This is a genomic window from Okibacterium sp. AC114 (assembly GCF_979253355.1).
This window is the reverse complement of record NZ_CEEDBR010000001.1, coordinates 1,471,917-1,702,602: the sequence shown is the minus strand read 5'-3', so window position 1 is coordinate 1,702,602 and position 230,686 is coordinate 1,471,917. Positions and strand designations below refer to the sequence as shown.

Annotated in this window: 199 protein-coding genes, 6 tRNA genes and 1 pseudogene (2 of these 206 only partly in view); 69 read left to right on the top strand and 137 right to left on the bottom strand. The window is 67.0% G+C overall.

Features of this window, described 5'->3' with window-relative positions; all coding sequences use genetic code 11:
• The 4 genes in view from qcrB to ctaE are tightly spaced (at most 47 nt apart) and all read right to left on the bottom strand, a layout consistent with a single transcriptional unit that may run on beyond the window.
• Positions 1–284, bottom strand: the start of a protein-coding gene (gene qcrB, locus ACZ6IE_RS08065; protein ID WP_464607502.1) for a cytochrome bc1 complex cytochrome b subunit. The gene continues 1,348 nt to the left of window position 1, outside the view; the window shows 284 of its 1,632 coding nt (coding positions 1–284); its start codon is at positions 282–284; the stop codon falls past the left edge of the window.
• Entirely contained in the window at positions 281–1,354 is a 1,074-nt protein-coding gene (gene qcrA, locus ACZ6IE_RS08060) for a cytochrome bc1 complex Rieske iron-sulfur subunit (protein WP_464607501.1), read from the bottom strand. The genes qcrB and qcrA overlap by 4 nt, the downstream gene beginning before the upstream one ends.
• 47 nt (positions 1,355–1,401) lie before the next feature.
• Entirely contained in the window at positions 1,402–2,217 is an 816-nt protein-coding gene (qcrC, locus tag ACZ6IE_RS08055; protein ID WP_077053121.1) for a cytochrome bc1 complex diheme cytochrome c subunit, read from the bottom strand.
• Between the two features lie 22 nt (positions 2,218–2,239).
• Positions 2,240–2,926, bottom strand: coding sequence for an aa3-type cytochrome oxidase subunit III (gene ctaE / locus ACZ6IE_RS08050; RefSeq protein WP_079727668.1), 687 nt, complete (start codon positions 2,924–2,926; stop codon positions 2,240–2,242).
• A 96-nt stretch (positions 2,927–3,022) separates the two neighbouring features.
• On the opposite strand from ctaE, the gene trpD reads away from it, so the two are divergent.
• From trpD to ACZ6IE_RS08025, 5 genes are all read left to right on the top strand, one after another.
• Positions 3,023–4,078 carry an anthranilate phosphoribosyltransferase gene (trpD, locus tag ACZ6IE_RS08045; protein ID WP_464607500.1) on the top strand — a complete coding sequence of 352 codons (1,056 nt, stop codon included), beginning with the start codon at positions 3,023–3,025 and terminating at the stop codon, positions 4,076–4,078.
• Between the two features lie 109 nt (positions 4,079–4,187).
• Positions 4,188–5,189, top strand: a complete 1,002-nt coding sequence (gene dhaK / locus ACZ6IE_RS08040) for a dihydroxyacetone kinase subunit DhaK (protein ID WP_464607499.1) — start codon at positions 4,188–4,190, stop codon at positions 5,187–5,189.
• Positions 5,190–5,210: 21 nt separating this feature from the next.
• On the top strand, positions 5,211–5,846 hold the full coding sequence (gene dhaL / locus ACZ6IE_RS08035) for a dihydroxyacetone kinase subunit DhaL (protein WP_464607498.1): 636 nt from the start codon (positions 5,211–5,213) through the stop codon (positions 5,844–5,846).
• Positions 5,843–6,565, top strand: a complete 723-nt coding sequence (dhaM, locus tag ACZ6IE_RS08030; RefSeq protein ID WP_464607497.1) for a dihydroxyacetone kinase phosphoryl donor subunit DhaM — start codon at positions 5,843–5,845, stop codon at positions 6,563–6,565. The genes dhaL and dhaM overlap by 4 nt, the downstream gene beginning before the upstream one ends.
• A gap of 221 nt (positions 6,566–6,786) precedes the next feature.
• On the top strand, positions 6,787–8,154 hold the full coding sequence (locus ACZ6IE_RS08025) for a C40 family peptidase (protein ID WP_464607496.1): 1,368 nt from the start codon (positions 6,787–6,789) through the stop codon (positions 8,152–8,154).
• Here ACZ6IE_RS08025 and ACZ6IE_RS08020 read toward each other — a convergent pair.
• Both ACZ6IE_RS08020 and ACZ6IE_RS08015 read right to left on the bottom strand, forming a co-directional pair.
• Positions 8,151–9,950, bottom strand: a complete 1,800-nt coding sequence (locus tag ACZ6IE_RS08020) for a glycoside hydrolase family 15 protein (RefSeq protein ID WP_464607495.1) — start codon at positions 9,948–9,950, stop codon at positions 8,151–8,153. The two genes, ACZ6IE_RS08025 and ACZ6IE_RS08020, sit on opposite strands and share 4 nt — an antisense overlap.
• 107 nt (positions 9,951–10,057) lie before the next feature.
• Positions 10,058–11,719 (bottom strand): SulP family inorganic anion transporter, encoded by a 1,662-nt coding sequence (locus tag ACZ6IE_RS08015; RefSeq protein ID WP_464607494.1) that lies wholly within the window; start codon positions 11,717–11,719, stop codon positions 10,058–10,060.
• A gap of 210 nt (positions 11,720–11,929) precedes the next feature.
• On the opposite strand from ACZ6IE_RS08015, the gene ACZ6IE_RS08010 reads away from it, so the two are divergent.
• The 6 genes from ACZ6IE_RS08010 (at position 11,930) to ACZ6IE_RS07985 (ending at position 17,638) form a co-directional block, all read left to right on the top strand.
• Complete coding sequence (locus ACZ6IE_RS08010) at positions 11,930–12,424, top strand: DUF1269 domain-containing protein (protein WP_464607493.1); 495 nt, start codon at positions 11,930–11,932, stop codon at positions 12,422–12,424.
• A 163-nt stretch (positions 12,425–12,587) separates the two neighbouring features.
• Entirely contained in the window at positions 12,588–13,169 is a 582-nt protein-coding gene (locus tag ACZ6IE_RS08005) for an ArsR/SmtB family transcription factor (RefSeq protein ID WP_464607492.1), read from the top strand.
• Positions 13,170–13,175: 6 nt separating this feature from the next.
• Positions 13,176–14,507 (top strand): MFS transporter, encoded by a 1,332-nt coding sequence (locus tag ACZ6IE_RS08000; RefSeq protein WP_464607491.1) that lies wholly within the window; start codon positions 13,176–13,178, stop codon positions 14,505–14,507.
• An 8-nt stretch (positions 14,508–14,515) separates the two neighbouring features.
• On the top strand, positions 14,516–15,736 hold the full coding sequence (locus ACZ6IE_RS07995) for a type III polyketide synthase (RefSeq protein WP_464607490.1): 1,221 nt from the start codon (positions 14,516–14,518) through the stop codon (positions 15,734–15,736).
• Positions 15,733–16,503, top strand: a complete 771-nt coding sequence (locus ACZ6IE_RS07990) for a class I SAM-dependent methyltransferase (protein WP_464607489.1) — start codon at positions 15,733–15,735, stop codon at positions 16,501–16,503. The genes ACZ6IE_RS07995 and ACZ6IE_RS07990 overlap by 4 nt, the downstream gene beginning before the upstream one ends.
• Positions 16,496–17,638 (top strand): FAD-dependent oxidoreductase, encoded by a 1,143-nt coding sequence (locus ACZ6IE_RS07985; RefSeq protein WP_464607488.1) that lies wholly within the window; start codon positions 16,496–16,498, stop codon positions 17,636–17,638. The genes ACZ6IE_RS07990 and ACZ6IE_RS07985 overlap by 8 nt, the downstream gene beginning before the upstream one ends.
• 63 nt (positions 17,639–17,701) lie before the next feature.
• On the opposite strand, the gene ACZ6IE_RS07980 is transcribed toward ACZ6IE_RS07985, so the two are convergent.
• The 3 genes from ACZ6IE_RS07980 to ACZ6IE_RS07970 all read right to left on the bottom strand — a co-directional run bounded on the left by ACZ6IE_RS07980 (position 17,702) and on the right by ACZ6IE_RS07970 (position 20,133).
• Entirely contained in the window at positions 17,702–18,562 is an 861-nt protein-coding gene (locus tag ACZ6IE_RS07980; protein ID WP_464608612.1) for a UbiA family prenyltransferase, read from the bottom strand.
• Between the two features lie 43 nt (positions 18,563–18,605).
• Positions 18,606–19,586, bottom strand: coding sequence for a diacylglycerol/lipid kinase family protein (locus ACZ6IE_RS07975; protein ID WP_464607487.1), 981 nt, complete (start codon positions 19,584–19,586; stop codon positions 18,606–18,608).
• A gap of 133 nt (positions 19,587–19,719) precedes the next feature.
• Positions 19,720–20,133 carry a winged helix-turn-helix transcriptional regulator gene (locus tag ACZ6IE_RS07970; RefSeq protein WP_464607486.1) on the bottom strand — a complete coding sequence of 138 codons (414 nt, stop codon included), beginning with the start codon at positions 20,131–20,133 and terminating at the stop codon, positions 19,720–19,722.
• A 79-nt stretch (positions 20,134–20,212) separates the two neighbouring features.
• Between ACZ6IE_RS07970 and ACZ6IE_RS07965 the strand changes: the two genes are divergently transcribed.
• The 3 genes from ACZ6IE_RS07965 to ACZ6IE_RS07955 all read left to right on the top strand — a co-directional run bounded on the left by ACZ6IE_RS07965 (position 20,213) and on the right by ACZ6IE_RS07955 (position 24,013).
• Positions 20,213–21,022 carry a Rossmann-fold NAD(P)-binding domain-containing protein gene (locus ACZ6IE_RS07965; protein WP_464607485.1) on the top strand — a complete coding sequence of 270 codons (810 nt, stop codon included), beginning with the start codon at positions 20,213–20,215 and terminating at the stop codon, positions 21,020–21,022.
• A 52-nt stretch (positions 21,023–21,074) separates the two neighbouring features.
• Positions 21,075–21,737 carry a hypothetical protein gene (locus ACZ6IE_RS07960; protein WP_464607484.1) on the top strand — a complete coding sequence of 221 codons (663 nt, stop codon included), beginning with the start codon at positions 21,075–21,077 and terminating at the stop codon, positions 21,735–21,737.
• A gap of 164 nt (positions 21,738–21,901) precedes the next feature.
• Positions 21,902–24,013: a bifunctional copper resistance protein CopD/cytochrome c oxidase assembly protein gene (locus ACZ6IE_RS07955; protein WP_464607483.1), complete on the top strand. Its 2,112-nt coding sequence runs from the start codon at positions 21,902–21,904 to the stop codon at positions 24,011–24,013.
• A gap of 78 nt (positions 24,014–24,091) precedes the next feature.
• On the opposite strand, the gene ACZ6IE_RS07950 is transcribed toward ACZ6IE_RS07955, so the two are convergent.
• Positions 24,092–26,419 (bottom strand): arylsulfatase, encoded by a 2,328-nt coding sequence (locus ACZ6IE_RS07950; protein WP_464607482.1) that lies wholly within the window; start codon positions 26,417–26,419, stop codon positions 24,092–24,094.
• 91 nt (positions 26,420–26,510) lie between these two features.
• Here ACZ6IE_RS07950 and ACZ6IE_RS07945 point away from each other — a divergent pair, with 91 nt between their 5' ends.
• A complete protein-coding gene (locus ACZ6IE_RS07945; RefSeq protein ID WP_464608611.1) occupies positions 26,511–27,410 on the top strand; it encodes a formylglycine-generating enzyme family protein in 900 nt (299 codons plus the stop codon).
• 34 nt (positions 27,411–27,444) lie between these two features.
• On the opposite strand, the gene ACZ6IE_RS07940 is transcribed toward ACZ6IE_RS07945, so the two are convergent.
• Entirely contained in the window at positions 27,445–30,969 is a 3,525-nt protein-coding gene (locus ACZ6IE_RS07940; protein WP_464607481.1) for a DUF5979 domain-containing protein, read from the bottom strand.
• A 224-nt stretch (positions 30,970–31,193) separates the two neighbouring features.
• On the opposite strand from ACZ6IE_RS07940, the gene ACZ6IE_RS07935 reads away from it, so the two are divergent.
• Positions 31,194–31,820, top strand: coding sequence for a hypothetical protein (locus ACZ6IE_RS07935; RefSeq protein WP_464607480.1), 627 nt, complete (start codon positions 31,194–31,196; stop codon positions 31,818–31,820).
• 52 nt (positions 31,821–31,872) lie between these two features.
• Here ACZ6IE_RS07935 and ACZ6IE_RS07930 read toward each other — a convergent pair whose 3' ends face one another.
• On the bottom strand, positions 31,873–33,138 hold the full coding sequence (locus tag ACZ6IE_RS07930; protein ID WP_464607479.1) for a sensor histidine kinase: 1,266 nt from the start codon (positions 33,136–33,138) through the stop codon (positions 31,873–31,875).
• A gap of 133 nt (positions 33,139–33,271) precedes the next feature.
• Here ACZ6IE_RS07930 and ACZ6IE_RS07925 point away from each other — a divergent pair, with 133 nt between their 5' ends.
• The 4 genes from ACZ6IE_RS07925 to ACZ6IE_RS07910 all read left to right on the top strand — a co-directional run bounded on the left by ACZ6IE_RS07925 (position 33,272) and on the right by ACZ6IE_RS07910 (position 38,369).
• Positions 33,272–33,985, top strand: coding sequence for a LuxR C-terminal-related transcriptional regulator (locus ACZ6IE_RS07925; RefSeq protein ID WP_464607478.1), 714 nt, complete (start codon positions 33,272–33,274; stop codon positions 33,983–33,985).
• Between the two features lie 50 nt (positions 33,986–34,035).
• Complete coding sequence (locus ACZ6IE_RS07920; protein ID WP_464607477.1) at positions 34,036–34,266, top strand: DUF2283 domain-containing protein; 231 nt, start codon at positions 34,036–34,038, stop codon at positions 34,264–34,266.
• 58 nt (positions 34,267–34,324) lie between these two features.
• Positions 34,325–36,793, top strand: coding sequence for a phosphoketolase family protein (locus ACZ6IE_RS07915; protein ID WP_464607476.1), 2,469 nt, complete (start codon positions 34,325–34,327; stop codon positions 36,791–36,793).
• A gap of 64 nt (positions 36,794–36,857) precedes the next feature.
• The gene (locus ACZ6IE_RS07910; protein ID WP_464607475.1) at positions 36,858–38,369 is read left to right on the top strand and encodes a phytoene desaturase family protein; all 1,512 of its coding nucleotides are present in this window, start codon (positions 36,858–36,860) and stop codon (positions 38,367–38,369) included.
• A 24-nt stretch (positions 38,370–38,393) separates the two neighbouring features.
• Here ACZ6IE_RS07910 and ACZ6IE_RS07905 read toward each other — a convergent pair whose 3' ends face one another.
• Positions 38,394–39,407 (bottom strand): DNA topoisomerase IB, encoded by a 1,014-nt coding sequence (locus ACZ6IE_RS07905; RefSeq protein WP_464607474.1) that lies wholly within the window; start codon positions 39,405–39,407, stop codon positions 38,394–38,396.
• Positions 39,408–39,557: 150 nt separating this feature from the next.
• On the opposite strand from ACZ6IE_RS07905, the gene ACZ6IE_RS07900 reads away from it, so the two are divergent.
• Positions 39,558–40,145 carry an HdeD family acid-resistance protein gene (locus ACZ6IE_RS07900; protein ID WP_464607473.1) on the top strand — a complete coding sequence of 196 codons (588 nt, stop codon included), beginning with the start codon at positions 39,558–39,560 and terminating at the stop codon, positions 40,143–40,145.
• A gap of 79 nt (positions 40,146–40,224) precedes the next feature.
• Here the strand turns inward: ACZ6IE_RS07900 and ACZ6IE_RS07895 are convergent, their stop codons facing one another.
• Positions 40,225–40,989, bottom strand: a complete 765-nt coding sequence (locus tag ACZ6IE_RS07895; RefSeq protein WP_464607472.1) for an SDR family oxidoreductase — start codon at positions 40,987–40,989, stop codon at positions 40,225–40,227.
• A gap of 116 nt (positions 40,990–41,105) precedes the next feature.
• Between ACZ6IE_RS07895 and ACZ6IE_RS07890 the strand changes: the two genes are divergently transcribed.
• From ACZ6IE_RS07890 to ACZ6IE_RS07875, 4 genes are all read left to right on the top strand, one after another.
• Positions 41,106–41,621 (top strand): NfeD family protein, encoded by a 516-nt coding sequence (locus ACZ6IE_RS07890; RefSeq protein ID WP_464607471.1) that lies wholly within the window; start codon positions 41,106–41,108, stop codon positions 41,619–41,621.
• The gene (locus ACZ6IE_RS07885) at positions 41,618–42,748 is read left to right on the top strand and encodes an SPFH domain-containing protein (RefSeq protein ID WP_464607470.1); all 1,131 of its coding nucleotides are present in this window, start codon (positions 41,618–41,620) and stop codon (positions 42,746–42,748) included. Before ACZ6IE_RS07890 ends, ACZ6IE_RS07885 begins: the two co-directional genes overlap by 4 nt.
• Positions 42,749–42,769: 21 nt before the next feature.
• Positions 42,770–43,615: a glycerophosphodiester phosphodiesterase family protein gene (locus ACZ6IE_RS07880; RefSeq protein ID WP_464607469.1), complete on the top strand. Its 846-nt coding sequence runs from the start codon at positions 42,770–42,772 to the stop codon at positions 43,613–43,615.
• An 82-nt stretch (positions 43,616–43,697) separates the two neighbouring features.
• Positions 43,698–44,057, top strand: a complete 360-nt coding sequence (locus ACZ6IE_RS07875) for an RNA polymerase-binding protein RbpA (RefSeq protein ID WP_077053150.1) — start codon at positions 43,698–43,700, stop codon at positions 44,055–44,057.
• Between the two features lie 79 nt (positions 44,058–44,136).
• On the opposite strand, the gene lnt is transcribed toward ACZ6IE_RS07875, so the two are convergent.
• The 9 genes from lnt to ACZ6IE_RS07830 all read right to left on the bottom strand — a co-directional run bounded on the left by lnt (position 44,137) and on the right by ACZ6IE_RS07830 (position 54,422).
• Complete coding sequence (lnt, locus tag ACZ6IE_RS07870) at positions 44,137–45,750, bottom strand: apolipoprotein N-acyltransferase (RefSeq protein ID WP_464607468.1); 1,614 nt, start codon at positions 45,748–45,750, stop codon at positions 44,137–44,139.
• Between the two features lie 55 nt (positions 45,751–45,805).
• Positions 45,806–48,235 carry a DEAD/DEAH box helicase gene (locus ACZ6IE_RS07865; RefSeq protein WP_464607467.1) on the bottom strand — a complete coding sequence of 810 codons (2,430 nt, stop codon included), beginning with the start codon at positions 48,233–48,235 and terminating at the stop codon, positions 45,806–45,808.
• The gene (gene tatC, locus ACZ6IE_RS07860; protein ID WP_464608610.1) at positions 48,232–48,981 is read right to left on the bottom strand and encodes a twin-arginine translocase subunit TatC; all 750 of its coding nucleotides are present in this window, start codon (positions 48,979–48,981) and stop codon (positions 48,232–48,234) included. The genes ACZ6IE_RS07865 and tatC overlap by 4 nt, the downstream gene beginning before the upstream one ends.
• 40 nt (positions 48,982–49,021) lie before the next feature.
• Positions 49,022–49,444: a twin-arginine translocase TatA/TatE family subunit gene (locus tag ACZ6IE_RS07855; RefSeq protein ID WP_464607466.1), complete on the bottom strand. Its 423-nt coding sequence runs from the start codon at positions 49,442–49,444 to the stop codon at positions 49,022–49,024.
• Positions 49,445–49,541: 97 nt separating this feature from the next.
• Positions 49,542–50,534 (bottom strand): helix-turn-helix transcriptional regulator, encoded by a 993-nt coding sequence (locus ACZ6IE_RS07850; RefSeq protein WP_464607465.1) that lies wholly within the window; start codon positions 50,532–50,534, stop codon positions 49,542–49,544.
• The gene (locus tag ACZ6IE_RS07845; RefSeq protein WP_464607464.1) at positions 50,524–51,555 is read right to left on the bottom strand and encodes a helix-turn-helix transcriptional regulator; all 1,032 of its coding nucleotides are present in this window, start codon (positions 51,553–51,555) and stop codon (positions 50,524–50,526) included. The genes ACZ6IE_RS07850 and ACZ6IE_RS07845 overlap by 11 nt, the downstream gene beginning before the upstream one ends.
• A 29-nt stretch (positions 51,556–51,584) precedes the next feature.
• Positions 51,585–52,502 carry an FKBP-type peptidyl-prolyl cis-trans isomerase gene (locus ACZ6IE_RS07840; protein WP_464607463.1) on the bottom strand — a complete coding sequence of 306 codons (918 nt, stop codon included), beginning with the start codon at positions 52,500–52,502 and terminating at the stop codon, positions 51,585–51,587.
• Between the two features lie 70 nt (positions 52,503–52,572).
• The gene (locus ACZ6IE_RS07835) at positions 52,573–53,721 is read right to left on the bottom strand and encodes a tRNA (adenine-N1)-methyltransferase (RefSeq protein WP_464607462.1); all 1,149 of its coding nucleotides are present in this window, start codon (positions 53,719–53,721) and stop codon (positions 52,573–52,575) included.
• 8 nt (positions 53,722–53,729) lie between these two features.
• The gene (locus ACZ6IE_RS07830) at positions 53,730–54,422 is read right to left on the bottom strand and encodes an HAD family hydrolase (RefSeq protein ID WP_464607461.1); all 693 of its coding nucleotides are present in this window, start codon (positions 54,420–54,422) and stop codon (positions 53,730–53,732) included.
• 91 nt (positions 54,423–54,513) lie between these two features.
• On the opposite strand from ACZ6IE_RS07830, the gene ACZ6IE_RS07825 reads away from it, so the two are divergent.
• Positions 54,514–55,599, top strand: a complete 1,086-nt coding sequence (locus ACZ6IE_RS07825; protein ID WP_464607460.1) for a proteasome assembly chaperone family protein — start codon at positions 54,514–54,516, stop codon at positions 55,597–55,599.
• 114 nt (positions 55,600–55,713) lie between these two features.
• On the opposite strand, the gene mshC is transcribed toward ACZ6IE_RS07825, so the two are convergent.
• Genes mshC through ACZ6IE_RS07810 form a run of 3 tightly spaced genes read right to left on the bottom strand, consistent with a single transcriptional unit; the run spans position 55,714 to position 59,279 of the window.
• Positions 55,714–57,024 (bottom strand): cysteine--1-D-myo-inosityl 2-amino-2-deoxy-alpha-D-glucopyranoside ligase, encoded by a 1,311-nt coding sequence (gene mshC, locus ACZ6IE_RS07820; RefSeq protein WP_464607459.1) that lies wholly within the window; start codon positions 57,022–57,024, stop codon positions 55,714–55,716.
• Positions 57,025–57,073: 49 nt separating this feature from the next.
• Positions 57,074–57,928, bottom strand: a complete 855-nt coding sequence (locus tag ACZ6IE_RS07815; protein ID WP_445995900.1) for an undecaprenyl-diphosphate phosphatase — start codon at positions 57,926–57,928, stop codon at positions 57,074–57,076.
• A gap of 22 nt (positions 57,929–57,950) precedes the next feature.
• The gene (locus tag ACZ6IE_RS07810) at positions 57,951–59,279 is read right to left on the bottom strand and encodes a M20/M25/M40 family metallo-hydrolase (RefSeq protein WP_464607458.1); all 1,329 of its coding nucleotides are present in this window, start codon (positions 59,277–59,279) and stop codon (positions 57,951–57,953) included.
• Positions 59,280–59,386: 107 nt separating this feature from the next.
• On the opposite strand from ACZ6IE_RS07810, the gene ACZ6IE_RS07805 reads away from it, so the two are divergent.
• A tRNA-Leu gene (locus ACZ6IE_RS07805) sits at positions 59,387–59,470 on the top strand.
• Between the two features lie 197 nt (positions 59,471–59,667).
• Here the strand turns inward: ACZ6IE_RS07805 and ACZ6IE_RS07800 are convergent.
• On the bottom strand, positions 59,668–61,500 hold the full coding sequence (locus ACZ6IE_RS07800) for a DEAD/DEAH box helicase (protein ID WP_464608609.1): 1,833 nt from the start codon (positions 61,498–61,500) through the stop codon (positions 59,668–59,670).
• A gap of 189 nt (positions 61,501–61,689) precedes the next feature.
• Here ACZ6IE_RS07800 and ACZ6IE_RS07795 point away from each other — a divergent pair.
• A pseudogene (locus ACZ6IE_RS07795) lies at positions 61,690–62,451 on the top strand (SGNH/GDSL hydrolase family protein); the annotation flags it as partial.
• A gap of 210 nt (positions 62,452–62,661) precedes the next feature.
• Here ACZ6IE_RS07795 and ACZ6IE_RS07790 read toward each other — a convergent pair.
• Positions 62,662–63,861, bottom strand: a complete 1,200-nt coding sequence (locus tag ACZ6IE_RS07790) for a D-alanyl-D-alanine carboxypeptidase family protein (RefSeq protein WP_464607457.1) — start codon at positions 63,859–63,861, stop codon at positions 62,662–62,664.
• Positions 63,858–64,667 carry a TrmH family RNA methyltransferase gene (locus ACZ6IE_RS07785; protein ID WP_464607456.1) on the bottom strand — a complete coding sequence of 270 codons (810 nt, stop codon included), beginning with the start codon at positions 64,665–64,667 and terminating at the stop codon, positions 63,858–63,860. The genes ACZ6IE_RS07790 and ACZ6IE_RS07785 overlap by 4 nt, the downstream gene beginning before the upstream one ends.
• Positions 64,668–64,777: 110 nt before the next feature.
• Between ACZ6IE_RS07785 and ACZ6IE_RS07780 the strand changes: the two genes are divergently transcribed.
• Positions 64,778–65,626: a Sir2 family NAD-dependent protein deacetylase gene (locus ACZ6IE_RS07780; RefSeq protein WP_464607455.1), complete on the top strand. Its 849-nt coding sequence runs from the start codon at positions 64,778–64,780 to the stop codon at positions 65,624–65,626.
• Positions 65,627–65,628: 2 nt separating this feature from the next.
• Positions 65,629–66,225, top strand: coding sequence for a histidine phosphatase family protein (locus ACZ6IE_RS07775; protein WP_464607454.1), 597 nt, complete (start codon positions 65,629–65,631; stop codon positions 66,223–66,225).
• A gap of 14 nt (positions 66,226–66,239) precedes the next feature.
• Here the strand turns inward: ACZ6IE_RS07775 and ACZ6IE_RS07770 are convergent, their stop codons facing one another.
• On the bottom strand, positions 66,240–67,133 hold the full coding sequence (locus ACZ6IE_RS07770) for an alpha/beta fold hydrolase (RefSeq protein ID WP_464607453.1): 894 nt from the start codon (positions 67,131–67,133) through the stop codon (positions 66,240–66,242).
• Positions 67,134–67,330: 197 nt separating this feature from the next.
• Between ACZ6IE_RS07770 and treS the strand changes: the two genes are divergently transcribed.
• Together treS and ACZ6IE_RS07760 are read left to right on the top strand one after the other, a co-directional pair.
• Positions 67,331–69,043 (top strand): maltose alpha-D-glucosyltransferase, encoded by a 1,713-nt coding sequence (gene treS / locus ACZ6IE_RS07765; RefSeq protein ID WP_464607452.1) that lies wholly within the window; start codon positions 67,331–67,333, stop codon positions 69,041–69,043.
• Between the two features lie 127 nt (positions 69,044–69,170).
• A complete protein-coding gene (locus tag ACZ6IE_RS07760; protein WP_464607451.1) occupies positions 69,171–69,872 on the top strand; it encodes an exonuclease domain-containing protein in 702 nt (233 codons plus the stop codon).
• Between the two features lie 245 nt (positions 69,873–70,117).
• Here the strand turns inward: ACZ6IE_RS07760 and ACZ6IE_RS07755 are convergent, their stop codons facing one another.
• The 3 genes from ACZ6IE_RS07755 to glgA all read right to left on the bottom strand — a co-directional run bounded on the left by ACZ6IE_RS07755 (position 70,118) and on the right by glgA (position 72,532).
• Positions 70,118–70,366 (bottom strand): type B 50S ribosomal protein L31, encoded by a 249-nt coding sequence (locus ACZ6IE_RS07755; RefSeq protein WP_464607450.1) that lies wholly within the window; start codon positions 70,364–70,366, stop codon positions 70,118–70,120.
• 130 nt (positions 70,367–70,496) lie between these two features.
• Positions 70,497–71,279: an ABC transporter ATP-binding protein gene (locus ACZ6IE_RS07750; RefSeq protein WP_464607449.1), complete on the bottom strand. Its 783-nt coding sequence runs from the start codon at positions 71,277–71,279 to the stop codon at positions 70,497–70,499.
• A 65-nt stretch (positions 71,280–71,344) separates the two neighbouring features.
• The gene (gene glgA / locus ACZ6IE_RS07745) at positions 71,345–72,532 is read right to left on the bottom strand and encodes a glycogen synthase (protein ID WP_464607448.1); all 1,188 of its coding nucleotides are present in this window, start codon (positions 72,530–72,532) and stop codon (positions 71,345–71,347) included.
• Positions 72,533–72,578: 46 nt separating this feature from the next.
• On the opposite strand from glgA, the gene ACZ6IE_RS07740 reads away from it, so the two are divergent.
• Together ACZ6IE_RS07740 and serB are read left to right on the top strand one after the other, a co-directional pair.
• The gene (locus ACZ6IE_RS07740; protein ID WP_077053169.1) at positions 72,579–73,823 is read left to right on the top strand and encodes a glucose-1-phosphate adenylyltransferase; all 1,245 of its coding nucleotides are present in this window, start codon (positions 72,579–72,581) and stop codon (positions 73,821–73,823) included.
• Entirely contained in the window at positions 73,820–74,500 is a 681-nt protein-coding gene (serB, locus tag ACZ6IE_RS07735) for a phosphoserine phosphatase SerB (protein ID WP_464607447.1), read from the top strand. The genes ACZ6IE_RS07740 and serB overlap by 4 nt, the downstream gene beginning before the upstream one ends.
• A gap of 117 nt (positions 74,501–74,617) precedes the next feature.
• On the opposite strand, the gene fabG is transcribed toward serB, so the two are convergent.
• Positions 74,618–75,328 carry a 3-oxoacyl-ACP reductase FabG gene (gene fabG / locus ACZ6IE_RS07730; RefSeq protein WP_464607446.1) on the bottom strand — a complete coding sequence of 237 codons (711 nt, stop codon included), beginning with the start codon at positions 75,326–75,328 and terminating at the stop codon, positions 74,618–74,620.
• 90 nt (positions 75,329–75,418) lie between these two features.
• Between fabG and ACZ6IE_RS07725 the strand changes: the two genes are divergently transcribed.
• From ACZ6IE_RS07725 to ACZ6IE_RS07715, 3 genes are read left to right on the top strand one after another with little or no spacing between them, the layout of a single operon-like run.
• On the top strand, positions 75,419–75,871 hold the full coding sequence (locus ACZ6IE_RS07725; RefSeq protein ID WP_464608608.1) for a DUF3099 domain-containing protein: 453 nt from the start codon (positions 75,419–75,421) through the stop codon (positions 75,869–75,871).
• Entirely contained in the window at positions 75,868–76,095 is a 228-nt protein-coding gene (locus tag ACZ6IE_RS07720; protein WP_464607445.1) for a hypothetical protein, read from the top strand. The genes ACZ6IE_RS07725 and ACZ6IE_RS07720 overlap by 4 nt, the downstream gene beginning before the upstream one ends.
• The gene (locus tag ACZ6IE_RS07715; RefSeq protein ID WP_464607444.1) at positions 76,092–77,024 is read left to right on the top strand and encodes an SURF1 family cytochrome oxidase biogenesis protein; all 933 of its coding nucleotides are present in this window, start codon (positions 76,092–76,094) and stop codon (positions 77,022–77,024) included. Before ACZ6IE_RS07720 ends, ACZ6IE_RS07715 begins: the two co-directional genes overlap by 4 nt.
• 151 nt (positions 77,025–77,175) lie before the next feature.
• On the opposite strand, the gene ACZ6IE_RS07710 is transcribed toward ACZ6IE_RS07715, so the two are convergent.
• Positions 77,176–78,774: an ABC-F family ATP-binding cassette domain-containing protein gene (locus ACZ6IE_RS07710; RefSeq protein WP_464608607.1), complete on the bottom strand. Its 1,599-nt coding sequence runs from the start codon at positions 78,772–78,774 to the stop codon at positions 77,176–77,178.
• Between the two features lie 132 nt (positions 78,775–78,906).
• Between ACZ6IE_RS07710 and ACZ6IE_RS07705 the strand changes: the two genes are divergently transcribed.
• Positions 78,907–79,536 carry a biotin transporter BioY gene (locus ACZ6IE_RS07705; RefSeq protein ID WP_464607443.1) on the top strand — a complete coding sequence of 210 codons (630 nt, stop codon included), beginning with the start codon at positions 78,907–78,909 and terminating at the stop codon, positions 79,534–79,536.
• Between the two features lie 120 nt (positions 79,537–79,656).
• On the opposite strand, the gene ACZ6IE_RS07700 is transcribed toward ACZ6IE_RS07705, so the two are convergent.
• The 5 genes from ACZ6IE_RS07700 to sufB are packed head-to-tail and all read right to left on the bottom strand — an operon-like array spanning position 79,657 to position 83,718.
• On the bottom strand, positions 79,657–79,986 hold the full coding sequence (locus ACZ6IE_RS07700) for a metal-sulfur cluster assembly factor (protein WP_077053175.1): 330 nt from the start codon (positions 79,984–79,986) through the stop codon (positions 79,657–79,659).
• Between the two features lie 9 nt (positions 79,987–79,995).
• Entirely contained in the window at positions 79,996–80,760 is a 765-nt protein-coding gene (gene sufC, locus ACZ6IE_RS07695; RefSeq protein WP_079727607.1) for a Fe-S cluster assembly ATPase SufC, read from the bottom strand.
• A gap of 4 nt (positions 80,761–80,764) precedes the next feature.
• Positions 80,765–81,088 carry a non-heme iron oxygenase ferredoxin subunit gene (locus ACZ6IE_RS07690; RefSeq protein WP_077053177.1) on the bottom strand — a complete coding sequence of 108 codons (324 nt, stop codon included), beginning with the start codon at positions 81,086–81,088 and terminating at the stop codon, positions 80,765–80,767.
• 2 nt (positions 81,089–81,090) lie between these two features.
• Entirely contained in the window at positions 81,091–82,299 is a 1,209-nt protein-coding gene (sufD, locus tag ACZ6IE_RS07685; RefSeq protein WP_464607442.1) for a Fe-S cluster assembly protein SufD, read from the bottom strand.
• Positions 82,300–83,718, bottom strand: coding sequence for a Fe-S cluster assembly protein SufB (gene sufB / locus ACZ6IE_RS07680; RefSeq protein WP_464607441.1), 1,419 nt, complete (start codon positions 83,716–83,718; stop codon positions 82,300–82,302). It abuts the gene before it with no gap.
• A gap of 473 nt (positions 83,719–84,191) precedes the next feature.
• Between sufB and ACZ6IE_RS07675 the strand changes: the two genes are divergently transcribed.
• A complete protein-coding gene (locus ACZ6IE_RS07675) occupies positions 84,192–85,166 on the top strand; it encodes a COX15/CtaA family protein (RefSeq protein ID WP_234991096.1) in 975 nt (324 codons plus the stop codon).
• Positions 85,167–85,374: 208 nt separating this feature from the next.
• Here ACZ6IE_RS07675 and ACZ6IE_RS07670 read toward each other — a convergent pair whose 3' ends face one another.
• Positions 85,375–86,307 carry a heme o synthase gene (locus tag ACZ6IE_RS07670; protein ID WP_464607440.1) on the bottom strand — a complete coding sequence of 311 codons (933 nt, stop codon included), beginning with the start codon at positions 86,305–86,307 and terminating at the stop codon, positions 85,375–85,377.
• Positions 86,308–86,601: 294 nt separating this feature from the next.
• Here ACZ6IE_RS07670 and tkt point away from each other — a divergent pair, with 294 nt between their 5' ends.
• The 6 genes from tkt to pgl are packed head-to-tail and all read left to right on the top strand — an operon-like array spanning position 86,602 to position 94,785.
• The gene (gene tkt / locus ACZ6IE_RS07665; protein WP_464607439.1) at positions 86,602–88,695 is read left to right on the top strand and encodes a transketolase; all 2,094 of its coding nucleotides are present in this window, start codon (positions 86,602–86,604) and stop codon (positions 88,693–88,695) included.
• Between the two features lie 46 nt (positions 88,696–88,741).
• Complete coding sequence (gene tal / locus ACZ6IE_RS07660) at positions 88,742–89,851, top strand: transaldolase (RefSeq protein WP_464607438.1); 1,110 nt, start codon at positions 88,742–88,744, stop codon at positions 89,849–89,851.
• Entirely contained in the window at positions 89,848–91,470 is a 1,623-nt protein-coding gene (locus ACZ6IE_RS07655) for a glucose-6-phosphate isomerase (protein ID WP_464607437.1), read from the top strand. The genes tal and ACZ6IE_RS07655 overlap by 4 nt, the downstream gene beginning before the upstream one ends.
• A gap of 16 nt (positions 91,471–91,486) precedes the next feature.
• Positions 91,487–93,031 (top strand): glucose-6-phosphate dehydrogenase, encoded by a 1,545-nt coding sequence (gene zwf, locus ACZ6IE_RS07650; protein ID WP_445995889.1) that lies wholly within the window; start codon positions 91,487–91,489, stop codon positions 93,029–93,031.
• Positions 93,028–94,014, top strand: a complete 987-nt coding sequence (locus ACZ6IE_RS07645) for a glucose-6-phosphate dehydrogenase assembly protein OpcA (RefSeq protein ID WP_464607436.1) — start codon at positions 93,028–93,030, stop codon at positions 94,012–94,014. The genes zwf and ACZ6IE_RS07645 overlap by 4 nt, the downstream gene beginning before the upstream one ends.
• Entirely contained in the window at positions 94,015–94,785 is a 771-nt protein-coding gene (pgl, locus tag ACZ6IE_RS07640) for a 6-phosphogluconolactonase (protein ID WP_464607435.1), read from the top strand.
• A gap of 265 nt (positions 94,786–95,050) precedes the next feature.
• On the opposite strand, the gene ACZ6IE_RS07635 is transcribed toward pgl, so the two are convergent.
• The 16 genes from ACZ6IE_RS07635 to polA all read right to left on the bottom strand — a co-directional run bounded on the left by ACZ6IE_RS07635 (position 95,051) and on the right by polA (position 116,284).
• Positions 95,051–95,422, bottom strand: a complete 372-nt coding sequence (locus tag ACZ6IE_RS07635; RefSeq protein WP_077053188.1) for an RNA polymerase-binding protein RbpA — start codon at positions 95,420–95,422, stop codon at positions 95,051–95,053.
• 30 nt (positions 95,423–95,452) lie between these two features.
• Positions 95,453–95,704, bottom strand: a complete 252-nt coding sequence (secG, locus tag ACZ6IE_RS07630; RefSeq protein ID WP_077053189.1) for a preprotein translocase subunit SecG — start codon at positions 95,702–95,704, stop codon at positions 95,453–95,455.
• Positions 95,705–95,784: 80 nt separating this feature from the next.
• Entirely contained in the window at positions 95,785–96,573 is a 789-nt protein-coding gene (tpiA, locus tag ACZ6IE_RS07625) for a triose-phosphate isomerase (RefSeq protein ID WP_464607434.1), read from the bottom strand.
• The gene (locus ACZ6IE_RS07620) at positions 96,567–97,778 is read right to left on the bottom strand and encodes a phosphoglycerate kinase (RefSeq protein WP_464607433.1); all 1,212 of its coding nucleotides are present in this window, start codon (positions 97,776–97,778) and stop codon (positions 96,567–96,569) included. Before ACZ6IE_RS07620 ends, tpiA begins: the two co-directional genes overlap by 7 nt.
• A gap of 2 nt (positions 97,779–97,780) precedes the next feature.
• Positions 97,781–98,785 carry a type I glyceraldehyde-3-phosphate dehydrogenase gene (gene gap / locus ACZ6IE_RS07615; RefSeq protein WP_077053192.1) on the bottom strand — a complete coding sequence of 335 codons (1,005 nt, stop codon included), beginning with the start codon at positions 98,783–98,785 and terminating at the stop codon, positions 97,781–97,783.
• 113 nt (positions 98,786–98,898) lie between these two features.
• Positions 98,899–99,525, bottom strand: a complete 627-nt coding sequence (locus tag ACZ6IE_RS07610) for a superoxide dismutase (protein ID WP_464607432.1) — start codon at positions 99,523–99,525, stop codon at positions 98,899–98,901.
• 166 nt (positions 99,526–99,691) lie between these two features.
• Positions 99,692–100,684, bottom strand: coding sequence for a DNA-binding protein WhiA (gene whiA, locus ACZ6IE_RS07605; RefSeq protein ID WP_464607431.1), 993 nt, complete (start codon positions 100,682–100,684; stop codon positions 99,692–99,694).
• A gap of 47 nt (positions 100,685–100,731) precedes the next feature.
• Positions 100,732–101,613, bottom strand: coding sequence for an RNase adapter RapZ (rapZ, locus tag ACZ6IE_RS07600; protein ID WP_077053194.1), 882 nt, complete (start codon positions 101,611–101,613; stop codon positions 100,732–100,734).
• Positions 101,614–101,655: 42 nt separating this feature from the next.
• Positions 101,656–103,542, bottom strand: coding sequence for an excinuclease ABC subunit UvrC (gene uvrC, locus ACZ6IE_RS07595; RefSeq protein WP_464607430.1), 1,887 nt, complete (start codon positions 103,540–103,542; stop codon positions 101,656–101,658).
• A 2-nt stretch (positions 103,543–103,544) separates the two neighbouring features.
• Positions 103,545–106,436 carry an excinuclease ABC subunit UvrA gene (gene uvrA, locus ACZ6IE_RS07590; protein ID WP_077053196.1) on the bottom strand — a complete coding sequence of 964 codons (2,892 nt, stop codon included), beginning with the start codon at positions 106,434–106,436 and terminating at the stop codon, positions 103,545–103,547.
• 75 nt (positions 106,437–106,511) lie between these two features.
• A complete protein-coding gene (uvrB, locus tag ACZ6IE_RS07585) occupies positions 106,512–108,575 on the bottom strand; it encodes an excinuclease ABC subunit UvrB (protein WP_464607429.1) in 2,064 nt (687 codons plus the stop codon).
• Positions 108,576–108,649: 74 nt separating this feature from the next.
• Positions 108,650–109,255: a dephospho-CoA kinase gene (gene coaE / locus ACZ6IE_RS07580; protein ID WP_464607428.1), complete on the bottom strand. Its 606-nt coding sequence runs from the start codon at positions 109,253–109,255 to the stop codon at positions 108,650–108,652.
• A gap of 20 nt (positions 109,256–109,275) precedes the next feature.
• Complete coding sequence (locus tag ACZ6IE_RS07575) at positions 109,276–109,935, bottom strand: TetR/AcrR family transcriptional regulator (protein WP_464607427.1); 660 nt, start codon at positions 109,933–109,935, stop codon at positions 109,276–109,278.
• 291 nt (positions 109,936–110,226) lie between these two features.
• A complete protein-coding gene (gene rpsA / locus ACZ6IE_RS07570) occupies positions 110,227–111,681 on the bottom strand; it encodes a 30S ribosomal protein S1 (RefSeq protein WP_077053200.1) in 1,455 nt (484 codons plus the stop codon).
• 203 nt (positions 111,682–111,884) lie between these two features.
• The gene (locus ACZ6IE_RS07565) at positions 111,885–113,564 is read right to left on the bottom strand and encodes a DUF885 domain-containing protein (RefSeq protein ID WP_464607426.1); all 1,680 of its coding nucleotides are present in this window, start codon (positions 113,562–113,564) and stop codon (positions 111,885–111,887) included.
• Between the two features lie 56 nt (positions 113,565–113,620).
• Positions 113,621–116,284 (bottom strand): DNA polymerase I, encoded by a 2,664-nt coding sequence (polA, locus tag ACZ6IE_RS07560; protein WP_464607425.1) that lies wholly within the window; start codon positions 116,282–116,284, stop codon positions 113,621–113,623.
• A 165-nt stretch (positions 116,285–116,449) separates the two neighbouring features.
• Here polA and ACZ6IE_RS07555 point away from each other — a divergent pair, with 165 nt between their 5' ends.
• Positions 116,450–116,809: a hotdog fold thioesterase gene (locus ACZ6IE_RS07555; RefSeq protein WP_464608606.1), complete on the top strand. Its 360-nt coding sequence runs from the start codon at positions 116,450–116,452 to the stop codon at positions 116,807–116,809.
• Positions 116,810–116,943: 134 nt separating this feature from the next.
• Here the strand turns inward: ACZ6IE_RS07555 and ACZ6IE_RS07550 are convergent, their stop codons facing one another.
• Positions 116,944–117,549 (bottom strand): ANTAR domain-containing response regulator, encoded by a 606-nt coding sequence (locus tag ACZ6IE_RS07550; protein WP_077053202.1) that lies wholly within the window; start codon positions 117,547–117,549, stop codon positions 116,944–116,946.
• A gap of 38 nt (positions 117,550–117,587) precedes the next feature.
• Between ACZ6IE_RS07550 and ACZ6IE_RS07545 the strand changes: the two genes are divergently transcribed.
• Together ACZ6IE_RS07545 and ACZ6IE_RS07540 are read left to right on the top strand one after the other, a co-directional pair.
• Positions 117,588–117,670, top strand: a tRNA-Leu gene (locus ACZ6IE_RS07545).
• Between the two features lie 133 nt (positions 117,671–117,803).
• Entirely contained in the window at positions 117,804–119,324 is a 1,521-nt protein-coding gene (locus tag ACZ6IE_RS07540; protein WP_464607424.1) for an MFS transporter, read from the top strand.
• Positions 119,325–119,406: 82 nt separating this feature from the next.
• Here ACZ6IE_RS07540 and ACZ6IE_RS07535 read toward each other — a convergent pair whose 3' ends face one another.
• A complete protein-coding gene (locus ACZ6IE_RS07535) occupies positions 119,407–119,793 on the bottom strand; it encodes a YchJ family protein (RefSeq protein ID WP_464608605.1) in 387 nt (128 codons plus the stop codon).
• A gap of 126 nt (positions 119,794–119,919) precedes the next feature.
• Between ACZ6IE_RS07535 and ACZ6IE_RS07530 the strand changes: the two genes are divergently transcribed.
• Positions 119,920–120,159, top strand: a complete 240-nt coding sequence (locus ACZ6IE_RS07530) for a hypothetical protein (RefSeq protein ID WP_077053204.1) — start codon at positions 119,920–119,922, stop codon at positions 120,157–120,159.
• A 95-nt stretch (positions 120,160–120,254) separates the two neighbouring features.
• Here ACZ6IE_RS07530 and pyk read toward each other — a convergent pair whose 3' ends face one another.
• The 42 genes from pyk to ACZ6IE_RS07320 form a co-directional block, all read right to left on the bottom strand.
• The gene (gene pyk / locus ACZ6IE_RS07525) at positions 120,255–121,700 is read right to left on the bottom strand and encodes a pyruvate kinase (RefSeq protein WP_464607423.1); all 1,446 of its coding nucleotides are present in this window, start codon (positions 121,698–121,700) and stop codon (positions 120,255–120,257) included.
• An 86-nt stretch (positions 121,701–121,786) separates the two neighbouring features.
• Positions 121,787–123,244, bottom strand: a complete 1,458-nt coding sequence (locus ACZ6IE_RS07520; RefSeq protein WP_079727583.1) for a glutamate synthase subunit beta — start codon at positions 123,242–123,244, stop codon at positions 121,787–121,789.
• Positions 123,237–127,814: a glutamate synthase large subunit gene (gene gltB, locus ACZ6IE_RS07515; protein WP_464607422.1), complete on the bottom strand. Its 4,578-nt coding sequence runs from the start codon at positions 127,812–127,814 to the stop codon at positions 123,237–123,239. Before gltB ends, ACZ6IE_RS07520 begins: the two co-directional genes overlap by 8 nt.
• 118 nt (positions 127,815–127,932) lie before the next feature.
• The gene (lgt, locus tag ACZ6IE_RS07510; RefSeq protein WP_464607421.1) at positions 127,933–128,904 is read right to left on the bottom strand and encodes a prolipoprotein diacylglyceryl transferase; all 972 of its coding nucleotides are present in this window, start codon (positions 128,902–128,904) and stop codon (positions 127,933–127,935) included.
• 80 nt (positions 128,905–128,984) lie between these two features.
• Positions 128,985–129,773 carry a tryptophan synthase subunit alpha gene (trpA, locus tag ACZ6IE_RS07505; protein ID WP_083709442.1) on the bottom strand — a complete coding sequence of 263 codons (789 nt, stop codon included), beginning with the start codon at positions 129,771–129,773 and terminating at the stop codon, positions 128,985–128,987.
• Positions 129,770–130,981, bottom strand: coding sequence for a tryptophan synthase subunit beta (gene trpB, locus ACZ6IE_RS07500; RefSeq protein ID WP_464607420.1), 1,212 nt, complete (start codon positions 130,979–130,981; stop codon positions 129,770–129,772). The genes trpA and trpB overlap by 4 nt, the downstream gene beginning before the upstream one ends.
• Positions 130,982–130,984: 3 nt before the next feature.
• Positions 130,985–131,755 carry an indole-3-glycerol phosphate synthase TrpC gene (trpC, locus tag ACZ6IE_RS07495; protein ID WP_464607419.1) on the bottom strand — a complete coding sequence of 257 codons (771 nt, stop codon included), beginning with the start codon at positions 131,753–131,755 and terminating at the stop codon, positions 130,985–130,987.
• A 2-nt stretch (positions 131,756–131,757) separates the two neighbouring features.
• Positions 131,758–131,988, bottom strand: a complete 231-nt coding sequence (locus ACZ6IE_RS07490; RefSeq protein WP_464607418.1) for a DUF6704 family protein — start codon at positions 131,986–131,988, stop codon at positions 131,758–131,760.
• A gap of 169 nt (positions 131,989–132,157) precedes the next feature.
• The gene (locus tag ACZ6IE_RS07485) at positions 132,158–133,063 is read right to left on the bottom strand and encodes a Trp biosynthesis-associated membrane protein (protein ID WP_464607417.1); all 906 of its coding nucleotides are present in this window, start codon (positions 133,061–133,063) and stop codon (positions 132,158–132,160) included.
• A complete protein-coding gene (locus ACZ6IE_RS07480) occupies positions 133,060–134,592 on the bottom strand; it encodes an anthranilate synthase component I (protein WP_464607416.1) in 1,533 nt (510 codons plus the stop codon). The genes ACZ6IE_RS07485 and ACZ6IE_RS07480 overlap by 4 nt, the downstream gene beginning before the upstream one ends.
• A complete protein-coding gene (gene hisI / locus ACZ6IE_RS07475) occupies positions 134,589–134,996 on the bottom strand; it encodes a phosphoribosyl-AMP cyclohydrolase (RefSeq protein WP_464607415.1) in 408 nt (135 codons plus the stop codon). The genes ACZ6IE_RS07480 and hisI overlap by 4 nt, the downstream gene beginning before the upstream one ends.
• Positions 134,993–135,757, bottom strand: a complete 765-nt coding sequence (hisF, locus tag ACZ6IE_RS07470; RefSeq protein WP_464607414.1) for an imidazole glycerol phosphate synthase subunit HisF — start codon at positions 135,755–135,757, stop codon at positions 134,993–134,995. Before hisF ends, hisI begins: the two co-directional genes overlap by 4 nt.
• A gap of 19 nt (positions 135,758–135,776) precedes the next feature.
• On the bottom strand, positions 135,777–136,616 hold the full coding sequence (gene hisG, locus ACZ6IE_RS07465) for an ATP phosphoribosyltransferase (RefSeq protein ID WP_464607413.1): 840 nt from the start codon (positions 136,614–136,616) through the stop codon (positions 135,777–135,779).
• A 46-nt stretch (positions 136,617–136,662) separates the two neighbouring features.
• Entirely contained in the window at positions 136,663–136,926 is a 264-nt protein-coding gene (locus ACZ6IE_RS07460) for a phosphoribosyl-ATP diphosphatase (RefSeq protein WP_077053217.1), read from the bottom strand.
• A gap of 24 nt (positions 136,927–136,950) precedes the next feature.
• Positions 136,951–137,619, bottom strand: coding sequence for a ribulose-phosphate 3-epimerase (rpe, locus tag ACZ6IE_RS07455; protein ID WP_464607412.1), 669 nt, complete (start codon positions 137,617–137,619; stop codon positions 136,951–136,953).
• 9 nt (positions 137,620–137,628) lie between these two features.
• Complete coding sequence (locus tag ACZ6IE_RS07450; protein WP_464607411.1) at positions 137,629–139,086, bottom strand: RsmB/NOP family class I SAM-dependent RNA methyltransferase; 1,458 nt, start codon at positions 139,084–139,086, stop codon at positions 137,629–137,631.
• Positions 139,083–140,096, bottom strand: coding sequence for a methionyl-tRNA formyltransferase (gene fmt / locus ACZ6IE_RS07445; RefSeq protein WP_464607410.1), 1,014 nt, complete (start codon positions 140,094–140,096; stop codon positions 139,083–139,085). Before fmt ends, ACZ6IE_RS07450 begins: the two co-directional genes overlap by 4 nt.
• A 34-nt stretch (positions 140,097–140,130) precedes the next feature.
• Positions 140,131–142,284: a primosomal protein N' family DNA-binding protein gene (locus ACZ6IE_RS07440; RefSeq protein ID WP_464607409.1), complete on the bottom strand. Its 2,154-nt coding sequence runs from the start codon at positions 142,282–142,284 to the stop codon at positions 140,131–140,133.
• 4 nt (positions 142,285–142,288) lie between these two features.
• The gene (gene metK / locus ACZ6IE_RS07435; RefSeq protein WP_464607408.1) at positions 142,289–143,482 is read right to left on the bottom strand and encodes a methionine adenosyltransferase; all 1,194 of its coding nucleotides are present in this window, start codon (positions 143,480–143,482) and stop codon (positions 142,289–142,291) included.
• Positions 143,483–143,835: 353 nt separating this feature from the next.
• On the bottom strand, positions 143,836–144,099 hold the full coding sequence (gene rpoZ, locus ACZ6IE_RS07430; RefSeq protein WP_077053221.1) for a DNA-directed RNA polymerase subunit omega: 264 nt from the start codon (positions 144,097–144,099) through the stop codon (positions 143,836–143,838).
• Positions 144,100–144,180: 81 nt separating this feature from the next.
• Positions 144,181–145,107: a guanylate kinase gene (gene gmk, locus ACZ6IE_RS07425; RefSeq protein ID WP_464607407.1), complete on the bottom strand. Its 927-nt coding sequence runs from the start codon at positions 145,105–145,107 to the stop codon at positions 144,181–144,183.
• Positions 145,100–146,005, bottom strand: a complete 906-nt coding sequence (pyrF, locus tag ACZ6IE_RS07420) for an orotidine-5'-phosphate decarboxylase (protein ID WP_464607406.1) — start codon at positions 146,003–146,005, stop codon at positions 145,100–145,102. The genes gmk and pyrF overlap by 8 nt, the downstream gene beginning before the upstream one ends.
• Entirely contained in the window at positions 146,002–149,370 is a 3,369-nt protein-coding gene (gene carB / locus ACZ6IE_RS07415) for a carbamoyl-phosphate synthase large subunit (protein WP_464607405.1), read from the bottom strand. Before carB ends, pyrF begins: the two co-directional genes overlap by 4 nt.
• Positions 149,370–150,566: a glutamine-hydrolyzing carbamoyl-phosphate synthase small subunit gene (gene carA / locus ACZ6IE_RS07410; RefSeq protein ID WP_464607404.1), complete on the bottom strand. Its 1,197-nt coding sequence runs from the start codon at positions 150,564–150,566 to the stop codon at positions 149,370–149,372. The genes carB and carA overlap by 1 nt, the downstream gene beginning before the upstream one ends.
• 1 nt (position 150,567) lies before the next feature.
• The gene (locus ACZ6IE_RS07405; protein ID WP_464607403.1) at positions 150,568–151,101 is read right to left on the bottom strand and encodes a PH-like domain-containing protein; all 534 of its coding nucleotides are present in this window, start codon (positions 151,099–151,101) and stop codon (positions 150,568–150,570) included.
• The gene (locus tag ACZ6IE_RS07400) at positions 151,094–152,467 is read right to left on the bottom strand and encodes a dihydroorotase (protein ID WP_464607402.1); all 1,374 of its coding nucleotides are present in this window, start codon (positions 152,465–152,467) and stop codon (positions 151,094–151,096) included. Before ACZ6IE_RS07400 ends, ACZ6IE_RS07405 begins: the two co-directional genes overlap by 8 nt.
• A gap of 5 nt (positions 152,468–152,472) precedes the next feature.
• Positions 152,473–153,429 carry an aspartate carbamoyltransferase catalytic subunit gene (locus ACZ6IE_RS07395; protein WP_079727563.1) on the bottom strand — a complete coding sequence of 319 codons (957 nt, stop codon included), beginning with the start codon at positions 153,427–153,429 and terminating at the stop codon, positions 152,473–152,475.
• Entirely contained in the window at positions 153,426–153,965 is a 540-nt protein-coding gene (gene pyrR / locus ACZ6IE_RS07390) for a bifunctional pyr operon transcriptional regulator/uracil phosphoribosyltransferase PyrR (RefSeq protein ID WP_077053228.1), read from the bottom strand. The genes ACZ6IE_RS07395 and pyrR overlap by 4 nt, the downstream gene beginning before the upstream one ends.
• Positions 153,966–154,034: 69 nt before the next feature.
• Positions 154,035–154,418: a VOC family protein gene (locus ACZ6IE_RS07385; protein ID WP_464607401.1), complete on the bottom strand. Its 384-nt coding sequence runs from the start codon at positions 154,416–154,418 to the stop codon at positions 154,035–154,037.
• A gap of 6 nt (positions 154,419–154,424) precedes the next feature.
• Entirely contained in the window at positions 154,425–154,844 is a 420-nt protein-coding gene (gene nusB / locus ACZ6IE_RS07380) for a transcription antitermination factor NusB (RefSeq protein WP_464607400.1), read from the bottom strand.
• A complete protein-coding gene (efp, locus tag ACZ6IE_RS07375) occupies positions 154,844–155,407 on the bottom strand; it encodes an elongation factor P (RefSeq protein ID WP_464607399.1) in 564 nt (187 codons plus the stop codon). The genes nusB and efp overlap by 1 nt, the downstream gene beginning before the upstream one ends.
• 99 nt (positions 155,408–155,506) lie before the next feature.
• Positions 155,507–155,980, bottom strand: a complete 474-nt coding sequence (locus tag ACZ6IE_RS07370; RefSeq protein ID WP_464607398.1) for a type II 3-dehydroquinate dehydratase — start codon at positions 155,978–155,980, stop codon at positions 155,507–155,509.
• A 20-nt stretch (positions 155,981–156,000) separates the two neighbouring features.
• A complete protein-coding gene (aroB, locus tag ACZ6IE_RS07365) occupies positions 156,001–157,182 on the bottom strand; it encodes a 3-dehydroquinate synthase (RefSeq protein WP_464607397.1) in 1,182 nt (393 codons plus the stop codon).
• A complete protein-coding gene (locus ACZ6IE_RS07360) occupies positions 157,179–157,688 on the bottom strand; it encodes a shikimate kinase (protein ID WP_464607396.1) in 510 nt (169 codons plus the stop codon). Before ACZ6IE_RS07360 ends, aroB begins: the two co-directional genes overlap by 4 nt.
• Positions 157,689–157,693: 5 nt before the next feature.
• A complete protein-coding gene (aroC, locus tag ACZ6IE_RS07355; protein WP_464607395.1) occupies positions 157,694–159,052 on the bottom strand; it encodes a chorismate synthase in 1,359 nt (452 codons plus the stop codon).
• 85 nt (positions 159,053–159,137) lie between these two features.
• Entirely contained in the window at positions 159,138–160,070 is a 933-nt protein-coding gene (locus ACZ6IE_RS07350) for a shikimate dehydrogenase (protein ID WP_464607394.1), read from the bottom strand.
• Positions 160,060–162,003: an endolytic transglycosylase MltG gene (gene mltG / locus ACZ6IE_RS07345; RefSeq protein WP_464607393.1), complete on the bottom strand. Its 1,944-nt coding sequence runs from the start codon at positions 162,001–162,003 to the stop codon at positions 160,060–160,062. Before mltG ends, ACZ6IE_RS07350 begins: the two co-directional genes overlap by 11 nt.
• Entirely contained in the window at positions 161,996–162,487 is a 492-nt protein-coding gene (gene ruvX, locus ACZ6IE_RS07340; RefSeq protein ID WP_464607392.1) for a Holliday junction resolvase RuvX, read from the bottom strand. The genes mltG and ruvX overlap by 8 nt, the downstream gene beginning before the upstream one ends.
• A 3-nt stretch (positions 162,488–162,490) precedes the next feature.
• On the bottom strand, positions 162,491–165,148 hold the full coding sequence (alaS, locus tag ACZ6IE_RS07335) for an alanine--tRNA ligase (protein ID WP_464607391.1): 2,658 nt from the start codon (positions 165,146–165,148) through the stop codon (positions 162,491–162,493).
• A gap of 74 nt (positions 165,149–165,222) precedes the next feature.
• Complete coding sequence (locus ACZ6IE_RS07330; protein ID WP_077053234.1) at positions 165,223–165,456, bottom strand: hypothetical protein; 234 nt, start codon at positions 165,454–165,456, stop codon at positions 165,223–165,225.
• Between the two features lie 206 nt (positions 165,457–165,662).
• Complete coding sequence (gene rpsD, locus ACZ6IE_RS07325) at positions 165,663–166,292, bottom strand: 30S ribosomal protein S4 (protein ID WP_077053235.1); 630 nt, start codon at positions 166,290–166,292, stop codon at positions 165,663–165,665.
• 257 nt (positions 166,293–166,549) lie between these two features.
• Complete coding sequence (locus ACZ6IE_RS07320; RefSeq protein ID WP_464607390.1) at positions 166,550–168,025, bottom strand: replication-associated recombination protein A; 1,476 nt, start codon at positions 168,023–168,025, stop codon at positions 166,550–166,552.
• Between the two features lie 284 nt (positions 168,026–168,309).
• On the opposite strand from ACZ6IE_RS07320, the gene ACZ6IE_RS07315 reads away from it, so the two are divergent.
• From ACZ6IE_RS07315 to ACZ6IE_RS07305, 3 genes are all read left to right on the top strand, one after another.
• Positions 168,310–169,116: a peptidylprolyl isomerase gene (locus ACZ6IE_RS07315; protein WP_464607389.1), complete on the top strand. Its 807-nt coding sequence runs from the start codon at positions 168,310–168,312 to the stop codon at positions 169,114–169,116.
• Positions 169,117–169,198: 82 nt separating this feature from the next.
• Positions 169,199–170,458, top strand: coding sequence for a DUF349 domain-containing protein (locus ACZ6IE_RS07310; RefSeq protein ID WP_464607388.1), 1,260 nt, complete (start codon positions 169,199–169,201; stop codon positions 170,456–170,458).
• 193 nt (positions 170,459–170,651) lie between these two features.
• Positions 170,652–171,587 (top strand): hypothetical protein, encoded by a 936-nt coding sequence (locus ACZ6IE_RS07305; protein ID WP_464607387.1) that lies wholly within the window; start codon positions 170,652–170,654, stop codon positions 171,585–171,587.
• 25 nt (positions 171,588–171,612) lie between these two features.
• Here ACZ6IE_RS07305 and ACZ6IE_RS07300 read toward each other — a convergent pair whose 3' ends face one another.
• From ACZ6IE_RS07300 to ACZ6IE_RS07225, 16 genes are all read right to left on the bottom strand, one after another.
• A complete protein-coding gene (locus tag ACZ6IE_RS07300) occupies positions 171,613–173,868 on the bottom strand; it encodes a RelA/SpoT family protein (protein WP_464607386.1) in 2,256 nt (751 codons plus the stop codon).
• A gap of 175 nt (positions 173,869–174,043) precedes the next feature.
• The gene (gene secF, locus ACZ6IE_RS07295) at positions 174,044–175,090 is read right to left on the bottom strand and encodes a protein translocase subunit SecF (protein WP_464607385.1); all 1,047 of its coding nucleotides are present in this window, start codon (positions 175,088–175,090) and stop codon (positions 174,044–174,046) included.
• On the bottom strand, positions 175,090–176,847 hold the full coding sequence (gene secD, locus ACZ6IE_RS07290) for a protein translocase subunit SecD (RefSeq protein WP_464607384.1): 1,758 nt from the start codon (positions 176,845–176,847) through the stop codon (positions 175,090–175,092). The genes secF and secD overlap by 1 nt, the downstream gene beginning before the upstream one ends.
• A gap of 63 nt (positions 176,848–176,910) precedes the next feature.
• Positions 176,911–177,333 carry a preprotein translocase subunit YajC gene (yajC, locus tag ACZ6IE_RS07285; protein WP_464607383.1) on the bottom strand — a complete coding sequence of 141 codons (423 nt, stop codon included), beginning with the start codon at positions 177,331–177,333 and terminating at the stop codon, positions 176,911–176,913.
• A 68-nt stretch (positions 177,334–177,401) separates the two neighbouring features.
• Positions 177,402–178,424, bottom strand: coding sequence for a Holliday junction branch migration DNA helicase RuvB (gene ruvB, locus ACZ6IE_RS07280; RefSeq protein WP_464607382.1), 1,023 nt, complete (start codon positions 178,422–178,424; stop codon positions 177,402–177,404).
• Positions 178,424–179,059, bottom strand: coding sequence for a Holliday junction branch migration protein RuvA (gene ruvA, locus ACZ6IE_RS07275; protein ID WP_464607381.1), 636 nt, complete (start codon positions 179,057–179,059; stop codon positions 178,424–178,426). The genes ruvB and ruvA overlap by 1 nt, the downstream gene beginning before the upstream one ends.
• Positions 179,056–179,700 (bottom strand): crossover junction endodeoxyribonuclease RuvC, encoded by a 645-nt coding sequence (ruvC, locus tag ACZ6IE_RS07270; protein WP_200811526.1) that lies wholly within the window; start codon positions 179,698–179,700, stop codon positions 179,056–179,058. Before ruvC ends, ruvA begins: the two co-directional genes overlap by 4 nt.
• Before the next feature lie 12 nt (positions 179,701–179,712).
• Positions 179,713–180,477: a YebC/PmpR family DNA-binding transcriptional regulator gene (locus ACZ6IE_RS07265; RefSeq protein WP_077053245.1), complete on the bottom strand. Its 765-nt coding sequence runs from the start codon at positions 180,475–180,477 to the stop codon at positions 179,713–179,715.
• A gap of 91 nt (positions 180,478–180,568) precedes the next feature.
• Complete coding sequence (gene pdxT / locus ACZ6IE_RS07260; protein WP_464607380.1) at positions 180,569–181,177, bottom strand: pyridoxal 5'-phosphate synthase glutaminase subunit PdxT; 609 nt, start codon at positions 181,175–181,177, stop codon at positions 180,569–180,571.
• Positions 181,167–182,069, bottom strand: coding sequence for a pyridoxal 5'-phosphate synthase lyase subunit PdxS (pdxS, locus tag ACZ6IE_RS07255; RefSeq protein ID WP_464607379.1), 903 nt, complete (start codon positions 182,067–182,069; stop codon positions 181,167–181,169). Before pdxS ends, pdxT begins: the two co-directional genes overlap by 11 nt.
• Positions 182,070–182,160: 91 nt before the next feature.
• Entirely contained in the window at positions 182,161–182,748 is a 588-nt protein-coding gene (locus tag ACZ6IE_RS07250) for an HIT family protein (RefSeq protein ID WP_464607378.1), read from the bottom strand.
• Entirely contained in the window at positions 182,736–184,655 is a 1,920-nt protein-coding gene (gene thrS / locus ACZ6IE_RS07245) for a threonine--tRNA ligase (RefSeq protein WP_464608604.1), read from the bottom strand. Before thrS ends, ACZ6IE_RS07250 begins: the two co-directional genes overlap by 13 nt.
• 166 nt (positions 184,656–184,821) lie before the next feature.
• Complete coding sequence (locus ACZ6IE_RS07240; protein ID WP_464608603.1) at positions 184,822–187,524, bottom strand: DUF7507 domain-containing protein; 2,703 nt, start codon at positions 187,522–187,524, stop codon at positions 184,822–184,824.
• A gap of 523 nt (positions 187,525–188,047) precedes the next feature.
• A tRNA-Val gene (locus tag ACZ6IE_RS07235) sits at positions 188,048–188,119 on the bottom strand.
• Between the two features lie 36 nt (positions 188,120–188,155).
• Positions 188,156–188,229, bottom strand: a tRNA-Cys gene (locus tag ACZ6IE_RS07230).
• A gap of 54 nt (positions 188,230–188,283) precedes the next feature.
• Positions 188,284–188,355 (bottom strand) — tRNA-Gly (locus ACZ6IE_RS07225).
• Positions 188,356–188,644: 289 nt separating this feature from the next.
• On the opposite strand from ACZ6IE_RS07225, the gene ACZ6IE_RS07220 reads away from it, so the two are divergent.
• The 3 genes from ACZ6IE_RS07220 to ACZ6IE_RS07210 all read left to right on the top strand — a co-directional run bounded on the left by ACZ6IE_RS07220 (position 188,645) and on the right by ACZ6IE_RS07210 (position 190,217).
• A tRNA-Val gene (locus ACZ6IE_RS07220) sits at positions 188,645–188,720 on the top strand.
• A 171-nt stretch (positions 188,721–188,891) separates the two neighbouring features.
• Complete coding sequence (locus ACZ6IE_RS07215; RefSeq protein WP_079727532.1) at positions 188,892–189,443, top strand: type 1 glutamine amidotransferase domain-containing protein; 552 nt, start codon at positions 188,892–188,894, stop codon at positions 189,441–189,443.
• 135 nt (positions 189,444–189,578) lie between these two features.
• Positions 189,579–190,217, top strand: a complete 639-nt coding sequence (locus tag ACZ6IE_RS07210) for a CYTH domain-containing protein (protein WP_464607377.1) — start codon at positions 189,579–189,581, stop codon at positions 190,215–190,217.
• On the opposite strand, the gene ACZ6IE_RS07205 is transcribed toward ACZ6IE_RS07210, so the two are convergent.
• The 4 genes from ACZ6IE_RS07205 to ACZ6IE_RS07190 form a co-directional block, all read right to left on the bottom strand.
• Positions 190,214–191,230, bottom strand: a complete 1,017-nt coding sequence (locus ACZ6IE_RS07205) for a glutathione S-transferase family protein (protein ID WP_464607376.1) — start codon at positions 191,228–191,230, stop codon at positions 190,214–190,216. The two genes, ACZ6IE_RS07210 and ACZ6IE_RS07205, sit on opposite strands and share 4 nt — an antisense overlap.
• Positions 191,231–191,239: 9 nt before the next feature.
• Positions 191,240–191,500: a hypothetical protein gene (locus ACZ6IE_RS07200; protein WP_464607375.1), complete on the bottom strand. Its 261-nt coding sequence runs from the start codon at positions 191,498–191,500 to the stop codon at positions 191,240–191,242.
• Between the two features lie 270 nt (positions 191,501–191,770).
• Positions 191,771–192,601 (bottom strand): DNA-3-methyladenine glycosylase, encoded by an 831-nt coding sequence (locus tag ACZ6IE_RS07195; protein WP_464607374.1) that lies wholly within the window; start codon positions 192,599–192,601, stop codon positions 191,771–191,773.
• A gap of 12 nt (positions 192,602–192,613) precedes the next feature.
• The gene (locus ACZ6IE_RS07190; RefSeq protein WP_464607373.1) at positions 192,614–193,756 is read right to left on the bottom strand and encodes an FUSC family protein; all 1,143 of its coding nucleotides are present in this window, start codon (positions 193,754–193,756) and stop codon (positions 192,614–192,616) included.
• A gap of 41 nt (positions 193,757–193,797) precedes the next feature.
• Here ACZ6IE_RS07190 and ACZ6IE_RS07185 point away from each other — a divergent pair, with 41 nt between their 5' ends.
• Entirely contained in the window at positions 193,798–194,319 is a 522-nt protein-coding gene (locus ACZ6IE_RS07185; protein WP_464607372.1) for a MarR family winged helix-turn-helix transcriptional regulator, read from the top strand.
• A gap of 96 nt (positions 194,320–194,415) precedes the next feature.
• Positions 194,416–195,744: a M18 family aminopeptidase gene (locus ACZ6IE_RS07180; RefSeq protein WP_464607371.1), complete on the top strand. Its 1,329-nt coding sequence runs from the start codon at positions 194,416–194,418 to the stop codon at positions 195,742–195,744.
• A 117-nt stretch (positions 195,745–195,861) separates the two neighbouring features.
• On the opposite strand, the gene ACZ6IE_RS07175 is transcribed toward ACZ6IE_RS07180, so the two are convergent.
• Together ACZ6IE_RS07175 and zapE are read right to left on the bottom strand one after the other, a co-directional pair.
• Positions 195,862–197,094 carry an ammonium transporter gene (locus tag ACZ6IE_RS07175; RefSeq protein ID WP_464607370.1) on the bottom strand — a complete coding sequence of 411 codons (1,233 nt, stop codon included), beginning with the start codon at positions 197,092–197,094 and terminating at the stop codon, positions 195,862–195,864.
• A gap of 167 nt (positions 197,095–197,261) precedes the next feature.
• Positions 197,262–198,308 carry a cell division protein ZapE gene (gene zapE / locus ACZ6IE_RS07170; RefSeq protein WP_464607369.1) on the bottom strand — a complete coding sequence of 349 codons (1,047 nt, stop codon included), beginning with the start codon at positions 198,306–198,308 and terminating at the stop codon, positions 197,262–197,264.
• Positions 198,309–198,449: 141 nt separating this feature from the next.
• Between zapE and ACZ6IE_RS07165 the strand changes: the two genes are divergently transcribed.
• The 3 genes from ACZ6IE_RS07165 to ACZ6IE_RS07155 are packed head-to-tail and all read left to right on the top strand — an operon-like array spanning position 198,450 to position 200,626.
• Complete coding sequence (locus ACZ6IE_RS07165; protein WP_464607368.1) at positions 198,450–199,352, top strand: sulfurtransferase; 903 nt, start codon at positions 198,450–198,452, stop codon at positions 199,350–199,352.
• Positions 199,353–199,361: 9 nt separating this feature from the next.
• Positions 199,362–199,799, top strand: a complete 438-nt coding sequence (locus ACZ6IE_RS07160; protein ID WP_464607367.1) for a SufE family protein — start codon at positions 199,362–199,364, stop codon at positions 199,797–199,799.
• The gene (locus ACZ6IE_RS07155; RefSeq protein WP_464607366.1) at positions 199,796–200,626 is read left to right on the top strand and encodes a dihydrofolate reductase family protein; all 831 of its coding nucleotides are present in this window, start codon (positions 199,796–199,798) and stop codon (positions 200,624–200,626) included. Before ACZ6IE_RS07160 ends, ACZ6IE_RS07155 begins: the two co-directional genes overlap by 4 nt.
• Before the next feature lie 135 nt (positions 200,627–200,761).
• Here the strand turns inward: ACZ6IE_RS07155 and ACZ6IE_RS07150 are convergent, their stop codons facing one another.
• The gene (locus ACZ6IE_RS07150; protein WP_464607365.1) at positions 200,762–201,961 is read right to left on the bottom strand and encodes an alpha/beta hydrolase family protein; all 1,200 of its coding nucleotides are present in this window, start codon (positions 201,959–201,961) and stop codon (positions 200,762–200,764) included.
• A gap of 25 nt (positions 201,962–201,986) precedes the next feature.
• Between ACZ6IE_RS07150 and ACZ6IE_RS07145 the strand changes: the two genes are divergently transcribed.
• The 4 genes from ACZ6IE_RS07145 to ACZ6IE_RS07130 all read left to right on the top strand — a co-directional run bounded on the left by ACZ6IE_RS07145 (position 201,987) and on the right by ACZ6IE_RS07130 (position 207,196).
• Positions 201,987–202,589, top strand: coding sequence for a DUF3000 domain-containing protein (locus ACZ6IE_RS07145; RefSeq protein WP_464607364.1), 603 nt, complete (start codon positions 201,987–201,989; stop codon positions 202,587–202,589).
• Positions 202,582–203,778, top strand: coding sequence for a ribonuclease D (locus tag ACZ6IE_RS07140; RefSeq protein WP_464607363.1), 1,197 nt, complete (start codon positions 202,582–202,584; stop codon positions 203,776–203,778). Before ACZ6IE_RS07145 ends, ACZ6IE_RS07140 begins: the two co-directional genes overlap by 8 nt.
• 74 nt (positions 203,779–203,852) lie before the next feature.
• Positions 203,853–205,058, top strand: a complete 1,206-nt coding sequence (locus ACZ6IE_RS07135) for a thiolase family protein (RefSeq protein WP_079727517.1) — start codon at positions 203,853–203,855, stop codon at positions 205,056–205,058.
• Between the two features lie 2 nt (positions 205,059–205,060).
• The gene (locus tag ACZ6IE_RS07130; protein WP_464607362.1) at positions 205,061–207,196 is read left to right on the top strand and encodes a 3-hydroxyacyl-CoA dehydrogenase NAD-binding domain-containing protein; all 2,136 of its coding nucleotides are present in this window, start codon (positions 205,061–205,063) and stop codon (positions 207,194–207,196) included.
• 89 nt (positions 207,197–207,285) lie between these two features.
• On the opposite strand, the gene dxs is transcribed toward ACZ6IE_RS07130, so the two are convergent.
• The 5 genes from dxs to dut all read right to left on the bottom strand — a co-directional run bounded on the left by dxs (position 207,286) and on the right by dut (position 214,372).
• Positions 207,286–209,289: a 1-deoxy-D-xylulose-5-phosphate synthase gene (gene dxs, locus ACZ6IE_RS07125; RefSeq protein ID WP_464607361.1), complete on the bottom strand. Its 2,004-nt coding sequence runs from the start codon at positions 209,287–209,289 to the stop codon at positions 207,286–207,288.
• A gap of 23 nt (positions 209,290–209,312) precedes the next feature.
• Positions 209,313–212,126, bottom strand: coding sequence for an aconitate hydratase AcnA (gene acnA / locus ACZ6IE_RS07120; protein WP_464607360.1), 2,814 nt, complete (start codon positions 212,124–212,126; stop codon positions 209,313–209,315).
• Positions 212,127–212,306: 180 nt separating this feature from the next.
• Positions 212,307–213,164 carry a DUF3159 domain-containing protein gene (locus ACZ6IE_RS07115; protein WP_464607359.1) on the bottom strand — a complete coding sequence of 286 codons (858 nt, stop codon included), beginning with the start codon at positions 213,162–213,164 and terminating at the stop codon, positions 212,307–212,309.
• A 9-nt stretch (positions 213,165–213,173) separates the two neighbouring features.
• Positions 213,174–213,887, bottom strand: a complete 714-nt coding sequence (locus tag ACZ6IE_RS07110) for a DUF3710 domain-containing protein (RefSeq protein WP_464607358.1) — start codon at positions 213,885–213,887, stop codon at positions 213,174–213,176.
• Positions 213,884–214,372, bottom strand: coding sequence for a dUTP diphosphatase (gene dut, locus ACZ6IE_RS07105; RefSeq protein WP_464607357.1), 489 nt, complete (start codon positions 214,370–214,372; stop codon positions 213,884–213,886). Before dut ends, ACZ6IE_RS07110 begins: the two co-directional genes overlap by 4 nt.
• Positions 214,373–214,410: 38 nt before the next feature.
• Between dut and ACZ6IE_RS07100 the strand changes: the two genes are divergently transcribed.
• Complete coding sequence (locus tag ACZ6IE_RS07100; protein ID WP_464607356.1) at positions 214,411–214,863, top strand: DUF3093 domain-containing protein; 453 nt, start codon at positions 214,411–214,413, stop codon at positions 214,861–214,863.
• Between the two features lie 13 nt (positions 214,864–214,876).
• Here ACZ6IE_RS07100 and ACZ6IE_RS07095 read toward each other — a convergent pair whose 3' ends face one another.
• Entirely contained in the window at positions 214,877–215,170 is a 294-nt protein-coding gene (locus ACZ6IE_RS07095) for a DUF4193 domain-containing protein (protein WP_077053270.1), read from the bottom strand.
• A gap of 201 nt (positions 215,171–215,371) precedes the next feature.
• Between ACZ6IE_RS07095 and sepH the strand changes: the two genes are divergently transcribed.
• Entirely contained in the window at positions 215,372–216,682 is a 1,311-nt protein-coding gene (sepH, locus tag ACZ6IE_RS07090; protein ID WP_464607355.1) for a septation protein SepH, read from the top strand.
• Positions 216,683–216,828: 146 nt separating this feature from the next.
• On the opposite strand, the gene ACZ6IE_RS07085 is transcribed toward sepH, so the two are convergent.
• Positions 216,829–217,968, bottom strand: a complete 1,140-nt coding sequence (locus tag ACZ6IE_RS07085; protein WP_464607354.1) for an alkaline phosphatase family protein — start codon at positions 217,966–217,968, stop codon at positions 216,829–216,831.
• Between the two features lie 77 nt (positions 217,969–218,045).
• Here ACZ6IE_RS07085 and ACZ6IE_RS07080 point away from each other — a divergent pair, with 77 nt between their 5' ends.
• Entirely contained in the window at positions 218,046–220,769 is a 2,724-nt protein-coding gene (locus ACZ6IE_RS07080) for a DNA gyrase/topoisomerase IV subunit A (protein ID WP_464607353.1), read from the top strand.
• Between the two features lie 235 nt (positions 220,770–221,004).
• On the opposite strand, the gene ACZ6IE_RS07075 is transcribed toward ACZ6IE_RS07080, so the two are convergent.
• Positions 221,005–223,083 (bottom strand): DNA gyrase/topoisomerase IV subunit B, encoded by a 2,079-nt coding sequence (locus tag ACZ6IE_RS07075; protein ID WP_464607352.1) that lies wholly within the window; start codon positions 223,081–223,083, stop codon positions 221,005–221,007.
• Positions 223,084–223,250: 167 nt separating this feature from the next.
• Here ACZ6IE_RS07075 and ACZ6IE_RS07070 point away from each other — a divergent pair, with 167 nt between their 5' ends.
• Positions 223,251–223,496 carry a DUF7455 domain-containing protein gene (locus ACZ6IE_RS07070; RefSeq protein WP_077053274.1) on the top strand — a complete coding sequence of 82 codons (246 nt, stop codon included), beginning with the start codon at positions 223,251–223,253 and terminating at the stop codon, positions 223,494–223,496.
• Between the two features lie 213 nt (positions 223,497–223,709).
• On the opposite strand, the gene ACZ6IE_RS07065 is transcribed toward ACZ6IE_RS07070, so the two are convergent.
• The 5 genes from ACZ6IE_RS07065 to ACZ6IE_RS07045 all read right to left on the bottom strand — a co-directional run bounded on the left by ACZ6IE_RS07065 (position 223,710) and on the right by ACZ6IE_RS07045 (position 229,764).
• Positions 223,710–224,450, bottom strand: a complete 741-nt coding sequence (locus tag ACZ6IE_RS07065; protein ID WP_464607351.1) for a type 1 glutamine amidotransferase — start codon at positions 224,448–224,450, stop codon at positions 223,710–223,712.
• Positions 224,447–225,751: a Mur ligase family protein gene (locus ACZ6IE_RS07060; RefSeq protein ID WP_464607350.1), complete on the bottom strand. Its 1,305-nt coding sequence runs from the start codon at positions 225,749–225,751 to the stop codon at positions 224,447–224,449. The genes ACZ6IE_RS07065 and ACZ6IE_RS07060 overlap by 4 nt, the downstream gene beginning before the upstream one ends.
• Positions 225,744–227,078, bottom strand: coding sequence for an RNA polymerase sigma factor (locus tag ACZ6IE_RS07055; protein WP_464607349.1), 1,335 nt, complete (start codon positions 227,076–227,078; stop codon positions 225,744–225,746). Before ACZ6IE_RS07055 ends, ACZ6IE_RS07060 begins: the two co-directional genes overlap by 8 nt.
• Before the next feature lie 317 nt (positions 227,079–227,395).
• Positions 227,396–228,718 carry an MFS transporter gene (locus ACZ6IE_RS07050; protein ID WP_464607348.1) on the bottom strand — a complete coding sequence of 441 codons (1,323 nt, stop codon included), beginning with the start codon at positions 228,716–228,718 and terminating at the stop codon, positions 227,396–227,398.
• A gap of 113 nt (positions 228,719–228,831) precedes the next feature.
• Positions 228,832–229,764: a proteasome assembly chaperone family protein gene (locus tag ACZ6IE_RS07045; RefSeq protein ID WP_464607347.1), complete on the bottom strand. Its 933-nt coding sequence runs from the start codon at positions 229,762–229,764 to the stop codon at positions 228,832–228,834.
• A gap of 125 nt (positions 229,765–229,889) precedes the next feature.
• Between ACZ6IE_RS07045 and ACZ6IE_RS07040 the strand changes: the two genes are divergently transcribed.
• Positions 229,890–230,686, top strand: the 5' portion of a protein-coding gene (locus tag ACZ6IE_RS07040; protein ID WP_464607346.1) for a leucyl aminopeptidase. Its footprint extends 739 nt past the window's final position; 797 of the gene's 1,536 nt are visible here — the first part of the coding sequence; its start codon is at positions 229,890–229,892; the stop codon falls past the right edge of the window.

The following is a 230,686-nucleotide window of genomic DNA, read 5'->3' as shown; positions in this document are numbered from 1 at the left end:
GGCACATAGGAGCCGTCGTAGTGGACCTCGGCCATGGAGGCCTGGAAGAAGAACGTGAGGAAGCTGCCCGAGAGCAGGATCACGACGAAGCTGTAGAGAGCAACCTCGCCGAGGAGGAACGACCAGTGGTCGGGGAAGATCTTGCGACCGAACTCTTTGACGACGGCCGAGATGCTCGTGCGCTCGTCGAGGTAGTTGGCTGCGCCGGCCGTGAGGCCGCCGCTCTTCTTCGCCACGGGCGCCGACGACTCAGTGGCCGTGGGCGGGGCGGTTACGGTACTCAATGACGCTCCCAGAAGCTAGGCCCGACAGGTTCGTGGAAGTCGCTCTGGGCGATGAGGTAACCCTCGTCGTCGATCGCGATGGGAAGCTGCGGGAGGGGACGAGCGGCCGGTCCGAAGATGACCGCACAGTGGTTGGTGACATCGAACTGCGACTGGTGGCAGGGGCAGAGCAGGTGGTGGGTCTGCTGCTCATAGAGAGCCACCGGGCAACCCACGTGGGTGCAGACCTTCGAGTAGGCAACAATGCCATCGTACGACCAGTTTTTGCGCTCGGGAAGCTCTACGAGATCTTCGGGCTTGAGGCGCATGAGCAGCACGATCGCCTTGGCCTTCTCCTCAAGCATGTGCGGCATGTCGCCGAGGCCCTCGGGGATGACGTGGAAGACCGAGCCGAGGGTGACCTCGGAGGCCTTGATCGGTTGGCCGGAGGGGTCGCGCGCCAGGCGCGTGCCCTTCTCCCAGGCGGTCTCGTTGAGCAGGTGCACCGGGTCTTCGCCCTCGGGGGCGAGGCCACGGAACAGCACAACGGCGGGCAGCGGGAAGGCGATCAGCGCGCCGATGAGCGAGTTGCGGATGAGGGCGCGACGGCCGAACCCGGACTCTTCATTGGCTTCGGCGAAGATCTCGACGGCACGCTCGCGCGTGGCGTCTGTTCCGCGGACCGGGTGACGGAGGTCGACGCCTTCGTGGTCGGCCATGAGGGCCTTGCCCCAGTGGACCGCACCGATACCGATGCCCATGAGCGCCAGCGTGAGGCCGAGGCCGATGAACAGGTTGTTCGCGCGGACCGACATGAGGTCTTCAGGGTTGATCGGCCATGCCATGTAGGCGGCGATCGCGAAGACGCTGCCGGCGATCGACAGGTAGAACAGCGTGTAGACGACGCGCTCGGCCCGCTTGTTCTTCTTCGGGTCGAGGTCGGTGACACGCTTGCGGTGCTCCGGCAGACCGGGGTCGGTGACTCGGTCGGAGGTCACCACAGCGGTGCCGGGCGAACCGACACGCTCCTGGCCGTGATCCGACTGGTCGGCAGCGGCGAGCTCTCTGCCGCTGTTACCGTCCTGTGCCATTGTGCTCCTTCGTGATGCGTTCGGGGAGAACGCTGTTGCTAAATCTGTTAGTTGGACTTCGCCGTGATCCACACGGTCAGGGCGACGATGGCGCCCAGGCCGAAGATCCAGAGGAAGAGGCCTTCAGCGACCGGGCCGAGCGCGCCGAGCGGGTTGCCGCCGACGGTGGATGCGTTCTCGGTGTACTTCAGGGCCGTGATGATGTCGCGCTTGTCTTCGGGTGTGAGGTTCATGTCGTTGAAGACGGGCATGTTCTGCGGGCCGGTGACCATGGCCTCGTAGATGTGCGCGGGCGTGACACCCGTGAGCGGGGGAGCGAACTTACCCTCGGTGAGCGCTCCACCGGCACCGGCCACGTTGTGGCACATAGCGCAGTTGATGCGGAACAGCTCGGCGCCGTTGGCGGCATCGCCCTGCGCATCGAGGTACTGCTCCTCGGGGATGGCGGGGCCGGGGGCCACTGACGCGACGTAGGCCGCGAGCGAGGAGATCTGCTCTTCGGTGAACTGCACGGGCTTCTCGAGCGCCTGCGGGCCCTGGGCCTGCATGGGCATGCGGCCCGTTCCCACCTGGAAGTCGACGGATGCGGCACCGACGCCGATGAGGCTGGGGCCGTCTTCGCTGCCGTCGAGGGCGAGGCCGTGGCATGTTGCGCAGTTGGCCTGGAAGAGCTTCTTGCCCTCTTCGACCGAAGCCTGCGAGTTGGCGGCGGGCGTCTCGGCGTTGGCCGTCGTGGCGCTGAAGGCCGCGTAGGCGCCGCCCGTGAAGAGCAGCCCGACCGCGATCAGAGCGACCGTGGCCAGCGGGGAACGCCGACCGTTCTTGCGGGCCGTGCGAGCGGACGTGTTGCGTTTCCTAAGCATGGAGATGGCTCAGCTCCGATTTCTATTTGAGAACGTAGATGACGAAGAACAGGCCGAGCCAGACGACGTCGACGAAGTGCCAGTAGTAGGACACGACGATTGCGCTAGTTGCTTCTTTGTGGGTGAAGGTCTTGACCGCGTATGCGCGTCCGATGACCAGCAGGAAGGCGATGAGACCGCCCGTGACGTGGAGGCCGTGGAAACCGGTCGTCAGGTAGAACGCGGAGCCGTAAGCATCCGAGCTGAGGGAGATGCCCTCGCTGACGAGCGTGGCGTACTCGAAGATCTGGCCGACGACGAACATGGCGCCGAGCGTGTAGGTGAGGAAGAACCACTCGACCATGCCCCACTGCGAGGGCTTGGGGCCCACGGAGCGCGGCTGCATGCGCTCGGCCGCGAACACACCGAACTGGCACGTGAACGACGAGGCCACGAGGATGATCGTGTTGACCGTCGAGAACGGGATGTTCAGCGTGGCCGTGTGGGTGGCCCACAGATCGGGCGCCACAGAGCGGAGGGTGAAGTAGATGGCGAAGAGGCCGGCGAAGAACATGACTTCGCTGCCCAGCCACACGATTGTTCCGACCGCTACTGAGTTCGGTCGGTTGATCTTGGGGGCTCGCGCCGCATAGTTGAGGGAGGTGCTCGTCACCCCTCCATTATGTCCGATGTTCGGGCGCGATTTTGTCACGACGTGCGGAAAAACCATCACTGTTTGACTTAGGCGGGCCTTACCATCCCCTGTGAAAAGCCTGCCGATTCAGGGGTTATGCGGCGAACTGGCGGGCGCAGATAGGATTTGGGCATGTTCGAAACGACCTCTTGGCCCGCGATTCTCACCACTCTGCTCGACGGCGACGACCTCAGTGTGGCCGAGGCGACGTGGGCGATGCAAGAGGTCATGGTCGGAAACGCCACCGACGCTCAGCTGGCGGCATTCCTGGTGGCGCTGCGGGCGAAAGGCGAGACAGTCGACGAGATCGTCGGTTTCCGCGACGCCATCCTCGACAATGCGGTGGCCCTCGATGTGAACCCCATGGCGCTCGACATCGTGGGAACGGGCGGGGACCGGTTCGGCACCGTCAACGTGTCGACCATGGCATCCATCGTGGCGGCGGCATCCGGTGTGCCCGTCGTGAAGCACGGCAACCGCGCGGCATCGTCCGAGTCGGGGTCGAGCGACGTGTTGGGGGCGCTCGGCATCGATTTGACGCTCGAACCGGCGCGCGTAGCCGAGATCCTGGATGAGGCGGGCATGACGTTCGCCTGGGCGGCCGCGTTCCACCCCGGGTTCAAACATGCGGGGCGCACGCGGTCGGAGCTCGGCATCCCTACTGTCTTCAATTACCTCGGACCGCTGTGCAACCCGGCCCGGCCCGAAGCGTCGGCCGTCGGTGTCGCACAGCTCGACCGTGTGCCTCTGATCGTGGGCGTTTTTCAGACGCGTGGCGCCACGGCGCTCGTGTTCCGCGGTGACGACGGGCTCGATGAACTCACCACGACGGGCCACAGCCACATCTGGGAGGTGAGTCGCGGGCTGGTCACCGAACACGACCTCGACCCGCGCGACCTCGGCATCACGCGCGCCACCATGCAGCAGCTCGTCGGGGGCGACCCCGAGCACAACGCGCGCATCGTGCACCGCGTGATGTCGGGCGAGACGGGGCCCGTGCGCGACATCGTGGTGCTGAACGCGGCCGCGGGGCTCGTGTCGTTCCGACTCGCGGAAGACCCGAGCGAGGTGCAGGTGCCCATTCTGGACCGGTTCCGCACGCAGATGCGCGTCGCCGAAGAGGCCATCGACTCGGGGGCCGCGGCATCGCAATTGGAGCGCTGGGTGGCCGCAGCATCCCGCTCGTAACGGGGCCGGTGTCAAGGGTTCGATTGCGTCTATGCACCGCCGCGGCTGACGGATAAGTTGAGGGTGCGGGCCTCCGATGCCCGCGTGGCCCCGAGCCCAGGAGGATTCAATGAAGAAACTCATCAACGACCCGAAGAACGTGGTCGACGAGTCGGTAGCCGGCTTCGCGCTGGCGCATGCCGACCTCGTCACGCTGTCGACCGAACCGCTGTTCATCGCCCGATCCGACGCGCCCGTGAGCGGCAAGGTCGGCCTCGTCTCGGGCGGCGGCAGCGGGCACGAACCGCTGCACGCCGGCTTCGTCGGTTTCGGGATGCTGGACGCCGCCGTTCCCGGCCCCGTGTTCACCTCGCCCACCCCCGACCCCATCATCGCCGCGACCCAGGCGGTCGACGGCGGATCGGGTGTGCTGCACATCGTGAAGAACTACACGGGTGACGTGCTCAACTTCGAAACCGCCGCCGATCTGGCCGAGGCCGAGGGCATCACCGTGCGCACGGTCATCGTGGATGACGACGTGGCGGTCAAGGACTCGCTCTACACGGCGGGCCGTCGCGGCGTCGCGGGCACGGTCCTCGTCGAGAAGATCGCGGGCGCCGCCGCCGAACGCGGGGATTCGCTCGACGAGGTGGCCACGGTGGCCGAGAAGGTGATCGCACAGGTGCGGACGATGGGCGTCGCGCTCACGCCATCCGTCGTGCCGCACGCCGGCGAGCCGAGCTTCACTCTGGCCGACGACGAGATCGAGATCGGCATCGGCATTCACGGCGAACCCGGGCGGGCCAAGATCTCGCTCGAACCCGCCGACCAGATCGTCGACCGGTTGCTCGAACCGATTCTCGAAGACCTGCCGTTCGCGAGCGGGGATGACGTGCTCCTCTTCGTCAACGGCATGGGCGGAACGCCCCAGATCGAGCTCTACATCCTCTATCGCCGCGCCGCCGAGGTGCTGGCCGAGCGTGGCATCACGGTGACGCGCTCGCTCGTGGGCAACTATGTGACCGCCCTCGAGATGCAGGGTGCCTCGCTGACCGTGCTGAAACTCGACGACGAACTCACGACCCTGTGGGATGCGCCCGTGCAGACGGCCGCACTGCGCTGGGGTCGGTAGGACCCGGACGAAAGGAACATCATGACCGTTGGAACCGACTGGGCGACCGCGTGGGTGCGTGGAACGATCGACATCGTCTCGGAGCACCGCGCCGAGCTCATCAACCTCGATCGCGAGATCGGCGACGCCGACCACGGCGAGAACCTCGACCGCGGGTTCCAGGCCGTTGCGGCGAAGCTCGACGCGCTGACGCCCGAGACCCCGGCAGATGTGTTGAAGATGGTCGCCTCGACGCTCATCTCGACGGTCGGTGGAGCATCCGGACCACTTCTCGGCACCGCGTATTTGAAGGCCGCCGGCGCAATTGCCGGTAAGACCGAGTTGGGCCCCTCCGACATCGTCGCGCTGCTCACCGCGGCGCGCGATGGCGTGGTGCTCCGGGGTAAGGCCGAGCCCGGAGACAAAACCATGATCGATGCGTGGACGCCCGCTGTGGAGGCGGCCGCCGCTGCCGAGGCCGCCGGCGCCGATGTGCCGGCCGTCCTCTCTGCTGCGGCCGATGCCGCGCAGAAGGGTGCCGCCGACACGGAGGCGCTGGTCGCCCGCAAGGGCCGGGCCAGCTATCTCGGCGAGCGCGCCATCGGGCACCGCGACCCGGGCGCGCAATCGTCGTCGCTTATCCTGCGCGAGGCCGCCGCGGCAGCGGGTGCCAAATGAGTGTCGGGCTGCTGCTCGTCTCGCATTCGTCGAAGATCGCCGAGGGTGTCGCCGAGCTGGCCCACCAGATGGCCGCGTCCGTGACGATCGTCTCGGCGGGGGGCACCGACGAGGATGGCATCGGCACGAGCTTCGAGAAGGTGCAGAGCGGTCTGGCCTCGGCCGACTCGGGCGAGGGTGTCGTCGTGCTGTACGACCTGGGTTCGGCTCTGCTGACGACCGAGACGGCCGTGGATTTTCTCGAGGACGATGCCGTGCGCGAGCGGGTGCGTGTGGTCGATGCGCCGCTCGTCGAGGGCGCGGTGGCGGCTGCGGTCGCGGCCGAGATGGGCTCGGGGCTGGATGACGTCGTCGCTGCGGCGCGGACCGCCGGCGGCGGGCCTGAGAACGGGGCTGAGACTGGGGCCGGGGCAACGGATGCGGGTTCGGGCGCCCACGCTGGAGATGCATCCGCCTCTGACGGTGCCGTCGAACGCACGGTCGTGCTCGTCAACCGGGACGGTTTGCATGCTCGACCCGCGGCCGACTTCGTGAAGCTCGCCGGTTCGTTCGATGCACGCATCGATGTGAACGGCGTGGATGCACAGAGCCTGCTGGCGATCATGTCCCTGGGCTTGGTGCGTGGTGCCGAGGCTCGCATCAGCGCGACCGGTTCCGAAGCGCGCCGCGCGGTCGACGAGCTGAGCGAACTCATCGAGACGGGTTTCGGCGAGGACTGACGACCCGCAGCGGGTCATTTTCTTGGCGCATTCATAGGAAGATGCCGCTTTATCGTCTCACCGGGTATTAGGTGGATCAGGTGCTCGGCGTGTCCCGAAAATCGCTTGTGCGGCCCGAGTGGTCTGACTACAGTGATCGAGGATGTGGCCGCCGAGATGCGCGGGTGCTGTGGCCGATGTACGTCGGTCGAGACGCATCCGGTATGAAAGGCCTGGCCCCCATGACCCGTCGATCGTCCTTCTTCACCACCGTGACGGTGGCGGCCGTGCTGGCCGCCGGAGTGTTCGTCGGTCCGGCATCCCCGGCCCTGGCGGCCCCGAGCTACCCCAGTTGGGACGACGTCACCTCGGCGCGCGCTGACGAGAACCAGAAGAAGGCCGAGATCGATCGGCTGTCGGGCCTGCTCCAGACACTGAAATCGGATGCCGACGCCAAGGGCGTTGCGGCGCTGCAAGCGGGCGAGGCCTATCAGGTGGCTCTCGTGGCCGAGCAGGCGGCGACGAAGACATCCGATGATCTGACGGCGAAACTCGCCACCGCGAAGGAGACGGCCGACGCTTCGGCGAAGAAGGTCGGGCGCATCGTGGCGCAACTCGGCCGCACGGGCGCCGGGGGAGACCTCGGGGCGTCACTGTTCACGGGTGGCGGCACGAACGCAAGCGATCTGCTGTCGAAACTGGGCACACTCAACCAGGTGGGCGCGCATTCGGCCGAGCTGCTCGAGCAGGCCAAGAAGGATGCCAACCAGGTCACGTCGCTGAGCGAACAGGCCGTGAAGGCAGCCGAGGCGTTGACGGCCGCTGCCGAGAAATCGAAGTCGGCTCTGGCCGTCGCGAATGCCGCGGCCCAGGCCTCAGAGAAGGCTCTCGCTGAGCAGCAGTCGCACGCCGACGAGCTCGACGCCCAGCTGGCCTATCTGAAGGGTCAGACCGAGAACACCGAGAAGGAATACCAGGCGGGTGTCGAGGCGCGCGCCGAGGCGGCTCGACAGGCCGCCGCCGCGGCTGCGGCCGAACAGGCGCGGCAGGCTGCCGCTGCCCAGGCTGCGGCCGAAGCTGCTCGCGCGCGGGCAGCGCAGAACGCGCAACAGAACACGAGCGGGTCTCGGCCGTCGGCCGGTGGCGTGGCTCCGGCCGCTCCCGCACCGGTGGCCCCCGCGGCACCCGCGCCGGCACCGTCAGGATCCGGCGCACCCAGCTCCGCCGCCGCGAGTGCCGTGGCGTTCGCCTACGCCCAGCTCGGCGACCCCTACGTGTTCGCGGCCGAGGGTCCGAACGCCTGGGACTGCTCGGGCCTGACCATGATCGCCTACCGCCAGGCGGGCGTGTACATCGGCTATCACACGGTGGGCGCGCAGTACCGCGAGCTCACCAAACAGGGCCGCCTCGCCTCGGCGTCGAGCCTCGTGCCCGGCGACCTGTTGTTCTATTCGCCCGGCAAGTCCACGAACTCGCAGGGCATGTACCACATCACCATCTACGTGGGCGGCGGCAAGATGATCGAGGCGCCCGAGCCCGGCAAGCGCGTTCAGCTCGTTCCCGTGCGCACCCACAACCTCGTGCCCTATGTCGGGCGACCCGCGGGCTAGGTCGTCGAGACGGGGGTCTTGCCGAGCGCCGTCGAGATGGCGTCGGCCGCACGCACGAGCGCGAGGTGCGAGAGCGCCTGGGGCGTGTTACCGGCCTGACGTTCTTCGCCGACGTCGTACTCCTCGCTGAGGAGTCCCACATCGTTGGTCACGCTCAAGAGGCGGTCCATGAGGCGCGCGGCGTCGGCCTGACGGCCCGAGTGCGCATATTGCTCGACGAGCCAGAACGAACACGCCAAGAATGGATGCTCGGTGCCCTCGAGGCCGTCGACACCCGACTCCGTGCGGTAGCGCAAGACCAGGTCGTGGTCGAGCAGCTCTGACTCGATGCGGGCGACGGTAGCGAGCATGCGCGGGTCGTCGTAGGCGCAGAAACCGACCTGGGCCAGTTGGAGGAGCGCGGCATCCACATCGTCGGCGTCGTAGTGCTGCACGAATGAACCGTGCGCGGCGCTGACACCGGAGGCTTCGATCTCGAGCCGCACGTCGTCGCGCAGGCGGCGCCACTCGTCGACGGGCCCGTCGAGGCCGAACTCCTCGACGGCGCGCACGGCCCGGTCGAAGGCCGCCCACACCATGGCGCGCGAATGCGTGAAATGCTGCGGTTCGCCGCGGATCTCCCAGATGCCGCGGTCGGGGCGCTGCCAGTTGTCGGTGAGGTAGGAGAGCAGGGCGCGCTGCAGCGGCCACGAGAACTCGTCCTCGCGGATGCCGGCCTCGCGGGCCTCGTGCAGGGCGACCATCACCTCGCCGATGACATCCGTCTGGAACTGCGTGGCCGCGCCGTTGCCGACACGGACGGGCGACGCGCCCTTGTAGCCCGGCAGGCTGGGCACCTCGACCTCAGGCAGATTGCGTTCGCCCGCGATGCCGTACATGATCTGCACGTCGGACGGGTCACCGGCGACCGCGCGCAACAGCCAGTCGCGCCATCCCACCGCTTCGTCGGAGTAGCCGTGGGCGAGTAGCGCGCCGAGGGCCAGGGCGGCATCGCGCAGCCAGACATAGCGGTAATCCCAGTTGCGGCTGCCCCCGAACTGCTCGGGCAGGGACGTGGTGACGGCGGCGACGATGCCGCCCGTGTCTTCGTGGGTGAGCGCGCGCAGGACGAGCAACGATGTGACGACCGCTGGGCGGTAGGAACCGTCGTGGGCGCAGCGGTCGGACCAGCGGCGCCACCAGCCGGCCGTCGAAGCCAGGACGGCCGAGATGTCTTCGGGTTCGGGGGCGTCCCGGTGCGAGGGATACCAGGTGAGTGACAGGTCGACGGTCTCGCCGGCCGCGACCGTGAACTCGACACCGTGGCGGTGGTCTTCCGCGGCCAGTTTCGGGCTCCGCAGGACGACGGAATCGGGGCCCGCCGTCGCGAGGAGCGCCGGTGACCCGTCGGAGTCGGTGATCTGGCGGACCCACGGCAGGGCGTCGGCGTAACCGAAACGGAACCGCGCCTCCTCGCGCACGACGACGCGGCCGCTGATGCCGCGCACTCGTCGCACGAGATCGGCGCGACGGTTGCCGTGCGGCATGAAGTCGATGATCTCGACCACGCCGTCGGGGGTGCTCCAGGTGTTCACGAGCACGAGCGTTCCCTCGAGGTAACGTCGGCTATTGACGGCATCCGGATGGGTCGGTGCCACCTTCCAGCGCCCATGATTCTCGTCGCCGAGCAGCGCGCCGAACATGGAGGCCGAGTCGTAGCGCGGAAAACACAACCAGTCGATGCTGCCGTCGATGCCGACGAGGGCGGCGGTGTGGCAGTCGCTGATGACGGCATAGTCTTCGATCGGCAAGCTCATCCGCTCATCCTGTCAGGCGAAGCGGCGAAGACCCTGAAGCGCGGCGGGGGTTGCGCGAGGAGCAGGCCTCTGCTGCCGCGGGGCGGTAACGCGGGCGTGCCTCGTTCTCACGGAGTTTCGGCGTCACTCCGGGTGCTGTCCGTGCTCGGCGCTCGGCCGGTCTCTTCCACCAGGGCGTCCCGGTTCGTCGCGTAGACGATGAGCCCGTCGAGGAGGCCGAAGTGATCGAGCCGCCTGGAAAGATCGGGACGCACGCGGCTGACAGCGAATCGGATGCCGCGATCGTGAAGCTTCTTCGAGACCGCGGCAAATGACTCGGAACCCGTGACGTCGACATCCGTGACGGCTTCGAGGTCGAGCACGATGGCGCAAGGAGCGGGATTCGCGTCGGCCAGGTCGCTCACCGCGCGCTCGAACGACGCCGCGTTCGCGAAGAAGAGCGGCGCGGCGAAACGCAGGATGACGGGCTCGCCGGGTGTGGGCTGGGGCGCCGCCGCACCATCTGCCCCCACGGTGTCGATAGAGGGCGAGGCCGCACGTTTGGCGAGGTTGATGAGCGCCAGTACGAAAGCGAGCAGGATGCCGAGGATGGGGCCGAGCAGCAGTGCGCCCAGGAAGCAGACGGCGGCCACGACGAACTCGAACCGGTCGGCCGACCAGAGCCTGCGCAGCTCGCCGATGCCGAGAAGCGGCAGGATGGCGACGGCCACGATGGCACCGATGGCGGGGGAGGGGATGTGCTCGAGCAGGGCCGTGCCGAAGAGGAGGAGGAGAAGCGTGCCCACGGCGGCGACGATCGAGGGCAACTGGGTGCGCGAGCCGATCTGGTCGAGCGCCGCGGTGCGCGAGGTGGACGAGCCGACCGTGAAGCCCCCCGAGACCCCGGCCGCCACGTTGGCCGCACCGAACGCGATCAGGTCTCGGTTGGGGTCGGTCGGATAACCGCGCTTCTCACCGTAGTTGCGCGAGACCAGCAGCCCCTCGGCCATGGTCACCATGGTGAGCGCCAGGGCGGATGGAATCAGGGCCAACCAGCTCGACCAGGGAAGCACCGGCCAGGACAGGGTGGGGAGGCCCGCTTCGATGGCGCCCAGCACCGAGACGCCGCGCGCCTCGAGCCCCGTCGTCACCACAACGATCGTGGACACGATGAGCACGGCGAGCGCCCACGGCACCTGGCGGCCGAGGCGTCGTCCCACGAGGAGCACGATGACCGAACCCGCCGACAGCGCGATCGAGAAGACGTTCGCGGTGCCGAGGCCCGAGATCAGCGCCGCGACCTTGTCGACGAACTCGGCGCCGCTGTCGATTTTGACGCCGAGCATCTTGGCGAGCTGGCTGACCAGGATGTCGAGCGCCAGGCCCCCCACGAACCCGATCAGGATCGGTTTGGAGAGGAAGCTGGCCAGGAACCCGAGTCGGAAGAGTGCGAAGAGCCCGAACATGAGCCCGCCGATGATGGCCTGCGCGAGCGCGAGGGTCGCGTAGTCGGCTCCGCCGGCCACGGCGAGCCCGCCGAGCGATGATGCGACGAGGGCGGCGGCCGCAGCATCCGGAGACGCCACCAGCTGACGGGACGACACGAGCAGGGCATAGACGATCGACGGCAGGATGAGTGCGTAGAGGCCCGCGGTGGCCGGCAGCCCGGCGATCTGCGCATAGCCGATGTTGAGCGGCACGGCGAGGGCGAGGAGCGTGATGCCTGCCGTCGACTCGCGCAGGGCCGTGCGCGCCGTGAGCCCCGGGAGCACGCGAAAACGAGATGCCACCGCGAGCCTCCCTCGTGATGGCAGGCCCAGATGCCCGCCGATGACCTCACTATAGGGGTGGGGCCGCGCGAGCACTACGGAGGCGGTGGTCGGCGCGCCCTGGTGGGCGTGTCGGCGAGCACGAACTTTGTCCAAACGCTGGCCCCCCGGGCGGGGGGAGCCATAGGTTAGCGTCCAAGGGGAAAACACCCCGCCAGGAAAGGACCGGATATGGCTGATCTGATTGTGATTGCGTTCGACGACGAGGCAAGCGCCGAGGGGGCGTATAACGAGATCCAAAGTTTGCAGACCGACCTCGTGGTCGAACTCGCCGGGCTCGCGCTGGTAAAGGTGGACCACGAGGGCAAGGCCCACGTCGAGACCCCCGGTCCGGCCGGAAAAGTCGGCGTCGGCGCCGCGAGCGGTGCCCTGTTCGGTGCGCTCATCGGCCTGTTGTTCTTCGTGCCACTGTTCGGCCTGATCTCGGGCGGCCTCTTCGGTGCCCTGTTCGCGGGGCTCGACAAGACGGGCATCGACCAGCAGTTCCGCGACCGCGTGAAGCAGAGCGTCGCCGAGGGCAAGTCGTCGGTCGTCGTCTATGCGCTGAAGCTGACCGAGGACAAGTTCGCCGCAGCGCTGGCTCCTTACGGCGGTCACGTCGTGCAGACGTCGCTGTCGACCGAGGACGAGAAGGCCCTCATCCACGACCTCGGCGCCACGGCGTAGGTAGCACCCACACGCCCGGTCGACGGGCGCGTGACAGTGAGAACGGGATGCGGCGATCGGCGCGAGAGCGTCGGCTTGCCGCATCCCGTTCGTGCGTGAGGGCCTCGCATGCTTTCCACAAGACAACTTGCACAAGAGTTCTTGTTAATCGTAGGGTGGGGTCGTGAATCCATCCCCGAAGAAGAAAAACACGATCGCGGTCGACGATCCGAAGGCTATGCGCGCTCTCGCGCACCCGCTGCGTTTGAAACTCCTGAGCGAGCTGCGCATCACGGGCCCGCAATCGGTGGGGGAGCTGTGCGGTGTCGTCGATGCCGCGCCGGGCTCCGTGAGCTACCACCTGGGTGTCCTTGCCGAGAACGGTTTCGTCGAGCCGGCCCCCGAGCTCGCACGCGACGCCCGCGAAACCTGGTGGCGCGCTCGTCACGCCTGGACGACGATCCAGCCGACGGGCCCCGACGCGGCACCCGAGGAGCGGGTCGCCAGCCGGACCCTGCGTCACGGCATCCTGCAGGCCTATGTCGCCGAGGCATCCGCGGCCCTCGAGCGTGAGGAGACGCTGCCGGCCGAGTGGGTCGAGGCGGCGGCGTCGGGCGATGCCGTCGCACATCTCACGGCATCCCAGCTGGCGGCCTGCGGTGAGGAACTGCGCGCCGTTGCGGCCAAGTGGGCCGAGATCGGGGCGCGGCCGGGCGACGACACGTCCCCGGCCATCCTCATCTACCAAGCCTTTCGCAAGGCCTGATTCGTCGTGCGTGCGCTGTTCGGCGTCTTGTCGGCGCTGGCGCTGTCCAAGGCGGGTAACGCGATCGTGATGGTAGCCGTGCCCCTCTTCGTACTCGAGCGAACGGGTTCGGCCGCGGCGACGGGTGTCGCGGGCATGTTCTCGACGTTGCCGGTGGTCGTCGGTGGCGTGCTGGGTGCCCCGCTCGTCGATCGATTCGGTTCACGGCTCTCATCCATGGTCGCTGACACCCTCAGCGCCCTGTGCGTGATCGCCGTGCCGATCCTCGCGATGATGGATGCTCTGCCGTTCGGGCTTCTGCTGGCGCTCGTGTTTCTCGGCGGCATCTTCGACACCCCGGGCGACACCGCGAAGACCGTCGTGCTGCCCGAGCTGGGCGAGCGGCGCGGATGGTCGCTCGATCGCGTCACGGGCACCAGTTCGGCGATCCAGCGCAGTTCGGCTCTCGTCGGCTCAGCGGTCGCGGGGTTCGGGGTCGCGGTCGTCGGGGCCGGCAACGTCTTGTTCTTCACGGCCGGCATGTGTGTGGTCGCGGTCGTGGTGATCGCCCTCTCGCTGCCCGCTCGGCGCCTGAGCATCGCGAAGGCCAAGGATGAGGCCGTGGTCCCGGCGGAGAATGCCGTGGCGTCCGCTCCCGCGACGCAGCCGCCGCTCGTATCCGACACCGGCGAGGACGGTGCCCGGAGCCCTGCGGCGGATAACCGCGGTTTCTGGTTCGGACTCGCGTTCCTCTGGCGCACGCCGCTCCTCCGCGCCCTCATCCTGCTCATCCTCGTCACCAACGCCATCGACTCGGCGAATCTCACGGTCATCATGCCCATCTGGGCCACGGGGGTTTCGGCCAACGGGGCGCTCTTCGGGTTCATGGTCGGATGCTTCTCCGCCGGCGCGTTGGTCGGCGCCGCTCTCTTCCCTCTCGTCGCCTCCCGGCTCCCGCGCCGACGTTTCCTCGTGATCGCGCTGGCTTTGGCCGGGCCGCCGCCCTTCGTCGCGATGCTGGTTGGAGCGCCGCCCGTCGTCGTGCTCGGCATCCTTTTCGGTGCGGGGCTCGCCGCGGGGGCCATCAACCCGATCCTGCAGTCCACGCTCTTTCGGCAGATTCCGGTGGATGCTCGGGCCCGCGTGTTCGGGGCGACCACCGCCGTCGCCGCATCCGCCATGCCGCTCGGCAGTCTTGTCGGAGGAGCTGGGGTCGCACTCTGGGGCCTGGCACCCGTGCTGCTCGGAGCTGCCCTTCTGTACGTGCTCCTCGCCCTCGTGCCGGCCCTCGGCTCGGTGTGGCGGGGCCTCGAACGCCCGGTTGTCAACGGGCCGAGGCGGGCACCGATGCCGAGTTAGAGTGACGTATGCCCGTGAGCGTACGATCCCTCGAAACAGCCGTGCCGAAAACGATCATCAGACAACCCGATGTGCGGGATCTGTTTCGTGCTCAGCCCGGCATGGGGCGCCTGGCCCACCGGCTGATCGGGGCGGCGTTCGACGCCTCGGCCATCGAGACGCGGCACACGGTGCTCGACGAACTGGGTGGCGAGTTCGCCGCTCACGCTGACGCTGACGCTGACGCTGAGGGTGTCTTCGTCGACCGCGCGACGGGTGTGCTGCGCAACCCGACGACGGGGGTGCGCAACGAGGTCTACATCGACCGGTCGCCCGAGCTGTTCCTCGCGGCGGCAAGGCGTGCGCTCGAGACATCCGGTGGTCTGACGGCGGCCGATGTCACGCATGTCGTCACCGTCTCGTGCACCGGCTTCTTCGCGCCCGGCCCCGACTATCGCCTCGTGCGCGACCTCGGCCTGCGTGCGTCGACGCAGCGCTACCACCTCGGTTTCATGGGCTGCTACGGCGCCTTCCCGGCCTTGCGCGCGGCCCGCGACTTCTGCCTGGCCGACCCGGATGCCGTCGTGCTCGTCGTCTCGGTCGAACTCTGCTCTCTGCACATCTCGTCGTCGAACGACCCCGACACCATCGTCGCGTCGTCGGTTTTCGCCGACGGTGCCGCCGCCGCGGTCGTGACGTCGCGCGAGGCTCCTGCTGGACACCCCGTGCTCGACCTCGACGCTTTCGAGACCGTCCTGACGCCCGTCGGCGAGACCGATATGGCCTGGAAGATCGGTGACCACGGCTTCGAGATGGTGTTGTCGAGCTACGTGCCTTCCATCATCGAGAAGCACATCGAGGGCGCCCTCGACCCGCTGTTGGCGCGCCTGGGGGAGTCGCGGCCCGAGGCCAGTGCCGATATCGAGCGGTGGGCGATCCATCCGGGTGGGCGCAGCATCCTCGACAAGGTGCAGGATGCCGTGAAGCTGAGTGATGCTCAAATGGTCGAGTCGCGGCGCGTGCTGCGCGACTACGGCAACATGTCGAGCGCGACCGTGCTGTTCGTGTTGCGCGAGATTCTGCACGACGGGGATGCTGCGGGCGCGGGCTCAAGCACGGGCGAGAGCACAAGCGAGAGCACAAGCGAGAGCACGAGCCGGAACGCGGGCAACGAACGCGTGTGCGCCATGGCCTTCGGCCCGGGCCTCACGGTTGAGAGCGCCATCCTCACGAAGCGGGTCTCCGGATGAGCCGCGCGACGGGCACGAAACCGCTCGCTCCGGCATCCAACCGGCGCCGCCCCGATTTCTCCCGGCGCGACACGAGTCTCGTCGAGCTCATGGACGACCCGCGGTGCGACGCCGCCCTGCTCGACGCCACCTATCGCGACTTCCGCGTGATCAACGCGCTCGTGTCGGGGTGGAAGGACGTTTACCGCAGTCGCATCCGCCCGCGCCTGTCGGCCACGCGCGAGAACACGCTGCTCGACATCGGTTCGGGCGGCGGCGACATCGCCCGCTCGATCGCGCGCTGGGCCCACCGCGACGGGTATCGCCTGAGCGTCACGGGCATCGACCCCGATGAGCGCGCGTATGCGTTCGCCGCCTCCCGCCGCGAACGCCCGGGCGTGCGCTTCGAGGCCGCCTCCAGCCGCGACCTCGTCGAACGCGGCGAGCGCTTCGACATCGTCACCTCGAACCACCTGCTGCACCACCTCGACGACGCCCAACGCGCGGACCTGCTCGCCGACTCCGAGGCCCTGGCCGACCGTTTCGTCGTGCACAGCGACCTCGAGCGCTCGCCCGTCGCCTATCGGGCTTACCAGATCGCCACCTGGCCGGTGTCGCGTCGCTCCTTCATCCATGTCGACGGGCTGTTGTCGATCCGTCGCAGCTTCCGTGTCGACGAGTTGGCGCGCGTCGCCCCGGCCGACTGGATCGTGTGCGGACAGAAACCGTTCCGCGTGCGCCTCGAATTCGACGCCGCTGCCCGAAGGCGGGGTGCTTCCCGTGCGTGATCTCATCGTCGTGGGAGGCGGTCCGGTCGGGCTGATGATGGCGGCCCTCGCCGCCGACCGCGGTCTCGACGTGGCCGTGTGGGAGAAGCGCGAGCAGCCGGCGACCCTGTCCCGGGCCATCGGCATCCACCCGCCCGCTCTCGGCATCTTCGAGCGCCTGGGCCTGGCCGATCAGCTCATCGCCGAGGGCATCCCCATTCGCCGCGGTGTGGCTCGAAGCGGTGGGCGCACGGTCGGCACGCTGTCGTTCGGGGGAGTGTCGGAGCGCTTCCCGTTCGTCCTCTCGCTGCCGCAGTACCGCACCGAGGCCAACCTCGAGCAGAAGCTCGCCGAACTCGCACCGGAGGCCCTCCACCGCGGCATCTCGGTCTCGGGCATCGAGGAGCACCCCGGCCATGTCACCGTCACGGGCACCGCGTCCGATGGCAGCACGGTCACCGAGCGTGCGCGTTTCGTCGTCGGCTCCGACGGGCCGCGCAGCACCGTGCGGCGGTTGCTCGGCATCCGCGTGGCCACGAGGTTCTACCCCGACACGTTCGTCATGGGCGATTTCCGGGATGACACGGGCGACGAGTCCGACGCCATCATCCACCTCGAGCGGCGCGGCGTGGTCGAATCGTTCCCGTTGCCGAGCGGCCTGCGCCGTTTCGTCGTCGCCACCGACGCCATGATGGAGCAGCCAGACGCCGATCATGTTGCGGCCCTCGTGGCCGAGCGCACGGGCGCCGCGGTCGAACCCTCGAGCAACCTCATGTTGAGCGCGTTCACGGTGCGGCGTCGTTTCGTCGAACGCGTGCTCGGCCGGCGGGTGGCCCTGATCGGCGACGCGGCCCACGAGATCTCGCCCATCGGCGGTCAGGGCATGAACCTCGGATGGTTGGACGCCCAAGCCCTGCTACCCATCATCGCGACCACGGTGCGCCGGGGTTCGGTCTCGCCCGATCGGGCCGCGGACTACGCCCGCGAGCGGGGTATCGCCGCTCGTCGCGCAGCGCGACAGGCCGAGATCAACATGGCGCTCGGCCGACGCGCGTCGTCGCTGACGGTCGCGGGGCGCAACCTGGCGCTCGGGGGACTGCTGAAGTCGCCGGCATCCGGTCTTCTCGCGCAGGTCTATGCGATGAAGCTCATCTAGCGAAGCCGTCTGGCGCGCACCTTCACGCCTTCGCGGCACAGCGCACCGGTGGGCGGGGCTCGTCTAACCCGCGGCCGCCAGGATGGTGCCGCCGCTGAGCGCGAGCTGCGCAACCAGTACGAGCGCCGACACGATGATGAGTTGGAACAGCAGACGGCTCGGCGGCCGCGTGAGAACGAGCACGACGCCGACCACCGCGATCGTGCTGACGACGACGAAACCCGCAACAGCGAGCACGCTTGGCCCCGTCGCGAAACCCGCGTCGATCACCGGGCCGAGCATGACGAAGGCCGCGCCGACGACCAGCGCAACGAAGGCGATCGTTCCCGTGGCACGCCGCCCGAGGCGGTGCGGCAGCCCCGAAACACCCGTGCGCGCGTCGTCGTCGAGGTCGGGCAGCACATTCGTGAAGTGGATGGGGATGCCGAGCACGGCCCCCGTCGCCGTCGCCCACCAGGCCGCCGCGGACGGCTCGGCGGACGCGAGTGTCACAACGCTCGGCAGCAGCCCGAAGCTCACGAGGAACGGCACGAGTGAGAGGGCCGTGCGCTTGAGTCCGGCGTTGTAGGCCCACCCCGAGGTGATGAGGATGGTGTGGGCGATGCCCGTGCCGACGCCGAGCGCGAAGGAGAGCGCGACAGCCAGAGCGGCGGTGACGAAGGCGGCGTTGCGCACCGTCGACGCGGGAATAGCGCCCGAGGCGATGGGTTTGTCGGTGCGCCCGACCGCGGTGTCGCGCCGGGCATCGATCCAGTCGTTCGACAACCCGATGGACAGCTGGCCGGCCAGGATGGCGAGGCCCACGAGCACGACGCGCCAGGCATCCAGACCAATCGCTACGCCCAGGATGATCGACAGCGTCGTGACGGCGACCGTCGGGCCCGGATGCGAGGACAGCGCGAGCAGCCTGGCCCGCCCGAGCACGCTCATCGGCGAGGCCAGCTCACGTCGAATGGGGGAGTCGGGCTCACGCCGCGTCGGCGGGCACGCGCACGATCATCGCGCCGGGTTCGATGCGGGCGTTGAAAGCCACGACCTCGCCGAACGTGTCGCCGTCGAGCTCGATCTCCTCGGGGCGCGAGAAGCGGGCGACGAACGTGGTGCCCGTCTCGTAACGGATGTCGCGGTCGTTTTTGCGCTGGCCGGCGAGGGCACGGCCGGCCTTGGTGCGCATGACGACGCCATTGGTCCAGGCCACTTTGAGCCACACACGAACCCAGCCGAGCACACCCTTCGGGCGCATCATCATGACGTCGAAGAGGCCGTCGTCGACCTTCGCGTCTGGCAGCAGCAGAATGTTGGCGGGCAACGAACCGCAGTTGCCGAGGATCAGCGTGTGCACGGTGCGGCGCTCGGGCCGATGCCCGTCGAGCTGGAAACGCACGTGCAACTCGTTGGGGTCGCGCAGCGAGGTCACGATGGCCTTGACGTAGGCGGCCCAGCCGGCCTTCTTCTTCAGGTCGTCGTCGGTGTTCTTGATCATCTTGGCGTCGATGCCGAGTCCGGCCATGACGACGAAGACGTGCTTCTCGCGCGTGCGGTCGGCGCGCTCGATGTCGATGACGCCCAGGTCGATCTCGCGATCGGATCCCGTGAAGGCGTATTGCACCGAACCGGGCATGTCGTTCAGGGTCAGGTGCAGGTTGCGGGCCAGCAGATTTCCGGTGCCGGACGGCAGCAGGGCGACGGGCACGTTCGTGCCACGGACAGCCTCCGAGACGGCGCGCACGGTTCCGTCGCCGCCCGCCGCGAAGATGAGATCGGCACCGTCGTCGATGGCGGTGCGGGTGACGCCCTGTCCGACATCTTCGATGGATGTCTCATACCAGCGCGTGTCGCCCCACCCGGCGGCCGCGGCCTCCCGGTTGACGGTTTCGCGCAGCTCGTCAAGGTCGACCTTGATCGGGTTGTAGACGACGGCGGCGGTTTTCGTGGCTACATCGGTCATAAGACATCCTCGGGTTCGGGTCAGGCTCTACCTTATGTGGGCGGACGATTCGGGCCGGCAACCGGGCGGGGGCTACCGGCCGGGGGAGTAAGCATGCTAGCGCGCCCGGCGCGCGTGGCTCATCGGGCGCGCGTCACCGGATGCCGTGGCCCGGATGCGTGTCGTCGTAGCGCTGGCGGGCGTCGGCGATAGCGGCGCGTTCGGCCAGCGACCAGTCGGCGAGCGCCTTGATCAGGTGGGTCAATCGCGCCCCCGAGTCGGTCAGCGCATAGGACACCTGCGCGGGAACCGTGGGGTAGACCGTGCGGTTCACGAGACCGTCGCGTTCGAGCCGACGCAGGGTGAGCGTGAGCATGCGTTGCGAGATGCCGTCGATGGCGCGCTGCAACTCGAGAAACCGGCGCTCGGATGCGCCCAGCTCGGTCACGACCATGACCGTCCAGGTGTCGCCGACGCGGTCGAGCATGTCGCGGATGCCGCAATCGGGGTGGTCGCTCGCGCCGCACGGGTCGAGGGTGGCGGTTACTTCGGTGTGCGTCACTGACACGAGAGTGCCTCCTTGTGGCGGGCGAAACGGGCGAACACAATCAGCTTAGTTAGGCATCAGAACCACGAAAGGTCTCGTCTTGATTCTCGTCACCGGCGCCAGCGGCCAGCTCGGCCACGCCATCCTCACCGTCCTCTCCGAGCGGGGGACCACCGCGAAGGGGAGTAGCCGCTCGTCGTCGGCCCGCGGCCCCCTGATCGACTTCGATGACCCCGCGAGCATCTCGTTCGCGGGCGTCGAGACGCTGGTTCTCGTGTCGGCCGGGGAGGCGGAGGACGATGTCGTCGTCGCGCGGCACGAGGCGGCGATCGCGGCGGCCGAGCGGGATGGTGTCGGACATGTCGTCTACACGAGTCTGGCTTCGGAGGGCGACCACCTCGCGTTCGCGCTGGCGCATCGGTGGACGGAACGACGCCTGCGCGACAGCTCGCTGGTTTGGACCGTCCTGCGCAACGGGCTCTACGCCGAGCTGTTCGGTTCGCTCTTCGGCTGGGACGGTTCGCGCCTCACGTCGGCGTTCGGCGGCGGGGCCCTCGCGGCGGTGGCGCGGGCCGATCTGGCCGAGGCGGCGGCCGTCGTGGCCGAGCATCCTGAGCGGCACGTGGGACGCACCTACGACCTCGTCGGCGAACCGGTGACGGCGAATCACGTCGCGACCCGTCTGGGCGTCGAGCTCGTCGACGTCTCGCTCCAGAACAAGCGTGTCGAGTTGGATGCCGCCGGCCTGAAGCCCTTTCAGCCTGCGATGCTCCTGTCGATCTTCACGTCGGTGCGGCACGGTTTCTTAAGCGCATCGGGGAGTGATTTGCGTCTGCTCCTCGGGCGCGAACCGCTGGATGCCGTGCAGGTCGCAACCGAGGCGGCGAGCGCGGGACGCCCGTACGCGTAGACGGGCCCGTGCGCGGCCGGCTGAGGCGTCGAGGTCCTGCGAGAATGGCCGTATGACCTCGACGCGTTCGGCCCGAGCCCTGCGGGGCGCGCTGGCCGCGATCGTGTCGACGTTCGTGGCGTTGCTGTCGCACGTGGCGGGCGGGGGAGAGGTGCCCGGGCTGCTCGGCATCCTCGTGCCGCTGGTGCTGGCGACGGCCGTCTGCGTTCCGCTGGCCGGTCGACGTCTGTCCATCATCCGCGTGTCGGCTTCGGTGATCGCCAGCCAGATGCTGTTCCACATGCTGTTCGTTCTCGGGAGCGCCGGCAACGCGTCCGCGGCATCGGCAACCGGGGGAGCAGGTCACTCCGGGCACGAAGGCCACGGTTCGGCAACCGCACCGCTTCTGCTGGCGACTCCGGCCGGGGGCCCTGCCGCAGGTGTCCCCGCGCACGCACACGCCGGCATGTGGGCGGCTCACGCTGCGGCGGCCGCCGTGACGATCCTGGCGATCTATCAGGGCGAGCGGGTCGTTCGGCGACTTCGCACGCTCGCGGTCACGCTCGTGCGCGTTCTGTTCCCCGTCGTCTCCGTGATCCCCGTTCCATTCCGCGCCGCCGCTCGCGCGGACATCGAGACGGTCTCGCTTCCTCGGTCGCTCAGCGTCTATCCCTCCACCCGGTCGCGCCGCGGCCCACCCGCAGTCTTCTTCCCCTCACTCCCTCTCGCGACCTGAGCAGCGATTTCCGCTGCCGGTGACGCCGGATGCCGCGCCGTGCTGCTTCCGCGTTGCCGTGTCGCGTGCCGTGTTGCCGACGTCGACGCCTGAGAAGGCGTCGTCTCGGCGAGGTCATCGAGCGGTGCGGCTGCGGCCGGCCGCTCAGGAAGGAGCCACCGACCGTGGCCGAAAACAGAGACAACTCCACCCCGACATCCCCTCGACCCGCGCCCACCCTGATGCCCGATACGGGGCCAGACACCGACGCCGGCCCCGCCTGGAGCCCCACACCGCCGAGCATCGTCGCCAGCGCCCTGACGCTCTCGGTGCCGCTCGCGGTCGCGGCGACGCTCCTCGGCCTCTCGCTCACGGGCGAACTCGGCCGCGGCCAGTTGCTGACCAACCCGGGGGAGTTGGTCACCTGGGGTCTCCCCATAGCGCGCGTGCTGCACGACGCGGCCGCCTCGGTGACCATCGGTCTGCTCCTCGCCGCCACCTTCTGGCTCCCCGGTCAGAAGATCGCCCCCGGCCTCATGTCGTTCTCGCAGGCCAAGGCCGTGTGGTGGGCGAGCTGGGCGGCCTCCGTCTGGCTGGCGGCGGGCATCGCGGTGCTCGTCTTCACCGCCGCGAATTCGATCGGCGTGCCCGTGACCGCGCCGTCGTTCCCCACGACGTTCGTCTTCTATGCGACCCAGCTCGAGCTGGGCCAGACCATGCTGGTGTCGATGGGTTGCGTGGCCGCCGCACTCTCGATCGCCCTGCTCGCGCGGCGGCAGTCCTGGGTGGCCACGGCCGCCGTCCTCTCTGTCGCCGCACTCCTGCCGCTGTCGTTGTCGGGCCACGCCGCCGGATCGGACGAGCACGGCAACGCGGTCAACAGCTTGGCCATCCACCTGGTCGGCGTCACGGCGTGGGCCGGTGGGCTCGTCGCCGTCATCCTCCTGCGCAAGAAGGTCGGCGCCCAACTCGGCGCGGTCGTCGCCCGCTACTCGCTGCTCGCCGGTTGGGCTTTCGGTGCGGTCGCCTTCTCCGGTGTCGTGAATGCATCGCTCCGCATCAGCTCCCCGGCCGACCTCGTCACGCCCTACGGCATCCTGCTGATCGTGAAGGCGACGGCGCTCGTGCTGCTGGGCGTGGCCGGCGCGTGGCATCGCCTGCGTCTCATCCCGCGGCTGCGGCGCGACCCCTCCGACCGATCGGCTTTCGTGCGCCTGGCCGTTGGCGAGGTCGTCGTCATGGCCGTGACCATGGGTGCGTCGGTGGCGCTGTCGCGCAGTCAACCGCCCGTGTCTCAGGAACCGGTGGCCGACGACATCCGCCATCGCCTGCTGGGTTTCCCGTATCCACCCGATGTCACGCCGCTCCGCATGTTCATGGAATGGCATATCGACTGGATGTGGGCGGGCCTCGCGCTCGTCGGCGCCGGCTGGTACGTGTGGGCGGCCCTGCGCGTGCGGCGACGCGGTGACAGCTGGCCCCTCGGTCGCATCGTGTCGTGGGTGGCCGGGTGCGCAGCGCTCATCTATGCCACGAGTGGGGGACCGGCCGTCTATGGGCAGGTCCACTTCAGCACGCACATGCTGCAGCACATGACGCTCATGATGGTGGTGCCGCCGCTGCTCGTGCTCGGCGGGCCGGTCTTGCTGGCGATGCGCACGCTGCCCGCGCGCAACGACGGCGGCCGCGGCATCCGCGAATGGATGCTCATCCTGGTGCACTCACGTTATCTGCGCGTTCTATCGACCCCCGCCGTCGCCGCCGTGCTCTTCGCGGGCAGCCTGGTGGTCTTCTATTACACCGGATGGTTCGAATGGGCCATGTTCGCGCACCAGGGCCACGTGTTCATGACGGTGCACTTCCTGGCGACCGGATACCTCTTCTTCTGGGTGCTCATCGGCATCGACCCCGGGCCGAACCGCCCCACTCACCTCATGCGCCTGCTCGTGCTGCTCGCGACGCTGGCCTTCCACGCCTTCTTCGGCCTCACGATCATGGCCAACTCGGCCGTGCTCGCCGAGGCGTGGTGGACGGCGCTCGGGGGAGCGACGACCGCTCAGCTTCTCGCCGACCAGGGCGTGGGCGGCGGCATCGCGTGGAGCGCGGGGGAGATCCCCACGGTGCTGATCGCGCTCGTCGTGGTGGCGCAGTGGGTGAAGAGCGACGAGAAGTCGGCGAAACGCTACGACCGACGCGCCGAGCGGGATGGAGACGCGGAGCTCGTCGCGTACAACTCCCGGCTGCGGCGCCTCGGCGATGACGATCAGGGCAGACCCGATCAGGAAAGCTCGCACTGATCTCTCGCTGCGCGCCGTCGAGATATCGATCCGAACTCCGTCCTCTCGTGACCGTGCCCACCCGTTCGTGCCGGCGTCTTAGTCCTCTCTCGTCGGCAGAGTGACCGTGACGGTGTGCAGCTCGCCGGTGAAGCGGAACGGCACGTCGTAGTCGCGCACGACGGGCGTGCCCGACGTTTCGCCGATGTCGAGAGTTTCATCGGCGGACACGCGAACGGGAACGGTTTGCTCGATGCGTCCCCGTGCCACCTCGGCGCCATCGACGCTCAGCACCGCGGTGCCGCCGCTGCCGGGGGCTCCTCCGTCGTACTCGAACGCGACGACGATCTCGTGGTCGCCGGGTGGGAGGGCCGAGTCGCCGGAGATCGTGTACTTGTGCTCGGGGTAATGTGATCGCGCGTATGCATAGACCGGCCGCCCGCCGAGGAGGTAGAAGGCGTTTCCACCGAACCAGCCGCCCTGGGTGAGCAGCATCCCCTCGGCTCCGCCCTGCGGAATCGTGACCTTCGCCGTGATGCGATAGGAGCGGTTCTTCATATCGGGCGCCATGCCCTCGGTGATGCGGGAGGTGCCTGGGTAGTAGGTGTACTCGGTGCGACCCACGTTGTGCGCGGGTCGGTTCTCCGGCCTCAAGCGCTCGATGTAGCGGTCGTCGAGCGGCAGCACCTGATTCTTGCGTGCCTCCTCGAGGAAGAGCTGACGCAATTCCTCCAGTTTCTCGGGGTGCTCGGCCGCGACATCTTTCGACTGTGTGAAGTCGTCGTCGAGGTGGTACAGCTCCCAGACGTATTCCTCGAACGGGTCGGGGGTCGACTCGCCCATGCCCACCCAGGGCAGGCGTTTCGGGGCCGTATTCGCCATCCAGCCGTCGTGGTAGATGCCCTGGTTACCGATCACCTCGAAGTATTGCGTGGTGTGGTGCTCGGGTGCCGCCGCGTCGTCGAAGGTCTGGTCGAGGCTGGCGCCGTTCAGGGGCAGCTGGTCGACCCCGTTGACGACGTCGGGCATGGGGATGCCGGCCGCGTCCAGGATCGTGGGCACGATGTCGGTGATGTGGGCGAACTGACTTCGCAGCCCGCCACCCTCGGCGATGCGCTCTGGCCACGACACCACCATCGAGGTGCGGCTGCCGCCGAGGTGCGAGGCGATCTTCTTGTCCCACTGGTAGGGCGCGTTCATTGCATGGGCCCACCCGTGTGAGAAGTGGTTCTGAAACCACATGCCGCCGAACTCTTCGATATTTTCGACCATGTAGTCTTCGCGGTCGACGAGCCCGTTCGCGAGCACCCCGATCTCGCTGGTGAGGCCGTGCCCGGTGGGATCTTCGGCGCTCGAACCGTTGTCGCCCTGGATATAGATGATGAGCGTGTTTTCGAGCTCGCCGAGTTCGTCGAGGGCGTCGACAACCCGCCCGATCTGGTGGTCGCAGTGCGAGAGCGCAGCGGCGTAGCACTCCATCTCGCGTGCGCAGACGGTCTTCATCTCGTCGGAGAGATCGTCCCAGCGGCGGTAGTGGTCGGGGGTGGGGTTGAGCACGGCGTCGGCGGGTATGACCCCCAAGTCCTTTTGCCTCTCGAAGGTGCGGATGCGCTGTTCGTCCCAGCCGTGATCGAACTGTCCTGCGAACTTCTCGATCCAGTCCCGGGGCGCATGGTGCGGGGCGTGCGCGGTGCCCGGCGTGTAGTAGGCGAAGAACGGTTTCTCGGGTCGGACAGCCTTCTGAGTGCGAATCCAGGTGATGGCGTGATCGGCCATGTCGGCGTCGAGATGGTAGGTATCCTCGCGCCCGAGGTAGGGGTCGACGGGCGTGGTGTTCTCGAAAACCGCCGGGCGGAATTGATGCGCATCCGCGCCCAGGAAGCCGTAAAAATACTCGAACCCGAGTCCTGTCGGCCACAGTGTGAACGGGCCGGCGGGGGTGGTGAGCCAGTCGGGCACGTTGTGGTTCTTGCCGAACCACGCCGTGCCGTACCCATTGGCGGTGAGGATCTCGCCGATCGTGCTGACGCTCTTCGACACAATCGAGTGATAGCCCGGGAATGGTGTCGAGAATTCCATGATGATGCCGGTCGAGGCCACATGATGGTTGCGGCCCGTGATGAGCGCTGCGCGGCTCGGCGAACAGAGCGCCGTGGTGTGGAAACGGTTGTACTTCAGACCGCGTTCGGCCAGACGCTTGTATGTCGGGGTGGGAACGGGCCCGCCGAACACCTCACTGGCCCCGAAGCCCACATCGTCTGTCATCACGAGTAGCACGTTCGGAGCCCCCTGTGGGGCACTCACCTCGCGCGGCCACTCGATCGGGTCAGAACCCGCCACTGTGCGGTCGATCTTCCCGATGTCTTGATGCGCAGGGATCGGTAGGTGTGTTCGGTCGGGCCAGTTCTCCGTTGTGTGAGTCGCCATAGTCCTTCCTAGCGCTCGGTCCGCTGCGGCACAATAGTTGAGAGGCAGAGGCTGCGGAACACTGATCGACGAGGAGGCATCCGTGTCTGAGATGATCGCTCTCCCCAGTGGACACCTCCTCATGGGCTCGGAAGAGTTCTATGCCGACGAGGGGCCGGTGCACCAGCGTCGGGTCGAAGCCTTTGCCATCGAGCGCACGCCAGTTACCAACCGGGCGTTCGCCTCGTTCGTGGATCAGACCGGATATGTCACTGTGGCGGAGCGGCCATTGAGCGTTGAGCAGTTCCCCGGACTCGACCCCGCGGATCGGATGCCCGGGGCGACGGTGTTCACACCCACAAGCGGTCCCGTGGATTTGAGTGAGTGGCGGGCCTGGTGGAAGTGGGTGCCGGGGGCGGACTGGCGGCACCCGTTCGGCCCGGACTCCGATATCGGTGACCGGCTCGATCATCCGGTCGTGCAGGTGGCCTACGAGGACGCCACCGAATACGCGGCGTGGGCGGGCATGCGCTTGCCCACCGAGGCGGAGTTCGAGTACGCGGCGCGGGGTGGTCTCGAAGGCGCGCGTTACGCCTGGGGTGACGACGCGGACGATCCTGAACCGCTCGCCAATCACTGGCAGGGCCGATTCCCGTACGACAACGTCGGGGCCCGCGGTTGGATCGGCACCTCACCCGTCGGCGCGTTCCCCCCGAATGGCTACGGCATCTACGACCTCATCGGGAACGTGTGGGAATGGACCACTGACTTCTACACGACCCGCCACATCATCCCCGGCGCCGCACTCGGGCCTCGCCCGGACGAACGGCGGACGCTCTTGGCCGAGCCGCAGTCCTCGGAGGGCAGACGCCGAGTCCTCAAGGGCGGCAGCCATCTCTGCTCGCCTGACTACTGCCTCCGCTACCGGCCCTCCGCCCGATCCCCGCAAACCGACGACAGCGCAACCACCCACATTGGCTTCCGCTGCGCGACGACGCTCTCGGAAAGCTAAATTTCCCGGCCCACCTCTTCGTCGATGAATAGAACTACCTGCTTCGCTGCCGCTTGGTTGCGGCGAGGAGGACGAAACCAGCGAAAAGTGCCGCGAAGGCGAGCCACACGAGTTCGCTGTGCCACAGGATGCCGGTGTTCGGCAGAGCGTATGCGGCAAAGGTGTTCGTGACTGTCACAGCCGTTGTTTGGTCGTCGGCAATCACAATACGAGGGGGGCTGAACGACGCTTCACCAACCCATTTCCCGCTTGCTATCTGGGGGAGTGCCGAGACCTCCCGGAATGTGACGACAGTACCCGCGGGGAGGTCACTGGGCCCGGCAGTGATGTCGCCAGAGGCAGAGATGGTGAGTGTTCCGGCTGCAGTTGGAGAGCCATTCAGGAAATAATCGACATCGAATGTTGCGTCTTTCGGAACCACGCCGGCACCGCTCCCATCGATGACCTTCCGGAGTGAAAAAGTCCCCGCTTGGAGACGGACGGTGTTTGTGAGGACCATAGACGTGTTCTGACCGTCAGTAATAACGATTTCGCGTGGGTCGAAATCGGGTGTCTCCCACGTCGCGCCCGGAATAAAGGGTGCGGGTGTGGCCTCGGTGAAGGTCACTATGGTCCCCTCGGGGAGGTCTTGCGGGCCGTCGACGGACTCACCGGTGGCGGGCACAATCAAACTGCCCGCCGGGGTCGCGGCACCGTCGAGGAAGTACTGAACAGTGAACGCTGTGCCGGGTGGCACTAATCCGGCGCCCGTGCCGGTGATTTCCTTGTGGACGGAGAATCCTCCGAGAAGTTCGCGATACGTGTTAGTGGCTGTCACGGTTGGATTCTCACCCTGGCCGATGGTCACCGAAGTCGGCGAAAGGGTAGCTCCCGTGTATTCATATCCGGCGATGGTCGGGGGATCGACTTCAAGAAAACGCACGAGGGTTCCAGCCGGGAGATTCTGGGCACCCGTCACGGTCCTTCCATCCGCGGGTACGTGGAACGCGCTCCAGTCGAAAATTCCGTCGATGCGGGTCGCGGCCACGATCGTGAACGTTGTCCCTGGTGGAAAATCGTCGGGGTCGACGCCGGCAAGGGACTTCGTGAGAGAGAATCCACCGACGGCTTCGTACGTGTTGGTTGCAGTGACTGTGATCGTGGTTCCACCGGTAATGGTAATGACGGCTGGGTCGACGGGTGTCCCGTCGGCACTGAATGAGACGCCCTCGTAGATGAACCCGTTCGGTGCATCGGGAGCGCCGAGCTCGAAGAACGCTACCCGGCTGCCCTCTGCTAAGTCGTCGACGCCGGGTACGAGGGTCCCATCGGCGGGGAGGTCGAACTTATTGATGACGGGGCGGCCATCCACAACGTGCACGGAGACAATGGGAAATGTGGTGCCCGCTGGGAAATCGGCGTCGCTGATTTCGGCTTCCGGTGAAATCTCCTTGTGGAGCTCGAAACCGCCGACGGGTGCGCTCGTGGAGTATGTGTTGGTTGCTGTCACCTGGGTGTTCTGGCCGTCACCGATCGTGATTTCTCGGGGGACGACGCCCCAGGAGTCGAGCGTTGCGTTGGCCGGGGTGGATGCAGTTGGGTCGGATTCTTCAAACGTCACAACGGTGCCGACAGGCAGATCCTGAGGACCCGTGACGGGCGTGCCGTCGGAGGGGAGAGCGAAGACTTCGCGCCTGGGGGTGTCGTCGACGCTCCACGATGCGGTGACCTCGAAAGTCGTTCCGTCGGGGAATTCGCCGGGGTCTATGCCATCGATGTGTTTGCTCACAGAGAATCCGCCGGCATTGGGGACGATTGGTTCGTACGTATTCCGAGCTGTGATGACGGGGTTGTCGCCCTGTCTGATCACGATCTGCCGCGACGAGAAGACAACGTTGGTGAACACGTAACCGTCGACGTTCGGACGTCCCACCTCGACGAAGGTGACGGTGGTGCCCACCGGGATGTCTTGTGGGCCGTTCACGACCGTTCCGTCGGCGGGCACCTCAAAACGCTCTGCGTGAGGAATGCCGCCTGTGACCCATACGGCAAGCATCTGGTAGCTCAGCCCGGGCGGGACATCTGCTGGCGCGATGCCGCTGAGTTCTTTCGAGAGTGAGAACCCGCCGACCGCTGCGTAGGTGTTGGTGGCAACGATCAACGAGTTGGCCCCTTCAGCGATCGTGACGGTGCGGGGGGAGAAGGACACGTTGTCGAAAGACCAGCCTGGAATATCGGGTGGTGAGGGTTCGCTCAAGGACACGAGAGTTCCCACTGGCAGGTCTTGCGGGCCCTGCACGACCGCACCGTCGGCGGGGACCTCGTAACTTTCTTCATAGGGCACGTTGTCGATCGTCCAGGAGGCAGTTGTCTCAAAAGCTGTTCCGGCAGGGAAATCCTCTGGATCGACGCCCCCGGCGAAGGTTTTCTGCAGGGAGAAACCGCCCACTGGGTCGGTGTCGCAGGGGAAGATCCCGGCGAAAAGGTTGGTGTGGAGTTCTTTACCGCCTTGGAGTGCCGTGAAGTCGCCTGCGATCACCTGGCCTTCGAATTGCACACCGCCCTGCGCCTCCGGGGGAAAAATGACATGGGCCTGCGGTGCGTAGAGTGACCCTCGCACGGGTTCGCCGCTCCGCGACGTGATGACGACGTCGCCAGCGATGTCACTGAGGTCGAACAGTAAGAAGCTGATCCCAGCGCCATTGGAGGCATCATTGCCGCTATATGCGTAAGAGGGAAGTTGCAGAGTGCCGTCGATGACGTCGGTCGGTGCAACCTGAACCACAAGGGGTGACTGAGCTGAATACTGAGCCATCGAGAATTTCGCCGCTGAGTTGAACTGCGGAAGGCTCACGGCGTTAGGACCAGTGGGGTCGAGTGTGATCGCCGCCTCTCCTCCGACGGTGATGTCAGCAGGTGGAACATAATCAGCTCCGGAGAGGATATCGGCACCGGTGTCGGCGGGGAAGTAGTCACCGAATCGTTTCTCGGTCGGCCAAGATGAAGCGCCGACCCCTCCTTCCCAGAGCTGTGGTGAGGACGATATCTGTGGGCTCAGATTCGTGCCGCCAGCGACCGGGGACCGAGAGAATGTCGAACCATCGCTGTCGTACGCGGCCATCACTGCGTAGCCCGGTGGAGTGTTGAGATCTGCAATCTTCACCCCCGCGGCGGGGGTTCCATCGACTCGCACTTGCACTTGAGCGACTCGCTGGGGGGCGTCGGCTTCAGGAAGACCGAATCGGGTCATGAGCACCCGGTTGAGATCACCGTCGATGCTGGGCACGTCATAGTTCGCGTTACCACCGACACCGCCATGAAATATGGCGTACGAACCCGATCCGCCGCCTGCGGCCGCGAATGTTGCGGTACCGCCAACCGCGAGAGTGCCCTCGAGCTCGCTATTGCCGAGCACACCGTCGCCGGGCGTGTAGATCGTGTAACCCGACTCTGACCCGATCGGTGTGGCTCCTCCCATCGGGTTCGCCGATCGGCCTTGGCATTCCTGGGCCTGCGCGGGTGGCGCGACGGTCAGCGGCGACGTCAGGGCGACCAGGCCGAGGCTGGTCGCAAGCACCACGGATAGAAGCCCCGACACGGCCCGCCGCCCGGCATGCTCAGAGTCACGCGAGCTCATCTTTTTGTGCGTCCGGACGTCCATCGTCTACCCCCGAGTAGGTGTGTCTGGCCTCCCAGCAGGTTGATGCCCGCCGCCACACCGACACCCTATCGAGGGTTCCGCGAGTGATGCCATACTTTTGCTGTCAAAAAGAGCGGGATGTTTTCACTGGCGAGAGGTCGAAAATGGCACATGATAACCAACGCTCGACGAGGGCGCGGGATGTGCGGGACGTCGTTGCAGTTTTTGTGCTTTCGATAACCGCTGTTCTCACCGCCTGGTGCGGTTTCGAGGCGTCCAAGTGGGGTGGTGAGATGTCTATTGCGTTCTCTCAAGCAAGTAGCGCGCGAGTCCAAGCCGGAAACTACGAGGGCGAAGCTCGAGACGCTCGTCAGTTCGACCTGACCATCTATGCCGAGTGGGTGAAAGCCGATCTATCGGGGGACACCGAGCTCGCGAACTACGTCCAGTCGCGGTTCCTGCCCGATTTCGCGCGTGCATTCGACGCGTGGAACGCGGATGGCAGAATCGAGAACTCGCCGCTGGCGCGTGCGGAATATGTTCCTGCTGGTTCTGCAGAAGCCAAAGTGTGGAATGAGCGAGCTGACGCCAAGTTTGCGGAAGCGCTCGTAAATAACCAGCGGGGGGACAATTATTCGCTTTTGACCGTGCTGTTCGCACTCGTGCTATTTCTGACAGCAATGTCGCAACGTGCCGAGGCGTCCTGGGCCAACTGGCTTCTCTTGAGTCTCGCGGTCGTCGCTGCCCTGATAGCGATATCCGTCGGCCTGACGTTCCCCATCAAGATATAGCCCAGGGAGGGCTCGAAACAGCTTTGTTGACATAATGTGCATTATCGGCACTTTATCCGAGAGTGTGAGCGGGGTCCTTCTCGGGTTCGTGACGAGTCGGCTGAGGCGCCGGCAGCGATACGCGTAACGCCGTGCCTCCTTCGTTGCCGGCGCCGATCTTCATATCGCCCTGGAACGCTTGGATGCGACGCGATAGCGACAGCAACCCGCCGTCGATGGACGGGTCGTCAGAGATTCCGACGCCATTGTCGAAGACGGTGAGAACGATTCGTTTTTCGGCCGGCTGGACGCCATCGACGACGGATAGCGACACACGGATGCTGTCGGCGGCGCCGTGCTTCAGCGCGTTGGTGATGCCTTCTTCGAGGCTTCGGACGAGCAGGGATCGCTGCGACAGGCCGATGACGTTGTCGGCGGGATCGTCGAGCGCGCGGAATTCCGAGGAGACGTCGAACTTGGTGACGATACTGGTCGGCAGGCGCTGCAGGATGGCGCGGATGCTGGGGGCGACACCCACCTCGAGCAAGGGCGGTGAGAGCAGCCGACTCGTGGCCCGGACATCCCGTTCGCGCAATTCATCGACGCGGCGTTCGACCGAGCGGATGTCGTCCTCGACGAGTTGCTCCCCCGTGCGAACTCGTTTCGCCAACTCGTCGAGGCTCGCCGCGATGAACACGAGTCGTTGCTGCACGGTGCCGTGCAAACCCTCTGCGACCTCGCCTTTCACGCGCAGCTCCTCGCCTTGCAGGGCCTGGAGCGCCAGGTCGGCGGCCCGCCGTTGCGCGGTCTGCTCGCGTTCTTCGTGGCGGGTCCTGCGGCGGGCGGCCGAGACGGCGAAACCGAAGGCGCCGCACACCATGAGCGTGGCCACAGAGGCTGCGAACTCGACCAACACGACATCCACGGTCGGCGAGCGATACACCCCGAGTAGTAACTGCAGGCCGACTCGAACCAGTCCGGCCACGCACGACACGGCAAACGTCAGCGCAAGCACGCGTGGGCGCCACCACTCGTGCAGCGACGGCCCCCATCGGGTCATGAGTAGGAAGCCGAGGAGGAGCACCGCTCCCCCGATGCCGACGACGTTCGCCGTGATGCGCTCGAAGAGCATGCCGCGGCTGCCACCGGGCGCCACCCAGGCGAAGATGTAGACGGTCTGCATGGCCGTGCCGATGCCGAAGGCCAGGGCGACGGCCCCCGAGGCGACGACGAACGAGCGCGAGTCGCTGATGCGGTCGTTGCGGTCGTCGTGATCGAGACCGTCGGCGCCGTCAACACGTGATTGTGCCAGCCCCCGCGTCGGTCGCCTGATCCCCACCTGTCGATTTTCTCAAAGGATTCTCGTTTTCGGCGGCATTCGGCGTGCCTATTTCGGGGGCCTGCGCGTCCGAGCGTGTGCCACCGAGAGTTTCCTCCCCCTCCACGCGTACTCGACCGGGCATACTCGTCACATGGACATCTCGGAGCGCACGCCGCGCGCAGGCGGAACGTGGCGGTCATCCGAGGGCGTCGCTCCCCTGCGCGTCGGCGTGGTCGAGGATCAGCCCCTCTTCAATGGCATGCTCGGCGACCTGATCGACAAGCATCCCCGCACGCGGCTCGTCGGCCGGGCGACCACGGTCGCGCACGCGCGGAAGCTCTTCCTACCGGGCACGGTAGACGTGCTCACCATGGACATCGAGCTGCCCGACGGCAACGGCGTGAGCCTCGGCGTCAGCCTGAAACGTCAGGCCCCGGACCTCGGCATCGTGCTGCTCTCGGCTTACGACCTCATGGACATGCTGCTCGAGATGCCCGACGACATGCGGGGCGGGTGGAGCTACCTGTCGAAGAAGTCGGCGCTCACCTCGGAGACTCTGTTCGCCGCCATCGAGGCGTCGGCGCGCGGAGATTCGATGCTCGACCCCGACCTCATCGCGCACGCCACGCCGCGCTCCGAATCGGTGTTGCACCGCCTCACCGACCGGCAATACGCCGTGTTGCAGCTGCTCGCTCAGGGTCTGTCGAACCAGGGCATCGCCGCGCGGCTCGGAATCGCCGAGAAGTCGGTGCAGAACCACCTGACGAGCATCTACAGCATCCTCGGCGTGCCCGCCGACTCGGCCAAAAACCCGCGCGTCCTCGCCGCACTCACCCTCCTGGCAGAAACCGGCCGCGACAGCTAGTCCTCGATAAAATAGGGCGGCCACATCATCACGGTTACGAAAGGCTGACGATGCAGATCTCCTATGACGCAGAGGCCGATGCCGCGTACATCCGCATCGTCGATGCGGTGGCGCCCGGGCAGGCGGCGCGGCAGGTCGGGTTCATCGAGACGCCCAATGGCGTGACGCAGGTCGTTCTGGACTTCGATGAGGGCGGTCGCCTCCTGGGTGTGGAGGTTTTGGGCGCTCGAGACGGCCTCACCCCCGAAGTTTTGAGGCAGGCCGTGCTCCCGGAGAAGTGACCGAAGGCACCGTCGCTAGTCCCTTGTGGGGCTTGCGCCACTCGCCTAGCGTCGAAGGATGACCGACAGCCCACGTTCGTCCGCCAGCACCTCCGCCAGCACCTCCGCCTTCGTCTCCCGCGCACCGTCGACCCCGTCGAGCAGCGAGCTCGACATCGTCGACCGCTGGTGGCGCGCGGCCAACTACCTCACGGTGGGCCAGATCTATCTGCTCGGCAACCCGCTGCTCGCCGAGCCGCTGAGCCCCGATCAGATCAAACCGCGCCTCCTCGGGCACTGGGGCACCTCCCCCGCCCTGAGTTTCATCTATGCGCACCTGAACCGCGTCATCCAGCACACTGACAACGAGTACCTCTACGTCTGCGGTCCGGGGCACGGCGGCCCGGCCATGGTCGCGAACACGTGGCTCGACGGCACCTACAGCGAGCGGTTCCCGCATCTCGGCCAGGGCGTCGAGGGCCTTGCGGCGCTGTTCCACCAGTTCAGCTTCCCCGGCGGCATCCCTTCGCACGCGGCGCCCGAGACCCCGGGCTCGATCAACGAGGGCGGCGAGCTCGGCTATTCGCTGTCGCACGCCTACGGCGCGGTGCTCGACAACCCGCGCCTCATTGCGGCGTGCGTCGTGGGCGACGGCGAGGCCGAGACGGGTCCGTTGGCCACGAGCTGGCACGCCAACAAGCTCATCGACGCCAAGAACGACGGCGCCGTGCTGCCCATCCTGAACCTCAACGGCTACAAGATCGCCAATCCGACGCTGCTCGCACGCATCGGTGAAAGCGAGCTTCTTTCACTGTTCCGGGGCTACGGCTATGAGCCCGTCATCGTGTCGGGCGGGTTCGACGGCGAAGACCCGATGCTGGTGCACGCCCGCATGGCCCGCGCGCTCGACGCCGCCGTCGCCCACATCGAACAGATCTGGTCGGATGCTCGAGACGCGGGTCACACCGACCGCCCCGCGTGGCCCATGATCATCCTGCGCACGCCGAAAGGCTGGACGGGCCCGAAAGAGGTCGACGGCGAACCCGTCGAGAACACGTGGCGGGCGCACCAGATCCCCGTCGACGATGTGCGCGAGAACCCCGAACACCTGCGCATCCTCGAAGACTGGATGCGGTCCTACCGTGCCGACGAACTGTTCGACGAGAACGCCGTGCCCGCCTCCGACATCCGGTCGCTGGCGCCCGAGGGTGAACGCCGCATGAGCGCGACGCCGCACGCGAACGGCGGCGAGCTGCGGCATCCGCTCGTCTTGCCGGCCGTCGAACCGCACGCCGTGCCCGCTCCCCCGAACAAGGGCGAACTCGTGTCGGCCACGGGAACCTGGGGAAAGTGGCTGGCCGAGGTCATGCGCGAGAACCCGCACACGTTCCGCATTTTCGGACCCGACGAGACCGCGTCGAACCGCCTGCAGGCCGTCTACGAGGTCACCGACAAGGTGTGGGCGGCCGAGATCAAGAGCACCGACCAGCACCTCGCTCACACGGGCCGCGTCACCGAAGTGCTGAGCGAACACCTGCTCCACGGCATGCTCGAGGGCTACATCCTCACGGGCCGCCACGGCCTCATCAACACCTACGAAGCGTTCGTGCACATCGTCGACAGCATGTTCAACCAGCACGCGAAGTGGCTCGAATCGGCGGCCGAGGTCGAGTGGCGCGAGCCCATCTCCCCCTTCGTCTACCTGCTGTCGTCGCACGTCTGGCGCCAGGACCACAACGGTTTCTCTCATCAGGACCCGGGCTTCTTGAACCTCGTCGTCAACAAACAGGCGCACCTCGTGCGGGTCTACCTGCCGCCGGACGCGAACACCCTGCTGCACGTGGGTGCCGGCGTGTTCGACACGACCGATCGCATCACGGTGATCGTGGCGGGCAAGCAGCAGCAGCAGTCCTGGCTCGACATCGACGACGCCCGCGAACACGTCGAGCACGGCATGGGTGTCTGGCCCTGGGCCGGCAACGAGGCCGCATCGTCCTCGGGTGACCACACCGGCGCGGATGCTGCACCCGACGTCATCTTCGCCTCGGCCGGCGACGTGCCCACGCTCGAGGCCATCGCGGCCGCCCAGCTCATTCGAGAGAACGTCGACGGTGTGCGCGTGCGCTTCATCAACGTCGTCGACCTCATGCGCCTGCAAGACGAGAAGGCGCACCCGCACGGCATGCCCGACGCCGAATACGACGCCATGTTCCCCGAGAACGTGCCCGTCGTCTTCGCGTTCCACGGCTACCCGTCGCTCGTGCACCAGCTGGCCTACCGCCGGCACAACCACGACGATATGCACGTGCACGGTTTCGCCGAGAAGGGCACGACGACCACACCCTTCGACATGGTCATGCTCAACGAGATCGATCGCTACTCCCTGGCAATGGATGCGGTGAAGCGCCTCGCGGAGAAGGGCCGGGATGTTCCGGCCGCCCTCGCCGAGACGTGGGAGGCCGCGCGGGTTGAGGCCCGTCGCTACGCGTACGACAAGGGCGAAGACCACCCCGATGTCACCGAGTGGGAGTTCCGCCCGGAACGCTAGACTCGTATATCAGCATCCGAATACGCCCTACCCGAGAACTCGCTTCATCCGAGAGAGGACACGCATGTCGCTCCGACGCACGCACGCCACCACCCCGAACGCCCGCGCTCACGCGAAGACCGCGCCCACCGCGACCGTCGTGGGTGCCGGGCCCAACGGACTCTCGGCGGCCGTCGTGCTCGCCCGGGCGGGCGTCGAGGTGACGGTGCTCGAGCGCAACGACACGATCGGCGGTGGCGCGCGCACGGCCGAGCTGACGCTGCCGGGCTACTGGCACGACGTCTGCTCGGCCGTGCACCCGATGGCTTTCGCGTCCGGCTTCTTCCGCCGGTTCGGCCTCACCGACCGCGTCGACTTCGTCACGCCCGAGATCTCCTATGCGCAGCCCCTCGACGGCGGCGACGCGGGCCTCGCCTACCGCGATCTGCACCGCACGGCCGAGCACCTGGGTGTCGACGGCGACCAGTGGCTGCGGCTCATGGGCCCGCTCGTCGATCGCGCGCACGATGTGGCGCAGGCGACGGGGTCCCCCCTGACGCGCGTGCCCCGGCATCCGATCGCCCTGGCGCTCTTCGGTGTGCGGGCCCTCGAACTGGCCGCCACCATGGGGTCGTTCCGTTTTCGCGAAGACCGTGCGCCCGCCATGCTCGCCGGTGTCGCCGCCCACGCCATCATGCCCATGCCGAGGCTCGCGTCGTCGGCCGCGGGACTCGTCTTGTCGGTCACAGGACACCAGGACGGCGGCTGGCCCATACCGATCGGCGGCAGCCAGGCCATCGTCGACGCCATGGCCGACGATGTGCGCGCGCACGGTGGCCGCATCGAGACCGGCCAACACGTGACGAGTGCGGCCGATCTGCCCGATTCGACCGTCACACTCTTCGACACCACGCCCCGGGCCCTCGTCGAGATCCTCGGCGACCGGATGCCCGCGGGCTACCGTCGCACGCTCGAGCGCTTCCGCTACGGCAACGGCGTGGCCAAGGTGGACTTCGCGCTGTCCGGGCCCGTGCCGTGGACCAACGAGGAACTGCACAAGACCGGAACGCTCCACCTCGGCGGAACGGCGGCCGAAACCGCGGCGGGCGAGAACCAGGTGGCCCGGGGCGAGCACCCCGACAACCCCTATGTGCTGGTGTCGCAGCCGACCCGGTTCGACCCGTCACGTGCGCCAGAGGGCAAGCACACGCTGTGGGCCTACACGCACGTGCCCGCCGACTCGGATCGCGATATGACCGAGGCGATCGTGCGGCAGATCGAGCGGTTCGCGCCGGGGTTCCGCGATGTCATCCTGGCCTCGTCGTCGCGCACAGCGCAGCAGATGGAGGGCTACAACCCCAACTACATCGGCGGCGACATCTCGGCCGGCGAGCCGAACCTGTTGCAGCTCATCCGACGCCCGACGCTCTCGCCGACACCGTGGCGCACGGCCGTCGACGGTGTCTACCTGTGCTCCTCGGCGACTCCCCCGGGCCCCGGCGTCACCGGGCTGCCGGGTGCCTATGCGGCAACGGCCGCTTTGCGCGACCACTTCGGCGTCACGCGTCTGCCGCGCCTCGGGCCCGATCCGGTCTGACGACCGACCGACGCCGGGGCGCAGCTAGGAGGCGTTCTCCGTGTCGGCCCGGCGGATGCTCGTCACCATGCCCTCGCGATACAGCAACGCCCGCACCTCCGACTCCCCCGATGCCGTGCGCTTCGGGTCGATGGTCTCGCCCTGGTTGTAGTGGTCGATCAGCCGCGGATCGACGTAACTCGCCCGCGCGATCGTCGGAGTATTGCTCAACACCTCGGCCGCGTCGCGCATGGCTTGGCTGATGGCCCGGTTGCGCTTCGCCTGCGAGGGCAGCGGCCCCGTCTTGGCCAGGCTGACGGCCGCCGTCACAGTGCCGTGCAGCGTGCGGAAGTCTTTGGCCGTGAAGTCGCCGCCCGTCATCTCCTTCACGAAGTCGTTGATGTCCGAGCTCGTCACCGGATGCCAGTGCCGCCCGTCTTTATACGCGAGCAACCGGGCCCGGCCGCCCCGCCGCTTGAGCTGGCGCACGACGGCCGCGAGGTCGGCATCCGTGATGTCGGACTCCCACTCCTTGCCGCTCTTGGCCGGGAAGTGCAGGTGCACGGTGTCGCCCGACACGCGCGCGTGGGCATTCAGGAGCGTCGCGAGGCCGTGGCTGCCGTTGCTGTTGGTGTAGCGCTCGGAACCCACCCGCAGCGATCCGGTGTCGAGCATGCGGAACGCGGCGGCGAGGGTGCGCTCGCGCGACACGCCGTCGCTGCGCAGGTAGATCGTGACCTGTCGCCGGGCGTTGGGGAGCGCCTCGGCGAGCTGCAGCGCGCGGTCGAACTTGATGCGGTCCTTCTTCTCGCGCCACCCCGGGTGGTAGATGTATTGGCGCCGTCCGACGGCATCCACACCCGTCGCCTGGATGTGTCCGTTCTCGAACGGCGCGATCCAGACGTCCTCCCAGGCGGGCGGGATTCCGAGCTTCTCGAGGCGTTCTCGCAGCGCGGGATCGGTGATGGTCGAGCCGTCGAGGTCCCGATAGCTGAAACCGGATCCCGAGCGCACGCGACGATATCCGCGCCCGTTCGAATTGCTGCGTCTCAGTCTCATATCGTCGCCTTCCGGTCCGCGGGTCGACGCCCGCACCTCCCGCACGAGTTCCGTTGCCAGCGTCGCGAACCGAAATAGTTCCCCGCGGGCTCCGAATCTGCGGCAAGGTGGGCACATCAGCCTTCACTACGAAAGGAAGGTATCCGCCTCATGTCCACCTCAACGTTCTTCATCAACGTCGATTCGTCCAGACTCTCACCCTCGCAGGTGACGGGCATCCGGGTTGCCCTGGGGGTCGCGGGTCTGCTAGCCGTGATCCTCGGCATCTCGATCCTGGTGTGGCCCGGTGCCACGCTCGCCCTCGTGGCCTGGCTGTTCGGCATCTACTTCCTCGTCGTCGGCATCCTGCGCATCGTCAAGGGGTTCTCCGGCCACTCGGAGGGCACGAGCTATCGCGTGTTCAGCGTCATCCTCGGCGTGTTGCTCATCCTGGGTGGCGTCTACATCCTGCTGAACCCCGTGTTCGGCGTGGCCGTGCTCGCCGCCGCCATCGGCATCACCTGGATCATCGAGGGCATCGCGTCGCTCATCGAGTCGGCCCCCGACTCGTCGCGCTGGTTCGGCGTGCTCTACGGCGTGGTCAGCATCGTCGCCGGTGTGATCGTGCTCTTCGTGCCCGTGCAGTCGGCCGCGGCTCTGTTGATCTTCGTGGCGGTTCTCGCGATCGTCGCGGGCGTCGTCGAGATCGTGCAGGCGTTCACGTTCGGCCGCGCCGCCAAACGCGCCGGCATCGCCTGAGCCTGCCCTTCCGCTTCACAGCACGAAGGGGCGCTCACGATTATTCGTGAGCGCCCCTTCGGCGTTTTGGGAGCCGGAGTTATTCGGCGACGAAGTCGCTCGTGTCTCCGACGAGGCGTGTGTTGTCGGCGGGGATCGGGTCGACGGCGGCCTGTGCCACCTCGGCCGCGAACTCGTTCACGTTGTAGAGACGTCCGGCGGACTCCTTGCGCTGGCTGATGGCGCCCGGGTTCGAGCGCTCGAGCAGCGTGGCCGTGATGGTGCCCTCGATCATGTCGCCCGAGACCACGACGAATTCGATGCCGCGTTCCTGCAGTTCGGGCAGTTTTTCGCGCAGCGCATCCTCACCCGCACGCTTCGACAGCGCGACGGGCTCGTACTCGGGCATGGTGGGCGTGGTCCGGATGAAGTGAGCCTGGTGGCTCGTCACGAACACGATGCGCGAACCGGATGACAGCAGCGGCAGCGCCTTCTCGACCACGTTCAGCTGGGCGTCGCGGTTGAGCGTGAGCGCGTAGTCGGCGGCCATTCCCGACTCCATACCGCCCGACGCGTTCAAGACCAGGATGTCGAGCCCGCCGTATTCGGCCCGGATCGTGTGCATCATCGACTCGACGGATGCCGGGTCGGTCAGGTCGGCGCCGATCGACAGGGCCTGGCCGCCCGCCGCCTCGATCTCCTTCTGCAACTTCAGCGCACGCGCCTCCTTGTTGCGGAAGTTGATGACGACGCGCGCACCGGCCTCGGCGAAGAAGCGAACGGTATCTGCACCGATGCCCCGCGAGGAGCCGGTGACGAGCACCGACTTTCCGTCGAGCGATCCGGGGCTGAGTGGCTGTGACACGTGTTCTCCTTGTCGATGCGGTCGCCCAGAGGGCGGTGATGTCCAGCCCCGAGACTACCAAGTCCCATATGCCGCCCTGCCGCTAGCTGATAGGTTCAATAGAGAGACCCCGGTCGATGACGACATCGACGGAGCCCCCCGACACCCTCTTGGAGGCCGGTATGGACTGGATCATCGACAACGCCTGGATCGTCTGGCTGGTGCTCATCCTGGTCTTCGTCATCGTCGAGATGCTGTCGCTCGAGTTCACGTTCCTCATGATCGCCGTTGGTTCCGCCGTCGGACTCGTGAGCGGCCTGCTCGGCGCCCCGTGGTGGTTGCAGATCGTCATCGCCGCCGTCGCATCCGTCGTTCTGCTCGCCTTCGTCAGGCCCTCGCTCCTGAGAGCGCTGCACCGGGGCGAAGACAAGACGCCCTCCAACGTCGAGGCGCTGCTCAACATGCCCGGCGAGGTGCTGCGCCCCGTCTCGCCGACCGGTGGCCAGGTGCGTCTCGCCAACGGCGACACGTGGACCGCCATCCTGCTGCCGACCGCCCCTGGTGGAACGCTCGAACCGGGCACGCACGTCTCCGTCCATGCCATCCAGGGAGCGACCGCTGTCGTCGCCCCCGCCGAAAGGAAAGCCCTATGACCGATTCTTCCGCCCTCGTCGGCACGATCGTGGCCTGGGTCGTCGGCATCGTCCTCGTCATCTTCGTGCTGGTGGTGTTGTTCCGGTCCATCCGGATCATCCCGCAGGCCAACGCCGGTGTCGTCGAGCGCCTCGGCCGCTACCACAAGACGCTTTTGCCCGGCCTCAACCTGTTGGTGCCCTTCATCGACCGCGTGCGCCCGCTCATCGATCTGCGCGAGCAGGTCGTCTCGTTCCCGCCGCAGCCCGTCATCACCGAAGACAACCTGGTCGTCTCGATCGATACGGTCGTCTACTTCCAGGTGACGGATGCTCGTGCCGCAACGTATGAGATCGCCAACTACCTCGGCGCCGTCGAGCAGCTGACGACCACGACGCTCCGTAACGTCGTCGGTGGCCTGAACCTCGAAGAGGCGCTCACGAGCCGCGACAACATCAACGGCCAGCTGCGCATCGTGCTCGACGAGGCGACCGGCAAGTGGGGCATCCGCGTGGGCCGCGTCGAGCTCAAGGCCATCGACCCGCCCCTGTCGATCCAGGACTCCATGGAGAAGCAGATGCGTGCCGAGCGTGATCGCCGCGCCGCCATCCTCATCTCCGAGGGTACGAAGCAGTCCGCCATCCTCGAGGCCGAGGGTGCCCGGCAGGCCGAGATCCTGCGAGCCGAGGGTAGCGCCAAGGCCCAGGTGCTCGTCGCGCAGGGTGAGGCCGAAGCCATCACCACCGTGTTCAGCGCCATCCACGCCGGAAACCCCGACAGCACGCTGCTCGCGTACCAGTACCTGCAGACGCTGCCGAAGCTCGCCGAGGGTTCGGCGAACAAGCTGTGGATCATTCCGTCCGAGCTCACCGAAGCCCTCAAGGGCATCGGCTCGGGCTTCCTGCCGAAGAACGGCGAAGACCTGTCGAAGCTCATGGCCTCCGCCGGTCTGGGCGGTCAGAAGCCGTCCGGTTCCCCGTCGAAGCCTGCCGAGTCCGCGGAGTCGCCGGGTGGGCACACGCCGTCGAGCGCACCGGCGCCGTCTGGTGATGTTGCGCCGTCGAGCATCCAGCCGCCCAGCATCCAGCCGCCGACCGAGTTCCCCGACTCGCCGCCAAGCGCCCCGCCGGCCGGGCCCGCCAACTAGCCGGTCATGCAGCGTCCACGCGTGGTCTCACGGTATCTCGATGCCGCGGGGCCACGCGTTTTCGCGCACCGGGGCTTCGCCGACGGTGTGCCCGGCAATACGCTCGCCGCCTTCCGGGCGGCCCTCGACGCCGGCGCGACCCACCTCGAATCGGATGTCCGAGCCACCCGCGACGGCATCCCCATGCTCTTCCATGATGAACACCTCCCGGCCGACGTCCTCCCCGAGGGTGCGCCCGACGACGCTGCAAGCTTTTCGCCCCTCGGCGGCGTCGCTCTCCGCACGCTCACGCTCGCCGAGGTGCGCCGCGTCGATCTGGGCGGTGGTCACCGCATCCCGACCGTCGCCGAAGCCCTGGATGCCTTCCCCGATGCGCTCTGGAACCTCGACCTCAAGGCGCCCGACGCCGTCGTCGCCACGGCCAAACAGGTCTGGCGCGCGGGGGTGGCAGATCGCGTCCTCCTCACCTCCTTCTCAGAGGCATCCCGGGTCCGTGCCGTGCGTCTCCTCCCCGGCATCGCGACGTCCGCGTCCTCCGTCGGCACGGCGGCCATCCTGCTCGCCGCCCTGACGCGGCGGCCGACCCTCGTGCGGGCGATCAGGCGACTCCTGCCCGGCACGGTTCTCGCTCTGCAGATCCCCGAACGGGCCGGCCCACTCCCCCTCGTCACGACGCCCCTGTTGGCCACGCTGCACGATGCGGGTCTCGAGGTGCACGTGTGGACCATCAACGAACGCTCCGACATCCGCCGCCTGCTCGAGCTGGGCGTGGATGGCATCGTCACCGACCGGCCGGATGTCGCGCGCGCCGTCGTCGACGTGCTCGATGTCTTCGAGGCTTTGGGGCCCTCTCACGCTGGCAGTTGACTGGGAGAAAGCGGCCCCCGGGAAGCTCCCGCACAGCTTGGGGGTTTATAACTGAGCATGCATCGCGAGAGGAGACCACACAATGGCAGATCGCAGTTTGCGCGGAATGCGCCTGGGCGCCCAGAGCCTACAGAGCGAAGAGGGCGTCATTTTTTCGGAACGAACCCACCACAGCTATCTGTGCCCGGTTTGTAACAAAGAGACGTCGCTGTACTTCGCGGCCGACGCCGAGGCGCCGGAAACGTGGGAGTGCCGTCACTGCAGCAGCGAGGCCGTGTTGATGATCGGTTCGGAGCCGATTCAGCTCACGCGGGCCGACCCGAAGCAGGCACGCACCCACTGGGACATGCTGCTCGAACGCCGGACCGAAGCGGAGCTCGAAGAGCTTCTGCAGGAGCGTCTGAACTTCTTGCGGGCCCGCCGCGGTCAGAAGATCGCTTAGCCGGCAGGTTCCCTACTCATCGACCGCGGTCGTCGCCTCTCGGCGGGACCGCGGTTTTTGTGTGCCCAAAAGCTGCCGCTCAGCCGCGACGGCGACTCGGGCGCTGCGAGATGCCGGCGACGATGAGCCCGAGCAACCCGCCGAGCGACACGAACCACGCGAGTTGGGCGCCGAACGCCATCGCGGGCGTGATCGTCGACACGAGCGGCAGAGTCGCAACCATCGAACCGGGTTCGTAGGCGGGGATCTCGCTGAGCGTCTCGCCTCGCGGCCCGATCATCTGGCTGGTGCCCACGGTCGAAATATTGACGAGGCTCCGCGCCGTCTCGATGCTGCGCAGTCGCGCGATCGCCAGTTGCTGCTGGTTCTCGTCGGTGCGGCCGAAGTCGGCGTTGTTGGTCTGGGCCAGGATGACCTCGGCGCCGTCGCGCACGGCATCCCGGGTGAGCGCGTCATCCGCGATATCGAAGCAGATCGACAGGCCCGCCATGACGCCGCCGATGTCGAAGACGTTGTCGCGCGTGCCCGGCGTGTACTCGCGCTGGATGAGGCCGATCAGATCGGGCGCGAAGGGTTCCCAGAACGCGCGGTCGGGCACGTACTCGCCGAAGGGCACGGGATGCTTCTTGTCGTACTGGTCGGTCGAGCCGTAGCCCGGCTCCCAGAGCAGTGACGAGTTGTAGTACTTGCCCTCGTTTTCGGTGATCGTCCCGACCACCAGGGGGGCCCGCAGGGCGTTGCCGAGATAGTCGAGCACATCGGCCGCCTGCTTGTTTTCGAGCGGGTTCAGGTCGCTGCCGTTCTCGGGCCACACGACCATATCGGGCTGCACGTTCTTGTCGATGAGCGCCAGGGTCGCGGATGCCTGAGCCGCCAGCACATCGCCCGGTGCCGCTCCGTCGAAGTACCCCGCCTTGCCGTTGCCCTGAACCGCGGCGACCGTCGTCGTCCCCGTCTGCTCTACGGGCCACAACGGAATGGCGAAGAGCACCGTGATCGCGGCGACCGCGGCCGTGATGCGCGGCACATAACCGACGCGCGCGGAAACCCCTGCCGTGGCCGATCCGGTGAACGCGGGACGTCGGCCCCGGGCATCCCACCCGATCGTGTTCTCGCGCGGAGTGCGGACGATCTCGACGATGACGGCGACGAGCAGCACCATGAGGAAGCTGAGACCCGAGACGCCCGTCCAGGCGACGACACCGGCGAGCGGGCTCTCCGACTGGCTGAGGGCGACGCGGCCCCACGCGAAGCCGCCGTAGGGCCACGTGCTGACGATTTCTTCGCGCAGCGTCCAGAGGCCCGCCACGACGAGGGGCAGGAGGAGGTAGCGACCGAGGCGGCGGGGCCAGACGCGCGGAATCCAGCGGTAGGCGAGCGTGAGCAGCATGGCGCCGGCCGCGAAGAAGAGCGACTCGAGCGTGGAGAGCGCGACCCAGGGCACAGGGCCGAGGTAGAGCGCCGTCCACGAGACGTGCACGAGGTAGAACGCGAGGCTGGCGACGAATCCGACGAGGAACGCCGTGCCGAGCCGGCGGCCGACGAGAGTCACGAGGATGAGCGCGATGCCCACGAACGTGAGCGGCCAGATGCCGAGGTCGGGAAAACCGCCGTCGAGCACGATGCCCGCGCCGGCCGCGACGATGAGGGCGGCCCAGAGGGGAAGGATGGGCCGGGGAGAGCGGGAGTTCACCTGATCAGCCTACGGTGCGAAACCGGACGGTTTCTGACGCTCGACCGCGCCGGCATCACACCGTGCTGTAGGCGACGATTCCTCGGCGAATTGCTTCGAGGGCGGCGCGGGCGTTGCGCCCCACTCCCCCGTCGGCGACGATCGACAACTGGTCGAGCAGGTCGATGGTCTGCTTCGTCCAGCGCACGAAATCGCCCGCCGCGAGGTCGGCCTCGGTCAACACCGAGTCGAGGGTGTGCCCGCGCGCCCAGTGATACATGGCCGTGCTCAACCCCGTTGCGAGCGGCTCGCTGCCCGGCAGCTTGTGCTCGCGTTCGTAGTCGTCGAGGCGCGACCAGATGTCCTCGGTGCGTGCCAGGGCCTCGCGGAACGCGCCGCGCGGCAGGAAGCGCTCGGGCAGGTTGCCGGTGTCGCGCCGCGGTTCGAACACGATGCACGTGGCCATGGCGGCGAGGCTGGCCGGGTCGAGGTCGTTCCACAGGTTGCGGCGCAGGGCCTCGGCCACGAGCAGGTCGCGTTCGCCGTAGATGCGCTTGAGGGTGCGGCCGGCCGCGCTCAACACGACGGCGCCGTCGGGGTCGCGCACGAGGTATTCGTAGTTGAGCAGCACGTCGGTGACGCGGTCGAAGATCTTCGCCACGGCTCCCGTGCGTGTCGAGATCTGGCGCCCCAGCTGGTCGGTCTGCTTCTTGAGCTTGAACCAGCGTTCGGCCCAGCGCGCGTGCTTCTCGCGGTCGGAGCATCCGTGACAGGGATGGCTTTTCAACCGCTGGCGCAGATCGGCGAGGGCGGTCTGCCGCCGCTGCTGCGCGGCCTTCGAGTAGTTCGAGGTGCGCTCACCGCTGCGTTCGAGGTCGCTCAGCTCGCGCCGGATCGCCGCGTACTCGGAGAAGTCGCCCAGGTGGCACTCCATGGCCTTCTGATAGCCCTCGAGCGTCTTCTGCTGCTCCCGCACCTTCTGCGCGATCGACACGACGGCGCGGTCGGCCTGGAACTGCGCGAACGACGATTCGAGGATGTCTCGGGTGCGAGACCGGCCGAACTGATCGATCAGGTTCACGGCCATGTTGTAGGTCGGCTTGAAACTGGAGTTCAGCGGGTAGGTGCGGCGAGACGCGAGCGACGCCACAGACTGCGGATGCAGCCCCTCCTGCCACTGGATGACGGCGTGCCCCTCGACATCGATGCCGCGACGCCCGGCGCGCCCCGTGAGCTGCGTGTACTCCCCCGGCGTGATGGGCACGCGTGCCTCGCCGTTGAACTTCTCGAGCTTCTCGAGCACGACCGTGCGGGCGGGCATGTTGATGCCGAGCGCCAGGGTTTCGGTGGCGAAAACTACCTTGACCAATTTGCGGCGGAAGAGCTCTTCGACGACCTCTTTGAACGCGGGCAGCATGCCGGCGTGGTGCGCCGCGACGCCGCGCTCGAGGCCGTCCAGCCACTCGAAATAGCCGAGCACGGCCAGGTCTTCGTCGAGCAGGGTGCGGCAGCGCTCTTCGACGATCTCACGGATCTCGGCGCGCTCATGCGTCTCGGTGAGGCGCACCCCCGAGCGCAGAACCTGTTTGACGGCTTGATCGCAGCCCACGCGGCTGAAGACGAAGAAGATGGCGGGCAGCAGGTTGTGGTCGTCGAGCATGCGGGCGATCTCACCGCGGTCCATGCGCTCGGGACGGTGATACTGCGAGCGGCGCTGGTTGTAGCGCGAGACATCCTTGTGTTGGCGGTTCGAGACCGTGCGGCCTCCGAACTGGGCCATGCGCACGAGCTCGGGGTTGACCTGGTGGGTGTCGGCGAGGGACGGGGCCGCGAACAGGTCGATCAGCTTGGTGCCCATGAGCACGTGCTGGTCGAGCGGCACGGGGCGCTCCTCTGAAACGATGACGTCGGTCTCGCCGCGCACGGCCTGCAGCCAGTCGCCGAACTCCTCGGCATTCGAGACCGTCGCGCTCAACGACACGAGCCGCACCTGCTGCGGCAGGTGGATGATGACTTCTTCCCAGACCGCGCCGCGGAACCGGTCGGCCAGGTAGTGCACCTCGTCCATGACGACGAAGCTCAGGTCGGTGAGCAGGTCGCTGTCGGCGTAGAGCATGTTGCGCAGCACCTCGGTAGTCATGACCACGATGCGCGCGTTTGAGTTGATGTTGGTATCGCCCGTGAGCAGGCCCACGTTCTCGGGGCCGTATTCGGCGACGAATTCCTGGAACTTTTGGTTGCTGAGCGCCTTCATGGGCGCCGTGTAGAAGACCTTGTCGGAGCGGCGTTCCATGGCCATGTAGACGGCGAACTCGGCCACGATGGTCTTGCCGGCACCCGTGGGAGCGGCCACGAGCACGCTGCGCCCCTTCTCGAGGCTCGCGCAGGCCTCGAGTTGGAAAGCATCCAGGTCGAATTCGAGGCGGTCTCGGAACCCGCGCACAAGCGATGTGTTCTTCTTGGCGCGCGCATAGCGTTCCGAGGGCGACAACGTGGTGTCACTCATCCGACCAACTCCGCTTCCCGGACCTTCTGCCGTTTGGCGGCCCGTCGATCGTGCAGGTAGGCCACTCCGTAAGCCACGAAGTAGAGGAACACCATGGGGATGGCGAGCAGGAACATCGACACCAGGTCAGCAGCCGGCGTTGCGACGGCGCAGAAGAGGGCGATGACGAGCACGGCCACGCGCCAGCCCTTGATGATGGCGGCGGCACTCAGCACTCCGACGAAGTTGAGCAGCACGAGGAACACGGGCAACACGAAGGCGATGCCGACCGCGATGATGAGCTTCAACACGAAGTCGTAGTATGTGGCCGCGTTGAAGAAGTTCGACGCGTCGGCTGGCGTGAAACCCACCATGAGTTCGACGATGTGCGGCATGACGTAATACCCGGCAGCACAGCCGGCCAGGAAGAGCGGGATGGCCGAGAGGAAGAAGCCCAGCACGTAGGCGATCTCTTTGCGGGTGAGGCCGGGCACGAAGAACGCCCACACCTGGTACAGCCATACCGGGCTCGAGATGACGAGACCGGCCGTGAAAGCGACCTTCATGCGCAGGTCGAAGGCACCGGTGATGGCGTCGAAGTTGAGGACGGCTCGACCACGCTCTTCGGCGATCTCGGTGATCGGAATGGCGATCTGGTCGATCAGCCACTCCGAGATGATGAAGCCGACGACCATCGCGAGCAGGATCGCGATGGCGCTGATGAAGAGGCGCTTGCGCAGTTCGGCGAGGTGCTCGCCGAACGACATGCGCCCTTCGGAGTTTTTCGACGGCTTGGCCGTTGCCACGCTAGTTCTTCTGGTGCGATTCGGCGTTCTGCGCGCCCGCCGAAGTCGCCTCACCGTGAGGAGCCGGCTGAACCGGCGGTGCGCTCAGAACGGGCGCGGGCTCGGCCTGCGGTGCCTGCGGAGCCTGCTGTGCCTGCGGAACGACGTAGGGCTGAGCAACCGGCTGCTGTGCCGGTGCCTGCTGAACGGGGGCCTGCTGAACAGGGGCCTGCTGCGCGCTCGTGTGCTGCGTGGGCACCTGCGCGTCGGCGGCAGCGGCGTGGTCACCATCGACCTTGTCGCTCTTCACCTCGTTCTTGAAGATCTTGAGGGACTGCCCGACGCTCTTGGCGAGGCCCGGAAGCTTCGGAGCACCGAACAAAAGCAATACGAGGAAGACGATGGCGAGAAGGTGCCATCCGGTCAGGTTGCCGAAAATACCCATGATTCGTTCCTTGACTGTCGAAGTTCGTTCCAGTCTAACCCGCGGTGCCCGAGACCGCCCGATTCTGCGCAGTCTCTCGGTGACGGGCCCGGCCTCGTCACACGACCGAGGATGCCTCGCCATAGCGTTCGAGCGCCTGCCTCGACCATTCGGCCACCGCATCCCGTGCCTCGTCGGGCTCGAGCACCTGCACGACCCCCGGCAGGCTCGCCACCAGGCGCTTGAGGCCGTGGTAATGCGCCAACCGCAGCTCGACGCGCACACGGGAGCCGTGCGGCACCGGCTGCGTGTCCGGCGCGACGTACTCCGCGATGAGGGGAACCGAGTCGGCCTCGACCTCGATCAACACTGCGAGGTCCTCGTCCGACCCTTCGAAGAGCGTTTCGGGCAGCGCGACGTCCGCGGGCGTCTTCGTGATCGGGATGTCGGTCGTGCGCAGTTCGGACAACCGGTCGAGTCGGAACGTGCGCACGCCGCGGCGCGCATGATCCCAACCCCGCACGTACCAGTCCTCGTCGACCGATTCGATGCGCAGCGGGTCGACCGAGCGCACCTCGCGTTCGCCGCGCGAGTTCAGGTAGACGAACTCGATGCGTCGTCCGTCGGTGAGCGCGGCTCGGATTTCATCCAGGGATGAGTCGACGACGGCTCGCCCGACGAGCACCTCGCTCGGCACTCCGGAAGCGCCCCGCGACAGCTTGAGCAGAAGCGAGTCGAGCACGGCGCGATCGTTCTGACCGGGCAGGGCCGACAGGTATTGCAGGCCGGCGATCAGCGCGGCGGCCTCGCGAGCCGAGAACCGGGGCGAGTCGTCGATGGCGACCTGGTGCGTGAGGGCGATCTCGTCGTGCTCTTCGAAAGCCGTCCAGTCGATGTCGAAGAGGTCTTCGTGCTGGTAGGACGTGGTCTCGCCGGGCACACCCGATACCGCGATGAGCCGCACCGATTGCCGGATCTGCTCGGCGGGCACGCCGAAGTGGGCCGCGGCATCGGCCACGCTCACACGCTCGATGTCCATCAGGTAAGGCACGAACGACAGCAGAAAGGCGAGTTTGTCTCGGGCCTGCGGGGCCGGGGTCCTACTGGCCATGACTGCCTCCGTCGGTGGGTGCGTGTGCCTCGAGCGTGCGCCGGTGCCGCGCGATGACGCCCGCGCGCAGCCGCTCGGGAGACACGGCTTCAGCCTCGGGCCCGTAGCCCGCAAGCTCGTCGGCGAGGAGGTCGACATCCGTGTAGTGCAGCTCGATCGTGGGCTCACCCACATCCGCATCGACGCGGGTGCCGCGTTTGCCGAGACGGGCTTCGGCGTCGCTGCCCGGGGTCACGCGCACGCGGGCCACGTTCGCCTGCCAGAGTGCGTCGAGTTCGTCGAGCGCGCGTTCGGCCAAACCGGTCTCGGAGGGCACCTCGAACGTGCGGTTCTTCACCTTCACCACGCCGACGATGCGCGAGAGAAGGAACGTGCGGCGGTCTTTCACGCCCTCGTCGTAGGCCGACAGATGCCAGCGGCCGCGATATTGCACGAGCGCGAGCGGATGCACGGTGCGCAGCCGCGGCGCGCTCCCCCCGGGTTTGACGTAGACGAACGTCACCACCTGGTGCCGGTCGAGCGCCGTGCGCAGGGGGTCGAAGGCGTTCTCGCGTGTGCGGACGCGCGGCGCATAGCCGATGACGGGTTCGGTCGACTCGATACCGAGCGATCGCAGTTTGAGGATGGCGCGCTGCGACTCCCCCGACAGCGAACCCTGTCGCCACACGGTCGCCGCGAGAGACAGCATCGCGATCTCGGCCGACGAGAACGTGATGTCGGCCGGCAGATCGTAGGCGCCCTTGGGAATCAGGTAGCGCAGCAACTGGTTGTTGCCCGAACTCTCGGGCGCCTCGATCGTCTCGAGCGGGATGCCGAGCTCGCGGATGTCGTCCTTATCGCGCTCGAATTGGCGCTCGAGGCTCGTGTTATCGCCTCCGACCACGAACTTCTGCCGGTACCCCTGCACGGTCGACAGGACCTCGGTCTTCGTGAGGCCCTGCTCGGTGGCGAGCAGCGCGAGCACGAGCGAGAACAGGCGCTCCTCGACCGCGATGCGCGGTGAGGCGGAACGTTCTGCCACGGACGGCTCCCCGCTGATTGCTCTCGGTGTTACTGGATGCCCAGGATGTCGATGACCCAGACGGTGGTCGAGTCGCTCTGAGCGCCCTCGGCCGGCGGCAGGATGAGGAGCACCTGCGAACCGACGGTCTGACCGACGAGAGCGTCCTGGATTCCGGCCTGCAGCTGTGCGACGGGCAGCGGCTGGGCGCCACCCTCGGACGTCCACGTCGACTGCGTGACCTCGCGGGTCTTCCAGTCGGCGATGAGCGCCTGCACGTAGATCGTCGAATCCTTCGTGACCTTGGCGCCGTCACCCTTCTTCAGGGCGACGTACTTCAGATCCTTGGGCGGGTCGGACTTCGGGATGGTGAGGCCGGGGACGCCATTCTCGTCGGTGACGACGGTGGGGAATCCGGACTCCCAGACGTACTGGTCGGCACCATCGGCCTTCGAGAGGTACACGTCTTGCACATCCATGACGGCGATGACGGAGTCGCCCGCGTTGACGCCGGCGGCCGGGTTGCCGGCCTCACCGAACGCCTCGGCACCGGGGATCACGGCGACGACGCGCGAACCGGCGACGGCGCAGTGCAGGGCATCGCGCATGCCGGGCAGCAGGTCGGACTGCGGGATGGAGGCGGCTTCGCCCGTGAAACCGGTCGACGTGACGGATGCGCCCGTCGTGCCGTTGTAGAGCGCGATGTCGAGCGTGATGAGCTGGTCGTTCGAGATGATGCGCTCACCGTCGCCCGCGATCGCCGTCGAGGCCTCGGTCTTCTGGGCGTCGAGCGGCGTCGGGAAGTCGACCTTCGGGGTCTTGCCGAAGTCGCCCGAGGCCTGCACGAGACGAGAAGCGTCACCCGCGGGCGCGGCGGGCGTGCAGGACGACCCTCCGGCCGGCGCGCAGCCTGTCAGCGCCACAGCGGCGAGTCCGGCGGTCGCGATCAGTGCGGGGACTTTGCGCACAATGCCTCGTTTCGGTGCAGAGAGTGTCGGGGGTGGGCGTCACCGCATGCAGCGGGCCGCCTCGCATAGTTTAGTCGCGCGGGTCGTCGGGCGTGACCGCGTCGACGCCGCCCGGGTTCACGTCGAACGGAGCCTCGACCGAACCGGTTTCCGGCGCCGCGTCGATCCCCGTCTCGATCCCCGTCTCGATGTCCGCCTCGGGGTCCACGCCGCGCGAACGCGACAGATCGGCGGATGTCCGGGCCGCACGCACGCGCTTCCGCAGGCTCTTGGCGCTCACGTTGCGTTCGCCGAGCGCGCCCGGCGTCCAGATCTCGACATCTTCATCGCTGAAATCGGTCTTCGAGGGGCGGCGCTTGAGCTCGGGCAGCACGGTGCCGTCGGCCAGCTTGCGAGCGGTGATGAGGAAACCGGTGTGCCCGATCATGCGGTGTTCGGGGCGCACAGCGAGACCCTCGACATGCCAACCGCGCACCATGGTCTCGCTCGAGATCGGGTTGGTGAACCGCTCGGTGTCGCGCAGCGCCTCGGCCACGCGGGACAGCTGCGTGACGGTGGCGACGTAGCAGAGGATGACTCCACCGGGCTTCATGGCGTCGGCCGCCTCGCCGATGCATTCCCAGGGTGCCAGCATGTCGAGCACGACGCGGTCGACCGAGCCGGGCTTCTGCGTGAGCGGCAGCTGCTCCTGCAGGTCGCCGACCGTGATGGTCCAGTTGGTGGGGTCGTCGCCGAAGAACGTGGCCACGTTGTCGCGGGCCACGTCGGCGAATTCGTCGCGGCGCTCATAGGAGGAGAGCGTGCCGGTGGGCCCGATGGCGCGCAGCAGCCAGAGCGAGAGCGCGCCCGATCCGACGCCGGCCTCGACGACCGACGCCCCGGGGAAGATGTCGGCCTGCGCGATAATCTGCGCGGCATCCTTCGGATAGATGATGGCGGCGCCGCGCGGCATCGACATGACGAAGTCGACGAGCAGCGGCCGCAGGGCGAGATATTCGACGCCGACGGTGTTGGTGATGACGCTGCCGTCGGGCAGGCCGATGATGTCGTCGTGCTTCACAGCCCCGCGGTGCGTGTGGAACTCCTTGCCCGGCTCGAGCGTGATGGTGTTCATCTTGCCCTTGGGGCCCGTGAGCTGCACGCGGTCGCCGGGAACGAACGGGCCGCTCGGCTGGGGGCTGTAGCGCGGGGCCTCGGCCGCAGGGTCGGTGTGGGTCATCGGTGGTCCTATCGGCTGGTGGTCGTGGTGCGGGCGGCGCGGTGCGCCTCGAGGATGCCTGTCAGCTCGGCGAGCGTGGCACCCGCGAGCGTGTCGCGCGACGTGAAGTCGGGGCGCGGGGCGACGGGCACGGCGTGCGGCACGCCGATGGTCGCGGCGCCGGAGGCGACGGCAGAGGCGATGCCGGGCTCGGAGTCCTCGATGGCGACGCAGTCGAGGATGTCGACGCCCAACAGGCGCGCGGCCTTCAAATAGGGCTCGGGGTGCGGCTTCGCGTTGTCTACCTCTTCGCCCGAGACCACGAGGTCGAAAGCGTCGAACGGGATGAGCGACGCGACCTTTTCGGCCATGGGCCGGATCGACATGGTGACGAGGGCCGTCGGAACCCCCGCCTCCTTCAGCTCGGCCAGCAGCTCGCGGGCCCCCGGCTGGAACGGCACGCCGTCGCTCTCGAGCTGCTCGATGACCTTCGACGTGAGCGTGGAGACGATCTCGTCGGCCGACAGGTCGACGCCGCGGTCTTGCAAGATCTGCGCGCTGTCCCACAGGCCCTTGCCGACGAGTGTCAGGCCGTCGGCGTCGGTCCACGTTCCACCGTAGGAGGACACGAGAACCTTCTCGGCCGACATCCAATAGGGCTCGGTGTCGACGAGGGTTCCATCCATGTCCCAGAGAACGGCGGCAGGCAGAGAAGTAGTCACGGGGTTCAATGCTACTGGGTTCTGCGAACGGCCTATTGTGGAGGGAGCGTCGGGGCGACCCGCGCGGGATTGCTGGAGGAGACAAACGCCTATGGGGATGCTGAACGGCCGACTGCTCGTGGTCGCTTTCGAGGGCTGGAACGACGCCGGAGAGGCGGCGACCGGTGCCGTGAAGACACTCAAGGAGCAGCTCGAGCTCTCCCCCATCACCGAGGTCGATCCCGAGCTCTACTACGACTACCAGTTCAACCGCCCCGTCATCACCTCGAACGACGACGGGTCGCGCAGCCTCGAATGGCCGGGTGCCGTGCTCTACGGCCCCGAGAACCCCGCGCTCTCCGACAGCGAGCTGCTGGCCGACGACGCCGAGATGCAGATCTCGGGCGACAACGGCAACAACGTCTACCTGCTCATCGGCACCGAGCCGTCGCGCAGCTGGAAAGCCTTCGCGGCCGAGATCATCGACGCGGCACTGGCGGCGGATGTCTCGGCAATCGTGTTCCTCGGATCGATGCTCGCCGATGTGCCGCACACCCGCCCGATCTCGGTGTTCCTGTCGAGCGAGAACGCCGACATCCGCCGCGAGCTCGACATCGAGCGCAGCACCTACGAGGGCCCCGTCGGCATCCTCAGTGTGCTCGGCGAGGCAGCCGAATCCACGGGCATCGCCACGGTGTCTCTGTGGGCATCGGTCCCCCACTACGTGCAGAACGCGCCGTCGCCCAAGGCCATGCTCGCGCTCATCGACAAACTCGAAGAGATCGTGGATGTCGTGATCCCCCGGGGTTCACTCATGGACGACGCGCGCGACTGGGAGACCGGCATCGACGTGTTGGCCGGCGAAGACGAAGATATGGCCGCCTACATCCGCGGGCTCGAGCAGGCGCGCGACACGGTCGAGTCGCCCGAGGCATCCGGTGAGGCGATCGCACGCGAGTTCGAGCAATACTTGCGCAAGTCGGATGATCGCGCCGACGTGCGTGACAACAAGGCCGGGCAGCGTTCCGAAGGCCCCGCGCGCGACCGGCCCGCGGGTGGCGCCGCACCCCAGGCAAATGGCGACGCCGAGACCGGCGACGCATCAGACCCTCAGCATGGTGCTCCCACGGAGGACGCGGATGCGGAGCCGGACGGAACCACGAACGCTCCCGGCGAAGGCGACGAAGAAACCCCGTAACCCTCCGCTTTTACCCTTCGAGCCTCGGGGCCGCCTGTTTCGCTTAGGCGGTGAGGCCAGCGGTGAGGCCAGCGGTGAGGCCGGCGGTGAGGACGGCGATGGCCGCGGTTTTGCTTAGGCGGTGAGACCGGCGGTGGCCGCGGCGGGCACGGTCGCGTGCTCGAGCGATACGCCCAGAAGGGCGTCCGACGCGCGGGCAGCGAGCGAGACGACGGCATCCTCGCCGCTGTCGAAGAGTTCGTCCAGAATCGTGAGCGCCGACGGTGTGTCGAGGTCGCCCGCGAGGGCGTGTCGCAGCGGAGCCAGCAGCTCGACCGCGCGGGATTCGTCGAGCGAATCGGCCGAGGTGGCCCGCGAGCGTCGGGCCGCCGACATCCAGGACAGCAGGCGCTGCGTGGCCGTGGTGAGGGCCTCGTCGGTCCACTCCCAGTCGCTGCGGTAGTGGTGCGCGAGGATCGTCAGGCGGATGGCGCGGGGGTCGACGCCGGCGGCGCGCACTTTCGAGACGAGCACGAGGTTGCCGAGCGATTTCGACATCTTCTCGCCCTCGTAGGCGACCATGCCCGCGTGGGCGAAGACGCGCGCGAGCGGGTGCCCCGAGAGCACGGCCGCGTGGCCGGCGCTCAGGTCGTGGTGCGGGAACACCAGGTCGCTGCCGCCGCCCTGCACCGTGAAATCGGCGCCCAGCGCATCGAGCGCGATGACCGAACACTCGATGTGCCAGCCGGGGCGCCCCTCGCCGACGGCTGTCGACCAGGAGGGCTCACCCTCGCGGTGGGCACGCCAGAGCAGCGGGTCGAGCGTGTGGCGTTTGCCGGCGCGGTCGGGGTCGCCGCCGCGCTCGGCGAAGAAACGCTCCATCGTGGCGAGGTCGAGGTTCGTCTCCTGGCCGAGGTGCCACGGCGACAGCTCGGCGGCTTTCTGCGTGTCGAAGTAGATGTCGTCGCCCGTCGAGCTGTCGGGCGTGTCGACGCGGTAGGCCGCACCCTTTTCGAGCAGGGTGTTCACGGCATCCGCGATGGGCTCGATGACCTCGGTGACGGCCACGTAGTCGTCGGGCGGCAGGATGCTGAGGCTCGCCATATCGGTGCGGAACAGGTCGACCTGCTCGGCCGCCAGGTCGCGCCAGTCGACGTTGGTGGCCGCGGCACGCTCGAGCAGCGGGTCGTCGACATCGGTCACGTTCTGCGCGTAGTGGACCTCGAGGCCGGCGTCGAGCCATACGCGCTGCAGCGTGTCGAAGGCCAGATAGGTGGACGCGTGGCCCATGTGGGTGGCGTCGTAGGGCGTGATGCCGCACACGTAGAGCCGCGCGACGTCACCCGTGTGCGCCCAGACGAGTTCGCCTGTGGCCGTGTCGAAGAGACACGGGGCTTCGGAGGTGCCGGGCAGGACGGGAACGGTGGGACGCGGCCAAGATTTCACTGCTCAAGCCTAAGCCCGCGGCATCCGCCCCGCCGACGTGCAGCGACGACTAGGCCGTGATGACGCCCGTGCCGAGCAGGATCATGAGCGCGGCGCCGAGGGCGATGCGGTAGATCACGAACGGCAGGAAGCTGCGCTTCGAGATGTAGCTCATGAAGAACGCGATGACGACGAGGCCGACTCCGAACGCGATCACGGTGGCGACAAGCGTCTCGAGCGGGCCGAAGACGTCGGGGGTGCAGTTGGTGGCACCCTCGAGGCACGGCTTGGCGATGCTCTTGTAAACCTGGTAGAAACCCGAACCGAGAACGGCGGGGATGGCGAGCAGGAAGGCGTAGCGGGCCGCCGCGGCGCGCTCGTAGCCCATGAACAGACCGGCCGTGATGGTGCCGCCCGAGCGGGAGACACCGGGGATGACGGCGAGGGCCTGGGCGAATCCGTAGACGACGCCGTGGCCGTAGGTGAGGTCTTTGAGCTTGCGCTTCTTGGCGCCCACGTAGTCGGCGATGCCGAGCAGCACGCCGAAGACGATGAGCATGGTGGCCGTGATCCAGAGCGATCGCAGGCTCGTCTCGATGGCGTCCTGGAAGAACAGGCCGATGACGACGATGGGGATCGAGCCGATGATGATCAGCCATCCCATGCGCGCGTCGGGGTCGGACCGCGGGATCTTGCCGAACAGGGCCTTGAACCAGGCGCCGATGATGCGCGTGATGTCACGCCAGAAGAAGATCACGACCGCCAGCTCGGTGCCGATCTGCGTGATGGCGGTGAACCGCGCACCCGGGTCGCGACCGTCGAGCAGGAACTCGCCCACGATGCTGAGGTGCGCGCTCGACGAGATGGGCAGGAATTCGGTCAAACCCTGGACGAAGCCCAGGATGATGGCGTTCAGGAAATCCACGTTCGGCAAGCTCCAGGGTGGCTCAGTAGGTCAGGAGCAGGTCGGTCAAAACCTGCCTGCCAAACACTAGCGCGTCGAGCGGCACGCGCTCGTCAACGCCGTGGAACATGCCGGGGAAGTCCATGTCGGCCGGCAGTTTGAGCGGCGCGAAGCCGTATCCCGTGATGCCGAGCAGACTGAGCGCCTTATTGTCGGTGCCACCCGACAGCATGTAGGGCAGCACAGGCGCGCCCGGGTCGTGCTTGCCGAGCGACGACGTCACGGCCTCGATGAGCGGCCCGGAGAACTCGTTCTCGAGGCCGATGTCGCGGTGCATGGTCACGATCTCGATGTCGGGCCCGATGAGCTCGCGGATCTCGGCCAGCACCTGCTCCTCGTCGCCCGGCAGGCAGCGGATGTCGACGAGCGCCTCGGCCGTGTCGGGGATGACGTTGTGCTTGTACCCGGCGTTCAGGAGCGTCGGGTTGCTGGTCGTGCGGAGAGACGCCTGCACGAAGCCCGAGGCCGTGCCCGTTGCCAGAGCCAGCTCGTCGGGGCCCACACGCTGCGGGTCGACACCCAGGATGCGCGCCACCTCGCCCAGCAGCTGCGACGTGGTCTCGTTGAGCTTGATGGGCCACTCGCGGCGGCCGATCTTGGCGATCGCCTCGGCCAGCGCCGTGATGGCGTTGTCGGGCGCCAGGCGCGAACCGTGAGCCGCGCGACCCCGGGCGATGAGCTTGATCCAGATGAGGGCCTTTTCACCCGTCTGCAGCAGGTAGGCGCGTTTGCCGTCCATGGTGATCGAATAACCGCCCACCTCGCTGATGGCCTCGGTTGCGCCCTCGAACAGGTGCGCGTGGTTCTCGACCATGTAGTGCGAACCGAACACGCCGCCGTTCTCCTCGTCCGAGAAGAACGCAACGACCAGATCGCGCTCGGGCTGGCGGCCAGAACCGAGGATGTCTTCGAGCGACGCCATGATCATGGCATCCATGTTCTTCATGTCGACGGCGCCGCGGCCCCACAGCAGACCGTCCTTGATGTCGCCCGAGAACGGGTCGACGGTCCAGTTCGCCGGATCGGCCGGCACGACGTCCGTGTGGCCGTGAACCACCAGGGCACCCTTGGAGCTGTCGCGCCCCTTCACGCGGGCGATGACGCTCGTGCGGCCAGGAGCCGCGTCGTGCATCTCGGGCTTCAGGCCCGCTTTCGTGAGCAAGTCTTCGAGGTATTCGGCCGCAACGGTCTCGCCGTTGGACTTTCCCCCGCCATAGTTCGTGGTGTCGAATCGGATCAAATCTCGTGCAATAACCGCCGTGCGGTCGAGATTTGCGTCGCTCTCAGGGGTTTCGTTTGCCGCATCCGTCATGACTCAACGCTATCGCGGCTGGAGAAGGTGTCCAGCGTGTAAACGCACTCCAAATCCGTGCTATCGTCTTATCTCGGCGCCGGAAACATATCGGAGCCGATCGAAATGCGCGGGTGGCGGAAATGGCAGACGCGCTAGCTTGAGGTGCTAGTGCCCGAAAGGGCGTGGGGGTTCAAGTCCCCCTTCGCGCACGATCGAAAAAGCGGCTGGAATTTATTCCAGCCGCTTTTTCTATGCGTCCATGGTTCGCCCGTTGGGCGACACGATATCTGCGCGGCGTGGCACGCAAGAGATGGTGCGGTCACGGCCCGCGGCACGACCAGACAGTCATCGGTGCGTTTCAGGGCGCTTGCGCGAATGCCTGGTCCGCCGTGCGCGGGCGGGGCGCTCAGTGGTGGTTGAGGCGTTTGCGCAGGTAGTCGATGCGCGCCTGCAGCTGCGTGACGCTGGCCTGGGGCACAGCGGGTCCGCCGCACGCGCGCCGCAGCTCGGCATGCACGAGGCCGTGCGGTTCGCCCGTGTTCTTGGCCCAGAGGCCCACGAGGCTGTTCAGCAGGCTGCGCTGCTCCTTCAGGGTGCGGTAGAGCGGCGGGGGAATGTCGGAGCCGCCACCGGCCGCCGAGTCGCCGCCCGCGGCATCCGAGATGCCTGTCTTGCGACGGGTGGACTGACGCTTCGCCTGACGCGCCTGCCGCTGCTGCAGCAATTCGTGCACCTGCTCGGGTTCGAGCAGACCCGGCAGGCCGATGAAGTCGAGCTCCTCGTCGGTGTCGGGCTGGGCCAGCGTGCCGAACTCGGCGCCCTCATAGACGACACGGTCGAACGTGGCCTCGGACGACAGAGCCTCGTAGCTGAACTCGCTCGTCAGCGAATCCGAGGCCTTCTCCTCGCGGTTCGCGGCCGCCACCATGGCGTCCTCGGGGTTGTAGAGGTCGCCCTCCTCACCCTCCTTGGTGGGGCGGTCGAGAGCGTGGTCGCGCTCGAGCTCCATGGTGTTGGCCAGCGCCATCAGGTTGGGCACATTGGGCAAGAAGATGGATGCCGTCTCACCGCGTCGGCGCGCCCGCACGAAGCGTCCGATGGCCTGCGCGAAGAACAGCGGCGTCGAGGACGAGGTCGCATAGACGCCGACGGACAGCCGCGGCACGTCGACGCCCTCGGACACCATGCGCACGGCCACCATCCATCGCGAGGTTCCGCTCGAGAACTCGTCGATGCGGTCGGACGCTTCCTTCTCGTCGGACAGCACGACCGTGGGGTACTCCCCCGTGATCTCTTTCAGGATGGCGGCGTAGGCGCGCGCCGCGACGTGGTCGGTGGCGATGACGAGGCCACCGGCATCCGGAATCTGTTGACGCACCTCGCTCAGGCGGCGGTCGGCCGAGCGCAGCACCGCGGGAATCCACTCGCCCTCGGGGTTCAGGGCCGTGCGCCAGGCCTGCCCCGTGATGTCTTTGGTGTTGCCCTCGCCGAGACGGGCCTCCATCTCGTCGCCCGCCTTGGTGCGCCAGCGCATGTGGCCGGCATAGACCATGAAGAGCACGGGGCGCACGACGCCGTCCTTGAGGGCACGACCGTAGCCGTAGTTGTAGTCGGTCTGCGACGTGCGGATGCCCTTCTCGTCGGGCGCGTAGGTGACGAAGGGAATGGGCGCGGTGTCGCTGCGGAACGGCGTTCCCGTGAGCAACAGGCGCCGCGTGGCGGGCTCGAAAGCTTCTCGGATGGCATCGCCCCAGCTGAGCGCGTCGCCACCGTGGTGCACCTCGTCGAGGATGACGAGTGTGCGCCGGGACTCGGTGATGGTGCGGTGCAGCGCCGCGCGCACGGCGACCTGCGCGTAAGTGACCGCGACGCCGTGGTAATGCCGACCGTAGGTGCCCGCGGCGTTGGAGAACATGGGGTCGAGGCGGATGCCGGCACGGTGAGCGGCGTCGGCCCACTGCCGTTTCAGGTGCTCGGTGGGGGCGACGACCGTGATGCGGTCGATGGCCCGGCGCGCCAGCAGCTCGGCCGCGAGGCGCAGCGCGAATGTCGTCTTTCCGGCGCCGGGGGTGGCGGCGGCGAGGAAGTCGCGCGGCTCGGACACGAAATAGGCCTCGAGTGCTTCGGCCTGCCAGGCCCGCAGCTTGGAGGCGGTGCCCCAGGCGGCCCGCTCGGGGAACGCGGGCGAGAGGTGTTCGGCAGCCGAGGTGCCGAGGCCCGGCCCCTCTGATCCACTCATCGACAACTCTGCGCTCACTAGACGAAATCCTACCCGAGCCCCACCGACATTCGGGCTGGGCTCTACACTTGACGGCCCATTGCGGGGGAAGAGTACGCTCGCAGAGGGGTTTCGTTTCACACCCCTCGGACACAGAAGACCGTCTGCCTCCCGGCACGCCGGTGGTGGGACGGTCTGAGGAGGAAGATTTTGGCGGTTCAGAAGCATCCGTGGTCGCGCTATGTGGCGATCGGCGATTCGTTCACCGAGGGGCTCGGCGACCCCGAGCCGTCGGTTCCGGGCGGCAACCGCGGGTGGGCCGACCGAGTTGCCGAGGTGCTGAGCCGCGGCACCGACGACTTCGCCTACGCCAACCTCGCCGTGCGCGGCAAGCTCATCCAGCAGATCATGGACGACCAGATCGAGCCCGCCCTCGAATTGCGCCCCGACCTCATCACCATCTCGGCCGGTGGCAACGACGTCATCCGCCCGGGCAGCGATCCCGATGCCATCTCGGCCAAGTTCGAGACCGTCATCCAACGGCTGCAGCGGGACGGCGCGACCATCGTGATCTTCACCGGTGTCGACGTGGGTTTCGCTCCCGTGTTCCGGGGCATCCGCGGCAAGGTCGCCATCTACAACGAGAACCTCCGCGCCATCGCCAAACGCTACGACCTCGTCGTGGTCGACCAGTGGGCGGCGACCGACCTGCAAGACTCCCGCTTCTGGTCGGTCGACCGGCTGCACATGAACCCGCTCGGCCACCACACGGTCGCCCGCCTCGTTCTCGAGGCTCTGGCGGTCGACAACGACCTCGAGCCGTTGAAGCCCGAGCCGCTGCCCGCCGCGAGCTGGCGGCACGCGCGCGCCGAAGACCTGGCCTGGGCGCGCGAGTACTTCGTGCCGTGGGTGATCCGCCGCATCCGTCACCAGTCCTCGGGTGATTATGTTTCGGCCAAGCGTCCGCTCGCCGAGAAGTACAGCCGACTCGACGCCGAGATGGAGATCGACGAAGAGGTGCAGGCCGCGACACGCGCAGAGGCCGCCGATTCAGAGCGTTCGACGAACGCCCTCGATGGCGACGAGCACGCCCTCGCCGACGCCCAGCAGACCATCGAGAAGGCCGCCGACGTGCCCGTCGAAGAGGTCACGCGCCTCGACTGATCGCTCGGTACCCGTCGCTCAGGGCTGCGGGTGCGCCAGACGCCAGGCCGTGTCGGGCTCGTCGAGCGCCGTCTTCGTGGTGAGAGGGTAGTCGGTCTTCTGCTCCCCCACCGTGATGGTCAGCGTGCCCACGTTGTCGCCCGCGTCGGCAGACGTCAGGCGACGTGCCGTGGTGGTGATGGTGATGGGGGTGTCCTGCCACACGATCGCGGTGGCCTGAGCATCCGACACGATGGATGTCTCGTCACCCCACGGCGTCGCATAGCTTCCGTACTCCTGCCCCGGCGTGGCGAGTGTCACGGAGTGGAACGCCGAGTTCACGGTGCCGAGCAGCGTGAGGATGGAATCGTTCAGCACCTTGTGGTTCGGAGCTCCGAGGATCACGCCGACGACCGTGACGGTGCTGTCGCCGACGGTCATTTCGGCCGCGAAGAGCAGGCACGCCCCTGCCTCGGGTGTCGTGCCGGTCTTCAACCCGATCACGCCGTTCAATCCGAGCAGTTTGTTCGTGTTCGACACCTGGCCGATGCTCGGCAGCACGGCATCCTTCTCTTTCACGACGGACGCGAGTACCGGGTTGGCGAGCACGAGCTTGCCGATCTCGACGAGGTTCGCGGGCGAGGACACGCTGTTCGGCGACAGGCCACTCGAATCGGCCAGATAGGTGTCGGTGAGCCCCTTCGCCGTGAGCCAGTTGTTGGCGGCCACGAGGAAGGCGTCGAGCGAGCCGTATGCCCAGTCGGCCAGCATGATGCTGTAGTTGTTGGCGCTCGGCAGCATGAGCGCCTCGAGCATCTGGCGCTGGGTGAGCGTGGCCCCGACGACGACGCGCGCGCTCGACCCGTTCTGCGCGATGACCTGGTTGTAGATCTCGACGTCGGCGTCGGTCAGCGTGATCGAGGGCCCCTGCTCGCCGTCGGCGATGGGCATCTTGTCGAGCACGACCAGCGCGGTCACCGTCTTTGTGACGCTCGCGATCGGCACGCGTCCCTGATCTCCGTGCTCGGCCAGCACGCCGTCATATCCGACGGCTCCCACGGCCCCGCGCCCGAACGTCGGCCACGTGAGCGGCTGGGCGGCCTGCGTGAGCTCGGGTGTCGCGGTGAGCTGGGCGGATGTCGCGGGCAACGGTTTCGCGAGCACGCTCCCCCCGGCGAGGAACACCTGCGCGATCAGCAGCACGATGGCCAGGATGGTGATGCGGCCCCGGGCGTTCATGCGCCGACCCGCAGCGACCAGAGGGCGACGGCGCTGGCCGAGGCCACGTTGAGCGAGTCGACGCCGTGCAGCATAGGTATCATGACGGTGGTGTCGGCGGCTTCGAGCGCAGCGTGGCTGAGCCCGTCACCCTCGGCACCGAGCGCGAGCGCGACGCGTTCGGGCGGCGTGTGGCTGAAGGCATCCAATGTGACGGCCTTGTCGTCGAGCGCGAGGGCGGCGATGTGAAAGCCCTCCTCGTGCAGGATGGCCTGTGCCTCAGGCCATTCGGGCATGCGCGTCCACGGCACCTGCAAGACGGTGCCCATGCTCACGCGCACGCTGCGGCGGTAGAGCGGGTCGGCGCAGCGCGGGCTGACGAGCACGGCGTCGGCGCCGAGGCCCGCGACCGAACGGAAGATGGCGCCCACGTTGGTGTGGTCGACGATGTCCTCGAGCAGCACGATGCGACGGGCCCCGCGGATGAGTGAGCGCATGTCCGGCATCTCGGGGCGGTGCATGGCGGCCAGGGCGCCGCGGTGCAGGTGATAACCGGTGAGCGACTCGAGCGTCGCGGCATCCCCCACGTAGACGGGCACATCGGGGAAGGCGTCGAGCAGCGGCGCGACATCTTTCACCCACTGCTCTTGCAGCAGCACCGAGCGCGGTCGGTGGCCGGCGGCGAGGGCGCGCGTGATGACCTTGGTCGACTCGGCGATGTAAAGCCCGCCCTCGGGTTCTGACACGCGGCGGAGCGCCACATCGGTGAGGCGGGAGTAGTCGGCGAGACCCTCGGTGTCGAGGCTCTCGATGGGGATCAGACGCACGCGCGCTACCTTACTTGTCGGGTGAGGGGCCGGGCGGATCCGGCGGTATTGTGGAGGACGAAACCCCGTCGCTGACTCCATCATGTCAGGGGCGAGCGTGAGGAGGCTTCATGACCGTGCTGACCCAGGCGGGCGATGGCGAGCGGTCGACGGCCGAGCGCGTCGACGAGGCCACCGAGATCCTACGTGGCCGACGCTTCGCCGTGCTGACCGGGGCCGGCGTGAGCACCGACTCGGGCATCCCCGACTACCGCGGCGCGGGTGCCCCGAAACGCACCCCCATGACCGTGCAGCAATTCCTGTCGGATGACCTGTCGCGCAAACGCTATTGGGCGGGTAGCCACCTCGGCTGGGCCATGTTCGACGCCGCCCGCCCGAACGACGGCCACCGCACGCTCGCCGAGCTCGAAGCGCGCGGCCTGGTTTCGGGCGTCATCACGCAGAACGTCGACGGCCTGCATCTGCGCGTCGGATCGCGCCGCGTCGTCGACCTACACGGCTCGATGGACCGCGTCATCTGCCTCGACTGCGGCCAGAGCTTCGCCCGGCCCGACATCGCGCACCGCATCGACGAGCTCAACCCGTGGCTGCAAAAACCCGAGTCCGTGTCGCTCAACCCCGACGGCGACGCCGAGGTCACCCACATCGAAGACTTCGTCGTGCCGGCCTGCACCGTCTGCGGCGGCCGCTTGAAACCCGATGTCGTCTTCTTCGGCGAATTCATCCCCACCGAGAAATACGCCGAGGCGCGCGATCTGGTGCTCGGTTCGGACGCGCTCGTCATCGCGGGCTCGTCGCTCGTCGTCAACTCGGGCATCCGGTTGCTCGAGCAGGCTCGCCGCCGCAAACTGCCCATCGTCATCATCAACCGCGGCGTCACGAAGGGCGACCAGCGCGCCGCCGTCAAGGTCGATGCCGGCGCCACCGAAACCCTTCAGGTGCTCGCCGCTAGGCTGTAGCGGTGACTTCACTGACCCTCGTTCGCCACGGACAGACCGACTGGAACCTGCAACGCCGCATCCAGGGGCAGACCGACATCCCCCTCAATGACACGGGCCGCCGACAGGCCCGCCAGGCGGGCGACCTGCTGGCCGAGCGTCACTGGGATGCCATCGCCGCCAGCCCCCTGTCGCGCGCCTACGAGACCGCCTCGATCATCTCGGCGCGCCTCGGCCTGCTCGACCCGCACCCGTTGCCGGGGCTCGTCGAGCGCCACCACGGAGCCATGGAGGGCATGACGAGCGAAGAGCGGCGTGAGGCCTTCGCCGCGGGTGCCGAGGTGCCGGGCCTCGAGACGGATGCCATGATCATCGACCGGGTGCTGCCCGACCTGAGCGCCTTCACGGCGCGCCACGAGGGTGAATCGGTGCTCGTCGTCACGCACGGCGGCGTCATCGGGTCGCTCGTGAAGCACCTGTCGGGCGGCGAGCTGCCGGCGGCCGGTCAGCTGATCGCCAACGGATCGTTCCACGACTTCAGCCTGGTCGACGGGGCGCTCGAGATCGTCGCGTTCAACGGCACGGCGGTCGACGAAGACCTGGTCCCGCAAGACGCCTGAGTAACGACGGCGCCTCAGCGCCCGAGGAAGTCCCGGATGAACTCGGCAGCCTCGCGCGGCGTCTCATAGTGGATGAGGTGGCCGACTTCCGGGATGATCTCGAGTCGGGCATCTGCGAACAGCTTCACGAGCTCGCGCTGCGCCGAAACCGAGGTGATGTCATCCTTCTCGGCCGCGATCAGCAGTGTGGGCTCGGTGATGCGCGCCGCATACTCGCTCACGTCATGGCTGACCGATGCCTGGAACGCCTGCATGAGCGTGTCGCGGTCGGAGAACACGCTGAAGTAGAGGTCGTGCTGGCTGTGCACGAACGCGCGCAGGGTGGGGTTCTTCGTCTTGACCATGGCCAGGCTCATGATCCTGACGATCAGCGGATTGCGCAGCAGCGCGAACCCGGCCTTGGCGGGCAAGGCCGACGCCGCCCAGTAATAGAAGACAGCCAGGCGCGTCAGCACGCCACGAGGTCCTTGGAGTGCTGGCGCGGCGATCGGGTTGACGAGGATGACGCGTGATGCCGACATGCCCGACGCCATGGCCGCGCTGACGACGATCGAGCCGAACGAGTGCCCCAGGATCACGGGACGCTCGGCGAACTCGAGCCGCGCCACGAACGATTGCAGCCACGACGCATAGGCCTCGATGGTGTGCTCGCCGACCGGGAACGGGCCCGACTCGCCGAAGCCGGGAAGATCGGGGCTGATGATCCTGTAGCCCGCCAGCTGGGCGACGACGGGTTCGAGCCCGTGGTGATCGCCGCGAAAACCGTGCACGAGGATGATCGTGCCGCTCTCGCCATCCCACTCGTCGACATACTCCCAATAGCGTGTCGGGGCGCCGTTCACCGTGATCTCGGACGAGACGACGGTGAAACGGCCGAGCTGTTCGGCATAGGGCGAGGTGGCAGACATCCGCGCCAGTTTACGACGCCTTTCCGAGGATGCGTCGGCGCACGCTCGGGCGGCGCGCCCCACCGGCCGAAACCGGGTCCGAAACGCGCCCCCACTGCCCGCGACCACGGCGCCTCTGGACATAGACTCGGACAGACCCGAACCACCGGGGTGACCCGCCCCGCCAACGCATCCAGCTTCTCTCCGATTGGATCCTCGTGACCTTCACCGCGCCCATTCAGCTGCCCGGCCTGCAACGAGACCCGCTCTGGTATCGCCGGGCGGTGTTCTACGAGGTCATGGTGCGGTCGTTCGTCGACTCGAACGGCGACGGCTCGGGCGACCTCGGCGGGCTGTCGTCGAAGCTCGACTATCTGCAATGGCTCGGCATCGACGCGCTGTGGCTGCCGCCCTTCTTCACGTCTCCCCTGCGCGACGGTGGCTACGACGTGGCCGACTACTACTCGATCCTGCCCGAGTTCGGCACGCTCGACGAGTTCCGCGACCTCGTCACCAAGGCGCACGAGCGCAACATGCGCATCATCATCGATATGCCCATGAATCACACGTCCGACCAGCACGACTGGTTCCAGCAGTCGCGGTCAGACCCCGACGGGCCCTACGGCGACTTCTATGTGTGGAGCGACACGGATGAGAAGTGGGAAGACATCCGCATCATCTTCACCGACACCGAAGACTCGAATTGGGCCTTCGACCCCGAGCGCCGGCAGTTCTACTTCCACCGCTTCTTCTCGCACCAGCCCGACCTGAACTTCCGCAACCCCGCGGTGCACGACGCCATGTTCGACGCCGTGCGGTTCTGGCTCGACCTGGGCGTCGACGGGTTCCGGCTCGACGCCATCCCCTACCTCTACGAGTCCGACGAGGGCAACGGCGAGGGCGAGCCCGAGACGCACGAGTTCATCAAGAAGCTGCGCGCCATGGTCGACCTCGAATACCCGGGCCGCATCATGATCGCCGAGGCCAACCAGTGGCCGCGCGAGGTGGCCGCCTTCTTCGGCACCGACGAAGAGCCCGAATGCCACATGGCCTTCGACTTCCCGGTCATGCCGCGCATCTTCTACTCGCTGCGGTCGCAGCAGGCCGAAGAGCTCGTGCGCGTGCTGGGCGAGACCACCGATGTGCCGTCGTGGGCGGGCTGGGGTGTGTTCCTGCGCAACCACGACGAGTTGACGCTCGAGATGGTGTCAGAGGACTACCGGCAGGCCATGTATGGCTGGTACGCCTACGACCCGCGTATGCGAGCCAACGTCGGCATCCGTCGGCGCCTCGCTCCCCTGGTCGACAACTCGCGGGCCGAACTCGAACTCGCGCACGCGCTCCTGTTCTCGCTCCCCGGTGCGCCTTTCCTCTATTACGGCGACGAGATCGGCATGGGCGACAACATCTGGTTGCCCGACCGCGACTCCTCGCGCACGCCCATGCAGTGGACGCCCGACCGCAACGCCGGGTTCTCGGCCGCCGACCCGGGCAAGCTCTTCCTGCCCGTCGTTCAGTCGCTCGTCTACAACTACGCGCTCGTCAACGTCGAGTCGCAGCTGGCGCAGTCGCGGTCCCTGCTGCACTGGATCCGCAACGTCATCCACATCCGCAAGGGTCACCCGGCCTTCGCGCTCGGCAAGATCAAGGTGCTGAAGACCGACCACGAGTCGGTGCTCGCCTTCGTGCGCAGCTATGAGGGTTCTGGCACACACTTCGGCGACCAGCCCGAAGACGTGCTGTGCGTCTTCAGCTTCTCGCACCACCCCGTTTCGGTGAAGATCGATGCGAGCGATCTGCAGAATGCACGCCTCTACGACCTCTTCGGTGGCAACGAGTTCCCGAGCGTCGACGAGAACGGCCAGCTCACGCTGACCATCGGCACGCAGAGCTTCTACTGGCTGCACGTCGGCTACACGACCTACGTCTGAGTAGTCTCAAGGCGGCGGGGTCTCGCAGCGACGCGGTCTCGGATGTCTGCGGATCGGATGTCTGCGTATCGGATGTCTGCGGCGAGGGCTCCTCACCGCTGTCGGTGGTCGAACGTAAGGTGAAAACGTGAATGCAGAAGAGATACATCCCTGGGCCCACCGTCTCGGCGTCTTCGACCTCGAGACCACGGGCATCGATGTGCGCACGTCGCGCATCGTCAGCGCGCACGTCGGCCTGATCGACGCCAATGGCGAGGTCGTGCGCCGCACTGATTGGCTGGCCGATCCGGGCATCGAGATCCCCGCGCAGGCGTCTGCCGTCCACGGCATCAGCACCGAACGGGCGCGGGCCGAGGGTCGCGACGCGGCCATCGTGGTCGCCGAGATTCTTGCCGAGCTCAAGGCGCTGATTGCCGCCGGCATCCCCATCGTCATCTACAACGCGCCCTACGATCTGAGCCTGCTGCACCACGAAGCCGAGCGTTACGGGCTCGAGCCGCTGAAAGAGCCGGCCCCCGTCATCGACCCGCTCGTCATCGACAAGGCCGTCGACCGCTACCGCAAGGGCAAGCGCACGCTCGAGGCTGCGGCCGCCTACTACGGCGTCGAACTGACAGACGCGCACGACGCCGGTGCCGACGCCATCGCGGCTGGTCGTGTTGCCCAGGCTCTCGCCCGCGCTCACGGCGAGAAGCTCCTCTTCGAGGCCATCGAGTTGCATAAGTTGCAGGTCGGCTGGTGCGAAGACCAGGCCGCGAGCTTCCAGGACTACATGCGTCGCACGCGCGACCCCGCCTTCACCACGAGCGGCGCCTGGCCGATTCGATAACAACGCGTAGTCGCGAACGCAGCGTCGCGGACACGTCACCTCGCCTTTCGTGGGCGGGCGCCGACAAGGGCTGAACGATTCTCACGTCGTTCAGCCCTTTTTCGCGCGGCGGGCGCGGTTTGGTGCCTCACCCCTCGACCGTCCGGGGTACGACGAAGGGCCGCACAACCTGACGGTTGCACGGCCCTTTCGAGCGATTCTCTGTCGAGCTGCGCTGGAGCGAAACCCGAATCAGAGGGGACGGCTTATTTGCCGAAGCCCTTGAAGCGCTGGTTGAACTTCTCGACGCGGCCGGCCGAGTCCATGATGCGCTGCTTGCCCGTGTAGAACGGGTGCGACTCGGACGAGATCTCGACGTCGATGACGGGGTACTCGACGCCGTCGAGCTCGATGATCTTGTTCGACGAGACGGTGGAACGGGTGAGGAAGGTCGCACCCGAAGCGAGGTCGCGGAAAACGACCGGTGCGTACGTGGGGTGGGTGTCAGTCTTCATGGGGTTCCTTGCGATCGTTGTCTGTGTGGTGGCACTAAAAGAATCTGGCGCAAACGCCAGCTACCTACTTTATCAGATGGTTGGACGTCTGCGTGAGCGTTGCCGCGAGGCGTGTCGCGCTCGGTGGATGCTACTCGGCGCGGGCGTTGAAGCGGCCGTTGTGCTCCTCGAGCACGATCGGCAGACCGAAGGCGTTCGTGAGGTTCTCGGACGTCAATGTCTCGGCGAGCGTGCCCTGGGCGACGATGCCGCCGTTGCCGACCAGCAACGCGTGCGTGAAGCCGATGGGAATCTCTTCGACGTGGTGGGTGACCATGACGATGGCGGGAGCCTCTTCGGAACGGGCATAGCCGCCCAGCAGCGCGACGAGCTCCTCGCGAGAACCGAGGTCGAGGCTGGCGGCCGGCTCGTCGAGCAACAGCAGCTCGGGGTCGGTCATCACGGCGCGGGCGATGAGGACGCGTTTTTGCTCGCCGTCGCTCAGCGTGCCGAAGGTGCGGTCGGCCAGACCTTCGAGGCGCCACTCGGACAGCACACGGTGGGCGCGTCGTTCGTCGATCTGCTCGTAGTCTTCCGTCCACCGACCGGTCACCGAGTAGGCGGCGGTCATGACGACGTTGAGGACCGTCTCATCGTTCGGCACGCGGCGCGCCATGGCCGTGGATGCGAAACCGATGCGAGGCCGCAGCTCGAAAACGTCGATGCCCCCGAGGCGTGAGCCCAGCAGGTCTACCTGACCGCGCGACGGGTGGATGAAGCTCGAGGCCAGCTGCAACAGGGTGGTTTTGCCGGCGCCGTTCGGTCCGAGGATCACCCAACGCTCGTTCTCCTCCACCGACCAGGTGATGGAATCGAGGATGGGGCTTCCGCCACGGTTTACGGATACATCGGTGAATTGAACAACGCTCGCCATGGGTCAAGCCTATCGGCCGGTGGCGCGCCCGGAGTGCCGTTTGCGCACTCCGGGCCTGCCCAATTTCAGTCCGTGGCGATCGAGCGGTACAGCGCCTCGGTCTGATCGGCTATGCGTTGCCAGCTGAACTCGGTTTCGGCACGCTCGCGGCCGGCGCGCCCCATCTCGCGGGCCCGTTCCGGATCGTTCACGACCTCGATCAGGGCATCCGCGAGGTCGCGCACGAATTTCTCGGGATCGGTGGGGGTGCCCGTGCCGTCGGTCGCCTGCTCGATGGGCACGATGCGCCCGGTCACGCCGTCGACGACGACCTCGGGAATGCCGCCCGTGCCCGTTCCGACGACGGCCGCGCCACACGCCATGGCCTCGAGGTTGACGATTCCGAGGGGTTCATAGACCGAGGGGCACACGAACGTGGTGGCCGCGGTGAGGATGCTCGAGAGCTCGCGGCGCGCCAGCATCCGGTCGATCCAGATGACGCCCTCGCGCTCCTGTTGAAGCTGACGCACGCCCTCTTGCACCTCGGCGAGGATCTCCGGGGTGTCGGGAGCGCCGGCGCACAGAACGACCTGCACGTCGGCGGGCAAGAATCGCAGCGCCTTGAGAAGGTAGGGCAGGCCCTTTTGCCGTGTGATGCGGCCCACGAATACCACGGACGGTTTCTGAGGGTCAACCCCTAAAGATCGCACCAACTCGTCGTCGTGCACGGGCGCCCAGGCGTCGATGTCGATTCCGTTGTAGATCGTGACGACCTTCTTGGGGTCGATCGAGGGATAGCTGCGCAGGATGTCCGCGCGCATACCGTTCGATACGGCAACGACTCGGTCGGCCGCCTCGAACGCTGTCTTCTCGATCCAGCTCGACACGCGGTAGCCGCCGCCGAGCTGCTCGGCCTTCCACGGACGCAGGGGTTCGAGTGAGTGCGCGGTCACGACGTGCGGGATGCCGTGCAGCAGTTTTGCAATGTGACCAGCGGCGTTTGCATACCAGGTGTGCGAGTGCACGACGTCGGCGCCCGCGGCATCCGCCACCATCTCGAGGTCGGTGCCGAGCGTGCCGATGGCACCGTTCGCCCCGGTGAGGCCCTCGGGCAGGGCATAAGCGGTCGTGTGTTCCTCGGACCGCGGCGCGCCGAAGCAGCGGACTTCCACATCGATGGACCGGCGGAGAGCGGACACCAGCTCCGCCACGTGCACACCGGCACCGCCATAGATCTCGGGGGGATATTCCTTCGTCAACACATCGACTCGCATGTCGAGAACGCTAGTACACCCCTGAGGTTGGCTCTAGTGTGGGGGAATGGTTGCATCGAAGAAGATCTTTGGCATCGTCTTGGCCGGTGGCGAAGGCAAGCGTCTTATGCCCCTCACGGCCGACCGGGCAAAACCGGCGGTTCCGTTCGGTGGGCAATACCGGTTGATCGACTTCGCGCTCAGCAACCTGATCAACTCGGGTCTCACGCAGATCGTCGTGCTCACGCAGTACAAGTCGCACTCGCTCGACCGTCACGTGTCTCAGACCTGGCGCCTGTCGGGGCTGCTCAACTCCTACGTGGCCTCTGTGCCCGCCCAGCAGCGGCTCGGCAAGCGATGGTTCTCCGGTTCGGCCGACGCGATCCTGCAGTCGCTCAACCTCTTGCGTGATGAGAAGCCCGACATCGTCGTCGTCGTCGGTGCCGACCACGTCTACCGCATGGACTTCACCCAGATGATCGAGGCGCACATCGCGTCGGGTCTCGGGGCGACGGTCGCGGCCATCCGCCAGCCCATCGAGCTGAGCGACCAGTTCGGCGTCATCGACGTCGACCAGAACGACCCCACGCGCGTCGAGCGCTTCCTCGAGAAGCCTATCGACGCCCCCGGCCTGCCCGATGCGCCGCACGAGGTGCTCGCGTCGATGGGCAACTACGTCTTCAACGCCGACGCCCTGATCGACGCGGTCACACGAGATGGCGAACGCACCGACTCGAACCACGACATGGGTGGCGACATCATCCCCGATTTCGTGAACCGCGGGGATGCCGGTGTCTACGACCTGCGTCGCAACGACGTTCCCGGCTCGACCGATCGCGACCGGTACTACTGGCGTGACGTGGGAACGATCGACTCGTTCTTCGAAGCCCACCAGGACCTCATCTCGACGCTGCCGATCTTCAACCTCTACAACCGTGAGTGGCCCATCTTCTCGCAGCAGCTCAACTCGCCGCCCGCCAAGTTCGTGCGCGACGCCAAAGGCAACCTCGGCACCGTGATCGACTCGATCGTATCGCTGGGTTCGCTCATCTCGGGCGCGCACATCGAGCGCAGCGTCTTGGGTCCGTGGGCGCAGCTCGAATCGGGTGCGCGCGTCGTCGACTCGGTCGTGTTCGACCGCGTGCAGATCGGCCCGGATGCCGTCGTGCAGCGTGCCATCCTCGACAAGAACGTGCTCGTGCGGCCCGGCGCGCAGATCGGCGTGGACCACGACCGTGACCGTGCGCGTGGTTTCACCGTCACCGACTCGGGTCTGACCGTGGTCGGCAAGGGTGTGTGCGTCGAGCCATGACGCATTCGGATGCCGCGACCGCTCCCCCGCGCGGCCGCTTCCTCGTCGTGCTCGATGCCGACTCGACGCTGCTACAGAACGAGGCCATCGAGCTGCTGGCGGCCGAAGCCGGGTCGCTCGAAGAGGTCGAACGCATCACGACGCAGGCGATGCGCGGCGAACTCGACTTCGCGGCCAGCCTGCGCGCGCGGGTCTCGACGCTGCGGGGACTCGACAGCTCGGCGCTCGACCGGGCCCGCGAACAGATCACACCGACATCCGGTGCGCGAGAGTTGGTCGACGCCGTTCACGCGGCGGGCGGCCTGATCGGCGTCGTCTCGGGCGGATTCCACGAGCTGTTGGATGCGACGGCCGCAAGCCTCGGGCTCGACTTCTGTCTGGCCAACCGTCTGTCGGTGGCCGACGGTCGCCTCACGGGCGAGGTCGACGGTCCCATCGTCACGGCTACGACGAAGGCCGAGTCGCTCACGGCCTGGGCGACGGCAGCTGACATCCCGCTTCACCGCACCTTGGCCGCGGGCGACGGGGCCAACGACCTCGAGATGATGGCCGTCGCCGGCATCGGGGTCGCTTTCAACGCGAAACCCGTCGTCCGAGAACGCGCAGACGTCGTGGCGCACGAGGTCGACCTCCGCGCCCTGCTGCCGCTCCTCGGCATCCCGCGCGGTTCTCTGTAGACCTGTTCGCGCTGGCGCCGAACGGTGGTGCCGTCAGCTGAGGCGCCCGCTGGGCAGAACAGAGCCGACTCTCCGCGGGCTCAGCTGTCGTCGGCAGACCAGGAAGGTCCTTCGGGTCTAGTGGCCCATTCCCAGGCCACCGTCGACGGGGATTACGGCGCCGGAGATGTATGCGGCGTCGTCGCTGGCGATCCAGGCGACGACCTTAGCAACCTCGTTGGCCGTGGCGAACCGACCGGCGGGGATGCTCTTCTTGTAGTCGGCCTGAGTGGCCTCGGGCAGCTCGGCCGTCATGTCGGTCTCGATGAATCCGGGGGCGACGACGTTTGCGGTGATGCCGCGCCCGCCCAGCTCACGCGTGATGGAGCGCGCCATGCCGACGAGTCCGCTCTTCGAGGCCGCGTAGTTGACCTGGCCGGCCGAACCGTAGAGGCCGACGACGCTCGAGATCAGCACGATGCGGCCGTATTTCGCCTTCAACATGCCCTTCGACGCGCGCTTCACGAGGCGGAACGAGCCGCCCAGGTTGGTGTCGACGACAGCGTCGAAGTCCTCGCCGGTCATGCGCATGAGCAGGGTGTCTTTGGTGATGCCGGCGTTGGCCACGACGACTTCGACCGCGCCGAGTTCGGCCTCGACCTCGGCGAAGGCGGCGTCGACGGATGCCTGATCGGTCACGTCGGCGCGAACGGTCATGCTGCCGGCGGGGCCCTCGCCCGAACGGGCCGTCACGGCCACGCGGTGCCCCTGGGCGATGAACTCTTCCGCGATGGCATAGCCGATTCCGCGGTTGCCGCCTGAGATGAGTACCGTACGTGCCGTTGCCATCAGACCATTCCTCCGTATTGCCTTCAGGTCCGCCTCTCCGCGGACAATCCGTACCAGCTTAGGCGAGGGGAAGACGTAGGCTTGACCCATATGAAAACGCAGGCCATCACGTCCCTGCCGCCGTCGCCCGAAGACGACCGACGCAGCAGGATGATCAAGTACACGGTTGCTATGAGCATCCGCGTCGTTTGTGTCGTGCTCCTTGTTTTCGTGCGCGGCTGGGCCATGTGGATCATCGCCGCCGGCGCCATCATCCTTCCTTACATCGCGGTGGTGTTGGCCAATGTGGGCAACACTCCCCCGCAGCCCGATGTCGAGCGCCCGGGCGCCATCGTGCCCGTCGGCCGCCCGGCCCGTTTCGCCGACGAGCCTCGCGGTGAGCGCGAGCGTGCCTCAGACGACGGAAGCGATAGCGCGGATGACGCACAGCACGCTTCCTGGAACAGTGCCAGCGAGTCGCGAACGCCGACTGATGACGGCGCTGGTCGCGACGGCTCCGATCACGACCGCCCCGCGCCCTGGACCGAACGGCCCGCTTCATGAGCCTGTTCGACCTCGGGAACGATCCAGACATCGCGCAGTGTTCCCGAGCAGGATGCCGCGCTGCCGCCTCCGCTCGAGTCGAATGGCGCAACCCCAAGATCCACACCCCCGATCGCGTGAAGGTCTGGCTGGCGTGCCACGAGCACGTCGATTACCTGCGCGATTTCCTGGCCGCGCGCGACTTCCCCGTCCAGGTCGTGGCCTTCGAGAGGACCGCAGAATGACGTCCCCCGATCAGCGGTCCACCCGCTCGGCCCCCGCCACACCCGCACCCTCAGCCTCCGCCCGCGGCCCCGTTCCCGCCGGTCCCGGCTGGTCGTTCGCCTTCTCGAAGCGTTGGGCCGGATATCTCGCCCTCGTCATCGTGTTCGCTCTCGTCTGCTGCGCGCTCGGCGCTTGGCAGCTGGCCCGACGTGCCGAAGCCCGCGTCGAGATCGACCGCGTCGCCGCCAACTTCGACCACACACCGGTCCCCATCGACGAGGCCCTGCCCACCCTCGGTGCCTTCGACGAGGACGACAAGTGGTTGCCCGTGAGCGTCACCGGAACCTACCTCGCCGACGAGCAGGTGCTCGTGCGCAACCGTCCGCTCAACGGCAACCCCGGCTTCGAGGTCATCACGCCCCTCGAGCTGGCGAACGGCGACATCTTCATCGTCGACCGCGGCTGGCTTCCCACGGGCAGCGGCCAGGACTCCCCCGACAACATCCCGGCTCCCCCGGCGGGCGAGGTGACGGTGTCGGCACGGCTCAAGGCCGGCGAGCCCACGCTGCCGGGTCGCGGCGCCCCTGAGGGTCAGATCGCCACCATCCAATTGGATGACCTGCAGAAGACGCTCGACGAGCCCACCTACACGGGTGCCTACGGTCTGCTGGCGAGCGAATCACCGGCCCCCGCCGAGGCCGCCCCCGTCGGCGTCACGCGTCCGACGCCCGACGAGGGCCCGCACCTGTCCTACTCGTTCCAGTGGTTCGTCTTCGCCATCCTCGGCTTCATCGGCTTCGGCTGGGCCGTGCGGCAGGAGTACCGCAACCTCAACGCCGACGACCCGGAGGAACGCATCCGCGCCGACGAGCGTGCCCGCAAGAAGGCCATTGCCCAGGCCGAATCGGACAACGAGGTCGAAGACGCCATCCTCGGCTCCGGTCGCTGACCTCGCGCCTTGCGCGCCCGCTGCAAGCCGCAGACTGCGATGTGCGAGTGACCTTCGTCGAGGCCGCTCATCCTGATCATCAACGACGAAGGGGCTGACTGCACGCTGCAGCCAACCCGGGAGTCCGTGCCGGTTCTGATACCGGCCGAACCTACGCCAACGAGATCAGGTCGGCGTAATCCTTGTTCCAGTGGTCTTCGACGCCATCGGGCAAGATCAGCACGCGCTCCGGGTTGAGCGCCTCGACGGCACCCTCGTCGTGGCTCACGAGGACGACGGCGCCCTCGTAGTGCGCCAGGGCGTCGAGGATCTCCTCGCGGCTCGCCGGGTCGAGGTTGTTCGTCGGCTCGTCGAGCAGCAGCACGTTGGCGGCCGAAACGACGAGCATGGCCAGGGCCAGACGCGTCTTCTCTCCACCGGACAGCACGCCCGCGGGTTTGTGTGCGTCGTCACCCGTGAAGAGGAACGAGCCCAGCACCTTGCGCGCCTCGGTCTCGGTGATGTGCGGCGACGACGACACCATGTTCTCGAGCACCGAACGCTTCACGTCGATGGTCTCGTGTTCCTGGGCGTAATAGCCGATGCGCAGGCCGTGCCCGGGCTCGATCTGGCCCGTGTCGGGCTTGTCGACGCCCGCGAGCATGCGCAGGAGAGTCGTCTTGCCGGCACCGTTGAAGCCCAGGATGACGACCTTCGAACCGCGGTCGATCGCGAGGTCGACGGCCGTGAAGATCTCGAGCGAGCCGTAGCTCTTCGACAGGTCGCTCGCCATGAGGGGCGTACGACCACACGGTGCGGGTGCGGGGAAGCGCAGTTTGGCCACGCGGTCGACCGCGCGCACCTCGTCGAGCCCCGACAGCATGCGTTCGGCCCGCGCGACCATCTGGTGTGCCGAAGCGGCCTTGGATGCTTTGGCCCCGAACTTCGCGGCCTGCATCTGCAGCGCTGTCGCCTTCTTCTCGACGTTGACGCGCTCCTTCTTGCGGCGCTCCTCGTCGGCGGCGCGCTGCCGCTGGTAGTTCTTCCAGTTCATGTTGTAGACGTCGATCACCATGCGGTTGGCGTCGAGGTAGAACACGCGGTTCACGGTCTCGCCCACGAGCTCCACATCGTGGCTGATCATGACCACGCCACCCTGGTAGTTCTTGATGAATTCGCGCAGCCACACGACGGAATCGGCGTCGAGGTGGTTGGTGGGCTCGTCGAGCAGCATCGTCTCGGCGCCCGAGAAAAGGATGCGCGCGAGTTCGATGCGCCGGCGCTGACCACCGGAGAGCGTCCGGAGCGGCTGGTCGAGGATGCGGTCGGGCAAGCTGAGGTTGGACGCGATCGAGGCGGCCTCGGCTTCGGCGGCGTAGCCCCCGAGGGCGAGGAAGCGGTCTTCGATGGCACCGTAACGCTTCATGGCCGCGTCGCTGATGGCGGCGTCGGGCGACGCCATCTCCTCCATCGCCTTGCTCATCTGCAAGACGGCCTGGCCGAGGCCCCGGGCGTCGAGGATGCGCGTGCGTGCGAGGTCGTCGGGGTTGCCCGAGCGCGGGTCCTGCGGCAGGTAGCCGATCTCGCCCGTGTATTCGATCTTGCCGGCCGTCGGCGGCAGCTCGCCCGCGAGGGTCTTGGTGAGCGTGGTCTTGCCGGCGCCGTTGCGACCGACGAGCCCGATCTTCTCGCCGGCGGAAACGCGGAAGTTGACGTCTTCCATGAGGACGCGTGCGCCGACACGAATCTCGAGGTCGTGCACACTCAGCACAGGCAAAGTCCTATTCTTTGGTGACGTTCATACAACGTCGTTCAGGGGGGTCAGCCCTCTAGTATAAATCCTGGGCCGACGGTTCGATAATCGTCCGGCCAGATCCCCCACCGATCTTCATCAAGGAGACCCATGACCAGTGTGACATTCGACCGGGCACGCCCCACGCTCGCCGACGCGCTCGTGCAGAATCGCAGCCTCGCCACCGATGCGGCCCTCGTGGTCGCCGGCACCGCTGTCGTCGCGGGCCTCGCCCAGGTGAGCATCCCGCTCTGGCCCGTTCCGATCACCGGCCAGACCCTCGCGGTCATCCTCGTCGGCGCGTCGCTCGGTGCCCGCCGCGGCTTCGCGTCGCTCGCGCTCTACCTCGTGCTGGGTGTCGCCGGTCTCCCGATCTTCGCCGAGTTCACGGGTGGCCCGCTCAGCGTGCTCAAGCCGAGCTTCGGTTTCATCATCGGCATGGTCTTCACGGCCGGTCTGGTCGGATGGCTGGCCGAACGCAACTGGGACAAGAAGTTCTGGCTCGCCTTCCTCGGCTTCATTCTCGCCAGCATCGTCCCGTTCCTGTTCGGTGTGCCCTACATGGCCATCGTGCTCGGCAACCTCGGCATCGACAACTCGCTGGGCAACGTCCTGGCGCTCGGCGTGCAGCCCTTCATCATCGGCGGCATCGTGAAGGCAGCCATCGCCGCTGGCGTGTTGCCTCTCGCCTGGAAGGGCGTCCGCGCGATCGACGCCCGCAAGGACGACGCTTCGAAGTAGAGGCTCGCGAGCGACGACTCGCAGCAACTCAAAAGGCGCGCTCCCCGTGGGGAGCGCGCCTTTTCGTGTATTGCTTGGCCTGAGCCTGAGCCTGAGCCTGAGCCTGAGCCTGAGCCGTGCCTAGATCGAGAAGCCCAGCGCGCGCATCATGTCCCGACCATCGTCGGTGATGCGCTCGGGGCCCCACGGCGGCATCCACACCCAGTTGATGCGGAACGCGTCCACGACGCCATCCAGCGCCTGAGCGGTCTGCTCTTCGAGCACGTCGGTCAGCGGGCAGCCGGCCGAGGTCAGCGTCATGTGAATGATGAGGGCGTCGTTCTCGTCATCCCAACCGAGGTCGTAGATGAGGCCGAGGTCGACGACGTTCACGCCGAGCTCGGGGTCCATGACGTCCTTCAGGGCCTCTTCGACTTCGTCGAACTTCTGCGGTGCCAGTGTGGTAACCATGTCGTTATCCTAAGCAGTCGCTTCGGCCGTGAGGAAGCGGTCGTAGCCTTCTTCTTCCAAACGGTCGGCGAGCTCGGGGCCACCCTCTTCGGCGACCTTTCCGGCGACGAACACGTGCACGAAGTCGGGCTTGATGTACCGCAGGATGCGCGTGTAGTGCGTGATGAGCAGAACGCCGAGGCCGGTGTTCTCCTTGGCGCGGTTGACGCCCTCGGAGACGATCTTGAGCGCGTCGACGTCGAGACCGGAGTCGGTCTCGTCGAGCACGGCGAAGTTCGGCTTGAGCAGCTCGAGCTGCAGGATCTCGTGGCGCTTCTTCTCGCCGCCCGAGAAGCCTTCGTTGACGTTGCGCTCGGCGAACGCGGCATCCATGCGCAGGTCGGTCATCGACTTCTTGACGTCCTTGATCCAGTGGCGGATGGAGGGAGCCTCACCGTCGATGGCCGTCTTGGCCGTGCGCAGGAAGTTCGTGACCGTCACACCGGGGATCTCGACCGGGTACTGCATGGCGAGGAAGAGGCCCGCGCGGGCGCGCTCGTCGACGCTCATGGCGAGGACGTCTTCACCGTCGAGCGTGATGCTGCCGGAGTCGACCGTGTACTTGGGGTGGCCGGCGATCGTGTAGGCCAGCGTGGACTTGCCCGAGCCGTTGGGGCCCATGATGGCGTGCGTCTCACCCGTGCGGATCGTCAGGTCGACGCCCTTGAGGATGGGCTTGGTGCCCTGTTCGGTTTCGACGCTGACATGCAGGTCGCGGATCTCGAGTACAGACATGGATCTAAATCTCTTTCGTTACGGTCGGGTCGATGAAGATGTCGCCGTCGACCACGTCTACGTTGTAGACCGGGACGGGTTCATAGGCGGGCAGCGTGAGCGGCTTGCCCGTGGTGAGCGAGAACTGCGAACCGTGCGCCCAGCATTCGAGCGTGTCGTTCTCGACGAAACCTTCGGAGAGCGAGATGTCGCCGTGTGTGCACGTGTCGCCGATGGCAAAAATGTCGCCGGCCGAGTCTTGAACGAGGGCGATGGGATGTCCCTCGACCACCACGCGCTTGGCCTGGTTGGGCGAGAGCTCCGAGACGGAACAGACGCGGGGGGCCATGTTTATTCGCCCCCGGTGATGGCGGTTTTCGCCAGCTCGTCTTCGATCGCCGCCTGCAGCCGCTCTTCGAGCTCGGCGACGCCGATCTTCTGCACGATCTCGGTCAGGAAGCCGCGCACGACGAGTCGGCGCGCCTGGGCCTCGGGGATGCCGCGGGCCTGCAGGTAGAAGAGCTGCTCGTCGTCGAAGCGACCGGTCGCGCTGGCGTGGCCGGCACCCTGGATGTCGCCCGTCTCGATCTCGAGGTTCGGCACCGAGTCGGCGCGCGTTCCGTTGGTGAGCACGAGGTTGCGGTTCTGCTCGTAGCTGTCGGTTCCGGGCGCGCTCTGCTGGATGAGCACGTCGCCGATCCAGACCGAGCGGGCGCCGGTGCCTTGCAGGGCGCCCTTGTAGTTGACGCGGCTGCGCGTGTTGGGCGCATCGTGGTTGACGTACACCTGCTGCTCGAGGTGCTGCCCGGCGTCGGAGAAGTAGAGGCCGAGGGCTTCGACGTCGGCACCCTGCGAGGCGAGGTGGGTCGTCGGGTTGACGCGCACGACCTTGCCGCCGAGCGTCACGACGACGTGCTTGAGCTTGGCGTCGCGGCCGATCTTGGCGAAGTGCGAAGCCAGGTGCAGGGCGTCGTCGTTCCACTGTTGCACGGTGACGACGGTCAGCGAGGCGTTGTCGCCCACGACGATCTCGACGTTCTCGGTGAGCTGGGCGTCGCCGTCGTTCTGCAGGATGACGAGACCCTGGCTGAACGGCTTGGCCTCGATGATCGTGTGCGCGGCGCGCGGTGCCGTTCCGAGTGCGGAGCGCGCGACGGTGACCGAGGCTGCTTCTTCGCCCGAGACGGTGATCGCGAGCGCCTTCTCGAACGAGCTCCACGCGTTGGCCGAGGCCCGCTCTTCCGGGATGCCGGCCGTGCCGATGCGGGCATCGGTGCGCTCGACCCAGGTGATGTCGATGCCGGCGCCCGGCTCGGCCTGGAACTCGTAGCCCGAGCCATCCAGCTCACCGTCGATGAGGGATGCGACGGTGGCTACGGGCGTGAGCTTCCACACGGCTTCGCGGCCGGTGACCGTCGGGAAGTCGAGGACGTTCGTCGAGGCGAATCGCGCCGAGCGGGTCTGCACGGGAACGTAGCCGCCGTCAGAGTGCGCCTTGAATCCGTGCTGACCCGACTCGTCGAGACGAGTCGTTGTTGCTTCTGGTGCTTGGGTCGACATTTAACCGACGGATCCTTCCATGCCCATTTCAATGAGCTTGTTGAGTTCGAGCGCGTACTCCATCGGCAGTTCGCGGGCGATGGGCTCGATGAACCCGCGCACGATCATGGCCATGGCCTCGTCTTCGGGCATGCCGCGCGACATCAGGTAGAAGAGCTGCTCTTCGCTGACCTTCGAGACCGTGGCCTCGTGCCCGAGCTGCACGTCGTCGACGCGGATGTCGATCGCGGGATAGGTGTCGCTGCGCGAGATGGTGTCGACGAGGAGGGCGTCGCAACGCACGGTGTTGGCCGAGTGGTGCGCCGCGGCGTCGACACGGACTTCGCCGCGGTAGCCGGCACGACCGCCGCCACGGGCGATCGACTTCGAGACGATCGACGACTGCGTGTAGGGAGCCATGTGGATCATCTTGGCGCCCGCGTCCTGGTGCTGGCCGGGGCCCGCGAAGGCCACGGAGAGCGTCTCGCCCTTCGCGTGCTCGCCCATGAGGTAGATGGACGGGTACTTCATGGTGACCTTGGAACCGATGTTGCCGTCGATCCACTCCATGGTTGCGCCCTCGGCGGCCGTGGCGCGCTTGGTGACCAGGTTGTAGACGTTGTTCGACCAGTTCTGGATCGTCGTGTAGCGAACGCGGGCGTTCTTCTTCACGATGATCTCGACCACGGCCGAGTGCAGCGAGTCGGACTTGTAGATGGGAGCAGTGCAGCCCTCGATGTAGTGCACGTAGCTGCCCTCGTCGGCGATGATCAGCGTGCGCTCGAACTGGCCCATGTTCTCGGTATTGATGCGGAAGTAGGCCTGCAGGGGGATGTCGACGTGCACGCCCGGCGGCACGTAGACGAACGAGCCACCCGACCAGACGGACGTGTTGAGCGCCGCGAACTTGTTGTCACCCGAGGGGATGACGGTGCCGAAGTACTCTTCGAAGATCTCGGGGTGCTCGCGCAACGCGGTGTCGGTGTCTTTGAAGATGACACCCTGCTGCTCGAGGTCTTCGCGGATCTGGTGGTAGACGACCTCGGACTCGTACTGAGCCGCGACGCCACCGACCAGGCGCTGACGCTCGGCCTCGGGGATGCCGAGCTTCTCGTAGGTGTTGCGGATGTCTTCGGGCAGGTCTTCCCAGGTCTGGGCCTGCTTCTCCGTGGAACGGACGAAGTATTTGATGTTGTCGAAGTCGATGTCCGAGAGATCGGCACCCCACGTGGGCATCGGTTTGCGCTCGAACAGCTGAAGCGCCTTGAGGCGTCGCTGGAGCATCCACTCGGGCTCGTTCTTCAAGCGCGAGATGTCGGCGACGATCTCGGGGGAGATTCCACGACGGGCGGAAGCGCCGGCCGCATCGGAGTCGGACCAGCCGAACTCGTACTGACCCAGAGACTCGAGCTCGGGGCGGTCGATCAAGACATCAGACATAAATACCTCTTTTCCTACCGCTAGAAACAGGATCTCTGTTCACGGCATTCCCGCCGGGCCGAATTGTCACCGCATGATCAGGTCACCGATGTCTCGGGGGCTGACCGCTCGACGCGCCGCAAGCGACGGAGGAGCGTGCAATGGCCTTCGGTGGCCGACTTACGGGGTTCTTCGAGTTGCTGGTTTCAGCTGGGCTGCCTCAGTGACGAGCCGCTCGTCGGAACGTGTCGATGGTCGAGCACATCGGTGCAAGTTGCGATCTCGGGCCGCGAACGTGTCGGCGGCCGCCAGATGCGAACTTACAATTGTGAGTGGACTCGAGCTTTGATGTTCAAACGTTCGGCCTGCCTCTGCAGTGCTTCCGACGTGGAACCTGGGCCAATTCTACAGGGAGAGACGGGTAAAAGGCCCCACTCTCCCAGCTTGTTGTGACGAAATATCTGAGAGAACGGACTGCGTCGATCGTGGAGAACCTGAGAGCGCTGACACGCCGATTCTGGAACTGGCTGCCGAACGGTGTCGACGACCGTCGAGTGCGCGTCCTCGGCTGGACCACGCTCGTCGTCCAGACGGTCATCGTGGGCACCGGCGGGCTCGTGCGTCTCACCGCATCCGGCCTCGGCTGCCCCACCTGGCCCAAGTGCACGACCGGTTCGCTCGTGAACACGCCCGAGATGGGCATCCACGGCGTCATCGAATTCGGCAATCGGCTGCTCACGTTCGTGCTCGTCATCGTCGCCATCGCGGCCTTCCTCGCCGTCATCCGGTTCCGGGCCGAGCGCCGCGACCTGTTCGTGTTGACCCTGCTCATCGGCCTCGGCATCCCCGCGCAGGCCATCATCGGCGGCATCAGCGTGCTCACGAAGCTCAACCCGTATGTCGTGGGCTTCCACTTCGTCGTGTCGGTCGTGCTCGTCGCTCTGTCGACCGCTCTGGTCTATCGCATCTACACGCCGACCGGTCATCGCATCCTCGACGTGCCGCGCTGGTATGCGATCACGGCTCATGTCACGAGCGCCGTCGTCGCCGTCACCATTGTCGTCGGCATCCTGACGACCGGTTCGGGGCCGCACGCCGGTGACGCCGACGCGCCCCGCAACGGGCTCGACTCCGAGTTCCTGCAACACGTGCACAGCTGGCCCGCCTACGCGACACTGGCGCTCACGCTCGTGCTCGTGATCGGTGCCTTCGCCTCGCCCTACGTGGGGCTGCGCCGCTGGACCGCCTTGCTGCTCGCCGTCGAGGTCGTGCAGATCATCGTGGGGCTCACTCAGGCGCGCCTGGGGCTGCCCGCCATTCTCGTGGGCATCCACATGGTTCTCGCGTGCCTGCTGGCCTCGGCCATGACCGCGGTCGTGCTCAACCTCAAGTCCCCGGCCATCGCCCTCTCCCCCGGCGACGATGTGGCCGATCTGGATGCCGCAGCCCCGACATCCTCGCGCCGCTGACGCGCTGACGCGCTGACGCGCTGACCGGGTCACGTGCCGGGTCGTAGGCCCTTTGGCCCTCAACCTGGCTCGGGTCGTAGTGCGGCAGCCCCACATCCAATGCTCGACCGTCGTCGTCAGCGGGTAATCCCCCACAACGAAGAAGCCCCTCGCAGTCGGATGACTGGAGGGGCTTCTTCGTGTGCTCGCGGGCAGGTGCGGACAGAGCCTAGTTGAAGGGGAAGAAGAGCAGCAGCGGGTCGATGGCCACGGCAAGGAACAGCAGCGTGAGGTAGCTGATCGAGCCGTGGAAGACGCGCATGGGCGACACCTTCTCGCCGCGGATGGCCCGGTTGTAGAGGCGGTGCGTCTCGTAGATGAACCAGCCGCCCGCGATGAGCGCCGTGGCGGTGTAGATGAGGCCCATGTGCGCGACGGGCGTCAGCAGCAGCGAGCACGCGACCGTGGCCCACGCGTAGAGGATGACCTGGAGACCGACCTGGGCGCGGCCGCGTACGACGGCGAGCATGGGAACGCCGACGGCCTTGTAGTCCTCGCGGTACTTCATCGAGAGGGGCCAGTAGTGCGGCGGGGTCCACAGGAAGACCACGCCGAAGAGGATGAACGGTGCCCACGTGAGGTCACCCGTGACGGCAGCCCATCCGATGAGAACCGGGAAGCAGCCCGCGATGCCGCCCCAGATGATGTTCTGCTGCGTGCGGCGCTTGAGCCACAGCGTGTAGACGAACACATAGAAGAGGATGGCGGCGACGGACAGCGCGGCGGCCACGAGGTTGGTCGTGAGCGCGAGCCAGACTGTCGAGAGAACGCCCAGCGCCCACGCGAACACGTACGCCTCGCGCGGCGTGAGGACACCCGTGACGAGCGGACGATTCTTGGTGCGGTTCATCACCTTGTCGATGTCGCGGTCGATGTAGCAGTTGAACGCTGCAGCCGACCCTGCGCTCATGGCGCCGCCGATGACGGTCGCGACGATCAGCCAGAAATTAGGCAGACCGTTCTGGGCGAGGATCATCACCGGGATGGTGGTGACGAGCAGCAACTCCATCACCCGGGGTTTCGTCAAGGCGACGTAGCCTTTGAGCTTCGTTCGGAAGTCGATGGGTCTCTGGCCGACCTGGGGCTCTACGGCAACGTCCATTGCTCCTCTAACCGGTGGAAATCTGTTATCGATTCTAGGTCATCCGGCGCGGGGCACAAATTGTAGACCCGTTGCGCCCGAGGCGAAATCACCCGCAACGTTCCCGAAATGTGGCAGGCATCCTCGCTATGCTTGACACGCTCGCCAACCAATACGTGCGCGGCTGCATGCCCGCAAGACGTGTTCGGCTGTGCCGTGCCGTCACTCTGCCAACGATGCCAGCGCGTGCGTGTTATCTCCTCCGGATCGGCCTGGGTTAGGGTCATCCGCAACTCAAGAAGGGTCAATAAGACTGTGGCAGCTCTGCAATGGGATTCCATCGACAACAAGGCGGTAGACACCGTCCGAGTGCTGGCGGCAGACGCCGTCGAGAAGGTGGGCAACGGCCACCCCGGCACCGCGATGAGCCTCGCCCCCGCGGCATACCTTCTCTTCCAGAAGGTCATGAAGCAAGACCCGACCGATACTCACTGGCTCGGGCGTGACCGCTTCATCCTCTCGGTCGGGCACAGCTCCCTGACCCAGTACATCCAGCTCTACCTGGGCGGCTACGGCCTCGAGCTCGACGACCTCAAGGCGCTTCGCACCTGGGGTTCGCTCACGCCCGGTCACCCCGAATACGGTCACACCAAGGGTGTCGAGATCACCACGGGCCCCCTCGGCCAGGGCCTCGCCTCCGCCGTCGGTTTCGCCTACGCCGCTCGTTACGAGCGCGGTCTGTTCGACCCCGAGACCCCCGCCGGTGAGAGCCCGTTCGACCACAACATCTACGTCATCGCCGGCGACGGCGACCTGCAGGAAGGCGTCACGAGCGAGGCATCCTCGCTCGCCGGCCACCAGCAGCTCGGCAACCTGATCGCCATCTACGACTCCAACCAGATTTCGATCGAAGACGACACCAACATCGCCTTCACCGAAGACGTCAAGGCCCGCTACGAGGCCTACGGCTGGCACGTGCAGACGGTCGACTGGAAGAAGACCGGCGAATACGTCGAAGACGTGCACGAGCTGCACGACGCCATCGAGGCAGCCAAGGGCGAGACCGACCGTCCGTCGCTCATCGTGCTGCGCACCATCATCGGATGGCCGTCGCCGAAGAAGCAGAACACGGGCAAGATCCACGGCTCCGCCCTCGGCGCCGACGAGCTGCGCGGTGTGAAGGAAGTGCTCGGCTTCGACCCCGAGCAGACCTTCGAAGTGGCCGACGAGGTCATCGAGCGCACGCGTTCGTTGCAGGAGCGCGGCGCAGCCGACCACCAGGAGTGGAACAAGAAGTTCGACGCTTGGGCCGAGAAGAACCCCGAGAAGAAGCAGCTGCTCGACCGCGTGCTCTCCGGCGAACTGCCCGACGGCCTCGTCGAGGCGCTCCCCGTGTTCGAGCCCGGCAAGGACGTCTCGACCCGCGCCGCCTCCGGCAAGGTGCTCAACGCCATCGCGCCGCTCATGCCCGAGCTGTGGGGTGGATCGGCCGACCTCGCCGAGTCGAACAACACCACGATCGAGTCCGGTGCGTCGTTCATCCCGTCCGAGCACTCGACCCACGAGTGGACCGGTAACGAGTACGGCCGCGTGCTGCACTTCGGCATCCGCGAGCACGCCATGGGGGCCATCCTCAACGGCATCGTGCTGCACGGCCCGACGCGCGCCTTCGGTGGAACGTTCCTCATCTTCAGCGATTACATGCGTCCCGCCGTCCGCCTCGGTGCACTCATGAACGTGCCGTCCATCTTCGTGTGGACGCACGACTCCGTCGCCCTCGGTGAAGACGGCCCGACGCACCAGCCGATCGAGCAGATCGCCTCGCTGCGCGCCATCCCCAACCTCGCCGTGGTCCGCCCCGGTGACGCCAACGAGGTGGGCTACGCCTGGCTCGAGATCCTGCGTCGCCAGGAAGGCCCCGCCGGTATCGCCCTCACGCGCCAGAACATCGCCGTGTTCGAGCGCGGCGAAGACGAAGCATCCGGTGACACCTTCGCTTCGGCGAAGCACGTCGCCAAGGGTGCCTACATCCTGGCCGAGGCCCCGAACGGCACGCCCGACGTCATCCTCATCGCCACGGGTTCCGAGCTGCAGCTCGCCGTCCAGGCGCGCGAAGACCTGGCCGCCGAGGGCATCAACGCCCGCGTCGTCTCGGCTCCCGCGCTCGAATGGTTCGCCGAGCAGAGCGAGGAATACCGCGAGAAGGTGCTGCCCAAGGCCGTCACCGCCCGCGTGTCGGTCGAAGCCGGGCTGTCGCTCGGCTGGCGCGAGATCGTGGGCGACCGCGGCCGCTCCGTCTCGATCGAGCACTTCGGTGCATCCGCCGACTGGAAGACCCTCTTCCGCGAGTTCGGTATGACCCGCGAAGCCGTCGTCCAGGCCGCCAAAGACTCGCTCGGCGACAACTGATCGCTCCCACGATCAGACCACCGAGCAACAAGGAGAACAGAAGAAAATGACTGAAACCAACACCGCACAGCTGTCCGCCGCCGGCGTCAGCATCTGGCTCGACGACCTGTCGCGCGAGCGCATCAAGTCCGAAGGCCTGCAGAAGCTGATCGCCGAGCGCAACGTCGTCGGCGTGACCACGAACCCGACGATCTTCGCCTCGGCGCTGTCCAAGGGTGAGGCCTACGACGAGCAGGTCCGCGAACTCGCCGCCGCGGGTAAAGACGTGACCGCCGCCGTGTTCGAGATCACCACCGACGACGTGGCCAACGCATCCGACATCTTCCGCCCCGTCTACGACGCCTCCAAGGGCTTCGACGGCCGCGTGTCGATCGAGGTCGAGCCCGGCCTCGCCCACGACGCCGCTGGAACGATCTCCGAGGCCAAGGCCCTCTGGGCCAAGGTCGACCGCCCCAACGCCATGATCAAGATCCCCGCGGCGATCGAGGGCCTCGAAGCCATCACGGCCGTCATCGCCGAGGGCATCAGCGTCAACGTCACCCTGATCTTCTCGCTCGAGCGTTACCGCGAGGTCATTAACGCCTACCTGACCGGTCTCGAGAAGGCCAAGGAAGCCGGCCGCGACCTGTCGACCATCCACTCTGTCGCCTCGTTCTTCGTGTCGCGCGTCGACACCGAGATCGACAAGCGCCTCGACGCCATCGGTTCCGACGAGGCCCTCTCGCTCAAGAGCAAGGCCGGCGTCGCCAACGCACAGCTCGCCTACGAGGTCTTCGAGCAGAGCTTCGACTCCGAGCGCGCCCAGGTGCTGCTGCAGGCCGGCGCCAACAAGCAGCGCCCCCTGTGGGCCTCGACGGGTGTCAAGAGCCCCGAGCTGCCCGACACGCTCTACGTGACGCAGCTCGTCGCCCCGGGCGTCGTCAACACCATGCCCGAGAAGACGCTCGAGGCCACGTTCGACCACGCCGAGGTCACAGGTGACACCATCACCGGTTCCTACGACGAGGCCAACTCCATCCTCGACCGCCTGTCGGCTGTCGGCGTCTCCTACGACGAGGTGACCGCGCTGCTCGAGAAGGAGGGCGTCGAGAAGTTCATCGTCTCCTGGAACGAACTGCTCGACACCGTCACCGCTGCTCTGGAGGCCGCCAAGTGAGTTTCAAGATCCATGTGACCGGCGCAGCCGAAGAGGCGGTGCAGAAGGTCGTCCCGACCCTCGTCGACGACCTCTTGGCTTCCGGAATCACGGCTCAGAACCCGAGCCTGTGGGGCGCGGACGCCGAGTCCGAAGCATCCAAGCGCCTCGGCTGGGTCGAAGCGGTCAGCATCTCGCGACCGCTCGTGGCCCAGATCGAAGAGCTGCGTGCAACCCTCACGGCGCGTGGTGTCAACCACATCGTCCTGGGCGGCATGGGCGGCTCCTCCCTGGCTCCCGAGGTCATCACCAAGACGATGGATGTCGAGCTCACCGTGCTCGACTCCACCGCCCCCGGCCAGGTGCTCTCCGCCCTGAACGACCGCCTCGAGACCAGCGCCCTCGTGGTGTCCTCGAAGTCCGGTTCGACGGTCGAGACCGACAGCCAGCGCCGCGCGTACGAGTACGCGTTCACCGAGGCCGGCATCGACCCGCGCGAGCGCATCATCGTCGTCACCGACCCGGGTTCGCCGCTCGACGCGTCCGCTCGTGAGGCCGGTTACACGGTGTTCAACGCCGACCCCAACGTCGGCGGCCGTTACTCGGCGCTCACGGCCTTCGGCCTCGTGCCCTCGGGTCTCGCCGGCGTGAACCTCAACGAGCTGCTCGATGAAGCGGAGTCGGCACTCGTCGACATCGCCATCGACGACGCTCACAACCCGGCGCTCATCCTGGCCGCCGCGATCGCGGGCACCTCGCCGCGCCGCGACAAGCTCGGAATCGTGTCCGATGGAACACACATCGTCGGTTTTGCCGACTGGGCCGAACAGCTCATCGCCGAATCCACGGGCAAGCAGGGCACGGGCATCCTGCCCGTCGTCCTCGAACCCCTGTCGACCGAGATCACGGCGGGTTACCCCGACGTGCAGATCGTTCGCCTCGTCGATGATGCCGACCAGCACCACCTGCTGAAGCACGACCGTCACCACGGCGAGATCCTCGTGTCGGGCACGCTCGGCGCACAGATGATGGTGTGGGAGTATGCGACCGCCATCGCCGGTCGCCTGCTCGGCATCAACCCCTTCGACCAGCCCGACGTCGAGTCGGCCAAGGTCGCCACCCGAGGCCTGCTCGACGCCCGCCCCGAAGCGACGGCCCCGGCTTTCGTCGACGGCGGCATCGAAGTGCGCGGCACCTCGAACGTGGTTGCAGGCGCCTCGAGCGTCTCGGCCGTGGTAGACGCGCTGCTCGCCGAGCTCGGACCCGACGGTTACGTGGCCATCCAGGCCTACGTCAACCGCCTGGCGCTCCCCCAGCTCGACGGCATCCGCGACCTGCTCGCGGCCCGCGCGGGACGCCCCGTGACCTTCGGTTGGGGACCCCGGTTCCTGCATTCGACCGGTCAGTACCACAAGGGTGGCCCCGCCGCCGGTGTGTTCCTGCAGATCACCGAGGTCTCGAACGTCGACCTCGAGATCCCGGAACGTCCGTTCACCTTTGGCCAGCTCATCCAGGCTCAGGCCGCCGGTGACGCCAGCGTGCTCGCCGAGCACGGCCGTCCAGTCGTCACCCTCACGCTCACCGATGCGCAGGCGGATGTCGAAAAACTCTTCGAATCCCTGAACGCTTCCGAGCGTTAGGCACACAAGGAGCAGTATGTCCCCGGTGGAAATCACCCCGGAGTTCAACCCGCTGCGGTTGCCCTCCGACCGCCGTCTCAACCGGATTGCCGGGCCCAGCGGCCTGATCATCTTCGGTGTGACCGGCGATCTTTCCCGAAAGAAACTCATGCCGGCGGTCTACGACCTGGCGAACCGGGGGCTCCTGCCCCCCGGTTTCGCCCTGGTCGGGTTCGCCCGTCGTGACTGGGAAGACCAGGACTTCATGGAGGTCGTCCACGACGCCGTGAAGCAGCACGCCCGCACCGAGTATCGCGAAGAGGTCTGGGCGCAGCTCGCTCAGGGCATCCGATTCGTTCCCGGTGAATTCGGCGACGAAGAGGCGTTCGAGAAGCTCAAGGAGACCATCCACGAGCTCGACCGCGAGCGGGGAACGATGGGCAACCACGCGTTCTACCTCTCGATCCCGCCCAAGGCGTTCCCGCTGGTCACCGAGCAGCTGCGTCGCTCGGGTCTCGCCGAACCTGCCGAGGGCGAATGGCGCCGCGTGGTCATCGAAAAACCCTTCGGTAGCGACCTCAAGACGGCTCGCGAGCTGAACGCCGTCGTCGAGTCGGTCTTCCCGGCCGACTCGGTATTCCGCATCGATCATTACCTCGGCAAGGAGACGGTGCAGAACATCCTGGCGCTGCGCTTCGCCAACGAGATGTACGAGCCGATTTGGAACGCCAACTACGTCGACCACGTGCAGATCACCATGGCCGAGGACATAGGCGTGGGTGGCCGTGCCGGCTACTACGACGGCATCGGCGCAGCCCGCGACGTCATCCAGAACCACCTTCTGCAGTTGCTCGCCCTCACCGCCATGGAGGAGCCCATCTCCTTCGACGCGGCTGATCTGCGTGCCGAGAAGGAGAAGGTGCTCGCGGCGGTTCGTCTGCCCGAAGACCTCTCCACCTCGACCGCTCGCGGTCAGTACGCCGGTGGCTGGCAGGGTGGCGAAGAGGTCCTCGGATTCTTGGACGAAGACGGCATGAACCCCGAATCGACGACCGAGACCTACGCGGCAATGCGCCTCGACATCAACACGCGTCGCTGGGCCGGTGTGCCGTTCTACCTGCGTGCGGGCAAGCGCCTCGGCCGCCGCGTGACCGAGATCGCGGTCGTGTTCAAGCGCGCGCCGCAGTACCTCTTCGAGAAGAGCCAGACCTCCGAGCTCGGCGAGAACGCACTCGTGATCCGCGTTCAGCCCGACGAGGGTGTCACCATCCGGTTCGGCTCCAAGGTCCCGGGTGCCGCCATGCAGGTGCGCGATGTGACCATGGACTTCGGTTATGGCCACGCGTTCACCGAGGCGAGCCCCGAGGCCTACGAGCGTCTTATCCTCGACGTCCTCCTGGGCGACCCGCCGCTGTTCCCCCGCCACGAAGAGGTCGAACTCTCGTGGAAGATCCTCGACCCGATCGAAGAGTTCTGGGCGAAACAGGGCGGAAAGCTCGAGCAGTATCAGCCGGGCACTTGGGGCCCCGCCGGTGCCGATGAATTGATGGCCCGCGACGGCCGAACCTGGAGGCGTCCATGATCGTCGATCTTCCCGACACGACGACGAGCAAGATCACCAAGAAGCTCGTCACGATTCGCGACGAGGGTGGCGCTGTCGCCCTCGGCCGCGTGCTCACACTCGTGATCGCCGCCGAATTTGGCACCGAAGAGGTGGCGATCGAGGCGGCCAACGACGCATCGCGCGAGCACCCCATGCGCGTGATCGTGCTGTCGAAAGAGCCCGAGGAGGCCGCGGGGTCGTCCGCAACCGCCACGGCCGCCAAGACGGCTCGCCTTGACGCGCAGATCCGAGTCGGCGGCGACGCCGGCGCGAGCGAGGTCATCATCCTGCGTGCCTATGGTGAAGCGGGCAACAACGAGGAGAGCCTGATCACCGGCCTCCTCCTGCCCGACGCGCCCGTGGTCGCGTGGTGGCCGGGAAAGGCTCCCGAGGTGGCCTCGACGTCTCCTCTCGGCCGCATCGCCCAGCGACGCATCACCGATGCTTCCGCGCAAGATGACCCGCACGAAGCCCTGCTGCACCTGGCACGCACCTACGCGCCCGGCGACACGGACTTCGCGTGGACGCGTCTGACGCTGTGGCGGGCCCAGCTCGCCGCCGTGCTCGACCAGCCGCCGTACGAGCCCGTGCTCGAGGCGCAGGTCTCGGGCGCTGCCGACTCGCCGTCGACCGTGCTCCTCGCGGCGTGGTTGCAGCTGCAGCTGAAGGTGAACGTGAAGCACGAGTTGACCTCTCGTGGGGCGGGTTCATCCGGCATCCACGGTGTGCGGCTGACCCGCGCTTCCGGTGACATCGACCTCGAGCGCCCCGTGGCGAACGTCGCGACACTCGTTCAGCCGAACCAGCCGACGCACGATCTCGCCTTACCACGCCGCAGCCTGCGTGATTGCCTGGCCGAGGAATTGCGTAGACTCGATCCTGACGATTTGTACGGTGACGTGCTCACAACTGGTCTCGGTCAGCTCGACGAGGCGGAATTGCCCACGAAAGGCTCAAACTAGATGACCAACGATCGACGCGTGCTGGTTCACCCAGACAACACCGCTCTCTTCGGATCGGTAGCTGCCCGGTTCATAACCAAAACCGTCGATCTGTTGGACGATTTGGGCACAGCGAACATCGTCCTCACCGGAGGTCGCGCCGGCACCGGCGTGATGAGCGCCATCAATGAGTCCAGCGCGCGCGACAGCGTCGACTGGACGCGGGTGCACTTCTGGTGGGGCGATGAACGCTTTGTTCCGGCCGGTCACGAGGATCGCAACGATGTGGGGGCGCGCGCCGCTCTGCTCGATCACATTCCCGTTCCCGCCGAGAACATCCACCCGTTCCCGGCTTCTGACGAGGTCGCCGACCTAGATGAGGCCGTGGCCGTCTACACGGCCGAGCTCGCCACGTTCGCGATGGACGGCAACGAGGTTCCTCGCTTCGACATCACCTTCTTGGGCGTCGGGCCGGACGGGCACATCGCGTCGCTCTTCCCCGACCGTCCTGAGGTGGGCGTGAAAGACGTTCCCGTGGTGGCTGTGCGCGATGCACCGAAACCGCCTCCCCTGCGTCTCAGCCTGACGCGTCCGGTGCTCAACGGCTCCGACCGCATCTGGTTGGTGCTCTCGGGCGCCGACAAGGCGGCCGCCCTGGGTCTGGGCATGGCGGGTGCGAGCTTCCATGAGGTCCCGGTCGCCGGTATCAAGGGTCGCAAGCGCACGGTCTTCTTCGTTGATCAGGATGCCGCCGCTGAAGTTCCCGAGTCGCTCATCGCGCCGTCCTACTAGGCTCGCGCAACAAACACTCCAATCGCCTCCTCGCCACCGTGCGGGGAGGCGATTTTGGTATCTCCCAGCGGTACAGGGTCGCTCTCCGCTCAGCTGGATCAATCTTCGGCATGCTGCAGCTGGTGCATTTCCGGGATCATGTTGGCACCCGCTGGGCGCGTGCTCGCATGTCACGGCGAGTGCGAGGGTGAGTGCTGCGCGCACAAGAGGGGGCCCGGGAACATGTGTTCCCGGGCCCCCTCTTGAGGATGATGTGTGCTCGTGCCTACTTCTTTGCCGAGGCCAGCGTTCCGCGACGGGCGCGGAGCTGCTGAAGGGCCTCTTCGAGCAGCTGCTCGGCTTCTTCCTCGGTGCGACGTTCCTTCACGTAAGCGAGGTGCGTCTTGTAAGGCTCGAGCTTCGACAGCGCCGGCGGGTTGGCCCGGTCGCGACCGGCCGGAAGACCGGATGCGGGGCAGTCGATTGTTTCAGGGATCTCCTCGTCAGGCAGGTTCGCCGCGAAGTGACGAACCGTCTCGTTGCCGAGGGCATCCCAGTAGGACACCGCCACGCGCTCGGCGTGGAATCCGTGGTCTTGCTCCCCCATGGGGCCTGCGCCTACACGGGATCCCCGGATTGCGCTTCCTCCTGCAGCCATGTGCCTATCTCCTTCTGTCTGACTCGGCGATCAAACGCCGGACTGGAACTTGGTGATCAAACCCAACGCCACGATGGTGGCGAACCACACCAGGCCCAGGATGACCGTAATGCGGTTGAGGTTTCGTTCGGCGACACCGGAGGACCCGAGGTTCGACGACATACCCCCACCGAACATGTCGGAGAGTCCGCCACCTCGCCCCTTGTGCAAGAGGATGAGGAACGTGAGCAGGAGGCTCGTGATGCCGAGCACAACCAGCAGTACTACCTGAAGAATTTCCACGGGGGCCTTTCATACGGCGGAACCGGAATTCCGGCGACCGTCGTCAATTATAGCGGGAGAAGCGCGTCAAACCTCGAACGTCACACACCAACATGTTTCTGGTAGCGCACGATGCTCGAGAATTCGTTCAGGTCGAGGCTCGCGCCGCCGACGAGAGCGCCGTCGACATTGGGCTCACGCATGAAGCCCGCGATGTTGTTGGCCTTCACCGATCCGCCATAAAGAATGCGGGTCTTCTGCGCGACGTCGTCGCCAAGCGTTTCCCGGATGACCTCGCGCAGAGCTGCGGCAACGTTCTCCGCCTGCTCCGGCGTGGCCGCTTGGCCCGAACCGATGGCCCACACGGGCTCGTAGGCCACGACGATGTCGGCGGTCGACGAGATCTTCGACAGGGCGACCTTCAGCTGTGCCACGGGAACAGCACTTGGGCCATGCTTCTCGAGGTCTTCGCTCGTCTCCCCGACGCAGATCACGGGAACGACGTTCTGCTGCACGGCTGCAGCGACCTTGCCGGCGATCTGCTCATCGGTCTCGTTGTGCAGCGTGCGGCGCTCGGAGTGACCCACGATGACGTAGCCGCACTCGAGGGCCCGCAGGAACGTGGCGGAGATCTCACCGGTGTAGGCGCCGGACTCGTGCTCCGAAACATCCTGGGCACCATAGGCGATGGGCAGCTTGTCGGCCGCGACCAGCGTTTGCACCGAGCGGATGTCGGTGAACGGCGGGAACACGGCGACCTCGACGGTGCTCGGGTCATGCTTGGCATCGGACAGGCTCCACGCCAACTTCTGCACGAACGCGATCGCCTGCAGGTGGTCGAGGTTGAGCTTCCAGTTGCCCGCGATGAGCGGGGTGCGGGTGTTTACCATCCGAGTACCTCCAGGCCGGGGAGACGCTTGCCTTCGAGGAATTCGAGGCTCGCTCCGCCTCCCGTCGAAATGTGACCGAACTGGTCATCGGTGAAACCGAGCGCGCGAACTGCCGCGGCCGAGTCGCCACCTCCGACTACGCTGAGACCGTCGGTCTCGGTGAGCGCCTGAGCGATGGCCTTCGTGCCCGCGGCGAAGGGCGTGAGTTCGAATACGCCCATGGGGCCGTTCCAGAACACGGTCTTCGAATCGCGGATGATGGCGGCGAAAGCCTCTGACGTGTCGGGGCCGATGTCGAGACCCAGGCCGGACGAACCGAACGGGGTGTCTTCGATGGCATCGACACCGCGGATGACATGCTCGGCGCTCTCGTCGAACTTCGCCGCCACGACCACATCGGTCGGCAGCACGATCTTGACGCCGCGCTTTTCGGCCTCGGCCAGGTAGCCGCGCACCGTGTCGAGCTGGTCCTCTTCGAGGAGGCTCGAACCCACGTTGTGTCCCTGAGCCTTGAGGAAGGTGAAGAGCATGCCGCCGCCGACGAGGAGGTTGTCCACCCGCGGAAGCAGGTGACCGATGACGCCGAGCTTGTCGGACACCTTCGAGCCGCCGAGGACGACCGTATAAGGGCGCTCTGGCTTCTCGGTGAGCTTGTCGAGCACCTCGAGTTCGGTGGCGATGAGCGTGCCGGCGGCGCTCGGCAAGAGTTCTGCGAGTTCGTAGACGCTGGCCTGCTTGCGGTGCACGACGCCGAAGCCGTCCGACACGAACGCGTCGCCGAACTCGGCGAGCTGTGCCGCGAAGGCACGACGCTCGTTGGCGTCTTTACTCGTCTCCCCCGGGTTGAACCGCAGGTTCTCCAGCAGCACGACGTTGCCGTCGGTCAGCTGTTCGACGGCCTCGCGGGCGCTATCGCCAACGGTGTCGTTGGCGAAGGTGACGGGGCTGCCGAGCAGCTCGGAGAGGCGCTGGGCCACGGGCGCGAGGGAGTACTTCGCCTCGGGCGCTCCGTCGGGACGACCGAGGTGCGAGATGACGATGACGCGGGCGCCCTGGTTGATCAGAACGTTGAGGGTCTCCAGAGACGCGCGAACGCGCCCGTCGTCGGTGATGACCCCATCCTTGAGAGGAACATTGAGGTCACACCGAACGACGACGCGTTTGCCCGCCACCGAACCCAGGGATTCGAGTGTGCGAAGAGACATATTTAGAGGCGATCCGCCACGTACTCGGTCAGGTCGACGAGACGGTTGGAGTAGCCCCATTCGTTGTCGTACCACGCCGACAGCTTGACCTGGTCGCCCAGGACGCGCAGCAGTCCGGAGTCGAAGATGGCCGAGTGCGGGTCGGTCGTGATGTCGCTCGACACGATCTCGTCTTCGGTGTACTTCAGGATGCCCTTGAGGGGACCCTCGGCGGCTTCCTTGTAGGCAGCCTTGACTTCGTCGACCGTGACGGGACGCGACGACGTGACCGTGAGGTCGGTGATCGAGCCGGTCGGGACCGGAACTCGCAGCGCGAAGCCGTCGAGCTTGCCCTTCAGCTCGGGCAGCACGAGGCCGATGGCCTTGGCGGCACCGGTGGAGGTCGGGACGATGTTGATCGCGGCGGCACGGGCACGACGCAGGTCGCTGTGCGGGCCATCCTGCAGGTTCTGGTCTGCGGTGTAGGCGTGCACGGTGGTCATGAGGCCACGCTCGATGCCGAACTTGTCGTTGAACACCTTGGCGAGCGGCGCGAGGCAGTTCGTGGTGCAGGACGCGTTCGAGATGATGTGGTGGTTGGCGGGGTCGTAGTCCTGCTCGTTGACGCCCATGACGAAGGTTGCGTCTTCGTCGGTGGCGGGAGCGGAGATGAGGACCTTCTTGGCGCCGGCTTCGATGTGCTTGCGGGCGTCGGCTGCCTTGGTGAAGCGGCCGGTCGATTCGATCACGATGTCGACACCCAGGTCGCCCCAGCCGAGGTTGGCGGGGTCGCGCTCGGCGAGAACCTTGATGGGCTTGCCGTTGACGATGATGTTGTCACCCTCGAGCTCGACGGTTGCGTCGAGACGGCCGGTGATGGAGTCGTACTTGAGAAGGTGGGCCAGCGCCTTGTTGTCGGTGAGGTCGTTGACGGCAACGATCTCGAGGTCGCTGCCCTTGGCGAGGGCTGCGCGGAAGTAGTTACGGCCGATGCGGCCGAACCCGTTGATACCGATCTTTACGGACAAGGATCACTCCTGTTGCTGGGGCGCGTGACGCGCATTTATGGGGGTTACTCGAGCGAAAGCCGAGTGGGGGTGATGGATGCCTCGGCGACTGTTCGCCGAGGCATCCATGCCTGCTATGACAGTACCAGCAGGCCTTCGGTCTTCGTGCGGGCCGCGTCGAAGCGTGCCTGAACATTGGACCAATCGACGATGTTCCAGAACGCCTTCACATAGTCGGCGCGGACGTTCTTGTAGTCGAGGTAGTACGCGTGCTCCCAGACGTCGAGGAGCAGGACCGGAACGGTGCCGACGGGGAAGTTGGACTGCTGGTCGAAGAACTGGGTGATGATGAGACGCTGGCCGATCGAGTCCCACAGGAGGGCGGCCCAGCCGGAGCCCTGCACGCCGAGAGCGGCGGCCGTGAAGTGGGCCTGGAACTTCTCGAACGAGCCGAAGTAGTCGTCGATGGCGCTGGCCAGTTCGCCGACCGGCTTGTCGCCGCCGTTCGGGGACATGTTGGTCCAGAAGACGGAGTGGTTGACGTGGCCGCCGAGGTTGAAGGCCAGGTCTTTCTCCAGCTTGTTGATGTTGGCGAGGTTGCCCGAATCGCGGGCCTCGGCCATCTGCTGGATGGCGGTGTTGGCGCCGGTGACATAGGTCTGGTGGTGCTTGGAGTGGTGCAGCTCCATGATCTGGCCGCTGATGGCGGGCGCAAGTGCGCCGTAGTCGTAGGACAGCTCGGGAAGTGTGTAATCTGCCATTTCTTCTCTCCTATCGTGTCCGCTCCCGCGTTTCTGCGGTTGTGCGGGTGTACCCGACCTCGTGCTGGCGGCGCCGAAAGACGTCGTCTGCTCGCGTTCGGGAGGCTTCCAGTCTATCCACGGGAACACAGCCCGCTCTCGGAAACTTCCCGGATTGACAGGTCTGTCACACCTCGTCTAGGTCGGACGGGAGGTTGGCGTCGGTGCCCGGGATGCCCAGGTCGGAAGCCTTCTTGTCGGCCATGGCGAGGAGGCGACGGATGCGGCCCGCGATGGCGTCTTTCGTCATGACGGGGTCGGCGTGGTGCCCCAGCTCGTCGAGGCTGGCCTCGCGGTGGTTGAGACGAAGCTCGCCGGCATATCGCAGGTGTTCGGGCATCTCATCGGCGAGGATTTCCATCGCGCGCTCGACGCGCGAGCAGGCCGCGACGGCCGCCTGGGCGGAGCGGCGCAGGTTGGCGTCGTCGAAGTTCACGAGACGGTTGGCCGTTGCACGCACTTCGCGTCGCTGGCGCAGCTCGTCCCATGCCTGAACGGTGCCGACGGCACCCATGGCGATCAGCATGGCCGAGATCGCCTCGCCGTCGCGGATGACGACGCGGTGCACGCCACGAACCTCGCGCGCCTTGGCGGAGATGCCGAGCCGGCCGGCGGCGCCGACCAGAGCCATGGCGGTCTCGTTGCCGGGGCAGATGACCTCGATAGCCGCGGAGCGGCCCGGGTCGGTGAGCGTGCCGGCGGCCAGGAAGGCCCCGCGCCAGATGGCCGCGAGGTCTTCGCGCGAGCCGGTCGTGAGTTTGTTGGGCAGGCCGCGCACGGGCCGGCGACGCGCATCGAGCAGGCCGGTCTGGCGGGCGAGGGTTTCGCCGCCATCCATCACGCGTACGAGGTAATAGTCGGTGCGGCGCGAACCGGATGCGGGGATGAGCGAGACCTCGCTGCGAACCCCGTAGACCTCGGCGAGATCGCGGCGCACGCGTCGAGCGAGGTGGGGCGAGTCGAGCTCCGATTCGAGAGCGATGCGCCCCGAGATGACGTGCAGGCCACCGCTGAAGCGGAGCAGTGAGGTGAGTTCGGCGGCTCGGGCGGCCGCGCGCGGTTCGTGGATGCGTGTCAGCTCTTCTTTGACCTCAGCGCTCAGTGCCAGTCGTGATGCCATTGTTGTTCGTCGTCTTTCGTTTGTGGTGCGGAGCCCGGGGGGCGCGGCTATTCGCGCCCGAGGTCTCGATGTTTGGTGGTGACGTCGACGCCGGGGATTTCACGGATCTTTTCGGCGAGCCGTTCCGTGATAGCCACAGAGCGGTGCTTGCCACCGGTGCATCCGATGGCGAAAGTCGCGTGGCGCTTGTTCTCGCGCTGGTATCCGGCGAGAACGGGTGCGAGGGCCGCGGCGTAGGCATCGATGAATTCTTCCGCACCATCCTGGGAGAGTACGTAGTCACTGACGCTCTCGTCGAGGCCGGTGTGTGAACGCAATTCTGGCACCCAGAAGGGGTTGGGCAGGAATCGGGCGTCGGCGACCGTGTCGGCGTCGGTGGGAATGCCGTACTTGAAACCGAAGCTCATCAGGGTCAGTTGCACGCCCGGGCGGCCCGCTTCGGCGAACATATCGGCGATGATGTTGGCGAGCTGGTGGATGTTGAGTTCGGACGTGTCGATGACGACATCGCTCGATTCACGGATGGTCGCGAGACGGGACCGCTCGAGGGTGACGCCGTCGAGGATGGTGCCGCGGCCCTGGAGTGGGTGCGGTCGACGGACCGCCTCGAAGCGGCGCACGAGGGCGGCGTCCGTCGAGTCGAGGAAGACGACGCGCACTTGGGTGCCCTCGCGCAGGGTTTGGATCATCGAGCGCAGATCGGTGAAGAAGTCGCGCCCGCGCACATCGACGACGGCCGCGATCTTGGGAAGAGCCCCCTCAGCGCGTTCGGCGAGGTCGACGAGCGGGCGGAGCATCTGCGGGGGCAGGTTATCGACCACGTACCACCCATGGTCTTCGAGGGCGTTGGCTACCGTAGACCGCCCGGCACCCGACATGCCGGTGACGATGAGGACTTCCTGCTGGGGCGTTGTTTCATCCGTGCTCATGCGTGGCGCTCTCGATTCATGTCGATCGTCGTTCGGTCAAGCCTATCGACTGTGGAGACGCTCGTGGATGGTGGCCGACAACTGGGGGCCGACGCCTTTGACCTCGGCGATCTCTGCGGGGGTTGCGAGCTTGAGGCGGGCAACCGACCCGAAGTGCTTGAGCAGCACCTTAATGCGGCTGGGGCCGAGCCCCGGGATGTCGTTGAGAATTGAGCCGATGTCTTTCTTCCGCTTGGCCCGCTGATAGCTGATCGCGAATCGGTGCGCCTCGTCACGGATGCGTTGGATCAGGAACAGTGCCTCGCTGTTGCGCGGCAGGATGACGGGGTAGTCGCTATCGGGCAGCCAGACCTCTTCGAGTCGCTTGGCGATGCCGGCGAGCTGGATGTCGGTGCGCCCGGATTCTTCGAGGGCGCGGCGTGCGGCTTGCACCTGGGGCACGCCGCCGTCGACGATCAGCAGCTGTGGCGGGTAGGCGAATTTCTTCGGCTTGGTGACCTGCTCGAGCGGATCGACCTCGGTGGCGCTCTCCTCTTCGTCTTCGCGCAGGTAGGCGAGTCGGCGGGTGAGCACCTGATAGATGGACTCGGTGTCGTCGGTGGAGTCGGCAATGCTGAAGCGGCGGTACTGGTCTTTGCGCGGCAACCCGTCTTCGAAGACCACCATGGAGGCGACGATGTTTGTGCCGCCGAGGTGCGAGACGTCGTAGCACTCCATGCGCAGGGGCGCCTCCTCCATGCCGAGCGCTTCTTGGATGTCGGACATCGCCTGTGATCGAGCGACGAAGTCGGCGCTGCGCCGCGTCTTGTAGAGCATCTGCGCGTTCTTGGCGTTCATTTGCGCGGTCTGCATGAGGGCGGCCTTCTCACCGCGCTGAGCCGTTTTGAGGCGCACGGAGCCTTTGCCCCGGCGCGCGGTGAGCCACGCTTCGAGTTCGGTCGTATCGTCGGGAAGTTCGGGAACGATGATTTCTTTGGGAACATCGGTGCCGCTGGCGGCGTCATACACGCGCTGCAGGATGGCTTCTACGAGGTCGCTCTCGTCGAGGTCGAGTTCTTTGTCGACCGTCCACGACCGGACACCGCGGATGCGCCCGCCGCGCACCACGAACTGTTGCACGGCGGCCGTCAACTCGTCGTGCTCGATGCCGAAGAGGTCGGCGTCGACGTTGTCGGAGAGGACGACGGCGCTCTTGGCGAGGACGGCTTCGAGGGCGAGCAACCGGTCGCGGTACTTCGCGGCCGCTTCGTAGTCCTGGGCGGCAGCCGCCTCTTTCATCTTGCGGGTCGCCTCGGTGACGAAGCGGCGATCGTTACCGGTCATGAAGCTGACGAAGTCGTCGACCATGGCGCGGTGCTCGGCGATGGTGACCTTGCCCGAGCACGGGCCGCCGCATCGCCCGATCTGGCCGGGGAAACAGGGCCGTCCCGTTTGCATGGCCAGCTTGTAGCTGGAGTCGCTGCACGTGCGGATGGGGAACGCTTTGATCATCAGGTCGATGGTGTCGTGCACGGCCCAGATCTTCGGATAGGGCCCGAAGTACTTCGCCCCCCGGATCTTGGGGTTGCGGGTGACGAGCACGCGGGGCGCCTCGTCGGCCAGCGTGATGGCCATGAACGGGTACGTCTTGTCGTCGCGGAATTTGACGTTGAACGGCGGGTCGAACTCTTTGATCCACGTGTATTCGAGCTGGAGGGCCTCGATATCGCTGCCGACGACGGTCCAGTCGACGCCGCTCGCACTCGTGACCATGCGCCGAGTGCGCTCGTGCAGCGAGTGCAGGGGCGCGAAGTAGTTGCTGAGGCGGGCGCGCAGGTTCTTGGCCTTGCCGACGTACAACACCCGCCCGGCGTCGTTCTTGAAACGATAGACGCCGGGCTGGGTGGGGATCTCTCCCGCTTTGGGGCGGTAGCTGAGTGGATCTGCCACCGCTAACCGGCCTTGCGCGTCTCGGCCCGGTCGGCGTCGAAGATCTCTTTGAGGAACATGCCGGTGTGGCTCTCGCTCACCGTGGCGATCTTCTCGGGCGTGCCCGTGGCGAGCACGCGACCGCCACCGGAGCCGCCTTCGGGGCCGAGATCGATGATCCAGTCAGCCGATTTGATGACGTCGAGGTTGTGCTCGATCACCACGACCGTGTTGCCCTTGTCGACGAGGCTGTTGAGCACGAGGAGCAACTTGCGCACGTCTTCGAAGTGCAGACCGGTGGTCGGCTCGTCGAGAACGTAGATGCTGCGCCCGTTGGTGCGGCGCTGCAGTTCGGTCGCGAGCTTGACGCGCTGCGCCTCGCCGCCCGACAAGGTCGTGGCGCTCTGGCCCAAACGCACGTATCCGAGTCCGACGTCGACCAGGGTCTTGAGGAACCGGTGGATGGCGCTGATGGGCTCGAAGAAGTCCGCGGCCTCGGCGATCGGCATGTCGAGCACCTCGGCGATGTTCTTCCCCTTGTAGTGCACCGTGAGGGTGTCGCGGTTGTACCGCGCTCCCCCGCACACCTCACACGCGACGTAGACGTCGGGCAGGAAGTTCATCTCGATCTTGATGGTGCCGTCACCCGAACACGCCTCGCAGCGCCCGCCCTTGACGTTGAAGCTGAAGCGACCGGGCAAGTAGCCCCGTGCCTTGGCTTCGTTCGTCTCGGAGAACAGCGTGCGGATGCGGTCGAACACACCCGTGTAGGTGGCAGGGTTGGAACGCGGGGTGCGCCCGATCGGCGCCTGATCAACGTGGATGACCTTGTCGAGGTGCTCGAGACCCGTGACGCGTGTGTGCTTGCCCGGCACCTTGCGCGCACCGTTGAGTTTGTTCGCGAGCACGCGGTAGAGGATGTCGTTGACGAGCGTCGACTTGCCCGAACCACTGACGCCCGTGACGGCCGTGAACGTGCCGAGCGGGAAGTCGGCGGACACCTTCTGGAGGTTGTTGGCCGACGCGCCCACGACGGAGACCTGACGGTCTTTGTCGCGCGGACGCCGCTTGGCCGGCGTCTCGATGGCCTTGCGCCCCGACAGGTAATCGCCCGTGAGCGACTCCGTGTTTTCGAGGAGCTTCTCGTAGGAACCCGAGTGCACGACCTTGCCGCCACCCACGCCAGCGCCTGGCCCGATGTCGACGACCCAGTCGGCGGTGCGGATGGTGTCTTCGTCGTGTTCGACCACGATGAGCGTGTTGCCGAGGTCGCGCAGCGTGATGAGCGTCTCGATGAGGCGTCGGTTGTCGCGCTGGTGCAGGCCGATGCTGGGCTCGTCGAGCACGTAGAGCACACCCGTCAGCCCCGAGCCGATCTGTGTGGCCAAACGGATGCGCTGGGCCTCGCCACCCGACAACGATCCGGCTGCGCGGGCGAGGTTGAGGTAGTTGAGCCCCACCTGGATGAGGAAGTCGAGTCGCAGCTTGATCTCGCGCAGGACCTGCGCCGCGATCTTGGCCTCACGGCTGGAGAGCTCGAGTTCGTTCATGAACGCGCGAGCGTCGGTGAGGCTGAGTTCCGAGACATCGGCGATGTTGCGGTCGTTGACGAGGACTGCCAGCACCTCGGGCTTGAGGCGCTTGCCCTCACACACGGGGCAGGGAACCTCGCGCAGGTATTCGGACCAGCGCGCACGCTGCGCGTCGGTCTCTGCCTGCAGGTATTGGCGCTCGATGTAGGGCATGACGCCCTCGAAGCCGGAGGTGTAGCTCATCTCGCGGCCGAAGCGGTTGCGCCACTTGACCTTGACCTTGAAGTCGTTGCCGCGCATGACGGCTTCACGCACCTCTTCTGGCAGCTTCTTCCACGGTGTCTTGAGCGAGAAGTCGAGGTCGCGCGCAAGACCCTCGAGCAGCTTGTCGTAGTACTGGTAGAGCCCCTTGCCTTGGCTCGTCCAGGGCAGTATGACTCCCCCGGCGATGCTGAGGTCTTCATCGCCCAGCAACAGCTCGGCGTCGACCGACATGCGCGTGCCGAGGCCCGTGCACTCGGGGCAGGCGCCGAAGGGTGCGTTGAACGAGAACGTGCGCGGCTCGATCTCGGTCAGCTGGATGGGGTGGTTGTTCGGGCAAGACAGCTTCTCGGAGAAGCTGCGCACGGACGCCGGACCCTCGGAGTCGACGAAGTCGATGTTGACGAGACCGTCGGTCAGGCCCAGGGCCGTCTCGAGCGAGTCGGTGAGGCGCCCGAGGATGTCGGGGCCCGCGACGAGGCGGTCGACGACCACCTGGATGTCGTGCTTGTACTGCTTCTTCAAGGTGGGCGGCTCGTTGAGCTGGATCTGCTCGCCATCGACGATCGCGCGCGAGTATCCGCTGGCGGCCAGCTCTTTGAAGAGGTCGACGAACTCGCCCTTCTTCTGTGAGACGACCGGGCTGAGGATCATGTAGCGCGTGCCGGCTTCGAGTTCCATCATCTGGTCGGCGATCTGCTGCACGGTCTGCTTCTGAATGGGCTCGCCACACACGGGGCAATGTGGAATGCCGATGCGCGCCCAGAGCAGGCGCATGTAGTCGTAGACCTCGGTGATGGTGCCGACCGTCGACCGCGGGTTGCGGTTGGTGGACTTCTGGTCGATGGAGACCGCGGGGCTCAGGCCCTCGATGAAGTCGACGTCTGGGCGGTCGACCTGGCCGAGGAACTGACGCGCATAGGCCGACAGAGACTCGACGTAGCGGCGCTGGCCCTCGGCGAAGATCGTGTCGAACGCGAGCGAGGATTTGCCGGAACCACTCAGACCGGTGAACACGACGAGCGAGTCGCGCGGGATGTCGATGTCGACGTTCTGGAGGTTGTGCACCCGCGCTCCGCGGACGCTCAGCTTTGCGGTGGAATCTACCTGAGAAATTGGCACTCCTTGATAGTACGGTGAACCACTGACAGTGGTGTTCGGGATGCGTGGGCCTTGCGTTTCGGCGCCGCGTGACGCCTAGAGGTGCCCGGCCTTTTCCATCTGGCGCAGGTCCTTCTTCAAGTCCTGGACCTCGTCGCGCAGGCGCCCTGCCAACTCGAACTTCAGCTCGGCGGCCGCGGCCAGCATCTGGCCGTTCAGGTCGGCGATGAGCGCCTCGATCTGATCGGCCCCCTCTGCCGCGATCCCCTGACGACGGAGGTTGGGTGTCGGCGCCTTCTTCTTGCCATCGCGCGAGGCGAGGAGCTTGGCCGTGTCGGCGCCTTCGCGGGCGAGTGCCTCGGTGATGTCGGCGATCTTCTTGCGCAGCGGCTGCGGGTCGATGCCGTGCTCGGTGTTGTAGGCGACCTGCTTCTCGCGACGGCGGTCGGTTTCTTCGATGGCGCGCTTCATGCTGTCCGTGATGCGATCGGCGTACATGTGCACCTCACCCGACACGTTTCGAGCCGCACGACCGATCGTCTGGATGAGTGACGTCGACGAGCGCAGGAAGCCTTCCTTGTCGGCATCGAGGATGGCGACAAGGGACACTTCGGGAAGGTCGAGACCTTCTCGCAGAAGGTTGATGCCCACGAGCACGTCATAGACGCCCGCACGCAATTCGGTGAGGAGCTCGACGCGACGGAGCGTGTCGACATCCGAGTGCAGATAGCGCACCCGCACGCCGGCCTCGGTGAAGTAGTCGGTGAGTTCTTCGGCCATCTTCTTGGTCAGCGTGGTCACCAGGATGCGCTCGTCGCGCTCTGTCCGCGCGCGGATCTCTTCGAGCAGGTCGTCGACCTGCCCCTTGGATGGCTTGACGACGATCTGCGGGTCGACGAGGCCGGTCGGGCGGATGATCTGCTCGACCACGCCGTCTGCGATGCCCATCTCGTACTTGCCGGGTGTGGCCGAGAGATAGACGGTCTGGCCGACGCGGTCTTTGAACTCGTTCCACTTCAACGGGCGGTTGTCGAGTGCGCTCGGAAGGCGGAAACCGTGCTCGACGAGCGTGCGCTTGCGCGAGGAGTCGCCCTCGTACATCGCGCCGATCTGCGGCACCGTGACGTGGGACTCGTCGATGACGACGAGGAAGTCGTCGGGGAAGAAGTCGAGCAGACAGTGCGGTGCTACGCCCGGTGCCCGCGCATCGATGTGCCGCGAGTAGTTCTCGATGCCGGAGCAGAAGCCGATCTGCTGCATCATCTCGAGGTCGAAGGTCGTGCGCATGCGCAGTCGCTGAGCCTCGAGCAGTTTGCCCTGGCGCTCCATGTCGGCGAGGCGCTCCTCGAGTTCCTCCTGGATCGTGCCGATTGCGCGCTGCATGACATCGGTGCTCGCCACATAGTGCGAACCCGGGAACACCGACACCGAGTCCATCTTCTGGACGACGTCGCCCGTGAGCGGGTGCAGTGTGTAGAGCGCCTCGATCTCGTCGCCGAACATCTCGATGCGGATCGCAAGCTCTTCGTACATCGGGATGATCTCGATGGTGTCGCCGCGCACGCGGAAGTGCCCGCGCGAGAAGTCGATGTCGTTGCGCTGGTATTGCATCGACACGAACTTGCGGATGAGCCAGTCGCGGTCGACGCGCATGCCCACCTGGAGGGCGATCATGGCGTTCAAATATTCTTGCGGCGCGCCGAGGCCATAGATGCATGAGACGGTCGAGACGACGATGACATCGCGGCGGCTCAGCAAAGAGTTGGTGGTGGAGTGGCGCAGGCGCTCGACCTCGGCGTTGATCGACGAGTCCTTCTCGATGAAGGTGTCCGTCTGCGGCACATAGGCCTCTGGCTGGTAGTAGTCATAGTAAGACACGAAGTACTCGACCGCGTTGTTGGGCAGCAGCTCACGGAACTCGTTGGCCAGCTGAGCCGCCAACGTCTTGTTGTGCGCGAGGACGAGCGTAGGTCGTTGCACGGCCTCGATCAGCCAGGCGGTGGTCGCCGACTTGCCCGTGCCCGTTGCGCCCAAAAGCACCACGTCGGTCTCGCCCGCGTTGACACGCCCCGCCAACTCGGCGATCGCCTTGGGTTGATCGCCACTCGGGGTGTATTCACTGATGACCTCGAAAGGTCGCACGGAGCGCGTAGGTTGCATGCCTCAAGTCTAAAGATCGCCACTGACATTCGTACGGATGTTCGCCCAGGGCGGTCACGACGGCGGCCGATGCTCTAAATCCCGGTGAGGCCGAGTTCGGTCGCCAAGACATCCGCCTGACGCAGTGTGTCGTCGACGGAACCCGCCGTGTCGATCACCACGTCGGCACGGGCGAGCCGCTCTTCGTCTGAGGCTTGCGCGTCGACCCGCCGGCGCGCGTCCTCTTCGGAACTCGCACGCAGTCGGACCAAGCGATCGATGCGCACGTCTCGCGGCGCGTGCGTCACCACGATGAGGTCGAACGGATGCGGAACCTGAGCCTCGACGAGCAGCGGCACGTTGTAGACCACGACGGCGTCCCCATCGCGCGCCTCGGCCTCGGCGATCAACTCGGCCGTGCGCTGCCGCACGGCCGGATGCACGATGCCGTTCAAATCGGAGAGGGCCTCGGCGTCGGCGAAGACGATCGCGCCGAGAGCCGGACGGTCGAGACGGCCGTCTGGGCCGATGACACCGGCGCCGAAACGCGCTCGAATCGCGTCGAGAGCGGGCGTACCCGGTTCGACGACCTCGCGCGCGAGGAGGTCGGCGTCGATATGGACGGCACCACGCTGTTCGATGCGACGTGCAACGGTAGATTTTCCGGACGCGATTCCGCCCGTGAGCCCGACGAGTTTCACTCCCCCAGCGTAGCGCTGCGTCAGAGCGAGGCGGCGTACTCCTGCAGATAGTCGATGGGGAGTCGCCGCGCTTCGGCCAGGATGCGCCGGTCACCTTCGGGGTCCCGGAGGAATGCCAACGCCGTGAGGGCCGAAGCCTGTTCGAGGGCGACCTCGAGGCGGGTGCGCCAGGCCTTCGACGATGGCAGGCCGAATTCGGCAAGTGACTCGACGATCGCCTCGAGATAGAGTGCCGCGCGGCGCAAGTGCGCCTCGCGCTCGTCGGCGTCGGCCGCGAGAAGCGACAGGTGCACGATCGCGAAGGCGGGGATGGTGCGGTAACACTCGATATTGATATCGATCATGGTCGAGACGGCCTGTTTCCAGGTGCGCGGGGTCTTGCGGTCGTACGCCGCGATGAGGTGCTCGAGGTAGGCCGTGTAGGTGCGATTGCGCAATGCGGTGAGTAGTGCCTCGCGATCCGGGTAGAAGCGGTAGAACGTTCCGATGGCGATGCCGGCGCGCTCAGCGATGTCGGCCGTGGTCACGGCGGAGAAACCGTCGGCGGCGACGACGGCTGCCGTCGTGTCGAGAATGACGTCGAGTGTGCGTCTGCTTCGTTCTTGCCGCGGGCTGATGCGCAGGTCGTTGATGGACTTGACCTCGGTGTGCAAATAGCGGTTCAACGGTTCTGTGAACATGGTTGCCTCTTCTGATCGAGGGCACGTTCGGCGCACATGACGCCGAGCCGGCCGTACTGAAACTTCAACTGAAATTCCAGAACTAGCGTATCAGTGATATACCAAATATCAACAGGATAGTTCGGCAGGATAGTTCGTGCCCCGGCATCCGGCCTCGGTTTTGGACCCATGGCGGCCACCCCTGGCGACTCGCAGCGCACGTAGATGCCCGAGATACGCCGAAGGGGCCGAACCCTCTCGGATTCGGCCCCTCAGTGCCTTGCGGCGATCTAACTGGTGGTGCTGTGGTGCTTAGGAGTTGCTGGAGAGCTTCTCGCGCAGAGCGGCGAGCGACTCGTCGTCAGCAAGCGTGCCGGCGCCGGCCGACTCGCTCGAGAACGTGGAACCGGCGGCAGCCTGTCCCTCGTTCGATGCCTCTTCGGCAGCGGCAGCAGCAACCTGCTTCTTGTGAGCTTCCCAACGAGCCTGGGCGGCAGCGTAGTCCTGCTCCCACTTCTCGCGCTGAGCTTCGAAGCCTTCGCGCCATTCGTTGGTCTCGGAGTCGAAGCCCTCGGGGTACTTGTAGTTGCCCTGGTCGTCGTACTCGGTGAGCATGCCGTAGAGAGCCGGGTCGAACTCGGTGCCCTCGGGGTCGACACCCTCGTTGGCCTGCTTGAGGCTCAGCGAGATGCGGCGACGCTCCAGGTCGATGTCGATGACCTTGACGAAGACCTCGTCGCCCACCGAAACGACCTGCTCGGCCAGCTCGACGTGCTTGCCGCTGAGCTCGGAGATGTGAACGAGGCCCTCGATGCCATCGGCGACGCGAACGAACGCACCGAACGGAACGAGCTTCGTGACCTTACCCGGGGCAACCTGACCGATTGCGTGGGTGCGGGCGAAGACCTGCCACGGGTCTTCCTGCGTGGCCTTGAGCGACAGCGACACGCGCTCGCGCTCGAGGTCGACCTCGAGGATCTCGACGGTGACTTCCTGACCGACCTCGACGACCTCGCTGGCGTGCTCGATGTGCTTCCAGCTGAGCTCGGAGACGTGAACCAGACCGTCGACGCCGCCCAGGTCGACGAACGCACCGAAGTTGACGATCGACGAGACGACGCCCTTGCGGACCTGTCCCTTCTGGAGGTTGTTGAGGAACGTGGTGCGGCTCTCGGACTGCGTCTGCTCGAGCAGGGCGCGGCGCGACAGGACGACGTTGTTGCGGTTCTTGTCGAGCTCGAGGATCTTCGCTTCGATCTCCTGGCCCAGGTAGGGCGTGAGGTCGCGCACACGGCGCAGCTCGATGAGCGAGGCGGGAAGGAAGCCGCGGAGTCCGATGTCGACGATGAGGCCACCCTTGACGACCTCGATCACCGAACCCGTGACAACGCCATCGGCGTCCTTGATCTTCTCGACGTCGCCCCAGGCACGCTCGTACTGAGCGCGCTTCTTGGACAGGATGAGGCGGCCTTCTTTGTCTTCCTTCTGGAGGACGAGGGCTTCGACGGAATCGCCGACGTTGACGACCTCGGAGGGGTCGACGTCGTGCTTGATAGAAAGTTCGCGCGAAGGGATGACACCCTCGGTCTTGTAACCGACGTCGAGGAGGACCTCGTCGCGGTCGATCTTCACGACGGTGCCCTCGATCAGGTCGCCATCGTTGAAGAACTTCAGCGTCTTTTCGACCGCGGCGAGGAAGTCATCAGCGGATCCGATGTCATTGATCGCAACCTGCTTGGGCGCCTTGTCGGTCGTTGTGTTTGTCATTGAGTGATTACTCCAGTATGGACATGAATCAGGCCGCACGGCTTCGGTGATTTCGCGTCTGAAAACGATGCGGCGAACGGATGTTGGTTGTCACAAATGTGACAGTCAATCCTACGTGTTTTCGGGCGTCGCCAGCAACTCCCGCGTCCGGGGCTCGGAGCGCGGGAGTCGCGACGGAAAATCGGATGCTCGAGGCGGCCGAATCAGTCGGCGAACAGGGCCGTGCGCAGCGTGTCGAGGCCCACTCCCCCGAGGTTCAACGCCTCGCGGTGGAACTCCTTGATCTGGAAGTCCGCGCCGGCACGACGGGCATACTCATCGCGCAGCTGCTCCCAGATGCGCTGGCCGACCCTGTACGACGGCGCCTGGCCCGGCCATCCGAGGTAGCGGTTCACCTCGAAGCGCACGAAGCCATCGTTCATGTTGACGTTGCGGCCCATGAACTCGAGGGCGTAGTCGGCATCCCACACGCCCTGACCGTCGGGGCGCTGTTTGCCGAGGTGGACGCCGATGTCGAGCACCACGCGCGCCGCGCGCATGCGCTGGCCGTCGAGCATGCCCAGGCGGTCGGCGGGATCGTCGAGGTATCCGAGCTGCTCCATGAGCCGCTCGGCGTAGAGCGCCCAACCCTCCGCGTGGCCCGACGTGCCGGCGAGCTGTCGGCGCCACGTGTTGAGCGTCTCGCGGTTGTAGACGGCCTGGCCGATCTGGAGGTGATGGCCCGGAACACCCTCGTGGTAAACCGTCGTGAGTTCGCGCCAGGTGTCGAATTCGGTGACGCCCTCTGGCACCGACCACCACATGCGACCCGGGCGCGAGAAGTCGTCTGTCGGGCCCGTGTAGTAGATGCCGCCCTCTTGCGTCGGCGCGATCATGCATTCGAGCGCCCGGATCTCGTCGGGGATGTCGAAGTGGCTGCGGCCGAGCTCCTCGACCGCGCGGTCGCTCGTTTGCTGCATCCATTCGCGCAGTGCGTCGGTTCCGTGCAGCTTGCGCGAGTCGTCCTGCTCGAGGAACGCGATCGCCTCGGCGACGGATGCGCCGGGCTTGATCTGTCGTGCGATGGACTCCTGTTCGTCGACCATGCGCTGGAGTTCTTCGACGCCCCACTCGTAGGTCTCGTCGAGGTCGATGGTCGCACCGAGGAAACGTCGGGATTGCAGGGCGTAAATCTCTCGTCCGACCGCGTCGTTTTCGCCGGCCACAGGTTCGAGTTCGCGGGCCAGGAAGTCAGCGAGCTCGCCATAGGCCACGGCGGCGGCCCCCGCGTTGGCCGAGAGATCATTGGCGAGGGATGCCGGGAGCGAGCCCTGGTCGGGGCCGGCGTTGGCTCCGAGCGCCACGAAGAAGCCGTCGGATGCGCCATACCGCTTGACCTGCTCGAACACCTCGGCGACCTGGCGACGGGCGGGGACGACACCCTGCCGGATTCCCGTGCGAAGCGTTTCGATGTAGCCGTCGACGGCCGCGGGCAGGGCTTTCAGGCGGGCGGAGATGTCGTCCCAGTCGGAGACCGTGGCCGTCGGCATGAGGTCGTAGATCTCACGGATGCCCTGAGCCGGCGAGGCGATGACGTTGAGGTCGCGGAGGTGCAGGCCCGCGTCGCTCGATTCGACGTCGAGGAGCAGCTCGTTGCGGAGGTCGGTACGGGTGACGTCGTCGACGCTGTCGACGGGGGTGGCGGCATCCAGTTCACGGATCGTGTTCTTGGCAGCATCGAGGTAGGCCTCGTGGCCGGCGGGCGAGAAATCGCCGTAGCGGCGGTTGGCCTCGGCGCGGCCGATGTACGTTCCGAGCAGCGGGTCGAGTTCGACGAGCGTGTCGACCCATCGTTCGGCTATGGCGTCGATGGGGGTGGCGTCGCGGGGGGTGTCAGCACTCATGGATCCGAGCCTAGGCCCGGATCGCCGGCAACCGCCACCGCCCGGCGACGGACGCCCTAGTGGGCGGCCTCGTTCCAGTTCGCGCCGCGGCCCACCTGCACGTCGAGCGGCACGGCGAGGTCGGCCGCGCCCGCCATGTGTGTGCGCACGATGGTTTCGACATCGTCCCATTCGTCGCCCATGACGTCGAAGATCAATTCGTCGTGCACCTGCATGAGCATGCGGCTGCGCAAACCGCGCTCGGCGAACTCGTCTTCGATGCGGATCATGGCGATCTTCATGATGTCAGCGGCCGAACCCTGGATGGGCGCGTTGAGGGCGGCGCGCTCGGCGTTGTCCCGCAGCACACGGTTGGGGCTCTTGAGCTCGGGGAAGGGACGGCGACGGCCGTAGATGGTTGTCGTGTAGCCGTCGACCTTGGCCTGCTCGACCACGTTGCGCAGGTAGTCGCGCACGGCTCCGAAGCGGGCGAAGTAGTCGGTCATGAGCTGCTTCGCCTCGGACTGGTCGATGCGCAGCTGCTTGGACAGACCGAAGGCGCTGAGACCATACGCCAGCCCGTATGACATGGCCTTGACCTTGCTGCGCATAGCGGAGGTGACATCTTGCGGGTCGACGCCGAAGATGCGCGAACCCACGAAGCGGTGCAGGTCTTCGCCGGCCTGGAACGCCTCGATGAGGCCGGGGTCACCCGAGAGGTGCGCCATGATGCGCATCTCGATCTGCGAATAGTCGGCCGTGAGCAGCGTGTCGTATCCCTCGCCCACCTCGAATGCCTGGCGGATGCGGCGGCCTTCCTCGGTGCGCACGGGGATGTTCTGCAGGTTGGGGTCGGTGGACGACAGGCGGCCCGTGGAGGTGCCCGTCTGCACGTAGCTCGTGTGGATGCGGCCATCGGGTCGGATGGTCTTGTCGAGGGTCTCGACGATCTGACGCAGCTTCGACGCGTCTCGGTGCTGCAGCAGCAGGTCGAGGAACGGGTGCGGGTTGCTGGCCTGCAGATCGGCGAGGGCCCCGGCATCAGTGGAGTAGCCGGTCTTGTTGGCACGCGTCTTGGGCATGCCTAGCTGGTCGAACAAAACCTCTTGTAGCTGCTTGGGTGAGCCGAGGTTGACCTCGCGGCCGATCTCGGCGAACGCCGAGGCGGCGAGCGTGTTCGAGCGCTCGAGCAGTTGTGCCGACAGCTCGCTGAGTTGCGTGTGGTTGACCGCGACGCCGCGCAGTTCCATGGCGGCCAGCACCCGAAGCGTGGGCAGCTCGATCTCACGGAGCACCCGCAGAGAGCCGTCGTCGAGGGCTTCGGTGAGCGGCTCGACCAGGCGCAACACGTACCACGCATCGGTCGCGGCCGAACCCGAGTCTTCGGAGGGGACGAGCTGGTTGGGATCGGTGACAGGCATGGTCTCGCCGAGGCGCCGCGCCACGAGATCGGCCAGGCCCTTCTCGGCCCCACCTGGCTTCAGGAGGTAGGCGGCGAGCTCGGCATCGAACGCCAGGCCGCCGAGAGCCAGACCTGCTCGAGTGAGCGCCTTCAGCTGCGGCTTCGCACCGTAGAGCACCTTGGGAGCTTCGCTCGCGAGCCACGCCTCGAGCGGCGCGTAATCGGCACGCTCCGGGATCCATTCGAGCAGAACCGACTCGGTGGGGGTTGCGACACCGATGCTGACGGGAACGCCATCGACCGTGTGCACCATGAGGCCCAAGCCATCCGGATTGGCCTTTTGGGCCCGAGAAAGCCAGGCGCCCAGCTCTTCGTCGAGAAGGTGCTGCGCGGTCGGAGCCGTTGGCTGTGCCTCGATGACTGCAGCCTCGGCGCTGCCGTCGGAGACGACGCCTTCGAGTTTGAGCACGCGATCGAGCAAGGTGCGGAACTCGAGCCGGGCGAAGATCTCGCGCACGGCCTGCTCTTCGAGCGGCTGCTTGGCGAGCTGGTCGAGCGACACCGGGAGGTCGAGGTCGGTGACGAGCCGGTTGAGCTTGCGGTTGCGCACGGCGTTCTCTTGGTGCTCGCGCAGGCTTTCGCCGACCTTGCCCGTGATCTCATCGGCGTGCGCCAGGATCTCGTCGAGGCTGCCGTACTTCAGCAGCCACTTGACGGCCGTCTTCTCGCCGACCTTGGGGATGCCGGGCAGATTGTCGCTCGTCTCCCCCACCAGGGCCGCGATCTCAGGGTATTGGTGCGGCTCGATTCCGTAACGCTCGAACACCTTCGGCGGGTCGTAGCGCGTGAGATCGGTGACGCCCTGGCGAGACGGGTAGAGCAGCGTGACGTCTTCGTTGACGAGCTGGATGGTGTCTCGATCGCCCGAGACGACCTTCACGTGATAACCCTGGGCGGTGCCCTGAGCCGCCAGCGTGGCCAGGATGTCGTCGGCCTCGAAGTCTTCCTTCGTGATCGTGACGATGTTCATGGCAGCCAGTGCCTCCTGCAGGAGCGGGATCTGACCGATGAACTCGACCGGCGTCTCACCGCGCGTGCCCTTGTAGTCGGGGTATTCCCGCGTGCGGAAGGAGAACCGCGAGATGTCGAAAGCCACCGCGATATGCGTGGGCTTCTCGTTCTTCAACAGGTTCAGCAGCATGGAGATGAAGCCGTGGATGGCATTCGTGTGCTGCCCGTCGCGGGTTTGGAAACTGTCGACCGGCAGCGCGTAGAACGCCCGGAAGGCGAGCGAGTGACCGTCGATGACGAGGAGGGTAGGCTTTTCGATGTCCGACACGAGACCAGCCTACAAGCGCGCACCGACACTGCGCTGGGCTGGTCGGGTGCAGACGACGGCCGACGACGACTGACGAGAGGAACGCGCGTGACCGACGCAACGACATCCCAGGACGACGCCCTCGATTGGGTGCGCGAACGCGGGGCCGGGGCCCTCGCCGAGAAGATGGGGATCGAGTTCCTGGAGTTCGGCATCCAGCGCGCTGTCGCCCGCATGCCCGTCGAAGGAAACACGCAGCCCGCCATGTTGTTGCACGGTGGCGCCTATGTCGTGCTCGGCGAGTCGCTCGGGTCGATGGCCGCCAATCTGCACGCAGGGCCCGGCAAGCTGGCCGTCGGCGTCGACATCAACGCGACGCACACGCGGTCTGCGACGAGTGGTTTCGTCACCGGCGTGTGCACGCCCATTCACCTCGGTCGCAGTGTGACGGTTCACGAGATCGCCGTGGACGACGAGCAAGGGCGTCGCTGCTCCACCATCCGCATCACCAACATGATCAAGGATGCTCCGGCGGCGTCTGCCTGACACCTGCAACGTTTCGCGCAAGCGAGTACCACGAAGGCCCGCGACAGATTCGTCGCGGGCCTTCGTCGTATCGGGCGTGAAAACCCTGCCGTACTTCTTGGCGCTGTACTACGGCGCTGTACTACGGCGCTGTACTACTTCTTGGCGCTGAGCTGCTCGATGATCGCCTGGGCGACATCGTGCATGGTCAGACGGCGATCCATGGAAGCCTTCTGGATCCACCGGAAAGCTTCGGGCTCGGTGAGACCCATCTTTTCGTTGAGGAGGCCTTTGGCGCGATCGACGAGCTTGCGGGTCTCGAAGCGCTCGACCATGTCGGCGACCTCGGCCTCGAGCGTGATGATCTGCTGGTAGCGGCTGAGAGCGATCTCGATGGCGGGCAGCAGGTCGTTGGGCGTGAACGGCTTGACGACATAAGCCAGGGCGCCGGCCTCGCTGGCGCGCTCGACGAGCTCCTTCTGGCTGAAAGCCGTGAGGAGGACGACCGGGGCGATCTGCGCCTTGTTGAGGCGCTCGGCCGCAGAAATGCCGTCGAGTTGGGGCATCTTCACGTCCATGATGACGAGGTCGGGGCGCAGCTCGGTGGCGAGCTGGACGGCGGTCTCGCCATCGCCGGCCTCGCCGACCACCTCGAAACCGTTGTCGCGCAAAATTTCGACGATATCGAGGCGGATGAGGGACTCATCTTCGGCCACGACGACACGGCGGGGGGCTGCTGGAGTTGCTTCTTGCTCAGTCACGCCTAAATCCTACGGTAATCTTGTCGATGTTGTTGTGCGCCGGTGTGGCGGAATGGCAGACGCGGAGCACTCAAAATGCTTTGTTCGAGAGGACGTGTGGGTTCGAGTCCCACCACCGGCACAACCACCCTCCCCGCTGGGGACCCCGTAGGAAAGGGGTAGCCAGCGGGGATTTCATTTGGCCCGGCCCCATCAGCGCCGGAATAATCCGCCAGAATTTCCGACCCTTCGGGGCGCGATCGAAAGAGCAGGCGATGACCGAACAGCGAACCGATTCCTTCGCACAGATCAAGGCCTTGCTGGCCAGGCGGCGCGGCAAGAAGGCGCCCGAGAAGAGGCGACTCGAGGTTTCCGACGTCAATGTCGTCGACAAGGCGATGTTGAAGAAGGCCGTCGGCGGCACCGTGGTGGGCAACACCATGGAGTGGTACGACGTGGGTGTCTACGGCTACCTCGCCGTCATCATGGGGCAGGTCTTCCTCTCCGACGCGCCCAGCAACGTGCAGGTGCTGTTCAGCCTCGGTGTCTTCGCCGTCACGTTCATCGCGCGCCCGCTCGGCGGCGTGATCTTCGGGCGCCTCGGCGATCGTCTCGGCCGCCAGCGCATCCTCGCCATGACGCTCATTTTGATGGCCGCATCCACGTTCCTCATCGGCGTGTTGCCGAATTACGACACCATCGGCTTCTGGGCACCCGTCTTGCTCATCGTGTTGAAGCTCATCCAGGGCTTCTCCACGGGTGGTGAGTATGCGGGGGCCACGACGTTCGTGAGCGAATACGCACCCGACGCACGTCGAGGCTTCTTCGCGAGCATCCTCGACCTCGGAAGTTACTTCGGCTTCGCCATCGGCGCGGGCGTCGTGTCGGTCATGCAACTCATCCTCTCGAGCGAGGACATGGTCGAGTGGGGGTGGCGTCTGCCGTTCCTCGTGGCCGGCCCGCTCGGCGCCATCGCGATCTACTTCCGGTTGAAGATCGAGGAGTCCCCCGCGTTCCAGGCGACGATGGACGCGCAAGAGAACAAAACCGAGGCGGATGTCGCAGCCGAGGGTCCCAAGGGAACTCGCGCGCTCATCCGTGCCTATTGGCGCCAGATCGTGCTCGCCATCGCGCTTGTGGCGGCCGCCAACACGGTCGGTTACGCGCTGACGACCTACATGCCCACGTACCTGACCGATTCGCTGGGCTATGACGCCGTGCACGGCACGCTGTTGACCATCCCCGTGCTCGTGGCGATGTCGCTCTGCATCCCGCTGACCGGTCGTCTCTCCGACCGCATCGGCCGTCGACCCGTGCTCTGGATCGGCGCCGGGAGCACGATCGTCTTGAGCGTTCCCGCCTTCCTGCTGCTCGGTGTCGGCGAGATCTGGTCGACGCTCGCCGGGCTCGCGCTCATCGCCTTCCCTGTGACCTTCTACGTGGCGAACCTGGCGTCGTCGCTGCCCGCCCTGTTCCCCACATCCAGCCGGTATGGCGGCATGGGGATCGCCTACAACGTCGCCGTGGCGATCTTCGGCGGCACCGCCCCGTTCATCATCGAGGGTCTCCTGCAGTGGACCGGCAACGACCTGACGCCGGCCTTCTACCTGATGGCCACGTCCATCGTGGGCGCGATCGCGATCTACTTCATGAAGGAGTCGGCGAAGCGCCCCCTGCCGGGATCGATGCCGAGCGTCGAGACGGACGCCGAGGCACAGGAGCTCGTGGACACGCAGGACACGAACCCGAACATCGATCTCGACGAGCTGCCGTTCCCGGAGAACGCGCGAGCCTGAGGTCTGCTCGCAAGGACGCCCGGTCGTTTCGCACTCGCGTGCGGACGGCCGGGCGTTCGTGCGTGGAAAGCCGTGTGGCGGGTCAGGCGTGCACGCCATCTACGTAGTACCAGTTGCCGCTCTCGCGGACGAAGCGCGACGTCTCGGTCAGGCGGTGCCCGCCCTCGGCATCCCGATAGATGGCGGTGAATCGCACGACGCCGTCGCTGTCGGCAGGCCCGCCCCGCCGAACCTCTTCGATGTCGAGCCGCACCCAGCGGGTGTCATCGTCGAGGTCGATGCCGGTCGGACGGGTGGATGGGTGCCAGGTGCTCAGAAGGTAGCGCTCGAGACTCAACGCGAACGCCGAATAGCGTGACCGCATGAGAGCGACCGCGGTGGGGGCCGTGTGCGCGCCGCCGTGGTAGCGCCCGCAGCACGCGGCATAGACCTCGCCGCTCAGGCACGGGCAGCGGATGTCGGGAGCGATCGTCACTCCCCCATTATCGGTGCTGGGCAACCGCCGCAAGGCACATGCTCGGCCGGGCCGCGTTGGCCGCTGCGGAGTAATCTGGGAGCAGGACCATCGACGGTTCCCACAACGAGAGGAAACCTCATGAGCGACCACCGCGCACAGCCCACGCAAGACGGCCCCCGCATGGATCAGAACGAGACCGACGACGCCGCGAAGGCCGAGGGAATCATTGCTCAGACGGCTCAGGACCTGCCGGGTCAGCCCGACGACATCGTCAAGGAAGCCCTCTCGCAGCGCTTCGAACAGTCGAACGTCGCCGCGACGGACGAAGAGCTCGACGGCCACACCGAAGAGGTCGGCAAGCGCGCGAACGGCGAATAGGCTCCGGCCGGTCAGCGCGCAATGAAGGCGCGGCTCTCCGGGAGAACGACGAAGGCGGGACATCCTCGGATGTCCCGCCTTCGTCGTTGACAGCGTTAGTTCTTGGCGTAGGCCGGAGCCGCCTCGTGGTGGGCGTCGCCCACCTTGTGCACGCGCATGTCGTTGGTGGAGCCGGCGATTCCGGGAGGGGAACCCGAGATCACGACGACCTTGTCACCGACGTTGGCGCGCTTCTTGGCGAGGATCTCGTCGTCGACCTGGCCGAACATGGCGTCGGTGTGGGAGACGGGTTCGACCAGGATGCTCTCGACGCCCCAGATGAGCGACATGCGACGTCGGATCGCCTCGTCGGGTGTGAAGCCCAGCACGGGGATCTGCGAACGCAGGCGCGTCATCCGACGCACGGAGTCGCCCGATTCGGTGAAGACGCAGAGGAACTTGGCCTCGACGAAGTCGGCGACCTCCGCAGCGGCCAGCGTGATGGCGCCACCCTGCGTGCGCGGCTTGGTGCCGAGCGGGGCGATGCGGTCGAGACCGTGGATCTCGGTGGACTCGACGATCTTCGCCATCGTCTCGACCGTGATCACGGGGAATTCACCCACGCTGGTCTCGCCCGAGAGCATGACGGCGTCGGCACCATCGAGGACGGCGTTCGCGACATCCGACGTCTCGGCACGCGTCGGACGCGGCGAGCTGATCATCGACTCGAGCATCTGCGTGGCGACGATGACGGGCTTGGCCATGCGGCGGCACAGCTCGACGGCGCGCTTCTGCACGATCGGCACGGCCTCGAGGGGAAGCTCGACACCGAGGTCACCACGGGCGACCATGATGCCGTCGAAGGCGTCGATGATCTCTTCGAGGTTGTCGACGGCCTGCGGCTTCTCGATCTTGGCGATGACGGGAATCTTGCGACCCTCTTCGGCCATGATCTCGTGCACGCGGACGATGTCGGAGGCGTTGCGGACGAAGGACAGCGCGATGAAGTCGGCACCGAGCTTGAGGCCCCAGCGGAGGTCGGCCTCGTCCTTGTCGCTCAGGGCGGGAACGTTGACGGCGACACCCGGCAGGTTGATGCCCTTGTTGTTGGACACGGGGCCCGGGACGACGACCTCGGTCGTGACGACCGTTCCGTCGGTCTCGAGCACGCGCAGCGTGACCTTGCCGTCGTCGATGAGGAGCGGGTCACCGGGCTTGACGTCGTTGGGCAGGCCCTTGAACGTGGTGCCGGAGATCTCCTTGTTGCCGATGATGTCTTCGATGGTGATCTTGAAGATGTCACCTTCGGCCAGGTGGTAGGGGCCACCCTCGAACTTGCCGAGGCGGATCTTCGGCCCCTGGAGGTCGACCAGAACGGCGACGGGCTTGCCGGCATCGGCAGCGGCCTTACGCACGTTGGCGTACACGGCCTCGTGGACGTCGTAGCTTCCGTGGCTGAGGTTCATACGCGCCACGTCGACGCCGGCATCGATGATGGCTCTGATGTTCTCATAGCTCGATGTTGCCGGTCCGAGGGTTGCGACGATCTTGGCTCGTCTCATACTGGGGTTTCTCCGTGCTTCTGCGCCGAAGCGGCGCGTCTGGCTGCTGGGGTGGGTGGCGATCGCGAACGACCGCCGGGGAAAGTCTAGAGCGAGATGGCCCGGTCCGTCGGCCTGACCGGTGCGGGGAGCTCGGTTTCGCCCTCGAGGTAGCGGTCGACCGCCGCGGCGGCCGCGCGGCCTTCGGCGATGGCCCAGACGATGAGCGACTGCCCACGACCGGCGTCACCGGCCACGAATACGCCCTCTTCGCTCGTCTGGTAGTCGTCGCCGCGGCCCACGTTGCCGCGGCCGTCGAAGGGAACGCCGAGCTGGTCACCCAGCTGGTCGCTCTCGGGGCCCGTGAAGCCGAGTGCGAGGAGCACCAGGTCGGCCGGGATCTCGCGTTCGGTGCCCGATTTCGGCACGCGACGTCCGTCGACGAACTCGGTCTCGGCCACACGGATGGCGCGCAACTCGCCCGCGGCGTTCGGCAAGAATTCAACCGTCGATACGAGGTATTCACGCGAGCCGCCCTCTTCGTGGGCGCTGGCGACCTCGAAGAGCGTTGGCATCATGGGCCAGGGCTGGGCGTCGGTGCGCTCAGACGGGGGCTGCGTGCCGATCGCCAGGTTGGTGACCGAGGCCGCTCCCTGGCGGTGGGCCGTGCCGATGCAGTCGGCGCCGGTGTCGCCGCCGCCGAGGACCACGACATGCTTGTCCTCGGCCGTGATCTGGTCGGCCACGTCGTCGCCCGCACCGACCTTGTTGGCCTGGACGAGGTATTCCATGGCGAAGTGCACGCCGGGCAAATCGCGCCCGGGGATGGGCAGGTCACGCGGCACCATGGCGCCCGTGGCGACGACGACGGCGTCGTAGCGCGCCTTCAATTCGTCCCATGTGATATCGACGCCGATGTTGACGCCGGCACGGAAACGCGTGCCCTCGTCGGTCATCTGCTTGAGGCGCGCGTCGAGGTGCTTCTTCTCCATCTTGAAGTCGGGGATGCCGTAGCGCAGCAGTCCGCCGATGCGGTTGTCGCGCTCGTAGACGGCCACGGTGTGTCCGGCGCGCGTCAGCTGCTGGGCGGCGGCGAGGCCGGCGGGGCCCGAACCGACGACCGCGACGGTCTTGCCCGTGAGGCGCTCCGGCGGGTGGGAGTCGACCCAGCCGTTGGCGAACGCCTGGTCGATGATCGAGACCTCGACCTGCTTGATGGTCACGGCCGGCTGGTTGATGCCGAGCACGCACGACGATTCGCACGGGGCCGGGCACAGGCGACCCGTGAACTCGGGGAAGTTGTTCGTGGCGTGCAGGCGCTCGATCGCGTCGCGGCCCTCGCCACGCCAGGTGAGGTCGTTCCACTCGGGAATCAGGTTGCCGAGCGGGCAGCCCTGGTGGCAGAACGGGATGCCGCAGTCCATGCAGCGCCCGGCCTGACGACGCACCTGGGCGGGGTCATTCTGCTCGTAAACCTCTTTCCAGTCCATGAGTCGGACAGGAACGGGGCGACGTTTCGGCAGTTCGCGTTCCGTGACTTTGAGGAAGCCTTTCGGGTCAGCCACCGGTTACCTCCATGATCCGGCCCCACACGATGTCGCCGTCGGGGTCGAGACCCTCGCGCTCGGCGTCTTCGCGCGTCTGCAGCACGGCTGCATAATCGCGGGGCAATACTTTGACGAATTTCTGTGCCGTGGCATCGAAGTCGGCGAGCAGGCGCGCGGCCAGCTCGGACTCCGTCTCGGCGTGGTGGCGCTCCAGCAGGTCGCGCACGATGGCGACATCCGCGGAGCCGAGGGGCAGCAGGTGCAATTCGCCGCTCTCGAGCGATTGCGTGTTGACGTTCTGCGGGTCGAGGTCGAACACATAGGCCGTGCCGCCCGACATCCCGGCGCCCAGGTTGCGGCCCGTCGGGCCCAGGATGAGCGCGAGCCCACCGGTCATGTATTCGAGCGCGTGGTCGCCGACACCCTCGGCCACCGCGGTGGCGCCCGAGTTGCGGACCAGGAAGCGCTCGCCCACGATGCCGTTCAGGAACAGGCTGCCCTGCGTGGCGCCGTAGCCGATGACGTTTCCGGCGATGACGTTCTCCGAGGGCACGAAGGCACTCCCCTGCGGGGCGCGGACGATGATCTTGCCACCGGAGAGACCCTTGCCCACGTAGTCGTTCGAGTCGCCGTGCAAGCGGAGCGTGATGCCGGAGGGCATGAACGCCCCGAACGATTGACCGGCCGAACCGCTCAGAACGACCTCGATCGAGTCCTCGGGCAGGCCATGCTCGCCGTGGCGCACCGTGACTTCGTGGCCGAGCATGGTGCCGACGGCGCGCTCGGTGTTGCGGATGGGCAACTCGATGCGCACCTGGCCGCCGTTCTCGAGCACGTCGTGGCTGCGGCGGATCAGTTCGACATCGAAATGCTTGTCGAGCTCGTGATCCTGGTTGCGGGCGTGCGTGCGCGGCTCGTCTTCGTCGAAGTCGGGGCCGACGAGGATGGGTGCGAGGTCCATTCCGGACGCCTTCCAGTGGTGCAAAGCATCCTGGATGTCGAGCATCTCGTTGTGGCCGACGGCCTCCTCGATCGAGCGGAACCCGAGGGCGGCGAGGTATTCGCGCACCTCCTGGGCGATGAACTCGAAGAAGGTCACGACGAATTCGGGTTTGCCGTTGAAGCGTTCGCGCAGAACGGGGTTCTGCGTCGCGACGCCGACCGGGCACGTGTCGAGGTGACACACGCGCATCATGATGCAACCTTCGACGATGAGCGGCGCGGTCGCGAAACCGAACTCCTCGGCGCCGAGCAGGGCACCGATGATGACGTCGCGGCCGGTCTTCATCTGACCGTCGACCTGCACGACCACGCGGTCGCGCATGCCGTTGAGCATGAGGGTCTGCTGCGTTTCGGCGAGGCCCAGCTCCCACGGTGTTCCCGCGTGCTTGAGGGAGTTGAGGGGGCTCGCGCCCGTGCCGCCGTCGTGCCCCGACACCAGGATGACATCGCTCAACGCCTTGGCCACGCCGGCCGCGACCGCGCCGATGCCCGACTGGCTGACGAGCTTGGTGTGGATGCGCGCGGACGGGTTGGCCCGCTTCAGGTCGAAGATGAGCTGCTTGAGGTCTTCGATCGAATAGATGTCGTGGTGCGGGGGCGGCGAGATGAGGCCGACGCCGGCGGTCGCGTGACGCGTGCGGGCAACCCAGGGGTAGACCTTGGCCGGCGGCAGCTGGCCACCCTCGCCGGGCTTGGCACCCTGCGCGAGCTTGATCTGGATGTCATCCGCGTGGGTCAGGTACATGCTCGTGACGCCGAAACGACCCGAGGCGACCTGCTTGATGGCACTGCGACGCGTGGGGTCGAGCAGACGGTCGACGTCTTCACCGCCCTCACCCGTGTTGGACTTCGCGCCCAGCTGGTTCATGGCGATCGCGAGCGTCTCGTGCGCCTCTTTCGAGATCGAGCCGTAACTCATGGCACCCGTGGAGAAACGCTTGACGATCGACTCGACCGGTTCGACCTCGTCGAGGGGCACGGGCGGACGCTTGCCGTCGGCGAACCGGAACATGCCGCGCAGGGTCATGAGTTCGGAGGCCTGGCCGTCGATCATCGACGTGTACTCGCGGAAGATGTCGTAGCGCCGGTTGCGCGTGGAGTGCTGCAGGCGGAACACCGTGTCGGGGTTGAAGAGGTGGGGTGAGCCATCCCGACGCCACTGGTATTCGCCACCCGTTTCGAGGCGCTCGTGCGAGTGCTCGGCCGTGTTGTGCGGGTAGGCGACGCGGTGGCGACGCAGGTTCTCTTCGGCGATGACGTCGATGCCCACACCGCCGAGCTTCGTCTCGGTGCCCGTGAAGTAGGCGTCGATGAAGTCGGGGGCGAGACCGACGGCCTCGAACGTCTGGGCGCCGGCGTAGGAGGACACGGTGGAGATGCCCATCTTGGACATGATCTTCAGCACGCCTTTGCCGAGCGCGTAGATCACGTTCTTGACGGCCTTCTCGGGCGTGACGCCCTCGATCATGCCGCTGCGCACGAGATGCTCGCAGCTCTCCATGGCCAGGTAGGGGTTCACGGCCGACGCGCCATAGCCGATCAGCAGGGCGACGTGGTGAACCTCGCGCACATCGCCGGCCTCGACGATGATGCCCACCTTCATGCGGTTCTCGGCGCGGATGAGGTGGTGGTGAACCGCCGCCATCATGAGCAGTGACGGGATGGGGGCCAGGTCGCGGTTGGAGTCGCGGTCGGAGAGCACGATGAAGCTGGCGCCCTCGTTGATCGCCACATCGACCTCGTGGCACATCTCGGTGAGCCGGTCGCGCAGGGCGTCCGGGCCGTCTTCGACGCGGTAGAGGCCACGCACCGTGTATGTCATGCGCGAACCGGCCGTCGGGTCGATGTGCTGCACCTTGGCGAGCTCGTCGTTGTCGATGACCGGGAAGTCGAGCACGACCTGGCGCGCGTGCTCGGGGCCCCACGACAAGAGGTTGCGCTCGGGTCCGAGGCCGAGCTTCAGCGACGTGACGACCTCCTCGCGGATGCTGTCGAGGGGCGGGTTGGTGACCTGCGCGAACTGCTGAACGAAGTAGTCGAACAGCAGGCGGGGGCGCTTCGAGAGCACTGCGATGGGCGTGTCAGAGCCCATGGCACCGAGCGGCTCCGCGCCGTTCTTACCCATGGGGGTCAGCAGGATGCGCACCTCTTCTTCGGTGTAGCCGAAGGTGCGCTGGCGGCGCGTGATGGAGGCGGGCGTGTGCACGATGTGCTCGCGCTCGGGCAAATCTTTCAGGTGGATGCGGCCGTTGTCGAGCCACTCCCCCCAGGGCTGCGCGGCGGCGAGGGATGTCTTGATCTCGTCGTCCTCGATGAGGCGACCGGCCTCGGTGTCGACGAGGAACATGCGGCCGGGGCGCAGACGTCCCTTGCGCTTGATGCGCGACGGGTCGACCTCGAGCACGCCGATCTCGCTGCCGAGGACGATGAGCCCGTCGGTGGTCTCGAGCCAGCGCCCGGGGCGCAGACCGTTGCGGTCGAGCGTGGCTCCGACGAGCGTGCCGTCGGTGAAGGTGAGGGCGGCCGGACCGTCCCACGGCTCCATCTGCATGCTGTTGAACTCGTAGAAGTCGCGCAGCTCGTCGTCGAGACCGTTCTGCTTCTCCCACGCCTCGGGAACCATCATCATCATGGCGTGCGGGAGCGAACGACCCGTGAGGGTGAGGAGTTCGAGCACCTCGTCGAACGAGGCCGAGTCGCTGGCGCCGGGCGTGATGATGGGCAGCAGCGGGCGGATGTCGCCGATCAACTCGGATTCGAGCTGGGACTGCCGCGCGCGCATCCAGTTGCGGTTGCCCTGCACGGTGTTGATCTCGCCGTTGTGCGCCATCATGCGGAGCGGCTGGGCGAGGCGCCAGGACGGGAACGTGTTGGTCGAGTAGCGCGAGTGCACGATGGCGAGCTTCGACGCGAAGCGCTCGTCGGACAGGTCCGGGTAGAACGGTTCGAGCTGCAGCGTCGTGACCATGCCCTTGTAGACGAGGGTGCGGCTCGACAGCGAGATGAAGTAGGCGTCGAGTTCGCGCTCGGCGCGCTTGCGCAGGCGGTAGGTCTGGCGGTCGAGGGCGATGCCCGCGAGGGTCTGACCGTCGTGGTCGTGGTAGCGGCTCGCGACGAACAGCTGCTCGACCACCGGCATGGCCTTGCGCGCCAACTTGCCGAGGTTGTCGGGGTCGGTGGGCACGAGGCGCCAGCCGAGCACGTCGAGGTTCTCGGAGTCGGCGATGGCCTCTATGTCGGTCTTGAGCTGACCCCGAGCGTGCTCGTCGAGCGGCAGGAACGCGAGGCCGACGGCGTAGTGGCCCATTTCGGGCAGCTCGAAGTCGGTGACCGCGCGCAGGAACTCGTCGGGGATCTGCGTCAGGATGCCGGCGCCGTCACCCGTTCCCGCGTCGGAGCCGATGGCCCCGCGGTGCTCGAGGTTGCGCAACGAATCGAGGGCGGCATCGATGATGTCGTGCCCGGGTGTGCCGCGCAGCGTTGCCACCATGGCGAGACCGCAGGCGTCTTTCTCGTGCCGCGGGTTGTACATGCCCTGTTGGGCCGGCACCTGCGAGAAAGTGTGTGATGTGGGGGAATGCGTCATAACTGACCGTCCTCACGACAAGGGAGAAACAACCGGAGGGACGCCTGTGGCCCGCCGAAGGGACGTGGCACCGCATCAGAGTGGTGCCTCGGGAAGGGGATCGGGGTGAACCTAACCGTTATTTGTGTGAGCCTGTCGTGCTTGTGGCAACGGCTGCGTCCGAATCCGGCTTCGTGTCTTCAGGCTCGCTGAGATCGACATATCCCGCATCGGTGTTCTTGGAGTCTACCCCAGCGGCGGTCGCGTTGAATTCGCGGCCGGCAACGTAGGCGCTCGGCTCGAGACCCGTGTGTCGACGCGACTGCACGACGAAGATCAGGATGCCCGCGACGACGGCGAAGATGGCCGCCCAGACGTTGACGCGCAAACCGAAGAAGATCTCGGACGGGTCGATGCGGATCGACTCCCAGACGATGCGGCCGAGGCCGTACCAGATCAGGTAGACGGCGATGACCTTGCCCCACTGCAGGCCGAGTTTGCGCTCGAGCAACAGGATGACGGCGACGCCCAGCAGGTTCCAGATGACCTCGTAGGCGAACGTGGGCTGGAAGAGCGTGCCGTCGGGCAGGCCGATCGGGTAGGCCGGGTTGGAGCTCTCGATCTCGAGGCCCCACCATCCGTTCGTCGGGGTGCCGAAGAGCTCGTGGTTGAAGTAGTTGCCGAAGCGGCCGAAAGCCTGCGCGAGCAGGAGACCCGGCGCCAGGGCATCCGCAAACGTCCAGAAGCGCAGGCCCAGAACGCGGCAACCGATGTACGCGCCGATGGCACCACCGATGAGCGCACCGAAGATGGCGATGCCGCCTTCCCAGATGGCGATGACCTTCCACAGCTCGGCACCCGGGAAGAAGTAGTCGTTGGGATGCGTGAGCACGTGGAAGATGCGCGCTCCGACGATGCCGAACGGAACCGTCCACAGGATCATGTCGAGGATGATGCCGCGTTCGGCGCCGCGCTTGTTGAGGCGGTGGTTCGTCAAGAGTGCGGCCGCGATGATGCCGGCGAGGATGCACAGAGCGTAGAAGTGGATCTGCAGCGGCCCGACCTGGAAGTAGCTGACGGAGGGACTCGGGATGCTCAGCGGGAGGTTCACCTAGCTCTGCACCTTTCGGGAAGTGTTCGTGGGTTGTGCGGGATCAACTCTACTGGCAGAGCATTGGCGAGGATGACGGGTCAGCGACCGCGGTAGGTGCCCTCGGAGAGTTCGCGGGCGACCTCGGCCACACGGGCGACTCCCCCGTCGGCCAGAGCTTTCACGAGGGCGGACCCGACGATGGCGCCGTCGGCGTATTCGTTGACTTCGCGCACCTGCTCGGCCGTGGAGATGCCGAGGCCCACGCACGTGTTCTCGACGCCGGCTTCGCGCAGTCGCTCGACGAGCGTGCGGGCGGCCTGGTCGACATCGCTGCGGGCACCCGTGATGCCCATGGTAGAGACGGCGTAGACGAAGCCGCGGCTGGCGTCGATGGCCTGACGGAGTCGCTCGTCGGACGAGGAGGGCGCCGCGAGGAAGACACGGTCGAGCCCCGTGCGGGCGGACGCATCGATCCACTCGCCGCCCTCGTCGGGGACGAGGTCGGGTGTGATCAAGCCGGCGCCGCCGGACTCGACGAGGTCGTCGGCGAAGCGCTCCACGCCGTATTGCACGACGGGGTTCCAGTACGTCATGAGGAGGACCGGGGTGTCGACCTCCTGAGTGATGCGCCGCACGGCCTCGAAACCATCGCGCAGGCGGAAGCCGTTGGCGAGGGCCTGTTGCGTGGCGGCCTGGATGACCGGTCCGTCCATGACGGGGTCGGAGTATGGCAGCCCGAGCTCGATCACGTCGACGCCGTTGCGGGCGATGGCGATGGCCGCCTCGACGCTGTCATCGATGGTGGGGAAGCCGGCCGGCAGGTAGCCGATGAGGGCACCGCGGTCTTCGTCCCGACGTTTCTGCAGGGCGGTAGCGACGGCGCTCACGATTGTTCGGCTCCTTGGTCGATGAGGTCGAAGTAGCGACCGGCGGTTTCCATGTCTTTGTCGCCGCGGCCCGAGAGGTTGATCAGGATGACGGCTTCGGGCCCGAGTTCGCGACCGAGCTTGAGCGCCCCCGCGAGGGCGTGGGCCGACTCGATGGCGGGGATGATGCCCTCGGTGCGGCTCAAGAGGCGCAGAGCCGACATGGCCTCGGCGTCGGTGATCGGACGGTAGTTGGCCCGGCCGATGCTCGACAGCCAGGAGTGCTCGGGGCCGACGCCCGGGTAGTCGAGGCCCGCGGAGATCGAGTGGGACTCGACCGTCTGACCGTCTTCGTCTTGCAGCAGGAAGCTGCGGGCACCGTGCAGAACTCCGGGGCGACCCTTGGTGATGGTTGCGGCGTGGCGAGGCGTCTCGGCGCCGTCACCGGCGGCTTCGTAACCCCACAGGCTCACGTCTTCGTCGTCGAGGAAGGCATGGAAGATGCCCATGGCGTTGGAACCACCGCCGACGCAGGCGACGACCGCGGTCGGCAGCGCGCCCGTGAGGGACAGCACCTGCTCGCGGGCCTCTTCGCCGATGATCTTCTGCAGATCGCGCACCATCTCGGGGAACGGGTGCGGACCGGCGACCGTTCCGAAGATGTAGTTGGTGTCTTCGACGTTGGTGACCCAGTCACGCATGGCGTCGTTGATGGCGTCTTTCAACGTGCGGGAACCTGTGTTGACGGCCACGACCTCAGCGCCGAGTAGGCGCATGCGGGCCACGTTGAGCGCCTGGCGCTCGGTGTCGACCTCGCCCATGTAGATGACGCAGTCGAGGCCGAACAGGGCAGCAGCTGTTGCCGTGGCGACGCCGTGCTGGCCGGCGCCGGTCTCGGCGATGACGCGCGTCTTGCCGATGCGCTTCGTGAGCAGGGCCTGGCCGAGGACGTTGTTGATCTTGTGCGAGCCCGTGTGGTTGAGGTCTTCGCGCTTCAGGATGATGCGCGCTCCCCCGGCGTGCTCGGCGAAACGCGGCACCTCGGTGATGAGCGACGGGCGCCCGACATAGGTGGCGAAGAGTTCGTCGAGCTCGGCCTGGAAGGCGGGGTCGATCTTCGCCTGCTCCCACGCCTCGGTCAGTTCATCGAGCGCCGCGACGAGCGATTCGGGCACGTACCGCCCGCCGAAGTCGCCGAAGTAGGGGCCGGTCTGCTGCCGAAGTGCCATGGTCTATACCGCCAAGAATTGCGTGAGAGTGGAAATAGGGTCGCCCGTGACGAGTGCTTCGCCCACGAGGACGACGTCGGCGCCGTCGGCGCGATAGCGTGCGACGTCGGCCGGATGGAGCACCGCGGACTCCGCGACTTTGATGACGCCGTCGGGGATGCGCGGCGCGAGTGTGCCGAAGAGGGACTGGTCGAGCTCGAACGTGCTGAGGTTGCGCGCGTTGACACCGATGACGTCGGCACCGATCTCGAGCGCGCGGTCGAGTTCTTCGGCCGAGTGGGTCTCCACGAGTGCCGTCATGCCCAGCTCGCCGACGAGCGCGTAGAGCTCGGCGAGTTCGGTCTGGCCGAGGCCGGCGACGATGAGGAGGACGAGGTCGGCCCGGGCGGCACGCGCCTCGAACACCTGGTAGGGCTGCGAGATGAAGTCCTTGCGCAGCACCGGAATCGACACGCGCTGGCGCACGGCCCGCAGGTCGTCGAGCGAACCTTTGAACTTGCGGCCCTCGGTGAGCACGCTGATGGCGCTGGCGCCGCCCTCTTCGTAGGCCGAAGCGAGCAGGGCGGGGTCGGGGATGTCGGCGAGGTCGCCGCGAGACGGGCTCGCGCGTTTGACCTCGGCGATGATCTTGACGCGGGGGCCTCCGCGAAGCGCCTCGACGGCGTCGAGGGCGGCAGGCTGATCGAGAGCCTCGGCCTCGACGGCCGCGAGCGGAATGACCGCGCGACGCGCATCGGCGTCTTCAGCTGCGCCGGCCATGAGGTCGGCGAGCACGATCAGTGACCTTTCGAGGTGTACTTGGCGCCGCCGACGCCGTAGCCCATTTTCGCGAGGATGGGCCAGAGCAGGGCACCGATCAGGACGACGCCCGCGGAGATGACCACGTAGAGGGGCATGTCGAGGACGAAGAACAGGGTTCCCACGGCGAACGCGACGAGCATCACCGTCACCGAGATCCAGGCGGCCGGAGAGTGGCCGTGTCCCATATCAATTGACTCGCTGCTCATGAAACTCCTTCATCGATGATTGCGCGATCTACTCTACCGGCTGTGAAACGGGGGTGAGACGAGTGACGCGAGGTGTGGGGAAAGTCGGACGCCGGGGCCTGTGGAGAACGCGCAGCATCCGTGCCTGGACGCCGTCTTGTTACACGGACGAGTGGGCGCGAGGAACCGGCTAGCGCGTGGGATCGTCCCCGCGGGTGAGTTCGTCCCAGCTGTCGACGGGGTCCATGCGGGGCGTGCCGCCTGCGGCGGAGGGGCCCTCCGGGGTGGTGCCGTCTGTCGAGACCGGGGTGCCGTTCGACGGCGAGGCCGCTGCCGAGTGTCCCGGCGCACCGGGCCCGCTCGTGCCGACGTCTGCGGACGGCGCGTCGGTGGTCGAGGGGGCGTCGGCGGCGGCATCCGTGGTGTTGACGGCGACCGTGCGGTAGCGCTTCGACGAGCTCGGCCAGTGACGTGCAGTGGCGAGCACGAGGGCACCGACGAGCACGAAGCCGATGCCGAGCACGAGCGTGACGAACGGCCACGCCGTTGGGATGGCTGAACTCACGATCGTGCGGACCGACTCGTGGCCCGCAATGCCCGTGACCTGGGTGACGGCCGGCTCAGAGGCCCGCACGCCGTCTTGCAGAGCGAGGAATGCCGACAGGGAGATGCAGAGGCCCAGCAGGATGTTGAGCACGGCGAGCACGTAGCGGAACAGCACGCCGGCGATCGCCAGCGCGGCAGTGAGAGCCAGACCCGCGAGAGCGAGGGCCGACAGTGCGGGGGCAGCCACCTCGCCGGAGACGTCGATGATGCCGACGATGGGCGAATTCTGCGTCTGCGAGAGCTGAGCCGTGAACCAGGTCTGCGTCCACGCGAGGAGGGAGAGGGCGCTCAGGACGATGAGGCCGAGCAGGGCCACGTACTTCACGCGCTTGGCTCGGGCCGATGCGCGTTCGAGGCGCGTATCGGTGTCGGTGTCGATGCCGGTGTCGGTGTCGATGCCGGTGTCGTCAGAGGCGTGCGCGGCGTCCGTCGCAGCGGCGTCGGCTGCAGTGGGCGTCACATCGTCCGGCCGAGGGGTCTCGGAGGTCATCTGATCCTTTTCATGGTGTTTGCGACGGCGACAGCGCGCAATGGCGCGGCCGCCTTGTTCACCGACTCTTGGAACTCCGATTCGGGCACCGAATCGGCCACGAGACCGCCGCCCGCCTGAACATGGGCGACGCCGTCGATGAGCGTGGCCGTGCGGATGGCGATGGCGAGGTCCAGGTCGCCCGCGAAGCCGAAGTAGCCCACCACTCCCCCGTAGACGCCGCGCTGGGCCGGTTCGAGGGAGTCGATGATCTCGAGGGCCCGGGGCTTCGGGGCACCCGAGAGCGTTCCGGCGGGGAACGTTGCACGGAAGACGTCGACGGGCGAAACATCCGGAAGCAAGTCGCCCTCGACCGACGACACGAGGTGCATGATGTGGCTGAAACGCTCGACGCGCATGAACTCTGTCACCTCGACGCTGCCCGCGCGGCAGACCTTCAGCAGGTCGTTCCGCGAGAGGTCGACGAGCATGAGGTGCTCGGCGCGCTCCTTCTCGTCGGCGCTGAGCTCGGCCGAGAGGTCGGCGTCTTGCTCGGGCGTGGCGCCGCGGGGCTTCGAGCCGGCGATCGGGTGGGTGAACACGCGGCCGTCTTCGACTTTGACGAGCGCCTCGGGTGATGAGCCGACGATCGAATACGGAACGCCGTCCACCGTGTCGAGCGTCAACAGGTACATGTACGGGCTCGGGTTGAGAGTCCGCAGGATGCGGTAGACGTCGATCGGCTCGGCGTCGGTCGGCTGATCGAAGCGCTGCGAGACGACGACCTGGAAGATATCGCCCTCGCGGATGTGCTCCTTCGCCGTGTCGACCGCGGCTAAGAAGTCGCTGCGCTCGGTGCGGTGATGGGGCGTGGGCTCGGCCGAGAGATCGACGTCGGCGAGCCACGCGTCGCTCGGTTGCGCCAGATCACGCTGCATGGCGTCGAGGCGCTGCTGCGCGGAATCCCAGAGCTCGTCGGATGCCTCGCTGCCGTCGTTGAGCGCATTGGCGATGAGCAGCACCGTGCCCGTGCGGTGGTCGAGCACCGCGAGGTCGGCGGCGAAACACAGCGCCTGGCCGGGTACACGGTTTTCGAGCGGCGGGCGGTTGGGCAGGCGCTCGATCTGGCGGATGGCTTCCCACCCGATGAAGCCGACGAGTCCACCCGTGAGGGGCGGCATGCCGTCGATCTTCGGGGTCTGCCAGCGGGCGTGCAGGCGCGCGATGGCCTCGAGTGGCTGAACGTCGTCGAGCGAACCGAGGGCACGCTCGACATCCATGCCGTAGTCGATCCAGCGGGGTGTCTCGCCCTCCTGCGTCAGCACGCCGAACGAGGAGACGCCGACGAAGGAGAATCGTGACCAGATGCCACCCTGTTCGGCCGATTCGAGGAGGAAGCTGCCGGGGCGGCCGATCGCGAGCTTGCGGTAGACGCCGACGGGGGTCTCGCCGTCGGCGAAGAGTTCGCGCACGACGGGGATGACGCGGTGCTCGGCCGTGAGGCCATCGAATTGCTCGCGCGTGGTGCTGCCCGGCATGCCCGTGGTCATGACGCCGTTCCTTCCGCAGTCGGCCGATCTGCGCTCACGGCGTGCAGGTCGCGGCCGTCGAAGCACGTGCGGGTGCCCGTGTGGCAGGCGACGCCGACCTGGTCGACGCGCACGAGGAGCGTGTCGCCGTCGCAGTCGAGGCTCACATCCTTCACATACTGGGCGTGACCGGACGTGTCGCCCTTACGCCAGTATTCCTGGCGTGAACGGGACCAGAAGGTGCCGCGACCCGACGTGAGTGTGCGGCGGAGGGCTTCGGCATCCATGTAGCCGAGCATGAGGACCTCGCCCGTGTCGTACTGCTGTACGACCGCCGGAACCAGTCCGTTGTCCGCGAAGGAGACGCGGGCGATCTCGGCCTCGACCGTTGCGCTGGTGAGAGCGTCGGTGTGCCTTTCGGTCATGAGCGGACCTCGATTCCTTCGGCGCGGAGCGAGCGTTTGACGTCGCCGATGGTCAGTTGACCGGAGTGGAAGACGCTCGCGGCGAGGACGGCGTCGGCGCCAGCCTTGACGGCGGGGGCGAAATGGGAGACGTCGCCCGCACCGCCCGAGGCGATGACGGGCACCGGGCTCAGTGCGCGCATGGCGGCGACGAGTTCGAGGTCGAAACCTTCCTTCGTGCCGTCGGCATCGATCGAATTGACGAGCAGTTCGCCGACACCGCGTTCGATGGCCTCGCGCGCCCAGGCCAGAGCGTCGAGCGTGGTCTCGGTGCGGCCGCCGTGAGTGGTCACGACGAACCCGGACGGCAGCGCGGCCGACCGTTTTACATCGAGCGAGAGCACGAGCACCTGGGCTCCGAAGACGCCCGAGATCTCATCGAGCAGATCGGGGCGACGGATGGCGGCGCTGTTGACGCCCACCTTGTCGGCGCCCGAGGCGAGCAGCTTCGAGACGTCTTCCGTGCTGCGGATGCCTCCGCCGACCGTCAGCGGGATGAAGACCTGCTCGGCCGTGCGCGCGACGACGTCGTACGTGGTGGCGCGGTCATCGACCGTGGCGGTGACGTCGAGGAAGGTGAGCTCGTCAGCGCCCTGCTCGTAGTACTGGCGCGCGAGGGCGACCGGGTCGCCAGCATCGCGCAGGTTCTGGAAGTTGACGCCCTTGACGACGCGGCCGTCGGCCACATCGAGACACGGGATGACGCGGGTGATGACCGACATCGTGCGTGTGTCCTTCCCGCTAGAGCCTGGCGGCGTGGATGGCGCTCACGAGGATGGCTCGGGCGCCGAGTTCGTACAACGCATCCATGATGTCGTTGGTTTCTTCGCGTTTGATCATGACGCGGACGGCGACCCACTCGGGGTCGCGCAGGGGCGAGATGGTGGGCGACTCGATGCCGCCGGCGACGTGGGTTGCCTGTTCGAGCAGCGCGGCCGGGAGATCGTAGTCGAGCAGCACGTACTGGCGAGCCACCAGCACGCCCTGCAGGCGGCGACGCAGCGTGGAGAGGCCCGGCTTCTCGTCGCCATTGCCGATGAGGACGGCCGTGGATTCGAGGATGACGGGGCCGAAGATCTCGAGTCCCGCCTTGCGGAGAGTCGTGCCCGTTGAGACGACGTCGGCCACTGCATCTGCCACACCGAGACGCACGGCGGATTCGACGGCGCCGTCGAGGTGGACGAGGGTTGCCTCGACGCCGGCGCTGCGCAGGAATTCGCCCACGAGGCCCGGGTAGCTGGTGGCGACGCGGACGCCCTGCAGGTCGTCGAGCTGCGCGAAACGACCCTCGGGGCCGGCGAATCGGAACGTGGAGTCACCGAAGCCGAGTGCCTCGATCTCGGTGGCTGTAGAGCCCGAATCGAGCAGCAGGTCGCGGCCCGTGAGGCCGACGTCGAGCGCGCCCGAGCCGACATAGGTAGCGATGTCGCGCGGGCGGAGGTAGAAGAACTCGACGCCGTTGCGGGCATCGATCAGGTGCAGCTCTTTCGGGTCGCGACGCGTGGCGTAGCCAGCCTCGGTGAGCATGACGGCGGCCGTCTCGGCCAGTGAGCCTTTATTGGGCACTGCGATTCGCAACATGGATAAACTTTCGGGTGGGTGAGGTCGGATGTCGTGAGCGAGAGGCTCACAGATGTCGATAGACGTCTTCCGGGCTCAGGCCTTTCGCGATCATCATGACCTGCACGTGGTAGATCAGCTGCGAGATTTCTTCGGCGGTCTCGGTGTCGCTCTGGTATTCGGCGGCCATCCACACTTCGGCGGCCTCTTCGACGATCTTCTTGCCGATCGTATGCACGCCACCGTCGAGCTCGCGGACCGTGCCACTGCCCTCGGGGCGGTCGATGGCCTTCTGGCTGAGTTCAGCGAACAGGGCGTCGAATGTCTTCACTCACCCAGGTTACTAGTAACGCGGCTAGGGGGTGTGCGTGTGGGCGGCGGCCTCGCGGCGCAGCGTGTCGATCGCCAGCGCGGGGTTCTCGGCGCCGAAGACGCTCGATCCGGCCACGAACGTGTCGGCCCCGGCCTCTGCAGCGATGGCGATGGTCTTCTCGCTGATGCCGCCGTCCACCTGCAGCCACACGTCGAGACCCGTCTGTGACACGCGTTCACGCAGGGCCCGCAGTTTGGGCATGGTCTCGGGCATGAAGGACTGGCCGCCGAAACCCGGTTCGACGGTCATGACGAGCACCTGGTCGAATTCGGCGAGGAGGTCGAGGTAGGGCTCGACGTCGGTGCCGGGTTTGAGGGCGAGGCCGGCACGCGCACCGATCTCGCGCAAGCGCCGGGCGACGGAGACGGGGTCGGTCGTCGACTCGGCGTGAAAGGTGACCGAATAGGCGCCGAGCTCGGCATAGCCCGGGGCCCACTTCTCGGGGTTGTCGATCATGAGGTGGACGTCGAGTGGGATGGGCGAGACATCCTGGACGCGTCCGGCCATCTGGGGGCCGAACGTGAGGTTGGGCACGAAGTGGTTGTCCATGACGTCGACGTGCACGAGGTCGGCGGTGGCGATGCGGTGCAGGTCGCGTTCCATGTTGACGAAGTCGGCGGCGAGGATGCTGGGGTTGATGCGGGCGGTCATGGCGTCTCCCTATCGTGCGGTCTTACGGATGAGCGCCACGAACATGGCGTCGGTGCCGTGGCGGTGCGGCCAGAGCTGAGCGACGGTGCCCGCATGCTCGCCGAGCGTCGTGTCGCCCAGGTCGAGGTCGTGCGTGGCGATGCGCTGCAGGGCGGCGGCCGTGTCGAGCAGCTCGGCGTCGACACCCCACCGACCGAGTGCGGCCAGGACGACGCCGCGGGTTTCGGCGATGTGGGGCGAGCAGGTCACGTAGGCGACCGTGCCGCCCGGCTTCACGGCGTCGAAGGCCGAGGCCAGCAGGGAGGCCTGCAGCACGGTGAGGTCGGCGACATCTTTGGCGGTTTTTCGCCAGCGCGCTTCGGGGCGGCGTCTCAAAGCGCCGAGACCCGTGCACGGGGCGTCGACGAGGATGCGGTCGTAGGTGTTCGGGCGATGCTCACCGATCTGCCGACCATCGAGCTCGCTCACCTCGGGGACGTCGGCGAGTGGTCGGATGGCGCGGCGCACGAGTTCGGCGCGTGCGGGTGTGATCTCGTTGGCATCGAGGTGGGCGTGCCCGGCGTGCGCCTCGGCGCCGAGGAGAGCCGTCTTGCCGCCCGGTCCGGCACAGAGGTCGAGCCACCGCTCCCCCGCTTGCACGGGTTCGAAACGGCTGAGCGCGAGGGCGGCGAGTTGCGATCCTTCATCTTGCACGCGCAGCCGGCCGCCGGCATGCCCGATGGTTGTGTCGGGGTCGCCGTGGCCGAGCGTGAAGCCCACCGGGGAGTATTCGTTGGGGTGCGCATCGGCCGGTGCGTCGATCAAACCGGGCAGGGCGATGAGGTTCACCCGCGGTGCGTCGTTGTCGGCGGCGAGCAGCTCTTCGAGTTCGTCGACGCGCCCTTCGGCCGTGAGCGATTGGCGGAAGGCGCGGATGATCCAGGCGGGGTGCGCATATTCGACGGCGAGGCGGTCGTCGGCGTTCTTCGTCCGAGCCAGCACCTTCTCTTTCCACTCCGACGCTTCGCTCCGCGACAGCGTGCGGAGGACGCCGTTGACGAAACCACTGGCCGAGCGCGAGCCGACCTCGCGCGCCAGCGAGACGGATTCGTTGACGGCCGCGTGGGAGGGCACGCGCATGCCCAGCAACTGGTGGGCGCCGAGGCGCAGCACGTCGAGCACAGGGAGGTCTATGTCATCGATCGGCCGGCCGGCCGCGAGCTCGATGACGCGGTCATAGTAGCCGCGCAACCGCAGCGTGCCGTAGCAGAGCTCGGTCGCGAGTCCGGCGTCGGCCGTGTTGAGGGCTGCCCTCTTGATGGCCGTTGGCAGCAGCAGGTTGGCGTAGGCGTCGTCGCGGCTGACGGCGGCGAGCACGTCGTAGGCCACGCGGCGGGCGGGCTGCACGGTGACGACGGGGGCGGGGCGACTGCGGGGCCGCTGGCGGCCCGCGGGCCGAGACGCGCGTTTGTGGGTGTTGTCGCTCATCGGGCTGAGATCTCCGCTCCGCTGGGAAGGCCGCGCCACCAGTCGGCGGCGGCCATTGCTTGACGCCCGGCGGGTTGCACGCGGACGAGTTCGAGGTCGTCACCCGAACCGGTGCCGATGTGGACGCGCTTATCGATGAGGGCGAGCCGCCCGGCTCCGAGGCCCGTGGAGGCGGTGCGAGCGAGCTCGAGCACTTTCAGAGTCGTGGTACTCGGCTCAGCCACGTCAGCGACGTCAGCGATATGTGCGACACCAGGGACTGCGGCGACAGCGGCGGCGGTCGAACCACCGGCCGGGGCGATTGCGATCTCGGTGTGCGCTCCGGGCTCGGGCGTGACGCCGCGATAGAGGGCGAAGACGCGCGAGGCATCCGCCGACCAGTCGAGGCGCCCGTCGGCGGCCGAGAGTTTGGGGGCGAGTGTGACGTCGCCGCTCTGTGGTTCGGACGTAGCGGTGCCCGAGGCGATGCCGTCGACGACCTCCAATACCAGGGGGACGCTCTCGGCGGCGTAGGCCTCGAGCAGGTCGCCCGCGGTGGCGTCGTCGGGCGCGGGGAGCGCGCGCCGCAGGAAGATGTCGCCCGCGTCGAGTTCGGGCACGAGCCGGAAGATCGACACACCCGTCTCCTCGTCGCCCGCGATGAGCGAGTGCTGCACCGGCGCGGCACCACGCCAGCGGGGAAGCAGTGAGAAGTGCAGGTTGATCCATCCGTGTGTCGGTGTGTCGAGCAGGGCGCGCTTGACGAGCCCGCCGTAGGCGACGATGACACCCAGGTCGGGTTCGAGTGATCGGATGGCTGCGGTGACGTCGTCGTCGAGACGGTTGGCTTTGATCACCGTGAGGCCCGCACGCTCGGCGGCCGCGGCGACGGGAGACGGAGTCAGGACGCGTTTGCGACCGACGGGCGCGTCGGCCCGCGTGATGACGGCCACGACCTCGTGCCCGCTCGCGACGAGCGCCTCGAGGGTGGGGACGGCGACGGCGGGCGTTCCCGCGAAAACGATCTTCATGCGGTGGGCTCCTGTCGGCGATGGTCGGGGGCTGTCATTGGAAGATCTCCGGATCGTCGAAGTGCACTTTCAGTGTAGGCGCTGGGCGGTAGCCACCCTTGGCGGCCGGTGGGCGCCGCCTGGACGTCGCTGCCCGGACGACGGACGCGCGCAGCGACTTGGCAAGCCTCTGGGCCAGCGCGTAGTCGGTGCGGATGACGGCGCGGACCTGTTCTTTCTCGTGCACTGTCGGCCCCAGCACGGCGCCCGGCGGAAGCTCGTGTTCGGCGCGCACGTCGTCGATGGCGCGATCGACGCTCTCGGCGGTGCCCGTGAGAGCGACGACCCGCACGGCGGGCGGGAAGCGCAGGGCGCGGCGGTCATCGAGTTCTTGGCGTGCAAAGCCCGATTGATCCCAGTTGGCCAGCGCGGTGCCGAGTGTTCCTGCGACGCCCGTCAGCACGACGGGTGCGCGCGGCGCGGCGAGGGCTGCGGCGTTCGACCACCACCGCAGGCAGTCTTCGGCGATGCTCAACGATTCGGCTGCGAGCATGCGTTCGCCATCGAGGAGGAGAACGGCCGCATATCCGCCCGGCACGAGCGGCTCGGCTCCGCGGGTGGCGACGACGAGCGATGCCCTCCGTTCGATCGTGCGCACGTTGCGTTCGCCGTCCGACACGATGACGGTGTGGCCGGGGAATGCCTTGCCGAGCTCCTCTGCCGTGCGCCCCGAGCCGCGGGTGACGAGTTTGAAGAGCTTGTGCTCGCACGTGTCGCACTGCCAGTTGACCGCCAGGGCTCCGCAGACGGTGCAGGCCGGTGTGGCTCCGGCGCGCGTGACGCCGAGCGGACCATGACATTCGCGACATCGGGCGAGATGCGAACAGTTGGCGCAAGCGACAGCGGGAGCGTACCCAGGCCGCGCCACCTGCACGAGCACGGGACCGGTCTCGAGCGCCTCCCGGGCGATGCGCCACGCGGTCGAGGGGATGCGGGCGGCACCCGATGCTGCATCGGGCTGGTCTTGGCGGGCCGTCTGGATGACGCGGGGCGCGACGAGCGGTTTTGGGGCTTCGGCCGTGAGCCAGCCCATCTGCACGAGCCGCTCGGCTTCGACGCTGCGGCCATGGCTGAGGACGACGAGGGCCGCGCCCGATTCTTCTTGCCGGACGAGGGCCGCGTCTCGGGCGTGCACATAGGGCGCCAGCGGTTCGCGGTAGAGGTGGTCGCCGTCATCCCACAGAGCGATGAGGCCGAGCCGGGAGCTCGGGGCGTAGATCGCGGACCGGTTGCCGACGATCGCGCGCGGGCGGTCGTCGAGCAGGTCGAGGAAGGATGCGTAACGCTCGGCGTTCGACTGCCGCGCGTCGACACGGGAAATCTGTTCGGGCGGCAGCAGATCGGCCAGCGCTGCCTCGAGCTGATCTTGGTCACGGTAGTCGGGCGTCAACAGCACGGCCGTGCGCCCTGAGATCACGGTGTTGTGCGCGAGTTCGGCCAGCGTGCGTGCCCAGGAGCCGATGGGCGCCCCCGTTGCGGTCTCGCGGGGGCTGGGGATGGCGTCGAGCGCCAACCTGCCGCCCCCGGCGACGGCCTGCCAGACAGTGTCACGGTAGCCCGAGACGGCGATCAACCCGTCACGTGCGCTTGCGTCGGCTTCGGCGATCTCTGCCCGCTCATTTTCGCCACGAGCGTCGACGGACTCTGCGCGGGTTGCTCCGGCCACAAGTGCGCCAGCGTCGGGCGGCACTGCCGTGTCATCGGCTTCGACGCCCGGTGCCGGCTCTGATGCGTCGAGCTTGCGGGACTTCCAGGCTTTCTCGACGCGCACCTGGCGCGACGGGATGGCGAGGCGCAGGATGTCGCTCGCTCCCCCGGCGCTGCGCTCGGACAGCCGGCGCGCCAACGACCACACCTCGGGTGTGAGCACGGGAACGTCGGACACGAGTTCTTCGAGCGGCGTGAGGGCTCCCCCGAAGTCGCTCGTGTCGACGACCTCGACGACGTAGGCCGCGGCGACGCGATTCGCGCTGCGCAGCGGCACCTTCACCCGGACGCCCGGCACGACGGAGCCCCGCAGCTTCTCGGGGATCGCGTAATCGAAGAGATGGTCGAGCTGTGGCAGCGGCGAGTCGATGACCACCCGGGCGACCGTTCCGGTCTCGGGCAGCGCCGAGCCTCCGGTGGGGTCGGCCAGTGGTTCGGCCATGGCGTTAGAGTCCGGCAGCGCTCTGCAGCTGGCTGACGCGGTCGAGTCGTTCCCACGTGAAGTCGGGAAGCTCGCGGCCGAAGTGACCGTAGGCGGCAGTCTGCTGGTAGATGGGGCGCAGCAGGTCGAGTTCGCGCACGATGGCGCCGGGGCGGAGGTCGAAGACCTCGCGGATGGCGTCGACGATGGTCGCCTCGGGCACCTTGGCCGTGCCGAACGACTCCACGTAGAGACCGACGGGGGCTGCCTTGCCGATCGCGTAGGCCACCTGGACCTCGAGCTTGTCGGCGAAGCCCGCGGCGACGGCGTTCTTGGCGACCCAGCGCAACGCGTAGGCGGCCGAACGGTCGACCTTCGACGGGTCCTTGCCGCTGAAGGCGCCACCGCCGTGACGCGCCGCGCCGCCGTAGGTGTCGATGATGATCTTGCGGCCGGTCAGCCCCGCGTCGCCCTTGGGGCCGCCGACGACGAAACGGCCGGTCGGGTTGATGAGGAACTGCACGTTGGTGGTGTCGAGATCGATCGTCTCGAGCACGGGGCGGATGACGTGGCGCTCGACCTCGGCGCGCAACTGGGCCGTTGAAACGGCCTCGGTGTGCTGGGTGGAGAGCACGATGGTCTCGACCGTGCGCGGGATGATGCCGTCGTAGCCGATCGTGACCTGGGTCTTGCCGTCGGGCCGGAGATAGGCGAGTTCGCCCGACTTGCGCACGGCCGCGAGGCGCTCGGCGAGGCGGTGAGCGATCCAGCTCGGCAACGGCATGTACTGCGGGGTCTCAGTGGTGGCGAAGCCGAACATGATGCCCTGGTCGCCGGCGCCCTGCTGGTCGAGCGCGTCGGAGGAGGACTGCTCGCGGCTCTCGAACGCGTCGTCGACACCCTGGGCGATATCGGCGGATTGCTGGCCGATCGAGACGGACACGCCGCAGGAGGCGCCGTCGAAGCCGGCCTCGGACGAGTCGTAGCCGATCGATGTGACGAGCTCACGCACGATGGCGGGGATCTCGACATAGGCGTCGGTCGTGACCTCGCCGGCGACATGGACGAGGCCCGTCGTGACGAGCGTCTCGACGGCGACACGCGACCGCGGATCTTCGGTCAGCAAGGCATCGAGGATGGCATCGGAGATCTGGTCGCAGACCTTGTCGGGGTGCCCTTCGGTAACCGATTCCGACGAGAAGAGACGCAGTTGAGTCATGCAGGTGCCTTACCTTGAATGCCCGTGCGAACCAGCACGGATGAGTGAACGGTGTGAGTGGATGCCCGCCTCACGGTCTTCACAACTATATCCGGGGCATCCGACAGCCCTCGGGTGGTTGCGCGTCTGTGAAGAACTTCGCGGCATCTCACCTGGGGAGAACGGTTTGCCACGAAAAAAAGTCCCGGAACACCGAACGCGCGCACAGAAAAGGCCGCCACCCGAGGGTGACGGCCAAGCCTGATGGCTAGTTCACGCGAGCGTACTCGCCCGAGAACGGATCGCGCGGAGGAACCGAGCGAATCGCGCAACGGAACCGAGCGGATCGCCCGGAGGAACCGAGCGGATCAAGCTTAGGAAGCGGGAACGATCGGCTTGAGAACCAGCTTGTCTTCGTTGATCTCGTGCATCGCGACCGACAGCGGCTTGTCTTCGACGTTGGAGTCGACGAGCGGCCCCACGTTGTCGAACAGGCTGCCTTCGTGCAGGTCGGAGTAGTAGTCGTTGATCTGGCGCGCGCGCTTCGACGCGAAGATGACGAGGGCGTACTTCGAGTCGACCTTCGAGAGCAGGTCGTCGATGGGCGGGTCGATGATTCCGGTGAGCTTGTCAGCCATGGTCACACTCCTCGTGTGGGTATTGATGGAAAGTCTGCTGGGGATGATGTTCCGGTCTCACGATGCGAAGCATCGACCCGATTAAAGGGATGACCCGGAATTCCCGCGAGTCTTGATCAAGTCTACGACTTCTTCCGCCGCTTCGGCGACCGTGTTGTTGACGACCTTCACATCGAACTCGTTCTGCGCGGCCAATTCGATCTTGGCCGTGGCCAGTCGACGCTCGCGCTCTTCTTCGCCCTCGGTGCCGCGGCCCACGAGTCGGCGCACCAGCTCGTCCCAGCTGGGCGGCAGGAGGAAGACCAGCGTGGCATCGGGCATGGCCTGGCGCACCTGACGGGCTCCCTGCAGGTCGATCTCGAGGAGGACGCTCTCACCGCGGCGCAGCGCCGCTTCGATGGGCGCGCGCGGCGTGCCATAGCGGTACGCGTTGTGCACGGTCGCATATTCGAGCAGTTCGCCCTCGACGATCATGCGGTCGAACTCGGTGTCGTCGACGAAGTAGTAGTTGACGCCCTCGACTTCTCCGGGCCGCGGCTGACGCGTCGTGGCCGACACCGACAGCTGCACCTCAGGGTGGTGCTCGCGGATGTAGTTCGCCACCGTGCCCTTGCCGACGGCCGTCGGCCCGGCCAGCACGATCAAGCGGCTGCGCTTGCGCGAACGGTTCGTCGCCTCACGTTCGATGAGGAAGTTGCGCAGCCGCACCCGCTGCTTCTGACCGAGGCCGCCCACGCGCTTGGCGGGCGAGATGCCGAGGTCTTCGAGGATCTTCGCCAGCTTCGTCGCGCCGATGGCGGGCACGCTGAGCAAGAAGTCCGTGACCCGGAGACGTCCCTCCACGCCCTCCGGATCTGCGATGGCCCGGTCCAGAATCTGGAGGGCCGAAACCTGTCCGTCGGCGATTCGTGCCTTGACGGTGGCACGAGCGCGTCGGGCGGCGACAGCAGCTCGAGACGCCGCGACGCGGTCAACCTCGGGCGGGCGCCGGGGGGAAGTTTCAGGCAATGTTGCTTCTCACATCCTTTGCTTGGTTCTTGATCGCGGCGGCGATACCGGTGGGGCCGGCGTCGAGCACACTCCGCGACTGGGCGACGATGACACCGGGGCTCATGGGCCCGAAGATGTCGGCCGACTGAGATACGGCCGCGCCTTGATGCCCGAAACCGGGCGCTAATACAGGTAACACGGGAGAGGGGCGGAAGTCGAGTTGGAACTCGGCGAGCCGCAGAGTTGCACCTATGACCACACCGACCGAGCCGAGCGTGGTCTCCCCCGCCGCCGCATTGGAGGCGACGATGTCGTCGACGATCGCGCGCGCCACGCGACGGGGAGCCGCGCCATCCGATGCGCCATTCGATTCCTCGGTGACTGAGCCGGCTCGAGCGTCGACGAAGGCACGCTGGATGTCGCGACCCTCGGGGTTGCTCGTCGCCGCGAGCACGAACACGCCCTTGCCGTGCTGGCGCGCCAACCGGATGGGGGCATCGAGCGATCCGACGCCCTGGTAGGCGACGAGGGTGACAGCATCCGCTTCGAGGGGTGAACCGGGACGGAGCCAGGTTTCCCCGTAGGCCTCGACGCTCGTGCCCACGTCGCCTCGCTTGGCATCGGCGATGACGAGGAGCCCGGCCGCGCGCGCCGCCGCGATGACCTCTTCGAGCGCCGCATAGCCGCGCGAACCGTGGCGCTCGAAGAACGCCACCTGGGGCTTGACGATGCCCGCCTGACCCGCGCTGGCTTCGACGACCCGCAGGCCGAATTCGCGCAGGCCAGCGGCGTCGTCAGAGAGCCCCCACGCCGACAGGAGGTAGGGATGGGGGTCGATACCCACCGAGAGCCGCCCGAAGCGCCCGAAGGCGTCGTTCAGGCGGTCTCCGAAGGTGGGTGCGCCGGCCCCTGTCATGCCTGCGAGACGCTGCCGGCCGAAGCCGAAGCCGAAGCCGACACGGAAGCCGAAGCGACTTCAGTGGCACGCGCGGCGCGGTCGGCCCGGTCCTGCGCGTACTCCTGCAGCGAGCGGACGTCGAAGCCGGAGCGGATGGCCTCGAGCGAAGCCACGGCGGCGGTCAGCTCGGCGATCGTCGTGAACAGGGGTTTGTCCTCGGCCACGGCGGCCGCGCGGATCTCGTAACCGTCGGCGCGAGCCGAGCGACCGGACGGCGTGTTGATCACGACATCCACCTCGTTGCGGTTGATGAGATCGACGATGGACGGCTCGCCCACGGATGCCTCGTTGCCCTCGGAGAACTTGCGCACGGTGCGCGCCGAGATGCCGTTGCGGTTGAGGACCTCGGCCGTGCCCTCGGTGGCGAGGATCTCGAAGCCCAGCTCTTTCAGGCGCAGGATCGGCAACACGATGGACCGCTTGTCGCGGTCGGAGACGGAGACGAAGACGGTTCCGCCGAGCGGCATTCCGCCGTAGGCCGCGGCCTGGCTCTTGGCGAACGCCCGCGGGAAGTCGCGGTCGATGCCCATGACCTCACCGGTCGATCGCATCTCGGGCCCGAGCACGGAGTCGACGATGTCGCCCGCCTTGGTGCGGAAGCGCTTGAAGGGCAGCACGGCTTCCTTGACGGCGACGGGCGAGTCCATGGGAACGCGCGAACCGTCGATGGGGGGCAGCAGACCCGAGTCGATGAGCGAGCGCACGGTCGAGCCGACCATGATGAGCGACGCGGCCTTGGCGAGCGGGATGCCGAGCGCCTTGGACACGAACGGCACCGTGCGGGACGCTCGGGGGTTGGCCTCGAGCACGTAGAGCACGCCGGCGCCGATCGCGAACTGCACGTTGAGCAGGCCGCGCACGCCGACACCCTCGGCGATGGCACGAGTCGCCTCGCGAACCTGGTCGATCTGCGAGCGGCCGAGCGTGACGGGCGGCAGGGTGCACGAGGAGTCACCCGAGTGGATGCCGGCCTCTTCGATGTGCTCCATGACGCCGCCGATGTAGAGCTCCTCGCCGTCGTACAGCGCGTCGACGTCGATCTCGATGGCGTCGTCGAGGAACCGGTCGACGAGCAGCGGGTGCTGCGGGCCGATGATGCCCTGGTCGGCCATGCGGTCGAAGTAGTCGACGAGCGAGGCCGTGTCGTAGACGATCTCCATGCCACGGCCGCCGAGCACGAAGCTGGGGCGCACGAGCACGGGGTAGCCGATCTCTTCGGCCACGGTGACGGCTCCGGTGACCTCGGTGGCGGTGCCGTTGCGGGGCGACAGGATGCCCGCGGCGTCGAGGATGGCGGAGAAGGCGCCGCGTTCTTCGGCCAGGTCGATGGCCTCGGGCGTCGTGCCGAGGATAGGGATGCCGGCGGCTTTGAGCCCGGCCGCGAGCCCGAGCGCGGTCTGCCCACCGAGCTGCACCACCACGCCGACGAGCTCGCCGGACTGGCTTTCGGCGTGCACGATCTCGAGCACGTCTTCGAGCGTGAGCGGCTCGAAGTAGAGCCGGTCGCTCGTGTCGTAGTCGGTGGAGACCGTCTCGGGGTTGCAGTTGATCATGATGGTCTCGTAACCGGCGTCGCGCAGGGCGAACGAGGCGTGCACGCACGAGTAGTCGAACTCGATGCCCTGGCCGATGCGGTTGGGGCCGGAACCCAGGATGACGACCTTGCGGCGGTCGCTCGCGATGACCTCGGTCTCTTGGTCGTAGCTCGAGTAGTGGTAGGGGGTGAGCGCCGGGAACTCGCCCGCACAGGTGTCGACCGTCTTGAAAACGGGGCGAACGCCGAGGATGTGTCGAACCTCGCGCACCTCGGTCTCGCCGAAGCCGCGCAGCTGACCGATCTGTGCGTCGGAGAAGCCGTGGTTCTTGGCGACCGTGAGCACCTCGGAGTCGAGCACATCGGCCGTGCGCACGAAGTCGGCGACCTCGTTGATGAGCACGATCTGGTCGATGAACCAGGGGTCGATTTTGGTGGCTTCGAAGACCTGCTCGGCCGTCGCGCCGGCGCGCAGGGCCTGCTGCACGACGACGATGCGGCCGTCGGTCGGGACCTTGCTGATCTCGAGCAGCTCGTCGACCGAGCGCGTCTCTTCGCCCCAGTGGAAGCTGGAGCCGCGCTTCTCGAGCGAGCGCAGCGCCTTCTGCAGGGCCGTGGCGTAGTTGCGGCCGATGGCCATGGCCTCGCCCACCGACTTCATGGTGGTCGTCAGCGTCGGGTCGGCGGCCGGGAACTTCTCGAACGCGAAGCGAGGAACCTTGACGACCACGTAGTCGAGCGTGGGCTCGAAGCTGGCGGGCGTGACCTTGGTGATGTCGTTGGGGATCTCGTCGAGACGGTAGCCGATGGCGAGTTTCGCGGCGATCTTGGCGATCGGGAAGCCCGTGGCCTTCGAGGCGAGGGCGCTCGACCGGGAGACGCGCGGGTTCATCTCGATGACGATGATGCGACCGTTGGCGGGGTCGATGGCGAACTGGATGTTGCAGCCACCCGTGTCGACGCCCACGGCGCGGATGATGTCGATGCCGATGTCGCGCAGCCGCTGGTATTCGCGGTCGGTCAGCGTGAGGGCCGGAGCAACCGTGATCGAGTCGCCCGTGTGCACGCCGACGGGGTCGACGTTCTCGATCGAGCAGACGACGACCGTGTTGTCGGCCGTGTCGCGCATGAGCTCGAGCTCGTATTCCTTCCAGCCGAGGATCGACTCCTCGAGCAGCACCTCGCTGGTGGGGCTCGAGTGGATGCCGTCGCCCACGATGCGCACGAGTTCGGCCTCCGTGTAGGCGAAGCCCGAGCCGAGACCGCCCATGGTGAAGGAGGGGCGCACGACGAGGGGGTAGCCCAGGTCTTTCGCGAACTCCTTGGCGTCCTCCACGGTGCGGGCGATGTGGCTGCGCGCGACATCCGCACCCGCTTCGATCACGAGGTCTTTGAAGAGCTGGCGGTCCTCACCCTTTTGGATGGCTTCGACCTTGGCGCCGATGAGCTCGACGTCGTATTTGGCGAGCGTGCCGGCGTCGTGCAGGGCGATGGCCGCGTTGAGAGCCGTCTGGCCACCGAGGGTCGGCAGCACGGCATCCGGTCGCTCTTTCTGGATGATGGTCTCGATGACCTCGGGCGTGATGGGTTCGATGTAGGTCGCGTCGGCGAAGTCGGGGTCGGTCATGATGGTGGCCGGGTTCGAGTTGACGAGGATGACGCGCACGCCCTCTTCGCGCAACACGCGGCAGGCCTGCGTGCCCGAGTAGTCGAATTCTGCGGCCTGGCCGATCACGATCGGGCCGGAGCCGATGACGAGAACGCTCTTGATGTCGTCGCGCTTGGGCATTAGTTGTTGTCTCCTGTGGTGGCGTCTGTGCTCGCGTCGGTGGTGGCGTCGGCCTTCAAACGAATGACCATGTCGCGGAAGCGGTCGAAGAGGTAGTTCGCATCGTGCGGTCCTGCGGCCGCTTCGGGGTGGTACTGCACCGAGAAGGCGGGGATGTCGAGGCACTGCAGGCCCTCGACCACGTTGTCGTTGAGGCCGTAGTGGCTGACCTCGACGCGACCGAAGCCCTGCGAGGACTCGTGTACGCCCTCGATGGGCGCGTCGACCGCGAAGCCGTGGTTCTGCGAGGTGATCTCGACGCGGCCGGTGGACTTGTCGAGCACGGGCTGGTTGATGCCGCGGTGGCCGAACGGCAGCTTGTAGGTGCCGAAGCCGAGGGCACGTCCGAGCAGCTGGTTGCCGAAGCAGATGCCGAAGTAGGGTGTGCCGTCGCGCAGCACGTCGCGCAGGAGTTCGACGTGGTGGTCGCTCGCGGCCGGGTCGCCCGGGCCGTTGGAGTAGAAGAGCGCGTCGGGTTTGAGCGAGCGCACGTGATCGGCGCTCACGTTCTGCGGCAGCACGACCACGTCGAAGCCGCGCTCCGAGAGGTAGGTCAGGGTGCTTTTCTTCACGCCGAGGTCGAGCACGGCGACCCGGCCCACGCGTTCGCCGGTCGCGGCGACCTCGTAGGGGTGCTGCGTCGACACCTCGGCCGAGAGGTTCAGGCCGCGCATGTCGCGTCCCTCGCGCACCAGGTCGAGCTGCGTGCCGTCCGAGAGGTCGGCGTCGGCACCCGAGAAGACGCCGGCCTTCATGGCGCCGGCCGAGCGGATGTGCCGCGTGATGGCGCGCGTGTCGACGCCCGCGATGCCCACGACGCCGTCCTTCTCGAGTTGCGCGTCGAGCGTGCCCTCCGAACGGTGGTTGGACACGATGCGGGAGGGGTCGCGCACGACATAACCGGCGACCCAGATGCGCGCCGACTCTTCGTCCTCGGCGTTGACACCCGTGTTGCCGATGTGCGGCGCGGTCATGAGCACGATCTGCCCGGCGTAGGACGGGTCGGTCAGCGTCTCCTGGTAGCCGGTCATACCGGTCTGGAAGACGATCTCGCCGAGGGTCTGGCCGGTGGCGCCGAAAGCCTGGCCGGTGAAGCGCGTGCCGTCTTCGAGGACGAGCACCGCCTTCGCCTTACTGCGGAAAGGGGATGAGGTCATGTCAGTTCTCCTTCGTGCTGGGAGCGGCGGGGGCCGTTCCAGCGGTACCGAGGCGTCGGATGGCTTCGAGCACCTCGGTTTGTCGGGGGGATTCGATCAGCCGGAGGTAGCTCTCGGCGAAGTCGGGGGTGGGGATGCCGGTCGACCAGCGCACGCGGATGAGCCCGTCGGACTCGACCACGCGGTCGATGGTCCAGGTGGCCGTGGATGCGTCGGCGATCCGGTCGGCGGGGATGAACACGGGGTGCTCCCCCGGGATCTGCAGCAGCAGACCCTCGGTCGCGACGATGAGCTCGGCTCGGGCGCGGAACCCGAGGCCGGGCAACGCCAGCCGCTCGAGCGGTTGGCCGGCGCGTGACGTGGCGACATAGAAGACGTCGGCGGTGAGGATGGGATGCAGCGACTCGGGTGCGGCGGGCAGGGCCGGTATCGCGGCATCCCTGCGTCGTCGCCCGCGCCACGCCCACACCATGGCGCCAAGGAGCAGAGCCAGGAACGCGACGACGAAGATGCCGGGGATGAGGCGGCTATCCACGAACGACTCCCCCGGCTGCAGCGGCTGCTCCGGCGGCCCGGAACGAGCGCGCCTTCTCGGCCACGACGGCCGAGTCGAGCACGCGCCCATCGGTGACCGTGGCATAACCGTCGTGGAAGGTGTGCAGCACGCGGCCCGGCAATTCGATGCCCGAGTAGGGCGTGTTGCTCGACTTGCCCGCGAGGTCGTCGGTGCCGAACGCGCGGCGGGCCGAGGTGTCGTAGAGCGCGAGGTTAGCCGGGGCTCCGACAGCGATACCACGGTCGTAGCCGTCGATGCGGCCGATGTGCGCGGGCGTCCGCGACAGGATGCGTGCCACATCCGCCCAGCCGATGAGCCCTGTTTCGACCATGGCCTCGTGCACGACGGAGAGTGCGGACTCGAGGCCCACCATGCCGTTGGCCGCGGCATCCCATTCGCAGTCTTTCGCTTCGACGGGGTGCGGTGCGTGGTCGGTGGCGACGATGTCGATGGTGCCGTCGGCCAGGGCCTGGCGCAGCGCCTCGACGTCTTCGCGCCGACGCAGGGGCGGGTTGACCTTGAAACGCGAGTCGTAGTCGCGAACCAGGTCTTCGGTGAGCAGCAGGTGGTGCGGCGTGACCTCGGCTGTGACGGGGATGCCGCGAGCCTTCGCCCAGCGGATGACGTCGACCGAACCGGCCGTCGACACGTGGCAGACGTGCAGGCGTGAGCCCACGTGTTCGGCCAGCAAGACATCGCGAGCGATGATCGACTCTTCGGCGACCGCGGGCCAGCCGGCGAGGCCGAGCTCACCCGACAGCGACCCCTCGTTCATCTGGGCGCCTTCGGTGAGGCGTGGCTCTTGCGCGTGCTGGGCGATGACACCGTCGAACGCCTTGACGTATTCGAGGGCGCGTCGCATGAGCAGCGGGTCGGAGACGCAGAACCCGTCGTCGGAGAAGACGCGCACCGAGGCTCGAGAGGACGCCATGGCGCCCAGCTCGGCCAGGCGCTCACCCTTCAACCCGACGGTGACGGCGCCGATCGGCTGCACGCGGGCGAACCCCGAGTCGAGGCCGAGGCTCAGCTCTTGTTCGACCACGCCGGCCGTGTCGGCTACGGGCGAGGTGTTGGCCATGGCGAAGACGGTCGTGAACCCGCCGGCCGCAGCAGCGCGCGAGCCCGTCAGAACGGTTTCGGACTGCTCGTAACCGGGCTCGCGCAGGTGCGTGTGCAGGTCGACGAGGCCGGGCAGGGCCAACAAACCGGCGGCGTCGATGCGCGTCGCTCCGGCCGGGGCACTCAGACCCGAACCCAACTCACGAATAACGCCGCCTTCGATCAGGATGTCGGAGCGCGAACCATCCGCGAGGGTGGCGCCTTCGATCAGGGAGACATCGGTCATCCGGCTCATGATCCTTCCTCCGTGTTGCCCGAGAGCAGTAGGTAGAGCGCCGCCATTCGCACGGAGACGCCGTTCGAGACCTGTTCGCGCACCGTGGACATCGCCGAATCGGCGGCGCGAGACGAGATCTCGAGGCCTCGGTTCATCGGGCCGGGGTGCATCACAATGCTATCCGGCCCGAGACGCGCGAGACGCTCATCGTCGAGGCCCCAGCGGCGGGAGTATTCGCGCGGGTTGGGGAAGAACGCGTCGCGCATGCGCTCGGTCTGGATGCGGAGCATCATGACGACATCCGGCCGGCCCTCGTCGATGGCCACGTCGAGGTCGTAGAGGATGCGTGCGGGCCAGGCCGCGAGATCGACGGGAAGCAGAGTCGGCGGGGCCACCAGCGTGACCTCGGCGCCGAGGGTGTCGAGCAGCCACACGTTCGAGCGGGCCACGCGGGAGTGCAGGATGTCGCCCACGATCGTGACCTTCACGCCGTCGAGTCCCGCGCCGCGCGAGGCCCCGGGTCGCAGACGGCGACGGATCGTGAAGGCATCGAGCAGCGCCTGCGTCGGGTGCTCGTGCGTGCCGTCGCCGGCGTTCAGAACGCCCGCGTCGATCCATCCGCTGTTGGCAAGCGTGCGGGGTGCACCCGAGGCGCCGTGGCGGATCACGACGGCGTCGGCACCGATGGCCTGCAGCGTCTGGGCGGTGTCTTTCAGGCTTTCGCCCTTCGACACGCTCGAACCCTTGGCGCTGAAGTTGATCACGTCGGCCGAGAGGCGCTTGGCGGCCGCCTCGAACGAGATGCGTGTGCGCGTCGAGTCCTCGAAGAAGAGGTTGACGACCGTCTTGCCGCGCAGCGTGGGCAGCTTCTTGACCTCGCGCAACTGCGTGTCGGCCATGTCTTCGGCGATGTCGAGCAGGCGGATGGCGGCGGCGCGATCGAGATCGCGGGTCGAGAGCAGGTGCCTCATGCGTCGGCCCCCTCGATCGACACGTATTCGTCGCCGTCGAGTTCGGTGAGACGCACGTTGATGCGCTCGTCGAGGGCGCTCGGCAGGTTCTTGCCGACGAAATCGGGTCGGATGGGCAGCTCGCGGTGGCCGCGGTCGATCAGGGCAGCGAGCCGGACGACGCGCGGCCGGCCGTAATCGCCGAGGGCGTCGAGCGCCGCGCGAATGGTGCGGCCCGAGAAGAGGACGTCGTCGACGAGCACGACGGTCTTGCCGTCCACTCCCCCGGCGGGGATGCGACTGGGCTGGGGGTTGCGCGTGGGATGCCGCCCGAGGTCGTCGCGATAGAGCGTGACGTCGAGGGCCCCGAACGGGATGTCCTGGCCGGAGATCTGGCTCACGAGCCCGGCGACCCGCTCGGCGAGGAGGACGCCGCGGGTGGGAATGCCGAGAATGACGAGGTCGTCTGCGCCGCGGTTGGACTCGAGGATCTCGTGTGAGATGCGAGTCAACGCCCGGGCGATGTCAGCCTGGTGAAGCACGGTTCGCGCGCTCATTCAGACTCCCTTCTCCGCCTCTCTGGACGGTGTTAAAGGTTGCCGATAGTGAGACTCAGCCTAGCAGGATCACGCCTCGTACAACTCGAGCGGCAGGCCATCCGGATCGAAGAAGAAGAGCATCTTTCTGCCCGTGTGCGGGTCGATGCGCACCTCTTCGACGCGCACCTGCTGCTCGACGAGCTCGGCGCGGCAGGCATCGACGTCGTCGACCGCGAACGCGAGGTGGCGCAGACCCTGGGCTTCGGGGCTCGGGCGCACGGGAGCGTGAGGGAACGAGAACAGCTCGATGAGGTATTCGCCGTTCAGGGCGAGGTCGCCCATCCAGCTGTCGCGCTCGGCGCGATACACCTCGGTGAGGAGTTCGCAGCCGAGCACGCGCTCATACCAGGCCTTGGACGCCTCGTAGTCGCTCGCGATGATCGCGATGTGGTGGACGCGCTTGAGCTTCATCGACGGTTAGAGCGCGGCGTTCGACTGGGCGATCTTGGCCAGCAGGCCGTTGATGAACCCGGCCGAGTCGTCGGTGGACAGCGTTTTGGCCGCCTCGACGGCTTCATCGATGGCCACGGCCGTGGGGATCTCGTCGTTGAAGAGGATCTCCCAGACGCCCATGCGCAGGATGGCGCGGTCGAGCGTGGGCATGCGCTGCAACGTCCAGCCCTGCGCGTAGCTCTCGATCTGCTCGTCGATTTCGTCGCGGTTGTCGATCACGCCGTCGACGATGTCGCGGGCGTACAGCCAGGATGCTTCACGCTGCGGCTCGCTGGCCGCGCGTTTGGCTTCTTCTTGCAGGGCGTCGGCGAAGTCCATCTCGCGCAGATCGGCGACATAGAGGATATCGATGGCCCGTTTGCGGGCCTTGGTGCGGGCGCTCACTAGTCGCTGACGCGACCCAGGTAGTCACCGGTGCGGGTGTCGACCTTGACCTTGGTGTTCTGCTCGACGAAGAGCGGAACCTGGATCTGGTAGCCGGTCTCGACGGTGGCGGGCTTGGTGCCGCCGGTCGAACGGTCGCCCTGCAGGCCGGGCTCGGTGTAGGTGATCTCGAGCACGACGGATGCGGGCAGGTCGACGTAGAGCGGGTTGCCGTTGTTGAGCGCGATGGTGACCGTCTGGTTCTCGAGCAGGAAGTTGGCGGCATCGCCGACGACTGCTGCGGGAACGTTGATCTGGTCGTAGTCGGCGGCGTCCATGAACACGTAGTTGTCGCCGTCGTTGTAGAGGTAGCTGTATTCGCGGCGGTCGACGTTTTCGATGTCGATCTTGGTGCCCGCGTTATAGGTCTTGTCGACGACCTTGCCGGTCATGACGTTCTTCATCTTGGTGCGCACGAAGGCGCCGCCCTTGCCCGGCTTCACGTGCTGGAACTCGATGACGTTCCACAGCTGGCCGTCGATGTTCAGGACCACGCCGTTCTTGATGTCAGCGGTAGATGCCATGGGGTTTTGGTGTCCGTTCGTGAGGTGTGGAGGAGGCATCTGCGATGCCCGACGTTCGAGTTTAGCGGCAGACGGGTTTCGCGGCCAATGGAGCGCCGTCTAGCGCGTCAGCAGGTAGTGCAGGGCGAGGCGGTAGGAGTCGAAGCCGAAGCCCGCGATGACCCCCGTGGCCACGCCCGAGATGACGCTCGTGTGGCGGAAGCGTTCGCGCGCGTGGGGGTTCGAGATGTGCACCTCGACGAGCGGGATGTCGACCGTGTGCAGCTGCGCCGCGGCATCCCGGAGCCCGTAGCTGTAGTGCGTGAAGGCCGCCGGGTTGAGGATGACGGGGGTGCGGGTATCGACGGCCTCGTGCAGCCAGTGGATGAGCTCGGATTCGTCGTCGGTCTGACGCAGGTCGATCGCCACGGGAGCAGCGTCGTCGGTGCCTCCGGTTGCGCCGGCCGCCCGTGCCGCGTCTTCGGTCAGCGCCGCGCGGAGTGACTCGAGGTCGGCAGAACCGTAGACGTCGGGTTCGCGTGAGCCGAGCCGGCCGAGGTTCGGGCCGTTGAGGACGAGGATGCGGTCGGTCATGGGTGTCAGCGTAGCGCCGCTCACGACGCGATCTCTTGGTACGCGGCGAAGAGCAGCGAGGTGTCGGGGCTCGTGAGCACCGTTGGCTTGCCGATCTCGTCGAGAACGATGAAACGCAGCATGCCCGAGCGCACCTTCTTGTCCTTCTTCATGGTGGCGAGGAGCGTGGGCCAGCGGCCGGCCGGGTATTCGTGCGGCAGCGAGAGCGAGTCGAGGATGCGTCGGTGTCGGTCGACGGCCTCGTCGGAGAGCCGGCCGGCGAGGCGCGAGAGTTCGGCGGCGAACATCATGCCGACGCCGACGGCCGCGCCGTGCCGCCACTGGTAGCGCTCGGCGTGCTCGACGGCGTGGCCGAGCGTGTGGCCGTAGTTGAGGATTTCCCGGAGGCCGGCCTCACGGAAGTCCTCGCCGACGACGCGCGCCTTCAGGCCGATGGCCAGCTCGATGACGCGACGGAACTCGGGGGTGGAGGGATCGGTCGCGCGGTCGATATCCGCTTCGACGATGTCGAGGATCTCTGTCTCGGCGATAAAACCGGCCTTCACGACCTCGGCGAACCCGGCCAGGATCTCGTTCTTCGGCAGGCTGTCGAGGAGGTCGAGGTCGGCGAGCACGGCGGCGGGGGCGTAGAACGAGCCGACGAGGTTCTTGCCCTCATTGGTGTTGATGCCCGTTTTGCCCCCGATGGAGGCGTCGACCATGCCGAGCACCGTGGTGGGGATCTGGATGAGGCGCACGCCGCGCAGCCAGGTGGCCGCGACGAAACCGGCGAGGTCGGTGACAGCGCCTCCCCCGAAGCCGATGACGGCGTCGGTGCGTGCGAAGTCGGCCTGACCGAGGATCTGCCAGCAGAAGGCGGCCACCTCGACGCGTTTCGCACCCTCGGCGTCTGGCACCTCGGCGAGCAGCACCTCGTAGTGTTCGCTGAGCTCGGCGCGCAGCTTCTCGGCTTTGGCGCCGACCGTGGGCGTGTGCACGATGAGCACCTTGCGCACGGCGTCGCCCAAGTCGGTGGGCAGGTCGCCCAGGATGCCGCGGCCGATGCGGATGGGGTAAGGCGTGGTGCCAGGAACCTCGATCACGGTCGTGCCAGTTGGGCCGGTAGTGCCGGCGGTGCTGGGCGTGCCGGCCGCGCTCTCGGCGGTGCCGGTGGCGCTGCCGTTGTCGATGCTGTCGGCGCTGCCGTTTTCGGTGGTGCTCATGCTTTCTCCTTCGCCCAGGTGGCGATGCGATCGGCGATCTGCATGATCGGGCCGGTCGATGTGTCGAATGTGACGCTCGCGAGCGACTGATAGATGTGGGCGCGTTCGTCGTAGATGCGCTGCCAGTTCTCGATGCCGTCGGCGAGCAGGGGGCGGGCGTCGGTCGAGATGCGGGCCGCGACGGCCTCTGCGGTGACGGTCAACAGCACGACGGGATGCTGCCGCAGATCGTTCTGGGTGTCCTCGTCGAGGATGGCGCCCCCGCCGAGCGAGACGACGGCCTTCTCGGTGAGGGCTTGGCTCACGGCGTCCCGCTCCAGCCGCCGGAAATACTCCTCGCCGTGTTCGCGAAAGATGTCCGTGATCGGCCCGTGCTGTGCGACGACGCGTTTGTCCGTGTCGACGAACGGAACGCCCAGCGTGCGGGCGACGCGTCGTCCGACCTTCGTCTTACCACTGCCCATCGGCCCGATGAGCACGACCGGGAGCGGCGGATGCTGGGCCACGATCCCTACGCTCCGGCGCGGGTCTCGGCGCCGCTGTCGTTGTCGGTGCCGTCGCCGCCGCCAGTGGCGATGTCGGTGGCGACGTCGGTGGCGACGTCGGTGGCGATATCGTTGCCGTAGTCGTTGTCGGTGCTCGGGGTCGTTCCCCAGTCGCTCGGCGGTGCAACGGTCGCGTCCTGCCCGGTACGCAGTTCGGCGGGGATGGCGGCGAGGTACGCCTTCAGGTTGCGACGGGTCTCCTCGATGGAGTCGCCGCCGAACTTCTCGAGGACCGAGTTCGCGAGCACGAGCGCGACCATGGCCTCGGCGACGACACCCGCCGCGGGCACGGCGCACACGTCGGAGCGCTGGTGGTGCGCGCCCGCCGCCTCGCCGGTTGCGACATCCACCGTGCGGAGCGAGTGCGGAACCGTCGCGATGGGCTTCATGCCGGCGCGCACGCGCAAAACGGTGCCCGTCGACATGCCGCCCTCGGTGCCGCCCGCCTTGTCGCTCGAGCGCAGGATCTCGTCGCCGATCTGGAACAACTCGTCGTGGGCTTCGCTGCCGCGGCGCGTGGTGGTGAGGAAACCGTCGCCGATCTCGACGCCCTTGATGGCCTGGATGCCCATGAGCGCCTGCGCCAGCTGGCCGTCGAGGCGGCGATCCCAGTGCACGTGCGAGCCGAGGCCGGGGGGAAGGTTGTAGGCAAGCACCTCGACGACGCCGCCCAGCGTGTCACCCGTGTGCTTGGCGTCGTCGACTTCGGCCACCATGCGCGCGCTCGTGGCCGCGTCGAAGCAGCGCAGCGGGTCGGCGTCGAGTGCGTCGACATCGGACGGTTTCGGCAGAACAGCGTCTTCGGGCACCCGGACGGGGCCGATCGACAGCGTGTGGCTGACGAGCTCGATACCGAGTTCGCCCAGGAAGGAACGCGCGACGGCGCCGAGGGCGACCCGCGCGGCGGTCTCGCGGGCGCTCGCGCGTTCGAGGATGGGCCGGGCCTCGTCGAAGCCGTACTTCTGCATGCCGACCAGGTCGGCGTGACCCGGGCGCGGGCGCGTGAGCGGAGCGTTGCGGCCGCGCGACTTCTCGGTGGACTCCACCTTCTCGGGGCTCATGACCTCGACCCATTTGGGCCATTCGGTGTTGCCGATGCGCAGGGCGATGGGGCTGCCGAGGCTCTCGCCGTGCCGCACGCCACCCGAGATGTTGAGCTGATCCTCTTCGAACTTCATGCGCGAGCCGCGCCCGTAGCCGAGTTTGCGGCGGGCGAGATCGGCGCGGATGGAGTCGAGTGATACGGGAATCCCGGCAGGCAGACCCTCGATGATGGCAACGAGTTCTGGGCCGTGGGACTCGCCTGCGGTGAGCCAACGAAGCATTGCTCCATCCTTCCACATCCGCTGGGCGTGCCCTCGCAGATGACGGCCGCATGGTGGGGCGCTCCCCTGCGCCGTGGGTCTCTCCCTACGTCGTGGGACGCGCGATGCCGACGGCACCGAACATCGCACTGAGGATGCCGGACTCGTCGGGCAGCACGGAGAGGGGATCGCCGAGCACGAAGATGCGCACCTGGATGAGGGCCTGGTGCACGAGCATGTCGAGCCCGCTGGCTGCGCGGCTGCCGTGTGCGGCCCACTGTTGTCCGAGCACACTCGGCCAGGGGTCGTAGGCGACGTCGAGCAACGTCGAGCGTGCGATCAGGTCGTCGGGCAGCGGATGCTCGAGCGAGGCCGTGCCCGGAAGCGTCGAGATGACGGCATCCACATCCTCGAGGTCAGCCCAACCTGTCGCGAGTTCGCGCACGCGGAGCGCCACACCGAGTTCCTCGGCCACGTCGTGGAGAGGCTCGGCACGCTGCGCCGAGCGGGCTGCGACCGTGACGTCTCGCGCGCCGAGTTGCGCCAGCGCGGCGAGTGCGGAGGCGGCGGTGGCGCCGGCACCCAGGACGAGACCGTGACCCACGCTCGATGTTCCCGCATCGCGCAGCGCGCCGACGATGCCCGCGACGTCGGTGTTGAACCCCTGGATGCGGCGGTCGCTCGCGGTGCCGAGCAGCAACGTGTTGACTGCCCCGGTCACTTGCGCGGTGCGGTCGAGCGTCTCGGACAGCGCGAACGCCTGCTGCTTGAGTGGCATGGTGAGCGACAGCCCGCGCCACTCGTCCCCGAGGGCCGAGACGACATCAGCGAGCTGCGGGACTTCGACCTGACGCCGGTCGTAGACCCAGTCGAGACCGAGCGCGCGGTAGGCCGCGGCATGAAGATCGGGTGACTTCGAATGCTCGATAGGAGAACCGAACACGGCGAGGCGATGAGAGCCCGCTCCCGCTCCCCCGGTCGTGTGGACCGCCGAGGCGACGCCACCGACGGTCGTCTCGGCGTCCACGCTATCCGCCATAGTCGGGGTTGTCCTTCATCCACTGCTGCCACTTGCGCACGCCGGCCTCGTGCTCTTCGAGCGTGTTGGAGAAGACGGTTTCGCCGGTCTCGAGGTTCCAGGTGACGAAATACAGCCACGAGCCGTCGGCCGGGTGCACGGCGGCGTCGATGGCGATGTCGCCGGGGTTCGAGATCGGGCCGATCACCATGCCGGGGTGCACGTAGGTGTTGTACGGGTTGTTGGCGTCGGCGCGTTCGGCGTCGGTCGTCGTGACGAGGTGCGTATTGCCGGTGCCGTATGCCACCGTCGCGTCGGACTGCAGCAGGCCGCTCGGCCAGAGCGCCGGGTCCGACCGGTTGAGGAACACACGGGCGACCTTCGGGTAGTCGTCGCGGAGCCCGGCCTCGCGCTGCACGAGCGCCGCGAGCACGACGGTCTTCCAGCGGTTCTCGGGCGCGACCCCGGCCTTGTCGAGCGCCTCGTACATGCGATCGACGAGGCGCTTGAGGATGTCGTGCGCCGGCGTGTTGGGTTCGAACTCGTAGGTCGCCGGGAACAGGAAACCTTCGAGCGTCTTCGCTTCCGCTGGCAGTCCGAACGATGCGGTGTCGGCTGCGGCGGCGTTGAGATCGTCGACGGAAACCCCGGTACCCGACGAGATGAGGTCGAAGGCATCCTTCATCGCGGTGCCCTCGGGGATCACGAATCCGTTCGCCTGCTTGGATGCCGGGTCTTGGAGGGCATCCAATGCTGCCTGCGCGCTCATCTTCTTTGCCAGGGCGTAGGTGCCGGGCTGGAACACGGGGGCATCGGCCTGGGCCAGCAGAAGCTGGTAGAACGCGTCCTGGGATGCGATGACGCCCTCGTCTTTGAGGGTCTTCGCGATGTCTGAGCCGTTGTCACCCGAGATGATGGTGACGAGGACTTCGCCGCTACCGGACCCCTCGTAGTCGTCGGGCTCGTTGGTGGCGAAGATCGAGGTGATTCCGGGCACGATGGCGTTCCAGGCATAGACGCCGCCACCCACGATGAGGGCGAGGACGACCACGATCACGATGCCGGCGATGAGGCCTTTGCGGCTCTTCTTCTCGGGCTGGTCGTAGCCGAGGTGTGTCGAGCGGCGGCGGTCCGAGCGCGATGACGTGGCAGCCACGGGGCCGCCTGCGGCCGGCTCGTCTCCCGGAGTGGTCTCAACGGCACCGGTGATGACGCGCAGCCATTCGGCGTCTGAGGGCTCCTGGCGCTTAGTGATATCGGAAGAGTCGTCGGGAGCGCTGTCGGCGCTCGCACCCGCGCGGGAGTCGGCGACCGCCGCGGTGCCCGCGGTCGTCGTCGATGCGCTGGTGTCGGTCTGGTCTCGCCGCGATTCGGCCGACGAGACGCCTGTGCCCGCGGCCCGGTCGGCTAGGCCCGAGCTGACGTCGGACGCGGGCCGCGCCGAGCGGTCAGCGTCGGTCGGCGTCACACTCGGCATCGAGCCGTGCGTCGCGGCACGGCGCGCTGAGACCGGTGATGCTTGTTCGGCAGCTGCTGCTTCCGCATCAGCCTCGGCGCGCGCCCGACGCTCCTCGGCCTGGGCGCGACGGGATCGTTCTTCGCGCTGCAGGCGATCCTCCGCGCTCTGGCGCTGCGTCCGTTCACCGTCGCTCGGTGCGGCCGCCTGTTTCTCGGTCACGCGCGCCCGTACGGCTTCGTTCTCGCGGCCGGCCCGTGCGCGGATTTCTGCTGCGGCCTCGGCCTGCGCCGCTTCGTCGCGGCGACGTCGTGCCGCCTCGTCGGACGGGTGCAAATCTGAGGATGTCTCGCGTTCGTCCTGCGCACGTTCGGCTGCCTCGCGGCGTTCACGACGAGAGAGCTCGCGTTTGGATCCCGCGGCGCCCGAGGGGGAAGCGCTGTCGGAATTGCCGAAGATGTGATGGAACGGGTCTTGAGAGTCGGGTTTCTCAGCCACGAATGGGGGGTCCTTCGTTCGGGGCGACGATCACGCCGGGCGGCGTGCCACCACCGCGCTCAGCGTCGAGGGCATGTTGCAAAATGATGACCGCTGCGACTTGATCGACAATCTTACGGCTCGACTTCTGGCTCTTTCCTGAAACCCGGAGCGCGGAGTGCGCCGACACCGTCGAGAGGCGCTCGTCGACGAGGCGAACCGGCCGCAGGCTGGCCCCGGCCAATCGGGCGGCGAACTCGAGTGCATCGGCTGTGGACGCCGTGTGGGTGCCCGCGAGCGACAAAGGTAATCCGACGACGAATTCGAGGGCTTCCGCCTCGTCGGCGATGGCAATTATGCGCTGGATGTCGGAACCGCCGTCACCCGCCCGAGCCACCGTCTCGACGGGCGTCGCGAGCATGGCGAACCGATCGCTCTGGGCGACCCCGATGCGCACCTTGCCCACATCGACGCCGATGCGGATGCCCTGCCGAACCTCGGCCATCTGCTAACGAGCCACCTGGTCGGTGATGGCGGTGAGCGCTGCGTCGATGGCCGAGACGTCGGACCCGCCACCCTGTGCCAGATCGTCCTTGCCGCCGCCGCCGCCGCCGAGAACCTGAGCCGCTGTCTTGGCCAGCACGCCGGCCTTGATCCCAGCGTCGCGTGCGGCCTGGTTGGTCGCGACGATGACGACGGGACGACCGTTGACATCGCCCGCGATCGCCGCGATGGCCGCATCGCTGCCGAGGCGCTCGCGCACACTCGTGGCCAGCTGACGGAGGTCGTCTTGCGAACCGACCGCGCCGGCGTTCTGAGCGACGACGAGAGTCTGACCGATGCGCGCCGCGGACTCGACGAGCTGCGGCACCCGCTGGCTGAGCGCCTGCGATTCGAAGGCCTGGATCTTCTTCTCGGCCTGCTTCAGGTTCGCGACGAGTTCGGCGATCTTGTCGGGGAGCTGCTCGCGGGGCGTCTTGAGCGACGACGTGAGCTCGTTGACGAGTGCACGCTCGGCCGCCAGGTCGCGGAACGCTTCCAGGCCGACGAGGGATTCGACGCGTCGGTTGGTCGAACCGACCGACGACTCGCTGACGAGGCTGATCAAGCCGATCTCGGAGCTGCGCTCGACGTGGGTGCCCGCGCAGAGCTCACGAGACCAGGGGCCACCGATGTCGACGACGCGGACCACATCGCCGTACTTTTCGCCGAAGAGAGCCATGGCGCCGAGGGACTTGGCCTCGTCGATGGGCAGCTCGCGCGTGACGACCTCGAGGTTGTCACGCACTGCGTTGTTCGAGATCTCTTCGATCTCGCTGCGGGTCTCGGGCGAGAGAGCCTGATTCCACGAGAAGTCGAGCCGCAGGTAACCGGCTTTGTTGTAGGAACCCGACTGATGAGCGTTGGGGCCGAGGACCTGACGCAGAGCGGCGTGGATGAGGTGGGTGCCCGAGTGTGCCTGTCGTGCACCGCGGCGGTAGTTCGGGTCGACGACGCTCGTTGCGGCATCATCGACACCGACCTCGCCGAAGGTGACCTGCACCTTGTGGCTGATGAGCCCCTTGATGGGCTTCTGCACGTCGAGCACCTCGAGTTCGAACCCGGTGCCCACGATGAGGCCCTGGTCGGCGTCCTGGCCGCCCGACTCGGCGTAGAGCGACGTCTCGGCGAGGATGACCTCGGCGATGTCACCTGCCTGGGCCTTCTGCACGGATTCGCCGTCGACGATGAGCCCGAGCACACGCGACTCGGTCTGCAGCTCGGTGTAACCCGTGAACGTCGTCTCGCCGTGAGCGCGGAAGGCGCCGTAAACCGAGAGGTCGGCCAGGGCCGTCTTCTTCGACTTGGCATCGGCCTTTGCCCGCTGGCGCTGCTCACTCATGAGGCTGTCGAACGCCGTACGGTCGACCGTGAGGCCCGCTTCCTGAGCGATCTCGAGCGTGAGGTCGATGGGGAAGCCGTAGGTGTCGTGCAGCAGGAAGGCCGTGTTGCCTGGAAGGGTCTCAGCGCCCGTCTGCTTGGTCTTGTCGACGGCCAGGTCGAGGATGGTCGTGCCGCTCGCGAGCGTGCGGAGGAACGTCTCCTCTTCGCCGTAGGCGACCTGCGAGATGCGCGAGAAGTCGGTGTCGACCTCGGGGTAGGCGGACATCATGGCCTGACGCGATGCATCGAACAGCTCGGGGAACGTCGCCGTGTCGACGCCCAGCAGGCGCATGGCGCGCACGGTGCGGCGCATGAGGCGGCGGAGGATGTAGCCGCGGCCTTCGTTCGACGGTGTCACTCCATCGCTCATGAGCATGAGCGACGAGCGCACGTGGTCGGCGATGACGCGCATGCGGATGTCGTCACCGTGGTCGGCGCCGTAGCGTCGGCCGCTCAGGTCGGCGGCGCGATCGAGAACGGGTCGGACCTGATCGATCTCGTACATGTTCTCGACGCCCTGTTTGAGGAAAGCGACGCGCTCGAGCCCCATACCGGTGTCGATGTTCTTCTTGGGGAGCTCGCTGACGATGCGGAAGTCTGTTTTGCTCTGCACGTTGTCGACGAGGTACTGCATGAAAACGAGGTTCCAGATCTCGACGTACCGGTCGTCATCCGTTGCCGGTCCACCGTCGCGGCCGTAGGCGGGGCCGCGGTCGAAGAAGATCTCGGAGCAAGGACCGGCAGGACCGGCCTGACCCGTCGACCAGTAGTTCGTGTCGGCGCCGAGGCGCTGAATGCGCTCGTCGGGCAGGCCGGCGATCTTCTTCCACAGCGAGATCGCTTCGTCGTCGTCTTTGTAGACCGTGACCCACAGGTCCTTGGGGTCGAAGCCATAGCCGCCGTCGGACTCGGACGACGTGAGCAGCTCCCATGCATAGCCGATGGCGCCTTCTTTGAAGTAGTCGCCGAAGGAGAAGTTACCGTTCATCTGGAAGAACGTGCCGTGACGCGGGGTCTTGCCGACCTCTTCGATGTCGCTCGTGCGGATGCACTTCTGCACGCTCGTTGCACGCGGGTAGGGCGCGGGCACCAAACCGGTGAGGTAGGGCACGAACGGCACCATGCCGGCCACCGTGAACAGGAGGGTGGGGTCGTCGCTGACGAGGGAGGCCGAGGGGACGACTGTGTGCGAACGCTCGCCGAAGAAGTCGAGCCAGCGCTGACGAATGTCTGCTGTTTTCATGATTCCGTTCAGGTGGTGCGGATGGGGGCGTGCCTCTGGCCGACGGGGTGATCGACCGGCACCGCGGTTGACGCTTAGTTCTTGCGAAGCTCGTCGAGGGTCTCTTGCGCCTCGTCGACGATCGTGTCGATGCGTTCTTTGAGCTCGGCTTCGCGTTCTTTATAGGCGTCGCCGATCGTCTCGGTGAACTCGCGGATGCGGGAGTCCACGTCTTCGAAGAAGTCGCGACCGCGTTGGCTCTTGTTGATCTCGTGGGCGACCACGAAACCGGCACCAACGCCCACGATCAGCCAGAAGACGTTCTTCATGCGTTTCTCCTCAGAGTCGACGATCAGGGACAGCCTGACAATCCTAGCCGGATGCTTCCCGCCCATCCCGTCGGCACAGGGACCCGGGAGAAAACAGTCGTTCTCGCCCTGTGGAGAACGATCCGCAGGCCGGATGCCATCGCCGGGAACGCCGAAGGGGGCCACGGACGAACCGTGACCCCCTTCGGGCTGAACTCTGTGTCGTACTAGCGCGCGGCGTAGTACTCGACGACGAGCTGAACTTCACACGTGACGGGAACTTCGGCACGCTTCGGGCGACGAACGAGTCGCGCCTGGAGCTTGTCGAGCTCGACCTCGAGGTAGCCCGGAACCTTGGGCAGAACCTCGGCGTGACCGCCGGCGGCTGCGACCTGGAAGGGCTCGAGGCCTTCGCTGCGTTCCTTGACGTGCACGAGCTGACCCGGCTTCACGCGGAACGACGGGCGGTCGACGAGCTGGCCGTCGACGAGGATGTGACGGTGCACGACGAGCTGGCGCGCCTGCGAGGTGGAGCGGGCGAAACCGGCGCGCAGGATGACGGCGTCGAGACGCATCTCGAGCAGCTCGACCAGGTTTTCACCGGTCAGGCCGTCGGCGCGACGAGCTTCCTGGAACGCGATCTTGAGCTGCTTTTCGCGAATGCCGTACTGGGCGCGCAGACGCTGCTTCTCGCGCAGACGAACGGCGTAGTCGGAGTCGGCCTTGCGCTTGGTGCGGCCGTGCTCACCGGGAGCGTAGGGACGCTTCTCGAGGTACTTCGCTGCCTTCGGGGTGAGGGCGATACCGAGCGACCGCGACAGGCGGGTCTTGCTGCGGGTACGTGACTTGGTAGACACGGTTTCCTTTCGTGGAATTCTGAAGAGTGGATGTCAGCGCCGCTCGGCTCTCACTCGCACACACCGAGGCGCATGCGAGGGATCGCTGAGGAGCGATGCAAAATCAGAGGGGTTGACCGGGCCGTTCGGCTACAGAACGTTTCCCATCGATCGCTGGTGTCGCGCAGCCGCACGCTCAACCGGATCTTTGGCCTCATAGATCGTAGCACGACGAACGCCCGTCGGCCCGGATGCCGCGGCCCCGCGTTTCGCTCGCGTCACTTCTCCCCGCGCACGATGCGCATGAGCTTTGCGAGGCGGGACGAGACGTCGCGCTCGTTGCCGTGATTGGTGGGTGTGTAGTACCGCACGTTGCGCAGCTCGTCGGGGAGGTACTGCTGCTCCGCGACGCCCAGGTCGGTGTCGTGCGGGTAACGATAGCCCTTGCCGTGTCCGAGACGTTTGGCACCGGCGTAATGAGCGTCACGCATGGGCTTCGGCACACGGCCGAACGCTCCTGCCCGGACATCCGCGATGGCTTTGTCGATGGCGAGGTAAGACGCGTTCGATTTCGCCGCGGTGGCGAGATAGACGACGGCTTGCGCGAGCGGGATGCGCCCCTCGGGCATTCCGATGAACTGGACAGCGTCGGCGGCGGCAACGGCGACACCGAGTGCGTTGGGGTCGGCCATTCCGATGTCTTCGGAAGCCGAGATGATGATGCGGCGAGCGATGAAGCGCGGGTCCTCCCCCGCTTCGATCATGCGCGCCAGATAGTGCAGCGCCGCGTCGACGTCGGAACCCCTGATCGATTTGATGAACGCACTGATGACGTCGTAGTGCTCGTCACCGTTGCGGTCGTAGCGCAGGAGCGCGCGATCGACGGCCGACGACACGATATCGGCGGTGATACGGGGCCGGGCCGGGCCGTCCGAGGCCGCAGAACTCCGGGACTCCGACTCTGCGTCGTCGTCTGATTCGTCGTCTTCGCCGGCGTAGCTTCCGTTCTCGTCGTTGCCGCGCTCGTTTGTGCCGCCCTCGTCGGTGCTGCTCGCGTCGGTGCTGCTCCGAGCCTTCTCGCTCGGCGCGTTCTCGGCGGCTTCGACCAGATCGGGCACCGCGTTGGCCAGCGAATCGGCGCTCACCGATGCCGCCTCGAGCGCCGTGAGCGCCCGGCGGGCATCGCCCGAAGCCAGACGGATGATCGTGTCCATGGCCTCGCCGGTGACCTCGAAGCGCCCACCCAAGCCGCGAGGGTCGTCGACCGCACGCTGCACGACGGTGCGCAGATCGTCGTCACTCAGCTGCTCGAGTGTGAGGAGAAGGGACCGCGAGAGAAGAGGAGAGATGACTGAGAACGAGGGGTTTTCCGTCGTTGCCGCAACCAGGATGACCCAGCCGTTCTCGACGCCGGGCAGAAGGGCGTCTTGCTGAGCCTTGGTGAAGCGGTGGATCTCATCGAGGAATAAGACGGTGGACAAGCCGTAGAGATCGCGGCTCGTCATGGCCTCTTCCATGACCTGCCGCACGTCTTTCACACCGGCCGTGACGGCCGACAGCTCGACGAAGCGGCGCCCCGAACTATGGGCGATCGACTGAGCGATCGTGGTTTTGCCCGTGCCAGGAGGACCCCACAGGATGACCGATGCTGAACCCTTGGCGCCCGAGGCATCCGTCGCCAGACTGACGAGAGGCGAACCGGGCTTCAGTAGATGACGCTGGCCCGCGACCTCGTCGAGGCTCTTCGGACGCATGCGCACCGCGAGAGGTACCGCCCCCGAGAACATGCCACTGCCCGCCAACGTGTGCCTCTCTCATGCCGGTCGCCTGTCGTGACGTCTGCCGTGCGGCAGGAAAGAGCCGCCTGTTCAGGCTAGCCGCAACCACCGACACTGCGGATGCGGGGGCACGCGGCATCCACTCGGCTCGTCGTTTGTCCGCCCAAAGCTTCGAACAATAGAGTTCTCCTGGCGACACCGGACCGTCGCCGTCCGCACGCCGATGCGACCCCGCCCTGCAGCACCGTCGAGGAGTACACGTGGCCCCCAACAAGAGCACCGACCGAGTGAGCCGAGAGTCGCGCGAACGTTTGCGCGGCTATGAGGCCCGGCAGACGGTGCACCGGCACAAGATCGCTCGTCGGCGACGCGACAACTGGATCGCCGCCATCGCCTTCGTCGTCGTGATCGCCGCCGTCACGGGCGCGCAGATCTTCTACTTCTCGGGCGGCCCGGGCACGCCCGCCGCCACGCCAACGGCCAGCGCCACGCCCACGCCGACGCCCGGCGCGACACCGTCCACCACCGAGAACACGGGCGATGTGCCCTCGGCCGACGTCTCCGAGAACCGCACGTGGGCCGGCACGATGACCATCAACGGCATTCCGCTCGGTATCGACCTCGACGGGGCAGCCGCACCCCAGGCCGTCGCCTCCTTCGTCACCCTCGTGCAGAACACGTTCTACGACGGTCTCACCTGCCACCGCCTGACGACGGGCGGCGCCGCCGTACTGCAGTGCGGAGACCCAGAGGGAACGGGCTCCGGCGGACCGGGCTGGTCCTTCGGTCCCGTCGAGAACGCGCCCGCCGACAACGTCTACCCCGCGGGAACGATCGCCATGGCCCGCCTCGGCGACAACGGTTACAGCAACGGCAGCCAGTTCTTCATCGTCTACGAAGACACCACCCTGCCGGCCGATGCCGCCGGCGGCTACACCGTGCTCGGACGAGTGACCTCGGGACTCGACACGCTCAACACCGACGTCACGAGCAAGGGCACGGCGGATGGCTCGGGCGACGGCACCCCGGCAGTGCCCACGACCATCGACTCGATCACCGTTCAATAACGTCCCGAGTCAATCCCCGCAAGATCGGCGTTCGTGCGGACTGCCGACGTAATAGGCTGGGACCAGTTTCCGGTCGCGCGCCATGCGCGACACCCGCAGCAAGGTGAGGCACGTGTCAACTACCGAACAGCAACCGTGGGGCCGCGTCGATGAGACCGGCACCGTATTCGTCCGCGAGGGCGACGAGTGGCGCACCGTGGGGCAATATCCCGACGGAACCCCCGAAGAGGCCCTGGCCTATTTCGAGCGCAAATTCACCGACCTGGCCGGTCAGGTCACATTGCTCGAGCAGCGGGTCAAGCGCGGCGCTCCCGCGGCTGACGTGCAGAAGGCGGCATCCCGCCTGAGCACCGCACTTGCCGAGCCCAACGCCGTCGGTGACATCGCCGCCCTGCGCGCCCGCGTAGCTGCACTGGACACCACGGTCGAGGCGCTCACCGAGCAGCAGAGTGAAGAAGCCAAAGCCGCCGTCGCCGAGGCGCTCGCCTACCGTGAGTCGATCGTTGTCGAGGCCGAATCACTCGCCGCCGGTGACCCTGCCAAGACGCAGTGGAAGCAGGCCACAGAGCAGATCACCGAGCTTTTCGCCCGCTGGCAGGCGCATCAGCAAGACGGCCCGAAGCTGCCGAAGGGTGACGCGAACGAGCTGTGGAAGCGGTTCCGCACCGCACGCTCGACCATCGAGGCCAACCGCCGGGCGTTCTTCGCCGAACTCGACAGCGTCCACCGCGACGCCAAGACCAAGAAGCAGAAGCTCATCGAGCGTGCCGAAGCCCTCGTGCCGCAGGGTGCCGATGGCGTGCACTCCTATCGCGGTCTGCTCGACGAGTGGAAGCTCGCGGGTCGAGCTGGCAAGCGCCACGACGACGCTCTCTGGGCGCGCTTCAAGGCTGCCGGCGACGCGATCTACGGTGCGAAGTCCGAGGTCGACGCACGCGACAACATCGAATACCAGGAGAACCTCGACCTGAAGTTGGCCCTGCTGACCGAGGCCGAGCCCATCCTCGAGATCAAGGACCGCGACAAGGCCCGCCAGGCGCTCACCGCTATCCAGCGCCGCTGGGACGAGATCGGCCGCGTGCCCCGCGACCAGGTCAAGCCCGTCGAAGAGCGCCTGCGCAAGGTCGAACAGCACGTGCGCGGCCTCGACGAGGAGTTCTGGGAGAAGAACAACCCCGAGCGCAAGGCCCGTTCCGAGGGGCTCGCCGGCCAGCTGAACGCAGCCATCGAGAAGCTCGAGGCCGAGCTCGAAGAGGCGAAAGCCTCGGGCGACTCGGCGAAGGTTGCCGAAGCCACAGAAGCGCTCGAAGCGCGCAAGGTGTGGTTGAACGCACTGGGTTAGACCCTGCGGTTTCGGCCCCTACGGGCTGAACCCCACCGCAACCACGAGCTCGCGTCACGGCATCCGGCCGGACGCGAGCTCGTTCGTTATGCCGCGGGCCGAGCGTCCCTCTCCACCGTTCCGGGATGGACGGGTTCTCCACAGAAGCCAGGGTGGGGCACCGTCAGCGGGCTCGCTCCGTCACACTGGTGACATGGCTTACGCGCTGCCCGCGACTCTCGGACCGGATGTCCTCCCCGGGCAAGAATTGCAGGCGCTCGTGCTCGACGGCGAATTGTGGCCGCTCGATCGCACCTTCCACCCCGTTGACGAACCCGACCGCCCAGGATTGCGGGCCGATGCCCTCTTCCGCGCATTCTTTTTCGACCTCTCGCGCCGACGTGGTTCGCAGCCGCAACAATCCGCCAGGAGGCGGATGGCGGCACCGCCAGCCGAGGTCCTACCGTTCGTCGCCGGCGGCCTCAGCGCGGCATGGGTCCACGGCGCGATCCTGGCCCCTCCACCCGTGCACGAGGTGTTTGCGCGAGCCCCCGCGCGCGTTCCCGTCCCACCGCTCGCCGACGACTGGTTGGTCGCGCAGGCGCACGTTCGTGAGGACGATGTGTGCCTCAGAGGCGGTTGGCCGGTCCTCACCGAGCTGGCCACGGGCGTGGCCATCGCCAAAACGCTGGTCGGCGCGGCCGACGCGGCACGGGCGCACGGACGACCTCGTCCGCGGGAGCGAGACGCCGGCGCCATTCGCACGGCTGCGCTCACGGCCATCCTCGTTCTCGCCGGGCTCGACACCGTCGACACCTACCTCACGGGAGCGCGGCCGAGGCGAGGAACGAGAGCGCACGAGGCGACCACGCTCATCGGCCGCGTTCTGAGCAATCTGACGAGCGACAAACTCTTCGCCGCCCAACGCGAGGCGGCTCGAGTCGCCGAGCGCGCAGACGACTGCGCCGAGACCGATGTCAGAGAGGTCTTCGCGTCGCCACAACCCGGTGTAGAGAACGTCTCCCACCGGGACGCGACCGAGGCCGCCCGGGACGCCGTCCGAACGCAACTCACGGAACAGAAACGGTCGACGACCTTGCACGATGCACGCATGGACACGCCAGAGGAAGCTCGCGAGAGCGCCTTCTGACGCGTCCTCGGGCGCTGCGAAACCTTTAGCCGGCGCTCACGCGGTAGACGTCGTAAACGGCCTCGATGCGTCGCACCGCGTTCAGCACTCGGTCGAGGTGGGTCGTGTCGCCCATCTCGAACACGAAGCGGCTGAGTGCCAGACGGTCGCTATTCGTCGAGACCGTGGCCGAGAGGATGTTCACGTGGTACTCGCTGAGCACGCGCGTGACATCGCTCAAGAGGCCCGCCCGATCGAGCGCCTCGACCTGGATCTGCACGAGGAACACGCTCTTCGAGGACGGCGCCCATTCGACCTCGATCATGCGCTCGGGTTCGTTGAGCAGCGACGCCACGTTGTGGCAATCGGCCTGGTGCACCGAAACGCCTGAACCGCGCGTCACGAAACCGACGATGTCGTCACCCGGAACGGGCGTGCAACACTTCGCCAACTTCACCAGGATGTCGGGGGCCCCGCGCACGAGCACACCGGAATCGCTGTGCGGCACCGGCCGCGTGCGACCACGCACCGGGAAGTCGATCTCGGTGTTCTCGCTCTCGGCGTCGCCCTGCAGCAGGGCGGCGACCTTTTCGAGCACCGACTGGGTCGAGATGTGCCCCTCGCCCACCGCGGCATACAGCGCTGACACGTCTTCGTAACGCATCTGCGCCGCCACTTCGGCGAACGAATCCTGGTTCATGAGCTTCTGCAGCGGAAGGTTCTGCTTGCGCATGGCGCGGGCGATCGCATCTTTGCCCTGCTCGATGGCCTCGTCGCGCCGCTCCTTGGTGAACCATTGGCGGATCTTGTTGCGGGCACGGGTGCTGCGCACGAAGTTCAGCCAGTCCTGGCTGGGGCCCGAGTCGGGGTTCTTCGATGTGAAGACCTCGACGACGTCGCCGCTGTTCAGCTCGGTCTCGAGCGGCACCAGGCGGCCGTTGACCTTCGAGCCCATCGTGCGGTGGCCGACCTCGGTGTGCACCGCATAGGCGAAGTCGACGGGCGTCGCGCCCGCGGGCAGGCCGATGACCCGACCCTTGGGGGTGAAGACGTAGACCTCTTTGGCGCCGATCTCGAACCTGAGCGAGTCGAGGAACTCCCCTGGGTCGGCCGTCTCAGCCTGCCAGTCGGAGATGTGGGCGAGCCACGCCATGTCGGTGTCATTCGACTTTGACGACACGGACGGCGTCTTCCCGTTGACGCGCTCCTTGTACTTCCAGTGCGCGGCCACACCGTACTCGGCGTGCTGGTGCATTTCGTGCGTGCGGATCTGGATCTCGACGGACTTGCCGCCCGGCCCGATCACCGTGGTGTGCAGGGACTGGTACAGGTTGAATTTGGGGGTCGCAATGTAGTCCTTGAAGCGGCCCGGAATGGGCGTCCAGCGCGCGTGAATGGCACCCAGCACGGCGTAGCAGTCGCGCACCGAGTTGACGAGCACGCGGATGCCGACCAGGTCGTAGATGTCGTCGAACTCGCGCCCGCGCACCACCATCTTCTGGTAGATCGAGTAGTACTGCTTGGGTCGCCCGACGACCTTGCCGCGGATCTTCTGCGATTTGAGGTCGTCGTTGACCGCGTCGATGACGTGCTGCACGAATTCTTCGCGCTGCGGGGTGCGCTGCCGCACGAGGCTCTCGATCTCGGCATAGATCTTGGGATAGAGCACCGCGAACGAGAGGTCTTCGAGTTCCCACTTGATGGTCTGGATGCCGAGTCGGTGCGCGAGCGGCGCATAGATCTCGAGCGTCTCGGTCGCCTTCTTGCTGGCTTTCTCCGGAGGGACGAAGCCCCAGGTGCGAGCGTTGTGCAGGCGGTCGGCGAGCTTGATGATCAGGACGCGGATGTCTTTCGACATGGCCACGATCATTTTGCGCACGGTTTCGGCCTGCGCGCTTTCGCCGTATTTCACCTTGTCGAGCTTGGTGACGCCGTCGACCAGCATGGCGACCTCGTCGCCGAACTCGGCCTGCAACTCGTCGAGACCGTAGTCGGTGTCTTCGACCGTGTCGTGCAACAGCGCGGCCGCGAGGGTCTTGGGCCCGATGCCGAGGTCGGCGAGGATCTGGGCGACCGCGAGCGGATGCGTGATGTAGGGCTCGCCGCTCTGGCGCTTCTGGCCGCTATGAGCGCGGTCGGCGACGGCGTAGGCACGTTCGAGGATCGTGAGATCGGCCTTGGGGTGGTGCAGGCGGGTGGTGCGCACGAGACGGTCGACGGCGCCCGCGGGTTGTGCCTTGGAGAAGATGCGCGGCACGAGGCGCCGCAGCGATGCGGTGGAGGACTGAACGGCCTCGGACATATTCGCTCCTCCTACGGAATGAGACAACGCTCCATTATCTCGCGAGATCGAGGGCACGAAGACCAGCGGCGGGCCCGGCATTCCCCTGTGCGCGAAAAGGGCCGCATCCCGAAGGATCCGGCCCTGCGGCTGCCGCACACCACCCCGAGGGGAGAGGTGCGGATGGCCGTCGCGTTTAGACGGTTTCTGTCGCCGGAACGGCCTCGCCCGAAGCGCCCGAGGCACCTGACACGCCGGACCGGTTCGCCTTCTCGCGAGCAGCCAACACGCGCGCATCGCGCTTCTTGATCGCCGGTTCGTTCTGACGGAACAGGGCGTAGAGCGGGGCTGCGACGAAGATCGTCGAGTAGGTGGCGACCAGGATGCCGATCAGCAGCGACAGCGAGATGTCGCGCAGAGTCTCGGCGCCGAGCACGAAGTCACCGATCACGAGGATGGCGGCGACGGGAAGGGCCGCGACCACCGACGTGTTGATCGAACGCACGAGGGTCTGGTTGACGGCGAGGTTGACGGATTCGGCGAAGGTGCGAGACGCGTTCTCCCCGTCATCCGTCGTGTTCTCTCGGATCTTGTCGAAGACCACCACCGTGTCGTAGAGCGAATAGCCCAGGATGGTGAGGAATCCGATCACCGCGGCGGGCGTGATCTCGAAGCCGCTGGCCGCGTAGACGCCGAGCGTGATGATGAGCACGTCGAGCAGGGCGAGCATGGCGGCCGCGGACATCTTCCAGGTGCGGAAGTAGAGGGCCATGATCACGAACGCGAGCGCGAGGAACGCGAAGAGTCCGAGCAGGGCCTGACGCGTGACATCCGCACCCCATGAGGCGCCGATGAACGATGTGCTGACTTCGGAGGCGTCGACCTTGTAGGCCGTGGCCAGGGAGTCTTGCACCTCTTTGGTCTCGCCGGCGGTCATCTGGTCGGTCTGCACGCGGACCGCGCTGTCGCCGACGGTCGTCACACGGACGACGGCGTCTGGCACGACCGACGCGACCGCGTCTTGCGCCACGGTCTGATCGGTGGTCGACACGTTGGCGATCTGGAACTGCGATCCGCCGCTGAACTCGATGCCGAAGTTGAAGCCGCCCTTCACGATGGGGACGAGGATCGACAACACGACGAGGGCGATGGCGACGCTGAACGACACCTTGCGCTTGCCGACGAAGTTGATCGACTTCTTACCCGTGTAGAGGTCGTTGCCGAAGCTGGTCAAGCTGGCCATCAGGCGTCCTTCTTCTTGCTCGTGGTGGCGGCGTCATCGGAGCGAGTGGGTGCGCCCGCCGATACCGACTCACGCTCCTGCTCGGCCCGCTTGCGCTCGGCGATGGTCTGGCGACGCTCGGCCTCGCGACTCGACTTGGCCACCTTGGAACCGGGGACATCGGTGGGCGTGCGGAACTGCGCGCGGCCGCGGTAGACGGCACCGAGGGCGTTCGGGTCGAGCCCCGACAGCTTGTGCCCGCTCGAGAAGAATCGCGTCTGAGCGAGCAGCTGCAGCATGGGGTGCGTGAAGAGGATGACGACCAGGATGTCGATGATCGTGGTGAGTCCCAGCGTGAACGCGAATCCGCGCACGTTGCCGACCGCCAGCACGTAGAGCACGACGGCGGCGAGCACGTTGACACCCTTGGACGCGTAGATCGTGCGCTTGGCACGACGCCAGCCCGCCTCGACCGCGGATTCGAGGCCGCGGCCATCGCGCAACTCGTCGCGGATGCGTTCGAAGTAGACGATGAACGAGTCGGCGGTGAAACCGATGGCCACGATCAGACCCGCGACGCCGGCGAGCGACAGGCGGTAGCCCTCGCTCCACGACAGCAGGGCGATCGACAGGTAGGTCAGGATGCCCGCCACGATGAGCGACGCGATCGTGACGAAGCCGAGCAGACGGTATTGGAAGAGCGTGTAGATCACGACGAGGATCAGACCGATGAGACCGGCGATGAGGCCGATCGTCAGCTGCGACGAACCCAGGGTGGCCGAGATGGTGTCGGATGACTGCACCGTGAAGCTGATGGGCAGTGCGCCGTACTTCAGCTGGTCGGCGAGCGTCTTGGACGTCTCCTGCGTGAAGCTTCCCGTGATGCTGGGCTTGCCGTCGGTGATCAGACCGTTCATCGACGGGGCGGAGAGCACCTTGCCGTCGAGCACGAACGCGAACTGGTTGAGCGGCGCCTGCGCGCCGTAGAGGCGCTGGCTGATCTGGGCGAAGACGTCGCTGCCCTTGCCGTCGAGCGTGATGTTGACGGCCCACTGGCCGGTCGATCCGCCGGACTGCGTGGTCTGCAGGCCGTTGGTCGCGTCGGTGATGGCCGAACCATCCAGCTCGACCGGGCCGAGGATGTACTTGGCCGAGCCGGCGTCATCACACGTGATGAGCGGCTGATCGGCCGGGGCCTGCTCCTCGTCGCTCGGCGGGTTGGCGCAGTCGTACGCCTGGAACTCCGCCTGCAGGGCCGGGGTCACGTAAGCGAGGTCGCTGCCGTTCGTCGGGGCGGCCGTCGGCGTGGAGACAAGACCAGGATCGGGCGACGGGAACGGTGTCGATTGGCCGTCATCCCCCACGAACGTGTTGGCCGGCGCACCGGCGACGAGCACGGGGCGGAACTCGAGCTTGGCGCTCGACTGGATGCGGTTGCGCGTCTCTTCGTCGGCTTCGCCCGGGATCGACACGACGATGTTCTGACCGCCCTCGGTGTTCACCTCGGCTTCGGAAACACCCGAGGCATCGACACGCTGGCGGATGATCGAGACCGCCTGTGTCAACTGCTCAGGTGTGATCTGTTCGCCGTTCTGCGACTGCGGCGCCAGGATGATCTGCGTTCCACCTTGCAGGTCGAGCGCGAGTTTGGGCATCCACGAGGCGTTCGACCAGATGACACCGCTGGCGAGGACGCCAAACAGAACCAGGACGATGACACCCAACCACGAGAGGGAACGCCATGCTTTGCGCACGGGCGTCGATCTGGACTTAGCCAACGATTTACTCAGCTTTCTTAGGCGTCCGGCCCTTTCGGGGCCGGACGGGGCAATTCCAGTATGTTATTCGTCGATCTTCTTGTTGCGCGAATCGTTGGTGGTGCGCTCGGTTCCGTCGACGCGCTCACCGAACTCGGGGTTCTCGGCGTAGGTCGCGTGGTCGGCGTTGAGCTCGGGGCCAGCGATCGTGTCGGTGGCGTCGTCGGCGGGCACGATGACCTCGTCGGTGATGACGCGTGCGATGGTCTGGCGGTGCACGGTGACGACGTTGCCGGGGCTCGTCTCGAGCTGCACCTTGTTGTCGCCCTCGTCGATGGCGAGGATCGTGCCGTAGAGACCGAAGTTAGTCATCACCTCGGCACCAGGGACAACTTGGGACTGCAGGCTTTCCATGTCGCGCTTGCGCTTCTGCCCGTTGCGGAACATGAAGAAGATGAGCACGGCCAGAATGGCGAGCATTCCGATAGTCAGCGGATCAAATGCCATGAGAGACGAACCTTTCGCGGCGCTTTTGCCGCATGTTTTGGGGTAACCGGCCAGGGGGCCAGCTTGAATTATAGGACACCGGGCAGGAAGGCTCCCTGGGAGGGCTCGATTCCGAAGTGTTTCCAGGCTTGCGGGGTCGCGACCCGTCCGCGCGGTGTGCGCGTGATGAGTCCGATGCGCACGAGGAACGGTTCGACCACGCTCTCGATGGTCTCGGATTCCTCTCCCACCGACACGGCGAGCGTGTTGAGACCCACCGGTCCCCCGTCGAAACGCTCGAGCAGGATCTGCATGACGGCCCGGTCGAGGCGGTCGAGCCCGAGGGGGTCGACGTCGTAGAGCTCGAGGGCCGCGCGCACGGCATCGGCGTCGGCATCCCGACCGTGCACGAGGGCGAAGTCGCGCACACGGCGCAGCAGACGGTTGGCGATACGGGGCGTTCCGCGGCAGCGGCCCGCGATCTCGGCTAGGCCCTCGCGGTCGAGATCGAAGTGCAGCAGGCGGGCCGCGCGCGCCAAGACCTCGCGCAGCTCATCTTCTTCATAGAACTCGAGGTGCGCCGTGAAGCCGAAGCGGTCGCGCAGCGGGTTGGGCAACAAACCCGCACGGGTCGTCGCACCGACGAGCGTGAACGGCGCCAGCTCGAGGGGAACGGATGTGGCACCCGCACCCTTACCGACCATGATGTCGATGCGGAAGTCTTCCATCGCCAGGTAGAGCATCTCTTCGGCCGAGCGCGCCATGCGGTGGATCTCGTCGATAAAGAGCACTTCACCCGGCACGAGCGACGACAACACGGCCGCCAGGTCACCCGAGTGCTGAATGGCGGGACCGCTCGACATGCGCAGCGGGCGCCCCGATTCGTGCGCCACGATCATGGCGAGCGTCGTCTTGCCAAGCCCCGGAGGACCCGCGAGCAGGATGTGGTCGGGCGTGCGTCCCTGCATCGACGCGGCGGTCAACAGCAGCTGCAGTTGACCGCGCACCTTCGTCTGCCCGACGAATTCGGCCAGCGATTCGGGCCGGAGCGCTCCCTCGAACGCGAGCTCGGCATCCGATTCGAGGTCGGGACGCGTGAGGTCGTCTGACATCAGCGGGCCCTCCCGGCGGCGCTACTCGCGGCGGGACCGAGTTGGGCCAGCGCCAGGCGCAGCAGGGCGGGCACCGAGGAGACATCCGCTTCGGGGTTGTTCGCGACGGCGTCTTCCACGGCGCGTTGAGCGATCTTCTCCGACCATCCCAAGCCGATGAGAGCCACGAGCACGCTCTCGTCGACGGGTTGGGCAGCAACGGCGCGCGACGATGAGGCCGACGACGTGGATGCCGTGATGCGCAGCTTGCCCGTCAATGCCACGACGATGAGTTTGGCGGTTTTGGGCCCGATGCCCGACACCTTGCGGAACACGGCGTCGTCTTCGCTCGAGACGGCGCGGGCCACCTGATCGGGCGTGAGCACGGCCAGCACACCGAGCGCCGACTTGGGGCCGACGCCCGTGACGCTCGTCAGCAGCTCGAACACGGCGAGCTGCTCGGCGGTCTCGAAGCCGAAGAGGGAGAGGGAGTCTTCGCGCACGATGAGCGTGGTGTGCACGAACGCCTCTGATCCGGTGCGCATCGAGAGCGCGTGCTCGGGGGTGACCTGGATCGACAGACCCACCCCGCCGACCTCGATGACGGCCGTCGAACCCAGGGCGCTCAGAACTGTTCCACGTACCGAAGAAATCACTCTGTCAGCCTAGGCGACGCCCCCGACGTTCCCCCGGAGCGTTCGGCGGCGCGCCATGCCCGTTGCGCCGGCGTGAGCCCGGCCGAGCGGGTGCCCGCCGATGCCTGCGCCTTCGCCATGCGGGTCGATACTCCCCCGCCGGCGGCCGCGGCCTGTTTCTGCAGCGACACGTTGCCGCGCCACGCGTGGCAGATTGCCAGCGCCAAGGCGTCGGCGGCGTCGGCGGGTTGCGGCAGTTCGGCGAGGCCGAGGATGCGCGCGACCATGGTCTGCACCTGCTTCTTCTCGGCCGAGCCGTAGCCCGTGATCGAGGCCTTGACCTCGCTCGGCGTGTGCATGCCGACCGGGATGCTGCGGCGCGCGGCCGCGTGCAGTGCGAGTCCCGACACCTGCGCCGTCCCCATGACGGAACGCAGGTTGTGCTGGGCGAACACGCGCTCGACGGCGACCGCGGCGGGACCGAACTCGTCGATCGCTTGGTCGATGCCCTGCGCGATCGTCAGGAGGCGCTCCTCGATGGGCGCATCGGGCGACGACCGGATGACGCTGTAGTGCACAAGCGACGCGGTGCGCGTGCGCTCAACATCGACCACACCCACACCACAACGGGTGAGGCCGGGGTCGATGCCGAGCACGCGCATCGTCACGCTCGACTACTCGTCGTCGTCAGCGTGCAGCTCGGCTTCGACCTCGGGGCTGAGGTCGAGGTTGGTGTAGATGTTCTGCACGTCGTCGCTGTCTTCCAGCCCGTCGATGAGCTTGAACACGCGGCGGGCGGTGTCGGCGTCGACCTCGACCTTGAGGTTCGGGACGAAGGCCACGTCGGCGGAGTCGTAATCGATGCCCGACTCCTGCAGCGCCTGACGCGTCGAGACAAGGTCGGACGCCTCGGTGAAGACCTCGAACGTGTCGCCCTCGTTGGTGACCTCTTCGGCGCCGGCTTCGAGCACGGCGGCGAGGATGTCGTCCTCGGTCGTGTTCTCGGCGGGAACGACGATGACGCCCTTGCGGCTGAAGTTGTAGGCGACGCTGCCGGGGTCGGCCATGGTGCCGCCGTTGCGCGTCATGGCGGTGCGGACATCGGCCGCGGCGCGGTTCTTGTTGTCGGTGAGGCACTCGATCAGCAGCGCGACGCCGTTGGGGCCGTAGCCCTCGTACATGATCGTCGTGTAGTCGATCACTTCGCCCGTGAGACCGGCGCCGCGCTTGATGGCGCGGTCGATGTTGTCGTTGGGGACCGACGTCTTCTTCGCCTTCTGCACGGCGTCGACGAGCGTCGGGTTTCCTGACATGTCGGCGCCACCGATCTTGGCGGCGACCTCGATGTTCTTGATGAGCTTGGCGAACGATTTCGCACGTCGCTGGTCGATGACCGCTTTCTTGTGCTTGGTCGTCGCCCATTTGGAGTGGCCGGACATATGCTCCCTTACTGCCGTGAAATCCCGTCTATTCTATGGCCCGACGGGATGTCCGGGGCCCGCGCACCGCCGAAGTGCGCCGCGCTGGCGCTCAGGCCCGCACGCGACCGGCGATCTTGTCGAGGAAGTAGCGGTGGAACCGCGTGTCGCCCGTGACCTCCGGGTGGAACGATGTGCCCATGACCGAACCCTGTTCGACGGCGACGATGCGCCCGTCGGGGACGTGCGCGAGCACGTCGACGTCGTCGCCAACGGCATCCACGACGGGTGCGCGGATGAAGACGGCGTGCACGGGCGGATCGCCCAGCGCCGGAACATCGAGGTCGGTTTCGAACGAGTCGGTCTGCGTGCCGAAGGCGTTGCGCCGCACCGTGATGTCGAGGCCCCCGAGGGTCTGCTGCCCGGAGATGCCGTCGACGATGCGGTCGGCGAGCATGATCAAACCGGCGCAGGTGCCGTAGGTAGGCAGACCGCCGCGGATGGCCTCACGCAGGGGTTCGGCCACCTCGAACGTGCGCGACAGCTTGTCCATGACGCTCGACTCGCCGCCGGGAATGACGAGCCCGTCGATCTCGGACAGCTCGCTGGCACGCCGAACGGGCACGGCGGTTGCGCCGAGCCCGTTCAGAACCGCGAGGTGTTCGCGAAAATCGCCCTGGAGTGCCAGGACCCCGATGCGGGGCGTCGCGCTACCAGCCACGCTCGGCGAGACGGTGCGGGGCGGCGAGGTCGGCGACGTTGATGCCGACCATGGCTTCTCCCAGACCGCGCGACGCTTCGGCGATGACCTTGGCGTCGTCGTAGAACGTGGTGGCCTTGACGATCGCGGCGGCACGCTTGGCCGGGTCGCCCGACTTGAAGATGCCTGAGCCGACGAACACGCCGTCGGCGCCCAGCTGCATCATGAGTGCTGCATCGGCCGGGGTGGCCACGCCACCCGCGGTGAAGAGCACGACGGGGAGCTTGCCGGTCTGCGCGATCTCGGCGACGAGTTCGTAGGGCGCCTGCAGCTCTTTCGCGGCGACGTAGATCTCGTCCTTGGTCAGCGCCGACAAAGCGCGGATCTCGGCCTTGATGGTGCGGATGTGCTTGGTGGCCTCGGAGACGTCGCCCGTGCCAGCCTCACCCTTGGAGCGGATCATGGCCGCGCCCTCGTTGATGCGACGCAGGGCTTCGCCCAGGTTGGTGGCACCGCAGACGAACGGGATGCCGAAGCCCCACTTGTCGATGTGGTTCACGTAGTCGGCCGGACTCAGCACCTCGGACTCGTCGATGTAGTCGACGTTGAGTGCTTCGAGAACCTGGGCCTCGACGAAGTGGCCGATGCGCGCCTTGGCCATGACGGGGATGGAAACCGTGGCCTGGATCTGTTCGATGAGGTCGGGGTCGCTCATGCGGGCGACGCCGCCCTGGGCGCGGATGTCGGCGGGGACCCGCTCGAGGGCCATGACGGCCACGGCGCCGGCATCTTCGGCGATGCGCGCCTGTTCCGCCGTGACGACGTCCATGATCACACCGCCCTTGAGCATCTCTGCAAGGCCGCGCTTCACGCGGTTGGAGCCGAATTCGCCGTTCGTGGTGCTGTCAGTCATAGTCTCAGATTCTACTCGTGATTGATGATGAGGACGCGGCCGGGGGCCGCAGTATTACGCTTCGCGCACGAGGCGCCGGGGCGGGTTCGTGTCAGACCGGCCAGGCTGCCGCGAGCGACGAACGAACGTCGCCGAGCAGCTGCGGCAGAGCCTTGGTCTTCGCGATGATGGGCAGGAAATTGGCGTCGTGCTGCCAGCGCGGGACGATGTGTTGGTGCAGGTGCGCCGCGATTCCGGCTCCCGCCACTTCGCCCTGGTTCATGCCGATGTTGAAGCCGTGGTTGTGCGAGACCTCACGGATGACGCGCATGGCGGTCTGCGTGAGCGCCCCGATCTCAGCCACTTCTTCGGGAGTGGCCTGGTCGTAGGTCGCGATGTGACGGTACGGGCAGACCAGCAGGTGACCGCTGTTGTAGGGGAACAGGTTGAGCAGCACATAGGCGTGCTCGCCACGAGCGACGATCAAACCATCCTCGTCACTCAGCGAAGGGGCGTGGCAGAACGGGCATTCGTGTTCCTCGGGCTGCTGGCCCTTCTCGATGTAGACCATGCGGTGCGGGGTCCACAGGCGCTGGAACTCGTCGGGCACCCCCGCGAGATGCGCGGCATCGTCGATGCGAACGTCGGATGCCGCGGCACCCGAGTCGGCGTCGTAGTCCCCCATGCTCAGGCGGGCCATGCGGTGTCCACCTGAACGCGGTCGGCGATCGACTGGGTGATGCGCTGGATGGCGTCGGCCACGGGGATGCCGTTGAGCTGCGTTCCGTCGCGGAAGCGGAAGCTGACCGAGCCGTTGGCCGAGTCTTCTTCACCCGCGATGAGCTGGAAGGGGACCTTGGCCTTGGTGTGGTTGCGGATCTTCTTCTGCATGCGGTCGTCGGAGTGGTCGACCTCGGCGCGTACGCCGGCTTTCTTCAGCTGATCGATGACGTCTTGCAGGTAGTCACCGTACTGCTCGGCGACGGGGATGCCCATGACCTGCACGGGGCTCAGCCACACGGGGAACGCGCCGGCGTAGTGCTCGAGCAGGATGGCGAAGAACCGCTCGATCGAGCCGAGCAGTGCGCGGTGGATCATGACGGGCTGCTGACGCGATCCGTCATCAGAGGTGTACTCGAGTTCGAAGAGTTCGGGCTGGTTGAAGTCGAGCTGCACGGTGGAGAGCTGCCACGTGCGGCCGATGGCATCCCGAGCCTGTACCGAGATCTTGGGGCCATAGAACGCCGCACCACCGGGGTCGGCGACGAGCTCGAGGCCCGACTCGACGGCGACCTGACGCAAGGTCTCGGTCGCTTCTTCCCAGACCTCGTCGGTTCCGACGTACTTCACCGGGTCTTTCGTCGAGAGTTCGAGGTAGAAGTCGTTGAGGCCGTAGCCGCGCAGGGTTTCGAGCACGAACTGGAGCTGGCGGGCCAGCTCCTCTTTCACCTGACCGGGCGTCACATAGATGTGGGCGTCGTCCTGGGTCAGGCCGCGCACGCGCGTGAGACCGGAGAGGGTGCCGCTCTTCTCGTAGCGGTACACGGTGCCGAATTCGGCCAGACGCATGGGCAGCTCGCGGTAGCTGCGGCCACGGGCGCGGTAGATCAGGTTGTGCATGGGGCAGTTCATGGGCTTCAGGTAGTAGTCCTGGCCCTGGCGCGTCAACTCGCCAGCCTCGTTGTATTCGGCGTCGAGGTGCATCGCCGGGAACATGCCGTCTTTGTACCAGCTGAGGTGCTGGCTGGTCTCGAAGAGGTGGCCCTTGGTGATGTGCGGGGTGTTGACGAGGTCGTAGCCCGAGGCGACGAGTCGCTCGCGCATGTAGTTCTCGATCTCGGCGCGGATGATTCCGCCCTTGGGGTGGAACACGGCGAGACCCGAGCCGATCTCGTCGGGGAAGCTGAAGAGGTCGAGTTCGCGGCCGAGCTTGCGGTGGTCGCGCTTCGCCGCTTCCTCCATGCGGGCCTGGTAGGCGCGCAACTCGTCCTTCGTGGGCCACGCGGTTCCGTAGATGCGCTGCAGCTGCGGGTTCTTCTCCGAACCCCGCCAGTATGCGGCGGCCACGCGGGTGAGCGCGTAGCCGTTGCCGATCATGCGCGTGGACGGCAGGTGCGGCCCCCGGCAGAGGTCCTTCCACAGGGTTTCGCCCGACTTGGGGTCGATGTTGTCGTAGATCGTGAGCTCGGCGCCGCCGACCTCGACATTCTCGTTGTCTTCGCCGGCGTTGGCGCCCTTGATGCCGATCAGCTCGAGCTTGTAGGGCTCGGACGCGAGCTCCTCGCGGGCCTCTTCCTCGGAGACCACGCGGCGCACGAAACGCTGGCCCTGCCGGATGATCCGGTCCATCTCCTTCTGCAGCGCCTTGAGGTCTTCGGGCGTGAAGGCCTCGTGCACGTCGAAGTCGTAGTAGAAGCCGTCGGTGACGGGCGGCCCGATGCCGAGGCGGGCGTCGGGGTTGACCTTCTGCACGGCCTGCGCGAGCACGTGGGCGGCCGAGTGACGCAGGATGTTCAAGCCATCCTCGGAGTCGATCGTGACGGCCTCGACCGTGTCGGCGTCGGTGACCTGCGTGGCCAGATCTTTCAGCTCGCCGTTGACGCGCATCGCGACGACGGACCGGTCGGTGAATAGCTCAAAACCGTCAGGCACCAGGGTCCACTCCTTAGACAAAATCGTTCGGTACAACTGTAGTGCGACGGCGGTGGCTCGACGCGCAGCGGGTCCTCACGACCGAAGCCGTGAGGACCCGCAGAGACCGGTCGTGATGCGCTTAGCGGTTCGCCTCGCGCCGGCGTGCTGCGATCCATAGCATCGATCCGAGGACCATCAGTGCCAGCACGGTCATGCCGGCCACGAGTGGGGCGGCGCCGGTTGCGGCGAGGATGATCTTCGGCTCGGGCGACAGGGGCACGATAGCGACGGATGGCTCCGAAACCACCGGTCCCGATCGAGCGGATGCCGTGGCCACCGCGGTATTCGAGACACCCTGGGCGCCGATATCCGTGTCGGTCACCGCGTAGTTCGCCGAGGCCGTCACGGTCTCGCCCGGCGCCAACTGACCGGCCTCCCCCGGCCAGGTGCCGAAGGTGACGAGCGAGAGGCGAGGCAGCCGATCATCCACCTGCACGTCGGTGAGTGTCACGTTGCCATCGTTCGTCACCGCGAAGGTGTACTCGATGGATTCGCCGGGCACTGCGTGCGATCCTCCGGCGAAAGCTGCCCGCTTCTCGATGGTGAGGACTGCCAGGTTGTTCAAATCGACGTTTGCCGAATCGAGCGCCTCGGGGATCGAGCGGCCGTCCGGAGTCCGCGCTGCCGCCGAGGCGGTGTTGTCAACCGTTCCGGTATCGATGTCCGCCTGCGTCAGAACGTAGGAGGCGGTTGCGTGCACACTCTGACCCGGTGTCAGAACGCCCACGGTTCCGCTCGGGTACTGCTCGAACGCGATCGCTGAGATGCCCGGTAGTTCGTCGCGCACCGAGACGTCCGTCGCCGTCGTGGCGCCGACGTTCGAGATGTCGAATCCGTAGCTGATGCGGTCGCCGGGCGCGGGAGTGTCGCCACCCTCGAAGACGGCGGTCTTGTCGATGGCGATCTCGGAGTGCGCCTGGATCGGCACAGTCACGGTGCTCGTGACGGGCGGGACGGGACCGCTGCCGCTGACGCCCGACACGGTCGCCGTGTTGTCGACCGAGCGGGCATCGACATCGGCCTGGGTCAGTGCATAGCTCGCGGATGCCGTTACCGTCTCGCCCGGCGCCAACGACCCTGGTGTTCCCGGCCAGGCGTCGTACTCGAGGGTGCTCAACCCGGGTTTCGGGTCGAGGATCGCGGTCTGGGCCACTGTCAGCGAGCCCGTGTTGGTCACCGTGAAGGAGTACTCGACCCGGTCCCCCGCTTCGGAATCGCCCGGTGCCACAGATCCCTTCTTCGTCAAGGTGAGGCTCGCCGACCGGTCGAGCGTGGTCGTCGTGGTCGACGCGGGCGCATCCACCGGTCGATCCAGCGGAGAGGTGGCCGAGGCGGTTGCCGTGTTGACGATCGAGCCGCGATCGGTGTCCGCTTGCGTGACGGTATAGCTGGCGCGGAACGTGACGCTCTTGCCCGGCGGCAGCACACCCGGGCTGCCGCTCGGCCAGTCGGTGGCGGCCGGGGCACTCAGCCCGGGAAGCGGGTCGGCGACCGTCACACCCGTCAGCGTGACGGCGCTCGGGTTCGTCACGACGAACGCATAGGTCAGTACATCGGAGGTGTTGGTGACGGCGTCTTTCGAGACATCCGTCACGTTCTCGACGGTCTTCTCCAGGTCGAGCGCAGGCTGAGCGGCGATGAGCTCGACGGTGTAGTCCTCGACCTCGCCGGCGCGTTGCGGGCCCGACGGGCCGACCGCGACGGAATCACCGACGGTAAGGCGGATGCGGGCGAAGGACGTGCCGGAGGTAGAGATGCGTTTCTCCAAGCCCGTCCAGGTCACGCGGCTGGTGGTGCCGGACGCTCCGGGCGGTACGACGGCCGAGGCAGCCTCGTTCTGTTCGAAGGTGCCGTTCCGGTCGAAGTCGATCCAGGCGGTCAACGTGGCCGGAACCGACAGGACACGGTTCGTGGCCGAGACGTCGAGAGAGTACCCCGAGCCTTCGAGCGCTTCGACGACCGGCAGAGCTGCCACGCCATCCTCGTCGTCGATCGCCGTATTCGGACGTTCGCCGGCCGTGGCGTCATCACCGCGCGCATCCGCACTGAATGCCGACGTCGTCTCGCCATCGACCAGGGCGCCGAGGAATGTGGCCGCGTTGGCGGGGTGGGATGCCGCGCCATAGCTCTCGGGGGCATCGCCGTGGTCGACCGCAAACGTCGCGCAACTGGGGGCATAGCCGTCGAGGCCTTCGCCGCCGAGCTGCGGACGGTAGCCCCGCACGATGGATGAACTCAGCTCACCGTCGCCGGCGTCACAGAATGGCCCCTCGATGCGCTGTTCGGTGAGGTTGCCGCGGCCGTCGCCCGCGGTCGCCAGCGTCTTCTGCGCCGTGCCATCCACCTTCAGCTCCCCGTCGGGGGTCACGACGAGGGGGCGGCAACTGAGAATGGCGCTCTGCGTCCAGCGCGTGCCCTGGCTCGCGAAGGTCGAGCCCGAGAGCTGATAGGCCACCTGGTTCACCGGGCACAGGCCGTCGGATGTCGCGCCCCGGCCCTCGTCGAACGCGGGGTAGGTCAGCCAGTCCGCGTTCGGCGTCACGACGGGCTTGCCGTCGGCCCCGACATCCACCGTTCCACAGAGGAGGTCCAGCTGCACGAGGATGCCGCCGGGACCTGTCGTTCCCACGCGGTTCTGTGCGCGAGCACCGATCAGCACCTCGTCGGCATCGCACTCGCGCGGCTGCTCTGCCCCCTTCTGCGAACCGATGATGCCCCCGCTCGTGGAGGGTGTGACGGGGACCGCGGCCACTGCAGCGCTGGCGGCACCGCCCCCGACCATCAGCGCCACGAGACCCGCCGCTAGGAGCCCCCTGCCGCGACTTCGCCGCGCTTGCGACCTCTTCTGCTGCCCTCTACCTGCATCGAACACTCGGCACGCTCCATTCATCGAACTGTCGCCCCATCATGGCATGCTGAAATATCACAAGCAAGAACGCAGTCCCTACGGGCAGGGTCCTACCCGCGTGCCGCACCTCCTCGGACAACCCCCGGACCTAATCCGGAGGCTCCGTCGGCTCGCCATACCGGGATCGAACCAGCGCGATCGCAAGTCATGCGATCGCGGGTCACTGTCGATCCCCCACAGAAACCTCAGCTGTCCACGGTTGCGGCCTGTTTAAAACAGAAAACCCCCGGACATAACCCGGAGGCTTCGTCGGCTCGCCATACTGGGATCGAACTAGCGCGATCGCAGGTTATGCGATCGCGGGTCACTGGCGATCCCCGACAAAAACCTCACCTGCCCACGGTTGCAGCCTGTCTTAAACAGAAAACCCCCGGATCTTGATCCGGGGGTTTGATTGTGGGCGATACTGGGATCGAACCAGTGACCTCTTCCGTGTCAGGGAAGCGCGCTACCGCTGCGCCAATCGCCCGCTGAACATCTTTCGATGTGTGGGGTTTGTGAGTGTTGGAGGTGGCGACGGGATTCGAACCCGTGTGGACGGCTTTGCAGGCCGCTGCCTCGCCTCTCGGCCACGCCACCGCGTGTGGTTGCCCACATGCCGTGACCAGCCTGGAAGACTGATCTTGACACTCGAGCGGATGACGAGATTCGAACTCGCGACCCTCACCTTGGCAAGGTGATGCGCTACCACTGCGCCACATCCGCATTGCGCTCATTTCTGAGTGCTTAGGAACTCTAACTGACGGGGAACGCTTTGCACAAACCGAGAACCCACTTTTTCGGTTTTCGGGGGGTTTGTGACGTTTTCGGCCGTCCCATTTGGGTTGCCGATTCGCAACGTGACCGGGCCGATTCTCTTAGGGTAATTTTTCTCTATTTTTCGGCGAATTTTTCTCCGAAGCACTCCCCCGAGGGCCCGCGCCCTCCCGGTTCGCGTTTCCCGCTTTCGCTCCGCTAAGATCGAATCTCGCAGGCGGACGTTCTTCCGTTTCGCGGGCGATTGGCGCAGTTGGTAGCGCGCTTCCTTCACACGGAAGAGGTCATCGGTTCGAGTCCGGTATCGCCCACCATTCTTCAGGTCCGCCAGTTCGCGCTGGCGGATTTTTTGTGCCCCTGTGGTTTCCGCAGGTCTAGGACGGGGCCACTGGTTCGTCAACGGGGTGTTGTCGGCATCACGACCGTTTTAGCGTGGAATGCGTTCGACCGGTTGGCCGGACGACGTCGAAAGGGAGGATTCCACGATGACTGAGAACATTTCGGGTAAGAAGGTCGCTTTTCTGTTGACCGACGGTTTCGAGGACGCCGAGCTGACGAGCCCGTGGCAGGCGGTGACGGAGGCTGGCGGCATCCCCACCCTGGTCGCACCGTCTTCGGGTGAGGTGACCGGGAAGAACGGCCACACGCAGGGCGTGGACCAGACCGTTGCGGATGCTTCGGCGGACGCGTTCGATGCGCTCGTGTTGCCGGGCGGGGTCGTCAACGCCGACAATATCCGCATGGAGCAGGGCGCCGTATCGTTCGCGCGCTCGTTCTTCGAGCAGCACAAGCCTGTCGGCGTGATCTGCCACGGCCCGTGGTTGCTGATCGAGGCCGATGTGGTTCGCGGACGCCAGATGACGAGCTTCGCCAGCCTGCAGACCGACCTCAAGAACGCCGGCGCCGACTGGGTCGACGAAGAGGTCGTGGTCGACAGCGGCCTCGTCTCGAGCCGTACTCCGGACGACCTGCCGGCGTTCAACGCCAAGCTCGTCGAGGAGATTGCCGAGGGCGAGCACTCAGGCCAGACGGTCTAGGAGCCGCCGAGCGGTGAGCGATAAGGGGATGGCGTTGCGACGCTCATCCCCTTTTTGCTGCCCGGTGATCGTCGCGACGGAGCGTGTCGGCGTGGGTGCTGGCGGCGGCATCGGCATCCGGGTAGACAGGGTGTCATGTCAGGTGCCGAGCAAGTCGAGATCGAACGCAAGTATGACGTGGCCGCGGAGAGCGATGTGCCCGACCTGACCGAGGTCGAGGGCGTGGCGAGCGTGACGCGGCACGAGGGTGTGCCGCTGGACGCGCTCTACTTCGACACCGAGGACCAGGTTCTTGCGGCGAACCACATCATCATCCGGCGGCGATCCGGTGGCGCGGACGAGGGGTGGCACGTGAAGCTGCCCGCCGACGAGGGGCGCACCGAGGTGCACTGGCCGTTGGAGGACGGATCCGAGGACTCGGTGCCCGATGGCGTGCTCGAACGTCTGGCAGCCGTATTGGAGGGTCGGGCGGTGACACCGCTGGCGCGCATCCACACGGTTCGCACGCTCGTTCACCTGCAGGATGCCGCGGGGAACGATGTCGCCGAGATCGCCGACGACGAGGTCTCGACGACGGACCTGCGGGTGGGCACGAAGCGTGCCTGGCGCGAGTGGGAGGCGGAACTCCTGCCGGGGGCACCCGCCACGCGCGACGAGCGCACGGCACTGTTGGATGACATCGAGCGGGTCCTCGTCGCCGCCGGTGCCCGACCCTCGTCTACGGTCGCCAAGATCGCTCGCGCCCTGGGTGCCGACGCGAACTTCGAGGACTAGTCGCGCAGCGGCGGGACCTCTTCGCCCGCGCGGGGCGGTTGCGGGGGCGTGCCGTCGCCGAACGGGCGACCGCCGAGGGCCTCGCGGCCGTGCGGGGTCAGCCATCCGGTCTCTGAGGGGCCCTTCGGCACGATGCCTGTCGGGTTGATGTCGCTGTGCACGATGTAGTAGTGCTTCTTGATCTGGTCGAAGTCGATCGTGTCGCCGAAGCCGGGGGTCTGGAACAGGTCACGGGCGTAGGCCCACAGCACGGGCATCTCGGTCAGCTTGTTCCGGTTGCACTTGAAGTGGCCGTGGTAGACGGCATCGAAGCGCGCGAGCGTCGTGAAGAGGCGGACATCCGCTTCGGTGATGGTGTCGCCCACCAGGTAGCGCTGGGTCGCGAGGCGTTCCTCGAGCCAGTCGAGGCGCGCGAACAGAGTGTCGTAAGCGCGCTCGTAGGCGCGCTGCGAACCGGCGAAACCGGCCTTGTAGACGCCGTTGTTGACGTCGTGGAAGATCTTCTCGGCGACATCGTCGATTTCGGCGCGGAGGTGCTCGGGGTAGAGATCGGGCGCGCCGTCGCGGTGGAACTCGGTCCACTCGGTCGAGAAGTCGAGCGTGATCTGGGGGTAGTTGTTGGTCACGACCTTGCCGCTCGGAACGTCGACGATGGCGGGCACGGTGATGCCGCGCGGATAGTCGGGGAACCGCGCGAAGAAGGCCTGCTGCAGTCGCTCGATGCCGAGCACCGGATCAACGCCGCCCTCGTCGAGGTCGAACGTCCAGCTGTCCGCGTCGTGCGTGGGGCCGGGCAGCCCGATGCTGATGGCATCTTCGAGGCCGAGCAGGCGGCGCACGATGATGGAGCGGTTGGCCCAGGGGCACGCACGGGCCGCTACCAGCCGGTATCGTCCCGCCTCGACCGGCCAGCCGTCTCGGCCGTCACGCGTGATGCGGTCCTCGATGTAGTTGGTGTCTCGGTTGAACTCTTGACCGGGCTCGACGTAGCGGCCCTGCGTGCTCTCTGCCATGGGTCGAGCCTACGCGTCGCCGTCCGCGGCGGCCGCGCCCGAGGCATCGTCTTCTTCCGACTCGACCGTGTCGCTGTCGGCGTCGTAGGTGTAGGCGGGGCCGTCGGCGGTTTCGCCGGCTTCGGTGCCATCGGCCTTCGAGCCGCCACCCTCGGTCGACTCCTCGGCCGGGTCGGTCGGAAACGGTCCGCCGTAGCCGCCGGTCCCCTGTTCTTCGGCCTTCTCGACGGTGTAGTCGCCGTCGTTTTCTCCGATGTTTGCGTCAGGCATGTCGCTCCTTTTGTCGGTGTGTTCAGCAGACTAGGTGAGCCTCCGCGGCCGGAACACGGGGTTGCGAGATGGCCCGCGGCATGCCACACGGCACGGATGCTGCGGCGTCAGGCAGCCGACGAGGAGGCGGTCAGGCGAGGCCACGGGCCGGCGTCGGCTCCAGACAGCGAGCGTGCGGATCCAGGCCGCTGCGCGCTCGCTCAGGCGACGCCACGGACCGGCGACGGCTCCAGGCGGCGCGCGTGCGGATCCAGGCTGTTGCGCGCTCGCTCAGGCGGTGGCCGCGCGACGGGGCTTGCGGGGCGCGGCGGGCCGATACGGCGAGACGGTCGGGTCGTCGGTGATCCAGAAGCGCCACGGGAAAGCATCCGAGCCGGCCTCGCCGCTCACGCCCGTGCGCGGACCGCGGGAGATGTGAGTGGGAGGCACGTCGGGCAGTTCGAGGCGGGCCCACGTGCGTTTGTCGAGCGGGCGCTTCGCCACGAGTCGCATGTCGTCAGAACCGTCGGCCGCGAGGCGCTCGTCGCCAGAATTCTCGGCCGCGAGTCGCATGTCATCAGAACCGTCGGCCGCAAGGCGCTCGTCGCCGGCATGTTCTGACGCAGGGGGCTCTCCAGACCCGGATGACGGGGGCACGGCGTCGCTCAGCGCATCCATGCCGTCATGCTCGGTGTAGACGAGGCCGAGCGCTTGGGCGAGTCGGCCGGGACCCCGGGCGAGGTCGCGAGACGTTCTGGCGGCCGGGCGGCGACTGCGGGCCAGCTCCTCCCCCGCAACGATCTCACCGGCGCGCAGCAGGACCCCCGACGCAGTTCCTTCGGGCGAACAGACCACGTTGACGGCGTTGTGCATGCCGTACGAGAAGTACACGTAGAGATGGCCGGGCTCGCCGAACATGGTGGCGTTGCGGGCCGTCCTGCCCATGCGGGCATGGGAACCGGCGTCGTGCACCTGCCCCGTGCCGAGGCCGTGGTAGGCCTCGGTCTCGGTGATGCGCACCGTGATGTCGCCCTCGGGAGACGAGATCGTGAGATGGGCTCCGAGAAGTTCGGGGGCCACCTCGAGCGCGTCGCGGGCGAAGAAGGTTCGGGATGCGCGCATCCGCTCATCTTCTCAAGCGGCCGGGGTGGCGGGCAATGGGCCGAGGGGGTGGGATGCCGATGCGCTGTCGCGGCGGCCCCAGAGCGCCCAGGTCGCGGCGGCCACGACGAGGGCGACGACGGTTCCGAGAGCCGTTTCGACGAGACGGTCGACGATGAGGGTCGCCGTGTCGGTGGGATGCGCGAGGTCGATCATGACGAGGGCGAGCGGTGTGACGAACAGCAGCGCGAAGCCGTAGTTGCGCGTGACGAAGAGTTCGGCCGCGATCTGCAGGGCCACGACGAGCGCGATGGCCGCGAGACCCGAAGGCTGGGCGGAGAGAAGGACGGCCGCGAGGATGAGGCCGAGGAAGGTTCCGGCGATGCGGTGGGTGGCGCGCAGGGCCGAATGCGAGAGGCGAACGGCGACGAGGGGCACGACGGCGGCGATCATGGCCCAGTAGGGGTGTCCGATGCCGAGAGCCGTGGAGAGGCCGCCGGCGAGAGCCGCTGCGACGCCGAAGCGGGCGGCGTGGGCGAGGCGTTGGGTGCCGCCGGGGAGGAGTCGGGTGAGGCGGCCCGTGGCAGGCACCGAGGCACCGGCAGAGGCAGCGGCACCGGCAGCGGAAACCGCGCCACGGCGCTCCGCGCGAGCGCGCCTCACGATCACGGCGCCGGCGGCGCCCACGATGAGCGACACGACCGCCGCACCCGACGACACGACGAAGGCGATGAGGAGTGAGTTCGGGCCGGGCGGCACCGACGCGACCGCGCACAGCGCAAAGACCCCGAAGAGCGGGCCGGGCGGGTTCCAGCGGAAGACGTCGGAGAGCACGGCCACGAGCGTGGCCCACACCGCGCCGATGCCGACGATCCACCATTCGTGCGCGGGCATCCCGGCGATGATGACGCCGAGAACGACCGCACCGACCAGCACGATCGCGGCCGACAGCTGCATGCGGAACCGGTGCCGATAGCCCACGTTGCGGCCGTACAGGGCCGCAAACGACCCGAACGCGGCATACAAGGACCACTCGACGTGACCGAGCGCCCACACCGTGACGAGCGGTACGACGACGGATATCCCGGCCCGCACGGCAACCCGGTGAGAGCCCGCGTGGGGGCCGAACACGAAGACGGTCTTCCACCAGGAACGGGTGGGCGCAGCAGAACTCATACTGTATATTTTACCAGTAAAGCATTTCGCGAAGGAGCAGCATGCCCGGCACCCCTCATCCCCCCGAGATCCGAGACTCCGTCGACGAGACGCGCGCCGCCTGGGCGACCGTGCGGCCCGAACTCGACACGACCGCGATCGCCGTGCTCGGCCGCATCCACCGCCTGTCGCGGGCCGTCACGCTGCTGAGCGACGCCCTGCTCGAACCCTTCGGCATCGGCCGCGGCGAATTCGACGTGCTCACGGTTCTGCGCCGGTCGGGCTCTCCCGTCGCCGCAACCCGGCTCGCCCATCTGCTCACGGTGTCCAACGCGGCCGTCACCAAGCGGATGCTGCGGCTCGAAGCATCCGGCCTCGCCGAGCGGCAGCGGGCCAGTCACGACAAACGCGTCGTGCTCGTCGACCTCACTCCCGCGGGCCGCGATCTCATCGACGATGCCCTGCCCGCCCAGCTGGCCCTCGAGGCCGAGATCGCCGACGTGCTCGGAGGCGGCGATCGCGACGCCACGGAAGACGCACTGCGTCAGTTGCTGGTCGAAGCGGAACGACGACTGAACGCTTGAGAACAGTGCCGCACGACGACCGGGCGGCACGCCGCCTGACTCGCGCGCGCCGCGCCAGACAGCTGCCCACTCGCGGGTCGGTGATTGAATAGCGGGATGGACGTTAACCGCTACATCGACGACTTCGCCAGCTACCTCCAAGCCTCGCCCAGCTCGTATCACGCCGCCGCCGAAGCCGCGCGCTGGCTCGACGAAGCCGGTTTCACCCGCCTGGACGAGCGCACCGACTGGCTCGACGCACCGGGCGGTTCGGCGGGCGCGGACGCCGGCTCGGCCTCGCCCCGCACCGAGGCGCGCCGCCACTACGTCGTGCGCGACGGAGCGATCATCGCGTGGGTGCAGCCGCACGATGCCCACGCCACCACGCCGTTCCGCATCCTCGGCGCCCACACCGACTCCCCCGGTTTCAAGCTCAAGCCACACCCCAGCATCGGCTCGAACGGGTGGCTGCAGGCCGGCGTCGAGGTCTACGGCGGCCCCCTGCTCAACTCGTGGCTCGACCGCGAAATCGAGCTCGCCGGACGCCTGGTCGACCGACACGGCGTCGAACACCTCGTGCGCACGGGCCCGTTCCTGCGCATCCCGCAGCTCGCCATCCACCTCGACCGGGGCGTCAACGACGGCCTCACGCTCGACAAGCAGCGCCACACCCAGCCCGTCTACGGCGTGGGGGATGTCGGACACTCAGATCTCCTCGCGCACCTGGCGGGGCTCGCCGGACTGGACGCGTCCGAGGTGAAGGGCTACGACATCCTGACCGCCGACACGCAGGCGCCGGCGCGCTTCGGCCTCGACAAGACGCTCTTCGCGGCCGGCCGCATGGACAACCTGAGCTCGGTCTTCGCGGGCCTGCGGGCGCTCATGGAGGTTCCCGCCGACACCAAGACCATCAGCGTGCTCGCGGCCTTCGACCACGAGGAGCTCGGCTCGGAGACACGTTCGGGCGCGAGCGGACCCTTCCTTGACGACGTGCTCACGCGCATCGGTGCCGGGCTCGGCCAGACACCCAGCGATCGCCTGCGCGCCTACGCCGCCTCGTGGTGCCTCTCGGCCGACGCTGGGCATGTCGTGCACCCCAACTACCCCGAGCGCCACGACCCGGCCAACCGGCCGATCGCCGGGTCGGGTCCGCTGCTGAAGATCAACGCGAACCAGCGCTACGCCACCGACGGGCACGGGGCAGCGATGTTCGCCCACGCGGCGGCCCAGGCGGGCGTGCCCTACCAGGAGTTCGTCTCGAACAACGTCATCCCGTGCGGTTCGACCATCGGGCCGCTCACGGCGACACGCCTCGGCATCCGCACGGTGGATGTCGGCATCGGTCTCCTGTCGATGCACTCGGCGCGCGAACTGTGCCACGTCGACGACGCACCCGCGCTGAGCTCGGCGATCGGGGCGTTCTTCGCTCCCGCCGACGAGAAGTAGCGAGCCGGCCGTGGAGGAACGAACCGCCGCGGTCGGAAGGCCAGAACGCACGACGAAGGGGATGCCGCGTGATGCGACATCCCCTTCGTGCTGTCCTGTGTCGTTCGACCCGTCGGATCAGACGACGTCGAGCGCGTAACCCTCTTCGCCGTGCACCGAGGTGTCGACACCCGCGATCTCGTCCTCGTTCTTCACGCGGAACCCGATGGTCTTCTGGATCGCGAACCCGATCACCAGCGCCACGACGAAGGAGTAGATCAGCACCGCCAGAGCCGCCACGACCTGCAGCACCAGCTGCTCCCATCCGCCGCCGACGAACAGCCCCGTCGAGGTGGCGAAGAAGCCGAGGTAAACGGTGCCGATGAGGCCGCCGATGAGGTGGATGCCGACCACGTCGAGCGCGTCGTCGAAGCCCCACTTGAACTTCAGTTCGATCGCGAGAGCGCACACGGCACCCGTGATGACGCCGAGCAGCAAGGCCCAGCCCGGGGTCAGGTTGGCACACGCGGGCGTGATCGCCACGAGACCGGCCACGGCACCGGAGGCCGCGCCCACGGAGGTGGCTTTGCCGTCCTTCAGCTTCTCGATGATGAGCCAACCGATGATCGCCGCGGCCGTCGCACCCAGCGTATTGATGACGATGAGGCCGACCTTCTCCATGTTGTTGAGCCACTCGGCACCGGCATTGAAGCCGAACCAGCCGAACCACAGGATGGACGCGCCGAGGAGTGTCAGCGGAACGTTGTGCGGCTTCGACATGCCCTTCTGGAACCCGACGCGCTTGCCGAGCACCAGGGCCAGCGCGAGGGCCGCAGCACCCGCGTTGATGTGCACGGCCGTTCCGCCGGCGTAGTCGATGACCGCGAGGCCCGCCTCTTCGCCGAAGAGCGTCGTGCCGAGGTTCATGATCCAGCCGCCGCCCCACACCCACGCGGCGATCGGGAAGTACGCGACGGTGGCCCAGATGCCCGCGAAGATCATCCAGGCGCCGAACTTCGCGCGATCGGCGATGGCGCCCGAGATGAGGGCCACCGTGATGATGGCGAACGTGGCACCGTAGGTGGCACCCAGCAGGTCGGTGTTGGCGGTCTCACCCTGCGACAGCGCCGTGAGGCCGAAGTCGGAGAACGGGTTGCCCGCGAAGTCGAAGGCGCCCGAGACGGCGCTCATGTTGAAGCCGTAGAGAATCCAGAGCACGCTGATGAGGCCGAGGGCCCCGAAGCTCATCATCATCATGCTCACGACGCTCTTGGCCTTGACGAGTCCGCCGTAGAAGAAAGCGACGCCGGGCGTCATGAACAGCACGAGTGCTGTCGCCGTGATCGCCCAGGCAATGGTGCCGGTGTCCATATCGTGTCCTTAACCTGCTCGAGTATGCATCGGGTTTGCCACCGGACGCTGGGCGTCCGGCTGGCACGATGACAGTCTCGGCGGGCGAGATTCCACGGGTGTTCACACCGCATTTCGGGTGTGTTACGGATGCTCGCGAGTGTTGCGAGCGTGTTTCGGCGGTGCTGCTACTCCCCCGTCGTGAGGGCGATCATGCGCGACATGGAGCGCAGGTATTTCTTGCGGTACCCGCCCGAGAGCATGTCCCCGCCGAAGACCTCGTCGAGCGGCGTGCCCGTCTGCACGATGGGGATCTGGGCGTCGTACACGCGGTCGATGAAGGCCACGAGCCGCAACGCCTCGGTCTGCGAGTCGAGCACGTGGACATCCCTCAGGCCGATCAGTGACAGGCCGTCGAGCAGACCGATGTACCGCGAGGGGTGCACGGTCGACAGGTGCTGGATCAGGTCGTCGAACGTGTCGTCGGATGCGTCGTCCCCCGCGCGCCGGGTCGTGACATCTTCGAGCGCCTCGGTGTAGGCGGCTTCGTCGCGCACCGCCGCGTGCCCCTCGATCGACCGGCGGCGGTAGTCGTTGCCGTCGATGCGCAGCGTGCGGAAGTTGTCGGACATCGCCTGGATCTCGCGCAGGAAGTCGGCCGCCGCGAAGCGCCCTTCGCCGAGCGCATTGGGCGGCGTGTTGGATGTCGCGGCGATACGCGTCCCCGTGGCCACCAGTTCGCCGAGCAAACGCGTCATGACCATGGTGTCGCCCGGGTCGTCGAGCTCGAACTCGTCGATGCAGATGAGCGTCGACCCACGCAGCTCCTCCACGGTGGCGGCGTAGCCGAGCGCGCCCACGAGAGCCGTGTACTCGATGAACGTGCCGAAGTATTTGCGCGGCCCGGGGGCGGCGTGCCAGAGGGCCGCGAGGAGGTGCGTCTTGCCCACACCGAAACCGCCGTCGAGGTAGACGCCGGGCTTCACGGCGGGCGCCTTGTTCTTCTTGCGCCCGAAGAAACCTCCGGACTTCTGCACGCCCCACGAGTCGGCGAATTCGGTGAGGATCGTGACAGCTTCGGCCTGGGAGGGGAAGTCGGCATCCGGCCGGTAACTCTCGAAGCTCGCCGTCTCGAACTGACGCGGCGGCACGAGGCTCGCCACGATCTGCGCGCCCGAGATCTCGGGGCTGCGGGCGGCCAGGCTGACGACGCCGGTGGTCTCGGAGGGCGACATACGCTGACACCTTTGTTCATTCGGGGGGCGCGAATATGACATCCGGCTGAGGGATGCGTAGATTCACACGGGGAAGAAATCAGGACGGGCAGCCGGGAATGAAGCTGGCCGTGCTCCAGCTTAACCTCACCAGGAGGAACAATGACCGTCGAACGTGAGCAGAACCCCGAGTTCGAGGCGTACGCGCACCCCGAACGCCTCGTCAGCACCGCCTGGGTGGCGGAGAACCTCGGCCGTGAGGGCCTCGTCATCGTCGAATCCGACGAAGACGTGTTGCTCTACGAGACCGGGCACATCCCGGGCGCCGTGAAGGTCGACTGGCACACCGAGCTCAACGACCCCGTGCAGCGCGACTACATCGACGGCGCCGGCTTCGCCGCCCTGCTCTCGAAGAAGGGCATCTCGCGCGACGACACCGTCGTCATCTACGGCGACAAGAACAACTGGTGGGCCGCCTACGCCCTCTGGGTCTTCAGCCTGTTCGGCCACGAAGACGTGCGACTGATGAATGGCGGCCGCGACACGTGGATCGCCGAGGGCCGTGCCCTGACCACCGAGCGCCCCGCCCGCCCCACCACCGACTACCCCGTCGTCACGCGCGACGACTCGGCCCTGCGTGCCTACAAGGACGACGTGCTGGCCCACCTCGGCAGCCCGCTCATCGACGTGCGTAGCCCCGAAGAGTACAGCGGCGAACGCACAACGGCTCCCGCCTACCCCGAAGAGGGCGCCCTGCGCGCCGGCCACATCCCCACCGCCCGCAGCGTGCCGTGGGGCAAGGCCGTCGCCGAGGACGGCCGGTTCAAGAACGTCGACGAGCTGTCGGCCATCTACCGCGACGGCGCCGGCCTCACCGACGGCGAACCCGTCATCGCCTACTGCCGCATCGGCGAACGTTCGAGCCACACCTGGTTCGTGCTGCAGCACCTGCTGGGCTTCGACGACGTCAAGAACTACGACGGTTCGTGGACCGAATGGGGCAGCGCCGTGCGCGTCCCCATCGTCACGGGCACCGAGCCGGGCGAGGCCCCGCAGACGCGCTAGCGTTGACGCATGAGTGACAACACCCTCACCGGCCAGGCGGCCGAGATCCGCGACGAATTCCTCGACCTCGACCTGTCGTCGCGTCTCGAACTGCTGCTCGAGTTCTCGAACGAGCTGCCGGCTCTGCCCGAGCGTCTCGCCGACCATCCCGAGCTGCTCGAGCGCGTGGCCGAATGCCAGGCGCCCGTGTTCATCGTGGTGGAGGTCGACGAGGGTCTCGTGACGATGTTCGCGCAGGCGCCGCCCGAGGCCCCGACCACCCGCGGGTTCGCGTCCATCCTCGCGCAGACGCTCAACGGCCTCACGGTCGACGAGGCGCTGGCCCTGCCCGACGACTACCCGCAGATGCTGGGGCTGTCTCAGGCAGTGTCGCCGCTGCGCCTGAACGGCATGAGCGGCATGCTGCAACGCGCCAAGCGACAGCTGCGGGCCCGGGTCGGCCGATGACCACCGCGGGGTCGGCTGCGTCCGGCGCGCCAGGCGCCCCCGAGGCCTCTGGTCCCTCCGAGACGGATGCCGACGCCCCCGTCATCGCGCGCGGCACCGGGTTGACCGAGATCGTGCCCGCCACGGCATCCCGCTGCACCGGCCGCACCGCCGACTCGAAAAAGTGGGTCTCAGAGCGATACCGCCCGCAGGCCGAGCAATGGCTCGCGCTCAACATGATCTCGAGCATCAACGGCTCGGCGACGGGCCCGGATGGCACGAGCGAAACGCTGTCGAACCGCACCGACCGCATGATCCTCGGCGTCATCCGCGATCACGCCGACGCCGTCCTCGTCGGCGCCGAGAGTGTGCGCGCCGAAGGCTACGTCATGCCGAAGACCGCCGTGCTGGCCGTCGTGACGCGCTCGGGTTCCCTCTCGGGCCACAAGCTGGGCGATGACTACGACGCCGAGCGGCTCGTCGTGCTCTACCCCGCGGGCAACGAGGAGCAGGTGCTCGCCAACCTCGGCGACCTGCCGTGCCGACGTCTCGCCATGCCGGGCACCGACCCGGGGCCGGCCGAGATCGTCGACACGCTGGCGGCCAACGGCTATCCGAGCGTGGTGTGTGAGGGCGGGCCGAATCTGGCTGGTCAATTCATCCGCGCCGGCCAGGTGGATGCCGTGTACCTCAGTGTTGCGCCCACCTTCGTGCTGCCGGCTCGCCCCCTCATCGGTGGCGACGACGAGTTCCAGCGCTGGTTCACGCTCGACGGGTTGCTCGTCGACGACGACGGCAACACCTATCACCGCCTGCGACCCGACACGCAGGACCGCACCGCGGCTTAGGGCTCGCCGATCGGCACGCCACCTGGCGGCAGTTGCGGGCAGACAGCTGACGCGCTGACCGGCTGACCCGCTAACCGGCTAACCGGCTGACCGGCTCACCGGCCGGCGTGCACCGGTCCTGTCGTGACCGACTGCTCAGGCGCCGCGCGGGAAGTTCTTGTCGAGCCAGCCCGCGATCGAGCGGTTCCAGCGGTCGGGGTCGTAGTTCCACAGCTTCGTGTGGCGAGCCACCTGGAAGATGTCGAGCGTCACGAGATCGGGGCGCGCGTCGGCCAGGGCGTGCGAACCGCTCGATGGCACGAACCCGTCGTCATCGCTGTGCAAGATGAGGATCGGCACAGACAACTCGCTACTGCGCGCGACGATATCGAGCGACGGCAGATCGAGCGGCGCGTCGAGGCCCGTGAGGCGACGGCCCCACGGGTTTCCGAGCGCCGCGAGGGCGCCGTGCCGCACGATGGGTGGAATGCTCTCGGCCTCGGCTTGGAACACCAGCACCCGATTCCAGTCGGTAACGGGTGATTCGAGGATGATTCCGCGCACGGCCCCCCGATTGCGCCCCTGCAGGGCGACCTGCAGGCTGATGGCGCCGCCCATCGACCATCCCATGAGGATCACGTCGCGCGCACCAGCAGCCAACGCGTAATCGATGGCCGCATCGACGTCTTCCCATTCGGTGGCGCCGAGGCCATAGCGGCCGTCGGCGCTCCGCGGGGCGTCACCGTCGTTGCGGTAAGAAACGTTCAGAGTGGTGAACCCGGCGTCGCGCAGCACGGGCACAGCACGCACCGGTTCGCCCCGCCCGACACCACGGCCGTGAACGAGGATGACCCACGTGTCGCGGGGGTTCTCGGCGGGCACGAGCCACGCCGGGGCTGCCCCGATAGGCGTCTCGATGCGCACGCTCTCGGACTCGAGGCCCAGCTCGCGCGGGTGCTGGTAGTACCAGCCGCTGAAGGTGGCGCGGCCATGCAGCGGCAGGCCGATCTCGTCGCTCTCGAGGCGACGTGTCACCGATGTGCGGTCGCGCCAGAGCACGGGGCCGAGCTTGAGGTAGCGCTCGGGCTGGCCGAACCACATTCCGTAGCGACCGGGCAGGACCGTGTCGGGCGTCGCGCGCAGCGTGATCGTCTTTCGGCGTCGATTGAGCGAGAGCACCTCGGTGTCGCGCTGCCTCTGCTTGGCGGGAGTCACCACCATGCGGGCGACGGCGCCCACGGCGACGACGGAGGCGATCGATGCGAGTGCGGCGACACCGCCGACGGCTGCGGCAGTGATGCCCACAATGCTCGGCGACGGCTTGCGGCTTGGGACGGCGTGGCTCTGGGCTTTCATTGGAAAGTAACTCTAGTCTGCGAGGGTGGCTGATACACCGATCCCGGGCGAGTACCCGGTGGAGTTCCAGGTTGCGCTCGACGCCGTGCGTCGCGCGGACAACCGTCCAGAGCTCACCGTGACCGAAATCCCCGCCCCCGGCAAGCTGGCGCCCTACGCCGTCGCCCTTGCCGCCGATGTCACGCCCGCGCCCGCCCGGCACGGCGAGGACTCGCCGCTCGGCACTGGCCGCTTCATCCTTCTGCACGACCCCGACGGTGTGGATGCCTGGGGCGGCACATTCCGCATCGTGTGCTTCGCGCAGGCCCCCCTCGAGACCGAGATCGGCCTCGACCCGTTCCTCGCCGAGGTCTCGTGGTCCTGGCTCGTCGACGCCCTCGATGCGCGGGACGCGAAGTACACGGCCGCCTCGGGCACGGCCACCAAGATCCTGTCCTCCGGTTTCGGCGAGCTCGCCGAACAGGGCGATGGCGCGCAGATCGAATTGCGCGCATCCTGGACACCCCTCGAGCAGGACGTCTCGGCACATGTCGAGGGCTGGGGTGAGCTGCTGTGCATGCTCGCCGGCCTTCCTCCGACCACCGAAGGCGTCACAATGCTCTCGACGAAAAGGAATCTCCGTGGCTGATCGTCACGTCATCGACACCCGCGAAGAGTATCTCGAGGCCGTCGACGCCATCGCCGCTGGGCACGGGCCCGTCGCGGTCGACGCCGAGCGCGCCTCGGGTTATCGCTATTCGCAGCGCGCCTACCTGATTCAGGTGTTCCGCCGCGGCGCCGGCATCTTCCTGTTCGACCCGCCGGCGATCGGCTCGTTCGACGAACTGCAGGCCGTCATCCGCGACGAGGAGTGGGTGCTGCACGCCGCGAGCCAGGACCTGGCCTGCCTGCGTGAAGTGGGTCTCTCCCCCACGCACATCTTCGACACCGAGCTGGGCGGGCGGCTGCTGGGCCTCGCGCGCGTCGGCCTCGGCGCCGTGGTCGAGGAGTTGCTCGGCATCCACCTCGCCAAAGAGCACTCGGCGGCCGACTGGTCGACCCGCCCGCTGCCCGAATCATGGCTCGAGTACGCGGCGCTCGACGTCGAACTTCTGGTGGACGTGCGCGACAAGATGGACGAGATGCTCGTCGAGAGCGGCAAGAAGCAGATCGCCGAGCAGGAGTTCGACGCCGAGGTGCAGAAACCCGAGCGGCCCCCGCGTCACGAGCCGTGGCGCCGCTTGTCCGGCCTCCACTCGGTGCGTGGCGCCCGCAACCTCGCCGTCGCGCGTTCGCTGTGGGAGGCGCGTGATGCCCTCGCCCGCGAACTCGACACCGCGCCCGGCCGACTCGTGCCCGACGCATCGCTCGTCGCGGCCGTGAAAGCCGAGCCCAAGACATCCAGCCAGCTCGCCAGCCTGCGCGCCTTCAGCGGCCGCGCCAGTCGCACCGAGATCGACCGGTGGTGGGCCGCCATCGAGGAGGGGCGCATCACGACCGATCTGCCCGTGCTGCGGCCGCAGACCGACACGCTGCCGCCGCCCCGGAGCTGGTCGGAGCGCAACCCCGAGGCCGATCTGCGCCTGAAGGCAGCCCGCGCCGCGCTGACGACGGTCGCCGATGAACTCGGGATGCCGGTCGAGAACCTTCTGACCCCCGAGACGCTGCGCCGCGTGGCGTGGGAACCGCCCGCCGAACCGGATGCCGCGAACATCCGCTCGGCTCTCGAGGCGCTCGGCGCCCGGCCGTGGCAACTAGAGGTAACCTCCGAGCCAATCGCCGCAGCCTTTGTGGAAGCCCACAACACGCCACCGGTCGAGGAGAGCCCGGAGTCGTAGGAAGGGTCAAAGGATTCCCGGCGGGAATGCGCTCCTCCTAGGCTTCTGAGCAACATCCGAAAGTGGGAGGCAGAGTGGCCGAGAGAACTGACGTCTATTTCGTCGATGGTGTTCGTACCCCGTTTGGGCGCGCCGGAGAAAAAGGCATGTACTGGAACACCCGGGCGGACGATCTGGTGGTGAAAGCCATGATCGGTTTGCTCGAGCGAAACCCCGACGTGCCGAAGGACCGGGTCGACGATGTGGCCATCGCGGCCACGACCCAGGTCGGCGACCAGGGCCTCACGCTCGGACGCACGGCCGCGCTGCTCGCCGGACTCCCCCGTTCAGTTCCCGGTTTCGCCATCGACCGCATGTGCGCGGGCGCCATGACGAGCGTCACCACGCTCGGCAGCGGTATCGCTTTCGGCGCCTATGACGTCGCCATCGCCGGTGGTGTCGAGCACATGGGCCGGCACCCCATGGGGTTCAATGCCGACCCCAACCCCCGGTTCCTCGCCGAGAAGCTCGTCTCGGGCGATGCGCTCGACATGGGCAAGACCGCCGAGCGCATCCACGACAGGTTCCCGCACCTCACCAAGGAGCGCTCCGACCGGTTCGGCATGCTGAGCCAGCAGAAGATCGCCGCGGCCTATGCGGCCGGCAAGATCCAGCCCGACCTCGTTCCCGTCGCCCTGCGCTCCGAACAAGGCTGGGGCCTCGCCACGCAGGACGAGGGCATGCGGCCCGAGACGACCATGGAGGGGCTCGCCACGCTGCGCACGCCCTTCCGCCCGCACGGGCGCGTCACGGCCGGTAACGCGTCTCCCCTGACCGACGGCGCCACCGTGAGCCTGCTCGCGGGCTCCGACGCCGTCAAGGAATTCGGTCTGCGACCCAAGATGCGCATGGTCAGCTTCGCCTTCGCGGGCGTCGAACCCGAGATCATGGGCATCGGACCCGTGCCCTCCACCGAGAAGGCGCTGCGCAAGGCCGGCCTGACGATCGACGACATCGGCCTGTTCGAGCTCAACGAAGCGTTCGCCGTGCAGGTGCTGTCGCTGCTCGACCACTTCGGCATCGACGACGACGACCCGCGGGTCAACCCCTGGGGCGGTGCGATCGCCGTGGGCCACCCGCTCGCCGCATCCGGTGTACGCCTCATGATTCAGCTCGCGGCCCAGTTCGAGGAGCACCCCGAGGTGCGCTACGGCCTCACCGCCATGTGCGTGGGCCTCGGCCAGGGCGGCTCCGTGATCTGGGAGAACCCGCACTTCACGGGCAAGAAGGGACGCAAATAGCCATGACCGACTACACGACGATCGACTTCTCCGAACTGCTCGCGCTCAGCGCCGACGAGGTCGTGACGCACGCCTTCGTGCGCGACATCCCCCTCGCCTCGGGCAAGACGCTCGCACTCGTCACGCTCGACAACGGGCGCGATCACACGCGGCCCAACACGCTCGGCCCGGCAACGCTGCTCGAGCTCGACGGCGTTGTCGACGCCCAACGTGCCCGCGCCGCCGCCGGCGAGATCGACGGGTTGGCCATCACAGGCAAGCCGTTCATCCTGGCCGCCGGTGCCGACCTGTCGAAGGTGAGTGAGATCCCCTCGAAGAAGGTCGCGAAGCAGCTCGCGCAACTCGGGCACCACGTGCTCGGCAAACTGGGCGATCTGGGCGTTCCCACGTTCGTGTTCATCAACGGGCTCGCGCTCGGCGGCGGGCTCGAGATCGGCTTGAACGCCACCTACCGCACCATCGACGCCGCGACCCCGGCCGTCGCACTGCCCGAAGTGTTCCTCGGAATCATCCCGGGCTGGGGCGGCGCCTACCTGTTGCCCAACCTCATCGGCATCGAGAACGCCCTCAAGGTGGTCGTCGAGAACCCGCTCAAGACCAACCGGATGCTGAAGGCCCAGCAGGTCTTCGACCTCGGCATCGCGGACGCCATCTTCCCGTCGGCCAGCTACCTCGAATCCTCGCTCGCGTGGGCGGATGGCGTGCTGTCCGGCCGCATCAAGGTCGTCCGCAAGAACGAACCCGGCAAGGTCGAGCGACTCGTCAAGTGGGATGCCGCCATCGGCATCGCCCGCAAGATGCTCGAGTCGAAGATCGGCACCGTGCCGAAGTCGCCCTATGCCGCGCTCGATCTGCTGAAGGCCGCCAAGAGCGGGTCGAAGGCCGACGGGTTCGCGCGCGAAGACGAGGCGCTCTCCGAACTCATCTCGGGCGACCAGTTCCAGGCGAGCATCTACGCGTTCAACCTCGTGCAGAAGCGGGCCAAGCATCCGGCCGGCGCGCCCGACAAGAAGCTCGCCCAGCGTGTGACGAAGGTCGGCGTGATCGGAGCGGGTCTCATGGCCAGCCAGTTCGCGCTGCTGTTCGTGCGGCGCCTGCAGGTGCCCGTCGTCATCACCGACCTCGACCAGGCCCGTGTCGACAAGGGCATCGCCTACATCCGCGACGAGATCGATGGGCTGCTCACCAAGGGACGCATCGGCAACGACGAGGCCAACCGATTGAAGGCGCTCGTGACGGGCACCACGTCGAAGGCCGATTTCGCCGACTGCGACTGGGTCATCGAGGCCGTCTTCGAAGAGCTGGGTGTCAAGCAAGATGTCTTCGCCGACGTCGAGCAGTACATCTCCGACACCGCGATTCTCGCGACCAACACCTCATCGCTGTCGGTGGAGCAGATCGGCTCGAAGCTCAAGCATCCCGAACGGGTCGTCGGCTTCCACTTCTTCAACCCGGTCGCCGTCATGCCCCTCATCGAGGTCGTGCGCACGCCGCACACCACCGACGAGGCATTGGCGACCGCCATGGTGACGGCCGCCAACCTGAAGAAGAACGCGGTCATCACACGCGACACCCCGGGTTTCGTCGTCAACCGCATCCTCGCCAAGCTGCTCGGCGAGGCCATGCACGCCGTCGACACGGGCACTCCCTTCGACGTGGTCAACCACGCGCTCGACGACTTCGGCCTGCCGATGTCGCCGTTCGAGCTGCTCGAACTCGTCGGACTCACGGTGGGCGCACACGTGCTCGACACCCACCACGCCGCGTTCCCCGAGCGCTTCTTCGACAGCCCCAATCTGCACCGCCTCGCCGAACACGGCAAGATCTTCGAGCGCGACGGCAAGGGCAAGATCACGGGCTTCGACAAGAAGGCCGTGAAGATCGTCTCGGGCGGCACGACACCTCAGACGGGTGAGGAGATCCGTCGCCGGGTCGAGGACGGCCTGGCCGACGAGATTCACCGCATGCTCGAGGATGGCGTCGTGCACGCTCCCGAAGACATCGACCTGTGCCTTATCCTCGGCGCCGGCTGGCCGTTCCACATGGGCGGCGCGACGCCGTACCTCGACCGCGTGGGTGCCTCGGAGCGGGTCTTCGACGATACGTTCCACCACCCGCCCATCGTCGGCGTCGAGTAGCGCTCGGCGCGGCCACACGCTGAAGGCCCCCTGTCTCACGAGAGGGGGCCTTCAGTGTTCTGCGCGTTCTGCGCGTTCTGCGTGCGGTCTTACAGCTGTTCGGCGTCTCCGTCGGCCTTCGTCGTGCGGCCGGGAACGGCGTGTTGCTCCTCGTCGGATTCGCCGCCCAGCGAAGGCTCGTCTCCCTCATTCGCAAGGGGCCGCGCCACGGGGATGCGGCTGCCGAGCACCTGGTCGACCACATCACGCGCGATCTGCTGGGCCGTCAGCCCGGCGTCCGTGAGGATCTGGTCGCGCGAGGCGTGGTCGATGAACTCATCGGGCACACCCAGCTCGTCCACGGCCGTGTCGACTCCGGCCGCACGCAGGTCCTGCCGAATACGCGTACCCACGCCGCCGACTCGGATGCCGTCCTCGATCGTGATGACCAGTCGGTGTTCGCGCGCCAAGTCGATCACGCTCTGCGCCACAGGAACGACCCAGCGCGGGTCGATGACCGTCGCGCCGATGCCCTGCGCCTGCAGCCGCTCGGCCACGTCCACACCCATGGCGGCCATCGGGCCGACCGTGATGATCAACACGTCGTTGCGCTCGCTCTCGACGAGCACCTCCACGCCGTCGTCGAAACGTCGGATGGCGGGCAATTCGGGGTTGACCGAGCCCTTCGGGAACCGCAGCACGGTGGGCGCGTCCTCGACGCGCACGGCCTCGGCGAGTTCTTCGCGGAGACGCTCGGCATCGCGGGGTGCGGCGATTCGGATGTGGGGCACGACCTGCAGGATGGCGAGGTCCCAGATGCCGTGGTGGCTCGGGCCGTCGGGGCCGGTGACCCCGGCGCGATCGAGCACGAATGTGACGCCGGCTTTGTGCAGCGCGACATCCATCAGGATCTGGTCGAAGGCGCGGTTGACGAACGTGGCGTAGAGCGCGACGACGGGGTGCAATCCCCCGAAGGCCAGACCGGCGGCGGATGTCGCGGCGTGCTGTTCGGCGATGCCTACGTCGTGCACGCGCTTCGGGAACCGCTCGGCCATGCGGTGCAAACCCGTCGGGCGCAGCATGGCGGCCGTGATGCCCACGATCTTGTCGTTGCGCTCGGCCTCGTGCACGAGGGCGTCGCTGAAGATGCCCGTCCACGAGTCGCCCTCGGATGCGGTGACGGGCTCACCCGTGATCGGGTCGATCTTGCCGACGGCGTGGAACTGGTCGGCGACGTCGTCGACGGCGGGGCCGTAGCCCTTACCCTTCTGCGTGATGGCGTGCACGATGACGGGCGCGTTGTGTTCGCGCGCCTGCGTGAGCGCCTCCTGCATGGCGTCGACGTCGTGCCCGTCGACCGGACCGATGTACTTGATGTCGAGGTTGGAGTAGAGCGCCTCGTTGTCGGTGAAGCGGCTGAGGAACCCGTGCAGGCCACCGCGCACACCGCGATAGAAGGCGCGTGCCGGCGAGCCGAGCCGCGAGAATGCCTTCTCGCTCGACTTCTGCAGCGTCGTGTACATGGGACGCGTGCGCACGTTGCTGAGGAACTTGGCCATGCCGCCGATGGTGGGCGCGTAGGAGCGGCCGTTGTCGTTGACGACGATGACGAGGCGACGCGTGTTGTCGTCGCTGATGTTGTTCAGGGCTTCCCAGGTCATGCCGCCCGTGAGGGCCCCGTCGCCCACGACCGCGACGACGGCCCGGTCGTGCTGGCCCGTCATGTCGTAGGCGCGCGAGATGCCGTCGGCCCAGCTGAGCGATGACGACGCGTGAGAGGACTCGACGATGTCGTGCGGCGACTCGGAGCGCTGCGGATACCCCGCGAGGCCCCCGCGTTGGCGGAGGCCCGCGAAGTCTTGCCGACCGGTGAGCAGCTTGTGCACGTAGCTCTGGTGACCGGTGTCGAACACGATCGAGTCGCGGGGGGACTCGAACACTCGGTGGATCGCGATCGTGAGTTCGATCACACCGAGGTTCGGCCCCAAGTGCCCGCCCGTCCGCGACACCTCGCTGACGAGGAAGTCGCGGATCTCTTGGGCGAGCTGCACCAGCTGCTCGCTCGAGAGGCCATCGAGATCACGGGGACCATGGATGTTCTCGAGAAGGCTCATAGATGCGAGTCTAGCTCTGCTAGCTAGGCGACCAATGAGCGCAACACGTACTGCAGGATTCCACCGTTGCGGTAGTAATCTGCCTCACCGGGCGTGTCGATGCGGACGACGGCGTCGAACTCGATCGGGGTGCGCGCGGCATCCGATTCGTTGCTCGGCGTGGCGACCACGTGGACGGTCTTCGGCGTGTGGCCCTCGTTGAGCTCTTCGATGCCCGTGATCGAAACGACCTCGGTTCCGTCGAGCCCCAGGCTCTCGGCCGTCTCGCCCGCGGGGAACTGCAGGGGCACGACGCCCATTCCGATGAGGTTGGAGCGGTGGATGCGCTCGAAGCTCTCGGCGATGACGGCGCGCACACCGAGCAGCGAGGTGCCCTTCGCCGCCCAGTCACGCGAGGAACCCGAGCCGTACTCCTTGCCCGCGAAGATCACGAGCGGGGTGCCGGCGGCCTGGTAGTTCTCGGACGCGTCGTAGATGAACGACTGCGGGGCGCCTTCCTGCGTGAAGTCACGGGTGTAGCCACCCTCGACGCCGTCGAGCAGCTGGTTGCGCAGGCGGATGTTCGCGAAGGTTCCGCGAATCATGACCTCGTGGTTTCCGCGACGCGAGCCGTAGGAGTTGAAGTCCTTACGGTCGACGCCGTTGGCAGCCAGGTAGTGGCCGGCGGGGCTGTCGGCCTTGATCTGGCCGGCGGGGCTGATGTGGTCGGTCGTGACCGAGTCGCCCAGCTTGGCCAAAACGCGCGCACCCGTGATGTCGGTGACCGGGGTGGTCTCGAGCGTCATGCCGTCGAAGTATGGGGGCTTCCGCACGTAGGTGGAGGTTTCATCCCACTCGAACGTGGCGCCCGTGGGCGTCGGCAGCGAACGCCAGCGCTCGTCACCCTCGAAGACACCCGCGTACTCGTGGGTGAACATCTCGGTGTCGATGGAGGAGTCAATGGTCGACTGAACCTCGGCGGCGTCGGGCCAGATGTCCTTCAGGAAGACGTCGTTGCCGTTCTCGTCGAGGCCGAGCGCGTCGGTCTCGAAGTCGAAGTTCATGGTGCCGGCGAGGGCGTAGGCGATGACGAGCGGCGGGCTGGCCAGGTAGTTCATCTTCACGTCGGGGTTGATGCGACCCTCGAAGTTGCGGTTTCCGCTCAGCACGGCCGTGACGGCCAGGTCGTTCTTCTGAACGGCCTCTGACACCTCTTCGGGCAGCGGGCCCGAGTTGCCGATGCAGGTGGTGCAGCCGTAGCCGACGAGGTAGAAGCCGAGGTCTTCGAGGTAGCCCGTGAGGCCGGCCTTCTCGTAGTAGTCGGTGACGACCTTCGAGCCGGGCGCCAGCGTGGTCTTGACCCATGGCTTGGCCTTCAGGCCCTTCTTGCTGGCGTTGCGGGCGAGCAGCCCGGCCGCGAGCATGACCGACGGGTTGGACGTGTTGGTGCACGACGTGATGGCCGCGATGGCCACGGCACCGTGGTCGATGGTGACGTCGTCGCCCGAGGCGAGCGTGATCTCGGTGGGCTTCGTCACCGTCCGGGGTGCCGTGCTCTGGTGCTCGTGGTGGTGGTGCGACTCGTCGTCGCCCGGCTGCAATTCGCCGGGGTCGGAGGCGGGGAACGACTGCGCGACGGTCAGGTCGACGATGTCGTGCTCCACCGTTGCGTAGTTGTTGAGGTCGACCGCGAACTGGCTCTTGGCCTCGGACAGCTCGATGCGGTCCTGCGGACGCTTCGGGCCGGCGATCGACGGGACGACCGTCGCGAGGTCGAGCTCGAGGTATTCGCTGAAGACGGGCTCGACCGACGGGTCGTGCCACAGCGTCTGTTCCTTGGCGTAGGCCTCGACCAGCGCGACCTGCTCGTCGCTGCGACCCGTGAGGCGCAGGTAGTCGAGCGTGACGTCGTCGATGGGGAACATGGCCGCGGTGGAACCGAACTCGGGGCTCATGTTGCCGATGGTGGCGCGGTTGGCGAGCGGCACGGCACCCACACCCGAGCCGTAGAACTCGACGAACTTGCCGACGACACCGTGCTTGCGCAGCATCTCGGTGATCGTGAGGACGACGTCGGTGGCCGTGACACCGGTGGGGATGGTGCCCGAGAGCTTGAAACCGACGACCTTCGGAATGAGCATGGACACGGGCTGGCCGAGCATGGCCGCCTCGGCCTCGATGCCGCCGACGCCCCAGCCCAGCACGCCCAGGCCGTTGACCATGGTGGTGTGCGAGTCGGTGCCGACACAGGTGTCGGGGTAGGCCTGCAGCGCGCCGCCGACCTCACGCGTCATGGTGACGCGCGCCAGGTATTCGATGTTGACCTGGTGGACGATGCCCGTTCCGGGCGGGACGACCTTGAAGTCGTCGAACGCGGTCTGGCCCCAGCGAAGGAACTGGTAGCGCTCACCGTTGCGCTCGTACTCGATCTCGACGTTGCGCTCGAAGGCATTGGGCTGACCGAAGAGGTCGGCGATGACCGAGTGGTCGATGACGAGCTCGGCGGGGGCGAGCGGGTTGATCTTGGTGGGGTCGCCGCCCAGAGCCGAGACGGCCTCGCGCATGGTGGCGAGGTCGACGATGCAGGGCACACCGGTGAAGTCCTGCATGACCACGCGGGCCGGGCTGAACTGGATCTCGGTGTCGGGCTCGGATGCGGGGTTCCACTCGGAGATGGCCTCGATCTGCGACCGCGTGACGTTCTTGCCGTCTTCGGTGCGGAGCAGGTTCTCGAGCAGGACCTTCAGGCTGAACGGGAGCTTCTCGTAACCGGCGACACTGTCGATTCGGAAGATCTCGTAGTCGGTTTCACCGACGGTGAGCTGTTGTTTGGCCCCAAAGCTGTTCACGGTTGACACTGTGCCTTCTCCTTCGTTGGCAGAGGCAAGTCGCACGCTTGCCGCTTGTCGATTCTCGGCCTCAGAAGGGGGGTAAGGCTAGCAAGGCGAGCCTAAGTGCTTCCGAGAGACGGCGATCGAACGTTGCCGTATTTATCTTGATGTCGAGATAATTCTAGCAGCGTGCGGCGGGGTGCGGCGTCAGGTGGGCGAACCCGGGCGATCGGGCGTGTCGGATGCTGCAGCATCCGTTTCGGGGGCGCGGTAAAGGCCGCGCACCACGAGCCAGCTGACGACGAGCAGCGGCGCATAGAGCGGGATGCCCATGAGTAGCTTCGTCGAGCCCAGCCATTCGACGTTGCCCGAGAAGTAGAGGGGCAGCTGCACGGCCAGGCGCAGGATGAAGAGGCCGGCCCAGGCCAGCGTGAGCCAACGGAGCGCACGTCGCTTGACGCGGTCTTGGCGCCAGGCGATACCGTCGTTCATGAGAAAACCGACGGCCAAGCCGATGAGCGGCCACCCGACGAGCACCGAGACGAGCAGAACGGCGCCATATGCGCCGTTCGTGAAGAACCCCAGGACGAAGTTGTCCTCGGGTTTATTGGTGATGAGCGCCAGTACGGCGGACAAGACGACACCGACGAGGCCACCCAGCGCCGCCGTCACCGGTGTCTTGCCGATGATGCGCAGGAGCGTGAGCAGGGCCGCGACACCGACCGAGACGCCCAGAGCCCAGGGAAGGCTCTGCGTGAAAGTGAAGACGAGGAGGAACAGCAGCCCCGGGACGATGGCCTCGATGATGCCGCGCACCCCACCCATGGCCTTCAACAGCGCCGCACCGGTCGGGCGCTCAGATTCCATGAGATCGCCGAGGCCCGCCTTACGGGCGGCACCGGCCAGGGAGGCACCGAGAACCGTGGCCGGTTCGGGAGCGCCCTCACCAACGGGTGCACCATTGTCAGCGGGCACTGGACGCTCGAGGGGCGCCGCCTGCTCGTCGGGCGACGTGCCGTAGCGGCCGACGGGGTGTTCGCCGCTTCCCTGGTGAGGATCGCTCATGCCGAGGTTCTACGCCTCCTGACCCGCACCGGCGGGCATCTTCAGCGGGATGAGGTCACGCGGGGGCATGGGGGTGTCGCCGCGCACGACGACCACGCTGCGGAAGAGCTCATCCACGAGGGCACTCTTCTCGGCATCCGTCGCACCGGCTCCGGCGATCACGCCGCGCAGGAACCACCGAGGACCGTCGACACCCACGAAACGGGCGATGCGTGTGGCCGCGGGCTGACCGGCGGGAACCTGGACCGGCACCTCGGCGACCAACTCGTAACCGAGACCGCCCTCGCGCTCGGTGACCGTGCCACCCTGCGAGCCGATCTGCTCGGCGATCTGCTCGCGGGTCTCGTTCCACAGGCCGATCGAGCGGGGGGCCGCGAAGGCCTGGATCTGCAGCGTCGACTCGGCGTAGTCGAGTCCCACCGCGACGATGCGTTTGGTCGATTCCTCGATCTCGAGGCGCAGGTTGAGACCTTCGCGCGGGAGGATCTTCACTCCCCCGAGGTCGATGTAGGGGCGCACGGCGTTGGCTTCGCTCTCGTCGAGCGGGCCTTCGGTGGCACGGTCGTCGGGCGCCGACTTCGTCGTGTCGAGAACCGTCTCTTCGTCGGTGGGAGCTTCGAGCGCGTCACCCGTCGCCGTCGTCACCTCGGACGACGCCTCGTCGACCGTCTCGATGGCGGTGTCGGGCTGTTCTTCGGGGTTCTTGCCTTTGCGCAGTTTCATACGTTCGCTCCAGTCGGTGTGTCAGAAGAAGTGGGGTCGGATGCCGCGGCGCTGTCGTAGCCCGTCGACCCGAAACCGCCGGCGCCGCGGGCACTGCCCGGCAACGTCTCGACGGGGACGAACGTGGCGCGAGAGACGGGCATGACGATGAGCTGCGCGATGCGGTCGCCGACTGCGATCTCGTAGGGCTCGCGCGCATCCGTGTTGAGCAGGGTGACCTTGATCTCGCCGCGATAACCGGCATCGACCGTGCCCGGCGCATTCACGATGGTGATGCCGTGCTTGGTGGCGAGACCGGAACGCGGCACGACGAAGGCGACGAAGCCGTCGGGCAGCGCGATGGAGACGCCCGTGCCGACCAGTCGGCGCTCGCCCGGCTCGAGAACCAGGTGCTCGCTGGACACCAGGTCGGCGCCCGCGTCACCCGGGTGGGCGTAGCGCGGAACCTCGGGGGCGATAATAAGAACGTCAACGCTTTCGGTCACAGATCGAGGGTAGTGCAGATCGATCAACGAAGTGAGTCATGTCCCCTTATCGCGAACGGCTCTGGCCGGCCCCCTGGATCTACATCTCGACGGCGCTCGTCATCCCCGCCAGCATCCTCGTCCTCGCCCCCATCTCATGGGTTGCCGGAGTCATCACGGCGGTCATTCTCTATGGCGGCATGACGACCATGTTCATCGTGGGGGCACCCACCATCAGCGTCGGTGACGGCGAGCTGCGCGCCGGCCGTGCCCGCATCAGCCTCGACCTCGTCGGGACTCCCAAGGCATTCACAGGAACCGAGGCCGCTTTACAGCGTGGTCGCAAGCTCGACGCTCGGGCCTACATGTTGTTCCGCGGATGGATTTCGGGGGTCGTGCGCATCCCCGTGCTCGACGAGAACGACCCGACGCCCTACTGGCTCGTGTCCACGCGGGAGCCACAAAAATTGGCCGCCGCGATCGAGGGATCGCGACGGCCAGAAAGCGTCTGAGCAGTTCGACTGCTTAGGCGGCGCACTCCACGCAGATCGCGCCGAGCTTGGTCTCGTGGTCGATGAGCGAGCGGTGCTTCACCAGGAAGCACTCCACGCACGTGAACTCGTCTGCCTGGGGCGGCAGCACGACGACATCGAGGTCGAGGTCGGAGAGGTCGGCGCCGGGAAGGTCGAAGCCACCCGGGTTGTCGGCGTCTTCGACGTCGACCGCACCAGACAGCTTGTCGGGGACACGCTCCTTCAGGGCCTCGATCGACTCAGAGTCGTCGTCGCTCTTTCGGGGTGCGTCATAATCCGTTGCCATTGTTTTCCACTTCTTTTCTCGTCCGCCGACCGTGTCCGGCGGCGATAGTTTGCATCAAAGATGAACGAATAGCAAACCAGTACTGGGCTCCCTGATTCGTCGCTGCATCCAACTCGCGGCACGCCCGCGTTATTCCCGGTCTACGGGGGTTCGGCGTGCGACCATCGAGTGAATTGATCTCAGCCTCGGAGGCACATGATTATGCAGGAACTGACTGTCATCGGCGTCGACGGCAATGCCATCGTCGCGAGCACCGACAACGGGGTGCAATTTCGACTCCCCGTCGACGAGTCCCTTCTCTCCCATGTGCGTCGCGCGCGGAAACAGGCAACGGGCGATGCCCCGAAGCTGAGCCCCCGCGAGATCCAGGCTCACATCCGCTCCGGCATGTCGGCCGAAGAGGTCGCGGATGTCACGGGCGCCGAGATCGACTACGTGCGCCGTTTCGAGGGCCCCATCGTCGCTGAACGCGAGCACATGGTTGCAGCCGCGCTCAGCGTTCCGGTGCTCGCGGCCATTGACCCCCGCGTCGACGACGAAGAACCTACGTTCGGTTCCGCCATCCGCGCCCGCCTCGAGAGCCTCGGCGCGAGCGACGAACGCTGGACGAGCTGGAAGGACGAGAACGGCTGGATCGTCAAGCTGTCGTTCACGGCCTCCGATGTCGAGCACGACGCCCGCTGGACTTTCGAACCCAAGAAGAACGCCCTCTCACCGCTCGGCGCCGAGGCCGTGACGCTGTCGCGTCAGGGTGCTCTGCCGGCCGAGGGGCTCATCCCCAAGCTGCGCGCCGTTGAACGTGAGTCCTCCTCACCCGATGACAGCCGGTTCGATAGCGGCGCCTTCACCTTCGTCCCCGCCGCCGCCGATCCCGACATCGACCTCAACGACACGGCCTCGCAGATCGAGATCGGCCCCGTGGATGTCGCGCCCCACCACCGCAGCTCGTCGAAGGCCGCGGATGCCGCGATCAACCGTGCCGAGGACCAGGGCGGGCCGTCGAACCAGACGGCCGATCTGCTCGAAGCCCTGCGCCGCCGCCGTGGCGAACGCGAATCGGCCGCCCGTGCGCCGCAGCCCGAAGCCTCGCCCGCTCCCGACGCCGGGCGCCCCTCCGTGCAGCCGTCCGGTGAACGTGGTTCCGCCCCCTTCGGCGGCTCGCCGTTCTCCGACTCCCCCTTCGCCGCCGGCGCCGCCAGCGCGTCGAACCCTTCGGGCCTGCGCGATGCGTCGCGCTCCGACGAGTCCCGTGAGCGTGCGAGCGGCGACCGCGGTCCGCGCAACGGTGAGGCCGAGGCCCACGACGATCACGGCCCGTTCCGCGGCCCCGTGCGCCCCGTCGACGTGCCGCTCGAGAACTTCGACACGCTCACGGGCGCGGCCTCCTCGAAGCGCTCAGACGACGACCAGAAGCCCCCGGCCATCACACCGGCTCGCGGGTCCAAGCGTGGCCGCACGGCCATGCCGTCGTGGGACGAGATCGTCTTCGGCGCTCGGACCGACGACGACTGAGAATCGCTGACGCCCGACATCCCGACGGCGCTCGTGATGCGACTGCCGCACCGCGGATGAGCCCGGTCCGCCGGGACATACTTCGCGGCGCTCTCTCGAATGATCGTGAGTGCTTACCCCGAATGCGCAATAACGCGTCGGCGTCGTTACTGTCCGAAGGCTCCGAAGCGGATGAACGGAACCGTCCGTTCCTCATCGGTCAGCGAACCGTGCTGGCCGATCATCCGTCGCGCCGCCTGATCGGCAGGCCGGGAGTCGTAGTAGGCGATGCGTTTGCGAGCCGCCACGATGACGTCGCCGATGCGCGGCAGAACCTCATCGTGCACCTCGCCGAAGAGTCCGCCGTCGACCGCCTCGTCCCGACTGAACACCCAGGCGCGCTCGCCCTCGGAGTCGCGCCAGACGTCCGCCAGGGATAGTCGATCGGATGCCGTCGCGCCGGGCTCGAGATAGAGATGCAGGCAGCGCGGCTCCCCGCCCACGTGCCGCACGCCCTCGACCAGTTCGGGTGCCTGATCGAACAGCACCTGCGACGTGTGCGGAACATCGAGCGAACCGTGATCGGCCGTCAGGAGCACGCCCACCCGCCGACCGACCGCCGCGACGAAACGTCGCATCTCGCCATCCAGCTCCTCGAGGGCCGCGGTCCAGCGATCAGACTCCCAGCCGTGCTGATGCGAGATCTTGTCGAGTTCGGGCACGTAGAGGTAGGTGAGCGAGCGGCTGTTCGACCGCGTCAGAGCGTCGGCGCGCTCGAACCGGGCGCGCAACGAGTCGGCGGGCTCATAGGTGGCACCGCGCAGGGTGGCCCGGGTGAAGCCCGAGCCCACGAACGAGGCGGGGCCGACGGCGAAGGCTGCGACATCCGCATCACCCGCCTGTTCGAAAACGGTGCGGCAGCGCTGCCACGTCTCCGGGTCCATGCCGGCATCCCAGCCCGTGAGACCGTTGACCAGTCGATCGCGCCGGGCGTCGAGCATGCGATAGCCCACGAGGCCGTGCTGCCCGGGATCGGCACCCGTCGTCAGCGACGTGAGCGCGGCCGCCGTGGTGGTCGGAAAGACCGTGCTGATCGTGCGATCGGGTGCCGAACGGAGAAAGCGCGCATAGCCCGACCGCGCGGCCAGCAAACGCGAGGCCAACCCGTCGACGACGACCACCACCACGTGATCGACGGCGGGCAGGCCCGACGGGTTGGCGACACCCCCGATCGCGGCCAGCGAATCCGGCAGCACACCGGTCAGGCTGCGCGGACGAACGGGCGGGATCGATACGATTGAAGCCACCGGGAAAGTCTGGCACATCCAGGCGAGAACCCTCCCGTCGCCCGCAACCGGACCAGCACCCAGGTCAGAAAACACGTATGCCCCGCAGCGATAAGAACGCCCCCGCCGCCCCGATCAACGAGCGCATCGAAGACGTCGACGTCTCGGCCGAGATGCAGGGGTCCTTCCTCGAGTACGCCTACTCGGTCATCTACTCGCGCGCGCTGCCCGACGCACGCGACGGACTCAAACCCGTGCAGCGCCGCATCCTCTATCAGATGACCGAGATGGGGCTGCGGCCCGACCGCGGGCACGTGAAGTCGGCCCGCGTGGTCGGCGAGGTGATGGGAAAGCTGCACCCGCATGGCGACAGCGCCATCTACGACGCCCTGGTGCGCCTGGCGCAGCCGTTCACGCTGCGCGTTCCGCTCGTCGACGGCCACGGCAACTTCGGCTCGCTCGACGATGGGCCGGCCGCCTCCCGCTACACCGAGGCGCGCCTCGAGGCCGCGGCCCTCTCCCTCACGGCCGACCTCGATGAGGACGTCGTCGACTTCGTGCCCAACTACGACAACCAGTTTCAACAGCCCGAGGTCCTCCCGGCGGCCTACCCGAACCTCCTCGTCAACGGCGCGAGCGGCATCGCGGTCGGCATGGCCACCAACATGGCGCCGCACAACCTGATCGAGGTCGTGGGGGCGGCACGCCACCTGCTCGAACATCCGGATGCTTCGCTCGACGATCTGATGGAGTTCGTGCCCGGCCCCGACCTGCCCACCGGCGGCACGATCGTCGGACTCGACGGCATCCGAGACGCCTATGCCACGGGCCGCGGAGCGTTCAAGACGCGAGCCCGCGTGCGCATCGAGGCCATCACGCCGCGCAAACAGGGCATTATCGTGACCGAGCTGCCCTACCTCGTCGGCCCCGAGAAGGTCATCGAGAAGATCAAAGACGGCGTCAACAACAAGAAGCTCTCGGGCATCTCCGACGTCACCGACCTCACCGACCGCACCAACGGCCTGCAGCTCGTCATCGGCATCAAGACGGGTTTCAGCCCCGAGGCCGTGCTCGAACAGCTCTACCGCTACACGCCGCTCGAGGACTCGTTCTCGATCAACAACGTCGCTCTCGTCGAGGGCGGACCGCGCACGCTGGGCCTGCGCGAACTGCTCGAGGTGTATGTGAAGCACCGCATCTCGGTGGTCACGCGTCGCTCGAAGTACCGCCTGGCGCGCCGCAAGGAACGCCTGCACCTCGTCGAGGGGTTGCTCATCGCGATCCTCGACATCGACGAAGTCATCCAGGTCATCCGTGCGTCGGATGACAGCGACCAGGCCCGCACGCGGCTGATCGATGTGTTCGACCTCAGCCAGGTGCAGGCCGAATACATCCTCGAACTGCGTCTGCGTCGGCTCACCAAGTTCTCGCGCATCGAACTCGAGGCCGAGCGCGACAAGCTGCTCGCCGAGATCGCCGAACTCGAAGAGATCCTCGGCAGCACTGCTCGTTTGCACGCGCTCGTGTCCGACGAACTCGAAGCCGTCGCCGAGCAGTTCGGCACGCCCAGACGCACGCTTCTGACGGCCGCCAAGCCGTCCATCGCGTCGGCCGGGTCGCGCAAGAATCAGCCCGTGCTCGAGCTCGCCGACACGCCCTGCCGCATCTACCTGAGCGCGACCGGCCGCATGGTGCGCGTCGACTACCCCGGTGAGGGTGGTCTCGAACCCGTCGCCGCTCCCCCGCGCCGCAGCAAACACGATGCGGTGCTCTCGATGCTCGAGACGTCGAGCCGCACCGAGGTGGGCGCCGTGACGAGCCTCGGCCGCCTCATCCGCTTCTCGCCGCTCGAGTTGCCCGTCGTGCCGCCCAACTCGGTGCAGTTGGGCGCCGGCGTTCGCATCGCCGACTACATCACGCTGCAGCCCAAGGAGCGCGTGCTGGCGGTCGTGGCCCTCGATTCGGCCAAACCGATCGCGCTCGGCACGCGCACCGGTGTGGTCAAACGTGTCACGCCGGGCGACTGGCCGAACAAACCCGAGTTCGAGATCATCCAGCTGAAGCCCAAGGACGTCGTCATCGCTGCGGCACCCTCGACCGACACGGATGAATTCGTGTTCGTCACGAGCGACGCCCAGCTCTTGCGGTTCGCCGCCTCCGCCGTCCGCCCGCAAGGGCGCACCGCGGGCGGCATGGCGGGAATCAAGCTCGGTGCCGGCGCTTCCGTCATCTCCTTCCACGTCGTGCGGACCGACGAGACGGCGCGGACCGTCGTCGCGACGGTCGCCGCGAACACCAGCGCGCTGGCGGGCACCGACCCGGGCAGCGGCAAGGTGAGCGCGTTCGACGAGTTCCCCGCCAAGGGGCGGGCGACCGGCGGTGTGCGGGCTCAACGCTTCCTGAAGGGTGAGGACGCGCTCGTCGTCGCCTGGGTCGGGCCCGAACCGGCCTTGGCCGTCGGCACCGACGGTGCCGTGCGCAAGCTCCCCGAGGCCCTGGCCAAGCGCGACGCGTCGGGTCAGTTCCTCGAGGGCGTCGTGGGCTACATCGGTTCGAGCATCGCGACACCGGCCGACGCCGTCGGAGCTCTCGCGGCCGGATCCGACCCCGTGCCGCTCACCGAAGCCGAGCGAGACGCCGCCGATTCCGCACCATCGGCACCCGGGGAGGCACCCGAGAGCGCCGTCGGCACAACCCTGACCGTCGACGGGGCCGACTCTGAAGGATCCGTCGAAGTAGCCCTCGACACGCCGTTGGCGGCTCCAGACATCCCGAGCGTGCCTGACGCCGGCGGCGAGTCGGACGACGCCGCCCTGTTCTAGGAGCGCTGCTAGAGGAGCGCTGTTCTTCGACCGCTGTTCTCCGAGCGCTGCTGGGGGCCGCCCACTTTCACGAGCGGGTGGCCCTCAGTGCCTGCTGAGCTGCCATGCCGACCGGCCCATCGGCGACCGGCTCCCGGCGGCACAGGGTCTCTCGCTCACCGCGGAACGGCTCGGAGTGCACCTTCGGCGGAGGGCGATACCGGCAGGCATGCCTCTCCCCGGCCGCACGCCCTCGCTAGACGTCGATGCTGTCGCGGCTCAAACGATCCGAGCTCTCGACGATGAACTCCTTGCGCGGCGCAACCTCGTTGCCCATGAGCAGCTCGAAGACCTTGCCCGCCATCTCGGCATCTTGCACCTGCACGCGTCGAAGCGTGCGGTTCGACCGGTCCATTGTCGTCGTCGCCAGCTGGTCGGCATCCATCTCGCCGAGACCTTTATAGCGCTGGATGGGTTCCTGGTAGCGCTTGTTGGTGCGCTTGAGCCCTGCCAATACCCCGGCCAGCTCGGCCTCGGAGTACGTGTAGATCGTCTCGTTGGGTTTCGAGCCCGGGTTCATCACGACGACACGGTGCAGCGGCGGCACGGCCGCGAACACCCGGCCCTCTTCGATCATGGGCCGCATATAACGGAAGAACAGCGTGAGCAGCAGCGTGCGGATGTGCGCACCGTCGACGTCGGCATCGCTCATCAGGATGACCTTGCCGTAACGCGCCTGCGAGATGTCGAAGGAGCGCCCCGACCCGGCGCCGAGCACCTGGATGATCGACGCGCATTCGTTGTTCGACAACATGTCCGACACGGATGCCTTCTGCACGTTGAGGATCTTGCCGCGGATGGGCAGGAGCGCCTGGAAGTTGCTGTCTCGTGCCAGCTTGGCCGTGCCGAGAGCCGAGTCGCCCTCGACGATGAAGAGTTCGCTGTGCGCCACATCGCTCGACCGGCAGTCGACGAGCTTGGCCGGAAGCGACGAGTTCTCGAGCGCGTTCTTGCGGCGCTGCGTCTCTTTGTGCGCGCGCGCCGACAGCCGCGACTTCATCTCGGCCACGACCTTGTCGAGCACGAGCGCCGTCTGCGCCTTGTCGTCGCGTTTCGGCGACGCGAACAGTTCTTTCATGGCCTTGGCCACGACACTCGAGACGATGCTGCGCACGGCGGGCGTGCCGAGCACCTCTTTGGTCTGCCCCTCGAACTGCGGTTCGGGCAGCCGGACGGTCAGCACGGCCGTGAGCCCCGCGAGCACATCGTCTTTTTCGACCTTGTCGTTGCCCGCCTTCAGACGACGGGCGTTGAGCTCGACCTGGGAGCGGACGAACTTGAGCAGCCCCTGGTCGAAGCCCGCCTGATGAGTGCCGCCCTTGGGCGTCGCAATGATGTTGACGAATGAACGCATGATCGTCTCGTAGCCCGTGCCCCAGCGCAGCGCGATGTCGACCTCGCAGCGACGCTCGACCTCGGTGGGCACCATTGCGCCGCCGTCGGTCAGAACCGGCACGGTCTCGGTGAATGTGCCGTCGCCCGTCAGGCGCCAGGTGTCGGTGATGGGTTGGTCTCCAGCGAGGTAGTCGACGAACTCGGAGATGCCGCCGTCGTAGCGGTACTCGGTGCGAATGGGCTCGTCGGCACGCTCGTCTTCGATGATGAGCGTGAGCCCCGGCACGAGGAACGCGGTCTGCTGAGCACGCGCCTGCAGGTCCTCGACGCTGAACGCGGCGCCCTTGGTGAAAATCTGTCGGTCGGCCCAATACCGGATGCGGGAGCCCGTCACGCCGCGCTTGACCTTGCCCACGACGCGCAACTCACTGCCGTTCTCGAACGGTGTGAACGGCGCATCGGGCGTCGGCTCGCCGTTGTCGGCGAAGATGCCCGGCTCGCCCCGGTGGAAGCTCATGGCGTAGGTCTTGCCGTTGCGGTCGACCTCGACGTCGAGGCGCTCGGACAACGCGTTGACGACGGATGCGCCGACACCGTGCAAACCGCCCGACGAGGCATAAGAACCCGAGCCGAACTTGCCACCCGCGTGCAGCTTGGTGAACACGACCTCGACGCCCGTCAAACCGGTCTTGGGCTCGATATCGACGGGGATGCCGCGAGCCGTGTCTCGCACCTCGACGCTGCCATCGGGGTAGAGGCGGATGTCGATGCGATCACCGTGGCCGCCGAGGGCCTCGTCGACCGAGTTGTCGATGATCTCCCACAGGCAGTGCATGAGGCCGCGCGAATCGGTGGAGCCGATGTACATTCCGGGCCGTTTGCGCACCGCTTCGAGACCTTCGAGGACCGAGAGATGGCGGGCGGAATAGTCGGAGTTCACAAGCGTTAACTCTACGTGGAACCACCGACGACCAATCCAATGACACCCGCGGTGGCGAAGATATCTACGCGTACAGCGAAATACCCCGCACGGCTCCATTCGTTCCCAGAAGCGCGTGGTTACATAGCAAGTACGCGAGACCATCCCACGAGTCAGGAGGGCACACCATGTCACACATCGCAAACGAAACAGGCATCGACACCGCTACGAGCACCGATGCAGCCCAGCAGCAACTGACCGCGGCCGACCGCTGCGACAGCTGCGGAGCACAGGCCTACATCCGCGTGACGGTCAACAACGGCGAGCTCCTGTTCTGCGCCCACCACGGACGCAAGTACCAGGAGAAGCTGTCCTCGATCGCTCACACCTGGCACGACGAGTCGTCGCGTCTCTTCGAAGAGCAGCGCGCCTAAGCAGCCAGCACGCGCCCCCGACGGCATCCACACGCCGGCCGGCGCTCCCCGTCTTCGTGACGAATCATCCTTCTGACACGACGAAGCGCCCGACCATCAGGTCGGGCGCTTCTGTGTTGTCTAGCTGCGCTGTCTGGCCGTGTTGCCTAGCTGTGTTGTCTAGCTTCGTTCGGCGCTCATTGCCCGCTGAAGGCTCCGAGCTTTCCGAGTGCTCTAGCCGAGGTTCGCCTTGTCGATGAGCACCGTGCGCGCCAGGTCGACCACGCGGTCGATCGACTCGTGTTCGGAATTCTTCGTATAGGTCTCGCCACGGCGCGTCGTCGCAACCTCGATGATGTGGTCGGTCAGCCGCGGGTTGAGCACGAGCACGGGCCCGCCCAGATGGGTTCCCACGGCCTCGTTCACGACGATGCCCTCGTGGCGTGCACCAGCGGGAGAGACGAGGTTTCCGCGTCCGTTGCGCACAGTGCCGAGGGGCGCCGCTGTCCCGCCGTCGATGACGGATTCGGAGCTGTGGTTTTCGGTCCCGACGAGCAACCCGAAGTTGCTGTCGGCGGCAAAAGCGTCGGTGCGCACGCGGGCTACGTTGGCGTCGGTGTCCATGGGGAACACGCCCGCGCCGCGAACCGTGCCAGCCTCGCCGAACGACACCGTGCGCCCGAAGAGGTGGAAACCTCCACCGACGGCGATCATGGGAACGCCGGCAGCGGCCCATGATTGCAGGGTCTCTGCGTGGCGCTGCAGCTCGGGCGCGATGGCGCGCACGGCGCTTCCCGGCCCGGAACCGATCGTTACGATGTCGGCCTCGGCGGGCAGCTCATCGCGCTCGTTCACCTGGATCTCTTCGACGTCGATGCCGGCGAGCCGCATGCGGCGTGCCAACACGAAGACGTTTCCGACGTCACCGTTCACGGCGAGGTAGTCGCGGTAGAGCTCAACGATTTTGATGGTCATGCCGCACCCGCTTCGAGGTCTTTGTAGCCCAGGTATTTGCGCGTCAGCAGCATCTGGTCGTAGTCGAGGAAGAAGGTGTGTCGCCCGCTCTTCGGCTTGGGGCCGTCGAGCATGCGCTGCACGGCCTTCGTCGTGTCGCTTTCGATCACGCCATACCCCTTGCCCTCATAGGCGAGACGCAGGGCGATGAAGGCACCCTTGGGGCCCGAGATGACGTCGACATAGTCGAGCTTCGACAGGTCGGCCGTGTAGAGCCAGGACGGGTCGTAGCTGGAATCGTCGTACGCGAAGAGCACCGAATCGGGCACGCGGTCGAGCGAGTCGAGGTTGAGTTGCAGGCTCGCGAGGTTCTTGAGCATCAAGATCTCGATCTCGACGCCGTCGACCGTCAGAATCTCGCCGCGACCGTAGACGGTCTTGGTGGTCTGAACGGCGTGGATGGCTTTCGCGATATCGAACTTGTCGCCGAGCGTCTTGCGCGCCAACGTGAAAGCGGCGGCGATATCGACGGCATAGTGCAACCCGCGGGCGGGCATGCGCACGGCGTGCTCGACGCCTTCGAATGAGATCGTCGCGTCATAACCCGAGGCGGCGACCACTTCGGCCACGACGTGTCGCGGTGCGGCCGAGGGGTCGGCCTTGCCGCCGGCGTAGTCGGTGGCCGAGACCTGACCGTGAGGAGCCGCGGCGAGCACCTCGGCGTCGACACCGAAGTAGTCGATCGCCAGGCGCCCCTCGTTCTCGATGGTGGTGCCGAGGTTGGCGAGGAAGTTGTCGTCGCGGTTGAGGGCGACATAGTCGCTGACCTCGCCCAGGATGTCGCGGAACATGCCCGCGACCCGGTCGGGCTCACCGAAGCGGTAGATCTGGTCGACGACGAGGTTCAAGATGACAGCCGAGCGCGGCTTCACCTGACGGCAGATCAACTGACCGTAGGCCTCGTCCACCTCGAGGATGGCGATATCGGCGTCGAGCTTGCCGGTCAGCGAGGTGTCGGCGAGCAGCGCCGACGCGATGCCCTGCGGCATATTCGCCCCCGACGGGTTCGAGAAGACCTTCAACCCGTGTTCCCGCACGATGGCGGTCAGGATGTTGGTGGTCGTCGACTTGCCGTTCGACCCGAGCACCACGACGGCGCCATAGGGCAGCTGCGACATGACGTCGCTGATGAACGTGGGCGCGACCTTTTGGGCCACGAGACCCGGGAGCGCACTGCCGCCGCCGCGCAACCGCGTTGCGAACCGGGCGAGCCGGCCCGCAACGACGGGGGGTACGAACGCGAGGCTTCCGGGCTTACTCAAGGTAGTCCCGAAGCGACTGCGACCGAGACGGGTGGCGCAGCTTGGCCATCGTCTTGGATTCGATCTGACGGATGCGTTCGCGGGTGACCCCGAACGTGTCGCCGATCTGGTCGAGCGTCTTCGGCATGCCATCGCCCAGGCCGAAGCGCATGCGGATGACTCCGGCTTCGCGTTCGGAGAGCGAGTCGAGCAGGCTTTCCAGCTGCTTCTGCAGCATGGTGAATCCCACGGCGTCGGCGGGGACGACGGCCTCGGTGTCTTCGATCAGGTCACCGAATTCGCTGTCGCCGTCTTCACCCAGGGGGGTGTGAAGGGAGATGGGCTCGCGGCCGTACTTCTGCACCTCGACGACCTTCTCGGGCGTCATGTCGAGTTCGCGGCTGAGCTCTTCGGGCGTGGGCTCGCGGCCCAGGTCCTGGAGCATCTGGCGCTGCACGCGGGCGAGCTTGTTGATGACCTCGACCATGTGCACGGGGATGCGGATGGTGCGGGCCTGGTCGGCCATGGCGCGCGTGATGGCCTGACGAATCCACCAGGTGGCGTAGGTCGAGAACTTGAAGCCCTTGGTGTAGTCGAACTTCTCGACGGCACGGATGAGGCCCAGGTTGCCTTCCTGGATGAGGTCGAGGAACTGCATGCCTCGGCCCGTGTAGCGCTTCGCGAGCGAGACGACGAGTCGGAGGTTGGCACCCAGGAGGTGGCTCTTGGCGCGGGCGCCGTCTTTCGCGACCCAGGTGAGCTCGCGGCCGAGCTGAGTCCGCTTCTCCTGGTCGGTCATGTGCGACAGCTTGTCTTCGGCGAACAGACCCGCCTCGATGCGCATGGCGAGCTCGACCTCTTCGGCCGCGTTCAGCAGCGCGACTTTACCGATCTGCTTCAGGTAGTCCTTGACCGGGTCGGCCGTGGCACCTGTGATGGCGCTGGAGTAGACGGGAACTTCGTCTTCGTCGTCGCCGCCGAACGAGAGCACCATGGCGCCCTGCGGCAGGACTTCGGCGGCCGCGGCAACGGCGGCCTTCTCGCCCGTGCCCTCTTCGACCTCGGCGGTCTCGTCGTCGTCGACCTCGATCACGACGTCTTCGACGGGCTCGGCGTCCTCATCGGGCTCGTCGGTGGCGGCAGCCTTGGTGCCGCGCTTGGCGGTGGTGCCAGCGGCCTTCTTGGCCGGGGCCTTCTTCGCCGGCGCCTTTGCGGCGGGTGCCTTGGCGGCGGCAGCCTTCTTCGCCGGGGCCTTCTTGGCCGCGGCGGTGGTCTTCTGGTCGACGGTGTCGACCTCTGTTTCGGAGGTAACCGCTTCTGCAGCGGCTACGGCGGCCTTAGTGGCCATACGAACACCTTCCAGTCCCACGCGTCGACGGGAGCGACGCGACTTTATTCGAGGCCCGTGTGTCAGCGATATCGCTCCCCCGCACACGGACGCAACAGTTATCGGACAGACACGCTTGCACGTGTTTTCGGACATTACGAAGACCCATGTCAAGTCCTAAACGAACTCACCCGAAATCACCGTGCTTCCTTTTCCTGTGCGGATGCACGGGGGGAACCACGAGTTTCGGATGCGCCTATGACAAGACCGGGTCTCTGTCAACCATTATGCCACGGTTTTCTGCGAATCTGAGCCACGGGCGGCCTTGCGTCCGGGACTCAGCGTCGCCGTCCGCGCCTCAGCTTGTGTACCAGTGCAACCCAGATGGGGGCCACGCGTATTCCTTCTTCTTCGTTCTGGCGTCGACGCGTGCGACGGCGGGCATGCAGCAGCATGACGACACCCGCACCGATCACGACGTACTGCACGCAGAACGCGGCCCGGAACGAGTCGAGCGAATAGAGCTCGGACGGCGAGTCGGCGCCGTGGCCGAGAGCATCCAGCACGGTTCCGATGAGGAACATCATCACGAAGCTGGCAAGGAAGCCACCCACGTTGACGACGCCGTTGGCCGACCCGAGCACGCGCGTGGGGTTGAAGGTGCGCGCGAAGTCGAAGCCGATGAGCGAACCCGGGCCGCCCGCGCCCAGCACGATGAGGAGTATGAGGACAAGCCAGAAGGGCGGCGTTCCCGGCCAGAGCAGCACGGCAGTCCAGGCGACGGCCATGGAGAAGACGATGCCCAGCACGAGGTTCGACCGGCGATAGGGGTAGCGCGCCGTCAACAGGCCGAGAAGCGGCCCGAACACCACGCCAGAACCCACGATCACGAGCAGCATCGCGGCGGCGAAACCCTCGGTGTAGCCGAGGCCATACACAAGGAAGGGGATGCCCCAGAGCAGCGAGAAGACCGTGCCGCTCGACTGCGTGACGAAGTGGGCCCAGAAGCCGAGCTGGGTGCCGGGCCGCTTGAAGCTGAGTTTCAGCTGGTGCAGGGCCTCGCCCCAGCTGCTGACACGCGGCGGCTCGATGGAGTCGCGTGGGCGGTCACGGATGCAGGCGAGGCCGAGGACGAGGGCGAGCGCGGCCATGGCGGCGGCGAAGAGGAAGGCGGGCTGCCATCCGAATGAATGTAAGACGAATGCAAAGGGGATGGCGGACAGCACCTGGCCGAGTTGCCCCAGGTTGCCCACCCACTGCGAGAGCTGGGGAACGATGCGGCCCTGGAACCACGACGTCACCAGGCGCATGACCGAGACGAAGATCGCGGCGTCTCCCGCCCCGACGAGGATGCGACCGCCGATCGCCTGCGGGATGACCTCGGCGAAGGCCATGAGGCTCTGGCCGATGACCAGCATGACGAGCCCCGACATGATGAGCACGCGGGGGCCCAAGCGGTCGATGAGCACGCCCACGGGCACCTGCATGGCGGCATAGACGATGAGTTGGAGAACGGCGATCGACGACAGGGCGGCGGCGGATGCGTCGAACCGGTCGACGGCCGAGACCCCTGCCACCCCGAGAGTGGTGCGCTGCATCACCGCGGCGATGTAGGCGAAGACGCCGATCCCGAAAACGAGCCAAGATCTGCGAGAGTTCACCGGACAACCCTACGCCTGCTGCGCAGAACGGATGACGGTTGCGAGCTCGAGGGCCGCCGGCCGTCACCCGTGAGTCGACCGCGGCGACGGAACGCCCGGTCGGTCTCTGCCTGCTAGCGCCAGTCCTCGGGGCGACGCTCGTCTCCCCCGCGGCGACCCGCGAGGAACTTCTCGAGCTCGGCCGCGATCTCGTCGGCCGACGGCAGCCCACCCTCGGAGTCGACGAGAGGCGACTTCAGCGCACTCCCCTCCATGTAGGTGTCATAGCGCTCCTCGAGCGTGCCAACGAGGCGCTGCAGCTCCTCATTGCCCGCGACCTGCTCATCGATGCGGGAGACGAACTCACGGCCGTCTTCGCGCAGGGAATCAGTGGGAAGGATGAGCCCGGTGGCGGCGCTGATGCTGTCGATCGCGGCGAGGGCCGCCGACGGGTACTCGGTGTCGGCCAGGTAGTGCGGGATGAGGAGCGCGAAGCCCGAGACATCCGCCCCTCGCGCCGCGAGCCGGAACTCGAGCAAGTGCAAGACGTTGGCGGGCACCTGCGTGTGCGGGCGCCAGACGCTCATCGATTCGATCAGGTCGGAGCGGTTGCCCGACACCGTGACGCCGATGGGGCGCGTGTGCGGAACCGGCATGGGGATGGCGTGCACCCACGTCGTCGACGCGACCTCGAACTGATCCATGAGGTCGAGCACCTGCGCGATGAACCCCTCCCAGCGGAAGTCGGGCTCGTAGCCCGTGAGCAACAGGAACGGCTGCTGCAGGTCGTCGAAGGCGAGGCTCAACTGCAACTTGGCGGGCGAGTAGTCGCTCACGTGGTCTTGGTTGAAGTAGATGATGGGACGGCGCGCACGGTAGTCGAGCAGCACATCGTTGTCGAAAACGGCGACGGGCTCGGAGGTCAACGCGCCCAGGGCATACTCGTTGAACTGTGAGGCGGCGGAACCCGCGTCGGAGAAACCCGTGAGGGAGACGACGAGGTCGAGGCCGCTCGGCACCCGTCCGAAGGCGTCGGTGGTCTGGTACAGCCGGTCGGTCTCGTTCATCCTTCAACTCTAAACGGGGGTGTCCCCGGAGAAGGCTCCATCGGGGTGTCAGGCGTCGTGCCGAGAGCGAACAGGCCGGCGCGCGGGCACTCGCCGCCCAGGAACGAACACCTAACATGGATGGAATGAGCGTTCCGCAGATCTCCCTCACCGTCCGATCGACCACCGAATACGCGAGTGAGGCGAGCGACACTCAGCCCGACATCATTCTTCTGGCCGCGCGTTCGACCGCCGATGGCCCCGCGCTCGTCGTTCTCGACGGTGCCGTCGAGGCCGAGGCGATCGAAGCTCAGCTGCGCCAGGTGGGTTCGACGGGCGCCAAGGACGGACTCGTGCGGTTGCCGGCCCCCGCTGGCACGTCGATTCCCCTCGCCGTCGCCGGGCTCGGATCGACGGTGGATGCCGCATCCCTGCGTTATGCCGCCGGTTCGGCCCTCCGCCAGCTCGCGGGTCAGTCGACGGTCGCCGTCGCCATCGCCACCCGCTCGGCCGATGAGCTCCAGGCGCTCGCCGAGGGTGCCGCTCTGGGCGCCTACGCCTTCCTCGACTACCGCAACGCGTCGCTCGGCGAGCACAAGCCGTCCGTCGAGAACGTCGTCGTGCACCACACGGGCGAGCACGTCGCCGACGGGTCGGATGACGCATCCCACGTCGCCGCGCACGCCACCGCCGTCGCCGAAGCCGTGTCGACCGTGAAGAACCTCGTCAACACGCCGCCGTCCGACCTCTACCCCGAGACGCTCGCGCAGGCGGCCGTCGATGCTGCGGCCGGCCTCCCCATCGATGTCACCATCTGGGACGAGGAGCAGCTCGTCGCCGAGGGCTTCGGCGGCATCATGGGCGTCGGCCAGGGTTCCGCGCGACCCCCGCGCCTCGTCAAGCTCAGCTACTCCCCCGCGGGCGCCGCCAAACACCTCGCCCT

Coding starts and splice junctions, on each gene's coding strand:
- serB (WP_464607447.1), top strand. CDS start 73,820: ATGACGCATTCGGATGCCGCGACCGCTCCCCCGCGCGGCCGCTTCCTC.
- ACZ6IE_RS07080 (WP_464607353.1), top strand. CDS start 218,046: ATGCCCCGCAGCGATAAGAACGCCCCCGCCGCCCCGATCAACGAGCGC.
- ACZ6IE_RS07975 (WP_464607487.1), bottom strand. CDS start 19,586: ATGACCGATGTAGCCACGAAAACCGCCGCCGTCGTCTACAACCCGATC.
- ruvB (WP_464607382.1), bottom strand. CDS start 178,424: ATGTCAGACGACCTCACGCGTCCCGACCTCGAATCGGATGCCGAGCTC.
- ACZ6IE_RS07900 (WP_464607473.1), top strand. CDS start 39,558: ATGTCCACCTCAACGTTCTTCATCAACGTCGATTCGTCCAGACTCTCA.
- ACZ6IE_RS07450 (WP_464607411.1), bottom strand. CDS start 139,086: ATGAGCGACAACACCCACAAACGCGCGTCTCGGCCCGCGGGCCGCCAG.
- dhaL (WP_464607498.1), top strand. CDS start 5,211: ATGACCGTTGGAACCGACTGGGCGACCGCGTGGGTGCGTGGAACGATC.
- ACZ6IE_RS07915 (WP_464607476.1), top strand. CDS start 34,325: ATGACCGACAGCCCACGTTCGTCCGCCAGCACCTCCGCCAGCACCTCC.
- ACZ6IE_RS07300 (WP_464607386.1), bottom strand. CDS start 173,868: ATGTCCGAGGCCGTTCAGTCCTCCACCGCATCGCTGCGGCGCCTCGTG.
- ACZ6IE_RS07865 (WP_464607467.1), bottom strand. CDS start 48,235: ATGAGTGACACCACGTTGTCGCCCTCGGAACGCTATGCGCGCGCCAAG.
- rpsA (WP_077053200.1), bottom strand. CDS start 111,681: ATGACAAACACAACGACCGACAAGGCGCCCAAGCAGGTTGCGATCAAT.
- dxs (WP_464607361.1), bottom strand. CDS start 209,289: ATGAGCCTTCTCGAGAACATCCATGGTCCCCGTGATCTCGATGGCCTC.
- ACZ6IE_RS07925 (WP_464607478.1), top strand. CDS start 33,272: ATGGACATCTCGGAGCGCACGCCGCGCGCAGGCGGAACGTGGCGGTCA.
- zwf (WP_445995889.1), top strand. CDS start 91,487: ATGTCCCCGGTGGAAATCACCCCGGAGTTCAACCCGCTGCGGTTGCCC.
- ACZ6IE_RS08010 (WP_464607493.1), top strand. CDS start 11,930: ATGGCTGATCTGATTGTGATTGCGTTCGACGACGAGGCAAGCGCCGAG.
- ACZ6IE_RS07305 (WP_464607387.1), top strand. CDS start 170,652: ATGGCTTACGCGCTGCCCGCGACTCTCGGACCGGATGTCCTCCCCGGG.
- ACZ6IE_RS07320 (WP_464607390.1), bottom strand. CDS start 168,025: ATGCGTCCGAAGAGCCTCGACGAGGTCGCGGGCCAGCGTCATCTACTG.
- ACZ6IE_RS07070 (WP_077053274.1), top strand. CDS start 223,251: ATGTCACACATCGCAAACGAAACAGGCATCGACACCGCTACGAGCACC.
- ACZ6IE_RS07150 (WP_464607365.1), bottom strand. CDS start 201,961: ATGAAAGCCCAGAGCCACGCCGTCCCAAGCCGCAAGCCGTCGCCGAGC.
- ACZ6IE_RS07265 (WP_077053245.1), bottom strand. CDS start 180,477: ATGTCCGGCCACTCCAAATGGGCGACGACCAAGCACAAGAAAGCGGTC.
- trpB (WP_464607420.1), bottom strand. CDS start 130,981: ATGGCACTTCGGCAGCAGACCGGCCCCTACTTCGGCGACTTCGGCGGG.
- ctaE (WP_079727668.1), bottom strand. CDS start 2,926: ATGGTTTTTCCGCACGTCGTGACAAAATCGCGCCCGAACATCGGACAT.
- ACZ6IE_RS07310 (WP_464607388.1), top strand. CDS start 169,199: ATGCGCGACACCCGCAGCAAGGTGAGGCACGTGTCAACTACCGAACAG.
- rapZ (WP_077053194.1), bottom strand. CDS start 101,613: ATGAGCACGGATGAAACAACGCCCCAGCAGGAAGTCCTCATCGTCACC.
- ACZ6IE_RS07950 (WP_464607482.1), bottom strand. CDS start 26,419: ATGGCGACTCACACAACGGAGAACTGGCCCGACCGAACACACCTACCG.
- tal (WP_464607438.1), top strand. CDS start 88,742: ATGACTGAAACCAACACCGCACAGCTGTCCGCCGCCGGCGTCAGCATC.
- ACZ6IE_RS07485 (WP_464607417.1), bottom strand. CDS start 133,063: ATGACCTCCGAGACCCCTCGGCCGGACGATGTGACGCCCACTGCAGCC.
- fabG (WP_464607446.1), bottom strand. CDS start 75,328: ATGGCAACGGCACGTACGGTACTCATCTCAGGCGGCAACCGCGGAATC.
- ACZ6IE_RS07385 (WP_464607401.1), bottom strand. CDS start 154,418: ATGAAGCTCAAGCGCGTCCACCACATCGCGATCATCGCGAGCGACTAC.
- ACZ6IE_RS07945 (WP_464608611.1), top strand. CDS start 26,511: ATGATCGCTCTCCCCAGTGGACACCTCCTCATGGGCTCGGAAGAGTTC.
- aroB (WP_464607397.1), bottom strand. CDS start 157,182: ATGAGCACCACCGAAAACGGCAGCGCCGACAGCATCGACAACGGCAGC.
- ACZ6IE_RS07130 (WP_464607362.1), top strand. CDS start 205,061: ATGACCGACTACACGACGATCGACTTCTCCGAACTGCTCGCGCTCAGC.
- ACZ6IE_RS07960 (WP_464607484.1), top strand. CDS start 21,075: ATGACCTCGACGCGTTCGGCCCGAGCCCTGCGGGGCGCGCTGGCCGCG.
- ACZ6IE_RS07065 (WP_464607351.1), bottom strand. CDS start 224,450: ATGACCATCAAAATCGTTGAGCTCTACCGCGACTACCTCGCCGTGAAC.
- carA (WP_464607404.1), bottom strand. CDS start 150,566: ATGACCTCATCCCCTTTCCGCAGTAAGGCGAAGGCGGTGCTCGTCCTC.
- carB (WP_464607405.1), bottom strand. CDS start 149,370: ATGCCCAAGCGCGACGACATCAAGAGCGTTCTCGTCATCGGCTCCGGC.
- ACZ6IE_RS07200 (WP_464607375.1), bottom strand. CDS start 191,500: ATGCCTGACGCAAACATCGGAGAAAACGACGGCGACTACACCGTCGAG.
- ACZ6IE_RS07095 (WP_077053270.1), bottom strand. CDS start 215,170: ATGGCAACGGATTATGACGCACCCCGAAAGAGCGACGACGACTCTGAG.
- ACZ6IE_RS07180 (WP_464607371.1), top strand. CDS start 194,416: ATGGACGTTAACCGCTACATCGACGACTTCGCCAGCTACCTCCAAGCC.
- dhaM (WP_464607497.1), top strand. CDS start 5,843: ATGAGTGTCGGGCTGCTGCTCGTCTCGCATTCGTCGAAGATCGCCGAG.
- glgA (WP_464607448.1), bottom strand. CDS start 72,532: ATGCGAGTCGATGTGTTGACGAAGGAATATCCCCCCGAGATCTATGGC.
- pdxS (WP_464607379.1), bottom strand. CDS start 182,069: ATGACTGACAGCACCACGAACGGCGAATTCGGCTCCAACCGCGTGAAG.
- ACZ6IE_RS07890 (WP_464607471.1), top strand. CDS start 41,106: ATGACGACATCGACGGAGCCCCCCGACACCCTCTTGGAGGCCGGTATG.
- ACZ6IE_RS07645 (WP_464607436.1), top strand. CDS start 93,028: ATGATCGTCGATCTTCCCGACACGACGACGAGCAAGATCACCAAGAAG.
- ACZ6IE_RS07750 (WP_464607449.1), bottom strand. CDS start 71,279: ATGGCGAGCGTTGTTCAATTCACCGATGTATCCGTAAACCGTGGCGGA.
- ACZ6IE_RS07770 (WP_464607453.1), bottom strand. CDS start 67,133: ATGTCTGCCACCTCGCCCTATGCCGAACAGCTCGGCCGTTTCACCGTC.
- ACZ6IE_RS07670 (WP_464607440.1), bottom strand. CDS start 86,307: ATGGACGTTGCCGTAGAGCCCCAGGTCGGCCAGAGACCCATCGACTTC.
- ACZ6IE_RS07705 (WP_464607443.1), top strand. CDS start 78,907: ATGACCAGTGTGACATTCGACCGGGCACGCCCCACGCTCGCCGACGCG.
- sepH (WP_464607355.1), top strand. CDS start 215,372: ATGCAGGAACTGACTGTCATCGGCGTCGACGGCAATGCCATCGTCGCG.
- hisI (WP_464607415.1), bottom strand. CDS start 134,996: ATGACCGAAAGGCACACCGACGCTCTCACCAGCGCAACGGTCGAGGCC.
- ACZ6IE_RS07240 (WP_464608603.1), bottom strand. CDS start 187,524: ATGGTCGGGGGCGGTGCCGCCAGCGCTGCAGTGGCCGCGGTCCCCGTC.
- ACZ6IE_RS07920 (WP_464607477.1), top strand. CDS start 34,036: ATGCAGATCTCCTATGACGCAGAGGCCGATGCCGCGTACATCCGCATC.
- ACZ6IE_RS07205 (WP_464607376.1), bottom strand. CDS start 191,230: ATGGCAGAGAGCACGCAGGGCCGCTACGTCGAGCCCGGTCAAGAGTTC.
- ACZ6IE_RS07835 (WP_464607462.1), bottom strand. CDS start 53,721: ATGACCCACACCGACCCTGCGGCCGAGGCCCCGCGCTACAGCCCCCAG.
- pyk (WP_464607423.1), bottom strand. CDS start 121,700: ATGAGACGAGCCAAGATCGTCGCAACCCTCGGACCGGCAACATCGAGC.
- pgl (WP_464607435.1), top strand. CDS start 94,015: ATGACCAACGATCGACGCGTGCTGGTTCACCCAGACAACACCGCTCTC.
- sufC (WP_079727607.1), bottom strand. CDS start 80,760: ATGTCTGTACTCGAGATCCGCGACCTGCATGTCAGCGTCGAAACCGAA.
- ACZ6IE_RS07610 (WP_464607432.1), bottom strand. CDS start 99,525: ATGGCAGATTACACACTTCCCGAGCTGTCCTACGACTACGGCGCACTT.
- ACZ6IE_RS07115 (WP_464607359.1), bottom strand. CDS start 213,164: ATGAGCGATCCTCACCAGGGAAGCGGCGAACACCCCGTCGGCCGCTAC.
- ACZ6IE_RS08025 (WP_464607496.1), top strand. CDS start 6,787: ATGACCCGTCGATCGTCCTTCTTCACCACCGTGACGGTGGCGGCCGTG.
- trpD (WP_464607500.1), top strand. CDS start 3,023: ATGTTCGAAACGACCTCTTGGCCCGCGATTCTCACCACTCTGCTCGAC.
- ruvX (WP_464607392.1), bottom strand. CDS start 162,487: ATGGCCGAGGTTCGGCAGGGCATCCGCATCGGCGTCGATGTGGGCAAG.
- ACZ6IE_RS07635 (WP_077053188.1), bottom strand. CDS start 95,422: ATGGCTGCAGGAGGAAGCGCAATCCGGGGATCCCGTGTAGGCGCAGGC.
- ACZ6IE_RS07700 (WP_077053175.1), bottom strand. CDS start 79,986: ATGGTTACCACACTGGCACCGCAGAAGTTCGACGAAGTCGAAGAGGCC.
- ACZ6IE_RS07210 (WP_464607377.1), top strand. CDS start 189,579: ATGTCAGGTGCCGAGCAAGTCGAGATCGAACGCAAGTATGACGTGGCC.
- ACZ6IE_RS07480 (WP_464607416.1), bottom strand. CDS start 134,592: ATGACCACGGGCATGCCGGGCAGCACCACGCGCGAGCAATTCGATGGC.
- gltB (WP_464607422.1), bottom strand. CDS start 127,814: ATGACGCATTCCCCCACATCACACACTTTCTCGCAGGTGCCGGCCCAA.
- ACZ6IE_RS07350 (WP_464607394.1), bottom strand. CDS start 160,070: ATGGCGGATAGCGTGGACGCCGAGACGACCGTCGGTGGCGTCGCCTCG.
- ACZ6IE_RS07185 (WP_464607372.1), top strand. CDS start 193,798: ATGCCCGGCACCCCTCATCCCCCCGAGATCCGAGACTCCGTCGACGAG.
- zapE (WP_464607369.1), bottom strand. CDS start 198,308: ATGTCGCCCTCCGAGACCACCGGCGTCGTCAGCCTGGCCGCCCGCAGC.
- dhaK (WP_464607499.1), top strand. CDS start 4,188: ATGAAGAAACTCATCAACGACCCGAAGAACGTGGTCGACGAGTCGGTA.
- qcrC (WP_077053121.1), bottom strand. CDS start 2,217: ATGCTTAGGAAACGCAACACGTCCGCTCGCACGGCCCGCAAGAACGGT.
- secF (WP_464607385.1), bottom strand. CDS start 175,090: ATGGCCAGCTTGACCAGCTTCGGCAACGACCTCTACACGGGTAAGAAG.
- thrS (WP_464608604.1), bottom strand. CDS start 184,655: ATGCGCGTCAACGGCGAGCTGAAAGATCTGGCCACGCAGGTCACCGAC.
- ACZ6IE_RS07990 (WP_464607489.1), top strand. CDS start 15,733: ATGAGCCGCGCGACGGGCACGAAACCGCTCGCTCCGGCATCCAACCGG.
- pyrF (WP_464607406.1), bottom strand. CDS start 146,005: ATGACAGGGGCCGGCGCACCCACCTTCGGAGACCGCCTGAACGACGCC.
- pyrR (WP_077053228.1), bottom strand. CDS start 153,965: ATGAGCGCGCGAACCGTGCTTCACCAGGCTGACATCGCCCGGGCGTTG.
- ACZ6IE_RS07490 (WP_464607418.1), bottom strand. CDS start 131,988: ATGAGCAGCGAGTCAATTGATATGGGACACGGCCACTCTCCGGCCGCC.
- ACZ6IE_RS07165 (WP_464607368.1), top strand. CDS start 198,450: ATGACCGTCGAACGTGAGCAGAACCCCGAGTTCGAGGCGTACGCGCAC.
- ACZ6IE_RS07395 (WP_079727563.1), bottom strand. CDS start 153,429: ATGAGGCACCTGCTCTCGACCCGCGATCTCGATCGCGCCGCCGCCATC.
- hisG (WP_464607413.1), bottom strand. CDS start 136,616: ATGTTGCGAATCGCAGTGCCCAATAAAGGCTCACTGGCCGAGACGGCC.
- qcrA (WP_464607501.1), bottom strand. CDS start 1,354: ATGGCACAGGACGGTAACAGCGGCAGAGAGCTCGCCGCTGCCGACCAG.
- ACZ6IE_RS07995 (WP_464607490.1), top strand. CDS start 14,516: ATGCCCGTGAGCGTACGATCCCTCGAAACAGCCGTGCCGAAAACGATC.
- ACZ6IE_RS07740 (WP_077053169.1), top strand. CDS start 72,579: ATGGTTGCATCGAAGAAGATCTTTGGCATCGTCTTGGCCGGTGGCGAA.
- ACZ6IE_RS07370 (WP_464607398.1), bottom strand. CDS start 155,980: ATGACCGACCGCATCCTCGTCCTCAACGGCCCGAACCTCGGCCGGCTC.
- rpoZ (WP_077053221.1), bottom strand. CDS start 144,099: ATGGCTGACAAGCTCACCGGAATCATCGACCCGCCCATCGACGACCTG.
- yajC (WP_464607383.1), bottom strand. CDS start 177,333: ATGGCATTTGATCCGCTGACTATCGGAATGCTCGCCATTCTGGCCGTG.
- efp (WP_464607399.1), bottom strand. CDS start 155,407: ATGGCATCTACCGCTGACATCAAGAACGGCGTGGTCCTGAACATCGAC.
- ACZ6IE_RS07725 (WP_464608608.1), top strand. CDS start 75,419: ATGAAAACGCAGGCCATCACGTCCCTGCCGCCGTCGCCCGAAGACGAC.
- ACZ6IE_RS07195 (WP_464607374.1), bottom strand. CDS start 192,601: ATGCGCGCATCCCGAACCTTCTTCGCCCGCGACGCGCTCGAGGTGGCC.
- ACZ6IE_RS07440 (WP_464607409.1), bottom strand. CDS start 142,284: ATGGCCGAACCACTGGCCGACCCCACCGGAGGCTCGGCGCTGCCCGAG.
- uvrB (WP_464607429.1), bottom strand. CDS start 108,575: ATGCAACCTACGCGCTCCGTGCGACCTTTCGAGGTCATCAGTGAATAC.
- ACZ6IE_RS07855 (WP_464607466.1), bottom strand. CDS start 49,444: ATGGGTATTTTCGGCAACCTGACCGGATGGCACCTTCTCGCCATCGTC.
- ACZ6IE_RS07910 (WP_464607475.1), top strand. CDS start 36,858: ATGTCGCTCCGACGCACGCACGCCACCACCCCGAACGCCCGCGCTCAC.
- rpe (WP_464607412.1), bottom strand. CDS start 137,619: ATGACCGCCCGCATCAACCCCAGCATCCTCGCCGCCGACTTCGTCAAC.
- ACZ6IE_RS07715 (WP_464607444.1), top strand. CDS start 76,092: ATGACGTCCCCCGATCAGCGGTCCACCCGCTCGGCCCCCGCCACACCC.
- ACZ6IE_RS07190 (WP_464607373.1), bottom strand. CDS start 193,756: ATGAGTTCTGCTGCGCCCACCCGTTCCTGGTGGAAGACCGTCTTCGTG.
- ACZ6IE_RS08020 (WP_464607495.1), bottom strand. CDS start 9,950: ATGAGCTTGCCGATCGAAGACTATGCCGTCATCAGCGACTGCCACACC.
- ACZ6IE_RS07825 (WP_464607460.1), top strand. CDS start 54,514: ATGGGGATGCTGAACGGCCGACTGCTCGTGGTCGCTTTCGAGGGCTGG.
- ACZ6IE_RS07530 (WP_077053204.1), top strand. CDS start 119,920: ATGAGCGACCACCGCGCACAGCCCACGCAAGACGGCCCCCGCATGGAT.
- ACZ6IE_RS07755 (WP_464607450.1), bottom strand. CDS start 70,366: ATGAAGACTGACACCCACCCCACGTACGCACCGGTCGTTTTCCGCGAC.
- ACZ6IE_RS07110 (WP_464607358.1), bottom strand. CDS start 213,887: ATGAAACTGCGCAAAGGCAAGAACCCCGAAGAACAGCCCGACACCGCC.
- aroC (WP_464607395.1), bottom strand. CDS start 159,052: ATGCTTCGTTGGCTCACCGCAGGCGAGTCCCACGGCCCAGAACTCGTT.
- ACZ6IE_RS07800 (WP_464608609.1), bottom strand. CDS start 61,500: ATGAGTGGATCAGAGGGGCCGGGCCTCGGCACCTCGGCTGCCGAACAC.
- ACZ6IE_RS07850 (WP_464607465.1), bottom strand. CDS start 50,534: ATGGCCAGTAGGACCCCGGCCCCGCAGGCCCGAGACAAACTCGCCTTT.
- ACZ6IE_RS07690 (WP_077053177.1), bottom strand. CDS start 81,088: ATGGCCCCCCGCGTCTGTTCCGTCTCGGAGCTCTCGCCCAACCAGGCC.
- ACZ6IE_RS07555 (WP_464608606.1), top strand. CDS start 116,450: ATGGGGATCGAGTTCCTGGAGTTCGGCATCCAGCGCGCTGTCGCCCGC.
- ACZ6IE_RS07330 (WP_077053234.1), bottom strand. CDS start 165,456: ATGAAGAACGTCTTCTGGCTGATCGTGGGCGTTGGTGCCGGTTTCGTG.
- ACZ6IE_RS07540 (WP_464607424.1), top strand. CDS start 117,804: ATGACCGAACAGCGAACCGATTCCTTCGCACAGATCAAGGCCTTGCTG.
- tatC (WP_464608610.1), bottom strand. CDS start 48,981: ATGTCGTTCGGCGAGCACCTCGCCGAACTGCGCAAGCGCCTCTTCATC.
- ACZ6IE_RS07100 (WP_464607356.1), top strand. CDS start 214,411: ATGTCCCCTTATCGCGAACGGCTCTGGCCGGCCCCCTGGATCTACATC.
- tpiA (WP_464607434.1), bottom strand. CDS start 96,573: ATGGTAAACACCCGCACCCCGCTCATCGCGGGCAACTGGAAGCTCAAC.
- whiA (WP_464607431.1), bottom strand. CDS start 100,684: ATGGCATCACGACTGGCACTGAGCGCTGAGGTCAAAGAAGAGCTGACA.
- ACZ6IE_RS07055 (WP_464607349.1), bottom strand. CDS start 227,078: ATGGCCACTAAGGCCGCCGTAGCCGCTGCAGAAGCGGTTACCTCCGAA.
- ACZ6IE_RS07790 (WP_464607457.1), bottom strand. CDS start 63,861: ATGAACGCCCGGGGCCGCATCACCATCCTGGCCATCGTGCTGCTGATC.
- ACZ6IE_RS07565 (WP_464607426.1), bottom strand. CDS start 113,564: ATGAGTGCTGACACCCCCCGCGACGCCACCCCCATCGACGCCATAGCC.
- sufD (WP_464607442.1), bottom strand. CDS start 82,299: ATGTCGACCCAAGCACCAGAAGCAACAACGACTCGTCTCGACGAGTCG.
- ACZ6IE_RS07810 (WP_464607458.1), bottom strand. CDS start 59,279: ATGACGGATGCGGCAAACGAAACCCCTGAGAGCGACGCAAATCTCGAC.
- ACZ6IE_RS07720 (WP_464607445.1), top strand. CDS start 75,868: ATGAGCCTGTTCGACCTCGGGAACGATCCAGACATCGCGCAGTGTTCC.
- ACZ6IE_RS07045 (WP_464607347.1), bottom strand. CDS start 229,764: ATGAACGAGACCGACCGGCTGTACCAGACCACCGACGCCTTCGGACGG.
- ACZ6IE_RS07400 (WP_464607402.1), bottom strand. CDS start 152,467: ATGACCGATGTCTCCCTGATCGAAGGCGCCACCCTCGCGGATGGTTCG.
- ACZ6IE_RS07905 (WP_464607474.1), bottom strand. CDS start 39,407: ATGAGACTGAGACGCAGCAATTCGAACGGGCGCGGATATCGTCGCGTG.
- ACZ6IE_RS07215 (WP_079727532.1), top strand. CDS start 188,892: ATGACTGAGAACATTTCGGGTAAGAAGGTCGCTTTTCTGTTGACCGAC.
- ACZ6IE_RS07155 (WP_464607366.1), top strand. CDS start 199,796: ATGACCACCGCGGGGTCGGCTGCGTCCGGCGCGCCAGGCGCCCCCGAG.
- ACZ6IE_RS07875 (WP_077053150.1), top strand. CDS start 43,698: ATGGCAGATCGCAGTTTGCGCGGAATGCGCCTGGGCGCCCAGAGCCTA.
- ruvC (WP_200811526.1), bottom strand. CDS start 179,700: ATGCGCGTGCTCGGCATCGACCCCGGCCTCACCCGTTGTGGTGTGGGT.
- ACZ6IE_RS07935 (WP_464607480.1), top strand. CDS start 31,194: ATGGCACATGATAACCAACGCTCGACGAGGGCGCGGGATGTGCGGGAC.
- ACZ6IE_RS07250 (WP_464607378.1), bottom strand. CDS start 182,748: ATGGCCCGCCTGAGCATGGGGGACTACGACGCCGACTCGGGTGCCGCG.
- ACZ6IE_RS07780 (WP_464607455.1), top strand. CDS start 64,778: ATGACCGTGCTGACCCAGGCGGGCGATGGCGAGCGGTCGACGGCCGAG.
- fmt (WP_464607410.1), bottom strand. CDS start 140,096: ATGAAGATCGTTTTCGCGGGAACGCCCGCCGTCGCCGTCCCCACCCTC.
- ACZ6IE_RS07620 (WP_464607433.1), bottom strand. CDS start 97,778: ATGTCTCTTCGCACACTCGAATCCCTGGGTTCGGTGGCGGGCAAACGC.
- hisF (WP_464607414.1), bottom strand. CDS start 135,757: ATGTCGGTCATCACCCGCGTCATCCCGTGTCTCGATGTGGCCGACGGC.
- alaS (WP_464607391.1), bottom strand. CDS start 165,148: ATGAAAACAGCAGACATTCGTCAGCGCTGGCTCGACTTCTTCGGCGAG.
- ACZ6IE_RS07175 (WP_464607370.1), bottom strand. CDS start 197,094: ATGGACACCGGCACCATTGCCTGGGCGATCACGGCGACAGCACTCGTG.
- metK (WP_464607408.1), bottom strand. CDS start 143,482: ATGACTCAACTGCGTCTCTTCTCGTCGGAATCGGTTACCGAAGGGCAC.
- ACZ6IE_RS07160 (WP_464607367.1), top strand. CDS start 199,362: ATGAGTGACAACACCCTCACCGGCCAGGCGGCCGAGATCCGCGACGAA.
- sufB (WP_464607441.1), bottom strand. CDS start 83,718: ATGTCTGATGTCTTGATCGACCGCCCCGAGCTCGAGTCTCTGGGTCAG.
- ACZ6IE_RS07885 (WP_464607470.1), top strand. CDS start 41,618: ATGACCGATTCTTCCGCCCTCGTCGGCACGATCGTGGCCTGGGTCGTC.
- ACZ6IE_RS07575 (WP_464607427.1), bottom strand. CDS start 109,935: ATGTTCACAGAACCGTTGAACCGCTATTTGCACACCGAGGTCAAGTCC.